The organism is Mesorhizobium subarcticum (assembly GCF_055456085.1).
Genome location: NZ_JBVBEG010000002.1, coordinates 514,421 through 745,106, shown reverse-complemented (window position 1 = coordinate 745,106; position 230,686 = coordinate 514,421). Strand labels below are relative to the sequence as shown.

163 protein-coding genes, 65 pseudogenes and 1 other annotated feature (2 of these 229 cut by a window edge) are annotated in these 230,686 nt (G+C 60.2%); of the genes and pseudogenes, 89 read left to right on the top strand and 139 right to left on the bottom strand.

What is annotated here, in order from left to right; genetic code table 11:
* The 8 genes from ACZYHG_RS35525 to ACZYHG_RS35490 all read right to left on the bottom strand — a co-directional run.
* Window positions 1-288 carry the 5' portion of an Lrp/AsnC family transcriptional regulator gene (locus ACZYHG_RS35525; RefSeq protein WP_464615034.1) on the bottom strand. Its footprint begins 210 nt before the window's first position, so 288 of the gene's 498 nt are visible here — the first part of the coding sequence; it begins with the start codon at window positions 286-288; the stop codon falls past the left edge of the window.
* A gap of 186 nt (window positions 289-474) precedes the next feature.
* Window positions 475-1,848 (bottom strand): CapA family protein, encoded by a 1,374-nt coding sequence (locus ACZYHG_RS35520; RefSeq protein WP_464615033.1) that lies wholly within the window; start codon window positions 1,846-1,848, stop codon window positions 475-477.
* Window positions 1,849-1,947: 99 nt separating this feature from the next.
* Window positions 1,948-3,183, bottom strand: coding sequence for a serine hydrolase domain-containing protein (locus ACZYHG_RS35515; RefSeq protein ID WP_464615032.1), 1,236 nt, complete (start codon window positions 3,181-3,183; stop codon window positions 1,948-1,950).
* 310 nt (window positions 3,184-3,493) lie between these two features.
* Complete coding sequence (locus ACZYHG_RS35510; RefSeq protein WP_464615031.1) at window positions 3,494-4,537, bottom strand: ABC transporter ATP-binding protein; 1,044 nt, start codon at window positions 4,535-4,537, stop codon at window positions 3,494-3,496.
* On the bottom strand, window positions 4,534-5,541 hold the full coding sequence (locus ACZYHG_RS35505) for an ABC transporter ATP-binding protein (RefSeq protein ID WP_464614965.1): 1,008 nt from the start codon (window positions 5,539-5,541) through the stop codon (window positions 4,534-4,536). Before ACZYHG_RS35505 ends, ACZYHG_RS35510 begins: the two co-directional genes overlap by 4 nt.
* A 1-nt stretch (window position 5,542) precedes the next feature.
* Window positions 5,543-6,424, bottom strand: a complete 882-nt coding sequence (locus tag ACZYHG_RS35500) for an ABC transporter permease (protein WP_464614964.1) — start codon at window positions 6,422-6,424, stop codon at window positions 5,543-5,545.
* Window positions 6,425-6,426: 2 nt separating this feature from the next.
* Entirely contained in the window at window positions 6,427-7,368 is a 942-nt protein-coding gene (locus ACZYHG_RS35495) for an ABC transporter permease (protein ID WP_464615030.1), read from the bottom strand.
* Window positions 7,368-8,975: an ABC transporter substrate-binding protein gene (locus tag ACZYHG_RS35490; RefSeq protein ID WP_464615370.1), complete on the bottom strand. Its 1,608-nt coding sequence runs from the start codon at window positions 8,973-8,975 to the stop codon at window positions 7,368-7,370. Before ACZYHG_RS35490 ends, ACZYHG_RS35495 begins: the two co-directional genes overlap by 1 nt.
* A gap of 440 nt (window positions 8,976-9,415) precedes the next feature.
* On the opposite strand from ACZYHG_RS35490, the gene ACZYHG_RS35485 reads away from it, so the two are divergent.
* Window positions 9,416-9,970, top strand: a complete 555-nt coding sequence (locus tag ACZYHG_RS35485; protein WP_464615029.1) for a transposase — start codon at window positions 9,416-9,418, stop codon at window positions 9,968-9,970.
* Between the two features lie 344 nt (window positions 9,971-10,314).
* Here the strand turns inward: ACZYHG_RS35485 and ACZYHG_RS35480 are convergent, their stop codons facing one another.
* The 5 genes and pseudogenes from ACZYHG_RS35480 to ACZYHG_RS35460 all read right to left on the bottom strand — a co-directional run bounded on the left by ACZYHG_RS35480 (window position 10,315) and on the right by ACZYHG_RS35460 (window position 14,001).
* The gene (locus tag ACZYHG_RS35480; RefSeq protein ID WP_464615028.1) at window positions 10,315-10,833 is read right to left on the bottom strand and encodes an aspartate/glutamate racemase family protein; all 519 of its coding nucleotides are present in this window, start codon (window positions 10,831-10,833) and stop codon (window positions 10,315-10,317) included.
* Window positions 10,834-11,138: 305 nt separating this feature from the next.
* On the bottom strand, window positions 11,139-12,272 hold the full coding sequence (locus ACZYHG_RS35475) for a M24 family metallopeptidase (protein WP_464615027.1): 1,134 nt from the start codon (window positions 12,270-12,272) through the stop codon (window positions 11,139-11,141).
* A 219-nt stretch (window positions 12,273-12,491) separates the two neighbouring features.
* Complete coding sequence (locus tag ACZYHG_RS35470; RefSeq protein WP_464615026.1) at window positions 12,492-13,331, bottom strand: gamma-glutamyl-gamma-aminobutyrate hydrolase family protein; 840 nt, start codon at window positions 13,329-13,331, stop codon at window positions 12,492-12,494.
* 255 nt (window positions 13,332-13,586) lie between these two features.
* Window positions 13,587-13,825, bottom strand: a pseudogene (locus ACZYHG_RS35465) (ABC transporter permease); the annotation flags it as partial.
* Window positions 13,825-14,001, bottom strand: a complete 177-nt coding sequence (locus tag ACZYHG_RS35460) for a hypothetical protein (protein WP_464615025.1) — start codon at window positions 13,999-14,001, stop codon at window positions 13,825-13,827. The pseudogene ACZYHG_RS35465 and the gene ACZYHG_RS35460, both read right to left, overlap by 1 nt.
* A 264-nt stretch (window positions 14,002-14,265) precedes the next feature.
* On the opposite strand from ACZYHG_RS35460, the pseudogene ACZYHG_RS35455 reads away from it, so the two are divergent.
* Window positions 14,266-14,831: pseudogene (locus tag ACZYHG_RS35455) on the top strand (IS3 family transposase); the annotation flags it as partial.
* Window positions 14,498-14,612: a sequence feature (AL1L pseudoknot), on the top strand. (Overlaps the previous pseudogene by 115 nt.)
* A gap of 675 nt (window positions 14,832-15,506) precedes the next feature.
* Here the strand turns inward: ACZYHG_RS35455 and ACZYHG_RS35450 are convergent.
* From ACZYHG_RS35450 to ACZYHG_RS35430, 5 genes are all read right to left on the bottom strand, one after another.
* A complete protein-coding gene (locus tag ACZYHG_RS35450) occupies window positions 15,507-15,668 on the bottom strand; it encodes a hypothetical protein (RefSeq protein WP_464615369.1) in 162 nt (53 codons plus the stop codon).
* A gap of 181 nt (window positions 15,669-15,849) precedes the next feature.
* Complete coding sequence (locus ACZYHG_RS35445) at window positions 15,850-17,190, bottom strand: IS1380 family transposase (protein WP_464615024.1); 1,341 nt, start codon at window positions 17,188-17,190, stop codon at window positions 15,850-15,852.
* A gap of 101 nt (window positions 17,191-17,291) precedes the next feature.
* Window positions 17,292-18,167: a N,N-dimethylformamidase beta subunit family domain-containing protein gene (locus ACZYHG_RS35440; RefSeq protein ID WP_464615023.1), complete on the bottom strand. Its 876-nt coding sequence runs from the start codon at window positions 18,165-18,167 to the stop codon at window positions 17,292-17,294.
* A gap of 240 nt (window positions 18,168-18,407) precedes the next feature.
* Window positions 18,408-18,977, bottom strand: coding sequence for a hypothetical protein (locus tag ACZYHG_RS35435; protein WP_464615022.1), 570 nt, complete (start codon window positions 18,975-18,977; stop codon window positions 18,408-18,410).
* 485 nt (window positions 18,978-19,462) lie between these two features.
* Entirely contained in the window at window positions 19,463-21,061 is a 1,599-nt protein-coding gene (locus tag ACZYHG_RS35430) for an ABC transporter substrate-binding protein (protein ID WP_464615021.1), read from the bottom strand.
* 476 nt (window positions 21,062-21,537) lie between these two features.
* Here ACZYHG_RS35430 and ACZYHG_RS35425 point away from each other — a divergent pair.
* Window positions 21,538-22,236, top strand: a pseudogene (locus ACZYHG_RS35425) (DDE-type integrase/transposase/recombinase); the annotation flags it as partial.
* 280 nt (window positions 22,237-22,516) lie between these two features.
* Here the strand turns inward: ACZYHG_RS35425 and ACZYHG_RS35420 are convergent.
* Window positions 22,517-23,170: pseudogene (locus ACZYHG_RS35420) on the bottom strand (IS110 family RNA-guided transposase); the annotation flags it as partial.
* 65 nt (window positions 23,171-23,235) lie between these two features.
* On the opposite strand from ACZYHG_RS35420, the pseudogene ACZYHG_RS35415 reads away from it, so the two are divergent.
* Window positions 23,236-24,018: pseudogene (locus tag ACZYHG_RS35415) on the top strand (IS5 family transposase).
* Here the strand turns inward: ACZYHG_RS35415 and ACZYHG_RS35410 are convergent.
* Window positions 24,016-24,401 (bottom strand): annotated as a pseudogene (locus ACZYHG_RS35410) (IS110 family transposase); the annotation flags it as partial. The pseudogenes ACZYHG_RS35415 and ACZYHG_RS35410 overlap by 3 nt on opposite strands.
* Window positions 24,402-24,594: 193 nt before the next feature.
* Here ACZYHG_RS35410 and ACZYHG_RS35405 point away from each other — a divergent pair.
* On the top strand, window positions 24,595-25,620 hold the full coding sequence (locus tag ACZYHG_RS35405; RefSeq protein WP_464615020.1) for an IS110 family RNA-guided transposase: 1,026 nt from the start codon (window positions 24,595-24,597) through the stop codon (window positions 25,618-25,620).
* A 434-nt stretch (window positions 25,621-26,054) separates the two neighbouring features.
* Here ACZYHG_RS35405 and ACZYHG_RS35400 read toward each other — a convergent pair whose 3' ends face one another.
* From ACZYHG_RS35400 to ACZYHG_RS35375, 6 genes are all read right to left on the bottom strand, one after another.
* A complete protein-coding gene (locus tag ACZYHG_RS35400; RefSeq protein ID WP_258580592.1) occupies window positions 26,055-26,399 on the bottom strand; it encodes a hypothetical protein in 345 nt (114 codons plus the stop codon).
* Entirely contained in the window at window positions 26,396-27,499 is a 1,104-nt protein-coding gene (locus ACZYHG_RS35395; protein WP_258580758.1) for an IS5 family transposase, read from the bottom strand. Before ACZYHG_RS35395 ends, ACZYHG_RS35400 begins: the two co-directional genes overlap by 4 nt.
* A gap of 91 nt (window positions 27,500-27,590) precedes the next feature.
* Window positions 27,591-28,474, bottom strand: a protein-coding gene (locus ACZYHG_RS35390) for an IS630 family transposase (protein WP_464615368.1) whose coding sequence is annotated in 2 segments (ribosomal slippage) — window positions 27,591-28,198 and window positions 28,198-28,474 — 885 coding nt in all. Because the reading frame shifts where the segments join, the coding sequence is not laid out codon by codon here.
* 167 nt (window positions 28,475-28,641) lie between these two features.
* Window positions 28,642-28,923: a hypothetical protein gene (locus ACZYHG_RS35385; RefSeq protein WP_464615367.1), complete on the bottom strand. Its 282-nt coding sequence runs from the start codon at window positions 28,921-28,923 to the stop codon at window positions 28,642-28,644.
* Complete coding sequence (locus ACZYHG_RS35380) at window positions 28,829-29,827, bottom strand: M24 family metallopeptidase (RefSeq protein WP_464615019.1); 999 nt, start codon at window positions 29,825-29,827, stop codon at window positions 28,829-28,831. The genes ACZYHG_RS35385 and ACZYHG_RS35380 overlap by 95 nt, the downstream gene beginning before the upstream one ends.
* 61 nt (window positions 29,828-29,888) lie before the next feature.
* Window positions 29,889-31,214, bottom strand: coding sequence for a serine hydrolase domain-containing protein (locus ACZYHG_RS35375; protein WP_464615018.1), 1,326 nt, complete (start codon window positions 31,212-31,214; stop codon window positions 29,889-29,891).
* Window positions 31,215-31,807: 593 nt separating this feature from the next.
* On the opposite strand from ACZYHG_RS35375, the pseudogene ACZYHG_RS35370 reads away from it, so the two are divergent.
* A pseudogene (locus ACZYHG_RS35370) lies at window positions 31,808-32,579 on the top strand (IS5 family transposase).
* Window positions 32,580-32,898: 319 nt separating this feature from the next.
* Here the strand turns inward: ACZYHG_RS35370 and ACZYHG_RS35365 are convergent.
* Both ACZYHG_RS35365 and ACZYHG_RS35360 read right to left on the bottom strand, forming a co-directional pair.
* Window positions 32,899-33,147, bottom strand: a complete 249-nt coding sequence (locus ACZYHG_RS35365; protein ID WP_464615017.1) for a hypothetical protein — start codon at window positions 33,145-33,147, stop codon at window positions 32,899-32,901.
* Between the two features lie 164 nt (window positions 33,148-33,311).
* Window positions 33,312-33,521 carry an aminopeptidase P family N-terminal domain-containing protein gene (locus tag ACZYHG_RS35360; RefSeq protein ID WP_464615016.1) on the bottom strand — a complete coding sequence of 70 codons (210 nt, stop codon included), beginning with the start codon at window positions 33,519-33,521 and terminating at the stop codon, window positions 33,312-33,314.
* A 181-nt stretch (window positions 33,522-33,702) separates the two neighbouring features.
* Between ACZYHG_RS35360 and istA (ACZYHG_RS35355) the strand changes: the two are divergent.
* From istA (ACZYHG_RS35355) to ACZYHG_RS35335, 5 genes and pseudogenes are all read left to right on the top strand, one after another.
* Window positions 33,703-34,481 (top strand): annotated as a pseudogene (gene istA / locus ACZYHG_RS35355) (IS21 family transposase); the annotation flags it as partial.
* A gap of 853 nt (window positions 34,482-35,334) precedes the next feature.
* Window positions 35,335-36,836 (top strand): annotated as a pseudogene (gene istA, locus ACZYHG_RS35350) (IS21 family transposase).
* On the top strand, window positions 36,829-37,602 hold the full coding sequence (gene istB / locus ACZYHG_RS35345; protein ID WP_183465277.1) for an IS21-like element helper ATPase IstB: 774 nt from the start codon (window positions 36,829-36,831) through the stop codon (window positions 37,600-37,602). The pseudogene istA (ACZYHG_RS35350) and the gene istB (ACZYHG_RS35345) overlap by 8 nt, the downstream one beginning before the upstream one ends.
* A complete protein-coding gene (locus ACZYHG_RS35340) occupies window positions 37,599-37,820 on the top strand; it encodes a hypothetical protein (RefSeq protein WP_183459435.1) in 222 nt (73 codons plus the stop codon). The genes istB (ACZYHG_RS35345) and ACZYHG_RS35340 overlap by 4 nt, the downstream gene beginning before the upstream one ends.
* Window positions 37,821-37,929: 109 nt before the next feature.
* Window positions 37,930-38,178: pseudogene (locus ACZYHG_RS35335) on the top strand (IS21 family transposase); the annotation flags it as partial.
* Here the strand turns inward: ACZYHG_RS35335 and ACZYHG_RS35330 are convergent.
* The 14 genes and pseudogenes from ACZYHG_RS35330 to ACZYHG_RS35265 form a co-directional block, all read right to left on the bottom strand.
* Window positions 38,076-38,534 (bottom strand): IS66 family transposase zinc-finger binding domain-containing protein, encoded by a 459-nt coding sequence (locus ACZYHG_RS35330; protein WP_464615015.1) that lies wholly within the window; start codon window positions 38,532-38,534, stop codon window positions 38,076-38,078. The pseudogene ACZYHG_RS35335 and the gene ACZYHG_RS35330 overlap by 103 nt on opposite strands.
* Window positions 38,535-38,743: 209 nt before the next feature.
* Window positions 38,744-39,101, bottom strand: a pseudogene (gene tnpB / locus ACZYHG_RS35325) (IS66 family insertion sequence element accessory protein TnpB).
* Window positions 39,085-39,342: a hypothetical protein gene (locus ACZYHG_RS35320; RefSeq protein WP_464615014.1), complete on the bottom strand. Its 258-nt coding sequence runs from the start codon at window positions 39,340-39,342 to the stop codon at window positions 39,085-39,087. The pseudogene tnpB (ACZYHG_RS35325) and the gene ACZYHG_RS35320 overlap by 17 nt, the downstream one beginning before the upstream one ends.
* A gap of 60 nt (window positions 39,343-39,402) precedes the next feature.
* A pseudogene (locus ACZYHG_RS35315) lies at window positions 39,403-39,693 on the bottom strand (integrase core domain-containing protein); the annotation flags it as partial.
* Between the two features lie 330 nt (window positions 39,694-40,023).
* Entirely contained in the window at window positions 40,024-40,323 is a 300-nt protein-coding gene (locus tag ACZYHG_RS35310) for a hypothetical protein (protein WP_464615013.1), read from the bottom strand.
* The gene (locus ACZYHG_RS35305; protein WP_464615012.1) at window positions 40,280-41,026 is read right to left on the bottom strand and encodes a penicillin acylase family protein; all 747 of its coding nucleotides are present in this window, start codon (window positions 41,024-41,026) and stop codon (window positions 40,280-40,282) included. The genes ACZYHG_RS35310 and ACZYHG_RS35305 overlap by 44 nt, the downstream gene beginning before the upstream one ends.
* A 39-nt stretch (window positions 41,027-41,065) precedes the next feature.
* Window positions 41,066-41,260, bottom strand: a complete 195-nt coding sequence (locus ACZYHG_RS35300) for a hypothetical protein (RefSeq protein ID WP_464615011.1) — start codon at window positions 41,258-41,260, stop codon at window positions 41,066-41,068.
* Between the two features lie 342 nt (window positions 41,261-41,602).
* Window positions 41,603-44,794, bottom strand: a complete 3,192-nt coding sequence (locus ACZYHG_RS35295) for a WD40/YVTN/BNR-like repeat-containing protein (protein WP_464615010.1) — start codon at window positions 44,792-44,794, stop codon at window positions 41,603-41,605.
* Window positions 44,795-46,243: 1,449 nt separating this feature from the next.
* Window positions 46,244-47,128: a formyltetrahydrofolate deformylase gene (gene purU / locus ACZYHG_RS35290; RefSeq protein ID WP_464615366.1), complete on the bottom strand. Its 885-nt coding sequence runs from the start codon at window positions 47,126-47,128 to the stop codon at window positions 46,244-46,246.
* Window positions 47,129-47,198: 70 nt separating this feature from the next.
* Window positions 47,199-48,089: a bifunctional methylenetetrahydrofolate dehydrogenase/methenyltetrahydrofolate cyclohydrolase FolD gene (folD, locus tag ACZYHG_RS35285; RefSeq protein WP_464615009.1), complete on the bottom strand. Its 891-nt coding sequence runs from the start codon at window positions 48,087-48,089 to the stop codon at window positions 47,199-47,201.
* Window positions 48,086-48,652, bottom strand: a complete 567-nt coding sequence (locus ACZYHG_RS35280) for a sarcosine oxidase subunit gamma (protein ID WP_464615008.1) — start codon at window positions 48,650-48,652, stop codon at window positions 48,086-48,088. The genes folD and ACZYHG_RS35280 overlap by 4 nt, the downstream gene beginning before the upstream one ends.
* Window positions 48,645-51,578, bottom strand: a complete 2,934-nt coding sequence (locus ACZYHG_RS35275) for a sarcosine oxidase subunit alpha family protein (protein WP_464615007.1) — start codon at window positions 51,576-51,578, stop codon at window positions 48,645-48,647. The genes ACZYHG_RS35280 and ACZYHG_RS35275 overlap by 8 nt, the downstream gene beginning before the upstream one ends.
* Window positions 51,575-51,865 carry a sarcosine oxidase subunit delta gene (locus ACZYHG_RS35270; RefSeq protein ID WP_128374263.1) on the bottom strand — a complete coding sequence of 97 codons (291 nt, stop codon included), beginning with the start codon at window positions 51,863-51,865 and terminating at the stop codon, window positions 51,575-51,577. Before ACZYHG_RS35270 ends, ACZYHG_RS35275 begins: the two co-directional genes overlap by 4 nt.
* Window positions 51,866-51,874: 9 nt before the next feature.
* The gene (locus ACZYHG_RS35265) at window positions 51,875-53,125 is read right to left on the bottom strand and encodes a sarcosine oxidase subunit beta family protein (RefSeq protein ID WP_464615006.1); all 1,251 of its coding nucleotides are present in this window, start codon (window positions 53,123-53,125) and stop codon (window positions 51,875-51,877) included.
* Window positions 53,126-53,251: 126 nt separating this feature from the next.
* On the opposite strand from ACZYHG_RS35265, the gene ACZYHG_RS35260 reads away from it, so the two are divergent.
* A complete protein-coding gene (locus tag ACZYHG_RS35260) occupies window positions 53,252-54,280 on the top strand; it encodes a GlxA family transcriptional regulator (protein ID WP_464615005.1) in 1,029 nt (342 codons plus the stop codon).
* Between the two features lie 17 nt (window positions 54,281-54,297).
* On the opposite strand, the gene ACZYHG_RS35255 is transcribed toward ACZYHG_RS35260, so the two are convergent.
* The 3 genes from ACZYHG_RS35255 to ACZYHG_RS35245 form a co-directional block, all read right to left on the bottom strand.
* Window positions 54,298-54,726, bottom strand: coding sequence for an acyl-CoA thioesterase (locus ACZYHG_RS35255; RefSeq protein WP_464615004.1), 429 nt, complete (start codon window positions 54,724-54,726; stop codon window positions 54,298-54,300).
* Between the two features lie 146 nt (window positions 54,727-54,872).
* On the bottom strand, window positions 54,873-55,682 hold the full coding sequence (locus ACZYHG_RS35250) for an enoyl-CoA hydratase-related protein (RefSeq protein ID WP_464615003.1): 810 nt from the start codon (window positions 55,680-55,682) through the stop codon (window positions 54,873-54,875).
* A 16-nt stretch (window positions 55,683-55,698) separates the two neighbouring features.
* Window positions 55,699-57,843, bottom strand: a complete 2,145-nt coding sequence (locus tag ACZYHG_RS35245) for an acetate--CoA ligase family protein (protein WP_464615002.1) — start codon at window positions 57,841-57,843, stop codon at window positions 55,699-55,701.
* 87 nt (window positions 57,844-57,930) lie between these two features.
* Between ACZYHG_RS35245 and ACZYHG_RS35240 the strand changes: the two genes are divergently transcribed.
* Entirely contained in the window at window positions 57,931-58,980 is a 1,050-nt protein-coding gene (locus tag ACZYHG_RS35240; RefSeq protein ID WP_464615001.1) for an AraC family transcriptional regulator, read from the top strand.
* Window positions 58,981-59,088: 108 nt separating this feature from the next.
* Here ACZYHG_RS35240 and ACZYHG_RS35235 read toward each other — a convergent pair whose 3' ends face one another.
* Genes ACZYHG_RS35235 through ACZYHG_RS35215 form a run of 5 tightly spaced genes read right to left on the bottom strand, consistent with a single transcriptional unit; the run spans window position 59,089 to window position 65,407 of the window.
* A complete protein-coding gene (locus ACZYHG_RS35235) occupies window positions 59,089-60,135 on the bottom strand; it encodes a betaine/proline/choline family ABC transporter ATP-binding protein (RefSeq protein ID WP_464615000.1) in 1,047 nt (348 codons plus the stop codon).
* Between the two features lie 52 nt (window positions 60,136-60,187).
* Window positions 60,188-61,201 (bottom strand): glycine betaine/L-proline ABC transporter substrate-binding protein ProX, encoded by a 1,014-nt coding sequence (gene proX / locus ACZYHG_RS35230; protein WP_464614999.1) that lies wholly within the window; start codon window positions 61,199-61,201, stop codon window positions 60,188-60,190.
* Between the two features lie 11 nt (window positions 61,202-61,212).
* Entirely contained in the window at window positions 61,213-62,163 is a 951-nt protein-coding gene (locus tag ACZYHG_RS35225) for an ABC transporter permease (RefSeq protein ID WP_464614998.1), read from the bottom strand.
* On the bottom strand, window positions 62,147-63,334 hold the full coding sequence (locus tag ACZYHG_RS35220) for an acetyl-CoA C-acyltransferase (RefSeq protein ID WP_464614997.1): 1,188 nt from the start codon (window positions 63,332-63,334) through the stop codon (window positions 62,147-62,149). The genes ACZYHG_RS35225 and ACZYHG_RS35220 overlap by 17 nt, the downstream gene beginning before the upstream one ends.
* A 3-nt stretch (window positions 63,335-63,337) precedes the next feature.
* The gene (locus ACZYHG_RS35215) at window positions 63,338-65,407 is read right to left on the bottom strand and encodes a 3-hydroxyacyl-CoA dehydrogenase NAD-binding domain-containing protein (protein WP_464614996.1); all 2,070 of its coding nucleotides are present in this window, start codon (window positions 65,405-65,407) and stop codon (window positions 63,338-63,340) included.
* A 125-nt stretch (window positions 65,408-65,532) separates the two neighbouring features.
* Here ACZYHG_RS35215 and ACZYHG_RS35210 point away from each other — a divergent pair, with 125 nt between their 5' ends.
* Window positions 65,533-65,748, top strand: coding sequence for a transposase (locus tag ACZYHG_RS35210; RefSeq protein WP_464615365.1), 216 nt, complete (start codon window positions 65,533-65,535; stop codon window positions 65,746-65,748).
* Window positions 65,749-65,889: 141 nt separating this feature from the next.
* Here the strand turns inward: ACZYHG_RS35210 and ACZYHG_RS35205 are convergent.
* Window positions 65,890-67,254: pseudogene (locus ACZYHG_RS35205) on the bottom strand (IS1634 family transposase); the annotation flags it as partial.
* A 43-nt stretch (window positions 67,255-67,297) separates the two neighbouring features.
* Between ACZYHG_RS35205 and ACZYHG_RS35200 the strand changes: the two are divergent.
* On the top strand, window positions 67,298-67,873 hold the full coding sequence (locus ACZYHG_RS35200) for a transposase (RefSeq protein WP_464614995.1): 576 nt from the start codon (window positions 67,298-67,300) through the stop codon (window positions 67,871-67,873).
* Here the strand turns inward: ACZYHG_RS35200 and ACZYHG_RS35195 are convergent.
* Window positions 67,822-68,901: an IS5 family transposase gene (locus ACZYHG_RS35195; RefSeq protein ID WP_464614994.1), complete on the bottom strand. Its 1,080-nt coding sequence runs from the start codon at window positions 68,899-68,901 to the stop codon at window positions 67,822-67,824. The genes ACZYHG_RS35200 and ACZYHG_RS35195 overlap by 52 nt on opposite strands.
* Before the next feature lie 73 nt (window positions 68,902-68,974).
* Here ACZYHG_RS35195 and ACZYHG_RS35190 point away from each other — a divergent pair.
* From ACZYHG_RS35190 to tnpC (ACZYHG_RS35180), 3 genes and pseudogenes are all read left to right on the top strand, one after another.
* A pseudogene (locus ACZYHG_RS35190) lies at window positions 68,975-69,115 on the top strand (IS66 family insertion sequence element accessory protein TnpB); the annotation flags it as partial.
* A complete protein-coding gene (gene tnpB, locus ACZYHG_RS35185) occupies window positions 69,112-69,456 on the top strand; it encodes an IS66 family insertion sequence element accessory protein TnpB (RefSeq protein ID WP_464614993.1) in 345 nt (114 codons plus the stop codon). The pseudogene ACZYHG_RS35190 and the gene tnpB (ACZYHG_RS35185), both read left to right, overlap by 4 nt.
* Before the next feature lie 44 nt (window positions 69,457-69,500).
* Window positions 69,501-70,949, top strand: a pseudogene (tnpC, locus tag ACZYHG_RS35180) (IS66 family transposase); the annotation flags it as partial.
* A 27-nt stretch (window positions 70,950-70,976) separates the two neighbouring features.
* On the opposite strand, the gene ACZYHG_RS35175 reads toward tnpC (ACZYHG_RS35180), so the two are convergent.
* The 4 genes and pseudogenes from ACZYHG_RS35175 to ACZYHG_RS35160 all read right to left on the bottom strand — a co-directional run bounded on the left by ACZYHG_RS35175 (window position 70,977) and on the right by ACZYHG_RS35160 (window position 75,690).
* On the bottom strand, window positions 70,977-72,638 hold the full coding sequence (locus ACZYHG_RS35175; RefSeq protein WP_464615090.1) for a recombinase family protein: 1,662 nt from the start codon (window positions 72,636-72,638) through the stop codon (window positions 70,977-70,979).
* Window positions 72,639-72,698: 60 nt separating this feature from the next.
* The gene (locus ACZYHG_RS35170) at window positions 72,699-74,762 is read right to left on the bottom strand and encodes a recombinase family protein (RefSeq protein WP_464614992.1); all 2,064 of its coding nucleotides are present in this window, start codon (window positions 74,760-74,762) and stop codon (window positions 72,699-72,701) included.
* A 381-nt stretch (window positions 74,763-75,143) separates the two neighbouring features.
* Window positions 75,144-75,515 (bottom strand): annotated as a pseudogene (locus ACZYHG_RS35165) (recombinase family protein); the annotation flags it as partial.
* Window positions 75,502-75,690 (bottom strand): hypothetical protein, encoded by a 189-nt coding sequence (locus ACZYHG_RS35160; RefSeq protein WP_464614991.1) that lies wholly within the window; start codon window positions 75,688-75,690, stop codon window positions 75,502-75,504. The pseudogene ACZYHG_RS35165 and the gene ACZYHG_RS35160, both read right to left, overlap by 14 nt.
* 315 nt (window positions 75,691-76,005) lie before the next feature.
* On the opposite strand from ACZYHG_RS35160, the pseudogene ACZYHG_RS35155 reads away from it, so the two are divergent.
* Window positions 76,006-76,218, top strand: a pseudogene (locus tag ACZYHG_RS35155) (transposase domain-containing protein); the annotation flags it as partial.
* Between the two features lie 79 nt (window positions 76,219-76,297).
* Here ACZYHG_RS35155 and ACZYHG_RS35150 read toward each other — a convergent pair.
* The 3 genes and pseudogenes from ACZYHG_RS35150 to ACZYHG_RS35140 form a co-directional block, all read right to left on the bottom strand.
* A pseudogene (locus ACZYHG_RS35150) lies at window positions 76,298-77,052 on the bottom strand (aminotransferase-like domain-containing protein); the annotation flags it as partial.
* Between the two features lie 419 nt (window positions 77,053-77,471).
* Window positions 77,472-78,155: a transposase gene (locus ACZYHG_RS35145; protein ID WP_464614990.1), complete on the bottom strand. Its 684-nt coding sequence runs from the start codon at window positions 78,153-78,155 to the stop codon at window positions 77,472-77,474.
* Between the two features lie 1,063 nt (window positions 78,156-79,218).
* Entirely contained in the window at window positions 79,219-81,138 is a 1,920-nt protein-coding gene (locus tag ACZYHG_RS35140) for a potassium transporter Kup (protein WP_464614989.1), read from the bottom strand.
* A 282-nt stretch (window positions 81,139-81,420) separates the two neighbouring features.
* Between ACZYHG_RS35140 and ACZYHG_RS35135 the strand changes: the two genes are divergently transcribed.
* The gene (locus ACZYHG_RS35135) at window positions 81,421-84,543 is read left to right on the top strand and encodes a hypothetical protein (protein WP_464614988.1); all 3,123 of its coding nucleotides are present in this window, start codon (window positions 81,421-81,423) and stop codon (window positions 84,541-84,543) included.
* Window positions 84,544-85,615: 1,072 nt separating this feature from the next.
* On the top strand, window positions 85,616-86,362 hold the full coding sequence (locus tag ACZYHG_RS35130; protein ID WP_464614987.1) for a Ulp1 family isopeptidase: 747 nt from the start codon (window positions 85,616-85,618) through the stop codon (window positions 86,360-86,362).
* A 187-nt stretch (window positions 86,363-86,549) separates the two neighbouring features.
* On the opposite strand, the gene tnpC (ACZYHG_RS35125) is transcribed toward ACZYHG_RS35130, so the two are convergent.
* The 5 genes from tnpC (ACZYHG_RS35125) to ACZYHG_RS35105 all read right to left on the bottom strand — a co-directional run bounded on the left by tnpC (ACZYHG_RS35125) (window position 86,550) and on the right by ACZYHG_RS35105 (window position 90,204).
* Window positions 86,550-88,121: an IS66 family transposase gene (gene tnpC, locus ACZYHG_RS35125; protein ID WP_464613071.1), complete on the bottom strand. Its 1,572-nt coding sequence runs from the start codon at window positions 88,119-88,121 to the stop codon at window positions 86,550-86,552.
* Window positions 88,122-88,175: 54 nt separating this feature from the next.
* On the bottom strand, window positions 88,176-88,529 hold the full coding sequence (tnpB, locus tag ACZYHG_RS35120; RefSeq protein WP_464613070.1) for an IS66 family insertion sequence element accessory protein TnpB: 354 nt from the start codon (window positions 88,527-88,529) through the stop codon (window positions 88,176-88,178).
* Window positions 88,510-88,962: an IS66-like element accessory protein TnpA gene (tnpA, locus tag ACZYHG_RS35115; RefSeq protein ID WP_464614636.1), complete on the bottom strand. Its 453-nt coding sequence runs from the start codon at window positions 88,960-88,962 to the stop codon at window positions 88,510-88,512. The genes tnpB (ACZYHG_RS35120) and tnpA overlap by 20 nt, the downstream gene beginning before the upstream one ends.
* 79 nt (window positions 88,963-89,041) lie before the next feature.
* On the bottom strand, window positions 89,042-89,827 hold the full coding sequence (locus tag ACZYHG_RS35110; RefSeq protein WP_464614986.1) for a DUF418 domain-containing protein: 786 nt from the start codon (window positions 89,825-89,827) through the stop codon (window positions 89,042-89,044).
* A gap of 56 nt (window positions 89,828-89,883) precedes the next feature.
* Window positions 89,884-90,204, bottom strand: coding sequence for a heparan-alpha-glucosaminide N-acetyltransferase domain-containing protein (locus ACZYHG_RS35105; protein ID WP_464614985.1), 321 nt, complete (start codon window positions 90,202-90,204; stop codon window positions 89,884-89,886).
* A gap of 1,154 nt (window positions 90,205-91,358) precedes the next feature.
* Between ACZYHG_RS35105 and ACZYHG_RS35100 the strand changes: the two are divergent.
* Together ACZYHG_RS35100 and ACZYHG_RS35095 are read left to right on the top strand one after the other, a co-directional pair.
* Window positions 91,359-92,815, top strand: a pseudogene (locus tag ACZYHG_RS35100) (ISKra4 family transposase).
* Between the two features lie 186 nt (window positions 92,816-93,001).
* On the top strand, window positions 93,002-93,706 hold the full coding sequence (locus tag ACZYHG_RS35095) for an IS6 family transposase (RefSeq protein ID WP_464614984.1): 705 nt from the start codon (window positions 93,002-93,004) through the stop codon (window positions 93,704-93,706).
* A 302-nt stretch (window positions 93,707-94,008) separates the two neighbouring features.
* Here the strand turns inward: ACZYHG_RS35095 and ACZYHG_RS35090 are convergent, their stop codons facing one another.
* From ACZYHG_RS35090 to ACZYHG_RS35080, 3 genes and pseudogenes are all read right to left on the bottom strand, one after another.
* A complete protein-coding gene (locus ACZYHG_RS35090; RefSeq protein WP_464614983.1) occupies window positions 94,009-94,803 on the bottom strand; it encodes a serine protease in 795 nt (264 codons plus the stop codon).
* Between the two features lie 272 nt (window positions 94,804-95,075).
* Window positions 95,076-95,780: an IS6 family transposase gene (locus tag ACZYHG_RS35085; RefSeq protein ID WP_464614982.1), complete on the bottom strand. Its 705-nt coding sequence runs from the start codon at window positions 95,778-95,780 to the stop codon at window positions 95,076-95,078.
* Window positions 95,781-95,831: 51 nt separating this feature from the next.
* Window positions 95,832-96,095 (bottom strand): annotated as a pseudogene (locus ACZYHG_RS35080) (hydrogenase small subunit); the annotation flags it as partial.
* A 717-nt stretch (window positions 96,096-96,812) separates the two neighbouring features.
* Here ACZYHG_RS35080 and ACZYHG_RS35075 point away from each other — a divergent pair.
* From ACZYHG_RS35075 to ACZYHG_RS35060, 4 genes are all read left to right on the top strand, one after another.
* On the top strand, window positions 96,813-98,039 hold the full coding sequence (locus ACZYHG_RS35075; RefSeq protein WP_464614981.1) for an ATP-binding protein: 1,227 nt from the start codon (window positions 96,813-96,815) through the stop codon (window positions 98,037-98,039).
* 25 nt (window positions 98,040-98,064) lie between these two features.
* Entirely contained in the window at window positions 98,065-98,844 is a 780-nt protein-coding gene (locus tag ACZYHG_RS35070) for an HWE histidine kinase domain-containing protein (protein WP_464614980.1), read from the top strand.
* Window positions 98,845-98,968: 124 nt separating this feature from the next.
* Window positions 98,969-100,366 (top strand): ATP-binding protein, encoded by a 1,398-nt coding sequence (locus ACZYHG_RS35065; protein ID WP_464614979.1) that lies wholly within the window; start codon window positions 98,969-98,971, stop codon window positions 100,364-100,366.
* Window positions 100,367-100,563: 197 nt separating this feature from the next.
* A complete protein-coding gene (locus ACZYHG_RS35060) occupies window positions 100,564-100,995 on the top strand; it encodes a YbaK/EbsC family protein (RefSeq protein ID WP_464614978.1) in 432 nt (143 codons plus the stop codon).
* 30 nt (window positions 100,996-101,025) lie between these two features.
* On the opposite strand, the gene ACZYHG_RS35055 is transcribed toward ACZYHG_RS35060, so the two are convergent.
* From ACZYHG_RS35055 to ACZYHG_RS35045, 3 genes and pseudogenes are all read right to left on the bottom strand, one after another.
* Window positions 101,026-101,382 carry a hypothetical protein gene (locus ACZYHG_RS35055; RefSeq protein ID WP_464614977.1) on the bottom strand — a complete coding sequence of 119 codons (357 nt, stop codon included), beginning with the start codon at window positions 101,380-101,382 and terminating at the stop codon, window positions 101,026-101,028.
* Window positions 101,383-101,850: 468 nt separating this feature from the next.
* A pseudogene (locus tag ACZYHG_RS35050) lies at window positions 101,851-103,190 on the bottom strand (IS1380 family transposase).
* A 264-nt stretch (window positions 103,191-103,454) separates the two neighbouring features.
* Window positions 103,455-104,511: pseudogene (locus ACZYHG_RS35045) on the bottom strand (cytochrome-c peroxidase).
* A gap of 592 nt (window positions 104,512-105,103) precedes the next feature.
* Here ACZYHG_RS35045 and ACZYHG_RS35040 point away from each other — a divergent pair.
* On the top strand, window positions 105,104-105,574 hold the full coding sequence (locus ACZYHG_RS35040; protein ID WP_464615364.1) for a Ros/MucR family transcriptional regulator: 471 nt from the start codon (window positions 105,104-105,106) through the stop codon (window positions 105,572-105,574).
* A gap of 249 nt (window positions 105,575-105,823) precedes the next feature.
* Here ACZYHG_RS35040 and ACZYHG_RS35035 read toward each other — a convergent pair whose 3' ends face one another.
* The gene (locus ACZYHG_RS35035; protein WP_464614976.1) at window positions 105,824-106,036 is read right to left on the bottom strand and encodes a cold-shock protein; all 213 of its coding nucleotides are present in this window, start codon (window positions 106,034-106,036) and stop codon (window positions 105,824-105,826) included.
* A gap of 205 nt (window positions 106,037-106,241) precedes the next feature.
* Between ACZYHG_RS35035 and ACZYHG_RS35030 the strand changes: the two genes are divergently transcribed.
* The 7 genes and pseudogenes from ACZYHG_RS35030 to ACZYHG_RS35000 all read left to right on the top strand — a co-directional run bounded on the left by ACZYHG_RS35030 (window position 106,242) and on the right by ACZYHG_RS35000 (window position 114,212).
* Window positions 106,242-106,490, top strand: a complete 249-nt coding sequence (locus ACZYHG_RS35030; RefSeq protein WP_183455186.1) for a hypothetical protein — start codon at window positions 106,242-106,244, stop codon at window positions 106,488-106,490.
* 624 nt (window positions 106,491-107,114) lie between these two features.
* Window positions 107,115-107,583, top strand: a pseudogene (locus tag ACZYHG_RS35025) (biotin carboxylase N-terminal domain-containing protein).
* Window positions 107,580-107,702, top strand: coding sequence for a hypothetical protein (locus tag ACZYHG_RS35020; RefSeq protein ID WP_258580866.1), 123 nt, complete (start codon window positions 107,580-107,582; stop codon window positions 107,700-107,702). Before ACZYHG_RS35025 ends, ACZYHG_RS35020 begins: the two are co-directional and overlap by 4 nt.
* Window positions 107,684-108,222: pseudogene (locus tag ACZYHG_RS35015) on the top strand (class I adenylate-forming enzyme family protein); the annotation flags it as partial. The gene ACZYHG_RS35020 and the pseudogene ACZYHG_RS35015, both read left to right, overlap by 19 nt.
* A gap of 1,353 nt (window positions 108,223-109,575) precedes the next feature.
* Window positions 109,576-110,874 (top strand): M16 family metallopeptidase, encoded by a 1,299-nt coding sequence (locus tag ACZYHG_RS35010; RefSeq protein WP_464614975.1) that lies wholly within the window; start codon window positions 109,576-109,578, stop codon window positions 110,872-110,874.
* A 7-nt stretch (window positions 110,875-110,881) separates the two neighbouring features.
* The gene (locus ACZYHG_RS35005) at window positions 110,882-112,276 is read left to right on the top strand and encodes a M16 family metallopeptidase (RefSeq protein WP_464615363.1); all 1,395 of its coding nucleotides are present in this window, start codon (window positions 110,882-110,884) and stop codon (window positions 112,274-112,276) included.
* A 478-nt stretch (window positions 112,277-112,754) separates the two neighbouring features.
* A complete protein-coding gene (locus ACZYHG_RS35000) occupies window positions 112,755-114,212 on the top strand; it encodes an NAD-dependent succinate-semialdehyde dehydrogenase (RefSeq protein ID WP_464614974.1) in 1,458 nt (485 codons plus the stop codon).
* Window positions 114,213-115,213: 1,001 nt separating this feature from the next.
* On the opposite strand, the gene ACZYHG_RS34995 is transcribed toward ACZYHG_RS35000, so the two are convergent.
* From ACZYHG_RS34995 to ACZYHG_RS34985, 3 genes are read right to left on the bottom strand one after another with little or no spacing between them, the layout of a single operon-like run.
* Entirely contained in the window at window positions 115,214-116,269 is a 1,056-nt protein-coding gene (locus tag ACZYHG_RS34995; RefSeq protein ID WP_464614973.1) for a GlxA family transcriptional regulator, read from the bottom strand.
* Complete coding sequence (locus ACZYHG_RS34990) at window positions 116,269-117,333, bottom strand: mandelate racemase/muconate lactonizing enzyme family protein (RefSeq protein ID WP_464614972.1); 1,065 nt, start codon at window positions 117,331-117,333, stop codon at window positions 116,269-116,271. Before ACZYHG_RS34990 ends, ACZYHG_RS34995 begins: the two co-directional genes overlap by 1 nt.
* Before the next feature lie 8 nt (window positions 117,334-117,341).
* Complete coding sequence (locus ACZYHG_RS34985) at window positions 117,342-118,895, bottom strand: trimethylamine methyltransferase family protein (protein WP_464614971.1); 1,554 nt, start codon at window positions 118,893-118,895, stop codon at window positions 117,342-117,344.
* A gap of 701 nt (window positions 118,896-119,596) precedes the next feature.
* Here ACZYHG_RS34985 and ACZYHG_RS34980 point away from each other — a divergent pair.
* The 3 genes and pseudogenes from ACZYHG_RS34980 to ACZYHG_RS34970 all read left to right on the top strand — a co-directional run.
* Complete coding sequence (locus ACZYHG_RS34980; protein ID WP_464614970.1) at window positions 119,597-120,235, top strand: toll/interleukin-1 receptor domain-containing protein; 639 nt, start codon at window positions 119,597-119,599, stop codon at window positions 120,233-120,235.
* Between the two features lie 71 nt (window positions 120,236-120,306).
* Window positions 120,307-120,400 (top strand): annotated as a pseudogene (locus ACZYHG_RS34975) (hypothetical protein); the annotation flags it as partial.
* A 242-nt stretch (window positions 120,401-120,642) separates the two neighbouring features.
* Window positions 120,643-120,847, top strand: a pseudogene (locus ACZYHG_RS34970) (IS630 family transposase); the annotation flags it as partial.
* Window positions 120,848-121,120: 273 nt separating this feature from the next.
* On the opposite strand, the gene ACZYHG_RS34965 reads toward ACZYHG_RS34970, so the two are convergent.
* Window positions 121,121-122,146, bottom strand: a complete 1,026-nt coding sequence (locus ACZYHG_RS34965; RefSeq protein WP_464611638.1) for an IS110 family RNA-guided transposase — start codon at window positions 122,144-122,146, stop codon at window positions 121,121-121,123.
* A gap of 65 nt (window positions 122,147-122,211) precedes the next feature.
* Here ACZYHG_RS34965 and ACZYHG_RS34960 point away from each other — a divergent pair.
* Both ACZYHG_RS34960 and ACZYHG_RS34955 read left to right on the top strand, forming a co-directional pair.
* Window positions 122,212-122,631: pseudogene (locus tag ACZYHG_RS34960) on the top strand (IS630 family transposase); the annotation flags it as partial.
* Between the two features lie 85 nt (window positions 122,632-122,716).
* Complete coding sequence (locus ACZYHG_RS34955; RefSeq protein WP_464614969.1) at window positions 122,717-123,046, top strand: hypothetical protein; 330 nt, start codon at window positions 122,717-122,719, stop codon at window positions 123,044-123,046.
* A 124-nt stretch (window positions 123,047-123,170) separates the two neighbouring features.
* On the opposite strand, the gene istB (ACZYHG_RS34950) is transcribed toward ACZYHG_RS34955, so the two are convergent.
* The 13 genes and pseudogenes from istB (ACZYHG_RS34950) to ACZYHG_RS34890 form a co-directional block, all read right to left on the bottom strand.
* Entirely contained in the window at window positions 123,171-123,986 is an 816-nt protein-coding gene (istB, locus tag ACZYHG_RS34950) for an IS21-like element helper ATPase IstB (RefSeq protein ID WP_464614968.1), read from the bottom strand.
* Entirely contained in the window at window positions 123,983-125,497 is a 1,515-nt protein-coding gene (gene istA / locus ACZYHG_RS34945; RefSeq protein ID WP_464614947.1) for an IS21 family transposase, read from the bottom strand. The genes istB (ACZYHG_RS34950) and istA (ACZYHG_RS34945) overlap by 4 nt, the downstream gene beginning before the upstream one ends.
* A 626-nt stretch (window positions 125,498-126,123) precedes the next feature.
* On the bottom strand, window positions 126,124-127,560 hold the full coding sequence (locus tag ACZYHG_RS34940) for an amidohydrolase (RefSeq protein ID WP_464614932.1): 1,437 nt from the start codon (window positions 127,558-127,560) through the stop codon (window positions 126,124-126,126).
* A gap of 94 nt (window positions 127,561-127,654) precedes the next feature.
* Window positions 127,655-129,058 (bottom strand): CapA family protein, encoded by a 1,404-nt coding sequence (locus ACZYHG_RS34935; RefSeq protein WP_464614967.1) that lies wholly within the window; start codon window positions 129,056-129,058, stop codon window positions 127,655-127,657.
* A gap of 68 nt (window positions 129,059-129,126) precedes the next feature.
* Window positions 129,127-130,158 carry an ABC transporter ATP-binding protein gene (locus ACZYHG_RS34930; RefSeq protein WP_464614966.1) on the bottom strand — a complete coding sequence of 344 codons (1,032 nt, stop codon included), beginning with the start codon at window positions 130,156-130,158 and terminating at the stop codon, window positions 129,127-129,129.
* On the bottom strand, window positions 130,155-131,162 hold the full coding sequence (locus tag ACZYHG_RS34925; RefSeq protein WP_464614965.1) for an ABC transporter ATP-binding protein: 1,008 nt from the start codon (window positions 131,160-131,162) through the stop codon (window positions 130,155-130,157). Before ACZYHG_RS34925 ends, ACZYHG_RS34930 begins: the two co-directional genes overlap by 4 nt.
* 1 nt (window position 131,163) lies before the next feature.
* Window positions 131,164-132,045 (bottom strand): ABC transporter permease, encoded by an 882-nt coding sequence (locus ACZYHG_RS34920; protein ID WP_464614964.1) that lies wholly within the window; start codon window positions 132,043-132,045, stop codon window positions 131,164-131,166.
* Between the two features lie 2 nt (window positions 132,046-132,047).
* Window positions 132,048-132,989 carry an ABC transporter permease gene (locus tag ACZYHG_RS34915; RefSeq protein ID WP_464614963.1) on the bottom strand — a complete coding sequence of 314 codons (942 nt, stop codon included), beginning with the start codon at window positions 132,987-132,989 and terminating at the stop codon, window positions 132,048-132,050.
* Window positions 132,989-134,588 (bottom strand): annotated as a pseudogene (locus tag ACZYHG_RS34910) (ABC transporter substrate-binding protein). The gene ACZYHG_RS34915 and the pseudogene ACZYHG_RS34910 overlap by 1 nt, the downstream one beginning before the upstream one ends.
* 83 nt (window positions 134,589-134,671) lie before the next feature.
* Window positions 134,672-134,833: pseudogene (locus ACZYHG_RS34905) on the bottom strand (transposase); the annotation flags it as partial.
* Between the two features lie 63 nt (window positions 134,834-134,896).
* Window positions 134,897-135,222 (bottom strand): annotated as a pseudogene (locus ACZYHG_RS34900) (transposase); the annotation flags it as partial.
* Between the two features lie 30 nt (window positions 135,223-135,252).
* A pseudogene (locus tag ACZYHG_RS34895) lies at window positions 135,253-136,567 on the bottom strand (MATE family efflux transporter).
* 111 nt (window positions 136,568-136,678) lie between these two features.
* Entirely contained in the window at window positions 136,679-137,899 is a 1,221-nt protein-coding gene (locus ACZYHG_RS34890; RefSeq protein WP_464614962.1) for an ATP-grasp domain-containing protein, read from the bottom strand.
* Between the two features lie 234 nt (window positions 137,900-138,133).
* Between ACZYHG_RS34890 and ACZYHG_RS34885 the strand changes: the two genes are divergently transcribed.
* Window positions 138,134-138,334: a hypothetical protein gene (locus ACZYHG_RS34885; protein WP_464614961.1), complete on the top strand. Its 201-nt coding sequence runs from the start codon at window positions 138,134-138,136 to the stop codon at window positions 138,332-138,334.
* Window positions 138,335-138,530: 196 nt separating this feature from the next.
* Here ACZYHG_RS34885 and ACZYHG_RS34880 read toward each other — a convergent pair.
* Both ACZYHG_RS34880 and ACZYHG_RS34875 read right to left on the bottom strand, forming a co-directional pair.
* Window positions 138,531-139,553, bottom strand: a pseudogene (locus ACZYHG_RS34880) (IS110 family RNA-guided transposase); the annotation flags it as partial.
* 118 nt (window positions 139,554-139,671) lie between these two features.
* A pseudogene (locus tag ACZYHG_RS34875) lies at window positions 139,672-140,097 on the bottom strand (IS5 family transposase); the annotation flags it as partial.
* Window positions 140,098-140,247: 150 nt separating this feature from the next.
* Between ACZYHG_RS34875 and ACZYHG_RS34870 the strand changes: the two are divergent.
* The 7 genes and pseudogenes from ACZYHG_RS34870 to ACZYHG_RS34840 all read left to right on the top strand — a co-directional run bounded on the left by ACZYHG_RS34870 (window position 140,248) and on the right by ACZYHG_RS34840 (window position 146,400).
* Window positions 140,248-141,341, top strand: a pseudogene (locus tag ACZYHG_RS34870) (IS1595 family transposase).
* Between the two features lie 9 nt (window positions 141,342-141,350).
* Window positions 141,351-141,752, top strand: a complete 402-nt coding sequence (locus tag ACZYHG_RS34865) for an FtsB family cell division protein (protein WP_464614960.1) — start codon at window positions 141,351-141,353, stop codon at window positions 141,750-141,752.
* Window positions 141,700-141,963: a tyrosine-type recombinase/integrase gene (locus ACZYHG_RS34860; RefSeq protein ID WP_464614959.1), complete on the top strand. Its 264-nt coding sequence runs from the start codon at window positions 141,700-141,702 to the stop codon at window positions 141,961-141,963. Before ACZYHG_RS34865 ends, ACZYHG_RS34860 begins: the two co-directional genes overlap by 53 nt.
* Window positions 141,960-143,327 carry a tyrosine-type recombinase/integrase gene (locus ACZYHG_RS34855; protein WP_464614958.1) on the top strand — a complete coding sequence of 456 codons (1,368 nt, stop codon included), beginning with the start codon at window positions 141,960-141,962 and terminating at the stop codon, window positions 143,325-143,327. Before ACZYHG_RS34860 ends, ACZYHG_RS34855 begins: the two co-directional genes overlap by 4 nt.
* Window positions 143,324-144,112: pseudogene (locus ACZYHG_RS34850) on the top strand (tyrosine-type recombinase/integrase); the annotation flags it as partial. The gene ACZYHG_RS34855 and the pseudogene ACZYHG_RS34850, both read left to right, overlap by 4 nt.
* Window positions 144,113-144,235: 123 nt before the next feature.
* The gene (locus tag ACZYHG_RS34845) at window positions 144,236-145,468 is read left to right on the top strand and encodes a site-specific integrase (RefSeq protein WP_464614957.1); all 1,233 of its coding nucleotides are present in this window, start codon (window positions 144,236-144,238) and stop codon (window positions 145,466-145,468) included.
* Complete coding sequence (locus tag ACZYHG_RS34840; RefSeq protein WP_464614956.1) at window positions 145,465-146,400, top strand: tyrosine-type recombinase/integrase; 936 nt, start codon at window positions 145,465-145,467, stop codon at window positions 146,398-146,400. Before ACZYHG_RS34845 ends, ACZYHG_RS34840 begins: the two co-directional genes overlap by 4 nt.
* Here ACZYHG_RS34840 and ACZYHG_RS34835 read toward each other — a convergent pair.
* The 3 genes from ACZYHG_RS34835 to ACZYHG_RS34825 are packed head-to-tail and all read right to left on the bottom strand — an operon-like array spanning window position 146,303 to window position 149,522.
* Complete coding sequence (locus tag ACZYHG_RS34835) at window positions 146,303-147,301, bottom strand: site-specific integrase (protein ID WP_258580649.1); 999 nt, start codon at window positions 147,299-147,301, stop codon at window positions 146,303-146,305. The genes ACZYHG_RS34840 and ACZYHG_RS34835 overlap by 98 nt on opposite strands.
* Complete coding sequence (locus ACZYHG_RS34830) at window positions 147,298-148,236, bottom strand: tyrosine-type recombinase/integrase (RefSeq protein WP_464614955.1); 939 nt, start codon at window positions 148,234-148,236, stop codon at window positions 147,298-147,300. Before ACZYHG_RS34830 ends, ACZYHG_RS34835 begins: the two co-directional genes overlap by 4 nt.
* A complete protein-coding gene (locus ACZYHG_RS34825; protein WP_464614954.1) occupies window positions 148,233-149,522 on the bottom strand; it encodes a site-specific integrase in 1,290 nt (429 codons plus the stop codon). The genes ACZYHG_RS34830 and ACZYHG_RS34825 overlap by 4 nt, the downstream gene beginning before the upstream one ends.
* 119 nt (window positions 149,523-149,641) lie before the next feature.
* Here ACZYHG_RS34825 and ACZYHG_RS34820 point away from each other — a divergent pair.
* From ACZYHG_RS34820 to ACZYHG_RS34790, 7 genes and pseudogenes are all read left to right on the top strand, one after another.
* Window positions 149,642-149,836 (top strand): annotated as a pseudogene (locus tag ACZYHG_RS34820) (tyrosine-type recombinase/integrase); the annotation flags it as partial.
* Complete coding sequence (locus tag ACZYHG_RS34815; RefSeq protein WP_464614953.1) at window positions 149,833-150,831, top strand: site-specific integrase; 999 nt, start codon at window positions 149,833-149,835, stop codon at window positions 150,829-150,831. The pseudogene ACZYHG_RS34820 and the gene ACZYHG_RS34815, both read left to right, overlap by 4 nt.
* A 127-nt stretch (window positions 150,832-150,958) precedes the next feature.
* Window positions 150,959-151,192 (top strand): annotated as a pseudogene (locus ACZYHG_RS34810) (tyrosine-type recombinase/integrase); the annotation flags it as partial.
* 84 nt (window positions 151,193-151,276) lie between these two features.
* Window positions 151,277-152,065, top strand: a pseudogene (locus ACZYHG_RS34805) (IS110 family RNA-guided transposase); the annotation flags it as partial.
* A gap of 244 nt (window positions 152,066-152,309) precedes the next feature.
* A pseudogene (locus ACZYHG_RS34800) lies at window positions 152,310-153,468 on the top strand (IS110 family RNA-guided transposase).
* A 362-nt stretch (window positions 153,469-153,830) separates the two neighbouring features.
* Window positions 153,831-154,235, top strand: a pseudogene (locus ACZYHG_RS34795) (transposase); the annotation flags it as partial.
* 64 nt (window positions 154,236-154,299) lie between these two features.
* Window positions 154,300-154,605 carry a transposase gene (locus tag ACZYHG_RS34790; protein WP_464614952.1) on the top strand — a complete coding sequence of 102 codons (306 nt, stop codon included), beginning with the start codon at window positions 154,300-154,302 and terminating at the stop codon, window positions 154,603-154,605.
* A 199-nt stretch (window positions 154,606-154,804) separates the two neighbouring features.
* On the opposite strand, the pseudogene ACZYHG_RS34785 reads toward ACZYHG_RS34790, so the two are convergent.
* Window positions 154,805-155,831, bottom strand: a pseudogene (locus ACZYHG_RS34785) (IS110 family RNA-guided transposase).
* 264 nt (window positions 155,832-156,095) lie between these two features.
* On the opposite strand from ACZYHG_RS34785, the pseudogene ACZYHG_RS34780 reads away from it, so the two are divergent.
* Window positions 156,096-156,537: pseudogene (locus ACZYHG_RS34780) on the top strand (IS110 family transposase); the annotation flags it as partial.
* A 257-nt stretch (window positions 156,538-156,794) separates the two neighbouring features.
* Here ACZYHG_RS34780 and ACZYHG_RS34775 read toward each other — a convergent pair.
* Window positions 156,795-156,917 (bottom strand): annotated as a pseudogene (locus ACZYHG_RS34775) (IS110 family transposase); the annotation flags it as partial.
* Between the two features lie 407 nt (window positions 156,918-157,324).
* Between ACZYHG_RS34775 and ACZYHG_RS34770 the strand changes: the two are divergent.
* A pseudogene (locus tag ACZYHG_RS34770) lies at window positions 157,325-157,577 on the top strand (CapA family protein); the annotation flags it as partial.
* Window positions 157,578-157,743: 166 nt separating this feature from the next.
* Here the strand turns inward: ACZYHG_RS34770 and ACZYHG_RS34765 are convergent.
* Window positions 157,744-158,001, bottom strand: a complete 258-nt coding sequence (locus ACZYHG_RS34765) for a hypothetical protein (protein ID WP_464614951.1) — start codon at window positions 157,999-158,001, stop codon at window positions 157,744-157,746.
* 140 nt (window positions 158,002-158,141) lie between these two features.
* Between ACZYHG_RS34765 and ACZYHG_RS34760 the strand changes: the two are divergent.
* Window positions 158,142-159,424 (top strand): annotated as a pseudogene (locus tag ACZYHG_RS34760) (ATP-grasp domain-containing protein).
* Window positions 159,425-159,436: 12 nt separating this feature from the next.
* On the top strand, window positions 159,437-160,999 hold the full coding sequence (gene tnpC / locus ACZYHG_RS34755; protein WP_464614950.1) for an IS66 family transposase: 1,563 nt from the start codon (window positions 159,437-159,439) through the stop codon (window positions 160,997-160,999).
* A gap of 329 nt (window positions 161,000-161,328) precedes the next feature.
* On the opposite strand, the pseudogene ACZYHG_RS34750 reads toward tnpC (ACZYHG_RS34755), so the two are convergent.
* The 3 genes and pseudogenes from ACZYHG_RS34750 to ACZYHG_RS34740 form a co-directional block, all read right to left on the bottom strand.
* Window positions 161,329-161,526, bottom strand: a pseudogene (locus ACZYHG_RS34750) (IS110 family transposase); the annotation flags it as partial.
* Window positions 161,527-161,644: 118 nt separating this feature from the next.
* Window positions 161,645-162,079, bottom strand: a complete 435-nt coding sequence (locus ACZYHG_RS34745) for a hypothetical protein (protein ID WP_464614949.1) — start codon at window positions 162,077-162,079, stop codon at window positions 161,645-161,647.
* A gap of 174 nt (window positions 162,080-162,253) precedes the next feature.
* Window positions 162,254-162,642 (bottom strand): annotated as a pseudogene (locus ACZYHG_RS34740) (IS110 family transposase); the annotation flags it as partial.
* 134 nt (window positions 162,643-162,776) lie between these two features.
* Here ACZYHG_RS34740 and ACZYHG_RS34735 point away from each other — a divergent pair.
* A pseudogene (locus ACZYHG_RS34735) lies at window positions 162,777-163,900 on the top strand (IS110 family RNA-guided transposase).
* Window positions 163,901-164,313: 413 nt separating this feature from the next.
* Here ACZYHG_RS34735 and ACZYHG_RS34730 read toward each other — a convergent pair.
* Window positions 164,314-165,420, bottom strand: coding sequence for a M24 family metallopeptidase (locus ACZYHG_RS34730; protein WP_464614948.1), 1,107 nt, complete (start codon window positions 165,418-165,420; stop codon window positions 164,314-164,316).
* 177 nt (window positions 165,421-165,597) lie between these two features.
* On the opposite strand from ACZYHG_RS34730, the gene istA (ACZYHG_RS34725) reads away from it, so the two are divergent.
* Both istA (ACZYHG_RS34725) and istB (ACZYHG_RS34720) read left to right on the top strand, forming a co-directional pair.
* Entirely contained in the window at window positions 165,598-167,112 is a 1,515-nt protein-coding gene (gene istA / locus ACZYHG_RS34725; RefSeq protein WP_464614947.1) for an IS21 family transposase, read from the top strand.
* Window positions 167,109-167,923, top strand: a pseudogene (gene istB, locus ACZYHG_RS34720) (IS21-like element helper ATPase IstB). Before istA (ACZYHG_RS34725) ends, istB (ACZYHG_RS34720) begins: the two are co-directional and overlap by 4 nt.
* A gap of 238 nt (window positions 167,924-168,161) precedes the next feature.
* Here istB (ACZYHG_RS34720) and ACZYHG_RS34715 read toward each other — a convergent pair.
* The 5 genes and pseudogenes from ACZYHG_RS34715 to ACZYHG_RS34695 form a co-directional block, all read right to left on the bottom strand.
* Window positions 168,162-168,647 (bottom strand): serine hydrolase domain-containing protein, encoded by a 486-nt coding sequence (locus ACZYHG_RS34715; protein WP_464614946.1) that lies wholly within the window; start codon window positions 168,645-168,647, stop codon window positions 168,162-168,164.
* 203 nt (window positions 168,648-168,850) lie between these two features.
* Window positions 168,851-168,985, bottom strand: a complete 135-nt coding sequence (locus ACZYHG_RS34710) for a hypothetical protein (RefSeq protein WP_464614945.1) — start codon at window positions 168,983-168,985, stop codon at window positions 168,851-168,853.
* A 263-nt stretch (window positions 168,986-169,248) separates the two neighbouring features.
* On the bottom strand, window positions 169,249-169,998 hold the full coding sequence (locus ACZYHG_RS34705) for a class I SAM-dependent methyltransferase (protein WP_464614944.1): 750 nt from the start codon (window positions 169,996-169,998) through the stop codon (window positions 169,249-169,251).
* A 423-nt stretch (window positions 169,999-170,421) separates the two neighbouring features.
* Complete coding sequence (locus ACZYHG_RS34700; RefSeq protein ID WP_464614943.1) at window positions 170,422-171,462, bottom strand: IS110 family RNA-guided transposase; 1,041 nt, start codon at window positions 171,460-171,462, stop codon at window positions 170,422-170,424.
* 119 nt (window positions 171,463-171,581) lie between these two features.
* Window positions 171,582-171,696 (bottom strand): annotated as a pseudogene (locus ACZYHG_RS34695) (IS5/IS1182 family transposase); the annotation flags it as partial.
* Window positions 171,697-172,073: 377 nt separating this feature from the next.
* Between ACZYHG_RS34695 and ACZYHG_RS34690 the strand changes: the two are divergent.
* Together ACZYHG_RS34690 and ACZYHG_RS34685 are read left to right on the top strand one after the other, a co-directional pair.
* Window positions 172,074-172,471, top strand: a pseudogene (locus ACZYHG_RS34690) (recombinase family protein); the annotation flags it as partial.
* A 198-nt stretch (window positions 172,472-172,669) separates the two neighbouring features.
* Window positions 172,670-172,771, top strand: a complete 102-nt coding sequence (locus ACZYHG_RS34685; RefSeq protein WP_464615362.1) for a hypothetical protein — start codon at window positions 172,670-172,672, stop codon at window positions 172,769-172,771.
* A 175-nt stretch (window positions 172,772-172,946) separates the two neighbouring features.
* On the opposite strand, the pseudogene ACZYHG_RS34680 reads toward ACZYHG_RS34685, so the two are convergent.
* The 5 genes and pseudogenes from ACZYHG_RS34680 to istA (ACZYHG_RS34660) all read right to left on the bottom strand — a co-directional run.
* Window positions 172,947-173,282 (bottom strand): annotated as a pseudogene (locus tag ACZYHG_RS34680) (transposase); the annotation flags it as partial.
* Window positions 173,283-173,373: 91 nt separating this feature from the next.
* Entirely contained in the window at window positions 173,374-175,002 is a 1,629-nt protein-coding gene (locus tag ACZYHG_RS34675) for an IS1634 family transposase (RefSeq protein WP_464614942.1), read from the bottom strand.
* Window positions 175,003-175,476: 474 nt separating this feature from the next.
* Window positions 175,477-176,060: pseudogene (locus ACZYHG_RS34670) on the bottom strand (transposase); the annotation flags it as partial.
* A gap of 508 nt (window positions 176,061-176,568) precedes the next feature.
* Window positions 176,569-177,324 (bottom strand): IS21-like element helper ATPase IstB, encoded by a 756-nt coding sequence (gene istB, locus ACZYHG_RS34665; RefSeq protein ID WP_464610223.1) that lies wholly within the window; start codon window positions 177,322-177,324, stop codon window positions 176,569-176,571.
* Between the two features lie 12 nt (window positions 177,325-177,336).
* Window positions 177,337-178,848, bottom strand: coding sequence for an IS21 family transposase (istA, locus tag ACZYHG_RS34660; protein ID WP_464610222.1), 1,512 nt, complete (start codon window positions 178,846-178,848; stop codon window positions 177,337-177,339).
* On the opposite strand from istA (ACZYHG_RS34660), the gene ACZYHG_RS34655 reads away from it, so the two are divergent.
* Window positions 178,847-179,008 carry a hypothetical protein gene (locus ACZYHG_RS34655; protein WP_464613859.1) on the top strand — a complete coding sequence of 54 codons (162 nt, stop codon included), beginning with the start codon at window positions 178,847-178,849 and terminating at the stop codon, window positions 179,006-179,008. The two genes, istA (ACZYHG_RS34660) and ACZYHG_RS34655, sit on opposite strands and share 2 nt — an antisense overlap.
* A gap of 130 nt (window positions 179,009-179,138) precedes the next feature.
* Here the strand turns inward: ACZYHG_RS34655 and ACZYHG_RS34650 are convergent, their stop codons facing one another.
* Window positions 179,139-180,233 (bottom strand): IS110 family RNA-guided transposase, encoded by a 1,095-nt coding sequence (locus ACZYHG_RS34650; protein ID WP_464614941.1) that lies wholly within the window; start codon window positions 180,231-180,233, stop codon window positions 179,139-179,141.
* Between the two features lie 249 nt (window positions 180,234-180,482).
* On the opposite strand from ACZYHG_RS34650, the pseudogene ACZYHG_RS34645 reads away from it, so the two are divergent.
* Both ACZYHG_RS34645 and ACZYHG_RS34640 read left to right on the top strand, forming a co-directional pair.
* Window positions 180,483-181,469: pseudogene (locus ACZYHG_RS34645) on the top strand (IS110 family RNA-guided transposase).
* A 94-nt stretch (window positions 181,470-181,563) separates the two neighbouring features.
* Window positions 181,564-182,124, top strand: a pseudogene (locus ACZYHG_RS34640) (helix-turn-helix domain-containing protein); the annotation flags it as partial.
* Between the two features lie 369 nt (window positions 182,125-182,493).
* Here ACZYHG_RS34640 and ACZYHG_RS34635 read toward each other — a convergent pair.
* The 3 genes and pseudogenes from ACZYHG_RS34635 to ACZYHG_RS34625 all read right to left on the bottom strand — a co-directional run.
* Window positions 182,494-183,079 (bottom strand): annotated as a pseudogene (locus tag ACZYHG_RS34635) (ArdC family protein).
* Between the two features lie 380 nt (window positions 183,080-183,459).
* Window positions 183,460-184,041, bottom strand: a complete 582-nt coding sequence (locus ACZYHG_RS34630) for a zinc-binding metallopeptidase family protein (protein WP_464614940.1) — start codon at window positions 184,039-184,041, stop codon at window positions 183,460-183,462.
* A 137-nt stretch (window positions 184,042-184,178) separates the two neighbouring features.
* Window positions 184,179-184,274 (bottom strand): annotated as a pseudogene (locus ACZYHG_RS34625) (helix-turn-helix domain-containing protein); the annotation flags it as partial.
* Between the two features lie 144 nt (window positions 184,275-184,418).
* Between ACZYHG_RS34625 and ACZYHG_RS34620 the strand changes: the two are divergent.
* Window positions 184,419-184,670: a hypothetical protein gene (locus ACZYHG_RS34620; protein WP_464614939.1), complete on the top strand. Its 252-nt coding sequence runs from the start codon at window positions 184,419-184,421 to the stop codon at window positions 184,668-184,670.
* A gap of 29 nt (window positions 184,671-184,699) precedes the next feature.
* Here the strand turns inward: ACZYHG_RS34620 and ACZYHG_RS34615 are convergent, their stop codons facing one another.
* The gene (locus tag ACZYHG_RS34615) at window positions 184,700-184,840 is read right to left on the bottom strand and encodes a DNA -binding domain-containing protein (protein ID WP_464615361.1); all 141 of its coding nucleotides are present in this window, start codon (window positions 184,838-184,840) and stop codon (window positions 184,700-184,702) included.
* 1,274 nt (window positions 184,841-186,114) lie between these two features.
* Between ACZYHG_RS34615 and istA (ACZYHG_RS34610) the strand changes: the two are divergent.
* The 3 genes and pseudogenes from istA (ACZYHG_RS34610) (at window position 186,115) to ACZYHG_RS34600 (ending at window position 188,600) form a co-directional block, all read left to right on the top strand.
* Window positions 186,115-187,616 (top strand): annotated as a pseudogene (istA, locus tag ACZYHG_RS34610) (IS21 family transposase).
* A complete protein-coding gene (gene istB, locus ACZYHG_RS34605; protein ID WP_183465277.1) occupies window positions 187,609-188,382 on the top strand; it encodes an IS21-like element helper ATPase IstB in 774 nt (257 codons plus the stop codon). The pseudogene istA (ACZYHG_RS34610) and the gene istB (ACZYHG_RS34605) overlap by 8 nt, the downstream one beginning before the upstream one ends.
* Complete coding sequence (locus tag ACZYHG_RS34600) at window positions 188,379-188,600, top strand: hypothetical protein (protein ID WP_183459435.1); 222 nt, start codon at window positions 188,379-188,381, stop codon at window positions 188,598-188,600. Before istB (ACZYHG_RS34605) ends, ACZYHG_RS34600 begins: the two co-directional genes overlap by 4 nt.
* 102 nt (window positions 188,601-188,702) lie before the next feature.
* On the opposite strand, the pseudogene ACZYHG_RS34595 reads toward ACZYHG_RS34600, so the two are convergent.
* The 7 genes and pseudogenes from ACZYHG_RS34595 to ACZYHG_RS34565 form a co-directional block, all read right to left on the bottom strand.
* Window positions 188,703-188,864 (bottom strand): annotated as a pseudogene (locus tag ACZYHG_RS34595) (transcriptional regulator domain-containing protein); the annotation flags it as partial.
* 123 nt (window positions 188,865-188,987) lie between these two features.
* A complete protein-coding gene (locus ACZYHG_RS34590; protein WP_464614938.1) occupies window positions 188,988-189,599 on the bottom strand; it encodes an acyl-homoserine-lactone synthase in 612 nt (203 codons plus the stop codon).
* Window positions 189,600-189,700: 101 nt separating this feature from the next.
* The gene (locus ACZYHG_RS34585) at window positions 189,701-190,426 is read right to left on the bottom strand and encodes a helix-turn-helix transcriptional regulator (protein ID WP_464615360.1); all 726 of its coding nucleotides are present in this window, start codon (window positions 190,424-190,426) and stop codon (window positions 189,701-189,703) included.
* Window positions 190,427-191,001: 575 nt separating this feature from the next.
* Window positions 191,002-192,356, bottom strand: a pseudogene (locus tag ACZYHG_RS34580) (Glu/Leu/Phe/Val family dehydrogenase).
* A gap of 208 nt (window positions 192,357-192,564) precedes the next feature.
* Window positions 192,565-193,968, bottom strand: coding sequence for an aminotransferase (locus tag ACZYHG_RS34575; protein WP_464614937.1), 1,404 nt, complete (start codon window positions 193,966-193,968; stop codon window positions 192,565-192,567).
* Between the two features lie 14 nt (window positions 193,969-193,982).
* Entirely contained in the window at window positions 193,983-195,461 is a 1,479-nt protein-coding gene (locus ACZYHG_RS34570) for an NAD-dependent succinate-semialdehyde dehydrogenase (protein ID WP_464614936.1), read from the bottom strand.
* 307 nt (window positions 195,462-195,768) lie between these two features.
* Complete coding sequence (locus ACZYHG_RS34565) at window positions 195,769-197,109, bottom strand: IS1380 family transposase (protein ID WP_464614935.1); 1,341 nt, start codon at window positions 197,107-197,109, stop codon at window positions 195,769-195,771.
* A gap of 644 nt (window positions 197,110-197,753) precedes the next feature.
* Between ACZYHG_RS34565 and ACZYHG_RS34560 the strand changes: the two genes are divergently transcribed.
* Window positions 197,754-198,182 carry a hypothetical protein gene (locus ACZYHG_RS34560; RefSeq protein WP_464614934.1) on the top strand — a complete coding sequence of 143 codons (429 nt, stop codon included), beginning with the start codon at window positions 197,754-197,756 and terminating at the stop codon, window positions 198,180-198,182.
* A 207-nt stretch (window positions 198,183-198,389) separates the two neighbouring features.
* Complete coding sequence (locus ACZYHG_RS34555) at window positions 198,390-200,018, top strand: IS1634 family transposase (protein WP_464614933.1); 1,629 nt, start codon at window positions 198,390-198,392, stop codon at window positions 200,016-200,018.
* 281 nt (window positions 200,019-200,299) lie between these two features.
* Here ACZYHG_RS34555 and ACZYHG_RS34550 read toward each other — a convergent pair whose 3' ends face one another.
* From ACZYHG_RS34550 to ACZYHG_RS34530, 5 genes and pseudogenes are all read right to left on the bottom strand, one after another.
* On the bottom strand, window positions 200,300-201,736 hold the full coding sequence (locus tag ACZYHG_RS34550; RefSeq protein WP_464614932.1) for an amidohydrolase: 1,437 nt from the start codon (window positions 201,734-201,736) through the stop codon (window positions 200,300-200,302).
* Between the two features lie 94 nt (window positions 201,737-201,830).
* The gene (locus ACZYHG_RS34545) at window positions 201,831-203,234 is read right to left on the bottom strand and encodes a CapA family protein (protein ID WP_464614931.1); all 1,404 of its coding nucleotides are present in this window, start codon (window positions 203,232-203,234) and stop codon (window positions 201,831-201,833) included.
* Between the two features lie 90 nt (window positions 203,235-203,324).
* Window positions 203,325-203,894, bottom strand: a pseudogene (locus ACZYHG_RS34540) (ABC transporter permease); the annotation flags it as partial.
* Window positions 203,894-204,037, bottom strand: a complete 144-nt coding sequence (locus ACZYHG_RS34535; RefSeq protein ID WP_464614930.1) for a hypothetical protein — start codon at window positions 204,035-204,037, stop codon at window positions 203,894-203,896. The gene ACZYHG_RS34535 and the pseudogene ACZYHG_RS34540, both read right to left, overlap by 1 nt.
* Before the next feature lie 446 nt (window positions 204,038-204,483).
* Window positions 204,484-204,942: an ArdC-like ssDNA-binding domain-containing protein gene (locus tag ACZYHG_RS34530; RefSeq protein WP_464614929.1), complete on the bottom strand. Its 459-nt coding sequence runs from the start codon at window positions 204,940-204,942 to the stop codon at window positions 204,484-204,486.
* A gap of 342 nt (window positions 204,943-205,284) precedes the next feature.
* Here ACZYHG_RS34530 and ACZYHG_RS34525 point away from each other — a divergent pair, with 342 nt between their 5' ends.
* On the top strand, window positions 205,285-205,647 hold the full coding sequence (locus tag ACZYHG_RS34525; protein WP_464615359.1) for an Ldh family oxidoreductase: 363 nt from the start codon (window positions 205,285-205,287) through the stop codon (window positions 205,645-205,647).
* Between the two features lie 32 nt (window positions 205,648-205,679).
* The gene (locus ACZYHG_RS34520) at window positions 205,680-206,057 is read left to right on the top strand and encodes an Ldh family oxidoreductase (RefSeq protein ID WP_464614928.1); all 378 of its coding nucleotides are present in this window, start codon (window positions 205,680-205,682) and stop codon (window positions 206,055-206,057) included.
* Between the two features lie 378 nt (window positions 206,058-206,435).
* On the opposite strand, the pseudogene ACZYHG_RS34515 reads toward ACZYHG_RS34520, so the two are convergent.
* The 3 genes and pseudogenes from ACZYHG_RS34515 to ACZYHG_RS34505 all read right to left on the bottom strand — a co-directional run.
* Window positions 206,436-206,564: pseudogene (locus ACZYHG_RS34515) on the bottom strand (acyl-homoserine-lactone synthase); the annotation flags it as partial.
* Window positions 206,565-206,593: 29 nt separating this feature from the next.
* Window positions 206,594-208,024: an amidohydrolase family protein gene (locus ACZYHG_RS34510; protein WP_464614927.1), complete on the bottom strand. Its 1,431-nt coding sequence runs from the start codon at window positions 208,022-208,024 to the stop codon at window positions 206,594-206,596.
* 523 nt (window positions 208,025-208,547) lie between these two features.
* On the bottom strand, window positions 208,548-209,714 hold the full coding sequence (locus tag ACZYHG_RS34505) for a M20 aminoacylase family protein (RefSeq protein ID WP_464614926.1): 1,167 nt from the start codon (window positions 209,712-209,714) through the stop codon (window positions 208,548-208,550).
* 530 nt (window positions 209,715-210,244) lie between these two features.
* Between ACZYHG_RS34505 and ACZYHG_RS34500 the strand changes: the two are divergent.
* The 4 genes and pseudogenes from ACZYHG_RS34500 to ACZYHG_RS34485 all read left to right on the top strand — a co-directional run bounded on the left by ACZYHG_RS34500 (window position 210,245) and on the right by ACZYHG_RS34485 (window position 215,047).
* Window positions 210,245-211,016, top strand: a pseudogene (locus ACZYHG_RS34500) (IS5 family transposase).
* An 845-nt stretch (window positions 211,017-211,861) separates the two neighbouring features.
* Window positions 211,862-213,520: an MFS transporter gene (locus ACZYHG_RS34495; protein ID WP_464614925.1), complete on the top strand. Its 1,659-nt coding sequence runs from the start codon at window positions 211,862-211,864 to the stop codon at window positions 213,518-213,520.
* Window positions 213,521-213,602: 82 nt separating this feature from the next.
* Window positions 213,603-214,706 carry an IS5 family transposase gene (locus ACZYHG_RS34490; protein ID WP_258580758.1) on the top strand — a complete coding sequence of 368 codons (1,104 nt, stop codon included), beginning with the start codon at window positions 213,603-213,605 and terminating at the stop codon, window positions 214,704-214,706.
* Entirely contained in the window at window positions 214,703-215,047 is a 345-nt protein-coding gene (locus ACZYHG_RS34485; RefSeq protein ID WP_258580592.1) for a hypothetical protein, read from the top strand. The genes ACZYHG_RS34490 and ACZYHG_RS34485 overlap by 4 nt, the downstream gene beginning before the upstream one ends.
* Window positions 215,048-215,201: 154 nt before the next feature.
* On the opposite strand, the pseudogene ACZYHG_RS34480 reads toward ACZYHG_RS34485, so the two are convergent.
* Window positions 215,202-216,238: pseudogene (locus ACZYHG_RS34480) on the bottom strand (IS1380 family transposase).
* A gap of 153 nt (window positions 216,239-216,391) precedes the next feature.
* Between ACZYHG_RS34480 and ACZYHG_RS34475 the strand changes: the two are divergent.
* The 5 genes and pseudogenes from ACZYHG_RS34475 (at window position 216,392) to tnpC (ACZYHG_RS34455) (ending at window position 222,338) form a co-directional block, all read left to right on the top strand.
* Window positions 216,392-218,023, top strand: a complete 1,632-nt coding sequence (locus tag ACZYHG_RS34475) for an IS66 family transposase (protein ID WP_464614924.1) — start codon at window positions 216,392-216,394, stop codon at window positions 218,021-218,023.
* Between the two features lie 287 nt (window positions 218,024-218,310).
* Window positions 218,311-219,669 carry an AAA family ATPase gene (locus ACZYHG_RS34470; protein ID WP_464614923.1) on the top strand — a complete coding sequence of 453 codons (1,359 nt, stop codon included), beginning with the start codon at window positions 218,311-218,313 and terminating at the stop codon, window positions 219,667-219,669.
* Window positions 219,670-219,937: 268 nt separating this feature from the next.
* Window positions 219,938-220,654, top strand: a complete 717-nt coding sequence (locus ACZYHG_RS34465; RefSeq protein WP_258580770.1) for an IS6 family transposase — start codon at window positions 219,938-219,940, stop codon at window positions 220,652-220,654.
* Window positions 220,655-220,705: 51 nt separating this feature from the next.
* Window positions 220,706-221,599, top strand: a pseudogene (locus tag ACZYHG_RS34460) (tyrosine-type recombinase/integrase); the annotation flags it as partial.
* 4 nt (window positions 221,600-221,603) lie between these two features.
* On the top strand, window positions 221,604-222,338 hold the full coding sequence (tnpC, locus tag ACZYHG_RS34455; RefSeq protein ID WP_464614922.1) for an IS66 family transposase: 735 nt from the start codon (window positions 221,604-221,606) through the stop codon (window positions 222,336-222,338).
* Window positions 222,339-222,430: 92 nt separating this feature from the next.
* Here the strand turns inward: tnpC (ACZYHG_RS34455) and ACZYHG_RS34450 are convergent, their stop codons facing one another.
* From ACZYHG_RS34450 to ACZYHG_RS34440, 3 genes are all read right to left on the bottom strand, one after another.
* Complete coding sequence (locus ACZYHG_RS34450) at window positions 222,431-223,408, bottom strand: omptin family outer membrane protease (RefSeq protein WP_258580769.1); 978 nt, start codon at window positions 223,406-223,408, stop codon at window positions 222,431-222,433.
* A gap of 270 nt (window positions 223,409-223,678) precedes the next feature.
* Complete coding sequence (locus ACZYHG_RS34445; RefSeq protein WP_464615358.1) at window positions 223,679-223,939, bottom strand: transposase; 261 nt, start codon at window positions 223,937-223,939, stop codon at window positions 223,679-223,681.
* A 170-nt stretch (window positions 223,940-224,109) separates the two neighbouring features.
* On the bottom strand, window positions 224,110-224,532 hold the full coding sequence (locus ACZYHG_RS34440) for an IS6 family transposase (RefSeq protein WP_416361678.1): 423 nt from the start codon (window positions 224,530-224,532) through the stop codon (window positions 224,110-224,112).
* Between the two features lie 263 nt (window positions 224,533-224,795).
* Here ACZYHG_RS34440 and ACZYHG_RS34435 point away from each other — a divergent pair, with 263 nt between their 5' ends.
* Both ACZYHG_RS34435 and ACZYHG_RS34430 read left to right on the top strand, forming a co-directional pair.
* On the top strand, window positions 224,796-225,068 hold the full coding sequence (locus ACZYHG_RS34435; protein WP_464614921.1) for a hypothetical protein: 273 nt from the start codon (window positions 224,796-224,798) through the stop codon (window positions 225,066-225,068).
* Between the two features lie 281 nt (window positions 225,069-225,349).
* Window positions 225,350-225,688, top strand: a complete 339-nt coding sequence (locus tag ACZYHG_RS34430; RefSeq protein ID WP_258580767.1) for a hypothetical protein — start codon at window positions 225,350-225,352, stop codon at window positions 225,686-225,688.
* Window positions 225,689-226,077: 389 nt separating this feature from the next.
* On the opposite strand, the gene ACZYHG_RS34425 is transcribed toward ACZYHG_RS34430, so the two are convergent.
* A complete protein-coding gene (locus tag ACZYHG_RS34425) occupies window positions 226,078-226,323 on the bottom strand; it encodes a hypothetical protein (RefSeq protein WP_464614920.1) in 246 nt (81 codons plus the stop codon).
* Between the two features lie 826 nt (window positions 226,324-227,149).
* Window positions 227,150-227,539, bottom strand: a complete 390-nt coding sequence (locus ACZYHG_RS34420; protein ID WP_464614919.1) for an acyltransferase family protein — start codon at window positions 227,537-227,539, stop codon at window positions 227,150-227,152.
* A gap of 208 nt (window positions 227,540-227,747) precedes the next feature.
* On the opposite strand from ACZYHG_RS34420, the gene ACZYHG_RS34415 reads away from it, so the two are divergent.
* Genes ACZYHG_RS34415 through ACZYHG_RS34405 form a run of 3 tightly spaced genes read left to right on the top strand, consistent with a single transcriptional unit; the run spans window position 227,748 to window position 229,465 of the window.
* Window positions 227,748-228,197 carry a hypothetical protein gene (locus tag ACZYHG_RS34415; RefSeq protein ID WP_464614918.1) on the top strand — a complete coding sequence of 150 codons (450 nt, stop codon included), beginning with the start codon at window positions 227,748-227,750 and terminating at the stop codon, window positions 228,195-228,197.
* A gap of 58 nt (window positions 228,198-228,255) precedes the next feature.
* Window positions 228,256-228,765: a hypothetical protein gene (locus ACZYHG_RS34410; RefSeq protein WP_464614917.1), complete on the top strand. Its 510-nt coding sequence runs from the start codon at window positions 228,256-228,258 to the stop codon at window positions 228,763-228,765.
* A 1-nt stretch (window position 228,766) separates the two neighbouring features.
* Window positions 228,767-229,465, top strand: a complete 699-nt coding sequence (locus tag ACZYHG_RS34405; RefSeq protein WP_464614916.1) for a transglycosylase SLT domain-containing protein — start codon at window positions 228,767-228,769, stop codon at window positions 229,463-229,465.
* 41 nt (window positions 229,466-229,506) lie between these two features.
* Here the strand turns inward: ACZYHG_RS34405 and ACZYHG_RS34400 are convergent, their stop codons facing one another.
* From ACZYHG_RS34400 to ACZYHG_RS34390, 3 genes are all read right to left on the bottom strand, one after another.
* Entirely contained in the window at window positions 229,507-229,839 is a 333-nt protein-coding gene (locus ACZYHG_RS34400) for a hypothetical protein (protein ID WP_258580762.1), read from the bottom strand.
* Between the two features lie 145 nt (window positions 229,840-229,984).
* Window positions 229,985-230,437: a helix-turn-helix domain-containing protein gene (locus ACZYHG_RS34395; RefSeq protein WP_258580761.1), complete on the bottom strand. Its 453-nt coding sequence runs from the start codon at window positions 230,435-230,437 to the stop codon at window positions 229,985-229,987.
* Between the two features lie 97 nt (window positions 230,438-230,534).
* Window positions 230,535-230,686, bottom strand: the end of a protein-coding gene (locus tag ACZYHG_RS34390; protein ID WP_464614915.1) for a hypothetical protein. It continues 301 nt past the right edge of the window; the window shows 152 of its 453 coding nt (coding positions 302-453); its start codon lies beyond the right edge, outside the window; its stop codon occupies window positions 230,535-230,537.

Below are 230,686 nucleotides of genomic sequence, written 5' to 3'. Positions count from 1 at the left end.
CATTACCTCATGCGTGTTGCGAATTGCCGCTTTGAATCGATCGACGATGTCCGCCCTTTCCCGTTCGAGGGATACCAGGACGATCATGGTGATATGGCGGCCCACTGCTTTGGGTGAGACAATGGCAACATCCGCTTCTATCACCCTTTCAGCGCGTAGCCGTTTCAAGCGCCGTTGGCATGCCGTTGGGGACAGATTCACGATTTCAGCTAGTTCTTCTGACGTAAGCCGGTTGTTCTTCTGGACAGCTCCAAGAAGCGAGACATCTATACGATCCAACTCGGTCATTCCGCGATCCTGCGCAATCCAGCAAACGGTCGCCGGAAGCTTTGCATTGACATCAAGTATAGCTCCCCTATTAAGAGGGGTTTCTTCGGGAGCGAGGTTCTTTTCGCTGCATTATTTCTCGTTATACCTGACAGAACTTGCCTGATTTAAGGTGTGTCGCGATTATTGATCCGCGTCATCCGCAGCCTAGCTGGACCGAAGTCTGATCACACCAATATTGTTTTCGACGGCAATTTCGGTACCGAAAGGGTTCGAAAGCGCCTGGAGACGCTCTAGAATTCTGTTTGCTTGCTGGCCGAGCGCGAGTCGAGGGATGCCCCGGTTGGCAAACCTCTTCGAGTGACCAAGTTCAATTGGATAGAGGCGCAATTCGGTAAGTTGATTGTGCTCAAATCGGCTGACGGCGATAATGCTTTCGTAGAAGACCGGGTCCGCGAATCCCGGGTCTGTCTTATAACCTCTCGCCATCTCATCGACTGTCACCTCGGCATCAGTGTCACTCCGCGGATCCTTGCCATGAGCGGTGAACATGTCGGCGCCTACGGGCGTCCGCAAGTCGTCCATGATGAAGTTCCCAACGCTGTAGAGAATCGGCCTGCCCTTGTAGATCTCAATGCCTCTAAGCTGGTGCGGTCCATGCACGATATATGCATCGGCCCCAGCATCGATCATTTTGTGCGCAACGGATCGTTCGTAGTCGGGCAACTGCTGGCTCCAATTCCCTGGCTCATGCCCATGGTTGGTGACGATGCAGAAGTCAGCAAACTGCTTGCCCCGGCGAACGTTTCGTAGGATGTCGGCGACATCGCTCTCATCGGGTTCGTAGCTGAAACCGACCTGGTCGCCCGCCTTGTACCTCGCTCCAGCGAGCGCGAGGCCGTTTGGATCGTTACGGCCGGGCCTGTAATTGGGCAGCGCATCGCGGACTTGCCTCAAGTTCTCGAGCATCGCCCGAGGGACTACTATGCTTTCTTCCAGACGAAGGGCAGAGAGGCCGGGTCTGCCCGGCGCCTCGCCGGCAGGGTCGCACGCGCGAGACATAGGAGTAAACGTCGTGGCAAATGAAACCAGCGCCACCCGACCGCGTGGGGTCTCCAGGAACCGAGCGGCGCCGGCTTGTGCAAGATTTTCGCCAACCCCTGCGTAAACGATTCCGTTCTGATCGAGTGCTCGGCACGTCTCGCGCATGCCTTCAACACCCCAGTCGAAGGTATGATTGTTGGCGTAGCTCACCAGGTTGAAGCCCATCGCCTTCAGATCAGGCCCGAGTTCTGGCAGGCTGACGTGATATGCGCCCCCGTACTCTGCCTGCGGACTTCCGGTGAACGATCGGATGTCAAAGATGTTGGTTTCCATATTGCCGAACGTGACATCGGCGTCACGAAGGATCGTCACGATGTCGTCAAAGCCGGCATGCAGACCCTTCGTCAGCGGCCGCGCCACGATCAGGTCGCCCACCGCGACCATCGTGAAGCCGTCCGCAATATTTGTTTCGATCGAGCCAATTCTATCGTAGCAATCCGCGCAATGGGCCGGATGAGAATTATTGTCGTCTGACATAGCTTCCTCAAATGGTTGAATACGAAAACCGTCCTTGGCTCAGCCGAGCTTCAGAGCAAGGCACGGCTGCGCCATTCCTGAGGCTTGTGCTCGCGCGAACTACCCGCGCAGCATTCGCCCTAGAGCCAACATCTGCGGCATGGTGATTATGTCGCCCACCTCAGCCGAAGCCAGGGGATGCGACGCAAAGCGCGCGACCACCATTTCCGTCTTCGGCGCGATATAAAGGCGCTGGCCGTGGATGCCCCGGGCTTCGATGGCACCCAGCTCGTTATGTGTCACCCACCACTGGCTGCGATAAGAGCCGTTGGAGACCTTTGCGGGATGGTCGCCGTTTTGCACGTCCTGCACGACTGACGCGGGGATGAGTTGCTTGCCATTCCACACACCTTCGCACCGCATCAGCTCACCGAAGCGCGCCAAATCGCGCAGGCTCGTGCACAAGCCCGCGCCCGCCATTGGCATGCCGGCGCAGTCGACGAGGACATAGGCGTCGTCTTCGCAACCCAGGGGTGCCCACAGGCGCTCCTGTAGCAACTGCGCGAACGAATGGCCCGTGACGCGCGACATTACCCAGGTCATTACTTCTGTGTTTACGGTTAAATAATCAAATGTTTCGCCGTGTCTGCCTTCTTTGGATACGGTCTGCAGGTAATCGCACATCGTCTGCGGTCCGTCATAGCCGGCCAATCGCGGCCGAAAACCACAGGCGCGCGAATACGCCCAGATATCCGACTTTTCGTCGGCGTAGGTTTCAGTGTGGGCAAGTCCGGTCTGCATGTCCATAACCTGACGCAGCGTGGCGTCTTCCCAGGCCGTGCTCCGCAGTTCAGGCAGGTAGTGCGAAATCGACTTACTATCGTCGAGAACACCTTCGTGCACGAACGCTGCGGCGAGCGTGCCCGCGTAGGACTTTGTCATTGAGTGACACGCGTGTGGCAGATGCGGCTCGAGCGCGCCGAAGTAGCGTTCATAAACGATGCGGCCGCGATGCAGCACCACGATGCCATCGGCGTAAGTGTCAAATAGCGCCTCATCGAAGCGGCGCCGACAGCCGTTCGAGTCCGTGAACACCAACGCCTCGATGTCGCTAGTCCTGAGATGGCGCTCAAAATGCGAGGGCGCGCCGGGTCCGCGCCACACGTTCACCGTGGCGGTTAGCTCGCGCATGTGCGACAGCGACCAGCGAATCTCTGGGAAGCTGCGGAAGCAGTCGCTCTCAAATGTGATGCGCTTATCGACGGGTGGCGGCGCGCCACGCATCCAGCCGAACTCGCGTGGATCGGACGCGTGGCCGTCAAGGTATTGCTGACCATGGAATTCAAGCACGCCCATTTAAAGACTTCCTTTCATCAAGTTATGGTCGGGCGAAACCTTCGGCACCGGAACATTGCTTCAATTCTCGGTTCTGGAGGCGGGCTCACCAACCACATTGCACGGTTCTGCTGAGCAGGTCGTTCCGTCAGCGCCGCCAACTTGCCCCGTGATCGAGAGGCGCCTTAGCGGTCGAAAGGGTTGACACGTGCTCTTACGAATCCAATCGGCTGCGTCACGGCCGTGTTGCCGTCCGCATTTATCCGGCTGGCCAGCCATGTCGGCCAGCGGAAATGGCTCGGCAATGAGCCTACTGAGCTGGCCTTCCATCTTATCTCCCAGTAGTTGCGGAGATTGGCATAGCTGAGTTAGCCACCACGGCGAGCTGGGCGGGCATGCCTGTGGCCGGAGCGCGCACATGACAGGCCACGACGCGCCCGTCTGCCATCGGCACCAAAGGCGGCACGTCGATGCGGCAACGCTCGACCGCGAGCGGGCAGCGTGGGTGGAACGCGCATCCGCTCGGCGGATTGATGGGGCTTGGCACCTCGCCTTCCACGGGCGCCTCCAGCCGAGCCCGCGTCGGATCCGGTACCGGTGCTGCGGCGATCAGCGCTTCGGTGTAGGGATGGACCGGCTTGGCGAAAAGCGCCTCGCTCGGGGCGAGTTCCACGATGCGGCCCAGATACATGACGGCAACGCGATGCGCGATGTGCTCCACGACGCCGAGGTCATGCGAGATGAAGACGAAGGCGATGCCCATCTGCTGCTGGAGATCCAGAAGCAGATTCAAGATCTGCGCCTGCACGGAGACGTCAAGGGCTGACACCGCTTCGTCGGCGATGATGAGAGAGGGGTTGAGCGACAGGGCGCGTGCAATGCCGAGCCGCTGGCGCTGACCGCCCGACAATTCGGATGGGAGCCTGTGCATCATCTCCGGCGACATTCCGACCTTTCGGAGAAGGTCCGCGGCAAGTGCCTGGCGCTGCTTCCGGCTGAGACGCTCAAAGTTCTCGACAGGCTCCGTAATGATCTGCCCGGCCGTGAGCCGCGGGTTCAGCGACGAGTAAGGATCCTGGAAGACCATCTGCATCCGACGGCGCCACGCGTGAAGCGCGTCCTTCTTGAGACCCGCAATATCGGTCCCGTCGATCAGCACGCGCCCGCTCGTCGGATCCACAAGTCGCATCAGAAGCCGTGCGACGGTGGACTTGCCGCAACCGGATTCGCCGACGATGCAGAGCGTCTCCCCCGCCTCGACGGAAAAGGATACATCCTCCACCGCCCGGATCACCGGAATGGTCTTCTTCAGGAATCCTGCACCGAGCGGATAATGCTTGGTCAGATTCTCGACTTTCAGCAGAGGACCGCTCATGCGCCCATCACCTCTTCGGCGCGCCAGCAGGCCGCGGCGTGGCCCGACCCCACATCTCGCAGGGCGGGCGTCTTGTCGCGGCAAATATCGATCGCGAACGGGCAGCGCGGCGCAAAGCTGCAGCCGACGATGGGCTCGCGCAGGCTTGGCACGATGCCGGGAATTTCCGGAAGGCGGCGCTGTCGGCCGCGCCGCCGATCCGGCACCGATCGCATGAGGCCCTGGGTGTAGGGATGCGCGGGACGCGCAAACAGATCGATCACGTTCGCCTGCTCGACGATCCGGCCAGCGTACATAACAATCACGCGTTGGCATGTCTCGGCCACAACGCCCAGGTCATGTGTGATGAACATGACGGCCGTTCCCGTGCGCTCTTTCAGATCGACGATGAGCCGCAGGATCTGCGCCTGGATGGTGACGTCAAGCGCGGTGGTCGGCTCATCGGCGATCAACAGTTCCGGTGAGCAGGCAAGAGCCATGGCGATCATGGCGCGCTGGCGCATCCCGCCTGACATTTCGTGGGGATAGTTGTTGACGCGACGCTCGGGATCCGCGATGCGCACGAGACGGAGCATCTCTTCGGCCTTTGCCATGGCCACCGAGCGGGAGGCTTTCGTGTGGATCTGCACCGCCTCGGCGATCTGGCGGCCGACCGTATAGACCGGGTTCAGGCTGGTCATCGGCTCCTGGAAGATCATGGCGATCTGGTCGCCGCGGATCTTTCGCATCTCCCGATCGGACAACTCAAGCAGGTCGCGTCCGTGAAAACGGACCTCGCCGCCCACGGTCCTGGCGCTCAGCTTTGGCAGCAGGCGAAGGATCGAGAGGGCAGTGACGCTCTTCCCGCATCCCGATTCGCCGACGACGCCGAGCGTCTCGCCTTTTTTGACCTGGAAGCTGATGCCGCCCAGCGCGCGGGTGACGCTGTCTTCGCCGAAGAAGTGTGTCTCAAGGTCTCGAACGTCGAGAAGCAAGTCGTTCCCTGCGGCTTGATGCATCTGCATGTTAGCGCCTCCGCTTGGCGCGGGGATCGAAAAGGTCGCGCAGGCCGTCCCCGAGCAGGTTGACGGCAAGGACCGTGACGGCAAGGCAGATGCCGGGGGCGAACACCGTCAATGGGGCGATGGCGAGATACAGCCGAGAGCTTGAAATCATGTTGCCCCAGCTCGGAATCTCGGGCGGCACGCCCACGCCGAGGAAGCTCAGCCCCGCCTCCGTCAGGATCGCGCTTGCGCAGACGCCGGCGCTCTGGACCATCAGCGACGGAATGGTGCTCGGCAGGATGTGCCGCCACAGCACTTTCGGCAGGCGCGCGCCGCCGCAGATCGCGGCCTCCACGTAGGGACGCTCGCGAACACCCAGAACCACCGAGCGAACCAGCCGTGCGATGCTTGGCGTCTCGGGGATTGCGATGGCGACGATGAGGATGCCGATGCCGGGGCCGGTCAGAGAAATGAGCGCAATAGCCAGCAGAATCGTCGGGATGGACATCAGGCCGTCCATGACCCGCATGGCGATGCTGTCGAACCCGCGGACATAGCCGGCAATGACTCCGATAAGCAGCCCGCCCAGAGCCGCGCCCGCCGCCGCCGTCAATCCCACCAAAAGTGAGATCCGGGCGCCGAACATCGTTCGTGCAAACACGTCACGGCCCAGATTATCGCTTCCGAACCACATCTCGGCCGAAGGCGGCTGAAGGCGTTTGAATGGATCCATGTTCAACGGATCGCCGGCGTAAAGCGGGGCAGCGAGTGCCAGAATGATCAGCAGCACCAACAGGCCGCCGCCTACAAGGACGAGCGGATGCCGCCTTGCCAGACGGGGAAGGTCAGATATTCGCAGCCGAGCCATCGGCGCGGCTTCAACTGGTGCGGAGATGAGCGTCATAATCAGTACCGGATTCGGGGATCGATCAGCGTATAGGCCAGATCGACCGCGAGATTGATAAGGACGTACAGACCTGAAGTCAGGATGAGCACGCTCTGAATGATGGGGTAATCGCGGTTGTTGATTGCATCGACCACCAAACGACCCACGCCAGGTATGTTGAACACCGTTTCCGTGATGACGACACCGCCAATCAGACCTGCGAAACTTAAGCCGATGACGGTGAGGATCGGGACACCCGCATTCTTCAGTGCGTGGTGGAAAAGCATGGCATAGGACGACGCGCCCTTGGCGGCGGCTGTTCGCATATAGTCTTCCGACAGAACCTCGAGCACGCTCGCCCGCGCGATCCGGGCGATGTAAGCAATGTAGGGAACACTCAAAGTCACTGTCGGCAGGATCAGGTGCACAAGCCACGGCCCCAAGCCATGGTCGATAGGCTGGTATCCTTGGACGGGCAGCCACCGTGTGCTGATCGCGAACAGGTATATGAGAAAGAAGCCGACGACAAACACCGGGACAGAATAACCAAGCGTCGCGAATGCCGTCAGGATGCGATCAACAAGACCGCCAGCTCGCCAGGCGGCAAGGATGCCGAAGGAGACCCCAATCGTCACCGAAACGATCATCGTCAGGATCGAGAGGGAAAGGGTCGGTTCAAGCCGCTGCGAGATCAGCTCGAGAACCGGTCGGCCGGCAAAGATCGAGGTGCCAAAATCGCCGCCGAGCATGTCCCGCACCCAACGCATGAACTGAACCGGCATAGGATCGTTCAGTCCCAACTGCTCGCGGATGCCGGCGATCATCTCCTCCGTGGCCGACCTACCGGCGATGATGGCCGCCGGGTCGCCGGGCGCAAGCCTGAGAAGCAGGAACACGAAAACTCCGACCATCGCCATGACGGCGATGGCCGAAACCATCCTGCGCAGGATGTAGGCACCCATCAGGCCGAGGCCTTCTGCATGTTCCACATCGGCACGATTTGAGGCATGCCAATGAGGCCGGTGAGCGTCTTGCGTCGCGCGATCGGCGAGACGTACTTTCCCAACCTCACATCGCCGACGAAATCCCACCATACTCTTTGCATCTTGCGGGCCAGCGCCTTGCGCTCTTCGAGCGATTCGACATCCGCCCATTTGACCCGCAGCGCCTCATATTCGTCGTTCATCGGCCAGCCGTACCAAGCCTTGTCGCCATTCGCGAGGAGGAATGGTGAGGCGAGCGGATTGCCGAGCGAATAATCGGGTTCCGACGTAATGAACACGCTCCAGCCCCCGTTCCCGACAGGGTCTTTGCTCGCCCGGCGCGTGGAAAGCTCACCCCAGGTCATCGACGCGAGCTCGGCGTTGACTCCAATCTTCCGCAACTCGGCCGCAAGAAACTGCGAGGCATTGTCGCCCTCGCGCCAGTCCGTCGCAGTGAGAATGACGACCTTCTCGCCGGCGTATCCCGCCTCCGCGAGGAACTGCTTAGCCTTTTCGGGGTCGCCACCCTCCTTGTACCATCCTGTGTTTTCGTCGTTGGACACTGGCGTAGCGTCTCCAAAGATCGAAGTGACCGTGTTGAAGTATTTTGGGTTGCCGAACGCGGCGCGCAACATCGCCTCCTGATCGATTAGGTGAAGCACCGCCTGGCGCACCTTGACGTTGTTGAATGGCGGCTGCAGGAAATTCATTCGCAGGACCATGTCCCACCCCCCCTTGTCCAGAACCTGGAGTTCAAGGTTGGAATCGCTCTCGATCACCGGGTAAAGATCGGCGGGCGGGTCCTGCAGGTAATCAATCTCGCCGGCTTGCAAGGCCGAGAGAGCAGTCTGCTGATCGGCGATATTGTCCCAAATGACGCGATCGACGTTGACGATCTTCCCGCCGGCCAATCCATCGGACGGCTCTTTGCGCGGCACGTATTTGTCGTTGCGGTCGTAGGTGAAACTCGCACCCGGCTTGGCGAGAGCTTCATTGAACCTGAACGGCCCCGACCCGATATTTGTGGTCACCTGTTCGGTTGCGGGGCGATTCGCATCCTTCTCGCGCATGATGAACAGGCACGGGGGCGTCAGGTCCGCCAAGACATCGATAAGAATCCCCATCGGCTCCTTGAGCGCGATCGTGAAGGTCTTGTCGTCCTTTTTCGAGATGTCTCTGGCGCGCGCCATGATCAGCTGCCCGCCGGGATGCACCTGGCCCCAGCGACGGATCGAGGCGACGCAGTCCGCCGCGGTGACAGGGGTGCCGTCGTGCCAGCCCAAGCCGTCCCGCAGCTCGAACGTATAGGTCCTCTTGTCGTCGGAAACGCCCCACTTCCCCACCATTTGCGGCTGCGGCATGAACTGGGAGTCGAGCGAGAAAAGCGTGTCGTAAATCCCCGCGCCATGATCAGCGGTAATGTTAGTCGCCGTCCAGATCGGATCGAAGACGCGGAGGTCACCCTTCACCATGCGGACCGTCCGTGCGGGGGTTGGCGCCGTCTGCGCCCGCAGAACGGACGGGATCGACACAGCCATTCCGGCCGCAATGCCTGCCTTGACGACGTCACGTCGAGAGATCCTCATGTTCATTCCCCTTTGATTTTGTTGTGCAACCCAATTCCAACTTCGTCATGCACCCCGCGGGCTTTCCTACCAGGCGCTGTCAGTTACACAGTGCAGCCATTTGGTACCTGCCTTGTGCCTTCGCTACTGGCACGAGCTTAATCGTGGGAGTCAGTCCCGTTTCCGCAAATAGGGCCGACAATTCGCAGGTATTCCGCGCCCAATAAGCACGATCCACCGAAAATGTCGGAACGTGCAGAGCGTCGCAGAGGCAGAAGTTGGCATTCCTGCCGATCAAGTAGCTGCACTATATCTCTCCGCGCCCCCCAGATCTCACCAGGATCAGCGTGCCATTCTGTCTCTCTCACGCGAACTCCATCGGTGGAGATTAGCTCGCGCTATCAGGATCGCGTTGACACGTTCGGCCACTTTTTTGACATCTGCCGCCATATCGACATTTGATGATGCTCAATCCCCACCTGCCAGTTAGTCGACACAGGCACGCGCGGCGGCCGAACCGCGAGCTGCAAACCGGTGAGCAGACACGGCTCATCAAGAGCATCAAGGCAATTCTCGCCCGCTTCGGCATTCGCGGCTTTCGCTTGAGCCTGCGGAATGCGGCCGACATGGTCATGGCCATCCGCGTAGCGGAGGGAGCGCCGCTGCCGGACAGCACCCGCGCCGAGTGGCACCGCTTGCTTAACTCGACATGCTCCACGAAATCCTGTCGCTTGGATTGCGTGATCGGCGCGCGGTGGCGCACTATCCCGGGGGGTTCGCGCAACGAGAGCGGCAAAGGCCGGCGCGAGAAGGGGCTGGCACGCGCCGGCGGATTTAACTGGGCTGGCGCTTTCTCCTCTTCCAGAAGGAGTGCGCTGGCCCAATGTTCCAGGCGCACGGCCGCCGGCCGCAAAGCCACGCGCAAGACGATGATCGTGGCCCTGGCGCGCAAGTTTGTGATTGCGCTGTGGCGCCTCGTCACCACGGGCGAGGCGCCACGGTTAACTACCGGGTGATTGTCGATGCGGTCTGGTGACGCCGTTGCCGAGTTCATAGCCCTCTCCGAGGTCGATTGCCTCATGACGATGTCAGGTCGAGCGCCTCGACGGCAGCGCGCCAGGATCAGGAGGCCAGACGCCTGGCGGCTCCTGATGTCGGTGCTTTGGTCGCCTGACCTATAGCAGCAATCGATACCCCGGAACGATTTTCAACTCCTCCAGGGACTTGATCGGGATGTGCAGCCTGCGCCTCTATATCGGAAGATCGGGCCATTGAATCTGGGGTCGCAAGCTGAGCGGCGTTCTTGGAAAAAAGCCGCTCATAACGGTAGCTTTGCGAGCATCATCATAACGACAGTCTGTTAGCCAAATCCTGCCATAAGCAGCGCCGCGTTGTTTGCCGCGTCATAGACTGGTAATCGAGTGGCCCTTCGTATTCTAGGCGAGACTCGCGGAAAAATTGTGCACTCGCATAGAATAGCTGCAACATTTTCATGCTTTTGGATCCGGGCAATGATGTCGTCGATGTCGGCTAGCACGTCGTCGACATGTACATTACCTTTCTCGGCCAACAGGTAGTCGTAGGTTGCTGTATCCTCCAGCCCTTCGACGACCAATCGCGATGGTTCTGCAATACCCAGCGTCGCAAAAATGCCCGCGTCTAAATGTCGTGAGTCGAACGTGAGTACTGCGATCTTCTTGTTCGCAGGGACATTCGATAGCAGTGTTGGAAGCAAAAGCAGGCTTGAAGTCGATACAGGCACCGATACGGCTGCTGCAATCGCTTGCTGGTATCGCACCGTAAAACCGCAGTCACAGGTGATTGCGTCGGCCCCTCCCCGTTCAAGTTCTTGGGCGGCCTTTACATACTCATCTTCCAACGCAGGGTCACCCGAGACAACATCGCGGGTCCATCCTCCTGGGATTGTTCTCAATATTGGGGGGACTCATAACGGCGCGAATCGGCAACCCCAAAGCCGAAGTCTGGATGTTGACCATGATATTCTCCACTGTTTGCCAGGCACAGCACCCCTAAGGTTTTCACGTTGTATCTCCTTCAGATAGTACGCTGCTGATGGTTCATTTCAGGGGCAGCCTGTCGGGCGACGCCGTTGTGCGATCTGATCCGTTGAAGATCTTTGCTCGCCTGGCGGCGGTCATGGATTGACCCCTTGGTGGATGGAGCTCAGTAGAAAAGCTTGCGCTCCATTTTCGTCAGGCGCTTCCCGCCCTCCGGTGTAACCACTATGCTTTCGCTAAACGGCAGGCCACGCGCCGAGGTGTACATATGGAACACCTGGTTTTGCTCCAGTTGCCAATCGCTTTCGGCCAGGAAGACGCGGGTGAAATCACTGGTGCGAGGTGGGCACTTGAGGCCGAGGGTATAGCCGGTGATAAAAGTGTAGCTGTCGCGCAATCCAGCCGACACTATCCCCTCGCGCACAACGCGGTCGACATCCTTTGCATTGGCGCCGGGCTTCATGGTGCGGAACTGCTCGTCTTGAATTCGGATGATCGTTTCCGCAGTCCGGACTTGTTCATCGGTTGGCGTACCGATTGCTTTCGGGCGCATCATTCGCGAGGTGTAGCCGCGAAAGTGTGGAACCGGTTCCACAAACACGATGTCCCCCTCCTCCAAGACGCGGTCGCCGAGCGAGGCGTGAAAAGATGTCGAAGGTCCTGACGAGATGACGGCGACCTGCGCATTGTCTGCGCCACTGCGCCACGCTTCGCTAGTCATGGCTGCGAATATCTCGCGCTCGTTGACACCTGACCGAGCTGCGTCGAAGGCCGCAGCAGCAGCACGGTCGCAGATCTCCGCGGCTACCATGAGGCAAGCAAGTTCGAGCGGGGATTTGACCAGCCGCATTTCCCACATGACACGGGAGAAATCGATGATCCTGGCGTTCGGCAGCAGGTTTTCAAGCTCCAATGCCCGGTTCACAGTGAGAAAATGGCTGTCGCGCTCGACGCCGATGGCCGAGGCTCCAAAACCGCGGGCTTTGATTGTCTCGGCCACGACTTTGATCGGATTTTCGCTATCGGCAAATGCCACGCAATCGCTGAGCCCACTCGCCCCGCTAAAGCTCGGAGCGTCGAGGCCGCGGATCACTGAGACCGGCTCTTGATCGAGGGGGATAAGCAAAGCTTGATACATGGCCGCTGTGGACCAGAAACCGCTGAAATAGGCCCTGTGTTCGGACTGGTCGACGACAAGGAGGTCGACCTGCCGCTCGGCCATGATCATGCGCAAGGCTGCGAGACGGGAGCGGAATTCTTCGACGGGAAAGGGTGGAGGGAAGAGTATAGACTGGTTCATTAAGTCAATCCTGGGTGATCACAGTTAAGAGGGGTCTAATAGAGCCGGGATTTGCTATTATCACCCGGGTGTCGACTATCGCGTCCCCGCGAGGCTGCATCACTTCTAGCGAAACCTAATCGAGAGCGAGACGCTCAATCCTGGTAGGCGGGCGAGTTCGTCATAGCCGCGTTGCGACGCGAGTCTGATATCGCCGACCACGTGTCAGCATTCGGGAAGTCATCCTGCGGCTCCCATCCTGCCGATCCTCGTCGTCGCGTGGGCACGAACCGCATCTCCGAACGCGCGGAAAATGCGCGCGGATGGTTCGTCGGATCTTACCCAGTATTCGGGATGCCACTGGACGCCTACGGCGAAACACCGGGCATTCCGCACCGACACCGCCTCCACAGTTCCGTCCTCGGCCACCGCTTCGACATCAAGCTGTGTCGCCAGTCGGTCGATTGCCTGGCGGTGAACGGAATTTACCTGAATTTTGCCTACGCCGAGCACAGCGGAGAGCCAGCTACCAGACTTGACGGTCAACGTCTGGCGGATAGCAAACTGCTCATGACGGCTATTGCTCGGCGGCGCCCGATGGTCAAGCGCGCCCGGCCGCTCCTGGATTTCGGTTGCCAGCGTGCCACCGAGTGCGACATTCATTTCCTGAAGGCCACGGCAGATGGCAAGCAGCGGAACCCCCCGGTCGATTGCATTGCGGATCAAAGGCAGAGTGGTTGAATCCCGCGCTGAGTCATAAGGGCCGTTTGCTTCACTCGAATCACCGCCATAAAGCGAAGGATGGACGTTCGAGCCTGACCCCGTAATCATCACGCCATCTACAGCGGCGAAGAGTTGGTCGAAGTCGAGCCGGTCGCCAACGGAAGGGACCACCAGAGGAATTACACCAGCCCCGGAGATCGCCGCCTCAAGATACTGTTGGGGCGCCGCGTGCCAATGATAGTTGTACAACTCGCAAACATCCGCCGAGACGGCAATAAGCGGCCGACTTGGCTGCGTTTTGCGGATCTTTTGCCCGACGGCAAATGCGTCGGCCTTTGCGTCTCCGCCCTCTCTCATTTTTTTGCGATCCTTAATCCTTCTCGTGTTTTTGTGGAGATGCGGCCCAACTTCACCGACTTGAGCATAAGGGCGCGTGGTCACAGCCAATGAAGCGTTTGCGACTCACGAGTTCGGTGCGGTCCCGTCAGGGTCTGATAACTCAATGCCGTTCTCAATGGCGATGTCGGTGCCGAAAGGGTTCGAAAGCTTCTGGAGACGCTCTAGCCAAAGCCGGGATGCTGACCTTGGTCAGAGGCCGCGCCACGATCAGGTCGAGGTGCCGAAATCGCGGCCGAGCATGTCCCGCACCCAACGTATGAACTGAACCGGCATAGGATCGTTCAGGCCCAACTGCTCGCGGATGCCGGCGATCATCTGCTCCGTGGCCGACCTGCCGGCGATGATTGCCGCCGGGTCGCCGGGCGCCAGTCTGAGAAGCAGGAATACGAAAACTCCGACCATAGCATGACGGCGATGGCCGAAACCATCCTGCGAAGGATGTAGGCACCCATCAGGCCGAGGCCTTCTGCATGTTCCACATCGGCACGATTTGAGGCATGCCAATGACGCCAGTCAGCGTCTTGCGTCGCGCGATCGGCGAGACGTACTTTCCCAACCTCACATCGCCGACGAAATCCCACCATACTTTTTGCATCTTGCGGGCCAGTGCCTTGCGCTCCTCGAGCAATTCGACATCCGCCCGTCTATCAGCCTGCCATTCAGCCTCTCACGCCAGCTCCGATGTTGAGATTAGCTAGCGCCATTAGGAACGCGTTGACAATTTCGGCCATTGTTTTGACATCTGCCGCCACATGCATATTGATGATATGCGCGTGGCATCTGGGCAATGCCTTCAAAGGAAGAGGATTCCCAAAATCCGGCCACGTGTCTCCAAACCTTGGTGGAGCCATTATGAGCAAGACGGTTTTCTCCCGAAGTACGCGCCCGAGCGGTGTGCTTGGTTTCGATCACGAGAATGAGAGCATTCATCACGCTGGGCGGCAGTCTCATCGATCGCGGCCAAGATTGGCTGCACGGCGCAGACGCTCAGTGAGTGGGTGAAGAAGGCGGAGGTGGACAGCGGCGTTCGCACCGGTCTTCCACCGAGGTCGCTGAGAAGCTGAATGCCTGGAACGTGAGAATCGGGAGCTGCGTCGGGCCACCGAGATACTGCGCAAGAAGTCAGCTTATTTTGGCCAGGCGGAGCTCGACCGCCGGTTCAAGCGATGATCGCGTTCATCGACGATCACGCGAGGCGCATGGGCCGAGCCGATCTGCAAGCTGCTGCCGATCGCCCCGTCGACCTAAACGACCATGTTGCCAAGCGGCACGATCGCTCCCGGTTGTCGGCAGGGCGAAGCGCGACGAGCCGCTCAAGGTCCAGGTGCGGCGCGTGTTCGAGGAGAACTTCGGTGTCTACGGCGTGCGCAAGGTCTGGCGGCAGCTCGAGCGGGAAGGCTTCGACGCGTCGCCCGCTGCACGGTGTCCCGGCTGATGCGGGAAATGAATCTCGAAGGGCGGTCGGCGGCACCTGCAATCCAAGAGGCCGGGACCTCTACCGGCGGAGTACGGAACCTGCAGGTTGCGTGCCTATTCTCGGCCTCGGCCGCGGATACCAGAGTATTGGAAGAGTTCGGCTAGCGTGTGCTGCCCGTACTTCGCCAATGCACGGGCGATATCCCCATACCAGCTAAAGGCTTTTCATATTTCACGTGAGTCTAACGCAAATGCATGTAGCAAGTCGGGCGATATCTCGCTCTTATTCACACACATATCGCCGATTGGCAAATTCATCTTTCCCCTTGAAACGACTTTTGGGGCAAAGCCGCCTCACATATCAGCCGGACGTGTTGAACCTGCGGACAACATTCTCGAGGATGCGCGAAACCGGTCCCTCGAAGCCGTTTCGCCAAAGGCTGCCGCAGAAGTGATCGATCCGACGGAAAACACTGCCCCTCCCATAGGTTGGTCGAAATAGACGATCTCGGCCCGCAACTGAGGCTCATTGGGCCGAACCTTCCCAGGCGGATCGCCCTCGATTGTGCCCCGACGCACGATCAGCTCTTCTGGAACCAGCTCGAAAGAAGCGGGCTCATCCTCCGATCGGGCAAGGATAACGGCATTTTCTGTTGTCCCGAGCGCGAAATCTGTGCAGTCGAGCTCGTAGCCCGCGGCGCCACCACCCGAAAGGCCCTAATCTCCGATAACGTCCTCTTCAATCCCTTCGAAGATCCAGGCATGGGACGGATCGCGCGATGCCGGCAAGCGGCGGAAATGCGTGCCCTCGAAATCGCCTTGCCCCACGAAGCCGACACCGACGAGCATCTGTGGCGGGCGCCGGTTGCGCCTCCACAGCCCACCTAACCGCCTTAATGCACGGCGATAAGCTTTTGACGGCCTGAAGCGACGCTGTGGTCGCCGTTGCGGTGCTTTTCCACGCGCCTCGTCAGGCGCCGGAATTGCTCCGTCGTGATGGCAGGCGGGGGTTTGCAGGTTGCGGTCGACGGGTTCGTTTCGGGGCGTCTGCGCCCCATCGTTATGTCGCGAGTTGGGGGATGCGATCGAGGACGATGCGCAGGATGCGCTGGTCGGGGCACGATGTCGGCAGGTGCAGGCGGATTTGCGATTTCATCTCGACCACCCGCGCAGCGATTTTGATGAGGCGCAATCGCAGCGTGTCGAATTGGGCGACGGCAAAGCTCGAGCGCCTCGGCATCGCGGCCCGCAAGCCCCACATCAACCAGTAAGCACCGGCATGCAGGAATAGCCGGAACTGGTTGGCCGTCGCTCTGGTGCAGGATGTGCGGTCGGCGGCAAGATGCGTCTTCCGCGACTTGATGTGGTTCTCGGCCGCGCCGCGCCGGCAGTAGACATCCTCGTAGAGCGCCTTGGCCTTCCCACCGGCAAGGTTGGTGACGACGAAGCGGGTGTCGGCTCCTTTGGCGCCGACCTCGACCCGCGCGATGATGCGCTCGACGCGGCTCCAACTGGCGGCGCCGTCAACGAACTCCTTGAACCTGCGGACCTTGCCTGTCTTGGCCGACGCTTCGAAGCGCGCCGTCGTGCTGGCCTCCAGATCCGCGACATGCTTGCGCAGGGTCGTGGTGGGCGCGAGGCCAAAGATGAAGTCGACGTCGTTGGCGCGGCACCAGTCGATGACCTGCGGGCTGCAATAATGGCTATCGCCGCGGAGCAGGATTCGAATGTTCGGCCAGTTGATCCGGATCGCCCGCACCAGACGGCGCAGGTGGGGGCGGATCTCAGCTCCACTCGGCCGCTTGGCCGGTCGCAGGATCGCGCTGACGAACCGTCCCGCACCATCGAACACTACGATCGGCTGGAAGCCGTACTCGTCATGGTGGGCATTGAACAGGCGAAGCTGTTGGCCTCCGTGCACAGCGTCGAAGGTGTCGTCAATGTCGAGTACGATCCGCTTCGGCACCTGCCGGAACGAGGCGCAATAGAGATCGACCATCGCCCGCCCCATCGCAACCAGCTCCCGCACGCCGGGCAGGTTCTCCAGCCGGCACAGCGTCGATTGCGACGCCAGATCCCGACCCGACGGCAGCGCATCCTGGGCCATCTTGAAGACCGGATCGCGGCGCAGCCGGTTGGCGTCGTTGCCGTCCTCGTAGCCGGCGGCAATCATCTTCATGCGAAAGCCGATCATGTCCGCCAGGCTGTGGACGACCTGGTCCGGGCAGCGCGGATCGTCGATGCAACGCGCCAGACGCTCGGCCACCCGCAACCGCTTTTCCACCTCGGCCAAAGCCAGAACGCCGCTGTTGGACGACAGCATGCCGCCGTCGAAACGGGCGACGACGGACTTGCCGCCGACTGATGACAAACCGCTCAGCGGCAGCGTAAGATCGTTCATGGTGGGTGTGGTCTCCGGGAAATGGTTCGGATCGGCTTAAGCAACCAAATCCTAAGTCATTTCAACGGCTTGCGCCACATCCACCAACCCCCATGAATTTTTCAGGCTAACTGGCCGTCGAGCGCGTGAAAATATTCGCCGGGCTCTGCCGCCCACAAGCGTATACCTCCTTCGGCGCGCCTGAGTTCGAAGAGATGCGGTGTCTTCTTGTCGCGCGCGATGCGCCAATAAAAGCCATTGCCACCGAGATAAGCCAGCCTCCCGCCATTCTCCGTGTACGCCTGCAAAGCATCGAGCGTGCCTAGCGTGTGATATTCGGGATGCGTGCCCGTCAGAACAACGCGGTAAGGGGTGAGAAGCGCGACACCTTCATCGTCGAGATCCTCATCCGTCACAACATCAAAGGAAAAGCCTTTAGCCGCGAGCCACGCGAGGATATGCGTATCGGCAGGATAGTGCCGCAAGCCCGAGCCGCGCTTGTCATTGATGCTGACGAAGCCTGGCCGCATCGTTAGGATGGGGCGACGGCGCGAAGTGAAGGCGATGCCGCTTCCGTCGCGATGGAGGTTGTAGGTCGAGCCTCCGTACTCCGGATGCTGGTCCGGATTGTGCGGATAAGCACCCCATTGGCGGACACGCTCGTGGTAATCGGCGTCGGCCCCACCTCGCCGATCGTTTGCATAGGCCTGATAGGTGAACGTCGGAGCAAGAAATGCGATCGGTGCGAAAGGCCCCTGGCGCTTTGGGACGACGTAGAAGGGCAGCCAGTCCTCGCCGTCACGACAGGTCAGGTGAAACGCATAGGCACCGCTGGGCATATCCTCCGGAACGGTCCAGGTGAAATCAGGCTGCCATTGGCAATCGTCGAGATCGTCGTCGTGGAAATGGATGGCGGCGTAATCGCGCGGTGCGTTGCGCCAGCACACTTCTCGCCCGCTCCATTTCGCGCCGACCACCGCGCGCATCGGCTGGTTCACGAGTTGCCCGTGATATTTTCCCGGGCCCCACATCAATCACGCTTGAAGTGTCGATCCTTTGCGAGAAGTCCCAGGCGGCGAGCAATTCGCTACCCAGTTGGTTCATCTCCGCCAAAGGATTGGCGAAGTCTTCGACGCAGCCGCGCAAAATCGCCGGATCCTCGAGCTTGCCCGTGAAATGGCGTTGCGGCGCGAGCGCGCGCTCGGCCGCGAAGAGGACTGTGCCCGAAGAAGGCAAGCTCACACCTGCGGCATGCCCGTTGACCTTAACAGGTTCGCCTTTGTCGAGCGGCTGCTGCCCGAGCACCACGCGTCCGGAGGCTGGGTCAATAGCGAGCCAGAGGCGATACCACGCTTTCGGTCTGAGTGGCACCTTCGTTGCAAGCTCAAGTGACCCTTCCGGCCATGCGATTGAGGCCTCAGCGCCAGATGGGCCGTGGAAAGAACGACGGCGTGGTCGCCCGCTTCCTTGGCCAACAGGGCAGCCGAGGGATCGAGCACGCCTGGCTGGACCAGCAGCGTCCAGGTGCAGGCCGCTCGGGGATCCCTCGCGGGGCCGGTCTCAATGATGCCGTGCGAGCCGAGCCTGACGTCCTGACGGCGCCCGTCATGGCTTTGGTCGAGAAGATGCGACAAGTCCTCGAAGCGCATTCCTGGGCCCCGAGGATTCGGGTCAGCGCTGATAACGCGCAGGACACGCGTGCGATAGGGACCGGGCTCCCGCAGGCTCACATGCGCGACGAATGTCTCCCCGGGGCGGTGGGAGAAGCGATCGAGATAGCCGGTGATCGGGATTTCGGTTGCGCGCATGTTTTGCTGCCTCTGCTATGCTGGACGGGCTGTCGCTCGGGCTACTTCAAGAATCAATGCGTCATTGTGGTCATCGCAGCGAGTTGGGGCCGCAATCTGATCACAACCGACGTCGTTCTCGATGGCGATCTCGGTCCAAAATGGCTTCGAGAGTGTCTGTAGACGCTCGAGAATGGCTTTTGCTTGCTGCGTGGGTACGAGACCTGGAATGCCGCGATTTGCAAACCTCTTCGACTGACCGAGTTCGATCGGCCATAGCCGCAATTCGGGAAGCTGGTTCTGCTCGAATCGGCTGACGGCGATGACGCTTCCCAAAAGACCGGGTCTGAATAGCCTGCCATTTCGGCAAGTTTCACCTCGGCATCCGTGTCGACCCGAGGGTCCTTGGCGTAGTCGCTGAACAGTCGGCACCCGAGGGGGGCCCGAGGTCGTCCTGGAAGAAGTGTTCATTCTGATCTCCATCTGCGCAGGATGCACCGGCATGACTAGGCTGGGACCTTTTGCATGTTCCATAACGGGTGCAATGACGGCACGCCGATGAGGTCCGTCAGGGTCTTGCGACGCGCATCTGACAAGACAAATTGACCTACCTGAACCTGAGGCACATAGTTCCACCACACTCGCTGCATCTTGCGCGCCAGCGCCTTGCGCTCTTCAAGCGTTTCGACATCCGCCCATTTGAGCCTAAGAGCCTCATATTCGTCGTTCTTCGGCCAGCCGTACCAACCTTTTTCGCCATTCATGGGCAGGATATTGTTGATGATAACTTGACCGAAGCTCGCTTCCGAATCGGTACTAATGAAGATGCTCCAGCCGCCGTTCTCAACGGGGTCCTTTTTCGCGCGACGGGCGGCAACCCCAGCCCAGTCGCTTGGAGCAAGCTCTGCATTGACGCCAATCTTCTTCAATGTGGCTGCGAGAAGCTGAGAGGCATTGCTTCCCTGCGCCCAGTCCGTGGGCTGCAGGATGACGACTTTCTCGCCTGAGTATCCCGCCTCCTTGAACAGTTGCTTGGCCTTTTCTGGATCGCCGCCTTTCTTGAACCATCCCGTATTTTCGTCGTTGGATACCGGCGTTTCGTTTCCAAACATCGAAGTTACGGTGCGAAAGTATTTTGGGTTGCCATACGCGGCGCGCAACATAGCCTCCTGGTCGACCAGATGAAGCATCGCCTGGCGAGCCTTCACATTATCGAACGGCTTTTGCAGACAGTTCATGCGCACGAACATGTCGACCCCCCACTTGTCCCCAAGCCAAAGGTCGAGGTTGGGATCGCTCTCGATCACCGGGTAAAGATCGACCGGCGGCGCCGCAATGTAATCAACCTCACCCGCTTGCAAGGCAGCTACGGCAGTCTGCTCATCGGAAATGTTTTCCAAGACGACCCGATCAACCTTGACGATCTTTCCGCCGGCAAATCCGTCGGGTGCCTCGTTGCGTGGTACGTAATTTTCATTGCGGTCGTAGGTGAAGCTCGCGCCCGGCTTGGCAAGAGCGTGATTGAACTTGAATGGCCCCGATCCAATATTTGCGGTCACCTGCTCGGTTGCCGGGATACTCGCGTCCTTCTCGCGCATAATAAATGGGCCACCGCGGCCCAGGACGTAGAGCAGCGCCCCAAACGGTTCTTTGAGCGTGACCGTGAAGGTCTTGTTGTCCTTTGTCGAGATATCCGTGGCCCGCGACATAAGGAGTTGCCCGCCGGGAGACACTTGGGCCCACCGGCGAATCGAGGCAACGCAGTCTGCCGCAGTGACGGGGGTGCCATCGTGCCAGCCCAGACCATCGCGGAGTTCGAACGTATAGGCCTTCTTGTCGTCCGAGATGCCCCACTTCCCCACCATCTGCGGATGCGGCTCAAAGTTCGAGTCGGACCCGAACAACGTATCGTAAATTGCATAGGCATGGTCATGGGTAGAGTCGGTCGTTGTAACGAGCGGATCGAACACACTGATATTGCCTATAACCATGCGGACCGTCCGGTCGGAGGATGGTGATGTCTGCGCCCGCAGAACGGACGGGATCGACACAGCCATTCCGGCAGCGATACCGGTCTTGATGATTTCGCGTCGAGAGATTGTCATGCTTAAGTTCCCCTTTTGATTTTGTGGTGCAACCTATTCCAACTGGTCATGCGCCCAGCGGCCTTCCTAGCTATAGCTAGAAGGCGCTGTCAGTTACCCGGTACAGCAATTAGGTCCTTGTGCGTCGCTTCGCAGATGCACATTGGCGAGCCTATCGGGGAAATCAGTCCCGTTTCCCGCAATTTGGGTCAAGAATGCGCAGGTATCCCGCGCCCAGTCACGGCGAACCACCGAAAATTTGTCGCGGCGTGTGGAGCGTCGCAAAGGCAGAGTTGGCGCATTCCTACCGACCAGTACCTGCACTTTCTCTGTCCGCTCTCCGTCCAGATTGCACAAGTATCTGTCTGCCATTCTGCCTCTCTCACGCGAGTTCCATTGAGTGAGATTAGCTCGCGCCATTAGGATCGCGTTGACACTTTCTGCCATTATTTTGACATCTGCCGACATATCGGCATTTAGCGATGCCGAATCTGCCGAAGCCCGAGATCGAGCGCCTCTTCGCCGAGAACTTCGAGGGAGATGGCGCGCAAGGTCGGCAGCTCAACCGGGCGCACATCCCGGTGGCACGCGGCACCGTCGAGCGCCTGATGGCCGGCTTCGCTTTCAGGCTGTCATCCACGGCAAACCGGTCCGCACCGATGCAGGACCATGTCCGCTCGTGAACCGGGTCTTCCATGCCCGACGGCGAACATGCTCCGCTCTCGGACTTCACATGCGTGAGCACCTGGTCAGGCTTCCCTCTGCGCGGCCCTTCGTGATCGACGCCTGTGCTCGGCGCATCGTCAGGTGGCGGGCTAGCCGAATGGCGCCATGCAAACATCGTCACCGATGCTCTCGAGCAGGCCTTTCACGAACGGCGGGCCCGTTCATCGCGTCGGGTCTGGTGCAGCATACCGATCGCGCTACACCGAACACCTGGCCAAGGCGAACATCAAGACGTCTGTCACCGGCGTCGGTGACAGCCACGACAACGCTCTCGCCGGGACGATGAACGGCCTTCACAAGCCCCAAGTCATCATCGGCGCGGTTCGTGACGCAGCTTGGAGCTTGTCGAGTTCGCCACGCTGACCTGGTGCAACAATCGCCGGCTGCCGGAGCCCATCGGCAACGTCCCGCCGGCCGAAGCCGAGGAACGCTACTACGCCATGCAGCGAGAGCCGGCCATCGCTGCGTGACTCTCATATGTGGAACGGCCCTTCAGGCAAGTGCTTTCTTCAGACAACTCATCACACGGGAACGGTGCGGTCATATGTCCGGCCTTTCAGCGCGGTTCAGGACCGCTGGCCTCGATGAAATCCGCCATGCGAGGGGCTGATCAAACGAACGCGCTGTGGGCGCATTGAGTCACGCAGCCTCTCTCGCCTCGGGATTTCGTCCCATGGAATCATCGTCTGTTTCGTGCACCTCGCCTCTGCAGGCTACCGCACCGGTCAGTTCGTTGGGGTCGTCTTCAGCTCAAGCGCTCGCTACGCTGTTTTCCGCCTCAAGACCCCGATATGTCCCGCCCTTGGTCAGAAGCGCCCAGATGATCCGGGCCATCTTGTTGGCGAGCGCGACAGCCACGGCCTTGTAGGGCCGCCGCTTCAGAAGACCATTCAGCCATTTCGGCGTTTTATCGTTGCCCCGCATATGCCGCAGGACAGAAGTCGCACCGAGCACCAGCAGGGAGCGAAGCTCCGCATTGCCCATCTTCGATATTCCTCCAAGCCGCTCTTTGCCTCCGCTCGAATGGGACCTGGGCGTCAATCCCAACCAGGCGGCGAAGTGACGGCCGGATTTGAACCCACCGGGATCTGGAACAAGCGCCTTGACAGAAGCCGCTGTGATTCCTCCGACACCTGGTATCGTAGCCATCCGCCGCATATCCCCGTCACGTCTTGCCTCACGAACAATCTCCCGCTCGAGATCATCGATCTGTCGCATCAGCGCCTCGATCTGATCGGCGATGGCCGATAAAGCCAAACGCAGCCTTCGGCAAGCGAGCATCGGTCTCATCGCGCACGATATCGATCAACCCCGCAACTTTCGCCGTGCTGATCCGGCGATGATGCCCAATTCCGATAAATGAGCCCGCAGCGCATTGATCACCTGAGTTCGCTGACGAACTAGGCTTCGTGGACAAAGCTTGACGCTAGACTCGGTCGCTGATTCAAGGCTGTCTTTTGGAGGCAGCGTTGGGCGAGCGGATTGGTGTATCGGACGAGGAATGGGCACTGATCGGGCCGCTGCTGCCAGCAGAGCGGGGTCGAGGGTGCCGTCCGGCGCAGGATAATCGGCGCTATTTCGAAGGCATGATGTGGATGGCCCGAACCGGGGCGCAATGGCGTCATCTGCCTGATGAATATGGCAAGTGGAACAGCGTCTTCCGCCGATACCGGCGATGGGTCGCGACGGGGGTGTTCGATGCGCTGCTCGAAACGCTCGCCGAGATGGTGGAACGCGATGCCACCGCCGACATGATCGATAGCACCGTTGTCCGGGCACATCATTGTGCAGTCGGCATAAAAGGGGACTCAGGAAACTGAGGCGCTTGGCCGATCGCGCGGCGGCTTCACCACCAAACTCCATGCGCGGTGCGACGGAAAAGGCCGACCTCTCGGCTTCGTCCTGACACCTGGCCAGGCGCATGATATTCAAGGCTTCGGCCGCTGTTTCGAATGATCGCCGACCGTATCGAGGCGCTCCTGGCGGACAAGGGTTATGACTCCGACGCTATCCGCGAAGAGATCGCCAAAGCCGGCGTCCAAGCGGTCATCCCCGCCAAAAGCAACCGCCGCGCCCCCATCCCGCATGATCGCGAGAAATACCGTTGGCGCAACCTCGTCGAACGCCTGTTTAACAAGCTGAAGAATTGGCGCCGTATTGCCACACGCTACGACAAGACCAAGGAATCCTATCTTGGCTTCGTGGCGCTCGCCTCAATCAAACTATGGCTGCCCTTTGTCCACGAAGCCTAGAAGGCCGCGCGTCGTCAGCACCATCGCTGCCGCCTGCTGCTCGGCCGTTTTGACCGGAACAAAGCGCATCGTCTTGCGGATCACGGCCTCACTGATCGCCTCGGCATCGGCGGCGTCCGTCTTGCCCCGCTTCACGAACGGCTTGACATAGGCCGGCGGGATCAGCCGCACCTCCTGACCAAGTGCTGCGATCTCGCACGCCCAGTAATGCGAACCGCCGCAGCCCTCAAGGCCGACCAGACACGCAGGCTGCTTCTCGAAAACCGTAGCACCTCGGCGCGGCGGAGCTTCCGGTTGACGATTGGAGAACCCTCGGCGTCAGCGCCGTGGATCTGAAAAACCTGCTTGGCCAAATCCAGCCCGATGGTGGTAATATGCGTCACGGAACGGCTCCTACCTTGTGGCCACGTCTTAGCACTCTGATGCTGCGGTAGCGGGCCGTTCCACATGGGGTAATCGCGGGAGAGAGTCGCCCTGAAACCAAATCATAACCTGGGAGGGTGGCTGTTCCTCGATAAGATGGAAATACGGGCTCACGACTGGACGCCGGGCCCAAGCATCTAAGGGAGAACAGCCATGGAAGAATATATCGGGCTCGACGTGTCGATGAAAGAGACGGCGGTTTCTATTCGACGTGAAGGCAAGCGCGTTTGGCGCGGAAAGTGTGCATCCGATCCAAAGATGATTGCCGAGCTTGTCCGCAAGCGTGCACCGTCCGCCAAGCGCGTCGTGTTCGAAACCGGCCCTCTATCCGTATGGTTCTATCACGGACTGCGTGAAGAGGGTTTGCCGGCGATCTGCATCGATGCTCGTCATGCCAAAGCAGCGCTCGACATGGCCGCGAAAAAAACCGACGCGAACGATGCTGACGGTTTGGCGCATCTTGCAGAAGTGGGGTTCTTTCGTGAGGTGCGCGTGAAGGGGTTCGACAGCATGCTGACGCGCACGCTCGTGGCGGCACGCACCAGGCTGGTCAGGATCACCACCGAACTCTCAAATCAGATCCGCGGCATCATGAAGACGTTCGGATTGCTGGTTCCCGCGGGCAAGGGAAGCACGTTCGAGAAGAATGTCCGCAGTCTCCTCGTCGATCGGGACGGGTTCGCTCCTATCGTGTTGCCGATGCTGGAAGCTTGGCGCAGCATGCGCATAAGGGCTGCTGAACTCGGGCGCCAGCTTGTTGCTGCCGCGCGCCAAAACGGAGCATGTCAGATCCTCATGTCGATTCCCGGCGTCGGCGCGATCACCGCAACCTCCTTCGCGACCGCCATTGAGGATCCTGACAACTTCAAGAAATCTCGCTCTGTCGGCGCTTGGCTCGGCCTGACGACCCGGCGATACCAATCGGGAGAAGTCGACTATGACGGCCACATATCCCGACGTGGCGATCGTCATTTGCGAGGGCTTCTCTACGAAGCGGCGACAGTCATCCTGACCCGCAGCTCGGCCGACAGCAGCCTGCGGACATGGGGCCTCAAACTCAGGGAGCGGGTAGGCTTCAAACGAGCCGCCGTTGCCGTAGCACGAAAACTGGCGGTGACAATGCATGCCATGCTCAAAACCGGCGAGTACTTCGATCGGACCGCCGGAGCGATAGCGTGATCGCTTTACGAATAGCGTTCAGTCTCTGAGCGCGCCGAGGCGTCCCTGCCGGGACGTGGGCAGAGCCATTCCGCTTGATGGGGTGCACCGCTGGCTCAGCATAGTGCGTCGTCCACATTTGAAGGCTCCTCCCGCGAAGCTCCGTCATGCGGCGACCTATGTCGACAGCGAAGACGACCCTGCACCCGGCATACGCGTCTCAGGAATTGCAAAGGTGCTTGACTCTGCCACCACGATTAGACGACGATTAGACGACCCTCGAAAAGATAACTCCGTGCCCCCTTCGCCAGCGTGATCGGCTTCGGCAGTCGTGCTAGTGCTTGTCATGGCGTGGTCTCCCCTCCAGCGCTCCAACGTAGGATGATTCGAGGTTGAACACCCCGGAGACTACGCCATCCTCAAATTCCAACCACTTTCGCGACAGCACCGGTTACCTAGCAGGCTGTTGAAGAAGGATCACGTTTGGCCTTGAGGATAGCCTCGTCGCCGTTCTGATAGGCGAAGGTGATGTCGATCGAGCCGTCGTCGAGCAATTCTGCGGAGCCGTCGCCGGTAACTTCGTCCATCTCATCGAAGCCGGCCCATGTGAAGAAGACCATTGACGGCCCGTACCCGAGATCGAGGCCGGCTAGCAGGGCGCCAAAGGCGATCTCACCGTGGTTGTCGGCCCCAATGGTGACCGTGGCGGGTCCGCCGAGGTCGAGATAGCCGCGATCCCACAGGTCAGCTTCGATGATCCGCCAGCGGCCGATCAGTTGACAGCCCGCGGGCGCGGTCATGTCGGCACCGCCAGCAGCTTCGGCAACCGCACGAGATTGTAGGCGGCGGCGTTGAAGGTGAAGGCCCATCCGACGCGGTCGCGGCCACGCAACTTCGTCTTCGCCTGTCCGGCGACCGTCTTGATCCACCCGAACGCCTCTTCAATGCGCTTGCGAATACGCTGACTGACAGCATAGCCGCCATGCCGCGTCGTGCGCCCGTCGATCGCCGAACTCCGGCCGCTGGTGTTCTGCGCCACATGCGGCGTCACCTTCATCGAACGCAGCTCATTGATGAAGTCTTGCGCGTCATAGGCCTTGTCGGCACCGAGTGTGATCGCCTGTGGCCGCTCCGCTCGCGGTTCGATCATGTGCAGTGCGGCCACCCGCTCAGCATGCCCGTCGGCAAACGTCAGGCAGGCGTCGACCAGAAGGCCATGGCGGTTCTCCATCAGCCCATGCCCCATGAAGCAGAGCTTCGCCTCCTTGCCCCGCCCTTTGCGATAGAGCCGGGCATCCGGATCGGTGGTCGAGGCATGTGTGTCGTTGGATCGCTTGTGGCCATGGAAGTCCGCTTCCGCGTTTCGCCCGCCCCCTTCAGCCGGCGGCTCGCCATGACCACCGCTTGGGCCGTCCTTCGGTTTGACGCTCTTCATCGATGCCCACGCCTCGATCAGTGTGCCGTCGACCGAGAAGTGATCCGTCGACAGAAGCTTCTTCACCTTGGGTTGCGCCAGCACCGCCGCCAGGAACTTTGCAGCGATGTCGCCCTCCAGCAGCCGGTCACGGTTCTTGGAGAACACCGAATGATCCCAGGCCGCATCGTCGACGCCAATCCCGACGAACCAGCGGAACAGAAGGTCGTATTCCAGCCGCTCCATCAACAGCCGCTCCGAGCGGATCGAGTAGAACGCCTGCAGCAGCATCGCACGCAGCAGCTTCTCCGGTGGGATCGACGGCCGCCCAATCGGCGAGTACAGCGCCGCAAACTCCCGCTCCAACGCCGAAAGCGCCTCATTCACAATCGCCCGAATACGGCGCAACGGATGATCGCGCCGCACCCGAGCCTCGAGGTCCACGTAGCTGAACAGTTCGCCCGTCTGTCCGTCACCGCCCCGCACGATTCACTCCCACCTCTTCGTGGTCAGAGTGAATCACGAACCTGAGACTGTCGCGAGCCCTTTTTCAACAGCCTGCTAGAGCACGTCCTGTTTAATTTGGGTCATATCCGGCGGCCTGGAAGTAGTTGGCGCATTCGGCTGGCGTGAACTGATCAAGGAGTGAGCCGACCGCATCCCACAGAGCGGTGATGGTTCTCTCCGCCTTGGCGCGTAGGAGCGCCTTGAGTTTTGAGGAGGCATTCTCGATGGGATTAAAGTCGGGGCTATAGGGCGGCAGGAACATGAGCCTTGCGCCGGCGGTCTCGATCGCGTCCCGAACGCCGGCCGCCTTGTGGGCGGGCAGGTTGTCCATCACGACGATGTCGCCCTCCGACAGGGTCGGGACCAGCACCTGCTCGACATAGGCCAGGAACACGTTGCCGCTCATGGCGCGGTCGTAGACGAATGGGGCGGTCATGCCCGTCAGCCGCAGTGCGCCGGTGAAAGTGGTGGTTTTCCAATGGCCGTGCGGCACGCCTGCCCGGCAGCGCTCACCGCATGGCGCACGGCCCCGCAGCCGGGCCATCTTGGTCGATAATCCAGTTTCATCGATGAACACCAGCTTTGCCGGATCGAGATCGAGTTGGCCGTCGAACCACGCGCGACGACGCTTCAGGATGTCGGGACGATCCTGCTCCAGTGCATGTGCGGACTTTTTTTGAACGTCCAGCCGTGCTGGCCAAGCCAGGCGCTTAAGGCACTGCGACTGATCCGAGCCGATCGTTCGACCGCCAGCCGTTCCACCATCTCATTAAGCGTGATGTCCTTGCGTTCATCGATCAGCCCGACGAGGAAGGCTTCATGCGTATCGAGGCTGGACCCGCGTCGGCGGCCTTGTCGCCTCGGCCCCAGTTCGCCGATCTTTGCCCGAGCGATCCAACGGATCGCACTCGATATACCAACCCCGAACCGCGCCGCAGCCCGCCGGGCCGACATGCCGGCGTCCGAGGCCTGCAGAACCCGAGACCGAAGATCTTCGCTCAATGTGCTCTTCCCATCATCCACCTCATGAAAGTGGATGTTGAATCACACCGCCAACGCCCTCGTCACATCACAATCGATTCATCGATCCCCGGATGTGCTCTAGGTATCGGGGGACTCATCTAGACCTCGGCCACGGTCAACTCCCGATTATGCGTGGTAAGAATCTCGCACCCTGTCTCCGTGACGACCCATGTCTCACTGAAACCAACGCCCGGAGTACCTGGTATGCGGACTGTTAGCGGGGAATGGAAGGTCATGCCAGGCTTCAGCTCCAGCTCGATACCCTCCCGGATGAAGTAGAGATCCTCACTCCACGTAGGCGGTAACCCCAACCCGATCGAATATCCGTATACGTGCGATGAGCTTGAATCGCCGCTGATCTCGTTCATCCCGGCGCCAATCTCTCGCGCGACATCGTGCGCGATACGGCCCGGTTTGATCGCATGAAGCAGCAGGTCGAGAAGTCTCGTTAATGACCCTAGCCCGTTTCTCAACTAGCGAAGTCGGCTTGCCAATGGCCACTGTGTGAAAGATCGCGCTGGTGTAGCGTTGGTAAGCAGCGCCGAACTCCAGGGCCACCGTGTCCCCCGCCTGAATGGGCGTGCGCCTGAACGTAGTGTGGCCGAAGCAGTTCCGCTGACCTGCTGAGACAATGGGTTGAGTGCTGAAATACTCGCTTCCCTCATTGACCAGCGTCTGATAGAGCACTGCCGCGATCTGGTTATCAGTGATACCGGCCTTGATTACCGGCAACACAGCGGCAAGGCCCTTGTTCGTGATCTTAGCCGAGCTGCGCATATACTCCAGTTCGGCTGGCGATTTGATCATCCGGGGTTGTGCAACTACACCTGAGGCATCGACGAGCGTGGCGTTAGGCAATGCGCGTATCAATCCCTCGTAGAGATCGATGCTGAGGCCCGGCCTCTTGGTCTCGAGGCCAATTCGCTGCCCCTCCAACCTTCGCTCCCTTAAGATGCCCGCGAGGTCGCCCGCCACGTCGTGGTTATCCGACCATGGGACACCACGGATATCCTTTACCCAGCTGGTGAGCATGGCGGGCCCGATCTCCAACCCGTGCATATGGAGTATGGGCTCACCTTCGCGAGGCAGTACCATGCACGAATACCAGCCCGAGCCGAAACTTTGGTAGCCGCTCAGGTAGCTCACGTTGGGAGTGAACGTAACGAGGAGGACATCCAGGCCCTTCTCGTCCATCACCTTCCTGAGTTTTTCGACTCGGAGGCGATATTCCGACTCCGCGAAGGCGAGCTCTTTGATGAAAGGCCGGTTCGTGAGATCTTTCATTGCTTATAATCCATGCTAAATTTTCCTCTTCTTTCCGGCCGGTCCCGGGCTCGTAACCGGTTTAGCCGCTCAGCAACCGTCCCAGCGCGAGCATCTGCGGCATCATAATCGGATCACTGAACGCAGCCGACGCCACTGGTTGCGACCCGAAGCGTGCGATTACCATCTCCGCATCCGGCGCGATGTAAAGGCGCTGACCGTGAATGCCCCGGGCTTCCACGGCGCCGAGCTCGTTGTGCGACACCCACCACTGGCTGCGGTAGGAGTAACCGGACGACGACGTGGAAGCGACCTTCGTGAATTTCGCCCAATCTCCGCCGTGCCGAATATCGTCAACGACGGGCGCAGGAATGAGCTGCTTGCCATCCCATTCACCTTCGCGCCGGATCAACTCTCCGAAGCGCGCGAGGTCGCGCAGGCTCGCGCACAAGCCACCGCTGGCCGACGGCATGCCAGCGGGATCGACGATCAAGTAGCCTTCCTCCTCACAGCCGAGCGGCACCCAAAGGCGCTCATGCAGCAGCTGCGCGAACGAGCGGCCGGTCACGCGCGCCAACACCCAGGCCATAACCTGGGTGTTCACACTCTTGTAGGCGAAGACCTCTCCGTGCGCGCCTTCCTTGCGAACCGTGCGCAGGAAGTCGCAGGACGTCTGCGGCCCATCATAGCCGACCGGCCGCGGCCGCGTACGGCAGGCGCGCATATAGACCGAGGAGCTGGATCGATCATCTGCCTCGTCCTCCCTGTAGTCCAGACCGGTCTGCATATCCATCACTTGGCGGAGCGTGGCATCCGCCCACGCAGTGCCGCGCAGCTCGGGCAGGTAGTGGGGGATTAGCTTGCGGTCGTCGAGCACGCCTTCGTGCACCAAGCACCCGGCGAGTGTGCCCGCGTAGGACTTCGTGACCGAAAAGCAGGCATGCGGCAGATGTGGCTCAAGCGAGCCGAAATACCGCTCGAAGACGAGGCGTCCGCGGTGCAGCACCACGATTCCGTCAGCATAGGTATCGAACAGCGCTTCATCGAAGCGGCGGGCGCGTCCGTTCATGTCGTTGAACACCAACGCTTCCACTGCCGCAGCATCCGCAGCGGATGGCGTCCCGAAGGAGAGCCGCGCTCCATCGCCACAGCGCACGGGCACCGTCGGCACGAGCTCCCGCATGTGCGAAAGGCTCCAGCGGATTTCTGGAAAATCCAGAGAGCGGCCACTCTCGAATGAGACCTGCTTATCCGCGGGCGGCGGCGAACCCTGCATCCACCCGAGCGTGCGCGGATCGCTAGCGCGGCCATCGAGGTACGTTCTGCCCTCGAATTCCAGCGCGCTTCTTTCTTGGCCGCGCTGCGCACTCAAATGCGTGCGCTCTTTCTGATTATCTTCAGATACCACAAACGTCCTCCGGTCAAACTGGCTCGGCCGGAAGGCTTGTAGGCCTCACAACCGTCTTGGAGCTTGTTGTCACGTTACGTGAACTGTGTTTGAGCTTGAGCTCCTGCCATAACTGTAAGAGACGCCTCACGATGGATTTCGGCGAATGGCATATCGGCAACGCCTAAGTTCTGCATTGTGCAACACATTCTCGCCGGGATTTAACACTTTGATTCCGTGCGATAACTGGATATCCGGCGCGCCGGATCGGCGGGTAGCTTTCCAGATTGGCGCACCGTGGGTCCCGCCATCGCGCAGCAGCGCCCAGACGATCCGCGCCGTCTTATTGCGATGGCCACAGCGGCGATATTGGCTGGCCGACGGTCCCTCAGCTTGGCCAGCTAAAGCCAGGCGCACCCTCTCCAGCGCACAATGGAGCAACTCGGCCCGATCAGCAGCTTGCGCAGATTGCCATTCGCTCGCTTGCTGATCGAGCCTAGTCGCTCCTTGCTCCCGTGGAATGCTGCTTTGCACTAGGCTTCGTGGACAAAGCTTGACGCTAGACTCGGTCGCTGATTCAAGGCTGTCTTTTGGAGGCAGCGTTGGGCGAGCGGATTGGTGTATCGGACGAGGAATGGGCACTGATCGGGCCGCTGCTGCCAGCAGAGCGGGGTCGAGGGTGCCGTCCGGCGCAGGATAATCGGCGCTATTTCGAAGGCATGATGTGGATGGCCCGAACCGGGGCGCAATGGCGTCATCTGCCTGATGAATATGGCAAGTGGAACAGCGTCTTCCGCCGATACCGGCGATGGGTCGCGACGGGGGTGTTCGATGCGCTGCTCGAAACGCTCGCCGAGATGGTGGAACGCGATGCCACCGCCGACATGATCGATAGCACCGTTGTCCGGGCACATCATTGTGCAGTCGGCATAAAAGGGGACTCAGGAAACTGAGGCGCTTGGCCGATCGCGCGGCGGCTTCACCACCAAACTCCATGCGCGGTGCGACGGAAAAGGCCGACCTCTCGGCTTCGTCCTGACACCTGGCCAGGCGCATGATATTCAAGGCTTCGGCCCGCTGTTTCGAATGATCGCCGACCGTATCGAGGCGCTCCTGGCGGACAAGGGTTATGACTCCGACGCTATCCGCGAAGAGATCGCCAAAGCCGGCGTCCAAGCGGTCATCCCCGCCAAAAGCAACCGCCGCGCCCCCATCCCGCATGATCGCGAGAAATACCGTTGGCGCAACCTCGTCGAACGCCTGTTTAACAAGCTGAAGAATTGGCGCCGTATTGCCACACGCTACGACAAGACCAAGGAATCCTATCTTGGCTTCGTGGCGCTCGCCTCAATCAAACTATGGCTGCCCTTTGTCCACGAAGCCTAGTCCGAGCCACGCGGAAAAATGACGGCCGGATTTGAAATCTGCCGAACCGCGCGTCGACGATACCAGGGCGCTCGCGGTGACGGCGCCGGGCCTAGTCATCGCTCGGCGGCGATCGTGTATGCTGTTCGAGAGCGCTAAGGGACCGGCTGGGTCAAAAGACTGCGACATGGCTGACGAGTTGGTTCTAACAGCGCCGAAAGATGCACACCCTCGCCGCTCGCCCATGGCGTCTACTCAGCGAGGCATGATCATAACAAAGAATGCGCTTTTCCACAAATCGCAGACGTTCCATTCGCTTGCAGACGACAATCCGCTGTGTCTACTTGCGCGACAGTCGAATCGTTAAAGCCTTGCAGCATTCGATCTCCAGGCCAGTCTCCAGAGAAAGGAAGGTCAGGAGGGGCGGAATGTCGAGGGCGCGCAGATGAAAGCGCGCGTGTAGATCCTCGGCCAAGGTCGAGACCGGGAGACCGCGGCGCAGCCTCATGAAATAGAGGCTCTTGAAGGCACGGTCCCCGCTGCTGAGCCTGCCGGAGGCAACAATCCGGGCGTTCGCTTCGCCGGTCACTCTGCGGAGATTGGCATCGCCATCGTCATCATCGAGCGGCTTCCCGATCCGCCTGAAAATCTTGGCGATGTCGCCGCGGGCTGCGTCACGAAGCTGCCTTGCAATGAACGGGCTGTAGGCGTCACGCGGTTGCGATCGGCCGACGGATTGTGCGCTGGTATAGGTCAGGCGACGACGGGCCCGATCTCCAACCCGTGCATATGGAGTATGGGCTCACCTTCGCGAGGCAGTACCATGCACGAATACCAGCCCGAGCCGAAACTTTGGTAGCCGCTCAGGTAGCTCACGTTGGGAGTGAACGTAACGAGGAGGACATCCAGGCCCTTCTCGTCCATCACCTTCCTGAGTTTTTCGAACTCGGTGCGGCGCGGCAATCAACGTGAGAGCGCAGCGTCAATCAGGATGAGAATGCCGGCGGATTGGAACGCAGGGAGGGCATAGCCCGACTGGAGTTTCAATCCGCCGGCGGCGCGTTCCTTTTTCGGGGACTTTCGTCTGGTGATCACGGTCGACCGGGTATGCCGGTGGTTTTTCCTGTTGGGGAGGAATCACTTTGTGCCCGGCCGCCACGTAACCGATCACCAGATGAGGCTTTTCATGAAGTTCCGGCAGACCAATACGACGGCCGTCGCGGCGGCGAAGGCGTCGATCAGCACGGCCACGGCCTATCGCATCGAGAAGGATTCGAGACTGCCGTCACAAAAGAAGGCGCCGCGGCAACGGCGCCGTGCCGACCCTCTCGCCGATATTTTCGAAGCCGAGGTCGTGCCCATGCTGAGGGCAGCTCCGGGCATTCGGGCGATCGCCATCTTCGACGAGATGATCCGGCGTCATCCCGAGCTTGGAGCCGGCATTCGCCGCACGATCGAGCGCCGGGTCCGAGCCTGGCGCGCCGTCCATAGCGAGGAACAGGAGGTCATTTTCCGGCAGGTTCACGTACCCGGGCGCATGGGATTGTCGGATTTCACCGACATGGCCGCCGCCGGCGTCACGATCGCGGACCACTCGATCACCGGCTCTACCATTTCCGGCTCGCCTATTCCGGCTTCGAGCATGGGCATGTCGTGCTCGGCGGCGAGAGTTTCGTCGCTCTGGCGGAAGGCCTGCAGAACGCGCTGTGGTAGCTTGGCGGGGCTCCCCGCGAGCATCGCAGCGACAGCCTCTCGGCGGCATTCCGCAACCTTGACAAGGACGCCCGGGAGGACCTGACGCGCCGCTACGACGAACTGTGCGGCCACTACGGCATGATCCCTTCCCGCAACAATCGCGGCATTGCGCATGAGAACGGCTCCGTCGAAGGCCCGCACGGCCATCTCAAGCGGGCGATCAATGACGTGTCGAAGACGGTCGAAACCCGCTGACAAACGACGACACGAGCTGAAGCGCTGGAAAGAGCAAAGGCGGTCGCCCGCGCGCTCTTCAACTAGCGCTGTAGCGGGCGGCCGCCTTTGCGGCGCGGTGCTGATCACGTGAGGTTGAGAAGGCGGTAGACGCGGGGCACGTCTCCAGGCGCCCTGAGGCGGCTTTCGACGTACCCCGCCATGCGCCTGCCTTGTGGTATCTGCGGGTAATCAGCGCCGCAGAAACAATCCGGCGTAGCACCGATCTCAACTGGCAAGTCCGGGCTCGGTGTCACGCTCCACTGACGGTGCGCGACCTGCATTATCGCATTGTCAGCGCATTCCGTCGACCTTTTCCCCGAACTCCCAGCGGCGCTCCGAAAGGACCGTCGCGGATGCTCACGGGCCGCTTCTTTCTGTGCGGCCACTGCCGTTCGCAGGTAACGATCTGCCGCAGCTGCGACCGGGGACAGCGCTACTGCGGGGAGGTCTGCGCCCGTGCTGCCCGCCGCGAGAGTGTGCGCGAGGCGGGGCGACGTTATCAGCGCAGCCGCCGTGGACGCCTGGCTCATGCGGTCCGGGCCCGACGATATCGGGCTCGGCACAATAAAGTGACGCATCATTCTCCACCTGCATCTCCTGCCGGTTCACTACTGGTCAGTCCCTCGAACGATGTCGTCGCTGCTTTTGCTGACGTCGTCGGGCGGGCGACGACATCGGTCATGCCCACGCCGTGCTGTCGGCGCTGCGACTGTCGACTGTCGCCGTTCGTTCGCACCGGCTTCGTGCGTCGCCGGGGGGCTCGTTATGCCCGTGAAGCTGACTACGCAGACGGAGAGCCCGCATCATGACCATCAGCCCCGAACTGGAAGCGCAGATCCTGCGCCTGTATCACGCCGAGAAGTGGCGCTGCGGCACCATCGCCAGGCAATTGCATGTCCATCACACGACGGTGCATCGCGTTCTGGCCCAGGCGGGATTGCCCCGGCACAAGCCGCTGTAGAGAGCCTCAATCATTGAACCGTATCTTCCATTCATTGAGCAGACGCTGGAAAAGTTCCCCTCGCTGACCGCCAGCCGCCTTTATGCGATGGTGCGCGAGCGCGGCTACCGGGGCTTGCCGACGCACTTTCGGCACCTGGTTGCCCTGCACCGTCCCCGCAAGCCGGCCGAGGCGTTCCTGCGGCTACGCACATTGCCGGGCGAGCAGGGACAGGTCGACTGGGCCCACTTCGGTCACATCGAGATCGGCAACGCCCGCCGGCCGCTGATGGCGTTCGTGATGGTGCTTTCCTACTCACGCGACATCTACCTGCGCTTCTTCCTCGACGCGCGCGCATGGAAAACTTCCTGCGCGGTCATGTCGGCGCGTACAACACATGGTGCGGGCTGCCCAGGGTCCTGCTCTACGACAATCTCAAGAGTGCGGTGCTCGAGCGCCAGGGCGATGCGATCCGCTTCCATCCGACGCTGCTTGCCTTCGCCGGCTTCTATCGGTTCGAGCCACGTCCTGTGGCGGTTGCCCGGGGCAACGAAAAAGGCCGCGTCGAGCGCGCCATACGGCATATAAGGGAAGCATTCTTCATCGCCCGCAAGTTCACCGATCTCGACGATCTGAATGCCCAGGCCGAACAGTGGTGCCGCAACCAGGCAGCCGACCGGCCATGCCCCGAGGACCGGGCGATGACGGTCCGCCAGGCGTTTGCGCAAGAGCAGCCACTGCTTCTGCCGCTGCCCGCCAACCCATACCCCGTCGAGGAGCAGGTCGCCGCCAAGGTTGGCAAAACGCCCTATGTGCGCTTCGACCTCAACGATTACTCGGTACCGCATGCTCATGTCCGGCGCACGCTCAGCGTGCGCGCCGATCTCGGCCTGGTCCGCGTCTTCGACGGCGCAAAGATGATCGCCAGTCACCGTCGCAGCTATGATCGTGACCAGCAGATCGAGGACCCTCAGCACCTCAAGGCTCTCGTCGCAATCAAGCGCGAGGCGCGCCAGCATCGCGGCCTCAACAGCCTGACGCGCGCCGTGCCGGCCTGCCAGACCCTGATGATCCGGGCCGCCGAGCGTGGCTCCAATATCGGTGCGATCACAAACGCGATGCTGAAACTGCTTGACCTGTACGGCGCGCAGGAACTGCAGGCCGCCGTCGAGAAAGCTTTGCACGCCGGCGCCTCCCATTCGAGGTCGGTTCGCGACGTACTGGAACGCCGCCGGGTCGCCCGTGGTGCTCCGCCGCCGGTCGAAACGAGCCTGCCCGAACACGTGCGGCGCAAGGATACGACGGTACGGCCGCATCGCCTCGACAGCTACGACCAACTGACCCTTGGAGGCAAAGATGATGAATAATCCCGACATCCTGCTCAACCGGGCCAAGGCGTTGCGCCTCAATGGCCTGATCACCCATTGGGACGAAATCGCTGACGCGGACTGGCTGGCCGCCGTCCTTCAATGGGAAGAAGAGGAGCGCTCCGACCGTTCGATGCGGCGACGCATGCGTGCCGCCAGGCTCGGCCACTTCAAGCAACTGTCCGATTATGACTGGCACTGGCCGCGCCGCATCGACCGCGCCGCCGTCGAGGATCTGATGACCCTGTCCTTCATGAACGATGCCGCCAACATCGTCTTTATCGGCCCCAACGGCGTCGGGAAATCGACACTTGCTCGCAATGTCGCTCACCAGGCGCTCATCTGCGGTCACACCGTCCTCTTCCGAACCGCCAGCGAGATGCTCGGCGAACTCGCCGCCCTCGACAGCGATGCAGCCTTGCGCCGACGGCTTCACCACTACGCCGCCGCCGACGTTCTTGCGATCGACGAGGTCGGGTATCTGTCCTACTCGAACCGTCATGCGGACCTGCTGTTCGAGCTCATCAGCCGGCGCTACGAAAAACGCTCAACCATCATCACCACCAACAGACCCTTCGCTGATTGGTCGGAGGTCTTTCCCAATGCCGCCTGCGTCGTCAGCCTCGTCGACCGCCTCATGCACCGATCCGAGGTGATCTCCATCGAAGGCGATTCCTATCGCTTCAAGGAAGCGGCCGAGCGATCAAAGGCACAGCGCGAAAAACGCACCAGCCGCTCCTCCGGCGAAAAGGTGCCCGCGGCATGAAACCAGATCCTCAACCGTCCGGCCTCAGTCGTGGAATCCACTTCCTCATCAATCCCGAATGGACACCCGAACAGGCGCTCGCTGTCTTCGAGCTCCTCAACGATCTCGCCGATAGCATCTGGTCGCACTACGGCGTCCAACTCCAGGAACTTATCCAGGAGCAGCAACGAACACCGACCAATCACAGCGATATCGAAAAAGCCCCGTCCTCGCTCTGAAGCACACATCCTCGACACTCGGCGGCCTGCGAAGGCCGCCTTTTTGTTCCGTCCACAAGCACCAAACTCTTGTCGTCGTTTAGCCGCGCTTTTGAAAAGCCATCAACAGCTCATGACGCTGCCGCGCGGGCGCGCCTCTTCAACCGGCAAGCACGACCAGGTCGTCAATTATCGGCATGTCATCCATTCGCTGCGCCGCAAGCCGATGGCGCTGCTCAACCTCGTCTATCGTGACCAGCTCTTCCCCCGCGAGGCCTACCGGCGAACCTTCGACATGCTCATAAAGCGACTGCCTGAGCGGCAGGCCTGCCGCACCATGGTCGAGCTTCTCGCCATGGCGCACGAGCGCGGCTGCGAGATCTTCTCGCATGCCCGGCAGCTGAACTTCTCCCGCACATGCTCGGTCACGAACCATTGCCCCGGCACGACGTCGAGCATCTCGGTGATGTCTTCGCCGATCTTCGAGAGCATGGTGCTGCCGCAGCAGGGGCAGCAGCTCTGTGCAGGGTGGACGACGCACCGGCGCGGCAGATGCTCGGGGAAGTTCCGCCGCGTTGCCTTGCCCCGCGTGAAGCCTTGAACCTGCACGGCGGCGCTCTCCGCCTTGACGGCGTCCTCGCCCACAGCCGCGGCCAGTTCCTCGAGCTGCAGCTCCAATTGATCGAGCAGGCGCTGGCTGCGCTCCGAGCGCGGGCCAGACTTCTCGCGCTTCATCTTGGCGATCACAAATTGCAGTGCTCGATCATCGTCTCGGCGCCGGCAAGCTTGGCGCGCGCCTCGATCAAGGCCACCTTGAGGGCGTCTTTGTTGTCGGGAAGCGGATCAGCCGCGGTCGCCATGACGCGACTGGATCACAATCCAAGCGATTCGCCGGCCTCATCCAGCGACGTGAGTCAACGCGTCGCAGTCAGGCTTCGACCAGCTCAGCATGCCGCCGATGGTCGCCAGGTGTGAAGCGGATTGCGCCAATCAATGCCTTTAGGCATGTAACCGAGCTGGGCCGGCGTAATCACCACCGTGCCGTCGGCCGATGATGGCCAAACGAACCGACCACGTTCCAGCCGTTCGGCGTAGAGCGACATTGCCGAGGCCATCGTGCCAGAGAATCTTGATCAGCTTGCCGCTCTTCCCGCGGAACGAGTAGAGGTCGCCGCCATGATCGCGCTTGAGGGCTTCCTGCACCTGCAAGGCCAGCGAGTTCATGCCGCGGCGCATGTCGGTTTGGCCGGTCGCAATCCACACCCGCACGCCCGACGGACGGGGATCATCGCCGCCTTCCATCGGACAAGGCCTCGACCGCTGCCGTCAGCGTCGCCGCGTCGACCGCGCCCGTGATCCGCATCCGCGTCCCGGTCGCAAACTCGATCTCGATCGACCCGCAGCCGGGCAAACCGATCGGCGCAGGCACCGTCGCCTCCGCTTCCGGGATGACCATCGCCGGCACGAAGCCAATTTGTTGTTCGGCGGCTTCCTTCCGCTCGGGGCGAAACGACCGTCGCCATCGGATCAGCAACGGGCGCAAGATGCCGTAGCGCCGCGCTGTCGCCGAAACCTAGCGCGGCGCTGACGTTGCCCCCAGTTTCTATCCGGTTCTGAGTTCGTTTCCGGCGGTGGTTTTGCCCTGCTGGGCGGGTGAAGCGACGGCAGCTGGCGCGTAGCCGTTGGCATAGCGCAGCGCGAGCGACCGTCGCGGCATGAAGGTGCTGGCGAACTCGTTCGGTGTCTGCCAGGCAATCTGGGAATGCGGGCGGGCGGTGTTGTAGTCGGAGCGCCACAGGTCGATCGCCACGCGCGCCTGGGCCAGCGAGGTAAACAGCGTCTCGTTCAGGAGTTCGTCCCGCAGGCGGCCGTTGAAGGTCTCGATGAAGCCGTTATCCGGCATGATGTTCTTGGTGCCATCGTTTGTTCGGTCGTCAGGTTCGTTAAGCTTGGCGCATCCGGGCCACGGGGCACCGGGAGCACGCAAGTGCGGGCAGGCCGTCGTATGCAGATGAACTGCGAGTTCGAGCACGTTTTCTGGCCGCCCCTACGACTCGCCCAGATGCGCTGCGAGCGCGGATCCGTATTTGTCGTGTTGCCCGCTCGCTCCCTGTTCGTGACCAACGATGGAGGGAACCGTGCGTATTATCGGAATGGACATACACCGCGTAGCCGCCGAGGTCGTGTCGTTGCTTGATGCCGAGATCGTCAAGCTTGGCCGCGTTCAAATGCTGCGCAATAAGCTCGAGGAGTTCGCCAGGAAGGAACTCACCCACGATGAATCGAGGCGACAGGCAATGCTGCTGCCGTCGCTGAAGGTGACGGAGGCGGTCGCCAGCGTTAAGACATCGATGACGGCAAGGGGAATGTCCGACAGCGCGAGATCGGGATCGGTTACAGGCATCACCTCAGGCTCGAGCTGCTTGCGCAGGGCATCCGCCTTCGTTCCCACTCGCGCCAACACATTCGCCCGCAGAACTTCAGAGATTGCATTGCGCGTCAGGCAATGGCTGCGTACGCGCACGACGTCTTCGGCCTTCCAGCGCGACGGACGTGTACCGAGCTTCCCGAACTCCGGCGGAAGCTTTTCCTGACCACGCTCCACGCGTTCCACCATAGGCGTTGATGCCGGCGACAAACGCTTCGCAAATCGCCTCGACGTCAGGCGAATACGCCGCCCATTCGACTGCCATGTCTCCGCGGTAGAGGAAAAGCCGCGAGGCGCGATCTTGCTCCAGGAACCCGGGGCCGAAATCGGCCGCCAGCAGCCCAAGTCCTCGCTTGCGCCAAAGATCGATCTGCCACAGGCGATCCCGCGCGGCGTTGTAGCCCTGCGTGAGAAAGAGATCGTCCAGGCCGTTGGCGCGGATGTGGGCCAGCCCCCATCGATCGATGGCGATCTCGTCCCGTTCGTTGAGGCCGCTGAGTTCGATCCTTTGCTTTGAGGGATTTGCAAGTCTATTCGTCAAAACCATGGGGAACCAGTCTGCTCCGGTCCATTGCCGGCGTGATTGATCTAGACGGCGCGGCCAGGCCGGCGAGACAACTGCCGGCGTGCCCTCTGCCCTGAGGAAGGCCGAGACTCGTTGCGTATTGCGCCAAAATGCGCTCCGGGGGTCGGAATGCCGAAGCCTTTTTCTGCATCGAATATCGCGGCCGGTGCGACCAATTCGACTGCCGGCGTCGATGCCGCCGCACGGCGCGATGTGGGATTCGAAGGAAGTCATCCCCGGCTCGGAACGAAATAGGCTCTACCCGCCTCAACGTCAGTTGCGACCCCGACCAACCAGCCTGTCGAAAATGTAGCTCAGCAAATACCAGGTGGCGAGAAATGCCAAGCATTCTAAGGCGAAGCTACCAAGCTTGTAGAACATCTCAGCGATAACGAACGCGATCGTAAAGGGCACCAGCTCGCGCTTCGCCACGCCGCTTATTCCGATCGCCTGGGTTAGTGAAAACATGTTCGTCCCTCCATTTTTCTGTCGATCACAATTGGGATCCATCACCCGTACGCCCGGCTCCCGCTGGCTCTGGCGCGGACGTCAGCAGCTCGCGGTCGGAAGGAACCCGCACGCCGGACGCCATCTCGACAAAAGAGCCTGGCGGCACCGCTCCGCGACACGTCGATGAAGCCAGCGGCGGGCAACCATCATCGGTCTGACGGCAAGCGCAATCGCGATGTATAGCATTTCGGTCGTACAATCGCCCCCATCCGGAGCTACGCCGAAAATCTGCTCGATGAAATCCAAGCCTGTCTCCTTTTGTGCGATGCTCACTGAGCCAAATTGAACCTCGCGCCACAACTAGGCCTTGCAGGTTCCGAGCAGATCGACGCCGGCGCTCTTGAGCGCGACATTTAGCCCATTGACCTCGTCCTTCACGACCTCGTCCAGCTTTTTGATCTCGCTGTCGACCTTCGACATGATCTCATCGGAAACCTGACGGGCCTGCAGGGTCGGCGCCGCGTCGCCGATTTCGACCACGTTGACGAGGTCGATCAGCTTATCATGCAAGCCAGCAGCATTACGGTCGTCGCGGTCGCGCGGTGTCTCCCGCTTGATGTCGACCAGCGTTCCCTCGATCGCCTCGAGCCGCCCGAACAGTGCCTGCGTGCGCTCGCCAAGCGATTTGTCACTGCCGCCCAGCCGCTTCCGCAGATCCGCGAGTTGACGCTTTAGGAGCCGGATGCGATTGACCGCCTGATTGAGCGATGACAGCTTGCCGAACAGCTCTTGTAAGAGCGCGAACTGCTCTGCGAAGTCCTTGTCGGTCGTGGCTATGCGGGGATCTTTGACGACGGTGAGGCCGGCCGTCTGGCTCTTTCCGTCCGCCTGCAGCTCAACCTTGTAGCTGCCGGGCACCACCGCAGGGCCGCTCGGATCCTCGTCCTCCATCGCGAGAGGCTCGTACTTCCGGGTTATCAGCGATTTGTCGAGCTTGGACGGTCCCGGATGGTTCATATCCCAGACGAACCGGTTGAGGCCGGCCCTCGTGCCCGGCTTCCTATCGAAGGACGCGTCCTTGTCGGCGCTCGAGAAGGCGACGATGATCTTTCCCGTGGCGTCCTGGAAAGTGAGCTTCACCGGGCCCTCCGCATCCTCGGGCAGCCAATAATAAACGATCGCTCCGTTCGGCGGATTCTCACCGCAGTCGAGATAGTGGCGATCGCTCCGTCCACCCCCCAGCTCCACGCCCTCTGTGCCGGCGCCGATGCCGAAAGCCGGGCTGTAGCTCATGCCGGCCTTGGAGCCTTTCCGGGCTCCGTAACGGAGCTTGGTCCGGACCGTGGGGCGCGGGCTCATCAGCCTCGCGTCCTTCTGGTCTGCGGTCAACTCGCGCAAAGGCGTAATGTCGTCGAGGATCCAGAAGGACCGGCCATGGGTGCCGGCGACCAGATCGCTTCCCTTGATCTTGAGATCGTACACCGGCACCACAGGCAAGCCGCCGGCCATGCGCGACCAGTGCGCGCCGTCGTCGAGACTGAAGAAGACTGCCGTCTCGGTGCCGACGAAGAGCAGGCCCGGCCGCACCGGGTCGGCACGCACAACACGGGTGATTTCGCCGTTCGGGAAGTTGCCATTGATTGACTGCCAACTCTTGCCGCCATCCTTGGTGCGGAAGAGATAGGGTTGATAGTCGGCGAGCTTGTAGCGCGTGGCCGCTACATAAACGGTATCGGGGACATGCGACGAGATTTCGACGCAGCCGACATAGGCGAGCTCCGGCATGGCTTCGGGCGTGACGTCCCTCCACTCGGCCCCGTCGTTCCGCGTCACATGGACGAGGCCGTCATCGGTAGACGCCCAGATCTCCCCCTTGCGGTGCCTGGATTCCACGACCGAGGCGCACGTCGCATGCACCTCGGCGCCCGAGTTGTCGCGGGTCAAGACGCCGCCCGAGTAATCCTGCCGAGCCGGATCGTTAAGGCTGAGATCGGGCGAGATCGCGGTCCAGCTCGATCCTTCGTCGCGGCTGCGGAAGGCGTGGTTGCCTCCGACATAGAGAGTCTTCGAATCATGCGGCGAGAAGGCAATCGGGAAAGTCCAGGCGAAGCGGTAACGCATGTTCTTCGGCGCCATACCGCTCGTTTTTTCTGGCCAGACACTGACGAGGCGGATCTGCCGAGTACGGTGGTCATAGCGTTGCAGAGCTCCACAGTCGCCTGGGCTCGAGCCCGTCGCGCCGCAATAGACGATGTCGGGATCCTCGGGATCGACGGCGATGAAGCCGCTCTCGCCGGTCCCCGGATAGGTGCAGTCGCCCAGGGTGATGACGCCCGTTTCCGAGGCGCTCGGGACTGAGATCGCGGTGTTGTCCTGCTGGGTGGCGTAGACCCGATAGGGATGCCGGTCGTCAACGTCGAGGCGATAGAACTGCGCCGTCATCTGATTGTAGATCGACGACCAGGTTCTGCCGCCATTGAAGGTGACGCAGGCGCCGCCGTCGTTGCCTTCGATCATCCGCTTGGGATTGGCCGGGTCGATCCAGAGATCGTGGTTGTCGCTGTAAGGCGTCGTCAAATCGGTGAAGCTCGCCCCGCCATCGGTCGACTTCCACATCTGCAAGTTGTTCACGTAGACCGTATCGGCATGTCCGGTGTCGGCGAAGACGTGGGTGTAGTACCAGGGGCGATGGATCAGATCGCGGTTTTGCGAGACATGGACCCAGCGGTCTCCGTAATCGTCAGTGCGGTAGAGCCCGATCTTGTCGCCCTCCGCCTCGATGAGCGCGTAGACGCGCCCGCGCTGCGCCTGCGAGACGGAGACGCCAAGCTTGCCGAGCACCCCGCCCGGTAGGCCATTGCCACCGGACAGCTCCTCCCAGGTGTCGCCGCCGTCAAGCGACCGGAAGAGTCCGCTCCCCGGCCCACCGCTGTTCAGGTTCCAGAAACTACGCCGCGTCTGCCAAGTCGTGGCAAAGACGATGCGCGGATTGCTGGGATCCATCGAAATATCGACGGCGCCGGCGTCGGGATTGCGGTAGAGGACCTTCTGCCAAGTCTTGCCGCCGTCCTTGGAGCGGAACACGCCCCTTTCCTCATTTGACCCGAACGCGTCGCCCAGCGCCGCGACAAAGACGATGTCCGAATCGAACGGATGTATGCAGATCTTGCCGATGTGGCGGGTCTCTTTCAGCCCCAGATGAACCCAACTGCGGCCGGCATCCGTCGACCTATAGACGCCATCGCCGTAAGAGACGTCGACGCGGATCGTTGTCTCGCCCGTACCGGCATAGATGACATTCGAGTCGGAGGGCGCAACCGCGAGCGCGCCGACGCTGGCGCTCGTGAAAAAACCGTCCGATACGCAGCGCCAATAAAGACCGCCGTCGATCGTCTTCCACACCCCGCCCGCGCAGGCGCCGAAATAGAACACCATCGGGTCGGTGGGGTCGCCCGCGACCGCCACAACGCGGCCGCCTCTGGCCGGTCCGATGCAGCGCCATTTGAGGGCTTCGAGGCTCTTCGGGTCACTGACACGGATCTGCGTCGACATCGCACTACCTGCTCGCAAATGATGTTATTAGTGCCTGAGGCTCTGAAAACGTCGCGAGAGCGCCAGACCCGATATGAACGCCGCTGTCAATTCACCTTGGGTCACCGATATTGATGGTCCGCCACTTGCCAAATTCAGCTTGCATATCCCAAGTTCTAATGACCGGCTGCCATCCATTCTTCGATGGCGCCACTGGTTTCTTCAAAGATACTTATGTGCAATTCGGGCAGCCATCGCGTGGCCGACTGACAGATGCTCGGCAATCATGGCGCGAGCGACTGCAGCTGGCATCCCGATTGTAACTGCGCTAGAAAGTGTACGTGACGTTCTTGTTAGTGCGGTTCCGCTGCAGGCAATCTCGTCGCCGCCTTGGTGAGGCTGCCCGCCCCCACCACACCGAAACATTTTCTGCCGCATGAATTCCACAACTGAATGCCTCTTGGTGGAGTCAGTTCGATGGCTGCCGCCCATAAGCTGTGCCGCCGAAATGAACTCGTGTACCTCGACTGGAATTATCCCGCCTTCAATTGCTTATTTTCCGCAATTTCGTAGAGAAAAGTATCGGACTCCTGCGTTCCCTTTGCGCCTTTAGAGAGAACCTGCGTTTGTATGATTGCCCAGGGCGGGATCGTGCAGAGATGGAACCGCGTGATGGGACGATTCCGCAGACGAACGGCCTGTCCACGCAAACGAGTTGTTTGGACCCTTCCAGGATTCGCCGTGCTGAAGATGGGCGGCGCACACACACCGGCCCGCCGGAGTTCCAGGCGTCATGGAGATCGCGGGCGCGGTGTGGAAACAGTATCGGATGGGCTTTCGTCATCGCTCGCGGGCTCTTTCGTTCGGCGACCCGGAGAAAGCCTGATTGGACTGATCGGCGGCAAAAGGTCATCGCTGTCATGCAACCCCCCGGCGACCGCTCGCCACCGCCATTCTGTTCGAGCGGCGAAAGCGAGACGGTCCGCCAAGTGCGAAAATGCAGCGGCCAAGGTCGAATGGTTGGTCCGAAGCACTTCCGCTAACGTGCGGGGCGGCAGTAGCTCTCCACCGGAGATACGGAAGCCCGATGTGCAATTCGGATATACAGTCACTCACTATCCTTCTAACCCCTTCATCATGGACGCGCTGCAAGCGTTCCCATCCAAGGCCCTGAAAACGTCGCCCTGCCGGTGGGGAGGACACCGGCAGGGCGCGCAGCGCTCACGTCTTGGTCGCCTGGCGACCGGACAGCGGCGGCAGCCTGTGGCCTTGCGCAGCGAACCCCTTTTCCATTGAGTTCCAATCAAACATTTCATCGTCGGACGCCGCCATTGATCTGCCAACTGGCCATGACCGCCTGCGATGCGGCCCGAAATGATCGTCGCAAGGTCGATCAAGAACTGGCTGAGATGCCGACCGGGGGCAGGATAAGTCCCCCCGTCGCCCTGACGTCCCTGCATTCGTTCACACTCATCCCATACGTTCTGAGGCATAGGAGCCTGGCGAAGCGGGGAAGACCACCGCCTTGTTCCCGTTGAGGAAGACACGGCGGTGGATATGGGCATGGATCGCTCGTGCAAGAACCTGGCTTTCGACGTCGCGCCCGAGCGATATATAGTCGGACGGGCTCTGGGCGTGGGTGACGCGCACCGTATCCTGTTCGATGATCGGCCCCTCGTCGAGATCGGCTGTAACATAATGCGAGGTCGCGCCGATCAGCTTCACCCCGCGTTCAAAAGCCTGCTTGTAGGGGTTCGCTCCTTTGAAGGAGGGCAGGAAAGAGTGATGAATGTTAATGATGCGGCCGGACATCTTCTCCGACATCTCATCCGACAGCACCTGCATGTAGCGGGCGAGCACGACCAACTCTGCGCCGGTCTCCTCGACGATGCGCATCTGCTGCGCTTCGGCTTCGCGCTTATTCTCCTTCGTCACTTTGATGAAGTGGAACGGGATGTCGTGGTTCACGACTGGCTTCTGACAGTCCAAGTGGTTCGAGATCACCGCCACTATGTCGACTGGCAGCGCTCCGATGCGCCAGCGGTACAGCAGGTCGTTCAGACAATGGCCGAAACGCGAGACCATGATGATCACCTTCATCCTGCGGCTCTCGTCATGGAGGGCGAAGTCCATTCCGAACGCATCGCCGGTGTCGGCAAACCCGTTGCGCAGTGTGTCAAGCCCAATGCCCTCTTCTGAACTGAAGCTGACGCGCATGAAGAAGTTGCCGGTCTGCGTATCGTCAAATTGCGAACTGTCGGTGATGTTGCAGCCGTTTTCGGCGAGGTAACCTGCGATGGCGGCGACGATCCCGCGCTTCGACTTGCAGGTGACGGTTAGGCAGTGTTTTTCCATATCGATATTCTCGGGTGTGCAGAACAGATTCATTCGACAGGTCAGGTAGGATGCCGGACGTGGACAGGGCTCATAAGATCAGCCCCTCGGGCGCTGGCAGCCCGTGCGCACGGCAGCAGGCGGTCACTGTGTTGGCAAGCAGACAGGCGATGGTCATGGGACCGACACCTCCCGGCACTGGCGTTATGGCGCCAGCTATCTCCGCCGCGCTGCTAAAATCCACGTCGCCCACCAGTTGTTGCTTGCCGTCCCGCGCGATCCGATTGATGCCCACGTCGATCACTGTTGCGCCTGCCTTGATCCATTCGCCGGTGATCATTTCTGGGCGGCCGACGGCAGCCACAAGGATATCGGCCCGGCGGCAGATTGATGCCAGATCGCGTGTCCGCGAATGCGCGATGGTTACGGTGCAGTTGTCGCCGAGCAGAAGTTGCGCCATCGGTTTTCCGACTATATTCGAGCGCCCCACGACCACCGCTTCGCGTCCGGACAGATCGCCCAGATGGCCGCGCAGCATCATCAAACACCCCAACGGCGTACACGGGACCATAGCATTTTGTCCCGTGCCGAGATGCCCGACATTCGAAATGTGAAAACCATCGACATCCTTTGCCGGGTCGATCGCATTGATCACCAGATCGGCGTTCAGATGTTTGGGTAGAGGTAGTTGGACGAGAATACCGTGAATATCAGGATCGGAATTCAGCCGCTCGATAAGCGTAAGCAGATCGGCCTGAGACGTTTCAGTGGGGAGCTTGTGCTCAACACTTTTCATGCCAGCTTCGATAGTCTGCCGTCCTTTGTTACGCACATAAACTTCCGACGCAGGATCATCTCCTACCTGAACGACAGCGAGGCCCGGCCTAATGCCGTGCTCCTGCTTGAGCCACGCCACATGCCCAGCCACTCTCGAACGTAGTTGCGCCGCGAACACCTTGCCGTCGATGATCTGAGCGATCATGCTACCTTCTCCTCGAGCCGCTTCGCCGCCGTTTCCAGCGCGTGCCAGAGCGATCCGGCGGACGAGCGCGCGCCCAGCACGGCTACATGAGCGTCGCTGCGGCGGATGACGAAACAGCTCATATGCTCAAGGCCGGTACGAGTCACGCGGCCCGGGCCAAAGTCCGCGAGATCGATGTTGACAAGCTTCGACAGCAGTGCCTCGATAGGCCCTGTGCCGGCCCGCGATACAATCTCGAAAGCGATCCAGCCATCGGTCTGCTCGGTCACCGAGCAGCCGGGGGCGCGTTGCTTGAGCTCGGCGGCAAAATCCAGCTCGGCGCGGCCTTCGTACCCGATCATCCACTGATCCGGTCCGGTCCACAGCGCGGCAACCCCCTGCCCTGCAATCCAGCGGCCTGGTCCGGGAAGAGTGAGCCCAAAGGGCCCAGGCTCGACGGTTCCGCGGCGCAGCGCCAGAGAGGCAAGCGCCAGACCGGCGTTCTCGCGGACCTCCAACGCCCCGAATGATGCGAGGCGTGGTAGTGCGGCACCGAGCGCCGTGACGGGTCTCAGGTCACTCACGAAGACGTGCTCCTTCAGGATCGACAAAATGCGCCGGCACCACGCGCAGGCGCTCGCTTTCGCCTTCGAGCGGGTTCGCGGCCACAATCACCTCGCCCAGCCGTTCATCGCCCTCCTCGAGGAAACCGAGCCCGATCATCGAGCCGACATGCGGACTGTAGCAGGCCGACGTGATCCAGCCCTGATCGGTATCGAATTTCCGCGGTGCGCCTTCCGCAAAAAGATGCGAGCCGCTGACCACCTTCCCGGCCGGATCGACGGGCCGCAGCCCCACCAAGCGTCGCCTGTCGCCCGCAAGGCCCTCGCGCCGCGACATCACGGCGCCGACGGAATCCTTCTTCTGCGACACCATACTGCCAAGTCCGACCATGGGGGCCGTCGTCTGTCCGTTCAACTCGGGGCCGGCGGCGTGTCCCTTCTCGATCCGCAGCACGCCCAGAGCCTCGGTGCCATAGGGCGTCGCTCGAAGATCGGCTCCCAGTTCCATCAGCCGCTCCACCAATGCGTGGCCGTATCGGGCGGGAACCGCAACTTCATAGGCGAGTTCGCCCGAGAAGGAGATGCGGAAGAGCCGCGCGCGCAGGCCGTCGCAGACGGTGAGCTCCGCGCAGGCCATGAAGGGGAAGGCCTCGTTCGACAGGTCGAACCCGTCAACGATGCGGGCGAGCAGAGCACGCGACTTCGGCCCGGCGACGGCGATCTGCGCCCAGGCATCGGTCGTGGAGATGATCTGGACCTCGAGTTCCGGCCAAAGGCACTGCCGCGCGAATTCCATGTTGCGGTAGACCAGACCGGCGTTGGCGGTCGTCGTGGTGACCACACAATGATCCTCGGCCAGACGCGCGCAGGTGCCGTCGTCATAGGCAAATCCGTCTTCGCGCAGCATAAGCCCGTAGCGGACTCGGCCGACTTTCAGCGTGGCCATCATGTTGCAGTAGAGCCGGTTGAGAAACTCGCCCGCGTCGGCGCCCTGCACATCAATCTTGCCGAGCGTGGTTACGTCACACAGGCCCACCGCGCTGCGCACGGCCCTGGCCTCGCGGTCGACGCTCTGGCGCCAGTGCGTTTCGCCCGGACGCGGATAGTATTGCGCACGCATCCACTGGCCGACCTCGACGAACACCGCGCCTTGCGCTTCTGCCCAATGATGAGTCGGCGTCAGGCGGCGCGGTCGGAAATGCCGCCCTATATCGCCGCCGCCCAGGACCGAGAGCGTCACTGGAGTGTAAGGTGGGCGGAAAATCGTTGTTCCAGTTTCCGGGATCGACTTCCCGGTTAGCTCCGCCATCACGGCAAGCCCCGTCACGTTTGCGGTTTTGCCCTGGTCCGTCGCCATGCCCAGAGTCGTGTAGCGTTTCAGATGCTCTACCGGCCGCATGTTCTCGGCATGGGCGAGCTTGATATCCTTCACTGTCACGTCATTCTGGAAATCGACCCAGGCGCGCTTCTTGCCCGGTACATGGAAGACGGGCGCAACCGTGTAGTCTGCCTCCTCGGCGCGCGGCAAATCGGGCAACGGTGCCGCGATTCCAAGTTCGTCCATCGCATGCTGTGCGGCTCGCGCGCCTGAACGCAAGACGTCGGCGGTCGAAAAGTTGCCCGCCGACGCGCCTGCCGGAATTAATCCTAAAGGCCCATCCTCCCCAGGCAGGAATGCCTGCAGCGGTTCATTCCAAACAGGCCGACCGCGATGATGCGAAAAGAGATGCACATTCGGGTTCCAGCCGCCAGAGACCCCAAGCGCGCCGCACTCGATCCATTCGGACGTGCCGTTTGCCTGAACCTCGATCGACTTCAGCCCAAGCCGGCCGCGTGAGCCAGTCACCATGCCCCCCGCGATCAGTCGGTAGTCACCGCGCGCCTTCGCCTCGGGGCGCACGTCGATGACGGCGGCGATCTGGACATCCTTGGCGGCGAGATCACGCGCGGTGCGATGACCGTCATCGTTATTAGTGAAGACGGCGACCGTCTCGGACGGACATGCCGCCCAGCGATTGGCGTAAGCCCGCATTGCGCCGGCCAGCATGATTCCCGGACGGTCATTGTCGGCAAAGGCGATGGGGCGCTCTGTCGCGCCCGCCGCCAGTACCGCGCGTTTCGCCGTGATACGCCAGAGTGTCTGGCGCACACGCCCACTCGCCTCTGGGAGATGATCGGAAACGCTTTCCACCGCGCCATAGATGCCGTGATCATAGACCCCGAAAACCGTGGTGCGACGCATCACGCGAATGTTCGGCAGGCTCTCGAATTCAGCCTCCAACGCTGAGATCCAGTCGGTGGCTTGCCCTCCGTCCAGCGTTTCCGTCTCGGACAGAAGCCGTCCGCCCAGGCGGAAATCCTCGTCGGCCAAAATCACACTTGCGCCCCCGCGCGCCGCCGTCAGCGCTGCAGCAAGCCCGGCCGCCCCCCCGCCGATGACCAAAAGGTCGCAATGGAGGAAGCCCTTGTCGTATCTATCCGGGTCGGCCTGCATGGAGAGTCGCCCTAGGCCAGCGGCTTTGCGGATCGCCGGCTCGTAGAGTTTTTCCCAAAAGCCTTTCGGCCACATGAACGTCTTGTAGTAGAACCCGGCCGTAAAAAACGGCGACAGCAGATCATTCACCGCCAATGCGTCAAACCCAAGTAAGGGCCAGCGGTTCTGGCTTCGCGCCTCCATCCCCTCGAACAGCTCCACCACCGTGGCGCGCGTGTTCGGCTCCTGCCGTGCCCCCGTTCGCAGTTCGACCAGAGCGTTCGGTTCCTCCGAACCGGCCGAGAGCACTCCGCGCGGGCGGTGATACTTGAAGCTGCGGCCCACAAGACGCACGCCATTGGCCAGAAGCGCCGAGGCAAGCGTGTCGCCGGGATGGCCTTGGTAGCGCTTGCCGTCGAAACTGAAGTTCAAGGTCCGCGAGCGGTCGATCAGCCCTCCGGCTAGCCGTGTCATTTGCCGCACCTATTTTGCGCAAGCGCGACATTGCGGGCCAGTTCCGCACCGAGGACTTCATGGGTGACCGTGTCGCGCGTCACAACCAGCCATGACCGGTCGCCCTGCTCGTGGAACCACAGTTCGCGGTGCACCCCCGCCGGGTTGTCGCGCAGGAAGACGTAATCGCAAAAAGCGGCCTCGGCATCGGGCGCGGAGGGGTCTGGACGGTCGATGAGCCGCGCGTCGCCCAGATAGGTGAATTCCTGCGCATCGCGCGGGCCAAGAAGTGGATGTGGGATCAGCATTGGACCGCCTCAGTGGAGATTGGGCTGGGCACCGGCGCCGCGCTCGTCGACCACATGGCCGCGTGCGAAACGGTCGATACGGTAGGCGCGCGCGGTCTCGTGCGGTGCGCCGGTGGCAAGAAGATGGGCGAAGGCGTAACCGCTGGCAGGCGTCGCCTTGAAGCCGCCATAGCACCAGCCGCCGTTGAAATAGAGGCCATCAATATGCGTGCGGTCGATGATCGGCGAACCGTCCATCGACATGTCCACCACGCCCCCCCACATGCGCAGGAGCCGCGCCCGCCCAATCATGGGCATCAGCGCCATGCCGCCTTCCGCGACGTCCTCCACCACCGGCAGGTTGCCGCGTTGGGCATAGGAATTGTAGCCGTCGATATCGCCGCCGAAGACAAGCCCACCCTTGTCGGACTGGCTTATGTAAAAATGGCCTGCCCCGAACGTGATCACACCGGGAATGGTGGGTTTGAGCCCCTCCGTCACGAAGGCCTGCAAAACATGGCTTTCGATCGGAAGCCGCATTCCAGCCATTGCCATGACGCGGCACGAGGACCCCGCCACCGCCACCCCAACCCTGTCGGCGGCGATATAGCCGCGCGATGTCTCCACGCCACGCACCTTGCCGCGATCGACCCGGACACCGGTCACCTCGCAATTCTGAATGAGGTCCACGCCGTGGCTGTCGGCCCCGCGTGCATAGCCCCAGGCCACGCCGTCGTGCCGCGCGGTGCCGGCACGCGGCTGCATCAGGCCACCTTTGATCGGGAAGCGCGCGTTCTCGTAGTTCAGGAACGGAACCATGGCGCGCAGTTCCTCTCGACCTAGCAGCCGGGCGCCCGCCCCCGCCAGCATCATGGCGTTGCCGCGGCGGCGAAAGGCATCACGCTGCGCATCCGTATGAAAGAGGTTGATGATGCCGCGCTGGGAAACCATCGCGTTGAAGTTGAGCTCCTGCTCCAATCCTTCCCAGAGCTTCATCGAGAACTCATAGAAGGGCTCGTTGCCTGCAAGCAGGTAGTTCGAACGGATGATCGTCGTGTTTCGCCCGACATTCCCGGATCCGAGCCAACCCTTCTCCAGCACGGCGATACGGGATCGCCCGAAGGTCTTGGCCAGGTAATAGGCCGTCGCCAGGCCGTGGCCGCCTCCGCCGACAATCAAATAGTCGTAGGAAGGCTTTGGAGCGGGATTGCGCCAGAGCGGCCGCCACCCGGTGTGCCCCTTGAGCGCTTCAGCAAAAACGCGGAAGCCCGAAAACTTCATGTCAAGAACTCCTTGGATTGCCCGAGAGTATGTCACAGCAAGGGCAGTGAGGTGTTTTCAAAATTGACTCATGTGTGCTTTTGCCGGACATGTGCGGACGATGTGGACGATAGGATTTCCCACGGGATGATTGACGGGAATCACGGCAGCGTGCAGCGATACGGTTTCCTGCTGATCGAAGGCTATGCCCTGATGTCCGCAGCCTCCGCGGTCGAGCCGCTGCGCGCCGCCAACCTGCTTAGCGGGCGGACTCTTTACGATCTGAATTTCATTTCGGCCCAGGGCGGGTGGATGCGCAGTTCCGTCTCGGGCGCGTTCGAGACAGAACCCGTTTCAGAAGCAGGCACTGATTTCGATATTCTCTTCGTCGTCGCCGGCGGCAACCCGCTCACCTATCGGGACGACAGGATCCTGGCTTGGCTGCGCCGTCTCGTCCGGTCGGGAGTGCCTTTGGGCGGGATCTCAGGCGGGGCGGCAATCCTGGCCGCGGCGGGTGTGATGTCGTCACGCCGGTTTACGATCCACTGGCAACATATCGATGCAATGCGCGAGATCTATCCTGAGGCGCTGATCGAACGCCGCCTCTTCGTCATCGATCGCGACCGCTTTACCTGCGCCGGCGGCATGGCCCCCCTGGACATGGCCCACGCCCTGATCGCTTCAGATCACGGTGTGGAATTGGCCCGCGCGGTCAGCGATTGGTTCATCCATACCGGTATCCGGCAGGCCGAGGCCCCGCAGCAATTGGACCCGGTGCGCAGGTATGATCTGCACCATCCCGCTCTGGTCGCCATGGTGGAATTGATGACGAGCCATATCGCGGACCCCCTAAAGCTGGAGGATCTGGCTCATCTGAGCGGTATCGGGGCGCGGCAATTAGAGCGGCTGACAAAGAACCAGCTTGGACAGAGCGTGATGCAGTTCTATCGGTCTCTGCGGTTGGAGAAGGCCGACGAGATTCTGCAGCAGTCGAACCTTCCGCTCGTCGAGGTGGCGCTTGCCGCGGGCTTTTCCAACCGTAGTCATTTCTCACGCGCCTTTCAGGCCCATTTTGACATGGGCCCCGCCACTCGACGCAAACGGCGCGGTCGCGAAGAGGCTCCGGATCAGTCTGAGCGAAGGATCCTGGCGGAGAAACCCAGCCGGACCCGTTGAGCGTTCCAAGCAGCCTCTTAGCCTTGGGCACACACCGGTCCCAGTGATCTCAACTTATGGAGGAAGGGTTCGGGAAGCGGCGTGCTGCGACCATTTTTGCGATCGACCAGCACGTGAGTGACTTCAGCTGTAGCCATTGGCTTACCTTCGATCCATAAACCTTGGCCCACAAGAAACGATGATCTGCCAGTCCGGAGTAACAATGATCCCACAACGATCTTGTTCGGATACTTTATCTCTGCGCGCAAGTCCATGGCGATCCGCGCAATTGGCAGTATGTAGTCGTCGGAAGCCAGCATCCTGTCGAATATTGCCCTGCCAGCGGCAAAATAGGACGAGTATACACCCACGTTCACATGACCGAGAGCGTCGGTATCGCAGAACCGGACATGCTCGTCAGCAAAATGCTGGAAAAGCTCAATATCTAGCAGTCGTGGGTCGTTCATGTTGTCACCAACGACATCAGTTGGATACGCAAGCTGCGCCCGTCATATCGAGGAGCATCCATTGGCTGTGTCCCCACTCACCAACCCGCATTCGAACGGCAGTCACTGTACCTGGGAGGTTGTCCCGCTGAATATATCTCTAGTGATTACCTGCCCCTCCACTGGGGCTTACGCTTTTCCATGAAGGCCCGTGGTCCTTCGAGACTATCTTCTGAGTTAGCTATAGCTTTGTACTTGTTCAATTCACCTGGCGGGTTTCTAACCGCTGCAAACCCGTCCTTTGCAGAGAGGTGCGATGTATAGCGCATAACTTCTTTGAGGCCTTCAATGGCGAGCGGGGCAGATTCGCAGATCTTCTCGGCATGGCGGATCGCCGCAGCCAGAGCCTCTCCCCGAGGAACAACCTCGTTCACTAGGCCCCATCGAGCAGCCTCAGGCGCCGAGATTGGCTCACCCGTCATCATGAGGTGCATTGCAATGTTGTATGGTATACGTCTGTGAAGATTCTGTATGCCCCCCGCCATAGGCAGGAGCCCGATCCGAGTTTCGGGGAGAAGGAAGCGCGCATGCTCGGCTGCAACGATCATATCGCACGCCAGCGTGATCTCGAAGCCGCCTCCCGCTGCGGAGCCATTGACAGCGGCGATTACTGGCTTTGTCAGACCCCAGAACTCCGCAATGCCTCCAAACCCTCCTGGGCCGTTACCGACCTGCGAGTCATAATAGAGGTCAGTGCTCAGGCTTTCCTCGGACTCATTCAAGTCCCAACCGCCGCTGAAGATGCGGTCCCCAGCGCCTGTTAAGATCGCAACTCGTAGAGTATCGTCTTCCTGAAACGCTGCAAACGCAGCATAAATTTCTCGGCTCGTACGGCGAGAAATGGCATTCGCCGGCGGGTTGTCAATTGTGACAACAAGTATCTCTCCGTGGCGCTGAGTGCTAACTAGTGCGGTCATAGCGGCAGCTTTCTGATTAGTGCTTCGTATCTTGATGCCTGGTGGCGGCTCTAACCGGTAGCGCGTCTACCGCAATCACTTCGGCGTCGGTAATAATCACAGGATTTACATCGAACTCAGCAAGCTCTTCTTTCAGAGCATCAGCCATGATCGAGAACTTCGAGAACGCTCGGGCCAGTGCATGGACGTGATACGGTTTCTCGCCACGACGGCCGTCAAATATTGGTCGAATCCTGAGCCGATCGATTAGCTCCAATGCGCGCTCCTCGTCAAAGGGCGCCAGCGCAATCTGCCGGTCGGCAAACAACTCGATCCATTTCCCGCCTGGAGAGATGGTTACCAGCGCCCCAAACTGAGGATCAACAACCATGCCAAAGCTCATCTCAACGCCGGAGGGGCTCATCCTCTGAACCATCACCCTTGGTCCTAAACGCTGCGTCAAATCCTTGTAGGCTTCAGTCACCGCAGCAACGCTGTCCAGGTTCAGCAAAACTCCACCGACGTCGGATTTATGATGGATCCCCGGCATCGCAGTCTTCACCACAACCGGAAAACCCGTCGTGTCGACTGCGGTCAGCACTTCCTGCAGATTCTCGCACTCGTAGTTTGCCACCACCGGAATATCAAAAGCCTGCAATACCGACAGGCCTATCTTCTCACCATCGGAACCCGGCTGCGCGAGCAGGGCTTTAGCTTTTTCAAGAGCTGATTGTGGCACTGAGAGGCGGACCTCCCTCGCGGCATTTTCTATTCGCGCTCTAAAGGTGTCGACGGCCTTCACCGCCGTCATCGCGCAATCGACCCCGTTGATAAGAGGAACGTTGCAGTCCAACAATCGCGTCGCTACCTCAGAGTTCGCAACCCCCGAAAAGCTACTCATCATAAACATCGGTTTTCCAGTCAACCGCTGCGTCTCAGCCACGATCTCGGCATAGACCGGCCCAAACTGAAAGGCGTCCCCCGCCTCGGTTGCAATAGCGCCAAATGCGCTGTTGGGATCTCGCATCATCAACTCTATACAACGTGTAAAATGTGCTTTGGCATCGGTACGGCCGCCCCATGCATCCAGTGGGTTCTCCGCGATCATACCGTCGTCCAACTGCTCCTGCAGTTGGGCCAGCGTGGACTTACTGAGCTCGGCGAACGTGGCGCCCTTGTCTTCTGCGATATCAACCATGAGTTCGCGCAGCCCGCCGGAATCCATCGCCACACAGAATCCACCTGACTTGGCATCCTTGACGTGCGCGAGTAGCTGGGCAGTCGCCGCCAACTCATCAAGGGTATTGACCGAGATCACATTGTAACGGTCGAAGAGCGCTTCATACGTCGACGCGTCGCCCACGACGGCTCCACTGTGACTTATGGCCATAGCTGCGCTCTTTGCCGTCCGGCCAACCTTGAGCGCGATGATCGGTATGCGCTTGCCAGCGGCTTTTCGTAGCGCTTCCACGAAGCGTGCAGGGTCACGGACCGTCTCGATAAACAATGCAACTGCTTTGGTCGAGGGCAACTCTAGCGCATAATCTAAGTAGTCGGCCAATGTGGTATTGATTTCTTGGCCGGACGAGACGGTTAAATTGTACCTAAGACGCGTTAGATCTGTAGCAAGCGCTTGAATGACAGACCCGGAATGGGCGATCAATGAAACGTTTCCAGGCGCAGCGCTGGTAACCGGACAGGAGCTAAACGCTGCATGCGTGCTGTTGATAAAATTCTGAAAGCCCATTCCGTTACCGCCGCAGATCGGCATTCTCGCTTCGGCGGCGATACGGGCCAGGCGATCGCGTTGTTCCTGATTGCCGCAGTCCGCGAATATGACTGCCGCTCGTACGCCTAGCGCTACACATTCCGAGAGCACTTGCTCCAACAATCTCTGATTAACCGCAATCACCGCCAGGTCTGGCGCCTCTGGCAGTTCAGATACCGCGCTGAAGCAGTCAACATTTCCTATCTTTTTATACTTGCTGTTTACGGCGTAGAGTCGCCCGCGGTACCCACGCTCAACCATATGGTCGATTGCGCTTCTACCTAAGCTACCTTCGGTCGCTGAAGCCCCAATAATCACGACTGAGCGGGGTTCAAGCAATAGCTTCAGCCGGTGGTTGGAGGGCACTTCAGAATTCTCCTTCGGGGGCAACGTCTCGTAGGCGATCATAGCCATTCTGACCCACATGAACATTGACATTTCATGCCACATTTTCGATAGTGCCCGCCAACAGGGGTCGGTATCGACACCGAGGAGTGGAACATGACGACCGCAGTTTTGAAGCTCCCCACTATCCCAATGCGGGTCTGCAAACCGGTCTTGGCCCATATGCGCGATCACGGCGTTGCGATCCCAGCACGTGATGCGCGTACCGGGTTTGACCTTTCGAAATTTCAAGTTGACGGTAAGCGTGTTTTCCTCTGCGAGTGTATCGCTCTTATGGAGTTTGCCGCGCGCGAGATTTCCGAGCCGGCGTTTGGCCTTAACCTCGGCCGCAGCTATAGTATTTATGACCTTGAGATCATCGGCTACATGATGCTGAACTCAAAGGATGTGGGAGACGCTCTACGGACGTTTGTGCGGTATTTCAAACTTCGTGCCGACGGTTGTCGATTCGACCTCATTAGAACGACAGACGGGACTGCGGAGTTGACTTATACAGTGATCGCCCCCGGCGTCGCCGAATGCAGACAGGATGTTGAACTGGCGCTCGCCTGGGGCATGCAGATAATACGCACGCTATCAAGCCGTACCTGGCGCCCGATTCGCGTGCAGTTTAAGCATACTCCCTTGGCCGCTATCGAGGATTACAGGGAGGTTTTTCAATCGCCAGTTCATTTCGAACAGGGTTCCAGTTCGATTGTTTTCGACAGCAGGGTGTTGGAACATCCTGTCGCCAACGCAGACCCGCAGTTGTTGGGCATTCTGCGGGACCAGGCTGAAAGTCTTATATCACGAGATGCCTACTCTGCTGATCTGGGTTCGCTGGTAGGCGCGCAGATTGACCAAGCTGTGCTGCTGGGTAGGGCTCCCCGAATCGACTGGATTGCTAAGCAGCTGGGCATGACCACACGAACGCTTCAACGTCGCCTGGACGAACAGGGACTAATGCTGCGTGATTTAGTCGACGCCAAGCGGAAAGCCGTCTCGACCGATCTACTGGAGAAATCTGATTACGGTCTTGCCGACATCGCCATGATCTTGGGCTACTCGGAGGTCAGCGCATTTGTTCGAGCTTTCACACGCTGGACGGGTATGCCCCCAAAGGCATACCGAGTGCATTGGCGAGAACAGGCGGTCGCCAATGCCTGAGGTCGCACAGGTCGGCTCTCGTCGGCGTGATTAGTCTCTTAGCGACCGCCTTTGATGCGATGGCCTAGCTAGCTAGGAGGCCATTGCAAACCCACATCACGAGCCCGCTTAACGGTCCCTGTTTGGACGCATTGTGAGAAATGTCAGGATATCCTCACGAGCAATCATGCCGACGTTCGTACCGCCTCTCGAAACGAGAAGCGTTCCAGTTCCAGAGATACCCCTCCATATGACCTCCGCCACTGGCGTTTGGGCGTCGATAGAACCGCCGTCACAGGCGACATTTAAGGAATCGACGGTCTCCGAGGTTGATTGCATGATGTCACCGGCAACCAACTTATCCAAGAGGGTGACATGGCTTACGAATTCTCGAACGTAAGGCGTCGCAGGTCTCAGGAGAATATCCTGCGGCGTGCCTATCTGTTCGACCTTTCCTTTGTTCATGATCGCGATGCGATCACCTAGCCGCACAGCCTCCTCGATGTCGTGAGTGATAAACACTGTCGTTTTTGTCGCATTTTCCGAGATTTCAATGAACTGATCCTGTAGCTGCCTTCTGATTATTGGGTCCAACGCGCTAAATGGCTCGTCCATCAGCAGAATGTCTGGATCGGTTACTAGTGCGCGAGCTAGACCCACCCGCTGCTGCATTCCCCCCGACAGCTCGTCAGGATAAAATGACCCCCACTGTGGCAGTTGGACCCGTTCTAGCGCTTCTTGGGCAAGCTGACGTCGCTCCGCCTTTTTAACCCCCCGAATTTCTAGGCCCAGCGCCACGTTCTCCGTCACAGTTCGATTCGGTAGTAGTGCAACATGCTGGAACACCATGCCTATCTTCTGCGAACGCAGCTGCAGCAAACGTGCGTGGCTTAGGTCTCGAACAAACTCTCCGTCTACAATGACCTCTCCGGCGGTCGGTTTAATCAGCCCATTAACATGGCGCAGCAGAGTGGATTTCCCGCTTCCGGAGAGGCCAATTATACAAAATATCTCACCCTCATTTATGTCGAATGACACGTCTTCAACGCCGATTACATATGAGGGTACGGGAGCGTCAGAAAGAAGACGTGATCGTCTAATCTCCTCCAGCGCATCGCCTTCATGCGCCGCGTAGACCTTCCAAACATTCTTGAACTCAATCTTCTTGACTGACAAATTCGAGATCCTGATCCAAGTGTGGAGGAGAACGCGCCTTGTTAATTAACTTCTATGGCTTGGCCGCTTTGAGGGCCTCGCTTACCCAGCCGTCGAACGTGCCTTGGTTTGCCTTAATCCACTCTTGAGTGTGGCGCTCAATGTCTTTTGGAGAGCTCTCGCCTTTTTGAATGATGTTTTCTTCAGCTTCCGAGTCCGCCAGCGGGATCGTGGCAACTTCGAAGAATTTCCTGGCTGCGGGATTCGCGTCCAAAAACTTATTATTCGCAACGACACGGATCGAACTAAGCGCAAATCCGGTGTTCGTGCCGTCTGCAGCTTCCGTGTTTGCGTTCGGATCATCGGGGCTTGCCGAGAAGGGCACGTTTAGCCAAACAACGTCTGTGCCAGGCTTCAGAACGCTGCTTAGCCACATTGGCGACCACGTGTAGTAGAGGATCGACTGGTCCTTCTTATACCTCTCAAGCATATCAGCCACCAGAGCCACATACTCACCCTGATCATGATGAATTGAGTCTCTTAGGTTGTAAGCCGTCAGATGGTTTTCAATGATCCGCTCACATCCCCAACCTGGGTTGCACCCCACTAGATTGGCCTTACCATCACCGTCACTATCAAAAAGTGCTGCTAGCTTCGGATCTGAGAGCTGCCCGATGTTCGATATACCATACTTGTCCGCGGTCCGTTTATCTATAAGATATCCCTGTTTCATGTCCGGTGTAAGCGTTCCTACTCGCGACATTACCTTCTCGCCCCCGGCATTCTCGAAGAATGCGTTATGAAGCGGTTGCCAGTGGACCGGCGTGTAGTCGGAGTCACCGTTTGCGACGGCGAGGTGAACTGTGGGATAGTTCGCTTCCTGTTGCTCTTTAACCGTATAGCCGAGTGCTTCCAGACCCCGCTGAAGAACCAGGTACCGAAAATACGAACTGCCGTTGTCTCCGTCGCTTATCGGTTGGACGACTATCCCTTTTCCTGGGAGATCTTGAGCCGACACGCTCGGTGCGAGCGTTAGGGTGAACAACGCAACGACGATTCCCAGATTTTTTACGATTGACTTGACCATTTCAACCTCCTTTATGATCTGTTTCTTGCTTGCATCGTTACTCGGATCAGGGAGCTCAGCATCGCGATAGGCCGCGACCAAAGTCCTGCACCGCTAGCACGTTGTCTGGTCGTCTGGGCAAACGACTGCGATAAGCGATCGATGGAGATCGCTAGCATCACAATTCCAACGCCGCCGACAGTTGCCAGGCCCAGGTCTAAGCGGCCTATGCCTCTCAGCACCAGTTGTCCAAGTCCGGGAACAGAGATCATCGAAGCAACAACTACCATCCCGAGGGCATGCATGATTGTCTGATTAACGCCTGTCATTATGGCCGGTCGCGCCTGTGGTAATTGAACCTTCCATAGGACCTGCCAGTCATTCGCCCCGAACGCACGGATAGCTTCAACTAGATCCTGTCTCACCTCACGGATGCCAAAGTTGGTCAGTCTGATCACTGGTGGAAGCGCATAGATTATCGTGACAACTGCACCGGGAACCTTGCCAATGCCAAACAGCATCACAATTGGCACCAGATAAACGAATGAAGGAATTGTTTGCATGAGGTCTAGCACGGGCCTTGCTCCGGCTTGGACCCTGTCACTACGCGACATAAGAATTCCGAGAGGAATGCCTAACGTCAGACATACAATAACGCTGCTTAGAACAATTGACAGCGTCGTCATGGCATCTGTCCAGATGCCCAAAAGGCCGATGACTATCAATGGCACAAGAACTGATGCCGCCACGCCGACCCCGCCCGTTTGCCAAGCGATCAAACCTAAGAGAATAAGTAAAATTGTCGGCGGGGAGCCCAGCAACGCTTGTTCCACAGCGTCGAGAAGAAGCTGGATCGGAAACTTGATAGATTGGAAGACCTCGCGGAAGTTTGAGGCGACCCAGGCCATTCCGCTATTGATCCATTCCCCGATCGGAATGTCGATCGAGGCAAATGGGTCAAGAGGATCAATTCTCTCGGACATCTCGACCACTCCCAGTTTCAAACAATGCGCCCGCCCCCATACCACCACCAATACACATTGTGACGACAAGGTATTTGCCGCCTCGTCGGGACAACTCGATAAGTCCGTGGCCAGCCAGGCGAGCACCTGTCATCCCGTACGGATGTCCAAGGGCAATCGCGCCACCGTTCACGTTCAACCGTTCAGAGGGGATCTCCAATCGATACTGACAGGGGAGAACCTGGGCAGCGAACGCCTCGTTGAGCTCCCATAGGTCAATCTCGCTGGTTGAGACGCCCGCCTTCCTAAGCAGTGGCGGCACTGCAAATCCCGGTCCTAATCCCATCTCGTCAGGCTCGCATCCAGCGACCGAGTACCCTCGAAAAATGCCCAGGATCGGGAGTCCCGATCGCGCCGCGTAATCTGCGTCAGCTAGAACGCATGCTGATGCGCCATCAGACATCTGGCAGGCGTTTCCGGCCGTAACGGTGTACTCACTTCCGAGGATCGGCTTAAGTCCGCTCAAGGTTTGCTCAGTTGTGCCAGGACGGATGCCTTCATCTCTATCGACGTTTGCCGAACCTGCGGGGTCAAGTTCGTCATCTATGATGATCGGCGCGATCTCGCTGCTGAATAAGCCTGCTTCCCGCGCGGCTGAAGCGCGACGTTGGCTTTGAGCCGCGTACGCGTCCTGATCTTCCCGCTTGATCCCGTATCGCTGAGCGACGACTTCAGCGGTATGGAGCATGGGCATGTAGATTTCGGGCTTGTGGGTTTTGAGCCATGGCTCGGAGATCCAGCCTTGACGTACCTGCTCGTTATCCACAAGGCTAATTGAGTCCACCCCCCCCGCAACACCGATGTCAATCTCTCCACATGCGATGCGATGAGCAACCTGAGCGATTGCCTGCAGCCCGGAGGCACACTCTCGGTTTACAGTTGCAGCTGCAACCGACGTCGGCAGGCCTGCGCGGAGTGACGACAGCCGCGCAATATTTCGTCCCGCAGCGGCTTCAGGCAGTGCGCATCCAATGATCGCGTCTTCGACCTGACCGGGTTCAATTCCAGCACGCGCGACAGCGTGAGAAATAGCGTGCGCAGCCAGCGACACGGGATGAACCGCGCGCAGCGCTCCTTTGTACGCTCTGCCTACAGGAGTCCGAGCTGTTGAAACGATAGCTACCGTTCGCATCTTTCACCTGACATCCGCAAATTTCATGCCACTCTTGGCCAGGAATGCCAGTAGAGGGGCAGGTTCCCATATCACCGGGCCATGTTGTTCTCGATATTCGACGACTCGTTCGTAGACTCGTTTTGGGCCCAAATGCTCTGCCCAGAACATTGGACCTCCCTTGCGACGTGGAAAGCCCAGCCCATTCATCCAAACTACATCGATATCTCCGGAACTCCTCGCAATGCCGTCACCGAGCAGCCAAGCTGCGTCGTTGACCACAGGCAGCAGGCATCTTTGCAGAATCTCGTCATCGGAAATTTTCCGTCTTTTGAACCCGAGTTCGGAGGATGTTGACTCGATCAGCGCGGCGACCTCGATGTCCGGATGCGCCTCGCGCTGTCCCGGCTCATATCGGTACCAACCCTTGTTTGTTTTCTGACCATAGCGGCCAGCTTCGTAGATCCGGTCCGCGACATGGGGATAACGCATTCCGGCGGGATATGACGCCGCCTGCCTTACATGATAGCTGATATCATTACCGGCCATGTCGTTCATTACGAATGGCCCCATCGCGAACCCAAACTCTTGAAGCACTCTGTCGACCTGTTCCGGAAGGGCGCCCTCTTCCAACAGAAAGAGTGCTTCGCGTTGGTACCCGGCAAGTAGCTTGTTAGCTACAAACGCGAACTGGTTGCCGACGACCACCCCGATCTTACCAATGTGCTTGGTAACAACTCTCAGTTGCTCAATAGTCTCTTCCGCTGTCTCCCTGCCTGGGATTATTTCAACCAGCTTTAGGAGATGAGCAGGACTGAAAAAATGCATCCCAGCAATATTTTTCGGTCGCCCTGTTGCAGCTGCAATCTCATCAATATCTAGCGATGACGTGTTTGTCACCAAAGTCGCGTGGGTTGAACAAATCCTGTCTAGCTTGGCGAAGATCGTTTTCTTTAGTTCAAGGTCTTCGGAGACCGCTTCGACAACCAGATCGGCCTCATCTAGCGCCTCCATATCGCCAATCGCTATGATATTGCTGCGTGCAGTCTCGGCCTGCTCCTGGGATATGCGACCACGCCTAACCATGGATTTCAGCGACGCACCAACGGCCTCAAGGCCCTCGGCTAGCCGATCTCCAGCTTGATCGTGAACCAACACCTTCACGCCACCTGTCGCAAAGCTGATAGCAATTCCGCGACCCATGAAGCCGAAGCCAACCACTGCAACGCATTTCGGGAGACTTATGGTGTCGGACCCAGACCGGAAATGGGGCAGATCAGTTGCAAGCTCGACCTTGCTTGCGTGTAGTAGTGCTATTGTCTCGGCTTCCGCCAACAGCTTTTCGTTGTGTCGGTTTTCGATGGCAATGTTTTCATCGAGGGAAGCTGATTGGGCTCCCAAGACGCATTCCATAGCCAGTTTACCAGCCGGCGCCTTCAAGGAAGCTGGAAACGATTGCTTGAAATCCTCAATGATATCATGCCGGCTCTTCTCAGTTGGGCTTTTTGAAGGCCTCGGCCTGCGATCGGTCCCGACCCGAACTGCCTCATCCACCAAAGCTTCACGGCTGCTGACCAGTTCATCAACCAGTCCGAGCGCATGCGCGGCATTTCCGGTAATGCTCTTCCCCCCGACGATCATTTCGAGGGCGCATTGCAATCCTGCCAGCTCACTCAGATGAAGGGCGGCGGCACCTGCAGGAACGAACCCCCAGGTCGCCTCGGGAAACGCAAGCTGTACGCTCGGTGTGGCAACACGCGCGTGGCAGGCGAGCGCTATAGAAAGAGCCTCCCCGATGGCGCGACCCTCAAGAGCCGCGACAACGGGGACCGCAGACGCCTTGATCGTGGCAATAAGTTCCGGCAAGCCGCCAAAATCTACCTTCTCTGAGGATCTTGAATTGTCGGTTCCAGAAGAGAATTCCGGCCCTGCGCCCCTCAGAATGATCGCATCGATGTCTTTGCGCGTCGCAAACCGGTCGATCAAAATTTTCAGCCGAGCACGAGCAACGGCAGTGATCGCATTCACCGGAGGATTGTCCAAATAGATGACCGCAGCCCGACCAAATAGTTTGTAGTGAGGGGCACCCAACATCAAGCATTCTCCAGCAAAGCGATCTACGTATGACGGCGCTCGCAAGCCAGTTTACACGAGCTCCATCGGTTGAGATTAGACCGCGCGATTAAGATCGCATTGACACGTTCGGCCACTTTTTTGACATCTGCCGCCATCGGCACTTGATATGCGGTTTTGCCCGAGCATGCGAGCATAAGGCGGGTGCGAAGGTGGGCGATTTGGCCCGCAAGCACGGGATATCCGAGGCGACGCTGTATGATTGGAAGGCGAAGTTCTCCAGCGCCTTCACCCGACACGAAGTCGTCAAGGCAACGCCGAAGAATAGAAGAATGGCTCGCCGGTCGCCGACGAGATTCTGAGGCAGATGGTACGCATACGACGAAGGCCGCCTACTGACGCGTACCTTGACCCCACTTAAACACCGCCTGTAAGAATATGTTATTATATCAGCACGTTAGGCGCGCGCCGGCGCGTGTTACCACTACATTTTGGGGATGATCTCAGGCGAGTTGTTCGTCGAGGTTGTGTGGCAGAGCGATGCCAGATGCCTTGAAGACGTTGCCCACTTGGCCCGTAACGTAGGTTCTGGTGGTGACGATGCGACCATCCTTTTCGATGGTGGCTTCCTGGAGGCGGTCGAGATCGCGTAGAAGCGGCTGCCATTCGGGCGTCAGGCCTTTGGCCCGGCAGAGGCGGTACAGTTCCTTGCTGAGTACGAGCCCCAGGAACGAGCAAAACACATGCCCGCGGATGGCGGCATCGGATTGGTGGAAGATCGGCCGGGTATTGAAGGTTGCCTTGGCGGCGCGGAACAGGCTCTCGACCTCGAGCAAATCGCGATACCGCAGCACGGCCTGGAGCGGGGTCACCTTCGCGTTGGTCCGCACCACGGTGATGCCGTCGTACCGGGCTTCCTCGGCAAGCTTGCCGACATCGATCTTGAAGTTCTTGCCGCTGGCCTTGAGGTAACGCCGGTAGGCCGAGTTGCCGACCAGTGCCTTGTCGCCCTTCTTGAGCTGTGCCTCGAGGCCGGCGATGATCGCCTGGCGGTCGGCCTTGTCCTTCTCGGCCTCGGCGTCATTGCGGCTGACAATGTAGCGGTCTTTACCGACCTTGACCTCTTTGACCCACAACTGAGTTTCACCGCGCTGGCGCTCGAGAACGAGCGGAACCATCGGTGCCGCGTCATTGAGCACGACGTTGTGGATCACGCTGCTCGAGCGTTCGCGGGCCCCCAGAATGTATTCCATGCCCAGCTTTTCGAGCGCGGCGATGGTATCGGCGCTGATCATGCCGCGATCGGCGACAACGCAGGCGCGTGTGACGCCGAAGCGCGTTCGCAGCCGATCGACCACCGGCAACAGGACGGTCACGTCAGCGGTGTTGCCGGGCACCATCTCGGTGCAGATCGGCCGGCCCTCGGCATCAACGACCAGCGCCAGGATCATTTGCGCCAGATCGGGGCGGAAGTCCTTGGAATGCCCGCGCTTGCCCAGCGTCTCGCCGCCCGCGCCATGGAAGGACAACGAGGTTGTGTCCATGAATACAAGGCTGAGGTCGGTGAACAGGTCCTGCCGGCGCGCGAAGAGCTTTTCCTCGATCACGTCTTTCACGCAGCGCGCCACCAGCGCGCCTTGCGCCTTTTCGCCGAGTTCCTCGCCCAGCCACGCCATGGCCCGGTAAAAGTGATGGAGCGCCAGACCCTCGGCGCCCTCGATACCATAATCGGCCATCCAGTTCGCGCAGTCGGGGTCCGAGCCCGAGACGAACAGCCGATGCAGCGTGCCAACGAACACCGCCCGTTCCACCGCAAAGCCGAACTGGCGCCCTTCCAGCACCTCTTCCAGCACCTCGCCGATCCCGAGCCAGCTCTTTAGTGTCCGCTTAGATTAAGTGGACACTTAGCGAATGAAGTATCTGGCTATGGAGCGGCCGTCGACGGTGGAAGCGAGCACGTCCGCGGCTCTGCCGCTGCCGCCGGGTGCGGGCCGACAGCGGACGCGCCGCTCCTGGACGGTCGAGCAGAAGCTGGCGATCGTGCGTGAGGTGCAGGAGTCCGGTGATCCGGTGTCGGTTGTGGCGCGGCGTCACGACATGAACGCGAACCACTTGTTCATCTGGGTGAAACAAGCCCAGCAAGGGCGATTGGGCCGATCCAACCCGCTGTCCGAGACCCCACCGATCGCCTTCATTGACATGGGTGTTGTCGGTCCCGGCCTGCACGATATAGAGCCGGAAGAGCCTGCTCCTGCGCGATCGCGCTCTGAAGTAGCAGCTGGACAGATCGATTTACCGCGGTTTTTGAACGGCAAGGCGGACAAACGGGTGCGGTTGGCCGAATCTGACACTATGACAAGGTTTTCGCCCCTTGCCTGGGTGGGGATGGCTGATCGATTTCGGCGTTGCGTCGGCGGTTTTCGCCGCACTCGCCGTTATGCGGACGCAGTTTGCCCCTCGTGCCAGACGAAGCGGGTGAGATTGTAGGCAAGGTTGGCCATGCCGATCTTCGTCCTGGCGCGGGCGATGCCGATGGTGCGCACGAACAGGCCCATCCTTGATTTCTGCTGCGCGAAGACGTGTTCGACGAATGCGCGGGTTTTCGATCTCCGCCCATTGGCCCGCGACGTCGCCTCGCTCATCGGCCGACCCTTCGGCTGCTTCTGGTGGATGTCAGAGACGTAGCCGTTCTTCTCCAGCCACTCCTCGTTCTTTTTCGAGCGATAGGCCGTGTCGGCCCACACCGTCGAGCCGGTGTTGCCGCGGTTGAGCACATTGCGAAGCTGCGCGCCGTCATAGGCTGACGCGCTCGTGACGTTCCATCCCCGGATGAAGCCGTGCCGGCGATCAATCGAGGCATGGTTCTTATAGCCGAAGGCGGGAATGGCGATGTCGCGTTGCTGCGCCTTTCCCTCTTCGGCGACCTTGGCTTTCGAGAACTTCACCGTCCAGCGTGCATCGCGGTCCTTCTGGCGCAGCTTCGCGGGCTTCTTCTTCCACTCGTCCGGAACCTTGCCCGCCTTGATGTCAGTCTTCTCGGCGTCGGTATTGCGCTGCTTGGGCGCCGCCACGATGGTGGCATCGACGATCTGCCCGCCCATCGCCAGGTAGCCGGCCTTGCCGAGGTGCTTGTCGAAACGGGCGAACAGGTTGTCCACCGCGCCGGCCTGTGTGAGATGCTCCCGGAACAGCCAGATCGTCTTGGCGTCCGGCACCCTGTCTCCGAGACCCAGCCCGAGGAAGCGCATGAAGGATAGCCGGTCCTGGATCTGAAACTCGGCCTGGTCGTCAGACAGGCCGTAGAGCGCCTGCAGAACCATGATCTTGAACATCATCACCGGATCGTAAGGCGGCCGGCCACCCTTCGCGCCATCGGAGCGCTTCAGCGCCTTGCCCAGCGGCTTGCGGAAAACCTCCCACGGCACCACCGCATTCAGCTTCTCCAGCGGATCGCCGGCCTCGCTCAGCCGGACATATCGCTCGTCAATGTCCCAGAAACCAGCCTGTCCCCGCATCCACTGCCTCCGTGCAAATCAACGCGTCGAGTGAATCAAAATCCGGTTCCAAAGGCGAGGTATTTCGAACTGTCCAGCTGCGACCAGCCAAGCGGTGTCTACCGGTGGCCGGATGGAAATCGTCGGGGCCAACGGCCGGCGTGTGATCGTTGACCGCACTGTCGACGTAAGTGTCCTGCTGCGGATCTTGCAGGGGCTGGAAATGCTGCGATGATCCCGACAGAAGGCGTGCGTGTGTGGCTTGCCACAGGCTACACCGACATGAGATGTGGCTTTCCATCACTTGCGCTACGGGTGCAGGAGGTCCTCAAACATAATCCCCTTGGGGGCAACCTGTTTTGCTTCAGGGGGAAACGCGGAAATTTGTTGAAGGTCATCTGGCATGATGGCCAAGGATCATGCCTGTTCACAAAAAGACTTGAGCGTGGCCGCTTCATCTGGCCGACAGTTGAGGGCGGAGTTGTGAAAGTATCTCCTGCACAGCTGAGTTATCTCTTGTCAGGGATAGACTGGCGCAACCCTCAGGAAACGTCGCGTCCAACTCGGGTTGGGTAGCATTTTTTAGTTGAAAATACAATGGAATGTGATTCAATCGGCGCATGGCTTCGAAGCCGGTTGATCTTCCCTCGGATCTTGCCAGCGCCTACGTGGCGCTGCTGGCTGAACGTGAGGCGTTGCAGGCTGAACGCGATGTGGCGGTCGCGGGTGCTGCCAACTGGCAGGCCGAAGCGGCCAACGCACAAGCCATGCTGTCCGACACCGAGGCGCGGATTGCGCATCTCGAGCTGCGCATCGAGAAGCTGAAACGCGAACTGTACGGGCAGCGCTCCGAGCGGACGGCGCGGCTGATCGAGCAGTTGGAATTGCAACTCGAAGACCTCGTGACCTCGGCGAGCGAGGACGAGCTTGCCGCGGCCGCCGCGGCCGCGAAGGCCCAGAGCGTGCGCGCCTTCACGCGCAAGCGGCCAATGCGCAAGCCCTGGCCAGCCGACATCGAGCGCGAGCGCATCGTCATCGAGCCGCCCACCACCTGCGCCTGCTGCGGCGGATCGCGGCTGTCGAAACTGGGCGAAGATATAACGGAGACGCTGGAGGAGATCCCACGCCGCTTCAAGGTCATCGAAACGGTGCGGGAGAAGTTCACCTGCCGCGATTGCGAGAAGATCACCCAGCCGCCGGCGCCGTTCCATGCCACGCCGCGCGGCTTCATCGGTCCCCAACTGCTGGCGACAATCCTGTTCGACAAGTTCGGCATGCTCCACTCAACCGCCAGAGCGCGCGCTTCAAGGTGCGAAGGGATTGACTTGCCGCTGTCGACGCTGGCCGATCAGGTCGGCCACGGAACCTTCGCCGTCATGCCGCTCTTCCGCCTGATCGAGCGCCATGTGCTCGCAGCCGAGCGCCTTCATGGCGACGACACCACCATCCGCATCCTGGCGAAGGGCAAGTGTGCGACCGGGCGCATATGGAACTATACGCGCGATGACCGTCCCTTCGCCGGGCCTGCGCCGCCGGCGGCGATCTATTATGCCTCGAGCGACCGGCGTGGCGAGCATCCTCAGAAGCATCTGGCCGGGTTCAGCGGCATCCTTCAGTGCGACTGTTACAGTGGCTTCGAGCCGCTGTTCGACCCGTAGCGGAAGGAGCAGCCGATCACGCCGGCCTTTTGCTACGCTCATGCGCGGCGAGGATTCTTCGAATTGGCCGACATCGCGAAAAAGGCCCGGGATGGCAAGAAGGGCAAACCGATCTCCCCGATCGCGCTGGAGGCGGTCAGGCGCCTCGACGCGCTGTTCGAGATCGAGCGCGCCATCAACGGCAAGACAGCCGCTGAGCGGCGTGCCGTGCGGCAGGAGAAGAGCAAACCACTTCTCGACGATATGCACGCCTGGTTGCTCCGCGAGCGCGATACCCTCTCGCGCTCTTCCGAGGTCCTGAAGCCAATCAACTACATGCTCAGGCGCTGGGCCGACTTCGCCCGCTTCATCGACGACGGCAGAATCTGCCTCAGCAACAACGCGGCCGAAAGAGCGCTGCGTGGCATTGCAACGACCGATTCATACTGCACCTCCTCCTCAAACGTCCGGAAACAGGGACTTTTGGTTTTCCATTTTGATGCGACACGGGCCCCTGTGACGCGGAAACTGGGTTACTTGATCCTTTTCCAGGTCCGTGGCTCGTATTTGGTGCGGCGCATCCGGAACAACCTGCTCGGTAGGGAGCACGCCCTCCTTGATCAGTCGACGGACACGATGGGCTGTAACTCCAAGCTTTTTGGCAGCTTCGGTCAGCGTGAGCCATTCGCCATTCTTTTCGGCGGATCGGTAGCCGTGGATTTTATGGACCGTGCGCAGTGCCCCGACACGGCGCGCCGTCCAGGTTTTGCCTTGTCCGGTCTGCATTCCCATCCGGTTGAGAGTGGCGGCAATGTTTGCGTCGGACCAGCGGGTAGCCATAGACCGCATGACGGCAAGGGCGGCCTCCGGAGTACTCTGGCCATGTTCGCCAGCTTTGGGTTTGCGAATACGCAGCTGGGAGTGCTGGCCACCCCTCCAGTGGATCGTCAAAATAACTTCACGTTGCTCTTCATCGACGTCAGCGATGATATCCGACACGAGGGTGCGGAGGAGCTGCTGACGGCAACGCATATCGACGTCAGGCGCGCGCCAGGCAGCCTCCAGGTCGGTGGCAATGCCAGCAAAATCGGGAACTGGGGTGACAAGATCGATTTGTCGCGCTTGGGCCAAACCCGCTTCACAGGCTTCCACGCGCCTGAGCGCTGCCTCCCAGCTCTTCTCAAGTTGGGCAGCGATCAGCCGGTTGTCGGGGTCGCAAGCGGCATAGCGACGCTCAGCGAGAGATGCCTCGTATCGAGCTTGCTGCAAGTCCAGCTCCACCATACGGTGTCGTTCTTCCAGATTATCCCGATGCGCACGATCAGCTTCCATTGCGGCCTCGATCGCCATTGGCGTCACGGCTCTCAATATCTCTTTGCCGATGGCAGGGTCGATGCGAGATGCGCCAAAAGTCATGCATCGCGGCTTGGCCAGCATCTGGTTGATACGTTCGCAGCGGTAATAGGGATGACCCGGAGGCCGGCCCGAATAGACAACGCCCAACCGCCTTCCACATCGGCCGCAGGTGAGCAGGCCCGCAAGCAGCGCACGGCCGCCACGACCCGACTTGATGCCGCCTTTCTGTCCAAAGGCATTGACGGCGATATGGCTCTGGTTCCGCTCAAACTCACTCCAATCGATATAACCTTCATGATGATCCTGGAGCAGCACTTCCCACGTTCCAAAGGGCTTGTCGTGGCCGTAGCTTTTGCGAGCCCTGCCATCGACAATCTCCGTTCGCTTCTCGCTTTTACCATAGACATAGACCCCGGCGTAGAATGGGTTCTTCAGGATCGAAATAACACTTCGATAGCGAACCGGCACCCAGTCGAAGGACACCGTTTTGCGCCCGTCAGAAGGGCGGGGAAAATGGAAATTATCAGCCGTCAGCGAAATCAGCACCTGACGGGCGCTGCCAAGCTCGCGGAAGCGCGAAAAGATGAGGCGGATCGCCTGCTGTACCCGAAGATCAGGATCAAGCCCCAGACCGTATTCACGATGCCAGATATAGCCGATCGGAACACTGAGGCGCAGTTCCCCCCGCCGCGCTTTGGCGCGAGCCGCGTCAAGCATGCGCGTTCGCAATATGCCGAGCTCAAACTCGCTGATGCTGCCCTTCATACCCAACAACAATCGATCGTTAGGCCGACAAGGATCGTACGATCTATCATGTTGATACCCTTATTCGGTAGCAGGTGGGTTAAAGTCGAGGTGTTGCCGCACGCCGGATTTGAGCGCTTGTATTGCGGCGATTGTTGCAGCGGCATCTGGGAACAGAACGCGTTTGTGATGGGCGTTTTGGTGGATACTGATCACGCCATTGCGGATTCGATGCCGGATCCAGGAGCGAGAAACGTCCGCTGCCATCGCTAGTTCAGACACCGTTAGCCACCCGGGAATGTGGTGAGAGCGGGCTGGTGTAGACTGCCTCAATACGCGATGGCGTTGTCGGACGATCTGGACTGTGCGCACAGGAACGTAGCTGCGGCGCGGTGAGCGGAAGCCTTCCTTAGTCAGTTTGGCCGCTATCGCCGCGTCGTTGAGCCCTTGATGAGCCAGTTCGAGCAGCCGGACCTCCATCTCGGCGCCGCGAGACAGGGCGCTCAAGGCATGAACTCTCGGCTCGACCTCGCGTTCGGTAACTTCACCGCCTCGCCAAACGATGCGGATCGTAATCCGATCTCGGACCACCCGTTGCAGGATCACTTTGTCGATCAGGCTGCGTAGCAAGGCTTTCTTGCGTCCCCACTCTATGTCAGGTCTCTGCCAAAATTCGGGAAGTTGCGAACCGGCAGCGATAAAATCATTCTGTTCTGTCGGCGTCAGATCATCAGATTGACTTTGCATTGCGCGACGGCGCTCAAGTGCATCCTCCGCTTGACGAAGCTCACGCAGAGCCCCCTCCCAACGGCGCTCCAACTCGGCCGCAATCAGGCGATTGTCAGGGTCAACCCGATTGTATTGCCGTTCTGCGAGCAGCGCTTGATAACGCAGCCGCTTGATCTGCTGCTCTTCAGCGCGCTTAAAAGCCTCGTCTGCCTGCTGACGAGCATCTTTGGCGTGCATCAACTCGGCCAACTCGGCCGGACTGGCCGCCGCGAAGAGGGCCTCAACGACGCGGGCGTCGATGGGATCGGCTGGCAAATGCTGGCATAAGGCTCCGCCCTGGCTGCGTGCCAGGAAGTTGCAGACGTAACGATTGCCGTTCTTGTATTCGACGCCCATTTTATGGCCGCATCGCCCGCACCAGACAATGCCTTGCAACACCGCCGCGCCATCACGCGGCGCACCGCGTGTCTGGTTTCGTCGGTATTCAGCGTGATTGTCGCTCAGCATGGTCTGGATCCGCTCGTAACGCTCCCAATCGCAATAAGCAGGATAACGGTCTTTAACTACGATTTTCCACTCTGCCATTGGCCGGCGTCGCGAGATGATTTTACCACTCGCATACCTGGCGTGACAGGACTGGGTGCGGCCATAGACGAAGGCGCCGGCATAGGCCGGGTTCTTCAACATCCCGGCAAGCATGTTGGCAGTTGGGACGCGCCAGACAACGTCGCCAAATCGATTTCGCCGCGGTATGGTGAGCGCACGATCCCGCAAGGAACGGATCACTTTTCCGACGGTGCCCAACTCCCAAAATGCAGAGAATATCAGGGCAATCCGGTCCTGCACTTCCTGGTTTGAATCCTTCATCACGACACCATTGGTATCCCGCTCCAACCCGGCTGGTAACAGCAAAGCCAACTCACCCCGTTCAGCCTTGCTGAGCAGACCAGCCGTCAGGCGGCCACGAAGCGTGTGCAATTCCACTTCCGAGATCGTACCCTTCAGGCCAAGCAACAGGCGCCCGTTGGCCGAGCCCGGGTCGTAAATTCCGTCGCGGTCGCCGATGAGGCATTGCCGATAGCCGCATAAATCGAGGAGTGGGTACCAATCGGAACAATTGCGGGCAAGCCGTGTCACTTCATACGAGAGAACGATGCCAACTTCACCCAATGTGACGCGTCCAAGGAGATCTTTGAAGCCGGCACGGTGAGCCGCCGCAGCTCCACTCTGGCCAAGGTCCGCGTCGATCACTTCGATATTGGTGTCGTCCCAGCCGAGATCTCCCGCACGCTGATGCAATGCATATTGCAGCCGCAGGCTTTCCTGGTTGTTGACCATCTGATGTGGTGTCGATTGCCGGATGTAAATCACGGCTTTTCGGCACAAATGCTGGGTTGTTATCAGATCCGACATCATGGCTCGCCCTCCAGAGAACCATGCGATTCCGATAGGGGTGATTCGGTTTCTAACGTTACGCTACCATGGTCAGCCATATCGCCGGAACTTCGCGGCGCCTGCGCCTTTGCACAGCTAACAAGGCGAATAAAATCGCGAACGCTCGCAGTCGAAAGCTTGGCTGACGGCGAATCTGGTGCCGATGGATACAGATTGGTGGCCGAGATCGGAATCTTCAGGAGAACATCATCGCGGTAAACGACAAGAAGCTGACGATAGGCGCCGGCGCCGCTCGGTCCTGCCGCTAAAATGAAATCGCGCCCATAAAGAGGGTGCGCCGGATCAGTAACTGTTATGCGCTGATCATCTCCAAATCTAATTGGGGCATTAAGATGTGTGCTCGTACACCCCGTCGAGATCTATGACGCGCGCTTCAACCAGGCCGCACAGTTCCAGGAGGTGGTGCCAATCCCGGCCGTTACGGGAAAGGCGCGATGCGTCGAGGCAGAGCACTGCGCCAACTTTGCCTGTGCACAGGCCGCTCACCAGTCGCTCGAAACCAGGGCGGTCGACAGCGCCGCTGGCGGTCCGACCAAGGTCATCGTCGATCACCTCGACATCATGGAATCCCCAGCGGCGCGCAACATCCACAAGTTCATATTGTCGCCGCTGGCTTTCCAGGTTGTTCTGGACCTGACCGGGGGTCGACTGTCGAACGTAGACCACAGCTTTGCGCTTCAGCACCGTCGCTGGAAGGAGATCATTGCCCGTCATCGCTCGTCTCCTTCGTCGCGACGCCGGCCGCGGCCATCAGGAGGGTCGCCAGCCTGGCGACAACAACGCTTCGTTCCGGGTCGCTCAGGCCTCGCATCTGCGGCGTATCGAGCGGCATGCTCAGCTGCTGGGTCAGCACCGGTAATGTCGAGGGTGGTGGTGGTAAAGCCTTCATGGCGCGCCTCCTGGATGGCCGTGAGTCCATCCGTCGAAGTCTGCCTGAAACCGCGCTCGGTAAGCAGTCTATGAAGCTCTACAAGTCCAATCACCGCAACGCGCGGTTCGCCCATCTCCATGTTGGCGCAAAACGCCCGATCCAGCATCCACTCTGCGACCTGAATGATCTCACCCGGCCTAATCTCGACCCGAATGATCGAACCGTTAGCCCGATCCTCCCGACCTTCATGCCGGAATCGGCCGCCGTAATATGGATGCCAGCGATAATGAAACTCTACCATCTGCCCGACATGGGCAGAATGACCCTGCGATGGCCACTGGCCGAAAAAGTTGGTTGTTCAGCGACACCGTCGAAGGAGCCAAGGCCAGCGCTGTCATCTGCAGCCTGATGTTGACCTGTCGGGCCTGCGGCGTCGAGCCCTTAGCGTGGTTGCGCCGCGTCCTCACCGAATTGCCTCAGCGCGCCGAAGACGCCGATATCACCGATCTTCTGCCCTTCAACTTCCCCAAAACCGCCGCAGCCTGATCCGACATCATGCGTCCGTCTGAAGGCGATCGGGCATCGCAAGAGACGTCAACGTGCGTGGAAATGAGCGTTTACCCTTGAACCAGACGACAACATGCAGCCCGGCATCGGCGCCCTCAATAGCGATCCTGTGTCCGAACCCGTGTCGGAGGGGCGTTCAGCAGAGTCTCTCGGCACTCACCATTCAGCGGCGCACGCGGCGCACTGACTTCCATAGGCGCCGCCCTCGATAAGAGAGGCCAGTGCTTGCTGCTCGGTCATCCGAGAAGGCCTGTCCAACAGCTGTTTGGCTATCGCGAAGACCTTCAGCAAATCCGGCGGCAACGCGAGATAGCCGATGCGCAACATGGGTAAGAGCGTCTTGAAATCGTACCCAGATAAATGACATTGCTGCCGCGCTCCAGACTATGCAGTGGGGGCACCGGATTGATGTCGTAGCGGTACTCGCTGTCGTAATCATCCGTCTATCACATAGGCGTCGTTGCGCCGCGCCCAGTCCAGTAGCTGATGCCGGCGCGAGATCGGCATAACGCCGCCCAGCGGGAACTAATGTGAGGCGTGACATAGGCCAGCCGCGCCTCGAAGCTTGCCAGTTGATCCGTCTCAAGACCATCACCATCGAGAGCAATCGGGATCGGCGATGCACCTGTGCTGGGGAAGATTTGACGCGCCGTCCTGTAGCACGGGTTCTCCACGAAGAATCGGTCGGCTGGATCAAGCAGCAGGCGCGCGCAAAAATCCAGTCCGATCTGCTCAAAGGTCGCAGCTCAACGTTCGGGTGCGCCAAAGATAGCCCTGCAATGCCTGGCGCAATCCTTGCGATCCGCGCGGATCACACTCAGTTCGATCGCCAGATTGCGGGATGACGGCAACGAACTGTCGATTTCATCGACACGGCCAAGTATCTGATCGCTGAGCTGGTAGATCTGGCGCCGTCGACGAGGACCTCCTCCGCCTCTCGGTCTCGGTAAGGCAGCGCAGGACTCGGTGCCTTTCGAACGTCGTTGTTGACGTGCACTTTGAGCCCGTCCTGGATCAGATTAGCAGGCGAAAAACGAGCTCGACCAATTGAGCAAATTCGGGTTGGCGCGCGGTCGCGCAGCCGCCGCTTCACCTGGCCTGGCCTTCCGGCACCACCGCCGATCGTGTTCCCTCAGACCAGCAAGTGCCGACGCCCAGACCCGTGCCCATGAGCTCTCAGATTGCGCGTCGGCGAAGAATAGGCTGTCGCTCGGATCTGCGATTCAGCGTTATTACAGCCCCAGCTTCCTCTTCAGTTCCGTGTTCTCCTTGCGCAGGCGTTCCGCGAGTAGGCTCTTCAGTCGCTTGTTTTCTTCCTCGAGCGCGACCAGGTCCTTCAGATTGTCACCATCCGATGCAGGCGCCGCAGCCTTCTTCCATTGGTAGTAGGTCTGTTCCGAGATGCCGGCCTGCTTTACGGCGTTCTTGTGAGTGGCGCCGCCACTGATAGACTTCTCGATCTGCGCGAGCTTCTGGGCGCGATCCCTTTCAGAGTAGATCTTCCGCCTGGTCGGCACGGCCGCTGCTGGTGCTTCCTCCGTCTGAGACGCCGTATTGGCGCCATTCTTCCGAGCAGGCAGCTTAGGCTCAGCCTTCGCCTTCCGCGACCGTGGGGCTTTCTTCTTTTTAGGCGTCTCCACTTTGGCTGCCGGTTCCGTTGCAGTTTTTACTGATTCAGCGTCCAGGGGATTTGCCATGAGGTGCTCCGCTCGCGGTATGTGCATGTGTTCAGCATCAAGCGCTACGACACTAGAGTCAACAAGGCGACGATTTGGCAACTCCATCTCCTTGAGTTCCCTTGTTGTCTCGGCCATTGCTGCGGAGAGATCGACATCGCTCCAGAGGGAACGACGCCGTTTTTGAGAACTGCGCTTCTGTCTGATCTCCACAGTGAACGGTCGAGTCTGCCGCCTCATAGTTCTTCCTTGTTAGACACGAATTGCGCAGGAAGTCGCGGCGGACGACGGTTGAACGTCTGGCGCTACCTCTGTCGCCCCGAGCTATATGGATCCGACCGCCCGAGCAAGCCTGCTGACGACACACACCCTGAACAGACCGGTCCCTATGAGCAGGCAGGCTACTCCATCTCGGGTCGTGTCCCATCAGGTTCTCTAATCGCCTTTGTCAACGGGCTCCTTTCTCCTCGTTGATGCAGCGCGTGCCGGGCTCAGGGTTCTCTCCGGGGTCGATCGCAAGGATCGCCGCTTGTTTGCGTTGGAACGGGTGGGTCGAAGTGGTGTTCGCGGTTCCGTTGGACCGCATGCGTGGGAGCGACCTCATCCGTGCAGCGTCCCGGCAAGGACGCATCTCGGGAATTGGAGTTGTTAGGGAATCGAAAGCTCCTCCTCAGGCTGCAGCAGCAGAGTGGAGGAACGGCTCGTTCGTCTTCCACATGGCGTGGAGGATAACGGCGAGCTTGCACGCCACCGCGATCTTCGCCTTCTTGAAGCCTGCGCCCTTGGCGGCGAGTCTTGATAGACCGGAATGCCGAGCTACCGGAGCATATCAAAGCCATTGCCCGCTCCGACCGAATATGTGCGGCGATGTGACGATCCAATTCTTGCGCGTCCGAGTTCTTCGCGCTCACACTCGCGCAGGCGCCAACGATCATCAAGGATGTCGCCACGTGACTGCGATCTGGCGCGATGTTGCCAAGGCGGTGGCCGCCCGATCGGTAGATGAACCCGAGGCGAGCGCGCCTTGATGCGTGATGATCTCAAGAGGGCATTGGCGCTGTAGGCCTCCTCCGCTGTTTCGGACCATCAGGGGCCAATCCCGGCTCGGCTGCTGCTAACGTTGATATCAAAATCTTGATGATGGGCACCGACACTGACCGTTCAGGAGGGTGGCCATCCCTCGTCTGAGTCGCTCACCATTCCATCATCTTGAATAAGGTGTCGCTATCCGATGCTGGCCTCCGCCCGCCAGCATTTACACCCTCGTGAATTCCAATTTGATTCTGCTCAACCGCAGCATGCCCTAAATCGTCACCTGCGACCCGATCTCGACGACACGTCCGGTCGGGATCTGAAAATACTCCGTTGCGTCGGCCGCCGTGCGCGCCAGCCCGATGAACAGCTTGTCCTGCCAAACCGGCATGCCGGAATTGGGCGAAGCCTTGAGCGAGCGCCGCGACAGGAAGAACGATGTCGTCATGATGTCGAACTTCCAGCCCTGCTTGCGGCAGATCGCCAGCGCGCGCGGGATGTTGGGCTGCTCCATGTAGCCGAACGTCAACGTCACTCGCATGAACAGCTCGTTGACCGTTTCCATCTTGACGCGCTCGCTGTCGGGCACGACAGGCTGAGGTGCCGTCACCACCGAAAGGATGACGTTCTGCTCATGCAGCGCCTTGTAGTGCTTCAGGCTGTGCATCAGCGCTGTCGGCGCGCTGAGCGGGTCGCTGGTCAGGAACACGGCGGTGCCGGACACCAGCTGCGGCTTCTTCTTCAAGAGATTGCCGGCAAGGAAATCGAGCGGGATCTCGTTGCGACGGGTCTTGTCAAACAGATAGCGGCTGCCCCTCAACCACGTCCACATAGCCAGCACAATGGTGAAGGCCACCGCCAGCGAAGCCCAGCCGCCCTCGAACACCTTGACGATGTTGGAGGCAAAGAAGCCGACATCGATGAAGCCGAACAGCGCCGTCAGCGAGACTGCCAGCCACAGCTGCCATTTCCAGATGCGCGTCATGACGACATAGAGCAGTACCGTGGTCACCAGCATGTTGCCGGTCACCGAGATGCCATAGGCGGAGGCCAGCTTGCTGGATTCGCCGAAGCCAACCACCAGCATCATCACCACCAGCGCCAGCAACAGGTTCACGCGCGGCATATAGATCTGGCCGGACTGTTTTTCCGACGTATGCAGGATCTCAAGCCGCGGCAGCATGTTGAGCTGCACCGCCTGGCGGGTCAGCGAAAAGGCACCCGAGATCACCGCCTGGCTGGCGATGACCGTTGCCGCCGTTGCCAGGACGACCATCGGGATCAGCGCCCAGCCCTCGTTCATCTCGAAGAACGGATGGCCGACCACGCCGTTCTTCGCCAGCACGAAGGCACCTTGCCCGGCATAGTTCAAAAGCAGGCAGGGAAACACGATCGACAGCCAGGCCAGCACGATCGGCTTGCGGCCGAAATGGCCGAGGTCGGCATAGAGCGCCTCGGCGCCAGTCACTGCAAGGAAGATGGCGCCGATGGTAACGAAGGCGACGTCGGGCGAATTAATCAGAAAGGCGACGATGTAGTGTGGGCTCACCGCCCACAGGATTTCAGGATCGGCGATGATGTGGTTGAGACCGGAAAGGCCAATGGCCAGGAACCATACTGCGGTCACCGGGCCGAAGACCAACCCCACCCCGCCCGTGCCAAAGCGCTGCACCGCAAACACCATGGCAAGGATGACCAGCGTCAGCGGCACGACATAAGGCTGGAAGGTCGGCGTGACGACATTCATGCCCTCGACCGCCGACAGCACCGAAATCGCCGGCGTGATGACGGCGTCACCGAAAAACAGCGATGCCCCGACGATGCCGATGCCGAGCATCAGCGCCGAGCGCTTCGGAAAACTGCCCTGCGCCAGCGCCATCAGCGACAGCACGCCGCCCTCGCCGCGGTTGTCGGCGCGCAGCACGAACATGATATATTTGATGGTGACGATGATCGTCAGCGACCAGATGATCAGCGACAGAACGCCGAGAATATCGCCGCGCTGGGCGACATTGCCGCCCGACGACGCCACCAGCGCCTCGCGAAAGGCGTAGATCGGGCTGGTACCGATATCCCCATAGACGACACCGAGCGCGCCCAGCATCAGAACCTTGGTGCTGTGCTGCTCGACTTCCGAATGGCTCGATTGTTCGACGGGTTCTGCCTCACTACCAGTATTGGCAAGGGCCATGGACGACACTCCGATAAGCGCGCGGTCCTCTACGCTTGCTGCACTGCAATATCAAGTGCCGTCGCGTAATGACTCCGTTCTGGCATTGCCAGTCTTCCGCTTGGCAGACTCATCAACCTCGAAGAGAGCGTGAGATCATTGTGAGACCATACTAAAGCTGCGGCTAGGACGCGCTCGCCATGCTGTCTTGGCGGGCACGTTGTCGTCAGGTTCTCGACAGCTTCCCTATGTCAGATCCAAGCCCAGCTTCAAACGGGCTTGTATTGCTGAAAGTGAGAACGGATGGATTTCACCTCGACCAAGCGGGTGCGCGGACAATCGAACAGGGCCGGCCTGCAAGAGAGCTCACGTGCGGCTCCGTCCGCAGGTGCGGCGACGTTTGAGCGGCAACTGAGCGCGATCGCCAATTCAGATGGAGGTGGTGGAGCAATGCCGGCCGGCTCGGCGCCGCCGCCGGCTCAGTCAACAGGGCTTGGCAGCAACCAGTCTCCTTATCCCCAGGAGGCACCGCTTATTTTGGGGCTCAGGGAAGCCCTCATCAAGAGCAAAGCCTCCGGGTGCACCGTCAATGTTTATGTACGTTCTCTTCTCAGCTTTGGCCGCTGGCTCTTCGCAAACAACAAAGATCCCATTAAGGATCGGCTCGACAAGCAGTCGCTGACCGAGGATGCGCGCGAGTTCATCGGAAAGGGCGATCCCGCGAGACTCCTTACGGCAATAGGTCATCTCCGGACCTCGCAGTCGACGGGGGGCGTCGTGCCGATCCCAGGCCGCGTTAAGTTGACTCCGTATCTTCAGGACGCGGCTCTCATCGAAGAGTATAGAAACCAAACCCCGACACATAGCGGCAGGAGGCATGCAACTGCTCTCAGGAGCTTCAGTGACTACCTGCGTCAAAACAACAAGAAGGGCATTGCTGGTCGGCTTTTCGGCGGGGCCTTGGATGGAGATGTCAAGGGCTATAAGGAGGACGCCGGTGATCAGACCATCAGTTCCGCACTGGCTCATCTTCGAAAATCGGACGCCGGCGTTAAAGCGATGAATCTCGAGCGCCATATTCCCCTCGTTCCTGATCCCGAGGACGCGGCACTGATGGACCCGAGGCGGATCGGCGAGGCGATTGCGCAGCCCAGCGCGTCGCAGGAAGCTGGCAGTTGGCTTGCTGCGGCAGCCCACGATCAGGATGTGCCTTTGGAGCTGATGGACGAACAGGGCCCGTCGTCCTCAGCGCTGCGGCCGGCTCAGTCAACTCGGCTTCGGAACCAGCCTCTTTATCCTCAGGATGCTCCGCTTGTTTTTGGGCTTAAGGACGCCCTACTCAAGGGCAACGCCTCCAAGCACACCGCCAAGAATACTGTACGTTCTCTTCTCAGCTTTGGCCGCTGGGTCTTCGCAAACAACAAAGATCCCATTGAGGATCGGCTCGACCACGGGTCGCTGACCGATGATGCGCGCGAGTTCATCGGAAAGGGCGATCCCGCGAGACTCCTTACGGGGATAGGTCATCTCCGGACCGCGCAGTCGACGGGCGGAATCGTGCCGATCCCAGGTCGCGTTGAGTTGACTCCGTATCCGGAGGACGCGGCTCTCATCAAAGAGTACAGGGATAAAGCACCGACGCAGATCGGCAAAAGTGATGCAAACGCTCTTAGGAGCTTCAGTGACTACCTGCGTCAAAACAACAAGAAGGGCATTGCTGGTCGGCTTTCCGGCAAGGCGTTGGATGGAGATGTCGAGGCCTATAAGGAGGACGCCGATGGTAATCAGAGCATCGGTTCCGCACTGACTCATCTCCGAGAATCGCACGCCGGCGCTAAAGCGATGGAGCTCGAGCGCCATATTCCCCCCGTTCCTGATCCCGAGGACGCGGCACTGATGGAGCCGAGGCGGGGCGACGAGGCGATTGCGCTGCACAGCGCGTCGCAGGAAGCTGGCAGTTGGCCAAAGGAGCTTCCTGCGGCAGACCACGATCAGGATGTGCGTTTGGAGCTGATGGACGAACCCGGCCCGTCGTCTTCGGCGCCGCAGCAGACTCAGTCAGCTCGGCTTCGAAGGAACCAGCCTCTTTATCCCCAGGATGCTCCGCTTATTTCGGGCCTCAGGGAAGCCCTCATCAAGGGCAACGCCTCCGAGCACACCGCCAACGACTATGTAGGTTCTCTTCTCAGCTTTGGCCGCTGGCTCTTCGCAAACAACAAAGATCCCATTAAGGATCGGCTCGACCACGGGTCGCTGACCGAGGATGCGCGCGAGTTCATCGGAAAGCGTAATCCCAAGACACTCCTTCCGGCAATAAATCATCTCCGGACCTCGCAGTCGACGGGCGGAATCGCGACGATCGCAGGCCGCGCTGAGTTGACTCCGCATCCGGAGGACGCGGCTCTCATCGCCGCTCTCATCAAAGAGTACAGAGACAAAGCAGCGATACAGACCGGCAAAAGGAATGCAACTGCTCTCAGGAGCTTCAGTGACTACCTGCGTCAAAACAATAAGAACGGCATTGCTGGTCGGCTTTCCGGCAAGGCGTTGAAAGGAGATGTCAAGAGCTATAGGAAGGACGCCGGTGGTGATCCAAGGATCGGTTCCGCACTGAATTATCTGCGACAATCGGACACCGGCGCTAAAGCGATTGAGCGCGAGCGCCACATTCCTCTCGTTCCTGATCCCGAGAACGCGGGATTGATCGAGCCGACGCGGGTCGGCGACGCCGCTGCGCAGCGCAGCGCGTCGCAGGAAGCTGGCGCTTGGCCAAAGGAGCTTGCTGCGGCAGCCCACGATCAGGATGTGCGTTTGGAGCTGATGGACGAACCCGGGCTGTCGTCTTCGGCACCGCAGCCGGCTCAGTCAGCTCGGCTTCGCAGGAAGCAGCAGCCTCGGCCGCAGCCGCCTCTCTATCCCCAGGATGCTTCTCTTATTTTGGGCCTTGAGCAGGCTCTCATCAATGGTGGTGTCGCCGAACTCACCGTCAAGAACAATGTTAGTATTCTTCGCCGGTTTGGTGGCTGGCTCTTCGCAAATCACAAACCGAGCCTTGTTGCTCGGCTCGACAGCAAGTCGCTGAGCGATGGCGGTGAGGTGCTCGAGTTCATCGGAAAGGGTGATCCCAGGAAACTCGTTGCGGCAATAGGTCATCTCCGGACCTTGCGGTCGACGGGCGTCGTGCCGATCGCAGGCCGCGCTAAGCTGAATCCTCCCCCCCCAGAACGTGACGCTCATCAACTCCGAAAACGCGGCACCGATGGAGCGGAGGCGGGTCGGCGACGCCGCTGCGCAGCACAGCGCGTCGCACCGGGCTGGCAGTTTGGCAAAAGAGCTTCCTGCGAAAGCGCACGATCAGGATATGCGTTTGGGGCTGATGGACGCACCTGGCCCGTCGTCATTTCTAGAGCCCGCCGCGCGCCATGACCAGGCACCGAAACCCGGAGAGTCCAATCACCAGCGGTCCCGGAACGAGCTGATGGGTGCACCTTCCTGGAGCAACCTCCTGCCAAGCGAGGAGGCCTTCATCGACGATGAGCATGACACAGCTGGGTTGAGGCCAGCGAAGAGGCAGAGGACCCTGGACGTTCCGCAAGGCCTTGCTGCAGAGCCGCAGCTGAACGGGATCGCTAATTCAGGCGGTCGCCTGCTGACGCCGGGCCCCACCCATCAACTGGGTGCATCGCCATGGGAGGCACGGCCGATGATGCAGGGGAGCGGGTACGAAGACGCCGCGGCGCCGCATGCGGTCGCGACGGCCGTCGGGGACGCCGCTGCGCAGCAGGGACCTGCTACTTGGCCATTGGTCCGCCCGGAAGGTTACGATCAGGATCTGATGGTTGAAGACGGCCCACCATGGTCCGAGGTTCCCCCTGAGCTGGCGCAGGACATAATCCAAGCTGGACGGCAGGAACCTGCCAGGTCCACGTCAACCTGGTCGCTGCAGATGCCGCTCAACATTGATTGGAGTATGTGGCCAGCGTCGGAAGCAGCGCCAGTGCACTATGTCAGGGCTCGCTCGGACGCCTACGGCGATTTTGAGGCAGCGGTTAATCCCAATCCGCCCGGGCCAGTACCGGGTCAACACCAGGGCGCTCGACAGCCCGGCTCGCCGCTGGCGCTTTCTCCGCTGCCGGCCTCCTCGGACGACGAAGCTATGGCGTGGTTGAGCGAGGAGTTGGAGCGGCGGCAGATGCTCCGCGAGACGGAGTGGCAGCCCATGATGCAAGGGACAGGGTCCGCCGCCGTCTTCAGGCCGGGAGGGCCCGATGACGTTCAGCTCATCCGTCGCGGGCAACTTTCGCCGATGAGTGAAGCTGCGCCAGCGGCAGCGCCACCGGCAAGAACTACCCAACCCGCCTCGCCAGCAACCGCTAGGCTGCCAGAAACCTACCGCGGTCTTCCAGTGGTTGATCTGACGAGGCCAACCACCACCTCCTCCGATGCCCAGATCGGGGCGTCGCATCCGACAGCCTCTTCCAATGTCCCCGTGGGGTCGGTGCTTGGCGCCGACGAGTGGCTGAGCACCGACCATATCCAGAGGGATTACGATTTGCTGGAGGAGCGGCTGCGGGGGATCGATCCGAGGCTCGCCGGCCAGACGCAGTTGGTGGATCCCATCATAGCCAATGGTCCCCTGCGCTTGCGCGGTTTCAGCGAAATCGATAGGGAATACGCATTGCACCGCATTGTCTATGATCAGGATGGCAACGACACAGCCGATTTCCTGTTCCTGCCCGTGAACAATGCCACTGAGCATAGCCTCGGCACCCATTGGTCGCTGCTGCTGGTTGATCGCAGCAACCGGGAAAGGCCGGTCGCCTATCACTACGACTCCCTCCAGCGAGAGGGATACAACGACGCGCCTGCAAGACAGCTCGCAGGGCTGCTGAACGCCACCTTGGCGCCAGCCCGCATGGCCAGACAGCCGAACCGTTATGATTGCGGCGTCTTTGTGGTGGACGGCACGCGGGCGCTGGTTCAACGACTGGTGGACGGGCAGCGGCCGGACCACGAGCCGCTGCACCTCGACAACCTCGTCGCCGATCGGCAGGCGCTGCAAGACCGGCTGAGCTTGCCGCCGGAACTCCGGCCGCTGTTGGCATTCGAGCCAGCGGAAATCTGGCGACTGTTGGATGATGAGCCTGCCTCCCCTTCGCCGCCAATTAGTTCGACCTCACATGCGCGAACGGACGGTGTTCATCAGCCGACCCAGGCGCCGTGGCTCCCTGAACGCAAAAGATAACTATTAACCGCGACCATGCGCGTCCTGGTTCGCATGCTCGGCTTTGATTGGCCTCCCCAGCTTTTTCTGTCCGTAATGTGATCGGGAGGCCGGGGCGCTGCGGTGCTCAGCGGATGGTAAGCGCTCATTTCCATGCGCGTTGACGCGGCCCGTTTGACCGGGGTCGCTGTCGGCCAGTTGCATCGGATCAAGTAGCGGCGGTTTTGGCGAAGTTGAATGGCAAGAGATCGGTGATGTCGGCATTGTCCGCGCGCTGCGGCAATTCCGTGAGGACGTGGCGCAAATAGGCCAAGGGCTCGATGCCGCAAGCTCGGCATGTCAGCATGAGGCTGTAGACGACGGCACTGGCCCTGGCTCCGTCCACAGTGTCGCTGAACAGCCAACTCTTTCTTCCAGTGGCAAAAATCCTGATGTCGCGCTCAAGCAGGTTGTTGTCGATCGGCATCCTGCCGTCTTCGGTGTAGCGCGTCAGGTACTCCCACTGGTTCAGGGTGTAGGACACGGCGTCGCCGATCTTGCTGTCGGGCAGGACCTTCGGGGCTATGTCGTCGAGCCATGCCTTGAGAGCGTTCATGATGGGGACGCTGTGTTGCTGGCGGAAACGGCGGATGCATTGATGTCGCGTTTCGCCCTTGTCCGGCTTTTCGTTGCGCGTCTGGCTTTCAATCCGGTAGAGCTGTTCGAAGAACTTCAGCGCCTGCTCCGGCGGGCCGCCGCCTTTCTTTCTGGTCTTCAGTGCATCGACGAAGCGACGTCTGGCATGGGCCATGCACCCCAGATGGGTCGCTCCTGCCAGCGTGCGCCAGGCGGTATAGCCATCGCTCATCAGGATGCCGCGGTAATCACCGAGGAAGGCCTGCGGATAGATCTGGCCGCGGCCGGGCTGATAGTCGAGCAGCACGATCGGTTCGTCGCTGTCCTCTCCACTCCGATACGCCCACATGAAGGATGTGCTGGTGGCTTCCCTGTCCTTTTCCTTCAGGACCTGGACCGTCGTCTCGTCACCATGGATGAGCGGTTGTGACCGAAGCCGCAGCTTCAGTGCGTCATAGATGCGGGAGAGATGCTTCTCGCTCGATCCGATCACCCAATGCCCCAGAGCGCCGCGGCTGACGGGCACGCCGGCTCGCTCGAATGCCTGGCTCAAGCGGTAGAGCGGCGTGCCATCGACATATTTGTGGACGAGCGCGAAGGCCAGCGTCGAGGCCGTGGCGATGCTGCCCGGCAAGGGCTGCGCGGGCATCGGGGCAATGACAACAGGCGTATTGATGCCGGTCCGGTCGCAATGGCGGCATGCATACTTGAACCGCACATTCTGCAGGACCTTCGCCTTCACCTCGATATGGAGCTGCTCGGTGACGGCCTCACCCATGCGATGCATCTGGTGGCGGCAGCAAGGACAGGCCTTCTGACCGTCGGCAAGGTCATACTCGACGCGCTCGCGCGGCAGGTGTTCCGGCAGAGGCTTGCGGCCACGCTTCTTTCCCTCCGGCTTTTCGGTGGACGGAAAGCCGGTGTCCGGCAGGTCGACGACATTGCCATCTTCGCTGCTGGCGTCGTCTTCATCGGCAATCTGTTCGGCTTCATTGAAGAGGCGATCAACGTGCTTTTCGCTCTTCGGCGCAAAACGATGCAGCCGCGCTAGCGCCAACTCTTCCTCGAGCTTGGCCACGCGTTCTGCGAGCTGGCGGTTCTGCGCCTGCAGCGCAGCAATGCGCGCCATCAACTCCTCAACAGTCGGTTCGCCAGGTCGATTCATCGTAGTTTTGAATCTGAACCGCACCGACGCGTCAACCGCACAATTCGGGAGCCGTCAGCCCGCAACCTGATATTGCCGCACCGGATGGCGCACCATTGCATCGATGTCGATGCCGTCGAGAATCCAATGGAGCTGCTCGGTCGTCAGCGTAACCACCGCCGTCTCCCGGCGTGGCCATCGGAACCTGTCTTCGGTCAGCCGCTTTAGAACCAGCATGAAGCCGGACCGGTCAAAGAACAAGAGTTTCATCCGGTCGCGACGGCGATTGCAAAAGGCAAAGACCGCAGGCGCAAACGGGTCGAGCTCCATCACCTCCTGAACCAGGACCGCAAGGCTGTTGATGCCGGCGCGGAAGTCGATCGGTTCGCGATGCAGGTAGACTGTCAGGTCAGCGCCCAGTCTGAACATGACCCAGTGCTCCGATGATCGCCGTCAATGCATCCACATCACCGCATTCCAGCGTCAACTTCACGCCGTTCGGCAAAGACGCGCTCACCTTGGCTGGGAGTGGCGACGACTTCGACAGCCGCTCTTCACCACGCGTGGCAGGCCTCTCTACCGAATTGCCCTGCATAGGCAGGCTGTACTCCGCGGCGACGCTGACTTGAACTGGAATGAACGCCGACGGCGCAGGTGGCGGCAAAGCAACGGCGTCTTTGGTCGTCTTTATCCACTTCCGAAGAAGGTTGGCATTGATCCCATGTTCAAGCGCAAGTCGCGATACCGACACGCCAGGCTCAAGGCAGGCCGCAACGAGCCGCTCTTTTGACGCCGCGTCGTACCGCCGGCGGCCGTTACGCAAAATTCGCCTCACCAGCAGTTTCTGTTCATCGTCCTCAATCACGTGGTGTCCACCTCCAAAGTGGACACTTCATGCCAAAACACGCTCAATGGAAAAAGGTGCAGAGAAATTCGCGCTTTCAGCGGATGTGACGCGCGAGATCTGCGATCCTAACCATCAGCATTTCCATCGGTCCTCGCTGGAAGACGCGCCGCCAAAGCACCGCGAAAGTGCTGATAACCACGACGAAGCCAAAGAGTATGGACAGGCTCCCGACTCTGCCAACCAGATTTTTAAAATAGGCTATTCCCACAATGTGCAGCACATAGGCCGTCAAAGGCATCGAGCCGACCGCGATTATTGGCCAGACCAGCTTTCGCAGATGCGGGAGCGCATCCATAGCGAGCCAACAAGCCGCAATGACAATCATTGCGCAACCGGTGTTGCCCAGGATCGAGAACGTCGTCTCGCTGTGAGGTGCGGCAACCCATAGCCAACTCGCTGTGTAGGGAGCGTCCGGGTTCATCCACCAGAGGTCCGGGTTCATCCACCAGAGGTCGGGAGTCTGGCCAAGTTCCCGCAAATCGGCCAATTCGGCGCTTACGCTAGGCAGCAAACGCAGCGCGAGCCAGGATCCCCCATAGCCCAACACGGCCAGCGCGACCCCCGCTAGACCAAGGCGCCAATGCATTGCTTGCGTATTAAGGCTAAAGCGCGCGATGGCCATGCCTGCGATCACGAAAGGAACCCAGGTCATCGCGGGATAGGCGCCGCTGACCATGAGCTTGAACACCGGGTCGAAGGACGCGCGCTCGAAGCCAACCATTGACAAGAGGTGGAACCACACTTGCGGGAGAACTAATGCGGTCCCAGCAGCGAGCAAGCCGAGTTGCTGTGCGCTGAGCCGATGGAGCGGCAGGACCAACAAGAAGCAGATTCCGTAGTATTCCAGGATGACCTCGACGTTCGTATCGAGGCAGGTCAGGATTGAGCCAAGCGCGAGTAAAACAAGGGCACGAATTGCGACTCTGTCAATGGCCTGTCTGCCGGCTTCCCCGACTTCGGCTCCTTGCGACCGGTAATCAGGATGATCGAAAAACCGGCCAATACGGCAAACAGGGCGGACGACCGCCCCTGGGTTAGTTCCATCAGATTCCTGACCAGTCCTTCGTCGGGAATGGGACCCCCGACATGGACGACAAACATGCCTATGACAGCCAGGCCGCGAGCAAGGTCGATGCCGTCCAGCCGATCTACGGCCGCCCCATCCCTCACGTCCGCAATCGCCGCGTTCATCGCCATGGTAGATTCCTTATGTTGGTTGTGTTGATCGCGGAGCCGCGAGAGGAGAGCCGGTCGGCTGCTGCCGTCGTCTCAGCGTGAAGGGGTTGAAAGATCGTGCCAATCTGGCGGATCGAGCCGGCGACAGAGGTTTATGCTTGCTGTTCAGCTCTTTAGCATGCGGCAAAACAACAGATCGGCTCACCAAGCCTGTGGCGCGGACCTGACAAACCGACAAACGGTGTCGCGGAGCCGTCATTTTTGTAGGGATGGCGGACCCGGGAGATCCACTGTCGGCGAGAGGCTCAGCGACGGCGGATGATCCGATCAGCACGCCGCGGCACCGCCGGTGACGATCGCCCCGGGTGTCAAGGCCAGGGCGTGAACCTGCGATAATCTGTGGTGGTGCGCCTGCGACCAGAACTTTAGTGTGGTCGGGCAGGTTGGCAGCAATATAGTGGACGACATGGGTCTTGCCGGTGCCAGGATGTCCGTGGAGAAGAATACCCTTGCGCCCCGATTGGCCGAGGCGCTTCAACTCCTCCCGGCATTTAACAAAATCGAAGATGTGCGTATCGAGCTGGGCCATAGTCGCCTTGGAAAGCACTACGTCGTTCCGGCTTACAGCAGGAAGCTTATGAACCCGCATTGTTTCCTGCGGGCCCCCGAATAAGGGATTGAAGATCCGGCAGGAGATGTGCGTTAAACTCCCAGCGGGAGCTCACGAGAGCTGTCAAATCATCTGTGTTGAAATGGCGACGAAGTTTCTGCCACACAAAGCGTTCGGGTTCAGGCATGACGATGTTCCTTTGAATGTGAAGTTGAGTGGAAGGCCTGGGTCTGTAGATACCTCATATGGTGTCTAAGACAAGAGGAGCAGGGTATATTTAATAATATATCTGCTTATTTTATGTCAAAGGCGTTATTCCATTGATATTTAGCTAGCAAGAATTGGAAAGATATACAAAAATATATTCTGGTTTATTTTTCAACTGGTGGAGTTGATGTCGCACTGCACTTAAATGTAAGATTGCGCCGACTTATCGCGACCACTGTACCTAAGCATGAGATTCATTGCCCCTGAGTCTCAATGAGACCGGTAATTTCTCTGGGGTCTAATACAGGTTGTTAGGCCCGCGTAGTCCATGAGCGCCGCTTTGTTCGGAGGGAAAGCGATGGCGGTGGAATGGACGATCACGATCGAGGGCAGGAACGAGTTCGGAGACGTTTGCCGGAAGGCGGTCCGCATCGACAAGAGCTGGGAACGTCTGTTTGACGGCGACCTCGGCCTGTCGATCGAGGACAGCAAGACCATCATGGCGGCGCTGCAGAGCGCGGTCGTGAACCATGAGGCGGAGACGTATTCCCTCTTCGTCGGGTCTGCCCGGATTGCCACAGGTTTCGGCCGGTCAAGGACTACACGACGCGACGGATCCGGACTGTCTTTGGCATCGTGGAGGTGCGCAATCCTCGTTGGATGCTGTGTCGGGATTGTTACCCAGGCATGGTCGATGCCTTTGCGCCGCTGCGGGAGATCTGCCCGGATCGAGCGACATCCGAGCTGATGGAACTGACGGCGCGGCTGGGGAGCATGATGCCGTACCGGCAGGCTGCGAGAGTGCTTGCCGAATTCCTGCCCGTTGAGCCGACCGAGACGCATGCCACCGTGCGCAAGCGAACCATCAGGATTGGCGAACGGCTCGACGATCAGGTTGCTGAGGAAGAATTGCACGCAAGGGCGCAAACGGACGAACGACGCCAGCTTGAAATGCAGCTTCCCGGCGATCGCCGCAAAGAGTTCGTCATCAGCATCGATACTGCGCATGTTCGCAGCGCCGATTCCAATTCAGCGCGCAACTTCGAGCTCGTTGTCGCCCGATGCGGCCGCGGCGGACGAGGCGAAGGTGGCGGTCGCTATTTCGTGACCAGCAGCACCGACCAACGGGCAATCCGGGATCGCGCTCTTCATGCTCTTTGGGAAGTGGGCTACCGCGGCTTTGGCGATGTGACGGTGATTTCGGACGGCGCCGAAATCCTGAAGCGGCTACCCCGCGCAATGCCGAAGCCGACGGCCCACATCATCGACTGGTTCCACATCGCCATGAAGGTCCAGCCGATGCAGCAGATCGCCGATCATATGGCTCGATCCCGATCGGGTCTCTCTGAAGCGCTTCCCGCAATCGACCGTGACATCAGAGCGGTGAAGTGGCGCCTGTGGCATGGGCGGGTCGATCGCGCGATCACCGATCTGGAGCAACTCTTGGAGAGGGTGAAGGCTTCGCAAGGAGACAGCGAGTTCTCCATCGCCCGACTTCAAAGCCTCGGCTTGCAGCTCCTGACCTATATCCGTTCGAACCGCGGCGCGATCGTCAACTATGGCAAGCGCTACCAAGCCGGCCTTCGCGTCGCAACGACTCTGGCTGAATCGGCGGTGAATTCACTTGTCGGCAAGCGGATGGTCAAGAAACAGCAGATGCGGTGGTCGCTCCACGGGGCTCACATGCTCATGCAGGTCAGGACGGCAGATCTCAACGGCGAGCTTCGCAATCGATTGCGGGCACCGTTCCGACAGCCAGAGCCGAACGTGCCACCACTATTCAAGCCCAAACCGCCTCTCCTGCGCGCCGCCTAACCCCAGAGAAGTTACCGGTCTCAAATGAGCTGGAGTGGCATCGCCGCTCTCCTCGGTTCTTGCTCTCTCAGTTGAACTTGATGCTCGTCTGCACGAACACGCCGTAGCGCTCTGTCTCCCAATTGGTGACCTGCGGGTGCTGTCACATTGATTGAGGGGTAAGGAAATTGAGGTAGCAGCGCGCCCATGACCGTGAGTGCACCGACCTACAAGAACCACCGCTATCCGATCGAAATCGTGGCCCGTGCTGTCTGGCTCTACTTCCGCTTCAATCTGAGCCTGCGCGATGTCGAGGAAATGCTGCTCGATCGCGGGATCGTCGTTTCCTACGAGACCATCCGCCGATGGTGCCGAAAGCACGGCCCTGATTATGCGCGCCGCATACGCCGCAAGTCGCCGACGAAAGACGATGTCTGGCATCTGGATGAAGTCGCGGTGCGCATCAACGGTCAGAAGTGCTGGTTGTGGAGAGCGGTTGATCAGGACGGATATGTGCTCGACGAGATTGTCCAGACGCGTCGCAACACCAAGGCCGCCAGGCGCCTGCTGACGCGACTTCTGAAGAAGCAGGGTCTGCCGCCAAAGCGTATGATCACCGACAAACTGCGCTCCTACGGGGCGGCCCAACGCCAGGTCATGCCGAACGTGGAACACCGCTCGCATAAAGGCTCGAACAACCGGGTGGAGAATTCTCACCTGCCGTTCCGAAAACGGGAACGAACGCGACAGGGTTTCCGGTCGGTCGGCTCATTGCAGCATTTCGTGTCGATCTTCTCCGCCGTCCGAAATCTCTTCGTCCCATCCCAGACCAACCGCTCCGCAGCACAAATTCGAACCCATCGACGCCAGGCAATGGCCGCGTGGGAAGCCGTGAGTGCACGGCCTGCCTGAAAAGCGCGGCATCGGCCTCACGCGGCCACATTTCAAACAACGTGACAACGCCACAAGAATCTCTGGTCGCTGTTTTCACGCATCCCAAGGGAGCCGCCACCCTCTCTCTTGGACGCGAAGCCCGCCGCTTGCTCCTCGGACAGTTGCACACGCGGCGGGCTTTTCTTCTTAGCCTGCACAGCATTCATGGGACATGGTGAGGATACCTGTTAAGCCGAACTCCGGTTAATTGGACATTCTGCGCGTTCAGATAGACGCGGCAACGTGAACTTTCCATCCTGCACGCATCCCGACTCGCCGCCTCAGTCACCGATACGGTTCATGATCCACTCGTGATAAGACGACACGCGCGTATACACACCGTATGTCTTTCCGCATTTGTGCCCATGCGATACAATTCCAACCAAGATGGCGTTCTTGCCATGGCCTTTGGTCAGAGGACCTCCACTGTCCCCTTGGCAAGCATCGGTCCAGCCGCTTTCGGTTCCGGCGCACATGTTCCCAGGAAAGATCCTTATCCTTTTATATTTGCGGCTGCACGTTTTGTTGTCGACGTACGGGACCTTGCCCTCTAGGAGCTCGTCTGATGGCTCTCCCTTATATCCTGTAGCTCCCTTACCCGTCACGGTAAGGTCCTCGCCAATACGAATGTGCGTCCTGGGGGTAGCAAGGCGAATGGCCACTGCGGGTCGCGTACTGTGCACCCGCACGAGCGCCACATCATGCTCCAATGTCTTGTCGTTATATTTTTCGTGAGGAATAAGCTGCTTTACATCTAACGAATGGCCACCCCTAACAAAGGCTTGGACCTGGTCGACTGTTGCACCCTCTAAACAGTGCGCCGCTGTGAGGATCCATCGCTTTCCGATCACCGTTCCACCGCACACCTGCCCGTCAATAATGAGTTCGACGTGCCAAGGATGCGCTTCGAACGTGGTCGGCCTGCCGAGCGTGACTTTCTGTCTCCCTCCAAAAGAACTCGTGGGCTCCGGCGTTGAATCAGGCCCGCCTTGTACAGAAGTTTGAGCATGGGCGTGTTGTCCACCAAAAAGGGCAGCGAGCGCGCAGAGGGCATGACGACGGGTGAGGTGTTGCATCGGTTTCCTCGTACTATTTTGCATTGCATATGTACGGCCGTGTGCCGTTGGCGCGCCACTCCTGCCTGCCCACGCATTAGGTGGCAACCCCTCATCTCGGATGTGATTCGGAATGCCGCAGGCAACATGCTTTGTCCTCGATAGGACGCTCTGGTTGCCGTGGGCAGAGGACTTCTTCGGAAAGCGCGACGACGGCACGGGGCCCGTTATAGGCAGGCTCGGCGTTGTCACGTTGTCTGAAATGTGGCCGCGTGAGGCCGATGCCGCGCTTTTCAGGCAGGCCGTGCACTCACGGCTTCCCACGCGGCCATGGTTTGGCGTCGATGGGTTCGAATTTGTGCTGCGGAGCGGTTGGTCTGGGATGGGACGAAGAGATTTCGGACGGCGGAGAAGATCGACACGAAATGCTGCAATGAGCCGACCGACCGGAAACCCTGTCGCGTTCGTTCCCGTTTTCGGAACGGCAGGTGAGAATTCTCCACCCGGTTGTTCAAGCCTTTATGCGAGCGGTGTTCCACGTTCGGCATGACCTGGCGTTGGGCCGCCCCGTAGGAGCGCAGTTTGTCGGTGATCATACGCTTTGGCGGCAGACCCTGCTTCTTCAGAAGTCGCGTCAGCAGGCGCCTGGCGGCCTTGGTGTTGCGACGCGTCTGGACAATCTCGTCGAGCACATATCCGTCCTGATCAACCGCTCTCCACAACCAGCATTTCTGACCGTTGATGCGCACCGCGACTTCATCCAGATGCCAGACATCGTCTTTCGTCGGCGACTTGCGGCGTATGCGGCGCGCATAATCAGGGCCGTGCTTTCGGCACCATCGGCGGATGGTCTCGTAGGAAACGACGATCCCGCGATCGAGCAGCATTTCCTCGACATCGCGCAGGCTCAGATTGAAGCGGAAGTAGAGCCAGACAGCACGGGCCACGATTTCGATCGGATAGCGGTGGTTCTTGTAGGTCGGTGCACTCACGGTCATGGGCGCGCTGCTACCTCAATTTCCTTACCCCTCAATCAATGTGACAGCACCGTCGAGCGAGATCATCGACAGCACGACGTCTTTGACGAGCGGATGGGCCGAGCGGATGAAGCTCTCCGAACAGCAGGTGCATTCGAGCCCATGCATCCATATGACGGGAACGCGTTCCTTGGTTTCGAGTGCTTCTGCCATCGCTGTCGCGGCACCCTGGCCGAAGCCGAGGCTCGCGGCCGTCAGGCTGCAGAACTTGGTGAAACTGCGCCGGGTGATCCCTTGGCGACGAATGACGTCATATAAGGTTTCGGCAGCTGCCATGTTGCTCCTCCAGCAATTTCATCCCCCATCGCATCGCCCGGATAGACGCCGGGCTCTGCCAGAAATGCTTGCTGCAAGAAGCGGACCAATTTAGTAGGGGTCAGAGGGATAATCACCCGGTTCGGGATAATGCTGTTTCCGACCCCACTGCGGACGTTGGAGGGTCCGCTACCGGGTCGCAGCGCCAGCTCGCGTAGTCACGATTCAAACGGAAGCCAATAGCTGCACCCTTGAGGGGTTACCCAAGGCGGCCCTAAGCCCCAGTGGCGAAAGCTCAAGATGAATTGGGGCATACGCCTCGGCCCACGCCTTTGCGAGGAGCCCTGGATGCGAGATAGTTCGAGGAACTTTGGCCAAGCATTGGAAGTCCACAGCAGGCGCGAAGGGCCATGTCTGCACCGACCCTTATCAAACATCGAGAAAGCCATTGCCAATCAATGAGTTGAACCGTTGAATCTTTTGGTGGCGTTTTCTGCCTCATCCTCGCTCTCCGATAGCTTCTCGGGTTTGATGTCGCAGCCCATGCCGCAATCATCTCGTTCCAGCGAATGGTCGAATTCTTCGCCATCACATCAGGTAGCAACCGCCACCAGTGCCCCTGCCACTCGCTTTGCGGTTGAGTGACTTTCAAATGGTCTCACCTTGACTTTCAAATAGTCACGCCGATAATTTCTATCGGTCACCACTGAAATTTCAACCGGTCAGGAGATCGGAACGATGGCTGATTACCCCCGCTTCGTTGAGCAACGCATCAAGGATGCGCTTTCAGACACTCGTGTCGTCTTGGTTGCTGGCCCTCGCCAATCCGGGAAAACGACCCTTGTGAGAAGGATGGCGGGCGCTGACGTTGCGTATCTTACTTTGGACAACGCGACTACGCTTGAGGCGGCGCAACAGGATCCCGTCGGATTCGTAAGGGGCATTGACCGAGCAGTAATCGACGAAATCCAGCGTGCTCCAGAACTTCTGCTCGCGATCAAGGAAAGCGTGGATGCCGATCAGCGTGCGGGACGGTTTCTTCTTACGGGTTCCGCCAATTTGATGACGCTTCCCCGTGTCGCGGATTCACTCGCTGGACGTATGGAGATCGTTCGTTTGCTGCCTCTGGCACAGAGCGAAATTCATGAAAATAGACCGAGCTTTCTCGAAAACCTGTTTCAAAACAAAATAGCCGCAGTTAAAAATTCAGTCCTCGGCGGAGATCTCGTCGGCGCTGTTCTTGCAGGGGGCTACCCAGAGGCGCTACGGCGCCCATCATGGTCACGGCGGCAGGACTGGTATGCGGACTACATAGAGGCGATCGTCCAGCGGGACGTTCGCGACATAGCTCAGGTTGATCAAATCAGCCAAATGCCCAGGCTCCTCCGCGTGCTTGCCGAACATTCTAGGCAGCTAGTGAACTATTCTGCCATCGGCAACTCGCTCGCAATGAATCACGTCACGACACGGAAATACGTGGACATCTTCGAAAGTCTTTTTCTGGTTCGAACCTTGCAACCTTGGTTCAGCAACAAACTCAAGCGGCTTACGAAAACTCCGAAAATCCATTTCCTGGATTCCGGCCTCCTCGCCGCGCTCCGGGATTTATCGCCTGATCACATTAGGAGTGACCGCGGAAAGTTCGGAGCATTGCTGGAAACTTTCGTATTCGCCGAAATTCTCAAGCTTGCAAGTTGGGCTGACGACCGTTTCGAGTTCTCTCAATTTCGGGACAAGCAGCACCACGAGGTCGATATCGTCATAGAGGACAGGAGAGGTCGAGTGACAGGGATTGAGATAAAGGCAGCAGCCACAGTCACAAGCTCAGATTTCAAGGGCTTGCGAATGCTGGCAGAAGCATGCGGAGATCGTTTTGTCTCTGGAGTGGTGCTGTACGACCACGATAAGATTGTCCCATTCGGAGAGCGCCTCCATGCGGCACCGCTTTCGGTACTTTGGGGGTAGAGCAGGTACCGGTGCCGGATGGCCGTTGCTGCCGAATGCCGGAATTCTTCGCTCGCAATTGCTAGCCCAACATCAACACAACGCGCCGACTGCCGTTGTATCTCGCCGCGAACCGTCTTGCGTTTGTGGCCCCTCGCCCTCACGGCCGGTTCAGCGTCGAACGTATCGTGCCGCGATGCATTCAAGGCCGCAACCAGAACGGCACCCGTGCGACCGCGGCAGAAGCCAGGGGTTACGTGCATCACGGCAAGACAATGGCGTCGGCAAGCCCGCCAGCATCGTCGCCAGTGCGGGCCTGGGAACCGCCATTGTCGAGGCGCTGGTCAAGCAGCTGGAGGCCAACATCGAGGTCATCAGCGATAAGAACGGCACCAGCGTGTCGGTGACAAGGGCAACACCTTCACCTCGCGCGTGCCGCGGGCGGCGTAGCGTGATCCATCCGGTGGCGGGAGCCTTGGCGAATTCTGGGCGGGCCTTTTTGCCAGTCCTGTGCACGACAAGAGCGGCGCCATCGTCCTGCGCCATCGTCCAGTATTTTACCTCCTTCGTCGATCTGACCAGGCACAAGGAGGAGCAGGCGCAATCCAAAATGCTCATCGACGAATTGAACCATCGGGTGAACAACACGCTGGCAACGGTGCAGTCGATCGTCTGGCAGGCGTCGCGAGCCAATTCCGATCCGCGGGCGATCCGCGAAGCGGTCGAGTCCCGGCTGGATCGGCCAGAAGGCGATCTGCCTTCTGGCCGTAGTCCTCTCGACCAACCAGGCCCAGCGGACCCATGGGCCGGGATTTTGGCGCTTTGAAAGCGGTGTCTTTCCAGTGGCCTGTCCCGGCTTCGGTGCTTTTTACTTACCAAGCTGCCTGACCGCCCTTGCTTTGGCCACTCGGATTAGTGTAACCTTGATTACCGTAATCAGGATTACGCTAATGTTCGTAGGTCGCGCCCAAGAGCTCTCCCGCCTCCGCAAGGAATTCTCCCTCGCTAGGCCCTCTTTGCTCGTGGTATATGGACGGCGCCGGATCGGGAAGTCCGCGCTGCTTAAGGAAGCTGCCAAGGACCGTCCCCACGTTCTCTATCAAGCGACGCGTGTCACCCCCACTCTGAATCTGGAGGGCTTCAAGGCGGAAATCGCCCGCTCGCTCTGCGCCGATCCCCTGTTGGACGGCCTCGGCGATTGGCTGAGCGTGCTGACATACCTCGCGCGTAAGGCCGAGGGAACGCTTGGGCTGATCGTCGTCCTGGACGAATTCCCCTACCTTGTCGAGGGCGACCAGGCGCTGCCATCGATCATCCAAAAATTCTGGGACGCGGTCGTCGCCGCCGAGGGCAAGCTGAACTTGGTGCTCTGCGGGTCGATGATTGCCCAGATGGAGGATCTGCTGGCCGAGAGGAACCCACTCTACGGGCGCCAAACCCTACCCCTGGAAGTGAAGGCGCTGCCGCTGCGGGACGCGGCCGGGTTCTTCCCGGATTACCCTGCTGCGGATCGTATCCTTGCCTATGCCATCTTCGGTGGTATCCCCTTTTACCTAAGGCTCTGCGATCCGAGCGCAAGTCTCGAGGAGAACGTCACCAATTTGCTGCTCGCCGATACTGGGGCGCTGGTAGACGAGCCGAACGTCCTGCTCCAATCGGAACTTCGGGAGACCCAACGCTACGCCAGCATCCTGGCGGCGATCGCGGACGGCTGCACCAAACTCGGGGTAATCGGCGGCCGTCTCCGGGACATCAAGGATTCCGTTTCGCTGAGCCCCTACATGAAGCGGCTCGAGCGCATGCGGCTGGTTCGGACCGTACATTCCCTCGACGCCAACCCCAAGTCACGGGACACGCGTTACTTCGTGGATGATCCGCTTGTTGCCTTCTGGCATCGGTTCGTTCGGCCGAACATGTCAAGTGTAATGCAGGGCTTCGGTCCCGAGATTTGGCGGCACCAAGTGGTGCCGCGGCTGAACGAGTATATGGGCGGCGCGTTCGAGGAAATCTGCCGAGGGCACGCCCGCCGCCATGCGCAGGAGGCTCTTCCGTCTCCGGCCCAGGAGATCGGTCAAATCTGGGGTGCCGAATATAACATTGACGTAGCCGGACGCTTGCTGGACGGATCGGTGCTATACGGCGAGTGCAAGTGGCGCCGCGGAATGATCGGGGCGGATGTCCTCGCGACACTGATCGAGCGCGCCCGAAGAACCGACTATGGTCGTGGCGTGGAAGATCGCCACTTCGTCCTATACGCGCGCACCGGTTTCAAGGCAGGTGTCCAAGAGCGTGCCAAGGAGGACGGGCGGATTGTGTTGCTGACGCCCGACACCATGCTCGCCCTTTGAAATCCTCAGTCAAATCGGGCGACGGTCGATGCGGTCCTCCGCCCAGTCACCCTCGCGGTTCAGTCCGACGCGTCCGGCTTTCTCGAGGGTACTGAGGATCGGAGACAGGCGCTTGCGATGATGGTGACGGCGCGGATCGTCCCCGGACACCCGTGCCTCGTTGCGAACTCCTGCGAGCATTCGGCGGTCGACATCGGATGCTTGGCGGTCCGCAGAATGTCGAGAGTCATCTGGCGCTTGTTTGTCTCGCCGATGACCTTGTCGAGTTCCATGACGCTTTCGGCCATGGGCAGCCGGCCGCGGCGCTACTGAGACTGAAGGCCCAGTCGTTCCCAGAGCTTGGCGCGCGCATCGACAACCGCAAATCGCGTGATGGGTTCGGGGGCAAGCCACGCATGCTGGACGCCGAGCAGGTGGTGGAAATCACCGGCCACCCGGTTGGCGACGTTTGCCCTTCCGGCCTCGCCTCGCCACTGCCGGTCTGTTGCGATGTGTCGCTACGCGCCCACGATCACGTGGTGCCGGCGGCCGGCGAAACCAAGGCCAGCGGTAAGAATCGGCGTCAAATGGTGCGACACTGCCAAGATGGCGGACCTGCGACGGATGCAAGAATCGACTGGCAGCGATGAGCGGCAGCGCCAAAGCGCAGTGACAGGCCGTTAAGCGCCGGGCAGCGTGCCCTTCGCCGACATCTCGAAGACATCGAGCAGGATAGCCAGCCCGACGCCGCACGCGGTCAGGATGAGGCCGGCCATGAAGATGCGGTTGGCGCGTTCGTAGATGGGTCGGCGCAGCGAACTCATGTCGAGCAGCTTGGACAGCGCCCGCATCTGCAACGCGATGCCGATCAGGATCGGCGCAACGGCGAATAGGTCGTAGAGCCGCCATGGCACGGGGTTTGCCGCCCAATGCGTGACGAAGCCGAGCGAAAAGGCAAGCAGGATGCCCACGACAGTGATTGTGCCATTGCGGAAAATCGTCTCGATCAGCTCTTCCTTCGGATCGTGCTCGTCCAAGCGTCCCTCCCCTCCCTCAGTCGTAGCAGGCCTTTGCACAGTGTGAGGCTAAGCTCTCGGGAAATCCCTGTACATCGCCGCCAATTAGTCAAGAGAGCTTCTGGCAAAGCGAACAGGTAGTTGTGCGGAGAATTAGCGGAACTGGGCGGTGAAACGCCGTTGAATTTGGCACTGACTGAGACCGGCGATCGGAGCCTTGTGCCCTATCGCCCCATATGGCGCTCCTTTGTTGTAGTATCTGCGACAATCCTCCAACTTTTCGAACCCCTTTGGTCTGACTCGCGCCAGATACCTAACCGCCTTAATGCACGGCGATAAGCTTTTGACGGCCTGAAGCGACGCTGTGGTCGCCGTTGCGGTGCTTTTCCACGCGCCTCGTCAGGCGCCGGAATTGCTCCGTCGTGATGGCAGGCGGGGGTTTGCAGGTTGCGGTCGACGGGTTCGTTTCGGGGCGTCTGCGCCCCATCGTTATGTCGCGAGTTGGGGGATGCGATCGAGGACGATGCGCAGGATGCGCTGGTCGGGGCACGATGTCGGCAGGTGCAGGCGGATTTGCGATTTCATCTCGACCACCCGCGCAGCGATTTTGATGAGGCGCAATCGCAGCGTGTCGAATTGGGCGACGGCAAAGCTCGAGCGCCTCGGCATCGCGGCCCGCAAGCCCCACATCAACCAGTAAGCACCGGCATGCAGGAATAGCCGGAACTGGTTGGCCGTCGCTCTGGTGCAGGATGTGCGGTCGGCGGCAAGATGCGTCTTCCGCGACTTGATGTGGTTCTCGGCCGCGCCGCGCCGGCAGTAGACATCCTCGTAGAGCGCCTTGGCCTTCCCACCGGCAAGGTTGGTGACGACGAAGCGGGTATCGGCACCTTGGGCGCCGACCTCGACCCGCGCGATGATGCGCTCGACGCGGCTCCAACTAGCGGCGCCGTCAACGAACTCCTTGAACCTGCGGACCTTGCCTGTCTTGGCCGACGCTTCGAAGCGCGCCGTCGTGCTGGCCTCCAGATCCGCGACATGCTTGCGCAGGGTCGTGGTGGGCGCGAGGCCAAAGATGAGTCGACGTCGTTGGCGCGGCACCAGTCGATGACCTGCGGGCTGCAATAATGGCTATCGCCGCGGAGCAGGATTCGAATGTTCGGCCAGTTGATCCGGATCGCCCGCACCAGACGGCGCAGGTGGGGGCGGATCTCAGCCCCACTCGGCCGCTTGGCCGGTCGCAGGATCGCGCTGACGAACCGTCCCGCACCATCGAACACTACGATCGGCTGGAAGCCGTACTCGTCATGGTGGGCATTGAACAGGCGAAGCTGTTGGCCTCCGTGCACAGCGTCGAAGGTGTCGTCAATGTCGAGTACGATCCGCTTCGGCACCTGCCGGAACGAGGCGCAATAGAGATCGACCATCGCCCGCCCCATCGCAACCAGCTCCCGCACGCCGGGCAGGTTCTCCAGCCGGCACAGCGTCGATTGCGACGCCAGATCCCGACCCGACGGCAGCGCATCCTGGGCCATCTTGAAGACCGGATCGCGGCGCAGCCGGTTGGCGTCGTTGCCGTCCTCGTAGCCGGCGGCAATCATCTTCATGCGAAAGCCGATCATGTCCGCCAGGCTGTGGACGACCTGGTCCGGGCAGCGCGGATCGTCGATGCAACGCGCCAGACGCTCGGCCACCCGCAACCGCTTTTCCACCTCGGCCAAAGCCAGAACGCCGCTGTTGGACGACAGCATGCCGCCGTCGAAACGGGCGACGACGGACTTGCCGCCGACTGATGACAAACCGCTCAGCGGCAGCGTAAGATCGTTCATGGTGGGTGTGGTCTCCGGGAAATGGTTCGGATCGGCTTAAGCAACCAAATCCTAAGTCATTTCAACGGCTTGCGCCACATCCACCAACCCCCATGAATTTTTCAGGCTAACATGATGCCATGGCAACGAGCTGGCGACGGAAGCATTGTCTGCAGTTTGGGATCATGCCAGGCATTGCCTTGTCAAAGAGGTCGCGATCCGTCTCGTCCCAGTAATGGTCGCATTCATTCTTGCTTGCGACTTTCCGTAGCCAGCCCGGGCCATTTATTTCACTAAGATCTGCGATGCAGGTCGAGGCGTTGTCGCAGTTTCGGCGGGTAAGATAGGCAAGACGACCTCGGGTACCTTTCCGGTCAGCGAGTTAAGGAAGGCAACGAGCAGGTCGACTTCTTCGGCCTTCAACTCTTCGCCGAGCTGGGTGGTGCCCATAATGGCCACGGCCTGTTTCAGATCCCAAACCTTGCCCGAATGAAAATAGGGCGCGGTGAGTGCCAACGTTGCGCAGCGGCGCCACGCGGAAAACAAAGGAATCGTCGGCTGAATTGGTGACGGCAAAGCGGCCCTTGTCGTTTTCCGGCCGTACCTCGGCGCTGGGCTTTTCAATAAGGCCGAATGCGTAATAGGCCTCCCCGCCAACGTTGATGCCGGCATGGCAGGACGAGCAGCCTTTGTCCATGAAAAGCGCCAGCCCCTGTTTCTGTTCGGAAGTCATGGCGGCATCATCGCCATTGAGGAAAGCATCGAAGGGCGCCGGCGTGACCAGTGTCGCCTCAAAGGCTTCAACTGCCTTGGCTAAGTTGTCGAAGGTGACGCGATCGGCCTCACCGGGGAAAGCTGCATTGAACCAATCGAGATATTGCGGCATCGACTTGAGCGTCGCGATGACTTGACCCGGTGTGTTGGCCATTTCGACACCGGCTTGGATCGGTCCTTTGGCCTGAGCCTTCAGATCTTCGGCGCGACCATCCCAGAACTGCGCGATGTTAAAGACAGCGTTCAGTACCGTCGGCGCGTTGCGCGGTCCCTTCTGCCAACCATGCCCAATTGATGTTTCAAGATTGTCGTCGCCCCCGGTGGCCAAGTTGTGGCACGAGTTGCACGAGAAGACACCTGACGCCGAGACACGGGGATCGAAGAACAATGCCTTGCCGAGCGCGACCTTTTCCGGTGTGATCGGGTTGTTGGCGACTGCCGGCGTGGTGGATGGCAAAGCCTTGAAAGTGGCCAGTGCCGTTTCTCTGAGGTCGGCGGGGATCGGTTCCGCAGCAAAAGCGATGGCTGCCGGCAAGGCGACAGCCATCGTCGCGAATAGCATTTTCATAAATGATCTCCGAGCGTTGTGCACGGACGCCATTGTGGGATATGCGGTTCGTGAACGCCCTGCGCTAGATCAACGGCGGGAGAGGACCGGGCCTGACGGCCAGACTTCGATCGGGCCTGCGATCGAATGGCGGAAGCCGCCACCAGGCTGTGTCCATCGCTCCGACCGTGGATCCCAACACGTGGCCGGCGCCATCGCAATTTGCTCGCGCTGACGGCTTGGTTGATTCCTTGGGGCGTGGCGACGATCACCATAACAATGCCTAGGCGGAAAGCATCATTGGAAGACCATGAAGGTCGAAGCCGTGTATTCGATGACGTACGAAACCTTCAGCGGCGCGAAACACCTTCGGCTTTTTCATTTTGCAAAATTCAAACGGACGGGATCGAGCTTCAAAGCAAACTCCGACCCAGTTACGGGGCAGCCAACACCGAGCGGATCAACGTGTATGACGGTGGGATGCGGCGCTATAGACCTCGATGCTGGGATGAGCATCGCAATAATCCTGTCGAGACAATTGTTGCGTTCAGCGGCAACCCCCACTATGAAGCGACGCTTCGCCGACTATGTTCCAAGCCGCCCGGAGATTTTCATGACAGAAGAAGCCGACAAAAACACCGACACCCTCATCGAGCTCACAGCCGATGTGGTCTCAGCCTATGTCTCCAACAATCCGGTTCCGGTAGGGGACCTCCCTGCTCTGATCCGCCAAGTGCATGCGGCTCTGAAAGGCACAGCCGGAGGCGTCTCCGCAGAAGAGCCGGCGGTCCTTAAGCCTGCAGTCCCGATCAAGAAGTCGGTGACACCGGACTACATGATCTCCCTTGAGGACGGGAAGAAATTCAAATCGCTAAAGCGCCATCTGTCGACCCACTACGGGCTGACGCCGGACGAATATCGCGCCAAATGGGGCCTGCCGGCGGATTATCCCATGGTCGCGCCGAATTACGCCGCGGCGCGCTCGGCATTGGCCAAGACGATGGGGCTCGGCCGCAAACCGAAGGAGCCGGAAACGCCGGCGCCGGCGCCGGCGAAACGGACCCGCAAGAAGGTCACGGCATAATTTCGGCAACCGAGATTCGTTTTGGAGTGTGCTGCTGCCATTGGCATGATCTGCACGGAATATGAAAAGGCGGGGAGCCACCCCGCCTTGTCTTTCCAGACAACCTGGTTTCAGGAATTCGCGACGGTTTGCAGCAATCTGCTGACCGATTCTCCGGTCAAGCCATGTTCTCGCCCACTCTTGTCGAGCGGGTCAGCCCATCCGGGACGTGCCGCGTGCTTCCGGCTCTTGCGGGACGCAGCCGAAAAATCAGCCAGCTTTGCTTAGGCTGCCAGCGGATGACTTACCAGTGCGGCGGTCCTGTTCGATCTCATAGTTGACCTTCTGGCCGTCATTGAGGGTTGAGAGGCCCGCGCGCTCGACAGCGGAAATGTGGACGAAAACATCCTGACCGCCATTGTCGGGCTGGATAAATCCAAATCCCTTGCTGCTGTTAAACCACTTCACTGTTCCGGTCGCCATATGCGTATTCCTTTGTACAATTGCAACGTGGGCAGGCCGTTAGGCCAGTCCGATACATAGCCGAGACTTTAGGCAAAGCAAAAACGAAAAATTGCGGGGCCCGGCTCGATCTGCTGATGGTGGCTCGCGCCACTGGGTCAACGGCCGGGTGGTTAACGTCGCCACCTTGGTGCATAACCCTGGCGAGGCTTGAAGGAGTTCGGAATTGGATTGTTTCAAAAGGATCGAGGCGTTAATCGATGCGGCCAGCGCGGATGCGATCGATAGGGCGCGCGTTTTGCTGGATCAGTTGGACGATAAGTCGCAAACAATCGCCCAAGCGATCGACGACTTCCTGCTTGATCTGATGACCCTGGTGTTTGTTATAGAAAGCACCCAAGAGATGTTCCATTATCCGGCACGGCGGTTGGCACATCTGAAATTGACCAGGGTCAGGCTGTTGTTGGCATCATAGCCTTGAGCTTAGAGCCGGTCGCCGGTTAGAAGGCATCGATCTGTTCGTCGGCTCACCAGCGCGCAAAAACTGCCTGCATGGCGTGTGCAAAATTCCGTCGCCCCCTCAGCCAGCGGCGGCTGCAACTGCTCACCTTTCCAGCATCGCCGCCCCGATCGGAAAAGGAAACGTTCAATGTCACACGGACATCAGTGAATAGCGAACTCGGCATGGCGCCCACGCAAAAGGCCCCTCTTTGTCGCCCACTTAACCACCCAGCACCGAAGAACCCGATCGGCGGAAATTGTCACGGTTTCTGCTTGTTCCGACGACTGAACGGAGAAGAGAAAAAATTCTGATCCAAACTGCCCAAACTGCAAAGTGTGTTTTCGCACTTTCGCAGATGGCGAAGCATCAGATGTTCTGCCTTCCAATCGGGGCTGCGCCCGATCCTGGCTGCGCCAGGCTGTAATGAGCGAAGTCCATTTCCGTTGCCGAAAATGGCTATGCAAACACCGTGCGATTTCGGCTCTCGAATGGCAGCATCTATCTCGACGATTGACCCAACGCCTTGAGGTAGGCCGCCACCTAAACTGCGAACAACGACAATACTAACCCCAGCCCTGTTCTTGGAAAAACAGGATAATGCAAAAATTACCCTTTGATACAGTTCTGATCGCCAATAGAGGCGAGATCGCCGTACGAATCATCAAGACGCTGCGCGAGCTGGAGCTGCGCTCTGCAATTGTCTACCACGATTTCGATGCGGGGACGCCAGCCGTCTCAATGGCCGACGTGGCGGTTCCCATAAGCGGTCGCACACCGGTCGCGGCCTATCTCGATAATCATCGCTGCCGCCCACGATTTGAACGCTGGGGCGATTCACCCGGGCTATGGATTTTTGTCGGAGAATGCGGAATTTGCTCGCAAGGTGTTGGAGGCCGGCATCGTGTTCATTGGGCCTACTCCAGAGAATATCGAATTGATGGGCGACAAGATCCAGGCCCGCAAGTTCGTTCAGCGGAATGGCTTTCCCGTCGCGCCTTCGGCGATCGAAGAGGATGATCCAGCAACGTTCATTTCGCGCGCACGGTCCATTGGAACGCCTTGGTGAAACCATCCGCCGGCGGCGGTGGCAAGGGCATGCGGATCGCGCGACATCGATGCATTGGAACACGCCATTGTGCAGGCACGCAGGCGCAGCGGTATTTCGGAGATGCTGCGAAGCCATGATTATCGATGACACTGGCAAGGAGTTGCCGCCAGGCGTGACAGGCGAAGTAGTGGTGCCGGTCCCCAACGTCTTCTATGAATATTGGCGCGATCAACAAGCGACCCGAGAGGCGCAGCGTGAGGGATGGTATCGCAGTGGCGATCTCGGTCACCGCGATGCCGACGGTTATTTTTGGGTCCGTGATCGCAAAAGAACCTGATCATTTCCGGCGGAGAAAACATCTATCCGGCGGAAGTCGAGCGTGTGCTTAACGAGCACACCGATGTCGCAGAATGCGCTGTCGTCGGCCGGCCGGATCCGCGCTGGGACGAAGTACCAGTCGCCTACGTGATCAGGCGGGGGGCTCGGATCGAAGCAGAAGCACTGGCTGCCTATGTGCAGTCCCAAGTCGCCCGTTTCAAAGTCCCGCGCGAGTTTATTTTCACCAAAGAATTGCCGCGAACGGCGTTGGGCAAAATCCAGCACTCTATTCTGAAAGAGCGCGATGCGCGATCAAGCCTGCAAAGAGGCAGCAATTGAAGAACAGGGCCTTGCGCGATGACTGGGTTCTTTTACGGCCACAGGTGAACTTGCGATTCAAGATGAATGCGGCGGTGACGGTGCCATACGAACTCGGCCTCGGCGAAAGGTTCGGAGGCTATCGCTTGTGATTTCTTTCGCGATTTAGATTTTGGACGTGAAGCGTAATATTGAGCGCGCTGCTCATGCCGCCTCACCAATCGCCGTCCGGCCGTCGATCGCCCTTTACGAAATCTCCCAGCTTCGGCTGCCGGCGGGATCAGCAAAGGGCGTCGCTCAAGGCCGCTTCGTCCTCGCATCCGCCGATATATGATCAATTAAAGGCAATGTCTCAGCGTCCTGAGGATGGCGAATTGCGGTTCCTTGGTCCGCTCCGGACATTGAAGAAGGCATGCCGATAAGAAACACGCCGAGAGCGTCTCCCGGCGCTGCCTTATTTGTTGGTTTTTCAAAACGGCCAGGCGCTGTCTGTCGGCTTGGGGGCGCAGCCCAGCGTCTAGCAGCCCCGCGATTTTGTCGGGAGGTGTACACACATTGCCTCGCGATCCCGGATAGCTTTGGGCAACTCTGACAACTGATATCAAGCACGCTGCCGAGGCCAGAGCCGGCGATGCCACGCTCTAGCCAGGTGCCATTGAGCGGCCTCCTTGACGTCGGCCTGCCAAGCTCCCGGTCGCCTCTCCGCCACTGCGAATAGCCTGGCGGCCAGCTCTTTCCTACCGGCCACGCTCCTGACTCCGCTGCTCGTTCAGCGTCGCCCCTGGCCTGCCTGTCGAGGACAGCGTTCTGCGTCGACCACCATCGTCTCCATTCCAACCCTCTCAGTGCCGCGGCCAGTTCGAGAAGCTTCCTATCCCCTGCCGCGGCAGCACGCTCAATCGTCTTTCACCCGAGCAAGATATCGTCTCAAGCCGCAAGCGCTTCGCGTTCGGCGCCGTCCGATGTCCGACAATGTCGGATACGCAACATAGCAGAGCCCGATTTATCACATTGCCGAAACGGTTTTCTCATTTGGCACGGCACGTGCGCGGTCATCCGCAAACGCGTCACGGACCAAGGAGAAGCCGTCCCATGATCACCTCACCAAAAAATAACGCCCCACGTCTCCCGGACGCATCCAAAGATGAGGCTCGAGCAAGGCCTGGCAACATGCAGACGGCTCGGGTGGATCGGCGCTGCCTATCGGTCCACTTTCTCCCACACGGGGAGACGGGGACGCAGCGCCTTCAAAATAAGGAAATCGCTTTGCCACGAACCTTGCCGATCGTCCGGCCACCACAACCGGAGCCATCCACCAAACTTCCGTCTCGGTGGCTGCGCAGGGCATTCATTGAGACCGCCTTGGTTTTCGCGATGACCGCTCCGGTTCTGGCCGCCACCGACGACGGCAAGGTGACGGATTTCTTGCTCGACAACGGCATGGAGGTGGTCGTCATCCCCGATCACCGCGCGCCGATCGTCACCCATATGGTGTGGTACAAGGTCGGCAGCGCCGACGAGCCGTCGGGCAAATCCGGCATCGCGCATTTCTTCGAGCATTTGATGTTCAAGGCCACGGCCAATCACGTCGCCGGCGAGCTGAACCGCGCGGTGGCCGAGATCGGCGGCTCGCACAATGCCTTCACCTCTTACGACTATACCGCCTTCTACCAGAGAGTGGCGCCCTCGGCGTTGGAGCAGATGATGAGCTTCGAGGCCGACCGTATGCGCAACCTCAGCCTCACCGACGACGATATCAAGACCGAGCGCGACGTGATCATGGAGGAGCGCCGTCTGCGCGTCGACAACAATCCGCAGGCGGTTCTAGAAGAGGAGGTCAACGCGACGTTGTGGCAGAATCAGCCTTACCGCATCCCGATCGTCGGCTGGATGCAAGAGATGGAGCAGCTGAACCGCACCGACGCCGTCGCCTTCTACAACAAATATTATAACCCCAACAATGCCGTGCTGGTGGTGGCGGGCGATGTCGAGCCGGGGACGGTGAAGGCGCTGGCCGAGAAGACCTATGGCAAGCTCCCGCGTGGACCCGAGCTGCTGCCGCGAGTCCGGCCGGTCGAGCCGGAGCAGAACACTAAGCGCACGGTGACGCGCACCGACGCGCGCGTGTCGGTGCCGAACTTTTCGACGCATTGGGTGGTGCCGTCCTATCGCACCGCTGAGCATGGCGAGGCCGAGGCGCTCGACCTGCTTGCCGAGATCCTCGGCGGCGGCAGCCGCAGCCGGCTCTACCAGCAGTTGGTGGTGAAACAGGGAATAGCCACCGAGGCCAGCGCCTGGTTTCAGGGCACCATGCTCGACGCCACCAATTTCACCGTCTACGGCGCGCCGCGCGGCGACGCCAAGCTCGCCGACATCGAGGCTGCGGTCGATGCCGAGATCGCCCGCATCGCCAAGGACGGTGTGACCAATGACGAACTGGACAAGGCCAAGAACCGCCGTGTCCGCTCGGTGATCTTCGCCCGCGACAAGCAGGACTCCATCGCCAGCATGTATGGCTCCACGCTTGCCACCGGCGGCACCGTAAACGACGTCGAGGAATGGCAGGACCGCATCCGCGAGGTCACCGCCGATCAGGTCAAGGCGGTTGCCGCCCGCTATCTCGTGTCCGACCATTCGACCACCGGCTATCTCTTGCCCAAGACGGAGAAATGATGTGATGATGAACCAACACCGTGCCGCCTTTGCACAAGCCCTGCCTTTTCCGCTTTCAGCGGCACAAGGCAGCGTCGCGCGCCTTGCCACCCCGCTGGCCATCCTTTTCATCGCCATTTTCTTCCTCATCCTGCCGGCGCTCAGGGCCCATGCGGCGATGAATATCCAGGAGGTGAAATCTGAAAAGGGCATCACCGCCTGGCTGGTGGAGGACCATACGCTGCCGATCATCACCATCCGCTTCGCTTTCCACGGCGGCTCTACCCAGGACCCGGCCGGCAAGGAGGGGCTGGCGAACCTGATGGCCGGCCTGTTCGACGAGGGCGCCGGCGGTCTCGACAGTGATGCATTCCAGGTGAAGCTTGACGACGCCGGCGCCGAGATGAGCTTCGACGCGCAGCGCGACGGCATCCACGGCTCGATGCGCATGCTTTCGGAACAACAGGACGCCGCTTTCGATCTGCTCAGGCTCGCGGTGAACAGGCCTCGCTTCGATAAGGAGCCGGTCGACCGCATCCGCGACCAGCTTCTCTCCGGCATCATCGCCAATGAGCGCGACCCCGAGGCGATCGCTCAGCGCAAATGGCTGCGCGCGATCTATGGCACCCATCCCTATTCCCGGCCGGACGAAGGGAACAAAGTGAGCCTCGCCGGCATCACGCCGGCCGATCTCGGCGCCTTCCACAAGGCCACTTTCGCTCGCGACGGGCTCCATGTTGCGGTGGTCGGTGACATTGACGCAAAGAGGCTGAGTGAAAAGCTCGACCAGCTGTTCGGCGATTTGCACGACAAGCAGACGCTCTCCCCCGTTGCCGATGTCGCCGCCAAACTCGGACAGCAGGTGGAGGTGAACTACGAGCTTCCCCAGACCTCGCTGCGATTGGCTTTTCCTGGCGTCGGACGCAGTGAGCCGGGTTTCTTCGCCGCGCTGCTGATGAACGATATCCTCGGCGGCTCGCCCTTCACGTCGCGCCTGTGGGAGGAGGTGCGCGAAAAGCGCGGCCTTGCCTATGGCGTCGGCTCTTATCTGGCCGGCTACGAGCATTCTCATGAACTGCTGGTTACGACGGCGACGCGCTCGGACCGTGCCGCCGAGACGCTGAGCATCGTGCATCAGGTGGTGAAGGATATGGCGGAGAAGGGCCCGACGGAGGCCGAGCTCGAGGCGAGCAAGAAGCATCTGATCGGCGCCTATGCCATCAACTATCTGGATTCCTCCAGCTCGATTGCAGCCACGCTCGTCGGATTGCAGCTCGACAAGCTTGGCATCGACTACATCCAGCGCCGCGCCGCCCTCATCGATCAAGTGACACTCGACCAGGTCAAGGCTGCGGCGAAGAAGCTGCTTTCGGCCGAGCCCGCCATTATGGTCGTTGGCCCGCCGCTGGGGGGCAAAGGATGAATACAGGAGCCCGTTTCGACTTCCCTCTCCCCTTGTGAGCTTTTTCACGGGGAGTGTGGTCCGGTTCGGCAGGCTAGTGGGGTTTTTTAAAAGCCCGCCGAGCGGTTTTGGGGGCCCTTGCGAGGCATCTGCCGGTTCAGGCGGCCGAATCGCCTGATTGTGGCACGCTCCTCCTCACGCCAGCTTCTCTTCGGATGGATAGAGGACCCCGATCATGGTCCGCAGATTGAAAGGCGCAGGTTACCCGCATGCACAGCGTGCGGATGGCGAAGCCGACTTCCGATTTTTTGCCTAACAAGAACCGCGAGCATCGATTAGAAAACTCTCAAAGTAGCTCCCTTTCCAATTGCGTACATTGGACTACCAGCTGTCCGGCCGAGGCCCTATAAGCAACCCCGGCGTCGCGCAATACACGCCGCACCCTGCTAATATACCCGCTGCGTCGAGGAGGAATCCGGTATTGCCCCTGTGCCTGCCGATGATCCGTCACCTGAAATCCCCCGAGCTCTTTGGACCCATTGATCGCCTGCCGGCACTTGGCATGCGGATTAGCAAGCGAACATTCGAGGTCCTCAACCCGTCGACCGGCGAAGTGCTGGCAGAGCTTCCCGACATGGGTGTCGAGGAAACATGCGCTGCGATCGACAAGGCCTATGTCGCCCAGCCTGGATGGGCAGGATTGACCGCACGTGAGCGCAGCGACGTTCTGTGGCGTTGGCATCAGTTGATCATCGACCACGCCGACGATCTCGCCGCTATACTCACAGCGGAGATGGGCAAGCCGCTTGCCGAAGCCAAATCGGAGATGTCGCATGCTGCGGCGTACCTGCAATGGTACGCCGAGGAGGCCAATCGCATCTATGGCGAGACGATCTCCGCACCATCGACGGACCGTCGGATGCTGGTGATCAAGCAACCGATCGGCGTCGTCGGCACGATAACACCCTGGAATTTCCCAGCGTCCATGGTCGCACGCAAGATCTCGCCAGCCTTGGCCGCAGGCTGCACCATTGTCCTCAAGCCCGCTGAGCAGACCCCCCTCGTGGCTGGCGCAATGTTCGCTCTCGCCCATCAGGCCGGCTTTCCCGAAGGCGTCGTCAACCTGATCTATGCGTCCGAAGGTGATGCGGTTGGCCGCGAACTTTGCGCCAATCCCAAGGTCCGCAAGATCAGCTTCACCGGATCGACCGAGGTTGGCCGGCTGCTGATGCGCCAGTGCTCGGACCAGATCAAGAAGGTCAGCCTCGAGCTCGGCGGCAATGCACCTTTCATCGTCTTCGACGACGCCGAAATTGACGCTGCGGTTGACGGCGCGATCCAGGCGAAATTCCGCAATGCCGGCCAGACTTGCGTGTCGGCGAACCGCCTTTACGTTCAATCGAGCGTTCACGATGAGTTCGTCGAGAAATTCGAGGAGAAAGTCCGCCGCTTATCGGTTGGTGACGGTTTCGCTCCAGGAGTGGACATCGGACCGCTCATCGACAAGCATGCTCTGGCCAAGATCGAATCGCATATCGCCGATGCGGTCGAAAAAGGCGGCACAATTCGATGCGGGGGCAATCGCATAGGCAAGGATGGCACGTTTTTCGAACCAACGGTGCTCACCGAGATTTCCAGCGTGATGGCGGTTGCGCAGGAAGAGACTTTCGGGCCGCTGGCGCCGATCATTCGCTTCGACGATGCGGATCAGGTCGTGCGTGAGGCCAACGACACGATCTACGGCCTCGCCGCCTACTTCTATGCCTCAAACCTGAAGCGTGTCTGGCGTGTGGCCGAGGCCCTGGAATATGGCATGGTCGGTATCAACACGGGACGCATGTCCTCGGAAGCGGCACCCTTCGGCGGGATCAAGCAGTCCGGCATCGGGCGGGAGGGTTCCCGCCATGGCCTCGAAGACTACCTCGAAATGAAATACCTTTGCATGGGCGGAATCTGAAGCATCTGCTTGCGCGGTTCGCAGATCCGGGAATTGCACGAGCGATCTCCGAAGACGGAAATCGAAAGATCTCTGCTCGATGGGTGCCGGCGTGCGGCTCTGCAACCCGTGGAGACGCAATTCTGAAGTACTGGCTGGATATTCTCTCGACGCAGACAAGCGCCTGGTTGTCGGCGCAGAGGGTCGCATGTGGCGGGCGACAAGCTTGCGAGCGACCAGACGGTCCTCGCCGAGAAGGCTTCGAACGTTTCGAGTTGCAGCTAGGCAAGTGGCCCGAACAAGGTCTCTACATGGAGGGCTTGTTTGCAGTGGCGCGCCGCGTGGGCCGGTAGATCAGCGTTCATCGGTTCAACCCATGGCGGCGAACCCACTGCTCGATCGACTGAAGCTTCTGCGGGCGGCCTGGATCTTGATACGCAGACGCTTGCCGGTAGCCTACGGCATCGCGTGGATCGCCTGCGTCCGGCAGCGCGAAACGGTACTTGACCGATGCTTGCGCGACATCAGCTCAGATCGGCATCGGGCGATCCTTGGGGTATGCGCCTGGGATAGGAGGCTCCGATCGGGACATTGTGGTCGAGACCGGCGGTTGGATGTGGGGAACATCTGGCGCGAGGCGAAACGGCTGGATGATGAACGGATTGCGATCCCAAGGCCACAGTCCCAGATACGTTGCGTGCCCCGCTCCGGGAGGTTTGTCCACAGCAATACCTGGCCGATGAACCTTAGGCTCTGTCGTGCAAGGATATCATCGCTTCCACCGCAACAGGTGGATCACTTGCTTTGAGGGCATTTGTGGACAATGCGGAGCTGCTGGGGAAACTCGAGCTCGGCGGCCAGAAATTCAGCAAGGACGATATCCTCAAGATCCTAGTTGCCAAGGACGCGGGGCATGTCCCTTGCCCGCAATAATCGATTACAGGGCCTGTAGTGGCTAGGGAAAATTTGGTGCTTTTGCCACATAAGGCCGCTGTTCTCCGCTAAATTCAAATACCAAGCTATCATCTTAAGCCGGGCCCAACCCAAGCCGGCACTATCGCTCGACACTGCTGCGGCGACATTCCATTGAAGGCTCTGAAGCACTTTGCGAAGTGCGAAGCGGACATGAACCCGCAGGCCATGGCAATGTCGATGATGGGCATCCGCGTGCCTTCGATCAGCCGCTTCGCATGGTCTATGCGGATCTGGAGATAGTGGCGCACCGGCGGAAGCCCGATATGCGACGCGAACAAGCGTTCCAGCTGGCGCCGCGATACTCCGGCCCGTTGCGCGACCTTGTCCATTGCGAGCGGGAACTCCACATTTTCTTCCATGATCCGCATTGCCATCAGGAGCTTGTCGCTCACACCGGCAAAGGCTAGACCCGATGGCCCGGTCTGCCGGTTTGATCCTGAGCGCTGTCCTTCGACAGTCGCGTGGCGGCAGACCTCCTGTGCAATATACCCGCCGGCATGGCTGCCGATCAGATCGATCGCCAGGTCGAAGGCTGCCAGTTCTCCTGCGCAGGTCGAATACTGGCCGTCTTTGACAAACAAGGAGTCGCTTATGCGGGGCTGGTTGAACACCTCGGCGAAAGCAGCGAGCCGCGACCAGTGTATAGTGCAGCGTGTGCCTGCCAGAAGGCCTGTCCGCGCAATCAACCATGTCGCTGTGCCAACCGCAGATATTGGAACCCCGCGACGCGCCATCGTTCGCAGAAATCCGTTGAGCTCAGGCGTCAGTTGCCGTTCTACCGGCTCGCCCGCCACCATAGCGAACTGGTTCGGTCTGCGATTGTCAGAGCCGAAAACCAGCTCGTCTATCACGACATCAACAGCAACCGAAAGGCCGTTGGCGCCCTCGATTGGCCGAGCGTCAAGCCCCGCGATTCGCCACCGGAACAGCGGCAGCCTCGATACCGTGTTGGCGATCCGAAAGGGTTCGATATAGGCGTGAAGCGCTAGGTGCGAGAACCCGGGTAAGACCAGAACCACCAAGTCAAACGGTCGATCGGCCGCCGCCGAAATTTTCGGCGTGGCCAACGACGTCATTGCGCTGATGTTGGCGGGTGCGTTCACTAGGATCCGTACGTGGCTACCGGCTCACCGAAGGTGCCGGGTTCCGGTTTGATGCCGAGGCCTGGCAGCTGCGGTACTGCGATGTGACCCTTTTCGATGACGATCGGATTCTTCGCGTCGAAATGTCCTTCAATATACTCCTGCGCGATCCAGACGCCTTCCATGCGGCGCGGTTCGACGGTCGCCGCAAGATGGACGCACGCCGCCGCGATGATGTCGCCGCCCCAGGCGTCGTCGCAGCTGTGCGGGAGCGAGCGGATGGCGCAAAGGTCGCGCACGGTCGTCATCTTCGTGAGGCCGCCCAGGCGCGTGACCTTGAAGCCGAAGCCATCCGCGATGCCTAGCGAGATCGCTCGAAACACGACATTCTGGTCCTCGGTGTTCTCGTCCAGATAGACCGGGTGCGACACACGGCCCCTGAGCGTCGCGACCTCGTCCATGGTGTTGCAGGGCTGTTCGAAAACGAACGGGATCGCTTGGCAAAGCCTGTCGAGATGGATTGCAGAGGCCACGGTCAGGCCTCTATTGCCGTCCACGGCGATGCGCGCCTTAAAGCCGACCGCCTGCCAAACCTTGTGAACAGTGGCCACATCCTCCTCGAGATTGCGCCCCGAAATTTTGACCTGCAAGCGTGGATAACCTGACTTCACCTTGTCGGCCGCAATCCTGGCCGTTTCGTCCGGTGGGCCGATGATCAATGAATAGTGAGCCGGGACTCGGTCTGTCAGGGCGCCGCCCAAAAGCGTTGAGACCGGCACTCCCAGCCGCTGGCCGAGAAGGTCGAGAAACGCCATGTCCAATGCGGCCTTGGCATACCCATGCCCGTTTAAGCGCTGGTCCATACGTTTGGCGAGAAGCCTGATCGACGCAATCTCAAGACCGAGGAGCCCCGGCGCGATTTCGGCAATCGCCGCGCGTGCGCCGAGTGCATGATGCGGCTGATAAACGGGCCCGATCGGGCAGGTTTCGCCCCAGCCAGTCAACCCGTCATCGGTCGCGATTCGATAGGTGCCGTCTTTGACAGGCAACTGAGCCCTATAGACGTTGATCTGGTCAATGCGCATGAGGACGCTCAGTATTCCTCGTTGAGCGCGTCGACGGCGGGGATTTCCCGCGAGCGACGATCGATATACGCGCGCAATTCCTCGTCCTTCGCGACGTCGAGCTTAGGTTCTTCATATTCGGCCAGAAGATGGCGCGCATGCTCGAGGGCGCGTTGCTTTATGTCCTTGGAGCCATCAGCGTACCACTGCTCGATCGAGTTATTGTCGAAGAGTTTCGGGATAAAGAAGGCCTTCTCGAAGTTCGCCTGTGTATGCGGATGTCCAAAGTAATGGCCGCCCGGCCCGACATCGCGGACCGCAGCCAGGGCTTCATCGAAGTCGTCCCACTGGATGCCTTGCGTCATGCGATAACCCATGGCGCAGACTTCGGCGTCGACGACGAACTTTGCGATCGAGCAGTGCATGCCGGCTTCATTCCAGCCAGCCGAATGCCAAATGTAGTTTGCGCCTGACATCAGCACGGCCATCATCGTCATCGCACTTTCATAGCCAGCTTGCGCATCGAAGACCTTGGCGCCGCCAAGCAGGTTCGAGGTACGCCAAGGGACGTTGTAGCGGCGAGCCATTTGGCCGATCATGAAATTCATGAGCGAAATCTCAGGCGTTCCCGCCATCGGCGCTCCCGATTGCATCGAGACGGTCGACAGGTAATGCCCATAGATCGCAGGGCAGCCCTTGCGCACCACCTGTGTGTAGGCGAGTGCCGAAAGTGCCTCCGCATTGAGCTGCGCCACTGCCGCCGCGGTAGAGGCTGGCGTGTTCGCGCCACCGAGAACGAAGGGCGAGCACAACACGGGCTGATTGCGCCGGCAGAAAGCACGCATGCCGCCCAGCATGACCTGGTCCCACACGAGCGGCGAATTGCCATTGCAGTTTCCAGTGGTCACTGCATGCTTCTCGAGGAAGCCTTCGCCGAAAAGGATCTCGCACATATCGAGCACGTCCTCGGCGTTCTTGGGCGAGGTGGTCATGCCCATGAATATCTTGTCCGAGTGCTTCATTGACGAATAGGTAATGTGCAGGTGCCGATGCGCGACGACAATGTCCATCGGTTCAACGATATGGTGCGCCGATGAATGCAATGCCGGCATCATGTGCGCCAGCTTATGGAAGGTCCCTAGATCCGCGATAGTCGGGCCACGCCTGACGTCGTCGAGGTCGCGCATGTAAGGCGCGCCGGTCATCGGCACAAAGATGGACTTGTCGCCGCCGAGCTCGACATTCTTTGCCGGGTTCCGCGCGAAATATTCGACGTTGGGGGGAATGGTCTTTATGAGTTCCATGACAAGGCCGCGGTCGAGATGAACGCGGTCATCGGCGCGCACGTCCGCTCCGGCTCTCTTCCAGTCCTCAATCGCGATCGGATCGCGAAACACGACGCCTATTTCTTCCAGGATCGCGAGAGAAGCCTCGTGAATGCGTTCAACCTGCTCGGCATCCATCGGCTCTACCACCGGCAGGCCGCGCTTGAGCGTCGGCAACATGTCGACCTTTGGCGCCATGCGGATCGTCCGCCGCGCGTCCCGCCCTCCTCTACGAGACACTTGTAGTTGAGCAGTCATGCCGGCCTCCAAGAAAAACGGTGCGGCCCGTGTGAGCCGGCCGGAACTATTGCCGGAACCCGAAGATTTGACCTACTGCAAAAGTCTCACGCGTCTGTTGACTAAAGCGCCGCGGCAGTCGGGCCCGTCGATCAGTCGACTCGCATCGGAGGAGGGCGGGCAGTAGCGGTCGCCGACCCCACTTATTCGGCTTTGTTCCACAGCCATTGGGTGGAAGAACCGGCCTCCCCCATAGGCAGCGTCGCAGGTACTATCGACGACACGCCACCGAAATAAATTCAATCGGGAGGCTACTTTTTTGCGCCGACGAGCTTCCGCGGTTCCGTGCTAGCAAGTTTTTGCTTGGGATATGGTGGGAGACCCAACCAATGTTCTGAACCAATGCCCAAAATTTCAGTGGCTTAGCTCGATGGTAACAATCGGCACTTGGCGGAAATGGAAGGCCTATGGGGAATGAAATTTGGAAATGATGCAGCACACCCAAATTTGGGCACAACAAACGGCACTTTTCCACCACTCAATCGTCAATATTCGCGACTGTCGGAGGCGACAAAGGCTACACAAAAACCTATCGTCAATGAAAATCCGGCTTGATCTATCGGACATTCTCAAGCTTAATGGCTGAATAAGAACAATGGAAATTCCAGCCGTAGATCTCAATCTGATAATAATTTACTGACCATTTCGCAGGTTGCTAAACGGTGGCTGAATTCGATGCCTTCATTTCGTATCGAAGATCGGACGCAAATGCATTTGCGCGTCGACTTCGGCATGTATTACAGGATTTCCGTCCGCCAAAGAGCCTACGAGATCGGCATGCCGCTCCATTGAAGGTTTACCTCGACACGAGCTACGAGCGAGGCACGAATGATTTTTTCGAACGTGTAACCCTCCCTGCCCTGCTCTCATCGCGGCATCTCATTGTAGTTGCGACACCCGACGCGGCAGATCGTGGCCCAGATCAGAACGACTGGATACGACGCGAGATTGAAGCTTTCGAGAACGGTCCGAACGCTGGCAACATTATAGCAGTTCAGGCGAAAGACGCGCCCGCGTTGCCGGGCGGCCTGGCTCAACGGTACCCCAATATCGAGATCATCGATATGCGGGGCCTGAGCGGTCTTGCGTTTCTCAATCCACCCAAAGCCGCGAGACTTACGAACGAAACGGTGAAGCTGTTGGCGCCGCTTCTCGACCTTGGTCTCGAGGACATGCCTGCTCTGCGACGCGAGGAGGAGCGGCGTCAGCAGTTCAGATTTGGCTTTGCGGCAGGCGGCGCCGCAACCGTCGTTTTGGTGATTGCAGGGATGTCGATCCTAGAGCGAAATCCGAGCGGATAGAATCGATAGGGGTTTCGTGGGGATTGGAAATCTGATTCAGCATATCTGCTGGATGAGGAGGCCGGCATGGCATGGCGAAATCCTTATCCGAAGACTTGCGGGCTCGCGTAGTCGCAGCGGTTGATGGCGGCCTGTCGCGACGGGCGGCAGCGGCGAGATTTGGCGTGGCGGCGGCAAGTGCGGTGCGTTGGGTCCGGGAATGGCGCGAGACCGGAGCCACTTGCGCAAAGCCGCAGGGCGGCGACAGGCGGTCCCACCGCGTCGAAGCGTATCGCGACATCATCCTGGCGGCGATCAAGAGGCGGGTGGACATCACGCTGGTCGAACTCGTCGAGTTGCTGCGACAGGAGCATGGCGCGTCGTTTGCGACGAGCACGATCTGGCGCTTTCTCGATCGTCACTCTATGACCTTCAAAAAAAACGGCGCACGCCAGCGAGCAGGAGCGGCCAGACGTAGCCGCGCGCCGTCGCGCCTGGTTCGACGGCCAGCTCGATCTCGACCCCGAGAAGCTGATCTTCATTGATGAGACTGCCGCCTCCACCAAGATGGCGCGGCTGCGCGGGCGGGCCAAACGTGGCGAACGCTGCCGTGCGCCGGTTCCTCATGGTCATGTGTGGACGCCCCGCCGGATGCAAGAAGAATCTTCGGTTCAGGCTGCTGCGCGTGATCGGGTGCTGCCATGTGTTCGGCCTCTCTTTGCGGCTTCGTCATGGCCGCGGGCCCGTATGGGAGTTCGAGGATCAGGTCCACATCACTGGAACGCGCTCGAAGCGCTCCCCATGCGTCTGGTTCTCCTGATCCCGCCTCGCCGACGTTGCGCCATACCTGTCCTTCGACCTTCTCACGTCCTCCTGGCAGCCTCGCGTTCGCTCACTGCACTGCACTCATGCGGCGGCGGTCGGAGCTCGGTAGGTTCCACCTTTCGTCATCAATGCCCATGCGATGCGCGCGGTCTTGTTGGCCAGTGCCACGATCACCAGCATTGGCGGCTTGCGCGCCAGCATTCGATGGAGCCACGAGCCGGATGGCACGCCTTTGCGCTTGGCCCAGCGCACTACCGCGCTGGATGCGATGATGAGCAGGCGTCGCAGCGTTCGCTCTCCCATCCGCGACGTTCGTCCGAGGCGCTCCTTGCCGCCGGTCGAACGCTGGATCGGCGTCAGCCCGATCCAGGCTGCGAAATCGCGCCCAGAGCGGAACGTCTCTGCTGGTGGAGCCATTGCCTCAAGCGCGGTTGCGATCAGCGGCCCAATGCTAGGCACGCTCATTAGCCGATGGGCCGTTTCGTCAGCTTTGGCCCGCTTCGCAATCTCCGCGTCCAGCGACCTAACCTGATCCTGCAAGCGGCGTAGCGCTTCGACAAGCATGGCAAGGCAACAGCGAGCGGCCTCCGGCACGCCCGAGGTAGGATCCTCAACCTGCGTGATGAGCCGCTCGACATGCGAGGGGCCTTGCGGCGCAATCAGGCCGAACTCGGACATATGCCCGCGGATCGCGTTGATGAGCTGAGTGCGCTGGCCGACGAGCACGTCGCGGGTTCGGAAGATCACAGCCGAGGCCTGCTTCTCCTGGCTCTTCACCGCCACGAAGCGCATCGTCGGCCGTTGCGCGGCCTCGCAGATCGCTTCGGCATCGGCGGCATCGTTCTTCTGACGCTTGACGAAAGGCTTCACGTAAGCCGGTGCGATCAGCCTGACGGTATGGCCGAGCGTGCCGATCTCACGACCCCAATAATGAGCGCCTGGGCATGCCTCCATCGCCACAAGGCATGGCGGCTGCGCAGCGAAGAAGGCCAGCACCTGTTCGCGCCGCAGCTTCCTGCGGAACACAACGGTGCCGGCGGCATCTGCGCCATGGGCTTGGAAGATGTTCTTGGCCAGATCCAGGCCAATGGTGCTAACTTGTGTCATGGACGTCTCCCTTCGGTGGTTCTCAACGCCACCACTCTGGCACATCGATGCCGTCAGGGGGGCGTCCATCCCATCATTGGAAGACCACGACCTTCACCGCTGGACTGCGGCTGAACGGCCTGACCGCACCGATGCTGCTCGACGGGCCGATGAACGGCGCCGCCTTCCTGGCCTATGCCGAACAGGTGCTCGCACCTGAACTTTCTCCCGGCGACATCGTCGTCATGGACAACCTGCCGGCTCACAAGATCACCGGCGTTCGCGAGGCCATCCAAAGGACCGGCGCACGGCTTCTGTTGCTGCCGCCCTATTCGCCCGACTTCAATCCGATCGAGATGGCGTTCTCGAAGCTCAAGGCCCTACTCAGAAAAGCAGCTGCCCGCTCCATCGATCAACTCTGGTCCGTCATCGCCGACTGCCTCGACGCCTTCAAACCGGCCGAATGCCGAAACTACTTCGAGGCAGCCGGATATGACCCGGTGTAAGTCGAATCTGCTCTAGGCTGCTGACCTCGCCAATGAGCCGCTGCACGGCTTGTTGTCGCCAGGCCCTTACTCGCCTTTGCAATGTGTGAAGCTGTCGCAAGCTGTATCGTCCGGGGTAACGGGCCTGGAATTCGACGAGAAGTTCAAGGGCGGTCTGATCCGGACGCTCTTCAAGGCACCGTGCCATCTCTTCCCAATGGTCCTTAAAGAGATCGGGACGCCGACCACGCGGTTTGTCGTTGAGCCGACGATACGTCTTCGGCCCAACGACAACACCGCGCGCGCGAGCCGCTTGGCGCCACAGATTGACCCGTCGGACGAGTGTTTTGTACTGCTTGCGGGTAAATCGACCTGGAAACTGGACGCACAGCTCCTCGAAGAGCTGCGTGGCGTTGATGTTGGGGAATTCCTATAGCGCGACAATCTGGGAGAGAAACGCGCGACAATCTGGATGAGAATCTGGTGTCGCGGCGATGATGATAATCTCGGCATTGATTGTCGCGCGCAAGAGGTTTTATCGGTTTGATTGTCGCGGCGCGTCAATCAGGATTGACGTTTGCGGGCGTCGCATATGACGCCGGCCTGCCTGGCCCCCGCTTTCGCTCGATGGCCTCGCGCCGCCGATAGCTCTCGACATTCAGTTCGAAGATTGTGGCGTGATGGACGAGGCGATCCACCGCGGCGAGCGTCATGGCGGGATCCGGGAAAACCTTCCCCCATTCGCCGAAGGGCTGGTTGGCGGTGATGAGCATGGAGCGCCGCTCGTAGCGGGCGCTGATGAGCTCGAACAGCACGCTGGTCTCGGCCTGGTCCTTGGTGACATAGGCAAGGTCGTCGAGGATCAGCAGGTGGAAGCGGTCGAGCCGATTGATGGCGGCTTCGAGACCGAGCTCCCGGCGCGCGACCTGAAGCTTCTGAACGAGATCGGTGGTGCGAGTGAACATGACCCGCCACCCGTTCTCGATGAGGGCGAGGCCGATGGCCGAGGCGAGATGACTCTTCCCGCCGCCGGGCGGGCCGAACAGAAGCAGGTTCGCTCCCTTCTCGAGCCAGCTGTCGCCGGCGGTGATCGCCATCACCTGCGCCTTTGAGATCATCGGCACCGCCTCGAACTCGAAAGCATCGAGGGTCTTTCCCGGCAACAGGCGGGCTTCGGCGAGATGCCGCTCGATGCGGCGTCGATCGCGTTCGGCCATCTCGTGCTCGGTGATCGCGGCGAGAAAGCGGGCGGCGGGCCAGCCTTCCTTGTCGGCCTGTTCGGCAAACAGCGGCCACATAACCTTGATGGCCGGCAGGCGCAGTTCGTTGAGGAGCAAGCTCACCCTGGCGGAATCGACAGCGGGGTTCGTCTTCATGCCGCATCTCCTGTCAGGTTGGCGCCAAGCAGGGCTTCATAGGCGTTGAGCGGAGCAAGACGCACGACGACATTCGGCAGCCGGGCGGGATCCGGCGCGAAGCGTTCCCGCAAGGGGGCCATGTCGGGCAATCGCCGTGCCTGTAGCGAGGCGGTCAATTGATCAGCCAGTTCGCTCTCGCAGCCGCGCTCGTGCGCCATGGCGAGAAGCTCGACCATGATCCGGCAGGCCTGCCGCTCAGGCAGTCGCTCTATGAGCACGTCGAAGGTTCGCCGGTAGGCCTCGCGGGGGAAGAGCTGGTCACGATAGACGAGGTTGAGCAGCGCCATCGGCTTGCGGCGCAGCGAATGGATGACATGCCGATAATTGACGACCTGGTCGTGCTTGCCGTTTGAAGAGGCGCGCCCGCGCGGCAGCGTCATGAGCTGCGTGCCGCCGATGAAGATATCCAGCCGATCATCGAAAAGCCGCACTCTGAGGCGGTGGCCGATCAGGCGTGAGGGCACGGTGTAGAACACCTTGCGCAGCGTGAACCCGCCCGATGAGGTGATGCGCACGGTGACCTCCTCGTAGTCGGAAGTGCGCCGGACGGGCAGTTCCTGGAGTTCGGCCCGCTCGACGTCGATGCGCTTGGAGTTGCGAGCATTCACGCGGCTGACGATCTCGTCGACAAAGCGACGATAGGCTGCCAGGTCGTCGAAATCGCTCGATCCCCGCATCAGCAGCGCGTCATTGATCGCCCGCTTGAGATGGCCGTGCGGGCCTTCGACGGAGCCGTTCTCATGCGCGATGCCGCGATTGTTGCGGGAAGGGGTCATGCCGTAGTGGCCGCACAGTTCGTCGTAGCGGCGCGTCAGGTCCTCCCGGGCGTCCTTATCCAGGTTGCGGAACGCCGCCGACAGGCTGTCGCTGCGATGCTCGCGGGGAGCTCCGCCGAGCGACCACAGCGCGTTCTGCAGGCCTTCCGCCAGAGCGACGAAACTCTCGCCGCCGAGCACGACATGCCCATGCTCGAAGCCGGAATAGGCGAGCCGGAAATGGTAGAGCCGGTGATCGAGTGGCTGGCCCACGATCGTGACGCCGGCGGCGGCCATGTCGGTGAAATCCGACAATCCCATGCGCCCGGGTACGTGAACCTGCCGGAAAATGACCTCCTGTTCCTCGCTATGGACGGCGCGCCAGGCTCGGACCCGGCGCTCGATCGTGCGGCGAATGCCGGCTCCAAGCTCGGGATGACGCCGGATCATCTCGTCGAAGATGGCGATCGCCCGAATGCCCGGAGCTGCCCTCAGCATGGGCACGACCTCGGCTTCGAAAATATCGGCGAGAGGGTCGGCACGGCGCCGTTGCCGCGGCGCCTTCTTTTGTGACGGCAGTCTCGAATCCTTCTCGATGCGATAGGCCGTGGCGATACTGATCGACGCCTTCGCCGCCGCGACGGCCGTCGTATTGGTCTGCCGGAACTTCATGAAAAGCCTCATATGGTGATCGGTTACGTGGCGGCCGGGCACAAAGCGATTCCTCCCCAACAGGAAAAACCACCGGCATACCCGGTCGACCGTGATCACCAGACGAAAGTCCCCCAAAAAGGAACGCGCCGCCGGCGGATTGAAACTCCGGTCGGGCTACGCCCTCCCTGCGTTCCAATCCGCCGGCATTCTCATCCTGATTGACGCTGCGCTCTCACGTTGATTGCCGCGCCGCACTACCGGGTGGCTTCGGTCGGGGTTCTCGGCTCGGGCGTTGCGAACGCCAATGCGCGATCGGTGGGTTTGAAGGCGATTCACGCCAAGATCGGAGAGCTGTACGTCCGTCAACCCAAGGCTCTGAACATCAGCCGCGCCAGCGGATACTACAAGCCGCAGCCGGTCGACGCACGCACAAGCGCGTGTCCTCGGCCGACGATCGGAAGGTCGCGGTTGCGGTCGATCATCGCTTTACGCTCGGCATGCCGGCCTTGCTGAGGAGCGGTCCAGTGCTTGAGATATCCGTTAGCCGACACGACTGCCGCAATGGAGCGATTGTCGGCTCATCAGCCCTCCGGTTGCAAACCGCCCCCATCGCGGCCCCGCCTTGAAGTACGGCAAACGCTGAATTTGCCCAGCCCTCTGGCTGCAGACAAAGCCAATTCTAGGACCTATGCCGGCTTCTTGCATAGATCGTCGGGCATTACATCCGGTGGAATTGGGCAGACATACGAATGACTGCCAATGCGCTCCTTCAGCTCTGCTTTGGCGCGAGCAAGAATTGCTGGGTTGCGCAGGCAATCGGCGGCGGTGGCGGCTATGGTTTGTGCCGCCAATATCATAGCCTTGTGAGCTGCCGGGAGTTTCCCCTGCGTCACCAACTGCCAGGTGTGGAACCCTGTACCTATGGCAAAGCAGGCTGTATGGCATTGCGCCGTCGGCACAATCCAACTCACGTCGCCAACATCCGTTGTACCCATATCCACCTCCTCCCACGCCGGCAGTGCAAGCACTCCGTCATGGAGGATCTTCGACTTAAGCGAGGGATCGCGAGACGCAATACTTGACGACAAGTCCTCCTCCGTTAGTGCCGCCTCGCGAAGCTTCTTTGCAAAGGAGTAGTCGGCTTCATCGAAGGCAGGCGCACCGATACGGCACATGTTGTCGTACATCACTTCTTGCAGAATCTTGTTGGGAATGATGTTTGAGCTGCCGCCAGCAATCTGAACAACAACAGAGGTTTCGGTCATCAAGGCCGCGCCTTCAGCAATCTTTCTAACACGCGCGAAGAGTCGTTGAGCATCCGGCAAGAGAGGGGAACGTATGGAAAATAGCGATTCTGCATAAGCCTGCACCGTGTTTGGCGCATCGCCGCCGGTATTGGTGATCGCGTAGTGCACACGTGCATCTGCGGGCATATGCTCTCGCATATAGTTCACACCCACGTTCATCAGTTCTACCGCGTCCAGCGCGCTCCGGCCCATATGCGGCGAAGCTGCAGCATGTGCCGCCCGCCCATGAAAGCGAAAGTAGACTTGGATCTCAGCGAGGCTGGACGCAGTACTGACCTCATTGACTACGTGCGGATGCCAGCAAAAGGCGACATCAAGATCATCGAAGAGGCCGGCGCGCGCCATATAGGTCTTGCCCCCACCATTTTCCTCCGCCGGGCAGCCGTAGTAGCGCACCGTGCCAGCGATACCTTCGGTCGCAAGCGCTTCTTTTAATGCGGCAGCGGCCAGAGCCGAGCCGGCCCCGAGGAGATTATGACCGCAACCATGGCCACCTGCGCCACGAGTGGCAACCTCTTGTCGGAGTGTGCCCGAAATTTGCGATAGTTCCGGCAGTGCATCGTATTCTCCGAGAATTCCAATGACCGGTCCCCCTCGCCCGTACTCCGCCACAAACGCATTTGGAATACCGCCGACATTGGTCGTTATGCGAAAACCCTCCCCCTCCAAAATAGCAGACTGCTCAGCAACTGAACGATGCTCCTGGAAAGCCAGCTCTGGCGTAGCCCAAATACGGTCGCTGAGAGCGCAGTAGTCGAAAGCCTTAGCCTCCACCCGACGGGCGATTTCTTCAAGGCTGAAGCGATCGTTTTGCATGCGTATACATCCTCATAGTTGTATAGCAATGACATCTAAAGCGCGTCGTAGCTGGTTGCGACAAGCGCTCTTGACTAGCGCATCTGAGCCGCTTTCATCGCGGCCTCAGTCTGATGACACCGACATCGTTCTCGATGGCGATCTCGGTCCCAAATGGCTGCGAGAGCTTCTGCAAACGCTCGAGAATCGCCTTTGCCTGCGACCCGGTGACCAGCTGCGGGATACCGCGATTGGCAAACCTCTTGGAGAAGCCAAGTTCAATCGGGCAGAGCCGCAATTCAGCGAGCTGGTTCTGCTCAAACCGACTGACCGCGATAACGCTCTCGTAGCAGACGGGTGTCCCGAGCGCGCCGACAAAGCCGTCGGGCGTCGGGTATCCCCTCCCTTGCTCGTCGACAGTCACCTCGGCATCTGTGTCGATCCGCGGGTCTTTGCCATAGGCATCGAACATGTCAGCTCCCACGGGCGTGCGCAGGTCATCAAAGAAGAAATTGCCGAGGCTATAAAATATTGGTCGGCCCTTGTAGATTTCGATGCCTCGCAGCAGATGCGGTCCGTGTCCGATATATGCGTCTGCTTCGGAATCGATCATTTTACGGGCGAAAGATTGCTCGTAATCCGCCGGTTCCTGGCTAACCAACTCACTCCAATCAGGCTCGTGACCATGGTTCGTGACGATGCAGAAGTCGGAGAACTGTTTGCCCCGGCGAACGTTTCTTAGAATATCGGCGACATCGCGCGGGTTTGCTTCGTAGCTAAAACTGGGCTGATCGCCTGCTTTGAAAGTCTCCGCAAGGAGCACGACGCGGCTTGGGTCCTTTCCACCGGCTGCATAGCCTGGCAAGACATCACGTACCCGCCTGACGTACTCAATCATATCCGACGGAAGAATGATGTTTCGCGTCAAACGAAGAGCATTCACCCCTGGCCTGCCAGGCGCCTCGCCGGCAGGATCGCACGCTCGAGACATCGGCATGAAGGTAGTGGCAAGCGACACCAGCGCCACCCGACCTCGGGCGGTCTCCAAGAAGCGAGCCGCGCCAGCTTGTGAAAGGTTCTCCCCGACACCCGCATGAATGATGCTGTTCTCATCGAGCACACGGCTCGATTCGCGCATGCCTTCAACGCCCCAATCAAGCGAATGATTGTTCGCGCGACTCATAAGATTGAATCCCATCGCCCTTAAATCAGGGCCGAGTTCCGGCACACTGATGTGATACGCCCCGCCGTACTCAGCCTGCGGACTTCCCTTAACCGACCGAATATCGAAGATGAGCGTTTCCATGTTGCCGAACGTGACATCGCCATCGCTAAGGATCTTGACGATGTCGTCAAAGCCGGGATGATGATATTTGGTCAGCGGCCGCGATATGATGAGGTCGCCAACGGCTACCATCGTGAAGCCGTCCGTTACGTTCGTTTGAACCGAACCGACCGTATCGTAGTTCCTACCCTGCTGGACTACCCGAGAACCGCGCTCGTATGAATTGTTCTCCATAGGCTTCTCCTTTACCTCTTGTGCTTGCCGCGTGTGGCAACGATGTTGGGCGTCCGTGGGGTCTGCGGCTAGGCCACAGGACGGAGCGGCGAACTAGCCGTCACAGCCGGGTGGACCGGCATGCCTATGGTGGGAGCGCGCACATGACAGGCCACGACGCGCCCGTCTGCCATCGGCACCAAAGGCGGCACGTCGATGCGGCAACGCTCGACCGCGAGCGGGCAGCGTGGGTGGAACGCGCATCCGCTCGGCGGATTGATGGGGCTTGGCACCTCGCCTTCCACGGGCGCCTCCAGCCGAGCCCGCGTCGGATCCGGTACCGGTGCTGCGGCGATCAGCGCTTCGGTGTAGGGATGGACCGGCTTGGCGAAAAGCGCCTCGCTCGGGGCGAGTTCCACGATGCGGCCCAGATACATGACGGCAACGCGATGCGCGATGTGCTCCACGACGCCGAGGTCATGCGAGATGAAGACGAAGGCGATGCCCATCTGCTGCTGGAGATCCAGAAGCAGATTCAAGATCTGCGCCTGCACGGAGACGTCAAGGGCTGACACCGCTTCGTCGGCGATGATGAGAGAGGGGTTGAGCGACAGGGCGCGTGCAATGCCGAGCCGCTGGCGCTGACCGCCCGACAATTCGGATGGGAGCCTGTGCATCATCTCCGGCGACATTCCGACCTTTCGGAGAAGGTCCGCGGCAAGTGCCTGGCGCTGCTTCCGGCTGAGACGCTCAAAGTTCTCGACAGGCTCCGTAATGATCTGCCCGGCCGTGAGCCGCGGGTTCAGCGACGAGTAAGGATCCTGGAAGACCATCTGCATCCGACGGCGCCACGCGTGAAGCGCGTCCTTCTTGAGACCCGCAATATCGGTCCCGTCGATCAGCACGCGCCCGCTCGTCGGATCCACAAGTCGCATCAGAAGCCGTGCGACGGTGGACTTGCCGCAACCGGATTCGCCGACGATGCAGAGCGTCTCCCCCGCCTCGACGGAAAAGGATACATCCTCCACCGCCCGGATCACCGGAATGGTCTTCTTCAGGAATCCTGCACCGAGCGGATAATGCTTGGTCAGATTCTCGACTTTCAGCAGAGGACCGCTCATGCGCCCATCACCTCTTCGGCGCGCCAGCAGGCCGCGGCGTGGCCCGACCCCACATCTCGCAGGGCGGGCGTCTTGTCGCGGCAAATATCGATCGCGAACGGGCAGCGCGGCGCAAAGCTGCAGCCGACGATGGGCTCGCGCAGGCTTGGCACGATGCCGGGAATTTCCGGAAGGCGGCGCTGTCGGCCGCGCCGCCGATCCGGCACCGATCGCATGAGGCCCTGGGTGTAGGGATGCGCGGGACGCGCAAACAGATCGATCACGTTCGCCTGCTCGACGATCCGGCCAGCGTACATAACAATCACGCGTTGGCATGTCTCGGCCACAACGCCCAGGTCATGTGTGATGAACATGACGGCCGTTCCCGTGCGCTCTTTCAGATCGACGATGAGCCGCAGGATCTGCGCCTGGATGGTGACGTCAAGCGCGGTGGTCGGCTCATCGGCGATCAACAGTTCCGGTGAGCAGGCAAGAGCCATGGCGATCATGGCGCGCTGGCGCATCCCGCCTGACATTTCGTGGGGATAGTTGTTGACGCGACGCTCGGGATCCGCGATGCGCACGAGACGGAGCATCTCTTCGGCCTTTGCCATGGCCACCGAGCGGGAGGCTTTCGTGTGGATCTGCACCGCCTCGGCGATCTGGCGGCCGACCGTATAGACCGGGTTCAGGCTGGTCATCGGCTCCTGGAAGATCATGGCGATCTGGTCGCCGCGGATCTTTCGCATCTCCCGATCGGACAACTCAAGCAGGTCGCGTCCGTGAAAACGGACCTCGCCGCCCACGGTCCTGGCGCTCAGCTTTGGCAGCAGGCGAAGGATCGAGAGGGCAGTGACGCTCTTCCCGCATCCCGATTCGCCGACGACGCCGAGCGTCTCGCCTTTTTTGACCTGGAAGCTGATGCCGCCCAGCGCGCGGGTGACGCTGTCTTCGCCGAAGAAGTGTGTCTCAAGGTCTCGAACGTCGAGAAGCAAGTCGTTCCCTGCGGCTTGATGCATCTGCATGTTAGCGCCTCCGCTTGGCGCGGGGATCGAAAAGGTCGCGCAGGCCGTCCCCGAGCAGGTTGACGGCAAGGACCGTGACGGCAAGGCAGATGCCGGGGGCGAACACCGTCAATGGGGCGATGGCGAGATACAGCCGAGAGCTTGAAATCATGTTGCCCCAGCTCGGAATCTCGGGCGGCACGCCCACGCCGAGGAAGCTCAGCCCCGCCTCCGTCAGGATCGCGCTTGCGCAGACGCCGGCGCTCTGGACCATCAGCGACGGAATGGTGCTCGGCAGGATGTGCCGCCACAGCACTTTCGGCAGGCGCGCGCCGCCGCAGATCGCGGCCTCCACGTAGGGACGCTCGCGAACACCCAGAACCACCGAGCGAACCAGCCGTGCGATGCTTGGCGTCTCGGGGATTGCGATGGCGACGATGAGGATGCCGATGCCGGGGCCGGTCAGAGAAATGAGCGCAATAGCCAGCAGAATCGTCGGGATGGACATCAGGCCGTCCATGACCCGCATGGCGATGCTGTCGAACCCGCGGACATAGCCGGCAATGACTCCGATAAGCAGCCCGCCCAGAGCCGCGCCCGCCGCCGCCGTCAATCCCACCAAAAGTGAGATCCGGGCGCCGAACATCGTTCGTGCAAACACGTCACGGCCCAGATTATCGCTTCCGAACCACATCTCGGCCGAAGGCGGCTGAAGGCGTTTGAATGGATCCATGTTCAACGGATCGCCGGCGTAAAGCGGGGCAGCGAGTGCCAGAATGATCAGCAGCACCAACAGGCCGCCGCCTACAAGGACGAGCGGATGCCGCCTTGCCAGACGGGGAAGGTCAGATATTCGCAGCCGAGCCATCGGCGCGGCTTCAACTGGTGCGGAGATGAGCGTCATAATCAGTACCGGATTTGGGGATCGATCAGCGTATAGGCCAGATCGACCGCGAGATTGATAAGGACGTACAGACCTGAAGTCAGGATGAGCACGCTCTGAATGATGGGGTAATCGCGGTTGTTGATTGCATCGACCACCAAACGACCCACGCCAGGTATGTTGAACACCGTTTCCGTGATGACGACACCGCCAATCAGACCTGCGAAACTTAAGCCGATGACGGTGAGGATCGGGACACCCGCATTCTTCAGTGCGTGGTGGAAAAGCATGGCATAGGACGACGCGCCCTTGGCGGCGGCTGTTCGCATATAGTCTTCCGACAGAACCTCGAGCACGCTCGCCCGCGCGATCCGGGCGATGTAAGCAATGTAGGGAACACTCAAAGTCACTGTCGGCAGGATCAGGTGCACAAGCCACGGCCCCAAGCCATGGTCGATAGGCTGGTATCCTTGGACGGGCAGCCACCGTGTGCTGATCGCGAACAGGTATATGAGAAAGAAGCCGACGACAAACACCGGGACAGAATAACCAAGCGTCGCGAATGCCGTCAGGATGCGATCAACAAGACCGCCAGCTCGCCAGGCGGCAAGGATGCCGAAGGAGACCCCAATCGTCACCGAAACGATCATCGTCAGGATCGAGAGGGAAAGGGTCGGTTCAAGCCGCTGCGAGATCAGCTCGAGAACCGGTCGGCCGGCAAAGATCGAGGTGCCAAAATCGCCGCCGAGCATGTCCCGCACCCAACGCATGAACTGAACCGGCATAGGATCGTTCAGTCCCAACTGCTCGCGGATGCCGGCGATCATCTCCTCCGTGGCCGACCTACCGGCGATGATGGCCGCCGGGTCGCCGGGCGCAAGCCTGAGAAGCAGGAACACGAAAACTCCGACCATCGCCATGACGGCGATGGCCGAAACCATCCTGCGCAGGATGTAGGCACCCATCAGGCCGAGGCCTTCTGCATGTTCCACATCGGCACGATTTGAGGCATGCCAATGAGGCCGGTGAGCGTCTTGCGTCGCGCGATCGGCGAGACGTACTTTCCCAACCTCACATCGCCGACGAAATCCCACCATACTCTTTGCATCTTGCGGGCCAGCGCCTTGCGCTCTTCGAGCGATTCGACATCCGCCCATTTGACCCGCAGCGCCTCATATTCGTCGTTCATCGGCCAGCCGTACCAAGCCTTGTCGCCATTCGCGAGGAGGAATGGTGAGGCGAGCGGATTGCCGAGCGAATAATCGGGTTCCGACGTAATGAACACGCTCCAGCCCCCGTTCCCGACAGGGTCTTTGCTCGCCCGGCGCGTGGAAAGCTCACCCCAGGTCATCGACGCGAGCTCGGCGTTGACTCCAATCTTCCGCAACTCGGCCGCAAGAAACTGCGAGGCATTGTCGCCCTCGCGCCAGTCCGTCGCAGTGAGAATGACGACCTTCTCGCCGGCGTATCCCGCCTCCGCGAGGAACTGCTTAGCCTTTTCGGGGTCGCCACCCTCCTTGTACCATCCTGTGTTTTCGTCGTTGGACACTGGCGTAGCGTCTCCAAAGATCGAAGTGACCGTGTTGAAGTATTTTGGGTTGCCGAACGCGGCGCGCAACATCGCCTCCTGATCGATTAGGTGAAGCACCGCCTGGCGCACCTTGACGTTGTTGAATGGCGGCTGCAGGAAATTCATTCGCAGGACCATGTCCCACCCCCCCTTGTCCAGAACCTGGAGTTCAAGGTTGGAATCGCTCTCGATCACCGGGTAAAGATCGGCGGGCGGGTCCTGCAGGTAATCAATCTCGCCGGCTTGCAAGGCCGAGAGAGCAGTCTGCTGATCGGCGATATTGTCCCAAATGACGCGATCGACGTTGACGATCTTCCCGCCGGCCAATCCATCGGACGGCTCTTTGCGCGGCACGTATTTGTCGTTGCGGTCGTAGGTGAAACTCGCACCCGGCTTGGCGAGAGCTTCATTGAACCTGAACGGCCCCGACCCGATATTTGTGGTCACCTGTTCGGTTGCGGGGCGATTCGCATCCTTCTCGCGCATGATGAACAGGCACGGGGGCGTCAGGTCCGCCAAGACATCGATAAGAATCCCCATCGGCTCCTTGAGCGCGATCGTGAAGGTCTTGTCGTCCTTTTTCGAGATGTCTCTGGCGCGCGCCATGATCAGCTGCCCGCCGGGATGCACCTGGCCCCAGCGACGGATCGAGGCGACGCAGTCCGCCGCGGTGACAGGGGTGCCGTCGTGCCAGCCCAAGCCGTCCCGCAGCTCGAACGTATAGGTCCTCTTGTCGTCGGAAACGCCCCACTTCCCCACCATGCGCCACAAGCTTGGAATCTAACGCAAACAGCGTATCGTAAATCGCCAAGGCATGATTCATGGTGATGTCAGTTGTCGTAAAGATCGGATCGAAGACTTGGAGGTCACCCACTTCCATCCGAACGATCTGCCCTGCCGTCGGTGTCGTCTGCGCCCGCAGAACCGACGGGATAGACAAAGCCGCTCCCGCAGCCAAACCCGTCTTGATAATTTCACGTCGAGAGATTTCCATTTTTAGCTCCCCTTTTTCTTGGATTGTGGCGCACTGCCCTGCCCCAGATCAGCAAACAAAAACCGAAACGTCGGCCGCGGCCGGCCCTCCACCGCGTTGAGCCACGAACACGAGGTCGGTGTGAAGTGGAAGGTGAAGCGCTGATGCCGGTCGAGCCAGGCGCGCACTTTCGGGTGTTTGTGAGCACCGTAGTTGTCGAGAATGACGTGGTCGGCCTTGCTGGCCGGCACTTCGGCGTTGATGGCAGTCTCAACCGGACCTATGCCGAGATGGCGAGCCATTACGGCACCGCAGTTCTCGCAGCCAGGCCGGTCGTCGGCCCTCTTGAAGATCGGATCGGGACGCAACCGCCTGAGCTTGTCGAAGGGTGGCATCATTGCCATCCTCGTAACCGGCGGCAATCATCTTCATGCGGAAGTCGATCATGTCGGCCAGGCTGTGGACGACTTGGTCCGGGCAGCGCGGATCGTCGCTGCAGCGCGCCAGACGGTCCGCCACACGCAGCCGCTTTTTCCACCTCGGGCCTGAGCCAGGACGCCGCTGTTGGACGACAGCATGCCGCCGTCGAAACGGGCGAAGACGGCCTTGCCTCAACAGATGACAAACCGCTCAGCGGCAGCGTAGGATCGGTCATCCGGGTGTGGCCGCTGGAAATGATCCGCGGCTACCGATCTTTCCGTGCGCCCAAGGACTCTGGCGAAGTAGCCGACCGATCATCGTTCCAGAAGGCGGTGCGCACACGGCGACGCATGATCGACAGCAGGCTTATCCCTCGCACGAGCATAAAAATATGAAGGGCGGCCCAGAGCCCGTGGTTGCCAAACGTCTGCCCGAATGCGAATAAAGCGGCGATAAAGGCCGCGAATGATATTAGCATCATATTGCGTATATCGCGCGACCAGCTGGCACCGATGAAAACGGCGTTCATCTGGATGGCCAGCACGCCGCTCAAGGCCGCAAACGCTGCCCAAGGAAGGTAGACAACCGCCTCCGCACGCACGTCCGCTGTCCTCGTTATGGCGCCGACCAATTGTTCGCCGAACGCGAAGACCAGGACGCTCGGAACGCCTGCAAGCGCGAATCCCCAGCCCAAGGTCAGCCTGACAGCGCGCAAGAAAGCCGGATGATCACGGGCGCCGAGGGCGTGGCCAGCGAGGTGCTGGACGGCGGCCGCGAACCCGTCGAGCAAATAGTTCGAGATCAGAAAAAAATGCATCAGCACCGCATTGGCGGCAAGAACCAACGTGCCAAACTGAGCGCCTTGCCGCGTGAACAGGATGTACGCTCCCATCAGCACAAGGAACGGATCATGATGTCGCCATTGAGGTGAAGCATCCGCCTTGTTGCCACCATATTGAACGTTTGCTGGCGCGACAGTTTCGGCATAGCGCGGAAGCGTCCGAAGAGGATCGTCATCCCGGCGATCGTGGCGGCGGCCTCGCCGCACACGGTTCCCCAGGCGACGCCTGCTATGCCCCAGCCGAGATAACGACCGAGAAAGATCGACAACGCGGCATTCACCCCGTTGAGGAGAAGCTGCAGGAACAGTGCGACGGCGGCATTGCCGCGCCCTAGAAAGTAGCCGAGAATCACATAATTGATGAGAGCGGCAGGAGCCGAGATGAGGCGGATGCGCAGATAGAGATCCATCGCGGTGGTCACCGGCTGTTCCGCATTCATGAAAGATTCGCTGATCACGGCAATCAGCGGCTCAAGCAGGACCAGAGCCAACCCTGAAATCGAGGCAGTACAAATGCCCTCCAGAAGACCGCCCTCTCTTCGAGAGTATCGCCGCTGCCGAAAGCTTGAGCGACGAGTCCGGTCGTACCGGAGCACAGAAAATTAAATGTTGCGAAGACAAGATCGAAAACCACGGCCCCGGCTGCCAGACCTCCAAGCATCGCGGCATCCCCGAACTGGCCGATCACAGCCGTGTCGACGAGGCCGAGCAGCGGCGTCGTGAGGCATGCGAGTGTCATGGGAATGGCGATCGCTAGCACCTGGCGATTGGTGACCTGGAATGGCCTGGAGGCGAGGAGGGGAGCTTTCTGTAGCACGTCGAATCCTACTCGATCTGTTTGAACGTTTTCCTATTGGCCAAGAGTGAGAGATGGCGTGATTGACCAATGGATTAAGTCGACGGCGCGCTGAAGTATCGCCGCGGTCTGAGCAGGGCTGGATGAAACGCCGATGACGTGTCCGATCTTGTCTCGCTCGTCGCCGTTCCTGGCGATCTGCGTCTTAGGTTGAACGAACAATTTGACTTCGGCGACACCTGGTACAGCCGCGGCCTGACCGTAGCCGTCAATCCAATCCAGGATGCCATCACGATCAGGAATTAGGATCCGCGCGGCCGCACTATACGAATGCCTTCTGCGCAAATTCAATTCATCCCCGATGACAAGTTTGATGTGCTCAGTGACGAGATCGATCCCGTAGGCCAATTGGACCAGTTGAGGGGTGGGCGAGCCAGCAAGACGCGGGTTGACTTCAATGATGACTGGGCCAAGCTTTGTCCAGCGTAGATCAATGTTCGTTGGCCCCCAGCCAAGCCCGAGAGCTCGCAAACAGCTCAGCGAAACATCGACGATACGCTTATGCTCGTCGTCAGTCAGAACGGCTGGCTGGACGTATTCGCGGCAGACGAAATGTGGTGGGCGACCGAAGTCCGCGGCGGCAATTCCAACAACCTCATTTCCCATTATGTCAACGCTATAATGGGGGCCTTGTGCGAACTCTTCGGCCAGTATCCTTGGCGATGACTGCCATATAGGCCCACCCACCAGATGGTTCGCATGTTCCGCTACCTCATCGAGATTGCGGCACAAGCGGACCCCCCTGCTGCCGATGCCGGCAGCTGGCTTTACAATCACCGGCAGGCCGATCTCCGCGGCAGAGCTTTCTACTTCCGTTACATTCGTTGCTAAGCGATAAGCAGGTATTGGTACGCCGGCCTGCGCGAGGAACTCACGTTGAATGAATTTGTCGCAGCACCTTTCAATCGCTGCTGGGTCCGGTCCCGGCAGATCGAAATACCGGCAGAGCTTGCCAACCGCCGCATAGGCCGTCTCCTGGGCGCTGGTAATGCCTGCTATGTCATGGGTCGCACGTAGCTGGGAACATTCGCTGATCAGCGCATCGAGATTGTCTGTATCGACACGGATTGCCTCAGCGCTTTCCGCCGCAAGATAGTCGCACCGAGCTGGATCAGGCGATAGGGTAATTGGATCAAGCTCAAGACGCCGGGCCGCTTTGACATATAGCGCGCTATTACTTGCGCTGCCAAGTAAAATTAGAGCTCTTCGTGCCATCACTGTCCCCTTGTCGGTGGATGTTTCCCTGCGGTCCGAGAGAAGAACAGCTTGCGCCCTTTTCTTGGCGCGCCCGACCTCAGACTTTGGGGGAAGGTAACATTGTCAGCCATCTGCGGTTGTAAAGCTTCTGCAAATTTATCTGCAGGTTTTGTTGCAATAGCTGCTTATTGCGCGGGAGTGGTGAAGCCGGATTGAGGCGATTTACCGGTTGCAAATTGCGGTTTCCAAGGCATGCCAATTCTCAATCCGGCCTCGGCCGTGCTAGTTCCGCAGAACCGACAGGCCGATGCCGCCGCACGCCAAGATCCGCAGCAGCACTTAGAGACCTCTCTGATTGGGGTCGTTGAGGTCAAGATGCTCCTGCACTTTTTTCTGGACCGTTCCGTGGGTCACTCGCTTCTCTTCGCGGTCGGCGCTCTGGCCGCCGCATGATGGGGTCAGGAGAGCGAGGCGTCTCAATCTGTTTCACGACTTTGCCGAGTTTTGGCCGGCAGGTTCGGGACTCTCAACGAGATCGCCTCGCCCATCGTCCCCACGGAACGATCCGGGCATCGCCGTTTCGGGCGAAGGCTTTGTTCGTGTTGCGTGTTCCTTTGATTGGCCTCGGTTCACGCCGCCGCCGCTCCGCGGCAGGCTCCTTTCCAAAGCGGAATTCGGTTGCCTCGGCCCACATGCGATGCAGGATGACCGCGAGCTTGCGGGCCACCGCCACCCGCGCCCGCGCCATGCCCCGGCGCCTGGCGATGGTCATGCCCCAGGCCCTGAGGCTCGACCACTTCTTCGATCGCACGAGCAGCGAATGCGCTGCCTCGTAGAGGGCGGTGCGGGCGAGTTCATCGCCGCAGCGGCTGACCCTTCCCTGGATGTCGGTCTCGCCGGACTGGTAGCGCGCCGGCGTCAGCCCCAGATGCGCCCCTACCGCCCGCGACGAGCCGAACCGCTCCGGCCGGTCGATCGTGGCGCGGAAGGCAAGCGCGGTGATCGGCCCGACGCCCGGCGCGCTCATCAGCCGCCGGCAGACTTCCTCCTTGCGCACGATATCGAGAACCTGCTTGGTCAGGCGGGCGAACTCTCCCAGCATGACGGCGAGGATCGCAAGCAGCGGCTCGACCATCGCCATCATCTGGGCGTCGGCGCCGGCCAGTTCCCGCACGCGGCCGGCAAAAGCGCTGCGCGACGGCAAGCCCAGTTTGACGCCGGCCTCGCGCAGCATCGCCCGCACCACGTTCTCGATCGAACGCATCTCGTTCAGCACCGTGCGGCGGGCAACCAGCAGCGAGCGCCAAAGCCGGCACTGCCGGCTCTTGACGTGCACCTGCTGATACCAGCCGGTGCGCATGATCTGCGCCAGCGCGCGGGCGTCATTGCGATCGGTCTTGTTGGGCATGGTCTTCATCGCCGCATTGGCCTGCCGCGTCTCGATGCAGATCGCCTGCAAGCCTTCGGCGTGCAATCCATCGTGAAGCCAGGCTGTCAGCGAGCACGCTTCCAGGCCGATCCGCTCAAGCGGCAAGCCGGTCCCCTTCAGCGCGTCACACAACGCCTGCGGATCGCTCAACGCTCTCGCCTCCTTCACGATCCGGCCAGTCTCGTCGACAATGCAAATAGAGGTCTCTTCCAAAGACACGTCCAGTCCGGCAAAGTACTTCATGGCTGCTCCTTCCAAATGTTTGTGGCGACTCACATCGACCACGTTTTCACATTTCGACAGGAGCAGCCGCCATCATCTGGCTCGGCCGAGACCCCAATCACCCCATCTGTTTTGAAAATCAGGGATGTGCATTTCGTCGGATCATGTTTCCACCCATGGCGACGAGGATCATGGCGTGAGAGACGTCGATGCGCTGTTCATAGTCGCGCACGAGGCGCCGCCAGCGCGTCATCCATCCGAATGTGCGCTCGACCACCCAGCGGCGGGGCAGGACCTGGAAGCCCTTCTGGTCCTCGGATCGACGGATGATCTCGACGACGAAGTCGAGATAGGCGGCTTTGTCCATGAGCTTCAGCCGGTCATAGGCGCTGTCGGCGAACAGATGTTTCACCCAGGGCCAACGCTTGCGGATGCCGTCCAGGACCGCCTAAGCCCCGGCACTGTCGGAGATGTCGGCGGTGGTGAGGTTGACCATCAAGAGCCGCCCATCGGTATCGACGGCAATGTGGCGCTTGCGGCCGACAATCTTCTTGCCGGCGTAACCGGGGCAGATTACCGGGCGGTGGGGGTTTGCAGGCGCGTGCGTTCGTGATTCACCCTTTGCGTGACGCGGCCTTTATCAACCAAAGACCGCAATATCCTTGTGATGTATGGCTTTTCATGCGATTCTTCGGGCTGGTCTAAGGAGGTGAGAATGCCTGAAATGCTTGCAGCGCTTTCCAACATTCGGACTGTTGAAGAAATGATCGCGGCCTTCCGGGATGAGCAGCATTGCCGTCGGTTGCTGGAAAGCATGGTGTGGCCGGATGGCCGGATCTGCCCCGCCTGCGGATACAAACGCTCGATTGCGCTTGCCGGTCGCGATACCGGCAAGCGTCGCGCCCGACCGGGTCTTTATCAATGTTCCAGCGGCGATTGCCGGTTCCAGTTCACGGTGACGACACACACGCCTCTGCACTCCACGAAGCTTCCCTTGCGTGTTTGGCTGAAGGCCATGTGGCTGTTACTGCAATCCGACAAGGGCTTGTCGTCGGTGCGCCTGGCCGAGGCGCTCGGGGTGAGCCAGCCAACGGCCTGGCGGATGGGACATGCACTGCGTCTCATGGTGGCGCGGGAGAACATGCTCGCCGGCACGGTGGAGATCGACCATTTCCATCTCGGTGGAAGGCCCAGAAAGAATCCCGACGACCCGCCTCCGGGCCGCGGCCGGAAAGGCCAGGCGAATACGGACAAAACGCCAGTCATGGCAATGGTGCGGCGCCCGAGTGACGTCATGCCTGGCACTCTGGCCGGTGACGCGCGTGCCGCGGTCGTGACCAGTCTCTCGGCGCGAGCAAGCGAACGCGTCATTGAAGCGCAGATCGAATTGGGAGCTCATTTGATGAGCGACGAGTGGAAGGCATTCATGGCCATTGGTAGAGCTTTGCCAAGCATGAGACAGTGAAGCATTCCAGCGGTGAGTATGTGCGCGACGCCGTCCACGTCAATTCGGTCGAAGGTTTCAACTCCCGCGTCCGCCGTACCATCGCCGGCGTCTTTCATCATATCAGCCCGCAGCATGCCGACCTGTATTTCCACGAGGTCGGCTTCCGATGGTCGCAGCGCGTCGTCACAGGAAACGTCATTCGCAAAACCCGGCATGGCCGGGAGAGCGTGCGAACCTTGTGGTCGCGCGTGCCGCCTGCGCTGCAATTGACGAATGTTTTTCGCACCGCCACGGGTCGTCAGATGCGCCGAAGCCCGGATGGCGGCATCATCATCAAATCAGCCGTAGCTGTCTTTGGTTGATAAAGGCCCGTGACGCTACCACCGACTGATTCGCTTTCGCTTGCGGAACTCCGCGGGCTGGTTTCTGCGCTGATCGGCGAAGTGCGCGGTCTTCAAGGCCGGGTCGAGAGCCTTGAGATTGAGAACCAGGCGCTACGCGCCGAGAACCAGACCCTGAAGGATGAGATCGCCCGGCTGAAGGACCTGCCGCCGCGTCCCCCGGTCAAGCCGACCAAGCCATCGGGCATGGAGAAGGCGACGCAGCCGACATCTGGCAAGGGCAAGCGCCGCCGGCGCGGCGCCAAGCGCGACGGCGGTCGCGTGAGCCGCGAGGTGACGGTTGCGGTGAGCGCTCCTGCGGGCTCTCGCTTCAAGGGGTATGAGACGATCCTGGTGCGCGATCTGGCGTTGTCGGCCGAGGTGGTGCGCTGACGCTGGCGTCCAACCGCGTGGTAAGTGTGGACCTCATATCTTCCGTCATGCGCGCGCGGTCGAAATGCTGCGGGCCGCAGTGCCTCAAAAGGTCATCGGCGACCTCCTGGGACACCGTTCGACAGGATCGACGGCTCCCTACCTCAAGCTTGCTACCGAGGACCTCAGGACTATCGCGCTTGACGTGCCGGGCATGGAGGTGCTGGCATGACCGCCCGCTGGCCCGATCCCGACCGCGCGAACATCGGCCGCTATGTCGCGAGCCTTGATCTGCGCAGCATGAAAAGCCGAACCTGTTATAGGCAGGTCTTGCATGGCTTCCAGGATGTCGCCGAACGTTACGAGGCACTCGGTCAAGAAGTGCTGCTGGCCTGGCTACGAGAATCAGCCATTCGCCGGGCGGCATCCACGCTCTTGCACCGCACCCGCATCATTGACCGGTTCCTCGAACGCCTGGTGGAAATCGGCGCGATCGAACGCAATCCCGTCGCCGCTCTGCGCGATGAGTGCAATATCAAGCAGAGCATGCCGATCTGGCGGGCATTGGCGTCGCGGGATCCGGAACAGGCTCTTGCCGAACTGCGCCAGCCTAGGCCATTCGGCAGCGTACTGGGAAAAATGATGGCCGAGCATGTCGCGATGATGCGGCGCAGAGGATACAAATACACTTCGCAGCCCCTGTTGCTCTTGCGGTTCGACCGGTTCCTGCAGTCGCATCCGGGACCGGAAACCGAACCGCTGAGCGCCATGATCGATCGATGGGCGGCAACGAATGGCACGCGTCACCACGCGGAGGAATGCGAAAAGCTCAAGCGCGTCTTGGCGAAAATCCTTCGTCACCGCGACCCGTCGATGCCTGAGCGGCGACCGGACCCGAGACCGAGGAAGCAGGCCGCCAGGCAATGGCGAAAGCCCCATATCTACTCGCCTGCCGACGTGCGACGGATGCTCGACGTCGCACGTACGTATCCGTCGCCACGGGTGCCGCTTCGACCGCGGAGCATGTACACGATGCTGCTGCTGGCTTATTGCGCAGGCTTACGGCGCGGCGAGCTTGCCCGTCTCGATCTTGGTGACGTTGACCTGCAGGACGGTACGATAACCATCCGGCAGACCAAGTTCTTCAAGACCCGGATTCTGCCGCTACCCGACAGCGTTGTAGTCGAGCTTCGGGCCTACATCGATGCGCGGCGGCGTGCCGGTGGATCACAGGACGCGCGCTCCGGCCTGTTCTGGCACGAGCGAGGCGACGGCCATTACACGCCGGAAATGATCACCTGGCTGCTTGCTGACGTCATACGCCGCGCTGGGCTGAAGCCATTGCGAGGAAAAACAGGTCCTCGCGTTCATGACCTGCGCCACTCGATGGTCGTGAACAGGATCCTCGAATGGTACCGAACGGGCATCAATCCACAGGATCGCCTGCCGTTCCTAGCCACCTACCTCGGCCATCGGGACATCAACTCCACCCTGGTCTACATCACCGTGACGCAGGACCTGCTGCATTATGCAAATGAGCGGTTCCGGGCAGTTGGCGCACCATGCCTCAATCTGAGGCAGGAGGTGGGGTCATGAGCAGGGATGATCGGTTCCCGGTCCTGCTGCGCGCGTTCTTCTATGAATGGCTGGTCGAGCAGCGCAACGCGTCCATCCACACAGTCCGGTCCTACCGCGACACCTGGCGGCTGCTGCTTCGGTTCGTTGCGCAGCGTGCTGGGAAGAAGGTGGCTATGATCACGCTGGCCGATCTGGCCGCCAACGAAATCGCCGCGTTCCTCCGCCACGCCGAACGTGAACGTGGCGGTACGATCGGCACGCGCAACTGCCGGCTTGCTGCGATCCGCAGCTTCTTCCACTTCGTGGCCACCAGGGATCCCGCATCGATCGCGCAATGCGTCGAAGTCCTCCACATCCCGATCAAGCGCGCTCCGGTGTCGGAACCGTGCTATCTGGATCCGGCGGAAGTAACGGCGATCCTCGCTCAGCCAAATCGTTCGAGAGTTGAGGGCATGCGCGATCATGCGCTGTTCTCGTTCCTCTACAACAGCGGCGCACGAATACAGGAAGCGCTCGACCTGTGCCCCGAAGCAATCCGGTTCGAAAGCCCGAACTGCGTGCGTCTGACCGGCAAGGGCCGGAAGGAACGTATCTGCCCGCTCTGGCCGGAAACCGTGATGTTGCTGAAGAAACTGCTTGAACGGCAACCGCGGGCGCCCGACCAGCGGCTGTTCGTCAACCACTATGGTGAGCCGCTCAGCGCCTCGGGAGTCCGGTTCAAGCTCGCCGCCTACGTGAAGGCGGCGGCCGAAACCATGCCAACGCTGCGTGCCAAGCACGTAACGCCACACGCCTTCCGGCACTATCTACCCTGCCGGACTATGTCGGGTAGCTAGATTTCGATCAAATATTTCAAAGAGTTATAGATAGCGTGTAGACATAGTTTGTAACCCGTCCAGCAATTCAGCTTGGAAAGGGAGCCAACTATGAAGTATTTCATCAATGATGATTTGGCGTTGTCGCGGCCGCCAGAGGGCCCGGTGACGAGTTACGTTATTCCGTTCGCCGAATGGCTTGTTGATCGAGGCTACGGTCTTTTTTCCCTGAGGAACCAGGTGCTGATGGCTGCAGGCTTCAGCAAGTGGCTCCGGCAAAAGGGGATTGAGCTAAGCGACATAAGTGGAGACCATCCTGGGCGTTATTTGCTGGACCGAGTGCAGCAGCCAAAGCGTGGAGATAACGCCGCTCTTCGGCATCTATTGGCTTTTTTACGAAGCCAGAATGCAATCGCCGAAGAGATTGAGGCCCCGTACAGTCCATCACCGGTAGAACAACATGTGCTAGCATATGAGCAATATTTGCAGGATGCACGTGCGCTGTCTCGTCCAACGATTATAAATTACCGGCCAGTCGTTCGAGATTTTCTCAACTACCGCTTCAGTGATGGTGGGGTGTCGCTCGCGCAACTGCGCGCCGTCGACGTGACCGATTTCGTGCAAAAGAGGGTTTCGCGCCTCAACATGCGACGCGCCAAAATCATGACGACCGCATTGCGGTCGTTTCTCTCCTATGCGCGTTATCGTGGAGACATCACGTCAGACTTGGCGGCAGCAGTTCCGATCGTGGCAAACTGGTCGCTCTCGTCTATTCCTCGTGCGATCGGCCGCGAAGAGGTAGCTCGTTTACTCGCCAGCATTGATCGGGATACGCCCATCGGATGTCGCGATTATGCGATGATCCTCGCATTGGCGCGATTGGGATTGCGGTCGAGCGAGCTGGTGACGCTCGAACTCGACAATATCGATTGGGCAGCCGGAGAGATCCATGTGGTTGGCAAGAACGGGCAGCGCAACGATCTTCCGTTGCCTGCGGATGTTGGCGAGGCGATTGCCTACTACCTGCGGAAGTCGCGTCCACGCAATGCCAGTCGTCGCGTCTTTTTGCGCGACAAGGCCCCGATCCGTGGTTTCACTGGCCAGAGTGGACTCGGGTCAATTATCCGACGCTCACTCAAAAGGGCCGGGATCGACGCTCCCACCAAGGGAGCGCATCAGTTCCGCCACGGCCTCGCTTCAGAGATGCTGCGGGGCGGCGCCTCGCTCGGTGAGATCGGCGAAGTTCTGGGGCACCGTCATGTGGAGACAACGGCGATTTACGCCAAGGTTGACCTCAACGCCCTGCGAACATTGGCGGTGGCATGGCCGGGAGAAGTTCAATGAGCGCACTCCGACAGGCTGCCCACGACTATATCGAGATGCGCCGCGGATTGGGGTTCAAGCTACGAGAAGCGGGAAGAGGATTGATCGATTTCGTCACCTTCCTGGAGGCCAACGACACGCCATATATCACGACGGAGCTGGCCCTTGCCTGGGCTCAGCGACCATCGCATGCGCAGCCTTCGCATTGGGCGAGGCGGCTGGGTTACGTCCGCGTATTCGCCCGTCATCGAGCTGCCACTGATCCGCGGACCCAGATTCCCCCAGACGGTTTGCTACCCTTTCGCCCGAAGCGGGCACGGCCTTATCTCTATTCAAAGGAAGACATCGAGCGCCTCCTGTCCGCAGCGCTTGAGATGCCGTGCCGATATACCCGCGGTAAGCTCAGGCCGTGGACCTATTATTGCCTGTTCGGATTGCTGAGCGTTTCCGGCCTGCGCCTCGGCGAAGCCCGCAACCTCAAGCTCTCGGACATCGATTTCGATGCCGCTGTGCTGACGATCCGCGGCACGAAGTTCGGAAAGTCCCGTCTTGTGCCGATGCACGCATCAACCAGCACAGTGCTCCAGGATTATCTCAAACGCCGCCGGCAGCATTGTGCAGCCCAGGCGGCGTCTCCCTATTTGTTCACTTCCCAGTTGGGCAACCGCCTTGATGTGGGAGACATTCATCGAACATTCTATGCTCTGTCTCGCCAGATCGGCCTGCGCGGCGCAACCGACAGCCACGGCCCGCGCCTGCATGACATGCGGCATAACTCCGAGTGCCGGATTATTCCGAGTGACGGTCCGGGAGGCCAAAGAGTGCGGGCGATCTGTGGCTGTTGGGTCGGCATAATCAGAGGCTCTTCAGGAATGCAAGGAGATGGTCGTCGGGCTTGTAGCGGCCCAACCGGATGTCGGCCGTGTCGGTCTTCGCCAGAGCTTGCTCCTTGAGCTTCATGTCGGCCTGAAGATAGATGGCGGTGGTTTCGACCGACTCGTGGCCCAGCCACAGAGCAATGACCGAGCGGTCGACGCCGTGCTGGAGCAGGTCCATTGCCAGGGTATGCCTCAGGACATGCGGCGTTACGTGCTTGCTGGCCAGCGATGGGCAGTGGCGACGTGCGACGGCGAGGTGCTTGTTCAGCAGATATTGAAGTGCGTCGTGACTCAATGACGTGCCGCTTATCGTCGGGAAGGCAGGATCGGCGCTCCGCCCGCGTCGCTCGGCAAGCCAGGCACGCAGCACCGTGACCGTATCCTTGCGAAGCGGGGTATTGCGGAGTTTTCGGCCCTTTCCCTGACATTGCACATAGGCGGCCGGGCCAAGGACAATGTCCTCGCAGCGAAGGCCGACGATTTCGGCAGCACGCAGGCCGGTCTGCACGGCCAGCAACAGAAGCGCCCGGTCACGGCGCCCGATCCAGCTGCCGAGGTCGGGGGCGGCGAGCAAGGCGGCGACTTCGACGCTACTGAGGAAGGCGACCGGCCGGCGCACGTAACGCTTGCTCGGAATGGCGAGCACGCGCTGAGCCAATGCGCTGTGTTCCGGCGCATGCAAGGCCACATAGCGGAAGAAGGAATGGATGGCGGCAAGACGGACATTGCGGCTCCTGGCGCAGTTGTCGCGTTCGTGTTCGAGATGATCGAGGAAGGCGCCAAGGAAGGCGGTGTCGAGATCCGGCAAGGTGACGTGCGAGGCCCCCTTGCGTAGCTGCCGCTGGGCATAGGCCAGCAGCAGGCAGAAGGTATCGCGGTAGCTCGCCAGCGTATGCGGGCTTGCTTGTCGTTGTCTGATGAGGCGATCGGTGAAGAAGGCCTCAAGAAGAGCGGGGAACGTTGGGGCGGCGCTCATGGGCGGGATTCCGGCTGAGATTGTTCCGCCCGCAGCAGCGCTTGCTGCAGCAGCTCCGGCGTTGCCGTCAAATACCAATAGGTGTCGGTGATGTGGGCATGGCCGAGATAGGTCGCCAACTCGGGCAGGTGGCGTTCGACATCGATGCCGTTGCGATACCAGCGCAGCAATGTTGTCACGGCCAGTCGGTGGCGAAGGTCGTGCAGGCGTGGCCCGCGGGAGTCATTGGCGCCGCGGAGGCCGACCTCGCGCGACAGCTTGACGAACGTCCACCGCACGGCCCATTCGGTTAAACGCATGCCGCGCTCGGAAAGGAAGAAGCTGGAGCTCAGGGGATTGGGGCATGACCGGTCTCGGCTGGCCGCATAGATTTTGAGAGCGTGTTGCGTCGAGGGGTGAAGCGGCACGTAGCGCGACTTGCCGAACTTCGTGTCGCGAACCGTCAGCACGCCATCAACGAGATCGGTGTCGCCGCGATCGAGACGCAGCGGTTCGTTACAGCGCATGCCGGTCGCCGCGTACAAGCCGAAGAGCGTGGCATAGGTCTGCGGGCGAAGGCCGACTGTCGACGGCAAGCGCTTTGCCGCGTCGATCAGTCGGGTGATCTCTTCGTCGCGGTAAACATAGGGCGACGATGGCCGACGATACCGGTGAGGAAGAAGGTCGGGCGGCGGGACGACGGTCTGCGGGTCAATGGCGCTGCAATAGCGCGCGAGCCGGCGAACCATCGCCAACCGGTTGGCCCACTGGGCGGGCTGTGCCTCTGCCGGCTGCATGGCCCAGGCCAGGGCAATCTCGGTGGTGATGACGGTGGCGCCGGAAGATTCGGCAAAGACAACGAAGCGCTGCAGCAACCGTCCGGAAAGACGCAGCTTATGGCCGAGGGCGCGGCGCGCGGCCAGGTACTCTTCGAGCGCCGCTTGCAACGCGCTCATGATGCGACTCCTGGCCAGGGTAGCGCAATGGCACGCAACGCCGCGATGTCGACTTTGGCATAGATCTGTGTCGTGTTCGGCTGGCTGTGGCGGAGAAGTTGACCGATTTCAACGAGCGAAGCGCCGCGGCGCAGCAGATCGGTGGCGAGTGAGTGACGCAACAGGTGCGCACCCTTGAACGCCGGCGTCAGACCGGCGCGCTTGAGCGCACGATGGACGATGCAGCAAATAGTCGACGGGCTGACAAAACTCCGTCTGGGCGCCTTTATGCGAATGAAGACGCGGCGTGTTGAGCAAGCAGGCCGATCTTGCCGCAGATAGTCGACCAAGGCGGCACCGACATCCGCCGGCAGTGGCAGCCGCGCCAGCCGTTGACCCTTGCCATGCACGACGATCTCGCCGCAATCCCAGTCGAGATCGTCCAGGGTCAAGGCTGAGACTTCGCCACCCCGTAAGCCGAGGCGCGCGAGCAGCATCAGAACCGCGTAGTCCCTGCGGCCGGCCGGTGTTCTCCTGTCGCAAGACGCAAGGAGCCGTTCGACCTGTTCGGCAGGCAGCGCCTTCGGCAGATGTGCCAAGCGCCAGCCGGCGATCCCAGGCACCGCGACAGCGAGATCGGTGGCAAGCAACCCGCGTTGCTGGAGGAAGCGCAGAAACGAACGCAGCGCCGTGACCGCCAACTTGGCGCGGCCGGGCGAACCGGCCTGGGCGCGCCGCACGATGAACCGATGAACGTCGCCCACTCGCAAGCGGTCAAAATCCGGATCGTTGCCGCCAAACTGTTCGTCTAGGAACCCACGAACAATCGGCAGATAGTTCGTCAATGTCGATGCCGAGAGACCACGCTCGGTGCGCAGGAATTCCCCAAATGCGTCGATCAGCTTACCCTTGGCGCTCGTATCGACCTCCAGCAGCGGTACCGGCACGCCGCCCGTGTCGCGCAGATATCGGAGCAACTGCCGAATGGTCCAGGCATCGCCACGCCTCGGGCGCCGACCAAGTTCCGTCAGAAATCGATCTGCGTCCTCTTCCCCGAGCAAGCTCAGCGGAACATCCTGCCTCTCCACCCAAGCACTGAAACCAGCCAGGAGCTTCATCTTCTCCCGAACAGTCGCTTTGGCGTATCCCTGGCCATCGAGCAAAGCCTCGAAACCATCCAGGTGGCTAGCCAATCGGCCTATCCAGCGATCTTCGGCTAGCGTCTCATTCAGATCAAGCATTCGTCTGTCTCCCTGTAGCGTGGGAAAGTCCACGCTCAGAAAGAGCAGCCGAATAATGCCGAGCAATCAACGGCCGACGCTGATCCAATTACTTGCAATCATTAAAAAATTACGCCGCAGCGATGGCGTGACTCGGAATAATCCGGCACTCGGAGTTATGCCGATAATTCCGAGCTCGGAATTAGCGGCATGTGTTCGCGACGAACACGCTGGTGCGGTGGTACGAAGCCGAGCAGGATCCCGAGCGGCTCCTGCCCATTTTGTCCACCTATCTTGGCCATGTCCACGTGGCCGATACCCAATGGTACCTCAGCGGTTCACCCGAACTGATGAAAGAAGCAATGCGCCGCCTCGAGCGCAGATGGGAGGATCGGACATGACCAAACATGCCAGCCTGGCGCCACTCTTGGAGCGCTTTTTCATCCAACGCCTGATGCAACAGCAGCAGGCAAGCCCCCATACGATCAGTTCCTATCGCGACACATTTCGGCAGTTGCTGAAGTTCACTGCACGAACAGTGCATAAGCCGCCGTCTCGGTTGAGCTTCGCGGAAATCGACGCGCCGTTGATCGTTGCCTTCCTTGATGATCTGGAGAACCATCACGGTATCAGCGTCCGCAGCCGCAACCTGCGCCTCACGGCGATTCATTCCTTCTTTCGCTATGCGGCCTTCGAAGCACCCGAGCATTCCGCCCAAATTCAACGCGTGCTCGCGATCCCCAGCAAGCGATTCACTCGAACCCTGGTCAATTTCCTGACCCGCCCAGAGGTCGATGCCTTGCTGGCCGCACCGGATCAATCGACCTGGTCCGGGCGACGTGATCACGCGTTCCTGCTGGTCGCCGTGCAGACCGGATTGCGGCTATCGGAGATCACCGGTCTCAAGCGCGACGATCTGTTCTTCGGAACGGGCGCCCACCTGCGCGTCATTGGCAAAGGGCGCAAGGAACGCTGCACGCCATTCGCAAAGTCTACGACCGCAGTCTTGAGAAGCTGGCTGAAAGAGCCTCAGCGCGGAGAAGAGAGTATCCTGTTTCCCAGCGCCAGAGGTGAGCGGCTGAGCGTTCATGGTGTTCAGTATATGCTGAACAAACACCGCCAGAGCGCTTCTGCCATTTGCCCGTCGCTGAATGGAAAGCGCGTCACTGTTCATCGTTTGAGGCACACGATGGCCATGGACCTCCTGCAGGCGGGCGTCGATCGCGCCGTCATCGCTCTGTGGCTCGGCCATGAATCGGTCGAGACCACACAGATCTATCTCGAGGCGACGTTGGCGATGAAGGAGGCGGCGTTGGCAAAGACCTCCCCATATTCCGGTAAGTCATCCCGCTACCGACCTGACGACAATTTGTTGGGGTTCTTGAACAACCTGTAAATCGGGCAGACTATGTCGGGTGGCTCGGGCGTTTCTGCAGGAAATCTCCATGTTTCTCAGATGCTTGCATTTGAAGTCGTAGCTACCCGACATAGTCCGGCAGGGTAGATAGTGACGGCTATGTCGACCAAGATATAGCCGGCACACGACAGCCGTGCACCTCATCTCGGCGGGCGTCGACGTTACGGTCATCCGAAGCTGGCTCGGCCATGTGAGCCTCGACACGACCAACCACTATGCCAGGGCCAATCTGGAAACGAAGCGGAAAGCCCTGGAAAAGGTCGCCGCTCCAACCACACCCGGCGGCCAGCCATCTTGGAAGCGCGATGCGAGCGTGCTCGCCTGGCTCGACACGCTCTGAAATAATGCGGAGGAACATGGACAAAAACGGCGAGAATCTGCCGATCAGACCGCGCTCCTCCGCATTATGGTCACCTCACGATTAGTGAAGCGGGGCAAGAACGACGCCGCAGATGCCGAGGCGATCTGCGAAGCCGTCCGCCGCCCGACCATGCGCTTCGTTCCGGTCAAGACGCCGGAACAGCAAAGCATCCTGATGGTTCATCGGACCCGAGCTCTGATCGTGCGCCAGCGCACGATGGCGGCGAACGCCTTGCGGGCGCATCTGGCAGAGTTCGGCCTAGTCTGCAACCCGGGCGTGGTGAACCTCATAAAGCTTACGCGCGCCGTCTTCGACGAGCATGATCCGCAGACCCTGCTTCCGGAGATGGCGAAGGTGGCGATGTCGACGCTGGTTCGTCGGCTCCTCGAACTGGAAGACGAACTGCGGAAGCTCGACAAGGTTTTGCACGAATGGCACCGCCGGAACGAAGCGAGCCGGCGCCTGGCCGCCGTTCCTGGCATCGGCGTGATCACCGCCACGGCTATCGTGGCCACCGTCAGCGAGCCCGGCCAGTTCCGCTCCGGGCGCCAGTTCGCTGCCTGGCTCGGCCTCGTACCCAAACAGAACTCGAGCGGTGACAGACAACGTCTCGGCGGTATCTCGAAGCAGGGAGACCGCTATTTGCGACGGCTCCTTGTCGTCGGCGCCACGGCCGTGATCCGCCACAATCGAGGCAAGGAGACACCAGGAGCCCAGTGGCTGCAATCACTGCTGGAGAAGAAACCCGTGAGGCTGGTCTCAGTCGCGCTCGCTAACAAGACCGCCCGGATTGCCTGGGCTCTTCTTGCCCGCGGGCAGCAGTTCAATCCTTACCGGATCGGCGCCTGCTGACCGGCCCCAGCCGCAGCAGGTGAACACAGGAGTTGGTGACGGCAAAATGTGATGCGAGATGATCGACCAAGAACGAGAACACCCCGTCTGATTCAATGCGTCTCGAATGCGCCAGCTTGATCAGGGATCTCGTTCGCGGATTTCCATCAGGGCCAGCGGGCCAACAGCTCCGCACAAAACAGATCCCATGATTTGCGGCGCAGGCAGGTTAGACTGCGCCATCTCAAGCTCTGGAGGCCTGATCATGTCGCAATCATTCAACGGCGCAGAAGTTGTCCAATACGATCGTACGCTCGTGCTGGCTATCGAACTAAGCAACAAAAACTGGGTTTTGGCGGCCCAGGTGCCAGGCCTGCCGCAGACCAAGGCGAAGCGCGCCATTGAGCCAGATAAGCTTGCTCTTCAGTCCGCAATCGATGGCTATTGTGCTCGTGCTGTTGCTGCCGGCCACCCGGTAGATCGGGTCGTTGCGACCTACGAAGCTGGATGGTCCGGGTTCTGGCTTGCCAGATGGCTGATTGCCAAAGGCGTGGAGGTCCATGTCATCCAGCCTTCCAGCGTGCCCGTCGATCGTCGCATGCGTCGCGCAAAGTCGGACAGGATCGACGCCGAGTTACTGCTGCGTACGCTGCTGGCGTGGCTTCGCGGCGAACCGCGCGTCTGCTCCATGGTACCGATCCCTGACGAAGCCGATGAGGATGCACGGCGCTCTGTCCGCGAACGAACAGAGCTCGTGTCCGAACGTGTCAGCCTTGCCAACCGGATCGGTGCTGTCCTCGCGACGCTCGGCGTCGAGGATTACAACCCGCTCCTGAAAAACCGCCGGCGGCGTCTGGCCGACCTTCGTACCGGTCTGGGTGACCCAATGCCACCTCACGCCCTCGCCAAGATCGAACGGTTGCTGAGCCGGCTGGAACTCGTTCTCGATCAGATCGCCACGCTGGAACACGACCGCGATGCCGTAGCGGAGGTGCCCGCTTCGGATGATGCCAGTCGGATGATCCAGCAGCTCTGCAGTCTGCGCGGCATAGGGGTGCAAAGTGCCACAATATTGGTCCGCGAGGCCTTCGTCCGTCGCTTCGCTAATGCCAAAGCGCTCGGATCTTATGCAGGTCTTACTGCGACGCCTTACAACAGTGGTGGGGTGGAACGCGAGCAAGGGATCGGAAAGGCCGGGAACCGGCAGCTTCGAACGGTGATGGTGGAGCTGGCCTGGCTCTGGCAACGCTACCAGCCTGGTGCTGCCCAGGTCGCCTGGTTCCGGGAACGCACCGGCTCTACTGGCCGCCGCGTCCGCAAGGTTCATAGTGGTCGCCCTCGCTCGCAAGTTGCTGATCGCTCTGTGGCGCTTTGCCGTCGATGGTGTCGTACCCGAGGGAGCGACCATGAAGCCCGCCGTATAATAATTATCGAGATCGGGCAGCTCTGCGACGGCAAAGCAGCCCGGTGACCGAGGGAACGTCGCCGTTGTCCGGCGTGGTGCTTCAGTGCCGTCTTCACAGAGTGGTGCCGTTCCTTTGGAGCTCTCCCGTCCCGAATGCGGGACAGTGGTTGGGATATCATCCCGCCGGATGTGAGGTTAGCAGGCAGGCCCTGCAGGAAGAGAGCTCACCTCGGATTACCAATGCGAAAACTGTTGACGGGAGAATCATCATGTGAGGCCGGACATATGAAAGCAACCGATCAATGCTCACAGAAAGCCATTGCCAACCGGGGGCGTCCACATATGAATCATAAATCGCTTCACCGCAAAACCCCACCCCTCGATTTGAACGATGCCCGCGCCTTGGCGCAGATCATGCGCACCGGCTGGTATCGGCAGGTGCATGTGAAGAGCCGGCAATGCCGTCTGTGGCGCTCCCTGCTTGTTGCCCGCCGCACGGTGCTGAACGAAATGCGGACCATCGAGAACGTGGTGCGGGCGATCCTGCGGGAGGCCGGCCTCAAGCTGGGCACGCCGTCGCGAACCGCCTTCGCTGGTCGTGTGCGCGAACTGGCCGGCGCGGACCCGGTCGTCATGCCTCTGGTCGAGCCGCTGCTGACGATCCTTGCTACCATGCTGGGAGAGTTCGCCCGTCTGACGAAGCAGGTTCTCGATCTCGTTCGCAAGGAAGAGGTCTGCCGGCGTCTCATGAGCGTTCCCGGTGTTGGCCCCATCACCGCGCTCGCCAGAGAGGTCTCTTATTGCCAGCGAAGGCGCCCTGACCGATGCGGAGTGGGCGCTGATTGCGCCGATGATGCCGTTGGCGAACCGCATCGGCCGGCCGCGCAAGACGGACCTGCGCGAGGTAGTGAACGCACTTCTTTACTCGCTCGTCGGGCGGTGCGTGGCGATTGCTGCCGAAAGACTTCCACGCTTTTCAACGGTGCAGAAGTACTTCTATCGCTGGCGTGAGGAGGGCCTGTTGCGGACCATCAGCAACAGCCTCGTCATGGCGGCGCGGGAGCCTGAGGGTCGGGAAGCGAGCCCGACGGCGGGCGTGATCGACAGATGGGGTTGCCTAATCGCAATGGTGCCGTCAAGTATCTTGCACTTCTAAGACGCTGTGACGGGTGCAGGGTTGTCTTCGCGGTCAACATCGGTTGCCGCATGATGGAGCTTCGCGGGAGGAGCCTTCAAATGTATTCGGCGCACTCAGCTGAGCCAGCGGTGCGACCCCATCTAGCGGAATGGCTCTGTCCACGTCCCGGCAGGGACGTCTCGGCGCGCTCAGAGACTGAACGCGATCCTCAAAGCTGTCACGCTGCCGCTCCGGCGGTCCGGTCGAAGAGCTCGCCGGTCTTGAGCATCGCATGCATTGTCACCGCCAGTTTTCGTGCCACGGCAACGGCGGCTCGTTTGAAGCCGATCCTCTCCCGGAGTTTTAGACCCCATGTTCGCAGGCCGCTATCAGCCGAACTGCGGGTCAGAATGACCGTCGCAGCTTCGTAGAGAAGCCCTCGCAAATGACGATCGCCCCGTCGGGATATGTGGCCATCATAGTCGACCTCTCCCGATTGGTATCGTCGGGTCGTCAGGCCAAGCCAGGCGCCGACTGCACGGGATTTCTTGAAGTTGTCCGGCTCCTCAATGGCAGTCACGAACGAAGTCGCGGTGATCGCGCCGACACCGGGGATCGACATGAGAATCTGACACGCTCGGCTTTGACGCGCACCAGCGACAAGCTGACGCCCGAGTTCAGCGGCCCGAACGCGCATGCTGCGCCAAGCTTCCAGCATCGGCAATACGATAGGAGCGAGCCCGTCCTGGTCGACAAGGAGATTGCGGACATTCTTCTCGAACGTGCTTCCTTTGCCGGCGGGAACAAGCAGTCCGAATTCTTCATGAGCCCCCGGATCTGGTTTGAGAGTTCGGTCGTGATCCTGACCACCCTCGTGCGTGCCACCACGAGCGTGCGCGTCAGCATGCTGTCGAATCCTTTCACCCGCACCTCACTTAAGAACCCTACTTCTGCAAGATGCGCCAAACCGTCGGCGTCGTTCGCGTCGGTTTTGGTATCGGCGCCATATCGAGCGCAGCTTTGGCATGGCGAGCATCGATGCAGATCGCCGGCACTCTCTCGGCACGCAGCGAATGATAGAACCACACCGATAGCGGCCCGGTTTCGAACACGACGCGCTTTGCGGCCGGCGCCCGCTTGCGGACAAGCTCGGCAATGACCTTTGGATCAGAGGCGCACCTCCCACGCCAGACGCGCTTGCCTTCGCGGCGGATCGACACCGCCGTCTCTTTCATCGACACGTCGAGACCGATATATTCTTCCATGGCTGTTCTCCATTCGATGCTTGGGCCCGGCGTCAGGTCGTGAGCCCGTATTTCCATCCTGTCGGGGAACAGCCACCCACTTCGATAGCTAAGTCTTGGGCAATTCGCTCCCGCGATTACCCCATGTATTCGGCTTAAGCCTCATCGTTTGGCGGTGATGCCATCGAGGTGCTGCGCCTTAGAGCTGATGACGAAACATGGTCGGTTCCCTGGAACAGCCACAAGCATCAGAAAGGAGAAGCACAGCATGAAACATATGCAGGATTGGACGTCTCGGTGAAGAGACCGCAATTTGCATGGTCGACGAAACAGGCACGGTGTGCCGCGAGGTGAAGGTGCCGACCCACCCCGAGGATCTTGCGCGGGTGCTCAAGAATCCCACCTGGCGGTTGGCACGCGTCGGGCTTGAAGCCGGACCTTTGTCGCAATGGCTGTTCGGGGGGCTTGCCAAAGCTGGCTTCCCAGTGGTTTGCATTGAGACACGTCACGTCAACGCTTTCCTGAAGGCGCAGCCGAACAAGACCGACCGCAATGATGCGCGAGGGATCGCGCAGATGATGCGCGGGTCAATCTGTTCCGCCCGGTGCATGTCAAGACCCTGACGAGCCAGAAGCGCCGGGCGCTGCTGACGGCGCGCAAGCTCTTAAAAGAAAAGCCGATTGCCATCGAGAACGACATCCGCGGGCTGTTGCGCAACTTCGGGCTTCTGTAACGGGCCTCGATAAGTCAATGCCTCTTTTGCGTCATCCAATCGCCGGGGTCTGGCTTCTGTACGGAGTCGGCGCGACGGCCGCCACCTGATGGGGTATGAAGAGGATGAGGCCGAGCCAATCTCAAGCCGCGTGGTCGCAATGCCGACGTCCGAAGTTGCGGTCTGACCTGATCCATCGTCCCGGCGACGGGACTTCGCTTCGGGAAGGCCTGGTGTCGTGACCCGCCCCGAAAACCGTGGTTCTCCCCTTCTTAAGCGGCTGCCGTCGTCGTCTTTGCCGCGACGTTGAAGGCAGTTCCGTCGGCGAGCATGCGGTGCAGGACCACCGCAAGCTTGCGCGCCAACGCCACCTTGGCCTTCGTTGTCGAAGGCCGCCCGCGCGAGGACAGGGACACCGAGGGATACCGAACGCGTACTCGCGAATATCCGGAGGACATCAGGATGAAGCTAAATACGGCACAGATCTTGCTGATCGGGCTGTGGAAGTGGATGCGGTGCACCTTGCCAGCAGTTCCAAAACGGCGCGGTGTTCAGCACGGAGGTCGACAAATCCTGTTTGGTCGTTTGGACCCGGCACCCAAGCTAGCCGTTTCCAAGACATAAAGGCGGACGGCTTGCTTATAGTCAGTCAATCCATTGAGGAAACTATGGAAAAACATTTAGACCGGAGTCCGGTCCAGCAGGGTGCTAGCTATGATACGGTCGGTTCCATTGCAACGAACGTTGCCGACGGCTTCACGATGGTAGCAGTTCCGACGGCTTTGTGGGCGCACTCGCCGCGCCCATTTTCTACGAGAGCGTTATCGTGGTGAGTCGGTTTGAGCAGAACCAGCTTGCTAAATTGCGATTGTATCCGATTCGAACTCGGTTTTTCGGAGAGGTTTGCCAACCGGGGCGTCCCGCAACTTGCCCCCACGCCCCAAGCCGAAGCCATTCTGGAGCGCCTACAGAAGCTCTCGAGCCCATTTGGGACCGAGATCACCATCGAGAACGAAGTTGGAGTGATCAGATTGAATCCGACCTCGTCGCAATGAGGCGGCTCGGCTGCGCCAAACTGAATCATGTCGGCTCACCAAACGGGGATGTTGGGGCCGGCGAGGAGCTGTTTGAGCACTTACGCTGGCTGAATCGAGCTGTCTGTACGCGTCCGCGACAGGGGCGCATGGGAGTCAACGGGACCAGTAAATGGGACTGTCGCCATCAGCTCATCAGCTGGCTGATGGCGACAGTCTCGACTTCCGATTTGCCGACCCGTGGATGATCCTCGGCTTCAGCTTTAATTGCGTGCGGCGGTGCTTTCAACGATCCCGCCTGGCAAGCCACCGACCCGAGGTTACGGCCATCTGAGCCGACGCCTCCGACCAAGTTCGCTACCGAGGAAATGCAGAACGGATCGATGAACGCACCAGAAGTCTTTTGGTTGCTCGCCAACCTATCCGCCAGCAACAGATTGTTCAAAATAACTTTACAGAATCTTTGCGGTCGCAGATCGCTGACGATGCTAGGTTCACCGCAAGGTCTGAAGGCAGGCGTGAATATGAGCCAACGCCGATTTTACGTTCGGACCGCCGCACAGCACGCAACGGAGGTCAATGCCAATGGCAAGAAGAGCGCTCATCCTGGTTGAAGGCACAAGGAGCAATGGTCTTCTATATGTGAAAGCGGCCCAGCGTCTTGGTCTTCATCCAATTACCCTGTCGGTTGATCCGGCTCAGTACGACTATCTTGCGGCGGAAGAAAGTGAGGCAATTCGTGTCGATACAGGCAATCTCGATGCGCTGATCGGCGAATGTTCCAGGCTGCGTGCTACATATGACATTGCTGGCATTACTGGCCTAGCAGGCGACGACGAGTCGGTCTCTACGACAGTTGGCAAACTCTGCCGGCACTTCGATCTACCAGGACCGAACCCCGCATCCGTCGAACGATGCAGCGACAAATTCACTCAACGTCAGCTTCTCGCGCAGGCTGGCGTTCTAATACCTGCTTATCGCGTTGCAGCGAATGCGGCGGAGGTAGAAAGCTTTGCCGCTGAGATCGGCCTGCCGGTGGTTGTTAAGCCAGCCGTGGGCAGCGGCAGCATCGGTGTCCGATTGTGCCGCAATGTCGATGAGTTAGCCGAACATACGACCTATTTGTTGGGCGGGAGGCACATATGGCGGTCCTCGCCGAGAATACTGGTCGAGGAATTCGCACAAGGTCCCCAGTATAGCGCTACAATAATGGGAAATGAAGTCGTTTGTATCTCTACCTGTGATTTCGCTCCCCCCCGTATTTTGTCTATCTTGGGGGGACCGATCCAGCCCCGCTGACTGAAGACGAGCATAGGTGTATCGTCGATGTTTCGCTGAGCTGTTTGCGAGCTCTCGGGCTTGGCTGGGGGCCAACGAACATTGAACTGCGGTGGACCAAGCGTGGCCCAGTCGTCATTGAGGTCAATCCGCGTCTTGGTGGCGGTGCTCAAACGGTTGAGGCGGCTCACGGTATCGATCTGGTCACCGAACACATCAAGCTCGTGATCGGCGAGCAATGGAATTTGCACAAAAGGCATTCGCATGTTGCGACCGAGCGGCTTCTGATTCCTGATCGCGATGGTATCCTCGATTGGATCGATGGCGACAGTCGGGCGGCTGATATACCAGGTGTCGTCGAGGTGAAATTGTATGTCAAACCCAAGACGCCGATCGTCAGGAAAGGCGATTACCGAGACTTCATCGGATATGTCCTCGCCGCTTCACCTAGCCGTGCTGGGACGCAAGCAGTACTTCAGCGTGCTGTTGACTCAATCAATTGGTCGATCACACCATTTCCGACCGAACAGGAACCATCAGCGGCCTCTCACGTGTCCGCACCTGCGCAAGCGCCCTCGGGCGAAGGGTGATCATCGCCATTGATGCAACAGAGATCGCCGAGCATCTCGGCGACACAAGCTCAGCTTGCAGCAGCGACGGCGGAGGTCGCCCGGCCGACGGCCGTCGAGAGAAGCTCCAACGAGCGGATCGCCAACCTCACGTCGATCCTGAAGGTGCTGGAGCGCGCGCAATACGGCAAGCGTTCCGAACGGCTGCGCCTGTCATCAACGACGAGCAGGCTTCCTTGCCTTCGAAGAGGTCGAGACTGGCCTTTCCGCGATCCAGAGCGAACTCGATCACGCGGTCAGGACAAGCCGAAGCGTGCCCCGCGTCCGCGCAAGGGCTTTGCCGCTCATCTCGAACGCATCGAGGAAGTTGTCGAACCGGAAATCCCAGCCGACTGCGCAGGGCTGGAAAAGGTTCTGATCGGCGAGGATCGGTCCGAGCGGCTGGACGTCGTGCCGCCGAAGTTCCGGGTCATCGTGACGCGCCGTCCCAAATATGCCTTCCGGGATCGGGACGGCGTGGTCCAGGCACTGGCGCCGGCGCACATCATCGAAAGCGGCCTGCCGACAGAGCAGCTGCTTGCCTATATCGCCGTGTCGAAATACGCCGATGGCCTTCCGCTTTACCGGCAGGAGGCGATCTATCTGCGTGATGGCGTCGAACTCAGCCGATCGCTGATGGCGCAGTGGATGGGGCATCTGGGCTTCGAGCTGCAGATGCTTGCTGATTACATTCTGGAGCGCATCAAGGAGGGCGAAAGGGTCTTTGCCGATGAGACGTCCTTGCCCACGCTTGCCCCCGGTTCCGGGAAGACCACGAAAGCCTGGCTATGGGCCGATGCGCGCGATGATCGACCGTTCGGCGGCACCAGTCCGCCGATGGTTGCCTATCGCTTTGAAGACAGCAGGGGTGCGGATTGCGTCGCGCGCCATCTCGCCGGATTCAACGGCATCCTGCAGGTGGATGGCTACTCCGCCTATACCAACCTGGTCAAGGCGCGGGCCAAATCCGGCAGCAACGAAACGATCAAACTCGCAGGATGTTGGGCGCATCTGCGGCGCAAGTTTTACGAACTGCATATCAGTGGGATCTCGCAGGGCGCGACGGCCTCGGTCACAGCCATGAGCAAACTGTGGGAGGTCGAGGAAACGAGGTTCGCGGCAAGAATGCCGATCGCCGCACTGCGCTGCGTCAGGAAAAGTCCGCGGCCATCGTCGCGAGCCTCTTCGAGCAGTGGAAAAGGAACTGGGCAAAGTCTCCGGAAAATCCAAAACTGCCGAGGCGATCCGCTACGCGCTCACCCGGCGCGAGGCGCTGGAACGCTTTCTCATGGACGGTCGCATCGAAATCGACCCAACATCGTCGAGCGCGCTATCAGGCCCCAGACAATTACGCGTAAAAACAGCCTATTTGCCGGCAGCGAGGGCGGTGGACGAACTTGGGCGACCGTGGCGACCCTTCTGCAAACTGCCAAAATGAACAACGTCGATCCGCTCGCCTGGCTCTCCCAGACCTTGACCCGCATCGCTCAACGCTGGTCCGCAGCCGAAATCGACATGCTCATGCCCTGGAACTTCGAGCCAGACGCCATCAGCTAACCGCTTCCGATGCTTCCGCCGATGCGAGCGAAGAAGAAATGGCGCATAGTGACGAACGGCTACAGGGAACTGTTCGCCAGTTGACGAAGTGGAGCCGTGAGCTTTTCAACAAAGGAGTCTTCACTAGGAAGGATTGATCAAAACAAACGCGCTCTAAGCGCATATCGCCGCGACCTCATTCTTCTTGGGATTCGTCCCCGGGGATCATCGTCTTATCTTGCACCTCGCCTCTGCCAACTAGTACGCCGATCAGGCCCTTCTTGTTGGAATTGACTTAGGCGTTCACTACGCGCTTTGCGCGATCCAAGCCTCAATGCACCGCACCTCGTGCCGAGCGAGGCATTTTCACGCGCCCAATGATGCGCGTTGCCGCAGGCTTCGATCTCAACCAAGCATGCTGGTTGCTTTTCGAAAAGCCTAAGCACTTCGGCCCGGCGCAGCTTGCGGTTGAGGACAGGAAAACCCTCTGCGTCGGCGGCATAAACCTGAAAGAACTGCTTGGCCAAATCTAACCCGATGGTGGTAATCTGCCTGACGGAACGGCTCCTGACGTGGCGTTAATAGCGACGACCCGCGTTTTAGCACCTGGATGCTGTCGTAGCGTGCCGTTCCACCAGATCAATCAAGGTGAGACTCGTATTGGCCTCACGGTGGAATGCTCCCGACGGACATTTGCGTTGCCTCGGCATAAGTTCCCCACGACTGGGTCCGGTTCAATTCGCCATTGGCTCGCTTGACGGCCCGAACCGCATCGCGCCGAACACATCGCGTGAGCCTTTTCCTCCCGCCTATCTTCAGGCGACGCTGCAGCGTGCGCAGAAGGTGATCGGGATACGGCCCCGGACGCTCCGCCTGCAGACGCTCCAGCAATTCACGGCTGGTCCGCCACGGCTCTTCGTCGAACGACGCTTGCAGTTCGTTGGTGACGCGGGCGAAGAGTCGGGACGCCGGCGGCCTCGTTGTTGCTTCGGCTGGCTTTTTCCGGTCGGGTCGGGCGGATTTCGCCCTCCTTCCAGGCCGTCGCAGTTCCGACAGGAATCGCTCGAGCGTCAGATCGGCCGCCCAAAAGGTCAACGCCACCAAAGCTCCCGATCCCCGGGACGCTCGTCAGATTGAGCACCTGCTCATCGCGCCGCGCCAGGCCGGCAAGACGCCTCTCGATCGTCTTGAACTCACCAAGCAGGACATGATGGGCCACCAGCTCGGGAACCCGCTGCTCGGCGTCGTCGGGCCAACCTTCAGGCCAAAGCCGCGCAAAACGCCGCGGATGCTAATCTCGACATCGAGCCGCTTCGACTGCAGAAGCCTGCGGGTGGTCAGCAGGGCGCGGACCTCCTGCGCCGGCAGTGACTTGCAGTGCACAGGCCGGAACCAGCCAAGCCGCATGAGTTGGGCAATGCCGCGAGCGTCCTTACGATCCGTTCTTCACAGGCATCGCCTTGAAGGCATCGCGCACATGGCGCGTCTCGAGAAGCTCCACCCGCCAGGCCGGATGCTTGCAGGAGCAGCAAACAGCCACTGCGACAGCGGGCTCGCCTCCGGCTCGCTCCCCATCTTCACTTCCCTCTCAATCTTGCCCTGCCCATCAACAACGCAAACACTGGAGCATTCCAATGACACATCATTCCGGCATAATAGTCCACGGTCGTCTGTCCTTGATGTCTGGCGCTAGACGTCATGTTCCAGGGCTGAGATCGGTGGCCGGCCCTTTCGTGCGATTGAGAGACGAGGGTTGCTCGGATGGGCCGAGCCGATCCTCACGCACGGAGGGCGAGCCATGGGAGAGTATAGCGAAGCATTAGTCGCGTTTGACGTAGCCAAGAAGAAGCACGCGGTGGCGATCGCGGAGGGCGGCCGCACGGGCGAGGTCCGGTTTGTCGGCGAGGTGGAGAATAGTCCGGCAGGGATAGAGCGGACGATCAAGAAGCTGGTGTCGACAGCTGGGAAAAAAAATATGATCGACTGCACGTCTGCTTCGAAGCCGGGCCGACGGGTTATGGGCTGTGCCGGCAGGTTCGCGATCTTGGTCACGACTGCATGGTGGTGGCGCCGGCCCTGATCCCGAAGCGGCCGGGCGAGCGAGTCAAGACGAACCGACGGGACGCGGTCACGCTGGCGCGGCTGCACCGAGCGGGCGAGCTGACCGGGGTATGGGTGCCCGACGTGGTCCACGAGGCTGTTCGCGATCTGGTCCGGGCTCGGGAAGCCGCAGCCGACGACCTACGCCGCAAACGCCAGCAACTCCTCTCCTTCCTTCTGCGCCATGGTCGGATCTACGAGGGCGGCGGTCATTGGACATTGGCGCACCGGCGCTGGCTTGCCCGCGAGAGCTTCGAGCATCCGGCGCAGCAGATCGTGTTCCAGGTGAAGATCGATGCGATCGAGGACGCGGCTCAGCGGCTACGCCGCCTAGACGAGCAGTTGCGCGCCGTCGTGCCAACCTGGTCCATGGCGCGGGTGGTCGAGGCCTATCAGGCGATGCGCGGCGCCTCGTTCCCGGTCGCAGTGATCTTCGCGGCCGACATCGGGGATGTGCGCCGCTTCGATACGCCGCCGCAGTTGATGGCCTTCCTCGGTCTGGTTCCGGGAGAGCGCTCGACTGGCGACACCGTCCGCCGGTCAAGCCTTACGCTCGCCGGCAATCGACGCGCTCGCCGCGCTTTGGTCGAAGCGGCCTGGACTTACCGCTATCCCGCCAGGGTCAGCGAGGCGCTGAGGCTCCGGCTCGAGGGATTGCCGAAGGCTGTCCGCGACATCGCCTGGAAGGCGCAAATCAGACTCTGCGCACGCTATCGTCGCCTCAGCGCCGCCGGCAAGAAGCCACCAGTGGTCGTGGCCGCGATCGCACGCGAGATGTCCGCCTTCTTGTGGGCTATCGGTCGGGAGGTCGCACCGTCATAGACAGGTCTCGACCCGACCCGCTGCACAGCGTTGGGGGTGGGGCCACGGTGGGGAATTCCCGTCGCTAGTTATGTGGCCGAGCCAATGTGCTCGACGCCCGCCCCCCTAGACCGAGGACAGCCCCGAGACGAAGACACGGAAGGCGGTATCCAACGCGCGGATGAGAGTCTGACCACCGTCGTCTCTGAGCTCCACCCCCAGCCCTGCGCAGCTTCAGCCATCCGACTGCTTCACGCACTTGCGCCAAGTAGCCCATCCCGCTCGCCCTCAGCCTTGACAGGGAACATGAGAGACTAGCTTCGGCCATGACGCCGTTCGCACCATGATTGTGAAGACGACCGCCGCGACCAAAACTCCTTGGTCGCCGGCGCTTGAGGACCCCCACCTAGAGCTCGACCACGGTCAACTCCCGATTATGCGAGGTAAGAATCTCGCACTCTGTCTCCGTGAACCCATGTCTCACTGAAACCAACACCCGGCGTACCCGGTATGCGGATTGTTAGCGGGGAATGGAAGGTCATGCCAGGCTTCAGCTCCAGCTCGATACCCTCCCGGATGAAGTAGAGATCCTCACTCCACGTAGGCGGTAACCCCAACCCGATCGAATATCCGTATACGTGCGATGAGCTTGAATCGCCGCTGATCTCGTTCATCCCGGCGCCAATCTCTCGCGCGACATCGTGCGCGATACGGCCCGGTTTGATCGCATGAAGCAGCAGGTCGAGAGTCTCGTTAATGACCCTAGCCCGTTTCTCAACTAGCGAAGTCGGCTTGCCAATGGCCACTGTGTGAAAGATCGCGCTGGTGTAGCGTTGGTAAGCAGCGCCGAACTCCAGGGCCACCGTGTCCCCCGCCTGAATGGGCGTGCGCCTGAACGTAGTGTGGCCGAAGCAGTTCCGCTGACCTGCTGAGACAATGGGTTGAGTGCTGAAATACTCGCTTCCCTCATTGACCAGCGTCTGATAGAGCACTGCCGCGATCTGGTTATCAGTGATACCGGCCTTGATTACCGGCAACACAGCGGCAAGGCCCTTGTTCGTGATCTTAGCCGAGCTGCGCATATACTCCAGTTCGGCTGGCGATTTGATCATCCGGGGTTGTGCAACTACACCTGAGGCATCGACGAGCGTGGCGTTAGGCAATGCGCGTATCAATCCCTCGTAGAGATCGATGCTGAGGCCCGGCCTCTTGGTCTCGAGGCCAATTCGCTGCCCCTCCAACCTTCGCTCCCTTAAGATGCCCGCGAGGTCGCCCGCCACGTCGTGGTTATCCGACCATGGGACACCACGGATATCCTTTACCCAGCTGGTGAGCATGGCGGGCCCGATCTCCAACCCGTGCATATGGAGTATGGGCTCACCTTCGCGAGGCAGTACCATGCACGAATACCAGCCCGAGCCGAAACTTTGGTAGCCGCTCAGGTAGCTCACGTTGGGAGTGAACGTAACGAGGAGGACATCCAGGCCCTTCTCGTCCATCACCTTCCTGAGTTTTTCGACTCGGTGCGGCGCGGCAATCAACGTGAGAGCGCAGCGTCAATCAGGATGAGAATGCCGGCGGATTGGAACGCAGGGAGGGCGTAGCCCGACCGGAGTTTCAATCCGCCGGCGGCGCGTTCCTTTTTGGGGGACTTTCGTCTGGTGATCACGGTCGACCGGGTATGCCGGTGGTTTTTCCTGTTGGGGAGGAATCGCTTTGTGCCCGGCCGCCACGTAACCGATCACCATATGAGGCTTTTCATGAAGTTCCGGCAGACCAATACGACGGCCGTCGCGGCGGCGAAGGCGTCGATCAGTATCGCCACGGCCTATCGCATCGAGAAGGATTCGAGACTGCCGTCACAAAAGAAGGCGCCGCGGCAACGGCGCCGTGCCGACCCTCTCGCCGATATTTTCGAAGCCGAGGTCGTGCCCATGCTGAGGGCAGCTCCGGGCATTCGGGCGATCGCCATCTTCGACGAGATGATCCGGCGTCATCCCGAGCTTGGAGCCGGCATTCGCCGCACGATCGAGCGCCGGGTCCGAGCCTGGCGCGCCGTCCATAGCGAGGAACAGGAGGTCATTTTCCGGCAGGTTCACGTACCCGGGCGCATGGGATTGTCGGATTTCACCGACATGGCCGCCGCCGGCGTCACGATCGTGGGCCAGCCACTCGATCACCGGCTCTACCATTTCCGGCTCGCCTATTCCGGCTTCGAGCATGGGCATGTCGTGCTCGGCGGCGAGAGTTTCGTCGCTCTGGCGGAAGGCCTGCAGAACGCGCTGTGGTCGCTCGGCGGAGCTCCCCGCGAGCATCGCAGCGACAGCCTGTCGGCGGCGTTCCGCAACCTGGATAAGGACGCCCGGGAGGACCTGACGCGCCGCTACGACGAACTGTGCGGCCACTACGGCATGACCCCTTCCCGCAACAATCGCGGCATCGCGCATGAGAACGGCTCCGTCGAAGGCCCGCACGGCCATCTCAAGCGGGCGATCAATGACGCGCTGCTGATGCGGGGATCGAGCGATTTCGACGACCTGGCAGCCTATCGTCGCTTTGTCGACGAGATCGTCAGCCGCGTGAATGCTCGCAACTCCAAGCGCATCGACGTCGAGCGGGCCGAACTCCAGGAACTGCCCGTCCGGCGCACTTCCGACTACGAGGAGGTCACCGTGCGCATCACCTCATCGGGCGGGTTCACGCTGCGCAAGGTGTTCTACACCGTGCCCTCACGCCTGATCGGCCACCGCCTCAGAGTGCGGCTTTTCGATGATCGGCTGGATATCTTCATCGGCGGCACGCAGCTCATGACGCTGCCGCGCGGGCGCGCCTCTTCAAACGGCAAGCACGACCAGGTCGTCAATTATCGGCATGTCATCCATTCGCTGCGCCGCAAGCCGATGGCGCTGCTCAACCTCGTCTATCGTGACCAGCTCTTCCCCCGCGAGGCCTACCGGCGAACCTTCGACGTGCTCATAGAGCGACTGCCTGAGCGGCAGGCCTGCCGGATCATGGTCGAGCTTCTCGCCATGGCGCACGAGCGCGGCTGCGAGAGCGAACTGGCTGATCAATTGACCGCCTCGCTACAGGCACGGCGATTGCCCGACATGGCCCCCTTGCGGGAACGCTTCGCGCCGGATCCCGCCCGGCTGCCGAATGTCGTCGTGCGTCTTGCTCCGCTCAACGCCTATGAAGCCCTGCTTGGCGCCAACCTGACAGGAGATGCGGCATGAAGACGAACCCCGCTGTCGATTCCGCCAGGGTGAGCTTGCTCCTCAACGAACTGCGCCTGCCGGCCATCAAGGTTATGTGGCCGCTGTTTGCCGAACAGGCCGACAAGGAAGGCTGGCCCGCCGCCCGCTTTCTCGCCGCGATCACCGAGCACGAGATGGCCGAACGCGATCGACGCCGCATCGAGCGGCATCTCGCCGAAGCCCGCCTGTTGCCGGGAAAGACCCTCGATGCTTTCGAGTTCGAGGCGGTGCCGATGATCTCAAAGGCGCAGGTGATGGCGATCACCGCCGGCGACAGCTGGCTCGAGAAGGGAGCGAACCTGCTTCTGTTCGGCCCGCCCGGCGGCGGGAAGAGTCATCTCGCCTCGGCCATCGGCCTCGCCCTCATCGAGAACGGGTGGCGGGTCATGTTCACTCGCACCACCGATCTCGTTCAGAAGCTTCAGGTCGCGCGCCGGGAGCTCGGTCTCGAAGCCGCCATCAATCGGCTCGACCGCTTCCACCTGCTGATCCTCGACGACCTTGCCTATGTCACCAAGGACCAGGCCGAGACCAGCGTGCTGTTCGAGCTCATCAGCGCCCGCTACGAGCGGCGCTCCATGCTCATCACCGCCAACCAGCCCTTCGGCGAATGGGGAAGGTTTTCCCGGATCCCGCCATGACGCTCGCCGCGGTGGATCGCCTCGTCCATCACGCCACAATCTTCGAACTGAATGTCGAGAGCTATCGGCGGCGCGAGGCCATCGAGCGAAAGCGGGGGCCAGGCAGGCCGGCGTCATATGCGACGCCCGCAAACGTCAATCCTGATTGACGCGCCGCGACAATCAAACCGATAAAACCTCTTGCGCGCGACAATCAATGCCGAGATTATCATCATCGCCGCGACACCAGATTCTCATCCAGATTGTCGCGCTATAACTCGGAGGCGATATTCCGACTCCGCGAAGGCGAGCTCTTTGATGAAAGGCCGGTTCGTGAGATCTTTCATTGCTTATAATCCATGCTAAATTTTCCTCTTCTTTCCGGCCGGTCCCGGGCTCGTAACCGGTTTAGCCGCTCAGCAACCGTCCCAGCGCGAGCATCTGCGGCATCATAATCGGATCACTGAACGCAGCCGACGCCACTGGTTGCGACCCGAAGCGTGCGATTACCATCTCCGCATCCGGCGCGATGTAAAGGCGCTGACCGTGAATGCCCCGGGCTTCCACGGCGCCGAGCTCGTTGTGCGACACCCACCACTGGCTGCGGTAGGAGTAACCGGACGACGACGTGGAAGCGACCTTCGTGAATTTCGCCCAATCTCCGCCGTGCCGAATATCGTCAACGACGGGCGCAGGAATGAGCTGCTTGCCATCCCATTCACCTTCGCGCCGGATCAACTCTCCGAAGCGCGCGAGGTCGCGCAGGCTCGCGCACAAGCCACCGCTGGCCGACGGCATGCCAGCGGGATCGACGATCAAGTAGCCTTCCTCCTCACAGCCGAGCGGCACCCAAAGGCGCTCATGCAGCAGCTGCGCGAACGAGCGGCCGGTCACGCGCCGCTCTGCAAGCGTTGGGACCGGCCAGAGTGATCAGCATGCGGCCTACAGCGGCTACGCCGGATGCTCCGGACCAGATCACAGCCTGCAAAGCGCAACTGCTTGATTGCCGCCGGCGTCTTCGGCTCGGGTATTGCGAGCGCCGATGCGACATCGGTGGATCGAAGGCGATTCACGCCCAGATCGGAGAGCTGGCCCCGTCAGGCCGAGGCTCTGAACATCAGCCCGCCAGCGTCTACTACAAGCCGCGGCCGGTCGATGCGGCGCATAAGCGCGAGATCCTCGGCCGACGGAAGGTCGTGGTTGCGGTCGATCATCGCTTTGATGCTCAGCATGCCGGCCTTGATGAGCGCGCGTCCAAATGTTCTCCAGCGTTCGTGGTGTTCTCACCATCATCCGCCTCATCGACAATGGGCACCGCGCTCTTGCGCCCGCCGGCAAAAGCAGTCCTGCAGTGAGCCTGCAGCGATAGCTGATCTTTATGATCAACTCCAAAGCGAGCTTCAGTCGTTCGATTCGGCACCGAGATCATCGCTCCCTTCACCCTGCCGGTGACCAATTAACAGGTTCGAGACAGTAAGAATCATGCCGTTTGCTGTTATTTGTACGCGAGAACCACGAGGCGTGGGCTATCGGAGGTAAACGCTCTGCCCTCTTGCCCGTAAGCTTCAACGGTCTCAAATCCCGCGCTTCGCAACATCCGAACATATTCAGAAAATCCATACTGTCTAAAAGAAAGGTGCGTTCGTCTAACGCATCCATCGCGAACGATGATTCTTTCGCAGGTCCGACGATCGGTTAGCACATCGTTGTCCATTATATCGATTCGTAGATCGTCTTGACGCTGCGCAACGTAACAGATAGGCGACTTGTCTCGCAACACAGAGAAGCGATTGGTGTGGTCGATCAGCAGACGCCCCCCCTTTCGGAGTGTAGAGGCGGCTTCACTAAGGACTCTCGCATTGTCCGCGTCGTCGAAATAGCCAAAGGTCGTGTACCAAAGAAAAACCGCGTCAAATCTCTCTCGCCAGGGAAGTGAGCGCATATCGCCGAGAACATACTCAATATGCAAACCACGTTCAGTCGCTTCCGCTTCGGCTTTTTCCAGCAACACCGCCGACATATCAAGTCCGGTTACTCGCGCTCCTTTTTCCGCCAACCGATTTGTCATCCGTCCGTAGCCGCATCCAAGTTCTAGAACGAAGTCACCTCGGTTCAGAGAAAGAATTTTCCAAATAGCTTTCGCCTCTCGATCGCTAATCTCTGGCGGGTTTATTACTTCTCCGAAGTGAAAATAATCGTCACTGAAGTACGACTGAAGATCTGTCGATAGACACGCATCATTCATAGGGATTCATCCTTAATTAAATTGAATTTTGACCAGGTATACCGAAAGGAATTTAATATTGAAAGAGAATGTTTGTGAACTTTTTTTGACATAGTTTAAAACTTTACTTCGCATTAGCGCTCGCATTCGGGCCACTGAGAGTCCTCTCTGATTGGGGTCTTTGAAGTCAAGTTGCTCCTGCTCTTTTCCGGATCGTATCGTCCGCGGGTCACGCGCTTCTCTTCGCGGTCAGCACTCGGGCCGCCGCATGATGGGTTCAGGAGAGCAAAGGCGTCTCAATCTGTGTCACGACCTTTGAAGGCTTTAGGCCCCAAGGCTCTGGACTCTCAACGAGATCGCCCTTGCCCATCGTCCATACGGACGCTCCGGCATCACCCTTGCGGGCGAAGGTTTGTTTCTTGGCCCTCCAGCTGTTGTCTCACTTCATGCCGCCGCTGCGCAGACCGGTTGTTTACCGTAGTGGAACTCGGTCGCGTCACTCCACATACGATGCAGGATAACGGCGAGTTTGCGCGCAACCGCGACCCGGGCGCGCGCCATGCCGCGTCGCCTGGCGATGTTCATGCCCCATGCTCTGAGGCTAGACCATTTCTTGCTACGCACGAGCAGCGTATGGGCCGCTTCGTAAAGTGCTGTACGGGCGAGTTCGTCGCCGCATCGGCTGACCTTGCCTTGAATGTCGGTTTCGCCCGACTGGTAGCGCGCCGGGGTCAGGCCGAGATGCGCGCGCACATTTCTCGATCGCCTGAAGCGGTCGGGCTGGTCGACCGTGGCGCGGAACGCGAGTGCGGTGATAGGGCCAACACCGGGAGCGCTCATGAGACGCCGGCAGACCTCTTCCTTGCGAACGAGATCGAGAACCTGCTTCGTCAGACGGGCGAACTCTCCCAGCATGGTAGCAAGGATCGTCAGCAGCGGCTCGACCAGAGGCATGACGACCGGGTCCGCGCCGGCCAGTTCGCGCACACGACCAGCGAAGGCGGTTCGCGACGGCGTGCCCAGCTTGAGGCCGGCCTCCCGCAGGATCGCCCGCACCACGTTCTCGATGGTCCGCATTTCGTTCAGCACCGTGCGGCGGGCAACAAGCAGGGAGCGCCACAGACGGCATTGCCGGCTCTTCACATGCACCTGCCGATACCAGCCGGTGCGCATGATCTGCGCCAAGGCGCGGGCATCGTTGCGATCGGTCTTGTTGGGCATCGTCTTCATCGCCGCATTGGCAGCCCGCGTCTCGATGCAGATTGCCGGCAGGCCTTCAGCGCGAATACCATCATAAAGCCAAACCGCCAGCGAGCAGGCTTCCAGGCCGATCCGCTCCAGCGGCAGACCGATTTCACCCGATGCGTCAATCAACGCCTGCGGATCGCTTGCCGCACGCAGTTCCTTCACGATCCGGCCGGTTTCGTCGACCACGCAGATCGCGGTCTCTTCCAAAGACACGTCAAGTCCGGCAAAATACTTCACGGCTGCTCCTTCCCGATTTTGTGGCGCTCCAAAAGCGACCACGTTCTAACATCCCGACAGGAGGAGCCGCCCTCTTTCGGGCTCGGCCGAGACCCCAATCACCCCATCTGTTTTGAAAATCAGGGATGGGCATTTCGTCGGACAAGGTTTCCACCCATGGCGACGAGGATCATAATCGCGCACGAGGCGTCGCCAGCGCGTCGTCCAGCCGAACGTGCGCTCGACAGCCCCCCGTACAATGTTGCCAAATGTGCCATTGAGTGGTCGGTGTGCATCGAGCGTCCGAGCCGTAGGCGGCAGCTTGTTGAGATCCGTCATGGTCGGGATGCGAGTCGATTTGTCGCGGGCGAATCAGAGCCACCACAGGATTTAATGCGCCATTGCCGGCCCGGCTGCGAGCCGGCATATGGAGGCGCACATGGTTCGGCGCATGGATCGCCCTGTGCTGCGCGTGCACGTGTCGTTCGAAGCGACAAGAACCGGCCCCCTACATCTGCTCGAGGCCTACGCCCGGCTTGTGCCGACCATCCGGCGCACGAGCCAGCGGCCGGAACGTCCCCCGGGCCGATCATCGAAGTGATGAGCGTGATAGCGAGATCGGGAGGTGAGCAATGACCGAGACGCGATGTGCACTTTATGCGCGGGTGTCGAGCGAGGCCCAGACGCGCGATAACACGATTGCCAGTCAGGTCACGGCGTTGCACGAACGCATTGCCGCCGATGGCTTCGTGCTTGAGCCAGGTTACAGCTATCAGTATGACGGTTACAGCGGTTCGATCCTGCTTCGCCCGGCGTTGGAGCGGCTGAGGGATGCGTTGCCAGTGGCCACGTCGAGCGTCTCTACGTCCATGCTCCCGATCGGCTCGCCCGCCGCTACGCTCATCAGGCGCTGCTGATGGAAGAGTTCCGTCGTTCCGGTGTGGAGATCGTGTTCCTGAACCGCCCCATCGCCGGCACCGCTGAAGATGATCTGCTGCTCCAGGTTCAGGGCGTGATCGCCGAACATGAGCGGGCCAAGATCCTCGAGCGGAGCCGTCGTGGTCGCCGCCACGCGGCACGCTCCGGCTCCGTCAGCGCTCTGACGGGCGCCCCCTTCGGCTACCGCTATGTGAGCCGGGAGCAAGGCGGCGACGTGGCACGCTTTGAGGTGGTGGAGGCCGAGGCGCACATTGTTCGTCTGATCTTTGCATGGGTCGGCCTGGATCGCATGAGCCTGCGACAGGTGTGCCGGCAACTCGAGCAGATCGGCTGCCAGACGCGGACAGGAGCCACGCATTGGCACGCCTGGAAGACTTCTCCGCCAAGGTGACAGCGGGGCTTGCCGGCCTTGATCGGACCGGCATGCAGCAGATCATCCGCACTGTGGTTCGCCGGGTCGAAATCGACGACGCGCACATCGAGATCATCTTCCGGGTTCCCCCGCTCGATGGCCCCGCCGGCCCAAAATCACCAAGCGAAATGACCATTCCAGGCAACATTGTACGGCGGTTGACGACCCAGCGGCGCGGCAGGACCTCGAAGCCTCTGGCTTTATCCGTCCGCTTGACGATCTCCAGCGTGAACGTGCCGATCTTTTGCAGCGAGCCCTTAAGCTTCGGCCCTGCATAGCCGCCGTCGGCGAAGACGTGTCGCAGCCACGGCCAGCGTTCCAGAACAGTCTTGAGGGCAGCCGGTGCGCCGTCCCGGTCCTGGATATTGGCGGCGTGGACGACGAGACCGACCATCAGGCCGATGGTGTCGACAACGATGTGGCGCTTGCGCCCGTTTATTTTCTTTCCCGCGTCGAAGCCACAAATTCCGCCGCTTTCCGTGGTCTTGACCCCACTTAAACACCGCCTGTAAGAATATGTTATTATATCAGCACGTTAGGCGCGCGCCGGCGCGTGTTACCACTACATTTTGGGGATGATCTCAGGCGAGTTGTTCGTCGAGGTTGTGTGGCAGAGCGATGCCAGCTGCCTTGAAGACGTTGCCTACTTGGCCCGTAACGTGGGTTCTGGTGGTGACGATGCGACCATCCTTTTCGATGGTGGCTTCCTGGAGGCGGTCGAGATCGCGTAGAAGCGGCTGCCATTCGGGCGTCAGGCCTTTGGCCCGGCAGAGGCGGTACAGTTCCTTGCTGAGTACGAGCCCCAGGAACGAGCAGAACACATGCCCGCGGATGGCGGCATCGGATTGGTGGAAGATCGGCCGGGTATTGAAGGTTGCCTTGGCGGCGCGGAACAGGCTCTCGACCTCGAGCAAATCGCGATACCGCAGCACGGCCTGGAGCGGGGTCACCTTCGCGTTGGTCCGCACCACGGTGATGCCGTCGTACCGGGCTTCCTCGGCAAGCTTGCCGACATCGATCTTGAAGTTCTTGCCGCTGGCCTTGAGGTAACGCCGGTAGGCCGAGTTGCCGACCAGTGCCTTGTCGCCCTTCTTGAGCTGTGCCTCGAGGCCGGCGATGATCGCCTGGCGGTCGGCCTTGTCCTTCTCGGCCTCGGCGTCATTGCGGCTGACAATGTAGCGGTCTTTACCGACCTTGACCTCTTTGACCCACAACTGAGTTTCACCGCGCTGGCGCTCGAGAACGAGCGGAACCATCGGTGCCGCGTCATTGAGCACGACGTTGTGGATCACGCTGCTCGAGCGTTCGCGGGCCCCCAGAATGTATTCCATGCCCAGCTTTTCGAGCGCGGCGATGGTATCGGCGCTGATCATGCCGCGATCGGCGACAACGCAGGCGCGTGTGACGCCGAAGCGCGTTCGCAGCCGATCGACCACCGGCAACAGGACGGTCACGTCAGCGGTGTTGCCGGGCACCATCTCGGTGCAGATCGGCCGGCCCTCGGCATCAACGACCAGCGCCAGGATCATTTGCGCCAGATCGGGGCGGAAGTCCTTGGAATGCCCGCGCTTGCCCAGCGTCTCGCCGCCCGCGCCGTAGAAGGACAACGAGGTGGTGTCCATGAACACAAGGCTGAGGTCGGTGAACAGGTCCTGCCGGCGCGCGAAGAGCTTTTCCTCGATCACGTCTTTCACGCAGCGCGCCACCAGCGCGCCTTGCGCCTTTTCGCCGAGTTCCTCGCCCAGCCACGCCATGGCCCGGTAAAAGTGATGGAGCGCCAGACCCTCGGCGCCCTCGATACCATAATCGGCCATCCAGTTCGCGCAGTCGCGGTCCGAGCCCGAGACGAACAGCCGATGCAACGTGCCAATGAACACCGCCCGTTCCACCGCAAAGCCGAACTGGCGCCCTTCCAGCACCTCTTCCAGCACATCGCCGATCCCGAGCCGCTCCCACAGCCGCCCGAACAACAGCGGACCGCCGATGCGGCGAGAGGCAATTCGCCCCGCGTCAATGTCGGACAGGATGAGGCTGCGCTCGCCATGGCGCGCAATCGAGGCCGCCAATCTGTCAAGTTCGCCGCTGGCAACCAGCGCATCCTTGCGGCCCAGCGCCTTTATCGTGCGCTGGCGAACGGTTTTGCCGTCGCGGACACTTTCCACGAGGTAAAGATAGCGGTGGCCGCGCGCGACTCTCTCAACGACAAACATGCCAGCGTTGTTAGCGAATAAATGCCATAAAATCCATACAACATGCAGCTAGCAGATCAAATGTTGTTACCACACATTTTCGCGCCGAAAACTCGAGGCGAGTGAATTCAATAGCTTAACGGACAGCGTTCGCCATCCGTTCACCTCCAACTGTTCAAGTCGGGCTTGACCGATTGACTTCTCTATTCGGCGGTTTGAAGTCAAGCGCCTTTTACCTCTTTTCCGGTTCTCCGGCTTTGGTGTCTTTCGCGGGGCCTTGCTTCTCTCCGGGATCGGCGCTCTGGCCCTGGCCCTCTTTGGGGATTCAGAAGAATGGGGTGGAACAATCTGTCGAGCGCCTTGATTGCCGATGCTGGAGCAATCGAGCCAGCCAATCGACGATCTCACCTCATCCTCGTCCCGCGAAGGACAGCTTTTCCACCGGTAGGTGGGAACTTGTGTCGTCCCGTCTGTCGGGCGATGTTTATCAATTTTTCAGCCGGCGACCGGCATGATTTCCGTCCTGGTCCAGCGGAACTGTGTGCCGTCGCTCCAGATGCGATGCATGATCACCGCCAGCCGGCGGGCGAGCGCAACGATGGCTTCTGCTGGCCGCGCCGCTTGGCGACGTTCATCGCCCAGGCCTTCAGCCAGGACCATTTAGTCATCCGCGTCAGCAGGGTCTGCGCGGACTCGTAGAGCAACGATCGCATCATGCCGTCACCGCACAACGAGATCCCGCCCACCCGGCGGCTTTCGCCCGATTCATGGAGCGCCGGCGTCAGGCCCAAAATTGGCCCGACCGCCTTAGAGTTGCGGAAGCGGGCCGGGATATCGATCGTTGCGGTGTAGGCCAACGACACGACGGGGCCGACACCGGGGATCGACATCAGCCGGCGACAAACCTCATCATCCCGGACGATCGCCAGAACCTTACGGTGCAGGGCGACAAAATTCTGGCGTAGCTTGCGGCGCGCGTCGAGCAGCGGTTCGACGATCTCGGCCAGGTCGGGCATGCCTTCGGTGAGCTCGCGGATCCGCTCCTCAAACTTGACCGCACCGACCTTGCCAACCTTGAGATGGGGGAACGGGCCGCCAAGCAAGCCGCCCGCTGCGCTACGGCGCTCTCATGATGGTCGCGACTGAATGTGCGCAAGGCAATACTGGCACCGAAGCAAAAGCCGGTGCAAGTGTTTCCACAACCTGGCTGGTGTGCTGCGCGTCTGTTGTCTGACGACGATCGATCACGCTCTCATCCGCGGATTGGTTACCGCACGACCCTTTTCCGTCGTGGACCTTCCTCCTTCTGTTTGGCGGGCGTCAGCCGAAGCCTGCCCCAGCGCCGTATCGAGGATTGTCCTGCGTCAATCAGGTCGCGCAGCACGCCAGCCAAGTTGTGACTTCGGTCCTGCTGATTTCTCCTTTGCTGTCATCCGCGTGCGTATTCCGATGAAGCCGGCCACCGATTCCGATTTGAAGCCGGCCAGTCATTCCGATTTCATTCCGGCCGGCGTTCCGATTTGAAGGCGGCCATTTCTCGGACTGATCCTGGGTCTGGTTGATGTTTGGATCGGGTTTTGTTTGAGGTCAAGCGTCGGTGTTTTCGGGTGCGATTGGCGGGCGCTGTTTTCGCATGCTTTCACCGGTGAGATCGATGCGATAGGCGTTGTGAACGAGGCGATCCAGTATGGCGTCGGCGAGTGTTGGGTTTGCAATAATCTCCCACCAGCGATCCACGGGCGCCTGACTGGTGACAATTGTCGACCGACGCTCGTAGCGATCTTCGATGATCTCGAGGAGGTCACGTCTCTGGTCATCGTTGAGTTTTTCCGGTCCCCAATCATCCAGAATAAGCAGATCGGTCTTGGCGAGGGATTTGAGGATCCTGCCGTATCGCCCGTCACCTCTGGCAAGGGCGAGCGTGGCGAACAGCCGGGGAACGCGGTGGTATGTGACGGAGAAATCCTCGCGGCAGGCCTTGTGGCCGAGCGCGCAGGCCAGCCAGCTCTTGCCGACGCCGGCTGGCCCGGTGACAAGAAGACCGTGATGCTTTCTGATCCAGTCGCAGCTGGCAAGCGCCATGAACAGATTGCGGTCGAGACCGCGTGCAGCACGAAAGTCGGCATTCTCGATCTGCGCGTCATGACGAAGTTTGGCAGCTCTGGCGCGGGCCTCGAAACGTTTCTGGCGGCGCATGGTCGCCTCGCGTTCGAGCAGCATGGCAAGCCATTCGCCGTGCTCGAGGCCGCGCGCTTCGGACTGTGCGTCGAGTTCCTGGAAAGCGGTTGCCATGCCGTAAAGGCCGAGCTCTCGCAGCATGTCGATGGTGGGATTGATCAGCATGGGTGTGTCTCCTCAATGAAAGTAATCAGGGCCACGCAGATTGGCGTGATCGACGATGGCGGTTGGTTCGGTGGAATGGCGTGCGGCTTTGTGGTTGGCGATGAGCGAAGCAATGCTCTTGCAGTTCAGGCCACCGATCTCGACGGCGCGGGCTGATACGGCTTCAGCCCGATTGCGCTCGATGTCGCGAAACAGGCGCAGGATGCCCAGGCATGTTCGGAAGCCCTGTTCGGGGTGCGGACGGCTGGCGAGAATTGCGATGACCAGACCTTCGGTCTGCGGCCCGATCGACGTGGCCCAACGCCGAAAGCGCTCCGGGGTCCACTCGGCATAGCGCCGGTGGGAACTGGGCATGTGATCCGGATCGGTTCCATGGCGAGGACCTCCATAGCGGCGCTGATGCACCGCGACGCGCTTGCCGCGGTGGAAGATCTCGATGGTGCGCGCCGTTGCTCTCAGATCCACCTGCTGACGAATGAGGCTGTGCGGCACGGAATAAAAGAAGGTCTTGAACTCGACGTGGTAATCCGTCGAGACGCGAGCCAAACGCCATTCGGCAAACTCGTAGTCTTCGCTCGCAAGGCTGGCGAGTGCGGCACGCTCGACACTCTCAAACAGTTGCCGGCGACTGACGCCCAGCCGGCGCATGACGTGGTCGTTGATGCGATCAAGTGCCTGACGAATGGCCGCATTGGCTTCTGCCAGCGAGAAGAAGGTCTGATTGCGCATCCGCCCCAGAATGCACGATTGGGCGAAGCGGACGCCGTTCTCGACTTTGGATTTGTCCTTCGGTCGCCGCGGCCGTGCCGGTAGGACACCGACACCATAGTGGGATGCCATCATGCCGTAGCTGCGGTTGATCTCGGGATCGTAGAAACTGGCGCGGCTGACGCCCGACTTCAGATTGTCGGGAACGATCAGCCGGGGAACGCCTCCGAAGAAACGAAACATCCGGACATGCGAGCCGATCCAGTCCGGGAGCGTTTGCGTCCAAGTCGCCTCCGCATAGGTGAAGCTGGATGCGCCGAGCACCGCCACGAAGATCTCCGCCTCGCGGATCTCACCGGTCTTGCGATCAACAATCGGGATCTTCTTGCCGGAATAATCGACGAAGACCTTGTCGCCGGCCGCATGCTCCTGACGCATCGTCGGCGAAAGCCGCTGCTCGAAACCGCGAAAGAGTTCGCAGAAGCGACTGTAGCCATATCCTTCGGGATGCGACCCACGATACTCCTCCCACAGGATAAGCAGGGTGACGCCGGGCTTCTTGAGCTCGACGGCAAGATCGGCCCAGTTCGGTTCTGTGCGTCTTCTCGTGCCCTGTTTGACGCCGTTGCGAGTGAAGAGTTTGTTCTCGAGCGCATCGTCGGTCAGTTCGCCCGGCAAGGGCCAGGTCAATCCAACCGCCGCTGCGCGCTGCAGATTATCCTGCACCGTACTGCGCGCTATTCCCAACACGACGGCAATCTCGCGGGAGCTGGTCCCGCTTCCGGCAAGCCGCAGCATTTGTCGTAACTGTCTCATGGTCAGCCTTCTCTTTGCCGGCATCAAAATCTCCCCGTTCATCGCGGGGCATTTGATGCCAAAGTTGCTGACCCAGGAGGTAATGTTCAGTGCCGAAAACTGGCTGACTTTTGATTGGAATGGTGGCCGGCTTCAAATCGGAATGGTGGCCGGTCTTTGATCGGAATGGCGGCCGGCTTCACGTCGGAATCCGCATCCGCGCTCGTTGGGCTTCGCAACCCTAACCAGCTGCGCCCGCCGAGCGCTACCCGTCGCGTATTGTTCGGCCGCCCTGGCGCTTGGAGGAGCGGTCACGCCGGGTTCGGCGCTGATATCGAGGTATGCCGTGCGATGTCCCAGATGAAGCCGGCCAGTTCGCGGGCGATCGCGGTCACTATCTTTACCGTCTGCTTTCCTGCCGCTGATAATCGGCGGAACTTGGCACATAGGCGTGTCTGCGCCTTCCATGCGATGGCGCGGATATGCTCGGGAATGTCGGCGTTTCGCTCTCGCAACGCTCGTCCTTCACGCGCTGGAAAGCGGTAGTGCCAGGCCGACTCGATCAACATCGTTCGGGCAGCGGCGTTGCCGGTACGGGTGATCTCGCCCCGTTTGATCCGCTTGCCGCTGGAATGCTCGGCAGGGACAAGACCGATCCAGGCCATAAGCTGCTTGGGGTTGTCGAACCGATGCAGGTCGCCGATCTCAGCAACAAGCGTCACTGCCGCGATGAGCTTGACCCCGCGCAAAGCCTGAAGCGCCTTGACGATCGGAGCCAGCGGCCAATCCGTGACAGCTTCCGCCAGAACCTGTTCCAACCGTTCGCATCGTTCTTCGAGTTCCCGAATGCGTCGCTTATATTCCTCATGGACGAACTGTTGATGCGGGAAGGGGAAGACCTGTTCCGACAACCAGCGCCAATGGCGATGGCCCCAATTCGCCTTGCCCTCGAAGCGGCGATCATGCCGCAACAGGAAGCCCTTCAGCGCCGATTTGGCTGCGCTTAGATCCTGCTTCGCCTGCCGCCGCGCCCGCACCACATCACGGATCGCTTCGTGTGCTTCGTCAGGAACCCAAACAGCGGCGAGCTCGCCGGCGCGCAACAGCCGCGCCAAGGTCTGCGCGTCGCGCCGATCGGTCTTCACACGGTCCCCGGGGCGGCGGGGCACGGAGGACGGCGAAATTACCAAGCAGTCGATGCCGAGCTTAGTGAGGAGACGGTAGATCACGAACCCGCACGGGCCGGTTTCGTAGCAAACCTTCAAATGCGAGCCGTCTTTCCCGATGCTCGTCGGTGCTCTCCGCAGACCGTCAGCGGAATTGGCGACAGTTCCGAAAAACCGGACTTCCCGGTGAGCGCCCTCATCGGCAACGGCAATCGCAATCGTATCCTGATGGATGGACATCGAGGCCAATGTACTTTGTTGAGATGGACATGCTCTCCTCCTTCTGTTGCGCGATCCTCACTCGCAACATTCAGGAACCCCCATGCGCGGGGCAAGCGGCCATCATCGGGTCTGTGAGTGGCGCGCTTCGCTCGCGGCCTGCTTGGCGCAGCGGCGGTCGGCGTCATGGCCGAAGCCAGCGCCAAACATCAAGGAGAGACGACCATGGACCATTATGCCGGTATCGACGTGTCATAGGAATACTCGAGCGTGTGCGTTGTCGATGCAAGCGGCAAGATCATTCGCGAGAGCAGGGCGGCAAGCGAGCCGGAGGCGTTGATTGCATGGTTTGCTTCGCTCGGCCTTCCTCAGGTTCGGATCGGACTGGAAGCCGGGCCGCTGTCGCAATGGCTCTATGCGGCAATGCGGCAAGCGGTGGAGCTGCTGGAGACGCGGCATGTGCGCGACGCCTTCAAGGCGATGCCGGTGAAGTCGGACCGCAATGACGAGCGTGGGAATCGCGCAGCTGATGCGGCTTGGCTGGTTCCGACCGGTGCATTGCAAGTCGCTGGCCCCGCAAGAGGTGCGGGCGGTGCTGACGGCGCGCAAGCTCATTCACGCGCAAGCTCATTCAATCGAAGCTGAGGGATGTCGAGAACAGTGTGCGCGGCATCTTGCGCGGCTTCGAGCTGAAGGTCGGCAAGACCACACCGCGCGGCTTTGCCGGGCGCATCCACGAACTGGTGGCTGGCCATCCGAACCTGAAGATGGCGGCCGCGGCGCTGCTTTCTATGCATGCCGTGCTACTGCGCCAGTTCCAAGCTTTCGAGAAGCAGGTTCGCGCCCTGGTGCGCCGGGACGCCAGGGCCAGGCGGTTGATGTCGACGCCGGGGGTCGGTCCGATCGTCGCGCTCACCTATGCTTCTGCGATCGACGATCCAGGGCGATTCGTCGAAGCAGGCGGGTGCCCATTTTGGCCTGACCCCGAAGAAGTATCAATCCGGCGAGACCGATTATAGCGGCGGCATCAGCAAGATCGGTGATGCCGCGGTGCGCACGGCGCTCTATGAGGCCGCCCACATTATGCTGACCAAGCTCAAGGGCTGCACGAAGCTCAAAAGCTGGGCGATGCGGATCGGCCGGCGGGCCGGGATGAAGAAGGCCAAGGTGGCGCTGGCGCGCAAGCCTGCGGTGATCCTGCACCGCATGCTCGCCGACGGAACTGCCTTCAACTGTAAGAGTTTAAACTTTATCTGACAGACGGTGTCCTAGGCTGAAGCTTGAGCCGAGGCCGGGCGCGGAGTGGTCAGGGTTCGCAGCGCCCGGCCTCGGCGTTAGAAAGGACACTGACATGACCAAGGACCAAAAGATCATCCGTGCCAAGGTGGGGCTGCTGGAGCTGGCCAAACAGCTCGGCAATGTCAGCCAGGCCTGCAAGATGATGGGCTATTCGCGCGACAGCTTCTACCGCTTCGAGGAGCTTTACGAGACCGGCGGCGAACTGGCGCTGCAGGAACTGACGCGCGCAGGAAGCCGCTGTTGGCCAACCGCACGCCACCGGAGATCGAGGCGATCATCCTCGAGCTGACGCTGGAATATCCCGCCTATGGACAGACCCGCATCGCCAACGAAATGCGCAAGCTCGGCCACTCGGTCTCGCCATCAGACGTACGCGGGGTGTGGCAGCGTCATGATCTGGAGACGATGAAGAAGCGGCTGAAGGCGCTGGAGGCGAAGCAACGCCCAAGACGGTATCGTGCTCACCGAGAGCCAATTGGCGGCGCTGGAAAAGGCCAAGCTGGACAAGGAGGCGCATGGTGAGTTCGAGAGTGAATGCCCGGGCTATTGCGGCGGCCAGGACACCTTCTATGTCGGCAACATGAAGGGGGTGGGACGCATCTATCAGCAGACCGGCCCGACAGCTGCGAGATGCATCGAGTTCGGTGAGGAGCCAGGTTGCGGCTCCGGCGGGATCGCAACAGTTTCACGACCTGAACGTGGTCGGTTCGGTTTCCGCAGCGCCGTTGGCGAGAAACCGGGAACGGAGTTGGTGGGTGATCAGGGTCATGGCAAAATCCTCGTCAAAGCAGGTCGAGCTGGTTACGCGCGCTAGATCAACGAGGCCGGTATCGAGCGGCGTCTGCGCGGCGCGCGGGCGCATCGGCGCGTCCATCAGAAGCGCAAGCCGGTCGCGCGCGATGATCGGGCGGACGCCGAGAAATGAGCGTCGGCTCGCCTTCCGGCGTCGTCTCGGTCTGGAGCGTGTGGGGATCGCGCGTGGTCATGCCGCGATCTCCTCGCGGTCCGCGCCTTCGACATCGCCCTTATGACCAAGCAGGAAATCGGCGGCTTTGGCGGCCCGGAAGATGGCGCGGTTGTCCTCGCGCAGCACCTTCAGCCATGAGCCGATATAACCCGCGTGGCACGGTCGGCTCGATGCCGAGCGTGGAGCAGACGAAGGCTGCGGCGATTTCGGTGCGCGGGCATAGGTCTTCGTGCCGAACGCGCCGGAGAGTACGCGCAAGCCGCTTCGGGTGGCCGGTCCATTGGCCAAGCTCGTGAAAGCAGGTGCGGTAATAGTCGATCTGCTGGAAGAAAGCCGGCTGCGGCGGCACCTGAATGTAATCGCCGGCCAGCGTGTAGAATGCGCGCTCGCCGCCAATGCGGAAATCCGCGCCGGATGCGCGAATGAGCGTCTCGGCCTGCGGGATGATGTCGCGCTCGGGCAGCGGCTCGGCGGCGGCATGGAGGTGCTCGGGCAGGCCGTCGCACTGCGCGACATTGAAGACGGTGAAGCGCTTCAGGTCGGGCACGGTCTGCGGCTCCTCGCCCTCGGCTCCCGGCAACGTGGTCGTCTGGTGCGGCATGACCCGCTTGCAAGACATCGCCTTCGCATCTCCATTGGACCAAGCCGGGAGGCGCAACTGCTTGATGGCGCCGCCGGGGTCTTCGGCATAGGGCCTTGCGAGCGCCGATGCGCCATCGATGGATTTAAAGGCGGTTCACGCGAAGATCGGAGAGCTGGCCATCGTCAGGCCAAGGCTCTGAACTTCAGCCGCGCCAGCGTCTACTGCTAGAAGCCGCGGCCGGTCGGTGCGGCGCAGCGCGAGGTCCTCGCCCGATCGATCAGAAGGGTCGTGGTTGCCCTTTGCGATCGCTTTGGGCTCAGCCTACCGGCCTTGATGAGCGTGGCAAACCTCGGAGCTACTCGACCTTCTGGCGGCAGAGAAAGCCAAATTCAAGGAACCTATGCCGGCTTCTTGCATAGATCGCCGGGCGTTACATCCGGTGGAATTGGGCAGACATACGAATGACCGCCAATGCGCTCCTTTAGTTCTGCTTTGGCGCGAGCAAGAATTGCTGGGTTGCGCAGGCAATCGGCGGCGGTGGCGGCTATGGTTTGTGCCGCCAATATCATAGCCTTGTGAGCTGCCGGGAGTTTCCCCTGCGTCACCAACTGCCAGGTGTGGAACCCTGTACCTATGGCAAAGCAGGCTGTATGGCATTGCGCCGTCGGCACAATCCAACTCACGTCGCCAACATCCGTTGTACCCATATCCACCTCCTCCCACGCCGGCAGTGCAAGCACTCCGTCATGGAGGATCTTCGACTTAAGCGAGGGATCGCGAGACGCAATACTTGACGACAAGTCCTCCTCCGTTAGTGCCGCCTCGCGAAGCTTCTTTGCAAAGGAGTAGTCGGCTTCATCGAAGGCAGGCGCACCGATACGGCACATGTTGTCGTACATCACTTCTTGCAGAATCTTGTTGGGAATGATGTTTGAGCTGCCGCCAGCAATCTGAACAACAACAGAGGTTTCGGTCATCAAGGCCGCGCCTTCAGCAATCTTTCTAACACGCGCGAAGAGTTGTTGAGCATCCGGCAAGAGAGGGGAACGTATGGAAAATAGCGATTCTGCATAAGCCTGCACCGTGTTTGGCGCATCGCCGCCGGTATTGGTGATCGCGTAAGCTCAGCGTGTGCAGCCAAGTCTTCTTGCGTCAGGTCCTGCTCATGGCGCAAACGACGCATATTGATCGCCATGATCTCCTTGAGATCCACAGCGAGATAGGGACCTGAACGGAATTATCGTTCTAGGAATGATCGTTCCTATTCGTTATAAAGGCGGTCAACAGAGTCCTCTATGCGGATCACCACCGAACCGCCCTACATTTGCTGGAAGCCCGAAAAAGTCATGAGTTCGTCATGAAGCCGGAAATCATTGAAGAAGTCCCGTGGTCGGATTGCCTCACGGTTTACGACAAGGAGCACTTCACGACCTACATGCGGCTCCTGGACGCTTCCGCCGACGATGCCAGCGAAGAAGAGATGGCGCATCTGATCCTCGGCATCGATCCAGCACGCGAACCGGAGCGCGCCGGGAAGGCTCTTCGCAGTCATCTCGACCGTGCGAACTGGATGGTCACGAATGGCTACAAGGAATTGTTCACCAGCTGACGAATCGCGCTGTGCGCCCTGTTAGGCTTTCAAGCAAGGAAGTCCCTGTACCCGCCATTCATGAGCGCATGACCGCGGTGAATGGCGTGGCGGATGCGGTCGCGCAGATGATCGCGAGGATCTGTCCAGTCGGCCTGGACCCGCGGTTCGCCGATCAGCGCTTCGGCGATTTCCCGGTGCGAAGCCCCTGCGAGCGAACCGTCGAGCGCGTGGAGACGAAGCAGAGGCGGCGACCGCGCGCTTCCGGCGGAAACAGGGTTTCGGCAGTCGCCCGCGCGCCGTCAGACTGTTGAGACATTCAAGCGCCCATAGGCGGTGTTTCACCTGCCCGGCAGGCCAGATCGCGTCGATATGGAGTCGGGCGCGCCGCAAGCAAGACGCTAGCGCCAGACACGACAAGCTGAGATGCCGGTCAGCACGCCGCAACAGAACATGTTGGCGGCCATCGCCCGAAAGCAGGACCATTGCAGTGCATGGCAGCGCCCTCAGATCGAACGGGGGCGTCGCCGACGATGAGGACAGCTGTTCCGCGACAGCCGGCAAGACGTATGGGCACCGGCGTGGACACCACAATACGGCTGCATCACGCCTGTGTCGAAGACGGTCGAAACCCGCTGACAAACGACGACACGAGCTGAAGCGCTGGAAAGAGCAAAGGCGGTCGCCCGCGCGCTCTTCAACTAGCGCTGTAGCGGGCGGCCGCCTTTGCGGCGCGGTGCTGATCACGTGAGGTTGAGAAGGCGGTAGACGCGGGGCACGTCTCCAGGCGCCCTGAGGCGGCTTTCGACGTACCCCGCCATGCGCCTGCCTTGTGGTATCTGCGGGTAATCAGCGCCGCAGAAACAATCCGGCGTAGCACCGATCTCAACTGGCAAGTCCGGGCTCGGTGTCACGCTCCACTGACGGTGCGCGACCTGCATTATCGCATTGTCAGCGCATTCCGTCGACCTTTTCCCCGAACTCCCAGCGGCGCTCCGAAAGGACCGTCGCGGATGCTCACGGGCCGCTTCTTTCTGTGCGGCCACTGCCGTTCGCAGGTAACGATCTGCCGCAGCTGCGACCGGGGACAGCGCTACTGCGGGGAGGTCTGCGCCCGTGCTGCCCGCCGCGAGAGTGTGCGCGAGGCGGGGCGACGTTATCAGCGCAGCCGCCGTGGACGCCTGGCTCATGCGGTCCGGGCCCGACGATATCGGGCTCGGCACAATAAAGTGACGCATCATTCTCCACCTGCATCTCCTGCCGGTTCACTACTGGTCAGTCCCTCGAACGATGTCGTCGCTGCTTTTGCTGACGTCGTCGGGCGGGCGACGACATCGGTCATGCCCACGCCGTGCTGTCGGCGCTGCGACTGTCGACTGTCGCCGTTCGTTCGCACCGGCTTCGTGCGTCGCCGGGGGGCTCGTTATGCCCGTGAAGCTGACTACGCAGACGGAGAGCCCGCATCATGACCATCAGCCCCGAACTGGAAGCGCAGATCCTGCGCCTGTATCACGCCGAGAAGTGGCGCTGCGGCACCATCGCCAGGCAATTGCATGTCCATCACACGACGGTGCATCGCGTTCTGGCCCAGGCGGGATTGCCCCGGCACAAGCCGCTGTAGAGAGCCTCAATCATTGAACCGTATCTTCCATTCATTGAGCAGACGCTGGAAAAGTTCCCCTCGCTGACCGCCAGCCGCCTTTATGCGATGGTGCGCGAGCGCGGCTACCGGGGCTTGCCGACGCACTTTCGGCACCTGGTTGCCCTGCACCGTCCCCGCAAGCCGGCCGAGGCGTTCCTGCGGCTACGCACATTGCCGGGCGAGCAGGGACAGGTCGACTGGGCCCACTTCGGTCACATCGAGATCGGCAACGCCCGCCGGCCGCTGATGGCGTTCGTGATGGTGCTTTCCTACTCACGCGACATCTACCTGCGCTTCTTCCTCGACGCGCGCGCATGGAAAACTTCCTGCGCGGTCATGTCGGCGCGTACAACACATGGTGCGGGCTGCCCAGGGTCCTGCTCTACGACAATCTCAAGAGTGCGGTGCTCGAGCGCCAGGGCGATGCGATCCGCTTCCATCCGACGCTGCTTGCCTTCGCCGGCTTCTATCGGTTCGAGCCACGTCCTGTGGCGGTTGCCCGGGGCAACGAAAAAGGCCGCGTCGAGCGCGCCATACGGCATATAAGGGAAGCATTCTTCATCGCCCGCAAGTTCACCGATCTCGACGATCTGAATGCCCAGGCCGAACAGTGGTGCCGCAACCAGGCAGCCGACCGGCCATGCCCCGAGGACCGGGCGATGACGGTCCGCCAGGCGTTTGCGCAAGAGCAGCCACTGCTTCTGCCGCTGCCCGCCAACCCATACCCCGTCGAGGAGCAGGTCGCCGCCAAGGTTGGCAAAACGCCCTATGTGCGCTTCGACCTCAACGATTACTCGGTACCGCATGCTCATGTCCGGCGCACGCTCAGCGTGCGCGCCGATCTCGGCCTGGTCCGCGTCTTCGACGGCGCAAAGATGATCGCCAGTCACCGTCGCAGCTATGATCGTGACCAGCAGATCGAGGACCCTCAGCACCTCAAGGCTCTCGTCGCAATCAAGCGCGAGGCGCGCCAGCATCGCGGCCTCAACAGCCTGACGCGCGCCGTGCCGGCCTGCCAGACCCTGATGATCCGGGCCGCCGAGCGTGGCTCCAATATCGGTGCGATCACAAACGCGATGCTGAAACTGCTTGACCTGTACGGCGCGCAGGAACTGCAGGCCGCCGTCGAGAAAGCTTTGCACGCCGGCGCCTCCCATTCGAGGTCGGTTCGCGACGTACTGGAACGCCGCCGGGTCGCCCGTGGTGCTCCGCCGCCGGTCGAAACGAGCCTGCCCGAACACGTGCGGCGCAAGGATACGACGGTACGGCCGCATCGCCTCGACAGCTACGACCAACTGACCCTTGGAGGCAAAGATGATGAATAATCCCGACATCCTGCTCAACCGGGCCAAGGCGTTGCGCCTCAATGGCCTGATCACCCATTGGGACGAAATCGCTGACGCGGACTGGCTGGCCGCCGTCCTTCAATGGGAAGAAGAGGAGCGCTCCGACCGTTCGATGCGGCGACGCATGCGTGCCGCCAGGCTCGGCCACTTCAAGCAACTGTCCGATTATGACTGGCACTGGCCGCGCCGCATCGACCGCGCCGCCGTCGAGGATCTGATGACCCTGTCCTTCATGAACGATGCCGCCAACATCGTCTTTATCGGCCCCAACGGCGTCGGGAAATCGACACTTGCTCGCAATGTCGCTCACCAGGCGCTCATCTGCGGTCACACCGTCCTCTTCCGAACCGCCAGCGAGATGCTCGGCGAACTCGCCGCCCTCGACAGCGATGCAGCCTTGCGCCGACGGCTTCACCACTACGCCGCCGCCGACGTTCTTGCGATCGACGAGGTCGGGTATCTGTCCTACTCGAACCGTCATGCGGACCTGCTGTTCGAGCTCATCAGCCGGCGCTACGAAAAACGCTCAACCATCATCACCACCAACAGACCCTTCGCTGATTGGTCGGAGGTCTTTCCCAATGCCGCCTGCGTCGTCAGCCTCGTCGACCGCCTCATGCACCGATCCGAGGTGATCTCCATCGAAGGCGATTCCTATCGCTTCAAGGAAGCGGCCGAGCGATCAAAGGCACAGCGCGAAAAACGCACCAGCCGCTCCTCCGGCGAAAAGGTGCCCGCGGCATGAAACCAGATCCTCAACCGTCCGGCCTCAGTCGTGGAATCCACTTCCTCATCAATCCCGAATGGACACCCGAACAGGCGCTCGCTGTCTTCGAGCTCCTCAACGATCTCGCCGATAGCATCTGGTCGCACTACGGCGTCCAACTCCAGGAACTTATCCAGGAGCAGCAACGAACACCGACCAATCACAGCGATATCGAAAAAGCCCCGTCCTCGCTCTGAAGCACACATCCTCGACACTCGGCGGCCTGCGAAGGCCGCCTTTTTGTTCCGTCCACAAGCACCAAACTCTTGTCGTCGTTTAGCCGCGCTTTTGAAAAGCCATCAACACGCCTGGGAGAGTCCGCGAAACAGAACGCCCCAGCGTGCCAGGTTGAGGCGCGACGCAATGATGTCGAACGATGTCCGATGTTCCAGCCTTTCGGCGCGCTCCAGTGCCCGGGCCAAATCATGTTGGAATGCCGGATTGCGCCGCAAGAACTCCCAGGTTTTCGCTGAGTCAGATGAGCGGTGTAGTCGTACGAGCTCTTAACCCATCAATCCGTCCAGTCGGCGGCGGCGCCTTTCATGACCAAGCCCCGCCTGCAGCGCGCAGACAACGGTCAGACATCACGCAGCCCTGCATGCCACCGGCGCCCACAGCACTGGACCACAAAAGCCGCCATTCCTCCGAACGTCCTCCAGCCTGTCGGTGGAGACGTCGAGGTATCCGGCCACGGCGCGGGTGTTGCCGATTGTGTGCGGCTCGCCGATCCGAGCAAGCGGCCAGCCGGCGCGGCGAAGGATGCGCTCCATACGCAGATCGGTGACGGTGACAATTCGGCTGAGGCCGCGCGACAGGCCGAACTCGATCATGCCGGCGAAGAGCTCGTAAGTGCCGACAGCGATTCCGCCAACGCCCTTCGGCACGGATGGCGGAAGATCAAGGGCAAAGCGGCTGCTTTCCCAAACGCTCGGTTCCTCCGGCGCCGTCTTCCCCTCCAACAGCACCGGAAACGTGTCGCGAAGCATCGTCGGCCCATTCGACGGAAGCAGGCGGACGCAACCTCGCAAGATCAGATATTGCGGCTTCAACCCGTCAAAGGAATCGGTCTCGTACCCGCCATTCGTCCGCACGTCCCAGTCGAGCCGCTCCTTGAAAACGCGGTAGCGAAGACGGTGCATTTCGTGGAGTTCGTCGGCAAAATCGCCGTAGCAGTCGGGTGTAACAAGCTGCATCATGAGGGCCTCCGGGCAGGAATGACCTAGCCATTGGAGGCGAATGCGCCATCCGAAACAGCCTGTGCACCTGCACAGGGGGACCAAAGACGAAACTCAGTTTCTTAGAAAATTGAGCATCGTGACGAGGCCAGGAGCGCTACGGCCTGATTTTTGGTGCGCACGCCAAGCTTCTTCTTGGCATTGTCCAAATGGAAAGCGGCGGTACGCCGCGTGATTCCCAGAATGCCGGCGATATCCCAGGCGGACTTACCGCGTGCGGCCCATTGCAGACACTCATATTCGCGCGGTGTCAGCGAAACGCCGTCCACTGTTCGATCGCCGGGCAGCTTGCGGCGAACGGAGACGTGAAAGCAGGTCGCCATGAGCTGAAGCGCTTGTTCGTATCGCTCGGCTACCCGGAGAAACGCCGGATTGGGCTCATCAGCGGCAAAGGTCATCGCTGCCATCCAGTTCCGGCGATCGACGATCGGGATTGTCAAACCACAGCGGATGCTGAACCCGGCCGCTTCCTCGAACAGCCTCTGCTGAGCCTGCGATGTCGCAAAGCCGCGCATGTCCGATCCCCACCGAAACGGGCATCCGCCACACCTTGCACGAATGATAACAGGATCGACTTTCTGATACCGGTTTTGCAGATAATGGGCGGTCCAGCCAGCTGGATAGTTCGAGATCAACCTGGGCTCGGCTGAACGTTGTTGCGGCATTGACAGATAGGCAAAGGTCGCTAGCTCTAACCCAGCGGCCGCACCAGCCATAGCGGTTTGGAAATCGGCCTCATTGGCGCTTTCCGACAGCTGTTCCAGGAAGGTCTCGAAGAGAAGTTGCATGTCCTTCGTCATGCGTTGAACTAAGTCCCTCGATTTGGCTGCAAAGCGCCACGCCGGCGTGTGGATACCGACGGGCTAGCTTTTGGTGATGACCGCGGCCAATCTCGTGGGAATTGGCCAACATATTATGACTGTCTCCATATAGTGCGACGCCGGCTGTCTTCCGCCGCACGCCAAATGTGGATTTTTCGAACAGTGAATTGCGAAACCCAATTGCAGCAGCAAATGCACCGCCTGATGGTGAGAACATTCGATGCCAAGCACGTTGGCGGGCGCCCAAAACTCCCGTGCGGGCGTCAGCCGTCGCGTAGCGGAGATGCGGAACGCGATGTGCCATTCGAATTTACTCTCCTTCGCAAGCTTGTGATTTGATAGGCTGCAAGCACTTCCACCCCGCCCGTTAATAACTGCGCCCTGCCGGTGGGGAGGACACCGGCGGGGCGCGCCGCACACGGGTGTCGGTCGCGTGACGACCGGACAGCGGCGGCAGACCGTTCATGTGGGCTCGATCGCCGCATCTTCATCTCTGAACACTGCAGAGGGAAAGCCAAAATCGAGGCCGTTGCGGTAATCCTTCATATCCCAATGGCCTCATATGCGCCGGCGATCTGTCGAATGGAGGCGACATAGGCGGCCGTTCTGTAGTCGCCGAGTTCCGGCTGCGTCTCGAGCAGATCGGCTATGCGCGCCCAGGTGCTGCGCATCACATCTTCGAGACCAGACCGCACGAGATCGATCTCCGCGCCGCCCTCCAGAAATTCGTCTCGCATGTCGGCCGGGAAAGGCTGACCGGTCATCCGCTCGAGCGCCGCGGCGATCGTCTGGTTGCGGCGCTCCCGCCGCCGTCTCTCCATCAGCCCGAACGGAATATGGGTCAGATTCTTCACCCATTCGAAATAACTCACGACCACGCCGCCGGCATTGACGTAGAGATCGGGAAGGATCGTGATCCCTTGGGAGCGAAGGATCTTGTCAGCTTCATAGGTGATGGGGCCATTGGCCGCCTCGACGATGAGCTGCGTCTGGATGCGCTTGGCGTTGCCGACCTGGATGGCTTCCTCCATGGCGGCAGGTATGAGAATGTCGCACGGCCGTTCCAGGCCAGTCATATCGCCTTCGAATGACTCTGCATCGGGAAAGCCGAGGATGCTGCCGGTCCGGAGCTGATGTCGCTTGAGCGCCTCGATGGGAAGGCCTTCCGGATGGGCGACGTAGCCATCGCGTTCGGAAACGACCGTGATCAACGCGCCATCATCCTCGGAGAGGAACTTGTCGGCATGATAGCCGACATTGCCAAAGCCCTGCACCGCCACAGAAATCCGCTTCAGGTCCCGGCCCTGCTTCAACCGGCGGTGCGCTCATCCTGTAGATAGCTGCGAATGGCGAACTGCACACCTCTGCCAGTTGCTTCTGTGCGCCCGGCAATACCGCCCTTGGAGAGCGGCTTGCCGGTAACGCAGGCCCGCGCATTGATCACATCCATCGGATTGGCCCGGCGGAACTCGTCGACCATCCAGGCCATTTCCCGCTCGCTTGTGCCCACATCAGGAGCTGGCACGTTGAGCCCAGGACCGATTAGGCCGCGCTTGCTGAGCTCCTGGGTGAAACGGCGGGTAATGCGCTCGAGCTCCTGAGGAGTCCACTCACGCGGGTCGATCTTGAGTGCTCCTTTTGAGCCGCCAAACGGGACGTCGACCAGCGCACATTTGAGGGTCATCAGCGCTGCGAGCGCCTCTACCTCCTCAGCATCCGCATCGGGCGTGAACCGAATACCCCCTTTGACAGGCTCGCAATGCTCGCTGTGAACGGAGCGCCAGCCGACGAAGCTGAACATCCGGCCGCGCAGCCTGACACCAAACCGCACTGTGTATGTCGAGTTGCACTGAATGATCCGCTCGGCCAGTCCCTCAGGCAAATCGAGGAACTCCATCGCATGGCGGAAATTCTGGTCAACGCTGTGCAGAAAGCTGGTGGGCGAGGAATGCAGCTGAACAGCAGCCCTGCCCGGCCCAATCGCCACTTGCCCTTCGCCGGACCGGAGCTCTGGTACTGTCACCGAACCCAATTGAGAACTCCCTTATTTGGATCACTCGCCCTTGCCAGGTGCTCGCCGCTGAGCGATTCCTGCGGTCGATGTCTCAGATATTTTGGCCATCGCGGGTGAGTTCATCCATGACGACACGGACAGCGCTTTCGGCGATGGCGACGATCTCTTCGACCTCGGCTTTCGTTGCCACCAGGGGCGGGGCAAAACCCAGAATGTCTCCGTGCGGCATCGCGCGAACAATAAGACCACGGTCACGGGCTGCCTTGGATATTCGCGCACCAACCTTGAGCATCGGATCGAAGCGCTTCCTATTGTTGCGATCGGCCACGAATTCGATTGCGCCCATAAGCCCGACCCCGCGCACTTCGCCGATGATCGACAACTGCGAGAATTTGTCCTTCAACTGGGCTTGGAAAAACGCGCCGACTTCGCGTGCGTTTCCCGGAAGGTCTTCCCTTTCGACGATATCGAGAACCGCATTTGCCGCCGCGGCGCCAATAGGGTGGCCGGAATAGGTGTAGCCATGGGAGAATGCGCCGACGCGGTCCGCTCCGGCTTCAAGCACCTCATAGACCTTCTCTCCCACCATGGCGCCGGACAGCGGGAAGTATGCGGACGTCAGCCCCTTCGCGATCGTGATGAGGTCAGGCTCGATGCCATAGTGCAGTGAGCCGAACATGGAACCGGTACGGCCAAAGCCAGTAATCACTTCGTCTGCAATCAAGAGGACGTCATGCTTCCTGAGCACAGGCTGGATCGCCTCCCAATAACCCGCTGGGGGCGGGGTAATGCCGCCCGTACCCAGGACCGGCTCTCCAATGAACGCACCCACTGTATCTGGCCCCTCGCGCTGGATAAGGTCATCCAGTTCGGCCGCCCGACGCTTGGAAAATTCCTGTTCAGTCTCCCCCGGCTGCGCTCCCCAGTAGAAGTGGGGAACCCCGGTATGGAGAATCCGCGGCACGGGAAGGTCCATATGGTCATGATAAAAGCTCATGCCGGTCATTGAGCCGGAGATGACGCTACAGCCGTGGTAGCCGCGCTCGCGCGAAATGATCTTCTTCTTGTTTGGCTTGCCCCGAAGGTTGTTGTAGTACCAGACGAGCTTGGCCTGTGTCTCGTTGGCGTCCGAGCCGGACATCCCGTAGAAGATCTTGCTCATCTTGCCTGGCGCCATCTTCACAAGGCGGTCGGACAGAATCGCGAGTTCGTCCGTCGTGTGTGCGGCGTAGGAATGATAATAGGCGAGACGATGAGCCTGACGAGAGATCGCCTCGGCGACTTCGGTCCGGCCATACCCGACGTTCACGCAATAGAGACCGGCGAAGCCGTCGATCAGTTGGTTGCCATTCGCGTCCTTGATGCGAATCCCTTTGCCGGTCTCGACGATGGTCGGATCGCCAAGCTTACCGGTGGCAAAATCCTTAAGCTGCGTGAATGGATGCAGGACGCTGTTCCTGTCCTTTTCGCCGATTTCCTTGATGTTGATAGTCATTGTAGGCAATCCTCTCACGCTGCAAGATTCCCGAAGCAGGTGTATTTTGGTTCCAGATACTCGGCGATGCCATGTTTGGAGCCTTCCCGGCCAAGACCCGACTGCTTCCACCCGCCAAACGGGATCGGCGCACCAGTGAATTTCGGCGTGTTGACCGCGACCATGCCGTATTCGAGCCGATCGGTGAGCCGCATCGCACGGTTGAGGTCTCGGGTGTAGACATAGGCCGCGAGGCCCATCTCGGAATTATTCGCACGCTCGAGCACCTCCCCTTCGTCGTCAAAGGGCAAGATAGCAGCCACAGGCCCGAAGGTTTCTTCCCTGGCCACCCGCATGTCGTCAGTCACGTCGGCGAGCACCGTCGGTGTGACAAAGTTCCCGCCGAGAAAGTTGTCTTGCGCGTCGGTCACCATTCTGGCCCCCTCTGAGAGAGCCTGGGAGATCTGCTGCCTGCACTTTTCGGCACCGGACGCCTTGGTCATTGGACCGATGTCGACCCCCGGCTCCAACCCGTGCCCAACTTTCAGATCTCTGGTGGCCTGTGCGAATTTCTCCACAAACTGTTCATAGACTCTCCTCTGCACGTAGATTCTGTTCGCTGCCAGGCAGTCCTGGCCGGATGTGGCGAATTTGGCAGCCATGCAACCGGCGACCGCAGCTTCGATAGGTGCGTCGTCGAACAGGATGAAGGGAGCATTGCCTCCGAGTTCCAGCGAAGCCTTTTTTACGGTTTTCGCCGACTCCTGGAGCAGGAGGCGACCAACCTCGGTCGAGCCGGTAAAAGAGAACGCCCGCACCACGGTATGCTCCAACAAACGCCTGGCCAGCGGCGGCGCCTCACCAGTTATCACCTGGAACACGCCAGCGGGGATGCCGGCTTCCTCGGCAAGGCGGGCGAGCGCGAGCGCCGATAAGGGCGTTTCTGGGGCCGGCTTGACGATCATGGGGCAGCCAGCGGCCAGCGCGGCTCCAGCTTTTCTGGTAATCATTGCCGAGGGAAAGTTCCATGGGGTGATAGCGACAGTCACTCCGATCGGCTGCATCTGCACGGCCAGCCGGCTCCCGGCGAGATGGCTGGGGATGGTTTCGCCGTAGGCCCGCTCACCCTCTGCGGCAAACCAGTCCAGAAAGCCAGCCGCATACGCAATCTCACCTCGAGCTTCCGCGATGGGCTTGCCTTGTTCGGCAGTCATGATCACGGCTAGATCTTCCGCGTTTTGACGCATACCGGTTGCCCACTTCCGCAGGTATGCGCCACGTTCTGGGGGAAGCATGTCGCGCCACCGGAGGAACGCGGCTCTCGCGAAAAGAACCGCATCGTCCACATCCGACACTTTGCAGGCGGCTACCTGGGCCAAGGCTTCGCCAGTTGCAGGATCCACTATCGCGAGGCTTTCAGATTTTGAGGCCCAAGTCCCATTGATATATGCACATTCTTGCAAAAGGTCCGGCCGTCTGAGCCTCTGCAGTGCAGTGGTTGCGGTGCCCCTCATCAATGACTCCAAGTGGATGATTTGATGCCTTCAAACTAGCGTTCCCAGAGCGTCGATTGACGGCAGAATTGCAGCGCTCAAGGCCGGTTTCCTGCAAACATCGCTCCAACGCTGCAGGATTGGGGAGTGAACTAGCCGCCTTAATGCACGGCGATAAGCTTTTGACGGCCTGAAGCGACGCTGTGGTCGCCGTTGCGGTGCTTTTCCACGCGCCTCGTCAGGCGCCGGAATTGCTCCGTCGTGATGGCAGGCGGGGGTTTGCAGGTTGCGGTCGACGGGTTCGTTTCGGGGCGTCTGCGCCCCATCGTTATGTCGCGAGTTGGGGGATGCGATCGAGGACGATGCGCAGGATGCGCTGGTCGGGGCACGATGTCGGCAGGTGCAGGCGGATTTGCGATTTCATCTCGACCACCCGCGCAGCGATTTTGATGAGGCGCAATCGCAGCGTGTCGAATTGGGCGACGGCAAAGCTCGAGCGCCTCGGCATCGCGGCCCGCAAGCCCCACATCAACCAGTAAGCACCGGCATGCAGGAATAGCCGGAACTGGTTGGCCGTCGCTCTGGTGCAGGATGTGCGGTCGGCGGCAAGATGCGTCTTCCACGACTTGATGTGGTTCTCGGCCGCGCCGCGCCGGCAGTAGAGGTCCTCGTAGAGCGCCTTGGCCTTGCCACTGGCCAGATTGGTGACGATGAAGCGGGTGTCGGCTCCTTTGGCGCCGACCTCGACCCGCGCGATGATGCGCTCGACGCGGCTCCAACTGGCGGCGCCGTCAACGAACTCCTTGAACCTGCGGACCTTGCCTGTCTTGGCCGACGCTTCGAAGCGCGCCGTCGTGCTGGCCTCCAGATCCGCGACATGCTTGCGCAGGGTCGTGGTGGGCGCGAGGCCAAAGATGAAGTCGACGTCGTTGGCGCGGCACCAGTCGATGACCTGCGGGCTGCAATAATGGCTATCGCCGCGGAGCAGGATTCGAATGTTCGGCCAGTTGATCCGGATCGCCCGCACCAGACGGCGCAGGTGGGGGCGGATCTCAGCTCCACTCGGCCGCTTGGCCGGTCGCAGGATCGCGCTGACGAACCGTCCCGCACCATCGAACACTACGATCGGCTGGAAGCCGTACTCGTCATGGTGGGCATTGAACAGGCGAAGCTGTTGGCCTCCGTGCACAGCGTCGAAGGTGTCGTCAATGTCGAGTACGATCCGCTTCGGCACCTGCCGGAACGAGGCGCAATAGAGATCGACCATCGCCCGCCCCATCGCAACCAGCTCCCGCACGCCGGGCAGGTTCTCCAGCCGGCACAGCGTCGATTGCGACGCCAGATCCCGACCCGACGGCAGCGCATCCTGGGCCATCTTGAAGACCGGATCGCGGCGCAGCCGGTTGGCGTCGTTGCCGTCCTCGTAGCCGGCGGCAATCATCTTCATGCGAAAGCCGATCATGTCCGCCAGGCTGTGGACGACCTGGTCCGGGCAGCGCGGATCGTCGATGCAACGCGCCAGACGCTCGGCCACCCGCAACCGCTTTTCCACCTCGGCCAAAGCCAGAACGCCGCTGTTGGACGACAGCATGCCGCCGTCGAAACGGGCGACGACGGACTTGCCGCCGACTGATGACAAACCGCTCAGCGGCAGCGTAAGATCGTTCATGGTGGGTGTGGTCTCCGGGAAATGGTTCGGATCGGCTTAAGCAACCAAATCCTAAGTCATTTCAACGGCTTGCGCCACATCCACCAACCCCCATGAATTTTTCAGGCTAGTACATCGTATATTCGTTACGCCGTGGCATGCGGTTCAGACAGGTGCACGATCTTACCCCGATTCCACCCAGTTCTGACGTAAGCCGGTTGTGCTTTTGGACAGCCTCGAGAAGCGCTTGCGACATTGCCGCTGAAAGAGTGATCAGATGTTGCCATCGTCTCACCCAACGCAGTGGGCTGAACTGCACCGTTTAACCGAGTTTGCTGAAGACGAGTGGGTTGCCATGGTAGCGGCCGAAGCCGCTAAAACTCTGATGGTCAAGGCCAAATTGTTGGTACCTCGGTGCGAACAAGCCCGGAAAGCCTCATGTTTTTTTGGCCTACGTTGGCGGAGTGCCGAAATATCAGGAAATTTGCGATCAAGTAGCGGTGGACGGTTATCGAGACTTCGAAATCGCTTAGCAAGGGACCACCGTCATGCTGCTGGCCGCGAGGATCCTCAACATTCTGCCTATGACAACCTCGGACACATCAAGTCCGAGGCCAAGACTTGGATGACCCTTGTGTGCCGCACGAATGTCCTGGAGAAGCACCATGACGACAAGCGGGTGCGCAACAGCTAGCGGTGGACAGCGCCGCGATAATGCAGATGGCGACCAATGGCTACGGCACCAGCGCGGCCCACTACCATGTGGCGCCCTGCGTCTGAAGTACTATACGGTCCCGCAACAGAAGCGCGACGTCGAGGCGGCGACGCGATTCATGACTGAAGCCGGGCAGATAGATTTGGGGCATGACATCACAAGCAACGACTGGCAAAACGAAACCGGAGACGCGATCGCGGCACAACTTCGCGAGGCCGGTTTAAGGGTGAAGCGCACCATCCTGCCTGGCAGCACTTTCTGGAACAACTGGCTGAATTATCCCCTCACGAACTGGGAGCCAGGCTACATGCTTCCACCAGCATGGGTACACCCGCTGCGATGGCGGCGATCGTCACCTTATCGGCGCCTTGCGCAATGATCGCGCGCCGTCGTCGTCAGTCGCGCGATCGTTCCTGCTCAGACCCGACTTGAACAGTTGGAGGTGAACGGATGGCGAACGCTGTCCGTTAAGCTATTGACTTCACTCGCCTCGAGTTTTCGGCGCGAAAATGTGTGGTAACAACATTTGATCTGCTAGCTGCATGTTGTATGGATTTTATGGCATTTATTCGCTAACAACGCTGGCATGTTTGTCGTTGAGAGAGTCGCGCGCGGCCACCGCTATCTTTACCTCGTGGAAAGTGTCCGCGACGGCAAAACCGTTCGCCAGCGCACGATAAAGGCGCTGGGCCGCAAGGATGCGCTGGTTGCCAGCGGCGAACTTGACAGATTGGCGGCCTCGATTGCGCGCCATGGCGAGCGCAGCCTCATCCTGTCCGACATTGACGCGGGGCGAATTGCCTCTCGCCGCATCGGCGGTCCGCTGTTGTTCGGGCGGCTGTGGGAGCGGCTCGGGATCGGCGATGTGCTGGAAGAGGTGCTGGAAGGGCGCCAGTTCGGCTTTGCGGTGGAACGGGCGGTGTTCATTGGCACGTTGCATCGGCTGTTCGTCTCGGGCTCGGACCGCGACTGCGCGAACTGGATGGCCGATTATGGTATCGAGGGCGCCGAGGGTCTGGCGCTCCATCACTTTTACCGGGCCATGGCGTGGCTGGGCGAGGAACTCGGCGAAAAGGCGCAAGGCGCGCTGGTGGCGCGCTGCGTGAAAGACGTGATCGAGGAAAAGCTCTTCGCGCGCCGGCAGGACCTGTTCACCGACCTCAGCCTTGTGTTCATGGACACCACCTCGTTGTCCTTCTACGGCGCGGGCGGCGAGACGCTGGGCAAGCGCGGGCATTCCAAGGACTTCCGCCCCGATCTGGCGCAAATGATCCTGGCGCTGGTCGTTGATGCCGAGGGCCGGCCGATCTGCACCGAGATGGTGCCCGGCAACACCGCTGACGTGACCGTCCTGTTGCCGGTGGTCGATCGGCTGCGAACGCGCTTCGGCGTCACACGCGCCTGCGTTGTCGCCGATCGCGGCATGATCAGCGCCGATACCATCGCCGCGCTCGAAAAGCTGGGCATGGAATACATTCTGGGGGCCCGCGAACGCTCGAGCAGCGTGATCCACAACGTCGTGCTCAATGACGCGGCACCGATGGTTCCGCTCGTTCTCGAGCGCCAGCGCGGTGAAACTCAGTTGTGGGTCAAAGAGGTCAAGGTCGGTAAAGACCGCTACATTGTCAGCCGCAATGACGCCGAGGCCGAGAAGGACAAGGCCGACCGCCAGGCGATCATCGCCGGCCTCGAGGCACAGCTCAAGAAGGGCGACAAGGCACTGGTCGGCAACTCGGCCTACCGGCGTTACCTCAAGGCCAGCGGCAAGAACTTCAAGATCGATGTCGGCAAGCTTGCCGAGGAAGCCCGGTACGACGGCATCACCGTGGTGCGGACCAACGCGAAGGTGACCCCGCTCCAGGCCGTGCTGCGGTATCGCGATTTGCTCGAGGTCGAGAGCCTGTTCCGCGCCGCCAAGGCAACCTTCAATACCCGGCCGATCTTCCACCAATCCGATGCCGCCATCCGCGGGCATGTGTTCTGCTCGTTCCTGGGGCTCGTACTCAGCAAGGGACTGTACCGCCTCTGCCGGGCCAAAGGCCTGACGCCCGAATGGCAGCCGCTTCTACGCGATCTCGACCGCCTCCAGGAAGCCACCATCGAAAAGGATGGTCGCATCATCACCACCAGAACCCACGTTACGGGCCAAGTGGGCAACGTCTTCAAGGCATCTGGCATCGTTCTGCCACACAACCTCGACGAACAACTCGCCTGAGATCATCCCCAAAATGTAGTGGTAACACGCGCCGGCGCGCGCCTAACGTGCTGATATAATAACATATTCTTACAGGCGGTGTTTAAGTGGGGTCAGACTGCCGTGCTGGCGTTCTCCATGAGGTGCCGCGAATGGCGACGTGAACGGGCATTTGGCAAGGCCGCCTACCGCAATGGAACGACGAACGGCTCATAAGCCCTCCGGTTGCAAGCCGCCCGAATAGCGGCCTCGACCCTGAATTGACCTACTAAACCTCTTGGCAGAGAAAGCCAATCAAGGACCTATGCCGGCTTCTTGCATAGATCGTCGGGCATTACATCCGGTGGAATTGGGCAGACATACGAATGACTGCCAATGCGCTCCTTCAGCTCTGCTTTGGCGCGAGCAAGAATTGCTGGGTTGCGCAGGCAATCGGCGGCGGTGGCGGCTATGGTTTGTGCCGCCAATATCATAGCCTTGTGAGCTGCCGGGAGTTTCCCCTGCGTCACCAACTGCCAGGTGTGGAACCCTGTACCTATGGCAAAGCAGGCTGTATGGCATTGCGCCGTCGGCACAATCCAACTCACGTCGCCAACATCCGTTGTACCCATATCCACCTCCTCCCACGCCGGCAGTGCAAGCACTCCGTCATGGAGGATCTTCGACTTAAGCGAGGGATCGCGAGACGCAATACTTGACGACAAGTCCTCCTCCGTTAGTGCCGCCTCGCGAAGCTTCTTTGCAAAGGAGTAGTCGGCTTCATCGAAGGCAGGCGCACCGATACGGCACATGTTGTCGTACATCACTTCTTGCAGAATCTTGTTGGGAATGATGTTTGAGCTGCCGCCAGCAATCTGAACAACAACAGAGGTTTCGGTCATCAAGGCCGCGCCTTCAGCAATCTTTCTAACACGCGCGAAGAGTCGTTGAGCATCCGGCAAGAGAGGGGAACGTATGGAAAATAGCGATTCTGCATAAGCCTGCACCGTGTTTGGCGCATCGCCGCCGGTATTGGTGATCGCGTAGTGCACACGTGCATCTGCGGGCATATGCTCTCGCATATAGTTCACACCCACGTTCATCAGTTCTACCGCGTCCAGCGCGCTCCGGCCCATATGCGGCGAAGCTGCAGCATGTGCCGCCCGCCCATGAAAGCGAAAGTAGACTTGGATCTCAGCGAGGCTGGACGCAGTACTGACCTCATTGACTACGTGCGGATGCCAGCAAAAGGCGACATCAAGATCATCGAAGAGGCCGGCGCGCGCCATATAGGTCTTGCCCCCACCATTTTCCTCCGCCGGGCAGCCGTAGTAGCGCACCGTGCCAGCGATACCTTCGGTCGCAAGCGCTTCTTTTAATGCGGCAGCGGCCAGAGCCGAGCCGGCCCCGAGGAGATTATGACCGCAACCATGGCCACCTGCGCCACGAGTGGCAACCTCTTGTCGGAGTGTGCCCGAAATTTGCGATAGTTCCGGCAGTGCATCGTATTCTCCGAGAATTCCAATGACCGGTCCCCCTCGCCCGTACTCCGCCACAAACGCATTTGGAATACCGCCGACATTGGTCGTTATGCGAAAACCCTCCCCCTCCAAAATAGCAGACTGCTCAGCAACTGAACGATGCTCCTGGAAAGCCAGCTCTGGCGTAGCCCAAATACGGTCGCTGAGAGCGCAGTAGTCGAAAGCCTTAGCCTCCACCCGACGGGCGATTTCTTCAAGGCTGAAGCGATCGTTTTGCATGCGTATACATCCTCATAGTTGTATAGCAATGACATCTAAAGCGCGTCGTAGCTGGTTGCGACAAGCGCTCTTGACTAGCGCATCTGAGCCGCTTTCATCGCGGCCTCAGTCTGATGACACCGACATCGTTCTCGATGGCGATCTCGGTCCCAAATGGCTGCGAGAGCTTCTGCAAACGCTCGAGAATCGCCTTTGCCTGCGACCCGGTGACCAGCTGCGGGATACCGCGATTGGCAAACCTCTTGGAGAAGCCAAGTTCAATCGGGCAGAGCCGCAATTCAGCGAGCTGGTTCTGCTCAAACCGACTGACCGCGATAACGCTCTCGTAGCAGACGGGTGTCCCGAGCGCGCCGACAAAGCCGTCGGGCGTCGGGTATCCCCTCCCTTGCTCGTCGACAGTCACCTCGGCATCTGTGTCGATCCGCGGGTCTTTGCCATAGGCATCGAACATGTCAGCTCCCACGGGCGTGCGCAGGTCATCAAAGAAGAAATTGCCGAGGCTATAAAATATTGGTCGGCCCTTGTAGATTTCGATGCCTCGCAGCAGATGCGGTCCGTGTCCGATATATGCGTCTGCTTCGGAATCGATCATTTTACGGGCGAAAGATTGCTCGTAATCCGCCGGTTCCTGGCTAACCAACTCACTCCAATCAGGCTCGTGACCATGGTTCGTGACGATGCAGAAGTCGGAGAACTGTTTGCCCCGGCGAACGTTTCTTAGAATATCGGCGACATCGCGCGGGTTTGCTTCGTAGCTAAAACTGGGCTGATCGCCTGCTTTGAAAGTCTCCGCAAGGAGCACGACGCGGCTTGGGTCCTTTCCACCGGCTGCATAGCCTGGCAAGACATCACGTACCCGCCTGACGTACTCAATCATATCCGACGGAAGAATGATGTTTCGCGTCAAACGAAGAGCATTCACCCCTGGCCTGCCAGGCGCCTCGCCGGCAGGATCGCACGCTCGAGACATCGGCATGAAGGTAGTGGCAAGCGACACCAGCGCCACCCGACCTCGGGCGGTCTCCAAGAAGCGAGCCGCGCCAGCTTGTGAAAGGTTCTCCCCGACACCCGCATGAATGATGCTGTTCTCATCGAGCACACGGCTCGATTCGCGCATGCCTTCAACGCCCCAATCAAGCGAATGATTGTTCGCGCGACTCATAAGATTGAATCCCATCGCCCTTAAATCAGGGCCGAGTTCCGGCACACTGATGTGATACGCCCCGCCGTACTCAGCCTGCGGACTTCCCTTGAATGACCGGATATCGAAGACGAGCGTTTCCATATTGCCGAACGTGACATCGGCATCACGAAGGATCTTGACGATGTCGCCGAAGCCGGGATGATTGCCTTGGGTCAGCGGTCGCGACACGATGAGGTCACCAACGGCTACCATCGTGAAGCCGTCCGCAACGTTGGTTTGAATCGAACCGACCGTATCATAGTTGCCACCCTGCTGGGCTAGATGAGAACCGTTCTCCTGTGCGTATTTCTCCATAGGCTTCTCCTTAAGCTTGCCGCGCTTGGCAACGATGTCGGGGGTCAGAGGGTCTGTCGTTAGGCCACGGGCCGGAGCGACGAATTAGGGAACACTCAAAGTCACTGTCGGCAGGATCAGGTGCACAAGCCACGGCCCCAAGCCATGGTCGATAGGCTGGTATCCTTGGACGGGCAGCCACCGTGTGCTGATCGCGAACAGGTATATGAGAAAGAAGCCGACGACAAACACCGGGACAGAATAACCAAGCGTCGCGAATGCCGTCAGGATGCGATCAACAAGACCGCCAGCTCGCCAGGCGGCAAGGATGCCGAAGGAGACCCCAATCGTCACCGAAACGATCATCGTCAGGATCGAGAGGGAAAGGGTCGGTTCAAGCCGCTGCGAGATCAGCTCGAGAACCGGTCGGCCGGCAAAGATCGAGGTGCCAAAATCGCCGCCGAGCATGTCCCGCACCCAACGCATGAACTGAACCGGCATAGGATCGTTCAGTCCCAACTGCTCGCGGATGCCGGCGATCATCTCCTCCGTGGCCGACCTACCGGCGATGATGGCCGCCGGGTCGCCGGGCGCAAGCCTGAGAAGCAGGAACACGAAAACTCCGACCATTGCCATGACGGCGATGGCCGAAACTATCCTGTGAAGGATGTAGGCACCCATCAGGCCGAGGCCTTCTGCATGTTCCATATCGGCACGATTTGGGGCATGCCAATGAGGCCGGTGAGCGCCTTGCGGCGCGCGGTCGGCGAGACATATCGCCCCAGCCTAATGTCGCCGACGAAGTCCCACCATATTTTTTGCATCTTGCGGGCTCCCTTGTGCCTTCGCTACTGGCGCGAGCCTATCGTGGTAACCAGTCTCCTTTCCTGCAAATAGGGCCAACAATTCGCAGATATCCCGCACCCTATCCACTGAAAATCCTCGGAACCGGCAGAGCGCCCCAGAGGCAGAGTTGTCGTTCTAGACGAACCCAGGTTTGCAAAGTAGAACCCGCTCACTCAGCACTCCTCGACTTGTGCCGTGAACGCCTGACGATCGAGGTGTTCGGCGTCAGGGCCGATCGAACCGTCCGGGTGGAACAGTTGGTAACGGCCGGAATAATGCCTTCGAACGACATGAGCCTGGCTCCAGTTCGGTCATAAGCCCATCGTTATATGAAAGGACAAATGGTATAACAGCCGAAATAAAATCAGTTGGCAGGCTACTTTTTTGCGCGACACCCGCTCTGGCAATTATCGCGTAAGCGCCTTCAGCTTTCGAGCGTCTCCGGTGGAACCACAATGCTTCGCGCCAAATGAAGAGCATTCAGTCCCGGTCGCACGCACGCGACAGCGGCGTGAACGACGAAGCAAACGACACGAACACCACGCGACCGCGCGCAGTCAAAAAAGCGAGTGGTGGCAGCTTGAAGCGCCCCGGCCTGCGGGATGATCTCGCGTTCGGGCAGCGGCTCGGCAGCGGCATAGAGGTGTTCGGGCAGGCCGTCGCACTGCGCGGCATTGAAGACGGGTGAAGCGCTTGAGATACGGCACCGCCTGCGGCTCCGCCCTCGGCCTTGGCGCGCCCTTTCCGTTTTCGGGATGAAGCTGTCGGCATGCACGATGGTCGTGCCATGTTCGCCCTTCCTGACATGGCCGCCGAAGGAAAGGGCCTGCCGGAAGGTCAGCCAGTTCTGGCTGGGGTACCGGCGCTCGACGACCGCACCCACTGCCGGAATAGAACCGACCGGTGGCCGCATTCCTCGGCAGACCGAAGTCAGCCTTGGCCCTGCACCACGGCTTGACCAATCGCAGGGTGCCGCGCTCCAGATTCACAGCGAGATTCCCTGCGGACAGGCCAACTCGGCTGGACGTACACGGTCTCATGTAATCGATAGAGTTCGAATGGCAGCGAAGCGGTACGCCTATCAAGATCTTCTCACCTTTGCCTCGCAGCTTCTGACCCGCGCGGGTCTGCCTCAAGTGCGCGCTGAAGTGGTAGCGCGGCAATTTCTTGAAGCCGATCTGCTTGGCTATTCCACTCATGGAGTACATCGTCTGTCGACAATCGTCTGCCGAGCAACTGCGACTGGCTGCTGAAGGGAGAAACTAATCCCGACGGCCAACATATAGTGCTGCAGGCGACCCAATGTTGTGAAAGTTGGGATGCGGATCTTCTTCCTGGGCCATGGGTCGCTGCTCAGGCCGTGGACCGTGCTTGTGAAATGGCCGCCGAGAACGGGCTGGGCGCAGTTGTAGTGCGTCGAGCGCAGCACGTCGCATGTCTCGCCTCCTTATCTTGGACGCGCAACCGACCGGCGCATGATGGTCATGATCACCGTGAGCACTCCGTCCGAGGCCGTCGTAGCTGCTCATGGCGGCCTTACACGATTTGCCGCAGGCATTCATACCGGGGAAGCACCGATCCTGATTGACACCACCTTGGCGATATCGGGCTCAGGGTCCGATGAACCGCGCCCACCGTCAGAGAACGATGCTGCCCTACCCCATGATCGTGCGTCCGGACTGCGACATTAGTGCCGATCCGGCCGATTTCGCGGCTGGCGGTGCTATCTTGCCACTCGGCGGCATCGAGCAGGATTACAGGGGAACTGGCCTGGCTTTCTTGACAGAGGCTCTGACAGCGGCGCTCAGCGGATTTGGGCGGGCCGACGGAGCTGAAAGCGGAGAAGCGAACGCCCTCTTAGTCCAAGTTCTTGACCCCGCCCATTTCGCTGGACGTGCAGCTTTCGAACGTGAGATGCGATTTCTGGCTCAACGATGCCGGACAAGTCGAGTTGCGCCGGTAGTGATCCGGTGCGCGTTCCAGGTGATCGCGCTTTGATGCTCAAGCGCGATCAGTTGCGCGATGGGCATCGGTCTTCTCGATTTGATCGTGGATGACATCCGCCCTTGGGCGGAGCTCGACTGTACCTTTCCAGCGCCGATGCCCGCTAGTGATGAAAACTAGGTCGTGTGTCTGACTCCGGATCAGGCGATGGCCATAGGCGTAGGCCCGTGACTCAGCGAGCCTTCCGCCCCGGTGTTGCTTAGCACATTTGACCATCGTCGGCAGCCGCAAGGCGGCCGGCGCCAGGGGCGAAGCCGGATGGCCGAGTCCGCCTGAGCTCGGCAGAGAAGCGGGCTCGGTTCACGAGCACCCGGCGCGCTTCACGCCCACAGCACTGGACATGAAGAACGTATTTGGCCACGGCACCGGTGGCTGGGACTCGCCGATCCGAGCAAGCGGCCAGCCGGCGCGGCGAAGGATGCGCTCCATGCGCAGATCGGTGACGGTGACGATTCGGCTGAGGCGGCGGGGCAGGTCCAACTCGATCATGCCGGCGAAGAGGGCCACCGGGGTCTGAATACTATTTTGATTCAGACGTCGCTCAAATTGTAGACTGCACGATTATTCTTATGGAGGACCATGCGCGCCGCCTCTATCGCCTCGTCGAAGGCGAGACTTCCGCCTACGACATAGTCGGTCAACGCTTTCGCGAGATATCGCTTACCCCACCGTCCGGCGAGCCAGAACAGTTCGGGAACGTGGTAGTTGTCGCTCGCAAACAGGATCTTTGAGAGCGGAACCGCCTCCATGACCTGCTTATACCTCTCGTAGAGGCTCTGGTGGACGAACGGGGTCATGATCGACAGCTCGAAATAGCAGTTCGGATACAGGTGGCTCAGCCATGCCGCCTTGCCGACCGAGGGATAGCCGGCGTGCAGCGGGATGATCTTCGGCATCCGCATCATGTTGTCCTTGTCGAACCGGACCACTTCCTCCAGGTAGAATGGGTCCTGATTGCGCAGGATCACCTCTGGCGCTTCGCCGTCGCCGGTGTGGATTTGCATCGGCATGTCCCGCTTAAGGCATTCCTCCAGCGTCATCGTGAACGTGTACCGCCGCAGGTCCTTCGAGACATTGAACGCCGCCTGCCGTTCCATGAACGGCAATTCCGCGTAGGATTTCCGCATCGCATTCCACGACTTTGCCGCAAGAGTCCGATCGTAAAGCGGTTCGATTAGACCGATATACGGCAGCAGGTAAGACTTCATGCCGACGGACTTCTTGCCGAAATTGCCCGTGCCATCCATGACGTCGAGAAGGCGTTCGAAGTAGAGACTCTCGAATTCGTCGAAGGAAATGTCCATGCTAAATAATTCGCGCTGGATTTCCTCGATGCGGGCAATCCTGTGGGTCCGGCAGGGAAGGATTGCCTCTTCGAATTTCTCGATGGCCGGCCGGCCGCAGCTTTCGTGATAGCCGGTATCGAGCATAATGTTTTCCAGGTTCACGTCGCGGAAGAGGGCATTGACGTAGGACCAATAATCCCGGCCTCGGTCATTCCGTGCCTCGATGACGGCTTCGAATGTCGGTTCGCAATTCAGGAACTGTGCCAGCTCCTTTGTCAGGAATTTGATGAAGATGCTTTGGGACAGATGGTACGTCATCTCATCGACCTTGGCCTGGATTCCGTACGTCTTGTCGAGGTCGTGCCGGGTTGCCTCGTGACCGGTGAGCCAACGGTTATAGATCCCTGCGGGGAAGTAATTAGGAAATGGGTATCCGGCCAACGAAATGCGCTCAAGATAGCGCTGAGGGGTGGTAATCGCATCGCGGTCGGTAACGAGGTGACAATGCGTGTCATCAAGCGGAAGCGCGTTGACCACATCGAAGATCTTGAAGAATTCAGGATCCTGCCGTTCACGGAACAGGGGTAGGTGGCGCAGGCCAGGAGAAAACGACGAGGTTGTCGTCGCGGTACTTGCGGCCAGATCGCTCGACATCTCGGCGACAGGGTTGTTCATTTGATGTTATCTCCGTCTGTCAAGTTTACGGCCGCGTCGCACACACATTCAGCCTCCAAATTTCGGCCAGAACATCCTCAGATGCATCTGGAGGCGGCGGTTCAGTCCATCGGCCCTCGTCTCCGTGCCCCCTCAGTTCCAAGGCCTCGTCGAGGGATGGCGCAGCGGCGAGAAGCTTGCGGGTGTAGTGTTCGCGGGGATGCTTCAGAACATCGCGCGGCAAACCGGCTTCGATGATCCTCCCCGCCCGCATAACCAAAACGCACTCGGCAATGGCTGCCGCCAAGTAAATTTCATGTATGATTGAGAACATACGCCAACCCCCGCGATGCTCGAAGTTCCAGCATCAGCTATGATGATTTGGACATCAACTGATACGTCCAGCATGCTGACTGGCTCGTCGGCGACTACCAATTCGGGCTCTATAGCGAGTGGATGAAAACTCTGCGGTTTATGGATATGCTCGTTATTTGTTCTCCCTCATTGTTCCGGCAACTAGACTGGATGGGTTTTGCACCAACCTTCACGCCGCCAGCATCGACGTCTCGACCAGCTTTACCCAGTAGCCGATGCCGTAAGGTATGGCTTCATCGTTGAAGTCAAAGGCAGGGTTATGCACGTCGGCAGTCGAGCCATTCCCAATATAAATATAAGCTCCGGGCCGCGCCTCCAGCATATACGCGAAATCTTCCGCTCCCATTGTAGGTTTGAGCCGGTCGGTCACTGCATCGTGGCCCACAATGTCGCGCGCGGCCTTAATCGCCAGACTAGTTTCTTCCGGGTGATTGACGGTGACGGGCTCCAGACGGTGGTACTTGAAGTCGATACTGCCGCCAAAGGCGCGCGCAATTCCGTTCGCGGACTCGCAGATCTGTCGTTGGGCAAAATCGCGCAGTGTGGGTGAGAGAGCTCTAACAGTCCCAGATATCTGAGCGTGTTCTGGAATGCTGTTATAGCCCTCCCCAGCGCGCAACTGGGTAACGGAGACGACGAGCGACTCGAGCGGGTCCGTGTTGCGCGAAACGACACTTTGCAGCCCAACGATGATCTGCGCTGCAATAACGATGGGATCGATTACCCTTTGGGGATACGCCGCATGGCCGCCGCGGCCCTTCACAAAAATGTCGAACTCGTCAACCGAGGCCAACGCGAGGCCGGGGCAAATCCCGAATTTGCCTATCTCCATTCCCGGCGTGCAATGCATGCCATAAACCTTTGAGATGCTGAACCGGTCCATGATACCTTCCTGGACCATTCTGTGGCCGCCTATGCCCGCTTCTTCCGCGGGCTGAAAGATCAAGGCAACGGACCCCTTGAAGTTGCGAGTCTTCGCAAGGTATTTGGCGGCGCCCAGCAGCATCGCCGTATGACCATCGTGGCCGCATCCGTGCATCTTGCCGGGTATGGTCGACGACCAGGGCTTGTTCGAGTTTTCAAGTATTGGCAGGGCGTCCATGTCCGCTCTCAACCCAATCGTAGGTCCGTCTCCGCCTTCGCCCTGGATTAGCGCAACAATACCGGTCTCAGCGATCCCCGTCTCGATATGGTTGATACCGAAAGAGGCCAGCTTCTCGGCCACGAACCTAGCCGTGTTGTTTTCCTCATAGCCGAGTTCGGGGTTTTCGTGCAGGTAACGACGCCACTCGGTTACTTCATTCTGCAGTTCCCGGAAGGCCTTAATGCTGCTCATGTGAACCTGTCTCTGTTGGGATCTTCGTACTGTTTCATTGGCCGATGTTCCTAAAAAGCGACCTGCCAAGGGCGGCGCTCGCGAAGCAAATTTACGCGAACTCCATTCAGGTGAGACTAGCTTGCGCGATTAGGCTTGTATTGACACGTTCGGTCAGTTTCTTGACATATGCCGCCATATCGGCGCTGAATTGGGTGAAGACGAACCACAGTTTCGCCTAATTCACTTCCGCGAAAGCCGTGGTAAGCGCTCAGGCAACGTCTGCCGAGAACATCTCGCTCGAGCAATGCGCGACGCCGTCATCTCATAGCCATGCAGCCGCTCGGCGGCAAGCACTTGGGCCCTCGATCAGCGCACAAGCGAGCACCAACGTGCAGGCCCGCCTGGTCGGCCAGCGTCGACACGCCAGCTAAGGGCGGGCGGCGAAACCCCGCTCCCGCACTGACTAACTAGGCTTCGTGGACAAAGCTTGACGCTAGACTCGGTCGCTGATTCAAGGCTGTCTTTTGGAGGCAGCGTTGGGCGAGCGGATTGGTGTATCGGACGAGGAATGGGCACTGATCGGGCCGCTGCTGCCAGCAGAGCGGGGTCGAGGGTGCCGTCCGGCGCAGGATAATCGGCGCTATTTCGAAGGCATGATGTGGATGGCCCGAACCGGGGCGCAATGGCGTCATCTGCCTGATGAATATGGCAAGTGGAACAGCGTCTTCCGCCGATACCGGCGATGGGTCGCGACGGGGGTGTTCGATGCGCTGCTCGAAACGCTCGCCGAGATGGTGGAACGCGATGCCACCGCCGACATGATCGATAGCACCGTTGTCCGGGCACATCATTGTGCAGTCGGCATAAAAGGGGACTCAGGAAACTGAGGCGCTTGGCCGATCGCGCGGCGGCTTCACCACCAAACTCCATGCGCGGTGCGACGGAAAAGGCCGACCTCTCGGCTTCGTCCTGACACCTGGCCAGGCGCATGATATTCAAGGCTTCGGCCCGCTGTTTCGAATGATCGCCGACCGTATCGAGGCGCTCCTGGCGGACAAGGGTTATGACTCCGACGCTATCCGCGAAGAGATCGCCAAAGCCGGCGTCCAAGCGGTCATCCCCGCCAAAAGCAACCGCCGCGCCCCCATCCCGCATGATCGCGAGAAATACCGTTGGCGCAACCTCGTCGAACGCCTGTTTAACAAGCTGAAGAATTGGCGCCGTATTGCCACACGCTACGACAAGACCAAGGAATCCTATCTTGGCTTCGTGGCGCTCGCCTCAATCAAACTATGGCTGCCCTTTGTCCACGAAGCCTAGGGCCCCCAGAGGTAGTCCGTTCTCCCCTCCCCAGCACTTGGCCTAACAGCCTGGACCCAAGCCTCGTGACTTGCTGCTCCGGACTTGCAGCTGCGAACTTCTTCCTGGGCTACTACGGTCATCATCACGAAACAGCGTGCCGCACGTCGTCGTACTGATGTCTGTCGCCATCTTTCCTTCGACGGACGTTTCATGGCTCCCCCGTTCTGTCGTCGACCATCGTCGCGATTTGACCGCCAAATCACCTCCGCACCGGCCTGCTCGGCTGCGATACTCATTGGGCGCCGGATCACTGCAAACTTTCGGCCCTTTTTGCAGGAATAGGGACTGGCTCCCGCGCTACGCTCTCCAATGCGGAATTGGCGAACAGCGAAGGCATAACCGAAGTACCTAATGGCTGGAGGCCGCGGGGTGCATGGCCAAGTTGTTTGCAGCACAAACCAAATACGGAACTCGTGGCTCGACGTGCCCGAAGCGCAAACCCAGGGAAAGGTCATCATGTTACCGGAGCTCACTTCACCGGCCGCGGGGTTAAGAGCAACGCTTTGCATGCATCCTAGCCAAATAGAGGCTTTGCGCCGTCTGAAGCGCAACTCGAGTATGCAAGACAGGCCTGTCAGGGCGGCTGAAGCTGCTCATCAGAATGGGACTGCGGTAGTCGGTTCAGATGGAAGATGATCGGCGCTCTAGCGTTACGTCGTGCCGAGGATATGCTTAGGGCGCACGGCCGTAAGCCGAAGGGATTTGGCGATTGCGGGGCCCCTTTCAATTCCTTGAGGTCACTTTGCGTGGCAGGACTGGTCGAGCACTCAATCTCATAGATAAAAGCGCAAGGCTAAGAGAAAATGAAAAAGACGGCAGGCGCAGATGCGGATTTAAGTTCGCCGCCAGCGACACTTGCGCCCCTCAGAAACCGGACCTTTCGTTCGATTTGGCTAGCCACGCAGGTCTCCAGCCTTGGTTGGCTCATGCAGACGGTTGCCATCAGCTGGCTGATGGCAACGATATCGACTTCCGATCTGATGGTTGCGCTGGTGCAGACTTCCTCGAACCTGCCCGCTTTCATTTTGTCCGTCTTTGCCGGGGCCCTGGCCGACAATTTCAGCCGTCGCAGGGTCATGTTCGCCGGCCGGTGCATTATGGTGATTGCATCTGCCATGCTGACCGCCTTTGTGGCGCTGGGCTTTGTCGACCCGTGGATGATCCTCGGCTTCAGCTTTGTAATTGCAGGCGGCGGTGCTCTCAACGATCCCGCCTGGCAAGCCTCGGTTGGCGATATCGTGGAGCGACGCGATGTTCCCGCTGCCGTTACCCTGCTCGCCGTCGGCTTCAACACTGTCCGGACCATGGGCCCGGCGCTCGGCGGCATCGTGGTTGCCTCGTTTGGGCTGGTGACGGCTCTCGCCGTGACCACACTCGGCTATCTGGTCCCTTTGGCCACCATATGGCGCTGCAAATGGAAGGTTCGCTCCTCACCTCTCCCGCGTGAGTCGATGAGGACAGCGATCTATGACGGGCTGCGCTTCACGGCGATGTCATCAGAAATCAAGGCTGCGATTGCGCGCGGGACCCTCTTTGGCCTGGCGAGCATCGCCATACTCGCGCTGCTGCCGCTGGTCGTTCGAGATCAGTTGGGAGCAGGCCCCATCGCCTATGGCACCCTCATGGCTGGCTTCGGGACAGGCGCCGTCTTCGCCGGCATCTCCAACAGCCTGTTCAGACGGAGCTTGTCACAAGAACGGCTGATGATTCTTGCGTGCGTCGCCTGCGCTGCATGCTCCCTTTCCCTCGCGCTGACCTCTTCGCTTGCGGTGGCGGCAATTGCACTGGCCTTGGGCGGCGCGGGTTGGGTCACCGCCTGGTCCGGGGTCGGCGTGAGCGTGCAGCTGGCGAGCCCGCGCTGGGTCGTGGGGCGCACCATCTCGATCTATTATGCGTTGATAGACGGCGGCATCGCGGCGGGCAGTTGGGTATGGGGCACCGTGGCCCAGAACTATTCCCTGAGCTTGGCGCTGGAGGGCTCCGCTGCAGCCCTGCTGCTGGTCGCTGCAGCCGGTGTCGTCTTTCCGCTTCGCGAGCGCCACGACTCTGAACCCGATTCTTTGGATGAATTCGACGCGCCAGCAGTCGCCCTCAATATCAGGCCGAGAAGCGGTCCCATCGTGTTCAAGGTGGATTATCAAATACCTGAAGAAAATCTTGAGGCGTTCCTGGAACTCATGCGCGAACGCCGGCATGTACACACCCGCGTCGGGGCTCGGCACTGGACGCTCCAGCGCAACCTTCAGAAGCCTATGCAGTGGACGGAAACATTCCGCACGCCGACCTGGACCGACTACCTTCGCCTGAACCATCGTCTCACGGAAGCAGACAAGGAACTGGACAAACGTGTGCTCCAACTGCATGCGGGAGAGCTCCCACCTCAAATGACGCTTTGCATCGACCGACCAACAACCCCCACCCGCAAGCCCGAGCAATCAGCAGCTTACTTTCTCCACCGTTGACCTCTAGCAGGCTGTTGAAAAAGGGCTCGCGACAGTCTCAGGTTCGTGATTCACTCTGACCACGAAGAGGTGGGAGTGAATCGTGCGGGGCGGTGACGGACAGACGGGCGAACTGTTCAGCTACGTGGACCTCGAGGCTCGGGTGCGGCGCGATCATCCGTTGCGCCGTATTCGGGCGATTGTGAATGAGGCGCTTTCGGCGTTGGAGCGGGAGTTTGCGGCGCTGTACTCGCCGATTGGGCGGCCGTCGATCCCACCGGAGAAGCTGCTGCGTGCGATGCTGCTGCAGGCGTTCTACTCGATCCGCTCGGAGCGGCTGTTGATGGAGCGGCTGGAATACGACCTTCTGTTCCGCTGGTTCGTCGGGATTGGCGTCGACGATGCGGCCTGGGATCATTCGGTGTTCTCCAAGAACCGTGACCGGCTGCTGGAGGGCGACATCGCTGCAAAGTTCCTGGCGGCGGTGCTGGCGCAACCCAAGGTGAAGAAGCTTCTGTCGACGGATCACTTCTCGGTCGACGGCACACTGATCGAGGCGTGGGCATCGATGAAGAGCGTCAAACCGAAGGACGGCCCAAGCGGTGGTCATGGCGAGCCGCCGGCTGAAGGGGGCGGGCGAAACGCGGAAGCGGACTTCCATGGCCACAAGCGATCCAACGACACACATGCCTCGACCACCGATCCGGATGCCCGGCTCTATCGCAAAGGGCGGGGCAAGGAGGCGAAGCTCTGCTTCATGGGGCATGGGCTGATGGAGAACCGCCATGGCCTTCTGGTCGACGCCTGCCTGACGTTTGCCGACGGGCATGCTGAGCGGGTGGCCGCACTGCACATGATCGAACCGCGAGCGGAGCGGCCACAGGCGATCACACTCGGTGCCGACAAGGCCTATGACGCGCAAGACTTCATCAATGAGCTGCGTTCGATGAAGGTGACGCCGCATGTGGCGCAGAACACCAGCGGCCGGAGTTCGGCGATCGACGGGCGCACGACGCGGCATGGCGGCTATGCTGTCAGTCAGCGTATTCGCAAGCGCATTGAAGAGGCGTTCGGGTGGATCAAGACGGTCGCCGGACAGGCGAAGACGAAGTTGCGTGGCCGCGACCGCGTCGGATGGGCCTTCACCTTCAACGCCGCCGCCTACAATCTCGTGCGGTTGCCGAAGCTGCTGGCGGTGCCGACATGACCGCGCCCGCGGGCTGTCAACTGATCGGCCGCTGGCGGATCATCGAAGCTGACCTGTGGGATCGCGGCTATCTCGACCTCGGCGGACCCGCCACGGTCACCATTGGGGCCGACAACCACGGTGAGATCGCCTTTGGCGCCCTGCTAGCCGGCCTCGATCTCGGGTACGGGCCGTCAATGGTCTTCTTCACATGGGCCGGCTTCGATGAGATGGACGAAGTTACCGGCGACGGCTCCGCAGAATTGCTCGACGACGGCTCGATCGACATCACCTTCGCCTATCAGAACGGCGACGAGGCTATCCTCAAGGCCAAACGTGATCCTTCTTCAACAGCCTGCTAGATGGCGTCTTATTCATGACGCATCTGGGTTTGTTTGCCGCTGAGTGGTGGACAGGTGGCGGCGCGGCGTCTTTTTCACCGCGGCTGTGTCTGGACTTGTGAACGCGCTGGAGGGTGGAAGCTGTATGGTTCGGCGGGGCCTGCTGCCCCGGCGGTCATGGTCCTGCCGGTAGCAGATTGCTGGCGAGCGCCCGGAACAGACTTGCCTCGGGACAGGCGGCGGCGAAGGCCAGACGGATGCGCGAGACGGTTTCGATGACGCGAGCGCCGAGCTTGAGCAGCCTGAGCCGCAGCGTAGCGAACTCGGCGTTGCGCAGATGATGGGTCGTGGGCACCGCCTCGCGCAGGGTGAGCATCAACCAGTATGCGGCGGTGTGCAGGACAAGACGGACCTGGTTGGCAATCGGTGAGCGGCAGGAGGTGCGGTCGGAGGCGAGCTGGCTCTTGTGCATCTTGATCAGGTTTCGGCCTGGCCGCGGGCGCAGTAGATCACGTCGTAGATATGCTCGGCGGAGCCTTTGTCGAGCGCGGATGCGGCGCACGAGGCGGCGCAGATAGCCGCGGATCTCCTCGCCCGTCGGGGTCTTGCCGGGGCGCAGGATCATGGCGACCGGGCGGCCGGTGGCGGCGTCATAGACATGGATCGGCAGGAAGCAACGTTCGTCGTAGTAGGCGTTGAAGAGCCACAGCTGCTGATGGCCGTGAACGACATCGAGCGTATCGTCGACGTCGAGCGTGACGCTTTTCGGCGGCGCGGCTAGCTCGACAGCCACAGATCGACCAGCACGCGGCCGAGCCGGATGACGGTCCTGATGTCGGGCAGGTTCTCCAGCCGCGAACACGTCGGCTGCGAGCACAGGTCGAGCCCGCTATCGGGCAACCGTCCGCAGGCGAGCTTGAAGGCTGGATCGGTGCGCAGCCGGTTGAGATCGTTGGCATCCTCATAACCGCAGGCGATGGCGAAGATGCGGGCGCGCAGGATGTCGGCCATGGCGTGCGTCACGCGCGCTCGATCACGTGGATCGTGGATCGCAGCCGCAAGCCGGTCGGCCAGTCGCAAACGCCGTTCGGCGGCCGCCAGAAGCATGACGCCGTCATCCGATGTGATGCGGCCGCCGTCAAACGCAGCAGCTGTGATCTTCTTGCGTCCGACGGCTGGAAAAGACAGCGGCAGCAACGTATCCTCGGTCATGGCGGGTGTGGCTCGCGAGATGCGGTGGAAGGGTTGGCCTAAGCAACCGAATCCTACGCCAAATCAATCGCTTAAGCTACATCCGCCGTAACCGGGGCAGATTACCGGGCGGTGGGGGTTTGCAGGCGCGTGCGTTCGTGATTCACCCTTTGCGTGACGCTACCACCGACTGATTCGCTTGAAGGCCTGTCGCTCGCGGACCTCCGCGGGCTGGTTTCTGCGCTGATCGGCGAAGTGCGCGGTCTTCAAGGCCGGGTCGAGAGCCTTGAGATCGAGAACCAGGCGCTACGCGCCGAGAACCAGACCCTGAAGGATGAGATCGCCCGGCTGAAGGACCTGCCGCCGCGTCCCCCGGTCAAGCCGACCAAGCCATCGGGCATGGAGAAGGCGACGCAGCCGACATCTGGCAAGGGCAAGCGCCGCCGGCGCGGCGCCAAGCGCGACGGCGGTCGCGTGAGCCGCGAGGTGACGGTTGCGGTGAGCGCTCCTGCGGGCTCTCGCTTCAAGGGGTATGAGACGATCCTGGTGCGCGATCTGGCGTTGTCGGCCGAGGTGGTGCGCTATCGCCGCGAGCGCTGGGTGACACCGACCGGCGAAACGATGGTGGCGCCCTTGCCGGCGGGGATCATCGGCGGCTGGGGCGCGAACCTGCGCCGCTTCATTCTGGCCTGTCACATTCAAGGCCAGGTGACGACGGAGCGGTTGACGGCGTTGTTGACCGGGATCGGGGTCGACATTTCGAAGCGCCAGGTGGTGCGGCTGATTTCGGAGGGCCTGGAGGCCTTCGCGGCGGAGGACCGTGACGTGCTGCGCGCCGGGCTGGCTACGGCGCCCTGGATCACCGTCGATGATACGTCGGCGCGCCACGCCCACCAGGACGGCTACACCACCCAGATCGGCGATCGCCGCTTCACCGCGTTCCGCACCGGACGATCGAAGTCACGGGAGGCGTTCCTGGCGACGCTGCGTGCCGGGCACAGCGATTACTTCATCAACGAAAGAGGCCCGCCCAATATGCGCGGCCGCAACCTCGCCGGTCCGGTGATCGCGCGGCTGGCGGCTGCGCCGCACAAGGCATTTGCCGACAGCGCCGCATGGCAGGCGCATCTGGCCGCACTCGGCCTCGACCAGCTCGCGGTTGAGCCCAACCCAGTCAGGATCGCCACCGAAGGGGCGATGTGGGGAGCGATCCGCCACCACGGCTTTCTCGGCGATACCGTGGTCGTATCCGATGATGCCGGCCAGTTCCGCATCGGCGACCATGCTCTGTGCTGGGTCCACGCCGAGCGGCTCGTCCACAAATTGATACCCGTGACCCCGGATCAACGTCAGGCCGTCGACATCATGCGCCAGTTGATCTGGTGGTTCTATCGCGACCTCAAGAGCTACCAGCGTGCTCCTTGTCCGCGCCGCGCGGCGGCCCTGCGCGCCCGCTTCGAGCGCCTGTTCAAACGACGAACCGGCTACGTCATGCTCGACCGGCTTCTTGCCAGGCTGCATCGCCGCAAGCATGAACTCCTGCGCGTTCTCGATCGTCCCGAGATCCCACTCCACACCAATGGTTCGGAAAACGACATCCGCGCCTTCGTCACCAAGCGCAAGATCTCCGGCGGAACCGTCAGTGAGGCAGGCAAGAACGCCCGCGACGTCCTGCTCGGCCTGATGAAGACCTGCATCAAGCTCGACGTCTCATTCTTCCGCTATCTCGGCGACCGCCTCGCCATACCAACACAAGAGTCGATTCCGCCGCTCCCGGATCTCGTTAGGCAAGCCGCTCAAGCCTGACTGCCCGGTAATCTGCCCCGGTTACGGGACTAGCGTGAATTCGCCGCGGTTCCCGGCATGTATCACGTCAAATCCACCAGTTGAAAAATATACAAAAATATATTTTCAAATATATTTTTGTATATCTCTCCAATTCTTGCTATCTAAATATCAATGGCATAACGCCTTTGACATAAAATAAGCAGATATATTATTAAATATACCCTGCTCCTCTTGCCTTAGACACCATATGAGGTATCTACAGACCCAGGCCTTCCACTCAACTTCACATTCAAAGGAACATCGTCATGCCTGAACCCGAACGCTTTGTGTGGCAGAAACTTCGTCGCCATTTCAACACCGATGATTTGACGGCTCTCGTGAGCTCACGCTGGAAGTTTAACGCACATCTCCTGCCGGATCTTCAATCCCTTATTGAGGACCTAATCGCACCTCGGTCCCCTGAGCTCTTGGGCTTCCACCAAATGTACGAGTTTTTGCCGATGAAGCTGTCAGACTTGACCACTTCCGAGGGAGAACACGTCGTGCGGCTGGCGCCCGTGCAGCGTCAGGACATCGACATTGGCGAAGATGAGCCATATCCTTCGATTAACAACGGTATTTGGCTGATAACGATCGACGACGGCACGCCTGCAGCAATCATGCTGTCGAAGTTGCTTACCTGCCATGGGCCAATGGTCCAGGTCGAAATAGGTCATATGCCTAATGAGCTGGGTCATGCCTTCGCTAAGCACTTTCTGCGCACAATTGAGGCCCAGGGCAAGAGCTCCAGATATTATCGCAACAAGGCTGTATCTTTTGAGTCCAGTGGAGGGTTTGGGGGCACGCAGGAAACAATGCGGGTGCACAAGCTTCCTGCTGTAAGCCGGAACGACGTAGTGCTTTCCAAGGCGACTATGGCCCAGCTCGATACGCACATCTTCGATTTTGTTAAATGCCGGGAGGAGTTGAAGCGCCTCGGCCAATCGGGGCGCAAGGGTATTCTTCTCCACGGACATCCTGGCACCGGCAAGACCCATGTCGTCCACTATATTGCTGCCAACCTGCCCGAGCACACCACAGTTCTGGTCACGGCTGAGCAGATGCTGAATATGGAGCCATACTTCGCGCTGGCTCGCGTCCTGCAGCCATGCATCATGGTGATTGAGGATGTGGATCTGGTTGGCCGTTCGCGCGAAGATATTTCTGGTCAAATGGCAGAAACCCGCCTGAACCGTCTGTTGAACGAGTTGGATGGACTTGGCGTAGATTCAGACATCCTCATCATCATGACCACGAATCGGCTGAACTCCCTCGAGGGGGCGCTCGCCTCGCGCTCGGGCCGCGTAGATGTGGCCCTCGAGATTCCTCTCCCTGATGACGATTGCCGCGAGCGGTTGATCGAGCAGTACGGTCATGCGCTGAACTTCCAGGGCGAAGCTTTGGCCGAAGCCGTAGCCCGTTCAAGGGGCGGCAGCGCGGCTTATGTCAAGGAGATGGTGCGCCGTCTCACGCAACGAAGCGTTGCGCGAGGCGGCAGCCTCAGTGTCTCACGCGAGGATGTGAAGGTGGTCTTCGCCGACGCTGAAGCAGTACTCAACCCCCTCAAGAGGGATGAGGAAACGGTAAGGAGACACATCGTCGAGGAAGACGATTGCGATTGCTGACGCTTGCAAGGCGTCCAACGCGTTATGCTGGCACCTTCCTTGCCGGTATGAGAAGCCGAGGAAGCGGGCGCGTTTCGGCGCTCTGCTTCCACGCGATGTTCCGCCACATCTCAGTATCCGCCCGGTTCGCCTCCAACGCAGTGCGGAATTTCGTCTGCATGATCGCATGCCGGAGCTGGAGAAGGAGATTTCAATTGAAGATGCATAAGAGGACCTCTGAGGGCACCGTAACGTTAACCGGGCATCGATCAAAATGTGGGATGGCGGCATGACCAGATTTTCCCGTGATCCTCTTTATCGTCGCCACCGATTTCCGGCGCAGGTGATTGCCCATGCCGTTTGGCTCTATTTCCGGTTTCCGCTCGGCCTGCGGATGGTCGAGGATATGCTGGCAGCTCGTGGCGTCATCGTCTCTCACCAGACCGTGCGACTTTGGGCTGAGAAATTTGGCAGACACTTTGCCAATGATATCCGGAAGCGATCGGCCGGCAAGCTCGGCGACAAATGGCATCTCGATGAGGTTGTCATCACCATCGGTGGAAAGAAACACTGGCTTTGGCGCGCCGTTGATCAGGACGGGTTTGTTCTCGACGTGTTGGTGCAAAGCCGTCGCAATGCCAAGGCGGCAAAGCGCTTGATGCGAAAGCTTCTGAAAGGGCAAGGCCGTTCGCCGCGTGTGATGATCACCGACAAGCTTCGATCCTACGGTGCGGCGAAGCGGGAGATCATGCCAGGCGTCGAGCATCGCTCGCACAAGGGCCTGAACAATCGGGCGGAGAACTCTCATCAACCCGTCCGACGGCGGGAGAGGGTCATGAAGCGCTTCAAGTCAGCGCGACATCTTCAGCGTTTCGTTTCCGTCCACGACCCGATCGCCAACCTCTTTAACGTTCCCCGCCACGATATTCCATCCACCCACCATCGAGAACTGCGAGCAACTGCCATGCAAGCATGGCGCCAAATCGCCCGCCTTCACGCCGAATGAACCAAAGCCTCACTCCCAGATCTTGTTTTCACAGCGTTAAGTTTACGGTGCCGACTGTTCCTGCGGTTCGTCGCAAAACGCGCGGAAAAGAAGGTGGCGGTGATCACGCTGGCCGATCTGACTGCCGGTGAGGTGGCTGCCTTCCTCGCTCACACCGAGCACGATCGCGGCAGCACGATCGGCACGCGCAACTGCAGGCTTGCCGCGATCCGCAGCTTCTTCAACTTCGTCGCGACCAAGGATCCCGCATCGATCGCTCAGTGCGTGGAAATCCTTCACATTCCGGTCAAGCGGGCGCCGATATCAGAACCCTGTTATCTGGACCCGGCGGAGGTGGCAGCGATCCTTGCCAAGCCAGACCGCTCCACGCTCGAAGGCATGCGTGATCACGCGCTGCTCTCGTTCCTCTACAACAGCGGGGCACGGATACAGGAGGCTCTCGAGCTGTGTCCCAAGGCGATCCGGTTCGATAGCCCAAGTTGCGTTCGCCTTACCGGCAAGGGCCGCAAGGAACGGATCTGCCCACTCTGGCCGGAAACCGTGCTGTTGCTAAAAAGGCTGCTGGAGCGACAGCCGCGTACATCGGACCAGCGGCTGTTCGTCAATCGGTATGGCGCGCCGCTCAGCGCATCCGGCGTTCGGTTCAAGCTTGCGGCCTATGTGAAGGCGGCGGCCGAAACCTCGCCAACGTTACGGATTAAGCATGTGACGCCCCACAGCTTCCGGCACGCCACCGCTGTCCACCTCGTCTCGGCGGGCGTCGACATTACCGTCATCCGCAGTTGGCTTGGTCATGTGAGCCTCGACACCACCAATCACTACGCCAGGGCCAATCTGGAAACGAAGCGAAAGGCGCTGGAACAGGTCAGCGTTCCGGAACCGGCACGGCATCCCCCGTCATGGAAGCGGGATACGAGCTTGCTCGCCTGGCTCGACACGCTCTGAAATAATGCGAAGGACCGTCGATCAGAAACAGCATCAATCCCGGATCCGGCCGATGTTCCTTCACATTACGGCCACCTTGCGATTAAGCGGTATCCTGCAAGTGGATGGCTACTCGGCCTATACCAACCTGGTCAAGGCACGGGCCAAAGCCGGCAGCAATGAAACAATCCGGCTCGCCGGGTGCTGGGCTCACCTGCGGCGCAAATTCTACGACCTGCACATCAGCGGGGTCTCGCAGGCCGCGACGGATTCGATCATCGCCATGACGGAATTGTGGAAGGTCGAGGACGAGGTTCGCGGCAAGGATGCCGGAAGCCGCGCCGCGCTGCGTCAGGAAAAGTCCGTGGCCATTGTCGCGAGCCTCTTCGATCTATGGGAAGCGGAACTGGGCAAGGTCTCCGGAAAATCCAAGACTGCCGAGGCGATCCGCTACGCGCTCACCCGGCGGGAGGCGCTGGAACGCTTTCTGATGGACGGTCGCATCGAAATCGACTCCAATATCGTCGAGCGTGCAATCAGGGCCCAGACAATCACGCGAAAGAATAGTCTATTCGCCGGCAGCCAAGGCGGTGGACGAACCTGGGCGACGGTAGCCACCTTGCTGCAAACCTGCAAAATGAACAGCGTCGATCCGCTCGACTGGCTCTCGCAGACCTTGACCCGCATCGCTCAAGGCTGGCCGGCATCCGAGATCGAAATGCTCATGCCTTGGAACTTTAGGCCTGACGTTATCGGCTGACCGCTTACGATTGAAATGGATTGCGCGCAGATACATTGTGCGTCCTTATTCCACGCATCGTCTTACGTGCTCGGCGCCAGACATGACTGCGCTCAAAACGTCAGCTTGAAGCCGGCGGACACGGTGAAGGCATAGAACTCCATGCCAGCGCCATCCTTGAAGATCGCGCTTTTGGCGCCCCACATTGTGGTATCGCCTTTCTGGCGGAAGTACTTATCGAAATTGCCGGCTAGGAAGAGGCTGGCGCGTTCGGTCATTTGAAAATCGGCCTTGGCGCCGACCGAGATAAAGGGGATGACACCGAAGGCATCTTCAAACAGCCGAGGCTTGCCCGTCCAGTGATGGTCAATATCGTTTGCGTCGATGGTAAGGCCGCCGCGGAGCAGACCCGAGAGCGTCAAATTGCCGAATTTCGTGATCGATTCCGCACCAAGGAAAACGCCCGGATAGCGCTGTTCGTAACTGATGCCAAGTTCGCCGTCCTGGAACTTGCCGCGAGTGTCGCGGAAGCGTATCTCACTATGGACGAACGAACCGCCATAGGCGCTCCACATCACGTTGGTGTACTTGAAGCCGCCATGCAGGTTGATGGCCGTGGCATCGTTGATCACGACGTCTCGGCCTACTGCCATGTCTAGGCTGATGTAGCGGTCAAGGTGAGTGTCGGGGTGGATCGACTGATGCCACCAATCGGCAGCAGCAAAGCTCGGTGCAACCCAATCATCGTCATCAACGGAATATGGTGCAACCCAATCATAGTCTACCATGTGGCTGTTGCCAGAGAAGCCTACCAGGGCGTTGGCTGAAAAGGTCCAGCGGTTCATGACGTCAGCCTTGAAGCCGGCCGTCAGAACCGGCGCGTTGGTTTGCCAGATCAATTTGCTGATACGATTGCCCCCGTCGTAGACAAGCTCGTTGGCCTTGAGCCACGTGTAGCCAATGCCACCAAGAAACACGGCGCTCTTGTCGGGCGCTGAATAGATGGTCGAATGCGCCGCCATGGTGATGGTCGACCACGTGCAGAACGTGCCGAAAGCAAGAATTGCAAATGATGATATGCAGCGATTCATGGGGCAGCCTCCTCGGGATAGCCGTTGGTGATCTTCCGTTGAACGCCGGCGGCTCTCAGCGCCCGTTCGCAGGCGTTGTTTGTCGCGTCGACCATTCCTGGGCATTGGTGCAAAGACGTTGGACTCCGATGCGATGTCCAGGACGGCTTTGGTCATTGCCCTTTGTCTGGTGCGCTGCCTTGATCTGGATCAGTTTTAGGGCGAACGGCGTGGTTAAATTTCGGCTCGCAACCCGTTGTGGAAGTTCGCCCGCCTCGGTCGACTCACCCCCTAAGCAGGCCGTGGCTGGGAATTGTATTGGCGTCGTCGATATCGGCAGCGGCGCGAATGACCACGCCACCCAGCTCGATCTCCACCGACGCAGATGCTGTCGGCGTGACTTCGACAAAGCCGAGCCGTATCCAGCTGCGGCCTGACCGCAGCGCTCTTGATCGCCTCGCGCCGCCAGCCGAACAGCTGCGAGCTCGCCAGTTCAGCCTGGCGCGCGATCGCCGACACGTTCGCACCCGGCTTCAGAGACTCTTCAACCAGCCGTGCCTTCGCTCCGCCGACCAGCGCCGCCGCGGGCGCTGCGGACTTGCGTCCAGCCGGTTCGCAACCGCCTCAAGGACATGGAAGCTTCTATCATCAGGCATAGGCGCAGACATAGAAATTGACACTGCAAGCTCCTCAGCTCCTTCAGTGTCATCATCTCTCGCCCATCATCTCATGTCGCGCCAGATGGGGTGAGCTTCACGCTTACGCTTCTTCAGAAGTCGCGTCAGCAGGCGCTTGGCGGCCTTGCTGTTGCGACGCGTCTGGACAATCTCGTCGAGCACATATCCGTCCTGATCAACCGCTCTCCACAACCAGCACTTCTGACCGTTGATGCGCACCGCGACTTCATCCAGATGCCAGACATCATCTTTCGTCGGCGACTTGCGGCGTATGCGGCGCGCATAATCAGGGCCGTGCTTTCGGCACCATCGGCGGATGGTCTCGTAGGAAACGACGATCCCGCGATCGAGCAGCATTTCCTCGACATCGCGCAGGCTCAGATTGAAGCGGAAGTAGAGCCAGACAGCACGGGCCACGATTTCGATCGGATAGCGGTGGTTCTTGTAGGTCGGTGCACTCACGGTCATGGGCGCGCTGCTACCTCAATTTCCTTACCCCTCAATCAATGTGACACCACCGAGCACCCTCCTCCCCTCGCGGGATATATGGGTCAGAGACACTTGCACAGCGATTTGCAAGATAGTTTATTGACTCAATGAATCTGAAGAGGAGTGATTCATGGGAACCAGCAATCAACTTTTGCTTCGAGCACCTATCGCGGCGTCGACGGCTGCGACCTGGGCCAGACCGCGAGGCGGGAAAGCAGACGTGGTCTTGTGGCGTTGTCGCCATGACATGGCTCGTAACCGCCACCTTGAAAAAATGGGGTTGTCTGCTCGCCGATCCGGAAAGACGAGGGCGTTGTGCAACCAGCAAAATGGCCGACGTCGCCGGCGAGAGGCTGAAAGCAGGCGTAGCCGTCACCCTCCCCGATGATCTCGATCGTGGCATCCCCCTCTACGCCCAGATCGAGCGTCAGGCTCGCAAAACCCATCGCGGCATTTGGGCCAGCACCTTCCAGATGCCTTGGCTTCACCGGAAATTCTCACCTTTAAACCCATGACCCCCGAGCACGATATGCGTTCTTTTCGTCACATCCTCCACCTCGTCGCATCCGCGGCCTTGCTCGCCGGTTGCGCCGAGCGAGTGCCGGATGCTTCACATTCGGCTGGCCCCGTTTCGGCTACGGACTCCTATTGGAAGCCTGATCGGGTCAGTCGCAGCCGGCAAGAATATGCGCCAGACTGGGGGCGCTTCCCGCCGATCATTACCCGGCCAGCCGGCTACCCAACCGAAGCTCAGGCGAATAACGCCTTGCGCCGCTCGCATTGGAGCTCCGTGCCTGTGCGTACGCTCATCACCAAGGAAGGCATCAAGACGATCTCCGTCCCCGCGGAAGCCCCGGACACGATCGCTGCAGGCGTTCGCGTCTTTGCCTGCCGGCCAGGGGCGCTCAACGGCTATACTGGCCGCGTGCAACTTTACGACGGCCCCGTCGTGGCCTGCGGTTCCGACCTCCTGTCTGCCGATGGTCGCGTGCTCGCCCGAGTACCCCTCAATTTCTATTACTGGCAGAAGGCTTGGCGCGTCCAAGACCCGAGGCCGTCCTACAAGTCTGTCCCGTGGGCTTACCAGGAACCCTCGCCGCCCAAGAGCAAGGGCTGGTTCGGCGACCGCTACTAAGCGGCGGCCGTCGCACTGCCGCGTGTCGGCTGGCCAGATGCGCACAGAAGCCGACGGCCAAACCAACGGCGCCGGCGTCGGAAAGATTGTCCGCGGGCATATGAGAGGTACGCTGCGAGCGGCTTTTACGACGCTCCGGATGTGTCGTCACGCAGCGTGCCAATTCACCACCGCGTCTCTTCGTGCAAATCCCAGTTCGAAGATTGCGACGACCGTCTTCGGCGACTTCGAGCGTATTGCATGTGGTCGCGCCAGCAGTCATGGCGACCTTCACGCATGGAGGCCGCATCGCTCACCTCCGGCCGAATCCCTATGCGAGACCGATCCTGTCGTTCGGCCAAAGCGTTTCGCAAGGCTTTAGTTCAATCTCTTTCCTGGCGAAATCAGTGTCAGTGCATGGCATTGCTGACGGTCAGCGAGGGGAACTTTTCCAGCGTCTGCTCAATGAATGGAAGATACGGTTCAATGATTGAGGCTCTCTGCAGCGGCTTGTGCCGGGGCAATCCCGCCTGGGCCAGAACGCGATGCACCGTCGTGTGATGGACATGCAATTGCCTGGCGATGGTGCCGCAGCGCCACTTCTCGGCGTGATACAGGCGCAGGATCTGCGCTTCCAGTTCGGGGCTGATGGTCATGATGCGGGCTCTCCGTCTGCGTAGTCAGCTTCACGGGCATAACGAGCCCCCCGGCGACGCACGAAGCCGGTGCGAACGAACGGCGACAGTCGACAGTCGCAGCGCCGACAGCACGGCGTGGGCATGACCGATGTCGTCGCCCGCCCGACGACGTCAGCAAAAGCAGCGACGACATCGTTCGAGGGACTGACCAGTAGTGAACCGGCAGGAGATGCAGGTGGAGAATGATGCGTCACTTTATTGTGCCGAGCCCGATATCGTCGGGCCCGGACCGCATGAGCCAGGCGTCCACGGCGGCTGCGCTGATAACGTCGCCCCGCCTCGCGCACACTCTCGCGGCGGGCAGCACGGGCGCAGACCTCCCCGCAGTAGCGCTGTCCCCGGTCGCAGCTGCGGCAGATCGTTACCTGCGAACGGCAGTGGCCGCACAGAAAGAAGCGGCCCGTGAGCATCCGCGACGGTCCTTTCGGAGCGCCGCTGGGAGTTCGGGGAAAAGGTCGACGGAATGCGCTGACAATGCGATAATGCAGGTCGCGCACCGTCAGTGGAGCGTGACACCGAGCCCGGACTTGCCAGTTGAGATCGGTGCTACGCCGGATTGCTTCTGCGGCGCTGATTACCCGCAGATACCACAAGGCAGGCGCATGGCGGGGTACGTCGAAAGCCGCCTCAGGGCGCCTGGAGACGTGCCCCGCGTCTACCGCCTTCTCAACCTCACGTGATCAGCACCGCGCCGCAAAGGCGGCCGCCCGCTACAGCGCTAGTTGAAGAGCGCGCGGGCGACCGCCTTTGCTCTTTCCAGCGCTTCAGCTCGTGTCGTCGTTTGTCAGCGGGTTTCGACCGTCTTCGACATGCAGGCGAATGCCGCCTTCGCGTCTGCAGGCTCAACGCCGCTTCCCGGGATGATCAACCCGATCGAGAGGATGGCGCCGACGCACCAGGCCAGCGGCACGATCCGCATAGCACGCCTGACATAGAAGGCGGAGGCCGCCTCGAGCGCACCGCGCTCGAGGCGCAGGCTTCGCAATGAGCGTTCCACCACCAGGCCGGAAATCACAAAGAACAGGTCGACCCCGACGCTCCATGCCGGCGCAAACAGCAGAGCGGCGGCCGTCCCGCCTTCTCCGAAGACCGGCCCGACATGCGACAGCACCACCAGCCCGATCGCCAGGCCTCGCAATTCATCCAGCCCCGATAGGCGAGCTTCTTGTCCCATCTAAATATCACGCTCGACAATTACTGATACATTGATTTAATCATAGGGCACAGAAGCGAGGCAAGGAATGCACGAACGCCTGACATTTCTCGCAGTCGCGGCTGCCCTTACATTGGCGCCTCACGCTTCGGCTCAGTCGCTCACGCATGATCCGAACGCCTGGCGCGCCGTCGCCTATGCCGATCTCGAGCTCCCGAACTCGGAAGCGGTGCCCTACGCCTCCCTATGGGCCGACCGACTGAAGAAGAACAACGACGCCTACGTGGCCAAAGGCGATACGCGCTTTGCGGTCGCCAACGCGCCGGCTTCCGAGAGTCACATCGTCGTTCGCAGCCCGACCAAAACCGTCGTCCTCTCGGTCCTGCACACGCTCACCGGCTGCTCGCCGATCCGCACCGATCCTGTCGGCAATGCCACGCTGAAACGATGTCCCATGCGCTTGGCGATCTACCAAAACGGCCGATCCACGGTCGCTGACGCTGGCTCCGGCTGTTACATCGAATATGGCGCGCAACCGAATAACGTCCGCCCCAACCTCGCTCGGAATGGCGCGATGGGTGCATATGATGTTCAGGCCAAAAGCATTCGCGCCGGCATCGTATTCCAAGGTGAAATCGCCCAGGAATGCCAATTCCGGGTCCCTGTCCCGCAACCCTAAAGGAAGCAGCCCACGCCGTTGTGTTTCGGCAACCTCGATATCCCCAAGGAGCGCAATCATGATCGACATTGAGAACCTGACGTTATTCAGGACACCAACCTGCCACCGGCCATCGCCAACGGATCAATGCTTCCCTGACGGCGCGCGATGCGCGGCCTTGACCGCGGCTCCTGCCGGCGGCCACGGCGGGATGATGTTCCGGAGATCTGCCATGGCCAGCCGGACAATCTTCGCGACTCTAGCCGTCTTGATCTCGCCGGCAATCGCGCAAGCACTTGATCCGCTCAACGCTCCGCAGGGATCATATGTAGCGTCCACGCACACATGTGCCGATCTCGACCAAGGCGTCGGTGCTCTCGAACTTGCCGAGTTCGACGGCGACGCAATCACCGTCGGCGCAAGCACCTGCAAGATAGCAGGCACCCGTCATGCAGACGATGCGTTCCAAGCCTCATGTACAGAGCGTGGCAGCAACTCCCCGGTCATCACGCCGATGAAGATTACGCGCCCATCCAGCGATGCGCTCTCCATCAATGGCACCATCTATAATTTCTGCCCGGGGAAGTAAGATGCTGCGTCCTCTGCCAATACTCCTCTCCGCGCTCCTGGTCGTCGGACAAGCGCCTGTTGCGCAAGCGAATTCCTTTGACCAGGATGCAAATTCTTGCGACCTCCATGACAACACGACCTTGCGTTCCCTTTGTAAGAACGGAGCGGGTCTGCCGAGCTATCCATCCACGCAAGAGATGATGGAGCGCAACCCGAACATCGCCAATATGATTGTAGACGCCGCCACCAAGTATGGCGTTGATCCCAAGCTCGCTCTTGCCGTGTCCGCTCACGAAGGGGCGATGTCAGCATGTGCCGGCTCCTTCAGTGGCGTTCTTGGACCGATGCAGCTTACGGGGGCGACCGGCCGGGCCTACGGAATGGATCGGGGCATCTTGTCCGAAAACATTGAAGGCGGCGTAATGACGCTTCGCGATGCCGTCAAATCGTGCGGCGGCACGTCAAGTATTCGCTGCCTCGCCGATCGTTACAACGGCAGCACTGAAAGTCAGCGCCGTAACTGGACGAACGACGTAAACCGCCGCTATGCCGCCCTCAATTCGGCCGGCCAATCCATTCCTCAGGGATGCGGCGCGCAAGCCGTCTGCCAAATGGGACCAGGCGACTTTCCAACGCCCAATGGTGGTGACACAAAACTCGCTTCATCCGCTCCCGGTCCCGCCGGCAGCGACATCAACGTTGCCCCTGGTCAGGTGTGACCCCGCCTTCCCGTTGAGGGCCATGCCGTCGGCCGCCGCCTTCAATGGGAGAGATTTCGCGACGAGAGCTTTCCAAATCCCCGTTTCAGATGGCTCGCCAGCTCCTGGCGCACATCATCAGGCCATTGCTCCATCACAACGCAGTTCACTTCGGCCGCAACCAGCGACCAGTACAGCAGATCCGCGTATCGTCCTTCGAACAGAGCCGCCACGATGAACTGTCCGATCACCAACGTGATCGTCTCGGGCTTGCCTTTCTTCCGCAGAAATTCCGAAACCTCTTCCACCCATGGTTTCGGGTGGCAATCGACGAACGCCGCCGCTTCCCTATAGAGCGCGTCGTCTCCTGCGACTTGCCAGATATTCGCCTGCATCGTGAACCCTTCAGAAAAATGATGCTATTGCATAGACGCTGGCGGATTTTCTGATGCGAGTCAAAGAAATATAAAATATATTTTCTGCCTATCGTAGCAAATGAATCTACGCTGGTAGTTTAGAAGCTTCTACTTTTCTTGTGTGCTACTGGCTTGTCCTGCGTCCCTTTTTGGCCGGAGGCAGCCGCTTCTTCTCGGAGGTTGCCCCAGCGGGGCTGGCTGCCTCTTTCAAAGAAGGTACACCACTGAACTCCGTCATCGAGCGCTTCACAGCACGCGTGGCCTCGATATGCCGCGCAATCTCGTTGAAGTTGAAGCCGAACGTCTCGATGTCCCGCTTGACGCTGTCGTCGTCACCAGTCCGACCAATGAGCGCCCACACCGGAACCTTCAGGTGCCGTGCCAGCCGCTCCAGGGTGACGAATGTCGGGTTCCCCTTCCCCGTCCGCAACTGGTAGAGCGTGCCGCGCGATAGCCCCGTAGCGTCGGCAAAACTCGCATAGTCCGGGTACTCGTTCTCGATTTGGCGAAGTCGCAGCGCGAGCAGGATCGAAAGCCAACCATCGCTGTCTTCTGTCTTGTTTTTAAATATCGGCACAGCTGCCCCCCTGCTTATCGGTCGGAATATGACGGCCATTTTTTGCAGAATGTCTAGTGCTCAGGGCTTGTAGCCGAAACGATAACTCATTGCCCTATTAAAGTGTCTCGGCATCCTCCCCATACTCCCGCAAAGTGACGGCGTACAGCTTTTGACCCGTCAAATCGTCCCAGATGCGCGATAGCATTTGACGATCTGCATGCCCTGTTGAAAATGAATAATTAAATGAATCCGGTTTGGATGTCCTGA

Coding starts and splice junctions, on each gene's coding strand:
- istB (WP_464614968.1), bottom strand. CDS start 123,986: ATGAAGACGAACCCCGCTGTCGATTCCGCCAGGGTGAGCTTGCTCCTC.
- ACZYHG_RS35245 (WP_464615002.1), bottom strand. CDS start 57,843: ATGGCTATGATCGCCTACGAGACGTTGCCCCCGAAGGAGAATTCTGAA.
- ACZYHG_RS34925 (WP_464614965.1), bottom strand. CDS start 131,162: ATGCAGATGCATCAAGCCGCAGGGAACGACTTGCTTCTCGACGTTCGA.
- ACZYHG_RS35200 (WP_464614995.1), top strand. CDS start 67,298: ATGAAGTATCTGGCTATGGAGCGGCCGTCGACGGTGGAAGCGAGCACG.
- ACZYHG_RS35445 (WP_464615024.1), bottom strand. CDS start 17,190: ATGAACGATCTTACGCTGCCGCTGAGCGGTTTGTCATCAGTCGGCGGC.
- ACZYHG_RS35510 (WP_464615031.1), bottom strand. CDS start 4,537: ATGAGCGGTCCTCTGCTGAAAGTCGAGAATCTGACCAAGCATTATCCG.
- ACZYHG_RS34440 (WP_416361678.1), bottom strand. CDS start 224,532: ATGACCGTGAGTGCACCGACCTACAAGAACCACCGCTATCCGATCGAA.
- ACZYHG_RS35060 (WP_464614978.1), top strand. CDS start 100,564: ATGCTTGGCGGTCCGCAGAATGTCGAGAGTCATCTGGCGCTTGTTTGT.
- ACZYHG_RS34705 (WP_464614944.1), bottom strand. CDS start 169,998: ATGAATGATGCGTGTCTATCGACAGATCTTCAGTCGTACTTCAGTGAC.
- istB (WP_183465277.1), top strand. CDS start 36,829: ATGAATAATCCCGACATCCTGCTCAACCGGGCCAAGGCGTTGCGCCTC.
- ACZYHG_RS35010 (WP_464614975.1), top strand. CDS start 109,576: ATGACCGCTCCGGTTCTGGCCGCCACCGACGACGGCAAGGTGACGGAT.
- ACZYHG_RS34855 (WP_464614958.1), top strand. CDS start 141,960: ATGACCGCCCGCTGGCCCGATCCCGACCGCGCGAACATCGGCCGCTAT.
- ACZYHG_RS35470 (WP_464615026.1), bottom strand. CDS start 13,331: ATGAGAGAGGGCGGAGACGCAAAGGCCGACGCATTTGCCGTCGGGCAA.
- ACZYHG_RS34685 (WP_464615362.1), top strand. CDS start 172,670: ATGAGCCTGCGACAGGTGTGCCGGCAACTCGAGCAGATCGGCTGCCAG.
- ACZYHG_RS34835 (WP_258580649.1), bottom strand. CDS start 147,301: ATGAGCGCCGCCCCAACGTTCCCCGCTCTTCTTGAGGCCTTCTTCACC.
- ACZYHG_RS34935 (WP_464614967.1), bottom strand. CDS start 129,058: ATGGAGAACAATTCATACGAGCGCGGTTCTCGGGTAGTCCAGCAGGGT.
- istB (WP_464610223.1), bottom strand. CDS start 177,324: ATGCTGATCAATCCCACCATCGACATGCTGCGAGAGCTCGGCCTTTAC.
- ACZYHG_RS35380 (WP_464615019.1), bottom strand. CDS start 29,827: ATGAAAGATCTCACGAACCGGCCTTTCATCAAAGAGCTCGCCTTCGCG.
- ACZYHG_RS34400 (WP_258580762.1), bottom strand. CDS start 229,839: ATGCAGGCGAATATCTGGCAAGTCGCAGGAGACGACGCGCTCTATAGG.
- purU (WP_464615366.1), bottom strand. CDS start 47,128: ATGGAAAAACACTGCCTAACCGTCACCTGCAAGTCGAAGCGCGGGATC.
- ACZYHG_RS34815 (WP_464614953.1), top strand. CDS start 149,833: ATGACCAAACATGCCAGCCTGGCGCCACTCTTGGAGCGCTTTTTCATC.
- ACZYHG_RS34710 (WP_464614945.1), bottom strand. CDS start 168,985: ATGCTGAGCATCAAAGCGATGATCGACCGCAACCACGACCTTCCGTCG.
- ACZYHG_RS35305 (WP_464615012.1), bottom strand. CDS start 41,026: ATGACTTCCTTCGAATCCCACATCGCGCCGTGCGGCGGCATCGACGCC.
- folD (WP_464615009.1), bottom strand. CDS start 48,089: ATGATCGCTCAGATCATCGACGGCAAGGTGTTCGCGGCGCAACTACGT.
- ACZYHG_RS34495 (WP_464614925.1), top strand. CDS start 211,862: ATGAAAAAGACGGCAGGCGCAGATGCGGATTTAAGTTCGCCGCCAGCG.
- ACZYHG_RS34565 (WP_464614935.1), bottom strand. CDS start 197,109: ATGAACGATCTTACGCTGCCGCTGAGCGGTTTGTCATCAGTCGGCGGC.
- ACZYHG_RS35035 (WP_464614976.1), bottom strand. CDS start 106,036: ATGGCGACCGGAACAGTGAAGTGGTTTAACAGCAGCAAGGGATTTGGA.
- tnpB (WP_464614993.1), top strand. CDS start 69,112: ATGATCCCGACAGAAGGCGTGCGTGTGTGGCTTGCCACAGGCTACACC.
- ACZYHG_RS35330 (WP_464615015.1), bottom strand. CDS start 38,534: ATGAAGCGCGAGAAGTCTGGCCCGCGCTCGGAGCGCAGCCAGCGCCTG.
- ACZYHG_RS35225 (WP_464614998.1), bottom strand. CDS start 62,163: ATGTCCGAGAGAATTGATCCTCTTGACCCATTTGCCTCGATCGACATT.
- ACZYHG_RS34410 (WP_464614917.1), top strand. CDS start 228,256: ATGATCGACATTGAGAACCTGACGTTATTCAGGACACCAACCTGCCAC.
- ACZYHG_RS34930 (WP_464614966.1), bottom strand. CDS start 130,158: ATGAGCGGTCCTCTGCTGAAAGTCGAGAATCTGACCAAGCATTATCCG.
- proX (WP_464614999.1), bottom strand. CDS start 61,201: ATGGTCAAGTCAATCGTAAAAAATCTGGGAATCGTCGTTGCGTTGTTC.
- ACZYHG_RS34405 (WP_464614916.1), top strand. CDS start 228,767: ATGCTGCGTCCTCTGCCAATACTCCTCTCCGCGCTCCTGGTCGTCGGA.
- ACZYHG_RS34920 (WP_464614964.1), bottom strand. CDS start 132,045: ATGACGCTCATCTCCGCACCAGTTGAAGCCGCGCCGATGGCTCGGCTG.
- ACZYHG_RS35505 (WP_464614965.1), bottom strand. CDS start 5,541: ATGCAGATGCATCAAGCCGCAGGGAACGACTTGCTTCTCGACGTTCGA.
- ACZYHG_RS35005 (WP_464615363.1), top strand. CDS start 110,882: ATGAACCAACACCGTGCCGCCTTTGCACAAGCCCTGCCTTTTCCGCTT.
- ACZYHG_RS35485 (WP_464615029.1), top strand. CDS start 9,416: ATGATGCTCAATCCCCACCTGCCAGTTAGTCGACACAGGCACGCGCGG.
- ACZYHG_RS35260 (WP_464615005.1), top strand. CDS start 53,252: ATGATTGACGGGAATCACGGCAGCGTGCAGCGATACGGTTTCCTGCTG.
- ACZYHG_RS35500 (WP_464614964.1), bottom strand. CDS start 6,424: ATGACGCTCATCTCCGCACCAGTTGAAGCCGCGCCGATGGCTCGGCTG.
- ACZYHG_RS34790 (WP_464614952.1), top strand. CDS start 154,300: ATGATGCCGTTGGCGAACCGCATCGGCCGGCCGCGCAAGACGGACCTG.
- ACZYHG_RS35250 (WP_464615003.1), bottom strand. CDS start 55,682: ATGACCGCACTAGTTAGCACTCAGCGCCACGGAGAGATACTTGTTGTC.
- ACZYHG_RS34450 (WP_258580769.1), bottom strand. CDS start 223,408: ATGAATCGCTGCATATCATCATTTGCAATTCTTGCTTTCGGCACGTTC.
- ACZYHG_RS35090 (WP_464614983.1), bottom strand. CDS start 94,803: ATGCAACACCTCACCCGTCGTCATGCCCTCTGCGCGCTCGCTGCCCTT.
- ACZYHG_RS35170 (WP_464614992.1), bottom strand. CDS start 74,762: ATGATGTCGGATCTGATAACAACCCAGCATTTGTGCCGAAAAGCCGTG.
- tnpC (WP_464614922.1), top strand. CDS start 221,604: ATGCGAAGGACCGTCGATCAGAAACAGCATCAATCCCGGATCCGGCCG.
- tnpC (WP_464613071.1), bottom strand. CDS start 88,121: ATGAATCGACCTGGCGAACCGACTGTTGAGGAGTTGATGGCGCGCATT.
- ACZYHG_RS34550 (WP_464614932.1), bottom strand. CDS start 201,736: ATGCAAAACGATCGCTTCAGCCTTGAAGAAATCGCCCGTCGGGTGGAG.
- ACZYHG_RS35515 (WP_464615032.1), bottom strand. CDS start 3,183: ATGGGCGTGCTTGAATTCCATGGTCAGCAATACCTTGACGGCCACGCG.
- ACZYHG_RS34555 (WP_464614933.1), top strand. CDS start 198,390: ATGTTTGTCGTTGAGAGAGTCGCGCGCGGCCACCGCTATCTTTACCTC.
- ACZYHG_RS34585 (WP_464615360.1), bottom strand. CDS start 190,426: ATGCAACTTCTCTTCGAGACCTTCCTGGAACAGCTGTCGGAAAGCGCC.
- ACZYHG_RS35075 (WP_464614981.1), top strand. CDS start 96,813: ATGGCTGATTACCCCCGCTTCGTTGAGCAACGCATCAAGGATGCGCTT.
- ACZYHG_RS34560 (WP_464614934.1), top strand. CDS start 197,754: ATGACGACAAGCGGGTGCGCAACAGCTAGCGGTGGACAGCGCCGCGAT.
- ACZYHG_RS35140 (WP_464614989.1), bottom strand. CDS start 81,138: ATGGCCCTTGCCAATACTGGTAGTGAGGCAGAACCCGTCGAACAATCG.
- ACZYHG_RS35430 (WP_464615021.1), bottom strand. CDS start 21,061: ATGACAATCTCTCGACGCGAAATCATCAAGACCGGTATCGCTGCCGGA.
- ACZYHG_RS34510 (WP_464614927.1), bottom strand. CDS start 208,024: ATGAACAACCCTGTCGCCGAGATGTCGAGCGATCTGGCCGCAAGTACC.
- ACZYHG_RS34990 (WP_464614972.1), bottom strand. CDS start 117,333: ATGCGCATTGACCAGATCAACGTCTATAGGGCTCAGTTGCCTGTCAAA.
- ACZYHG_RS34675 (WP_464614942.1), bottom strand. CDS start 175,002: ATGTTTGTCGTTGAGAGAGTCGCGCGCGGCCACCGCTATCTTTACCTC.
- ACZYHG_RS35435 (WP_464615022.1), bottom strand. CDS start 18,977: ATGCGCGCAACCGAAATCCCGATCACCGGCTATCTCGATCGCTTCTCC.
- ACZYHG_RS35295 (WP_464615010.1), bottom strand. CDS start 44,794: ATGTCGACGCAGATCCGTGTCAGTGACCCGAAGAGCCTCGAAGCCCTC.
- ACZYHG_RS35160 (WP_464614991.1), bottom strand. CDS start 75,690: ATGAAGGCTTTACCACCACCACCCTCGACATTACCGGTGCTGACCCAG.
- ACZYHG_RS34845 (WP_464614957.1), top strand. CDS start 144,236: ATGAAGTATTTCATCAATGATGATTTGGCGTTGTCGCGGCCGCCAGAG.
- ACZYHG_RS34535 (WP_464614930.1), bottom strand. CDS start 204,037: ATGCAAAAAATATGGTGGGACTTCGTCGGCGACATTAGGCTGGGGCGA.
- ACZYHG_RS35135 (WP_464614988.1), top strand. CDS start 81,421: ATGGATTTCACCTCGACCAAGCGGGTGCGCGGACAATCGAACAGGGCC.
- ACZYHG_RS35195 (WP_464614994.1), bottom strand. CDS start 68,901: ATGCGGGGACAGGCTGGTTTCTGGGACATTGACGAGCGATATGTCCGG.
- ACZYHG_RS34830 (WP_464614955.1), bottom strand. CDS start 148,236: ATGAGCGCGTTGCAAGCGGCGCTCGAAGAGTACCTGGCCGCGCGCCGC.
- istA (WP_464610222.1), bottom strand. CDS start 178,848: ATGAGACAGTTACGACAAATGCTGCGGCTTGCCGGAAGCGGGACCAGC.
- istB (WP_183465277.1), top strand. CDS start 187,609: ATGAATAATCCCGACATCCTGCTCAACCGGGCCAAGGCGTTGCGCCTC.
- ACZYHG_RS34600 (WP_183459435.1), top strand. CDS start 188,379: ATGAAACCAGATCCTCAACCGTCCGGCCTCAGTCGTGGAATCCACTTC.
- ACZYHG_RS35095 (WP_464614984.1), top strand. CDS start 93,002: ATGACCGTGAGTGCACCGACCTACAAGAACCACCGCTATCCGATCGAA.
- ACZYHG_RS35340 (WP_183459435.1), top strand. CDS start 37,599: ATGAAACCAGATCCTCAACCGTCCGGCCTCAGTCGTGGAATCCACTTC.
- tnpC (WP_464614950.1), top strand. CDS start 159,437: ATGCAACAGAGATCGCCGAGCATCTCGGCGACACAAGCTCAGCTTGCA.
- ACZYHG_RS34620 (WP_464614939.1), top strand. CDS start 184,419: ATGAAGCCGGAAATCATTGAAGAAGTCCCGTGGTCGGATTGCCTCACG.
- ACZYHG_RS34435 (WP_464614921.1), top strand. CDS start 224,796: ATGACATGGCTCGTAACCGCCACCTTGAAAAAATGGGGTTGTCTGCTC.
- ACZYHG_RS35400 (WP_258580592.1), bottom strand. CDS start 26,399: ATGACCGCGCCCGCGGGCTGTCAACTGATCGGCCGCTGGCGGATCATC.
- ACZYHG_RS35520 (WP_464615033.1), bottom strand. CDS start 1,848: ATGTCAGACGACAATAATTCTCATCCGGCCCATTGCGCGGATTGCTAC.
- ACZYHG_RS34520 (WP_464614928.1), top strand. CDS start 205,680: ATGAACCGCGCCCACCGTCAGAGAACGATGCTGCCCTACCCCATGATC.
- ACZYHG_RS34485 (WP_258580592.1), top strand. CDS start 214,703: ATGACCGCGCCCGCGGGCTGTCAACTGATCGGCCGCTGGCGGATCATC.
- ACZYHG_RS35220 (WP_464614997.1), bottom strand. CDS start 63,334: ATGCGAACGGTAGCTATCGTTTCAACAGCTCGGACTCCTGTAGGCAGA.
- ACZYHG_RS35240 (WP_464615001.1), top strand. CDS start 57,931: ATGACGACCGCAGTTTTGAAGCTCCCCACTATCCCAATGCGGGTCTGC.
- ACZYHG_RS34590 (WP_464614938.1), bottom strand. CDS start 189,599: ATGATGCAGCTTGTTACACCCGACTGCTACGGCGATTTTGCCGACGAA.
- ACZYHG_RS34545 (WP_464614931.1), bottom strand. CDS start 203,234: ATGGAGAAATACGCACAGGAGAACGGTTCTCATCTAGCCCAGCAGGGT.
- ACZYHG_RS35085 (WP_464614982.1), bottom strand. CDS start 95,780: ATGACCGTGAGTGCACCGACCTACAAGAACCACCGCTATCCGATCGAA.
- ACZYHG_RS34570 (WP_464614936.1), bottom strand. CDS start 195,461: ATGAGGGGCACCGCAACCACTGCACTGCAGAGGCTCAGACGGCCGGAC.
- ACZYHG_RS35105 (WP_464614985.1), bottom strand. CDS start 90,204: ATGGCGATGAACGCGGCGATTGCGGACGTGAGGGATGGGGCGGCCGTA.
- ACZYHG_RS34465 (WP_258580770.1), top strand. CDS start 219,938: ATGACCAGATTTTCCCGTGATCCTCTTTATCGTCGCCACCGATTTCCG.
- ACZYHG_RS34965 (WP_464611638.1), bottom strand. CDS start 122,146: ATGACACAAGTTAGCACCATTGGCCTGGATCTGGCCAAGAACATCTTC.
- ACZYHG_RS35215 (WP_464614996.1), bottom strand. CDS start 65,407: ATGTTGGGTGCCCCTCACTACAAACTATTTGGTCGGGCTGCGGTCATC.
- ACZYHG_RS35475 (WP_464615027.1), bottom strand. CDS start 12,272: ATGAACCAGTCTATACTCTTCCCTCCACCCTTTCCCGTCGAAGAATTC.
- ACZYHG_RS34985 (WP_464614971.1), bottom strand. CDS start 118,895: ATGACTGCTCAACTACAAGTGTCTCGTAGAGGAGGGCGGGACGCGCGG.
- ACZYHG_RS34650 (WP_464614941.1), bottom strand. CDS start 180,233: ATGTCCATCCATCAGGATACGATTGCGATTGCCGTTGCCGATGAGGGC.
- ACZYHG_RS35275 (WP_464615007.1), bottom strand. CDS start 51,578: ATGACACGGCTAGCCGGAGGGCTGATCGACCGCTCGCGGACCTTGAAC.
- ACZYHG_RS35405 (WP_464615020.1), top strand. CDS start 24,595: ATGGAAGAATATATCGGGCTCGACGTGTCGATGAAAGAGACGGCGGTT.
- ACZYHG_RS34420 (WP_464614919.1), bottom strand. CDS start 227,539: ATGGGACAAGAAGCTCGCCTATCGGGGCTGGATGAATTGCGAGGCCTG.
- ACZYHG_RS34505 (WP_464614926.1), bottom strand. CDS start 209,714: ATGAGCAGCATTAAGGCCTTCCGGGAACTGCAGAATGAAGTAACCGAG.
- ACZYHG_RS34575 (WP_464614937.1), bottom strand. CDS start 193,968: ATGACTATCAACATCAAGGAAATCGGCGAAAAGGACAGGAACAGCGTC.
- ACZYHG_RS34470 (WP_464614923.1), top strand. CDS start 218,311: ATGCCTGAACCCGAACGCTTTGTGTGGCAGAAACTTCGTCGCCATTTC.
- ACZYHG_RS35265 (WP_464615006.1), bottom strand. CDS start 53,125: ATGAAGTTTTCGGGCTTCCGCGTTTTTGCTGAAGCGCTCAAGGGGCAC.
- ACZYHG_RS34915 (WP_464614963.1), bottom strand. CDS start 132,989: ATGGGTGCCTACATCCTGCGCAGGATGGTTTCGGCCATCGCCGTCATG.
- ACZYHG_RS35255 (WP_464615004.1), bottom strand. CDS start 54,726: ATGAACGACCCACGACTGCTAGATATTGAGCTTTTCCAGCATTTTGCT.
- ACZYHG_RS35000 (WP_464614974.1), top strand. CDS start 112,755: ATGATCCGTCACCTGAAATCCCCCGAGCTCTTTGGACCCATTGATCGC.
- ACZYHG_RS34860 (WP_464614959.1), top strand. CDS start 141,700: ATGAGACGATCCTGGTGCGCGATCTGGCGTTGTCGGCCGAGGTGGTGC.
- ACZYHG_RS35175 (WP_464615090.1), bottom strand. CDS start 72,638: ATGAAGGGCAGCATCAGCGAGTTTGAGCTCGGCATATTGCGAACGCGC.
- ACZYHG_RS35065 (WP_464614979.1), top strand. CDS start 98,969: ATGTTCGTAGGTCGCGCCCAAGAGCTCTCCCGCCTCCGCAAGGAATTC.
- ACZYHG_RS34940 (WP_464614932.1), bottom strand. CDS start 127,560: ATGCAAAACGATCGCTTCAGCCTTGAAGAAATCGCCCGTCGGGTGGAG.
- tnpB (WP_464613070.1), bottom strand. CDS start 88,529: ATGTTCAGACTGGGCGCTGACCTGACAGTCTACCTGCATCGCGAACCG.
- ACZYHG_RS35040 (WP_464615364.1), top strand. CDS start 105,104: ATGACAGAAGAAGCCGACAAAAACACCGACACCCTCATCGAGCTCACA.
- ACZYHG_RS35300 (WP_464615011.1), bottom strand. CDS start 41,260: ATGTTTTCACTAACCCAGGCGATCGGAATAAGCGGCGTGGCGAAGCGC.
- ACZYHG_RS34890 (WP_464614962.1), bottom strand. CDS start 137,899: ATGGCACGAAGAGCTCTAATTTTACTTGGCAGCGCAAGTAATAGCGCG.
- ACZYHG_RS35490 (WP_464615370.1), bottom strand. CDS start 8,975: ATGAGGATCTCTCGACGTGACGTCGTCAAGGCAGGCATTGCGGCCGGA.
- ACZYHG_RS34840 (WP_464614956.1), top strand. CDS start 145,465: ATGAGCGCACTCCGACAGGCTGCCCACGACTATATCGAGATGCGCCGC.
- ACZYHG_RS34425 (WP_464614920.1), bottom strand. CDS start 226,323: ATGACCATCAGCCCCGAACTGGAAGCGCAGATCCTGCGCCTGTATCAC.
- ACZYHG_RS35270 (WP_128374263.1), bottom strand. CDS start 51,865: ATGCTGATCCCACATCCACTTCTTGGCCCGCGCGATGCGCAGGAATTC.
- ACZYHG_RS35495 (WP_464615030.1), bottom strand. CDS start 7,368: ATGGGTGCCTACATCCTGCGCAGGATGGTTTCGGCCATCGCCGTCATG.
- ACZYHG_RS34655 (WP_464613859.1), top strand. CDS start 178,847: ATGGTCAGCCTTCTCTTTGCCGGCATCAAAATCTCCCCGTTCATCGCG.
- ACZYHG_RS34885 (WP_464614961.1), top strand. CDS start 138,134: ATGCCAATTCTCAATCCGGCCTCGGCCGTGCTAGTTCCGCAGAACCGA.
- ACZYHG_RS35145 (WP_464614990.1), bottom strand. CDS start 78,155: ATGAGGCGGCAGACTCGACCGTTCACTGTGGAGATCAGACAGAAGCGC.